This window comes from Pseudoxanthomonas mexicana (assembly GCF_046736355.1).
Classification (GTDB): Bacteria; Pseudomonadota; Gammaproteobacteria; order Xanthomonadales; family Xanthomonadaceae; genus Pseudoxanthomonas_A; species Pseudoxanthomonas_A mexicana_B.
The window spans coordinates 980,869-1,206,575 of the sequence record NZ_CP157201.1 but is presented as its reverse complement, the minus strand read 5'-3'; the positions used below and the strand labels follow the sequence as shown (position 1 = coordinate 1,206,575).

The 225,707-nt window shown below is 69.7% G+C and carries 193 protein-coding genes, 3 tRNA genes and 5 pseudogenes (2 of these 201 only partly in view); 75 read left to right on the top strand and 126 right to left on the bottom strand.

Annotation, left to right across the window (positions count from 1 at the left end; translation table 11 throughout):
- From pheT to thrS, 6 genes are all read right to left on the bottom strand, one after another.
- On the bottom strand, positions 1 to 877 hold the start of the coding sequence (pheT, locus tag AAG688_RS05400; protein WP_411834338.1) for a phenylalanine--tRNA ligase subunit beta. 1,511 nt of this gene lie to the left of the window's left edge; 877 of the gene's 2,388 nt are visible here — the first part of the coding sequence; the start codon lies at positions 875 to 877; its stop codon lies off the left edge, out of view.
- A 113-nt stretch (positions 878 to 990) separates the two neighbouring features.
- On the bottom strand, positions 991 to 1,986 hold the full coding sequence (gene pheS, locus AAG688_RS05395) for a phenylalanine--tRNA ligase subunit alpha (protein ID WP_411834337.1): 996 nt from the start codon (positions 1,984 to 1,986) through the stop codon (positions 991 to 993).
- A gap of 207 nt (positions 1,987 to 2,193) precedes the next feature.
- A complete protein-coding gene (gene rplT, locus AAG688_RS05390) occupies positions 2,194 to 2,553 on the bottom strand; it encodes a 50S ribosomal protein L20 (protein ID WP_411834336.1) in 360 nt (119 codons plus the stop codon).
- Between the two features lie 11 nt (positions 2,554 to 2,564).
- Positions 2,565 to 2,762 carry a 50S ribosomal protein L35 gene (gene rpmI / locus AAG688_RS05385; protein ID WP_411834335.1) on the bottom strand — a complete coding sequence of 66 codons (198 nt, stop codon included), beginning with the start codon at positions 2,760 to 2,762 and terminating at the stop codon, positions 2,565 to 2,567.
- A 513-nt stretch (positions 2,763 to 3,275) separates the two neighbouring features.
- Positions 3,276 to 3,800, bottom strand: coding sequence for a translation initiation factor IF-3 (gene infC / locus AAG688_RS05380; RefSeq protein WP_411834941.1), 525 nt, complete (start codon positions 3,798 to 3,800; stop codon positions 3,276 to 3,278).
- 52 nt (positions 3,801 to 3,852) lie between these two features.
- Positions 3,853 to 5,754 carry a threonine--tRNA ligase gene (gene thrS, locus AAG688_RS05375; protein WP_411834334.1) on the bottom strand — a complete coding sequence of 634 codons (1,902 nt, stop codon included), beginning with the start codon at positions 5,752 to 5,754 and terminating at the stop codon, positions 3,853 to 3,855.
- An 835-nt stretch (positions 5,755 to 6,589) separates the two neighbouring features.
- Here thrS and AAG688_RS05370 point away from each other — a divergent pair.
- The gene (locus AAG688_RS05370) at positions 6,590 to 6,850 is read left to right on the top strand and encodes a hypothetical protein (protein ID WP_411834333.1); all 261 of its coding nucleotides are present in this window, start codon (positions 6,590 to 6,592) and stop codon (positions 6,848 to 6,850) included.
- A 47-nt stretch (positions 6,851 to 6,897) separates the two neighbouring features.
- Here the strand turns inward: AAG688_RS05370 and AAG688_RS05365 are convergent, their stop codons facing one another.
- Both AAG688_RS05365 and AAG688_RS05360 read right to left on the bottom strand, forming a co-directional pair.
- Complete coding sequence (locus AAG688_RS05365; protein ID WP_411834940.1) at positions 6,898 to 7,167, bottom strand: hypothetical protein; 270 nt, start codon at positions 7,165 to 7,167, stop codon at positions 6,898 to 6,900.
- Between the two features lie 37 nt (positions 7,168 to 7,204).
- Positions 7,205 to 7,546 (bottom strand): cupin domain-containing protein, encoded by a 342-nt coding sequence (locus tag AAG688_RS05360; RefSeq protein ID WP_411834332.1) that lies wholly within the window; start codon positions 7,544 to 7,546, stop codon positions 7,205 to 7,207.
- Positions 7,547 to 7,700: 154 nt separating this feature from the next.
- Between AAG688_RS05360 and AAG688_RS05355 the strand changes: the two genes are divergently transcribed.
- The gene (locus AAG688_RS05355) at positions 7,701 to 12,059 is read left to right on the top strand and encodes a DEAD/DEAH box helicase (protein ID WP_411834331.1); all 4,359 of its coding nucleotides are present in this window, start codon (positions 7,701 to 7,703) and stop codon (positions 12,057 to 12,059) included.
- A gap of 920 nt (positions 12,060 to 12,979) precedes the next feature.
- On the opposite strand, the gene AAG688_RS05350 is transcribed toward AAG688_RS05355, so the two are convergent.
- The 4 genes from AAG688_RS05350 to AAG688_RS05335 are packed head-to-tail and all read right to left on the bottom strand — an operon-like array spanning position 12,980 to position 17,019.
- Positions 12,980 to 14,716 (bottom strand): ABC1 kinase family protein, encoded by a 1,737-nt coding sequence (locus AAG688_RS05350; protein WP_411834330.1) that lies wholly within the window; start codon positions 14,714 to 14,716, stop codon positions 12,980 to 12,982.
- A 54-nt stretch (positions 14,717 to 14,770) separates the two neighbouring features.
- Positions 14,771 to 15,565, bottom strand: a complete 795-nt coding sequence (locus AAG688_RS05345; protein WP_411834329.1) for an alpha/beta hydrolase family protein — start codon at positions 15,563 to 15,565, stop codon at positions 14,771 to 14,773.
- A complete protein-coding gene (locus tag AAG688_RS05340; RefSeq protein ID WP_411834328.1) occupies positions 15,549 to 16,664 on the bottom strand; it encodes a DUF3182 family protein in 1,116 nt (371 codons plus the stop codon). The genes AAG688_RS05345 and AAG688_RS05340 overlap by 17 nt, the downstream gene beginning before the upstream one ends.
- Positions 16,665 to 16,704: 40 nt before the next feature.
- A complete protein-coding gene (locus AAG688_RS05335) occupies positions 16,705 to 17,019 on the bottom strand; it encodes a hypothetical protein (protein ID WP_411834327.1) in 315 nt (104 codons plus the stop codon).
- Positions 17,020 to 17,170: 151 nt separating this feature from the next.
- Between AAG688_RS05335 and AAG688_RS05330 the strand changes: the two genes are divergently transcribed.
- Positions 17,171 to 17,734, top strand: coding sequence for a cysteine hydrolase family protein (locus AAG688_RS05330; protein ID WP_411834326.1), 564 nt, complete (start codon positions 17,171 to 17,173; stop codon positions 17,732 to 17,734).
- Between the two features lie 75 nt (positions 17,735 to 17,809).
- Here AAG688_RS05330 and AAG688_RS05325 read toward each other — a convergent pair whose 3' ends face one another.
- Both AAG688_RS05325 and AAG688_RS05320 read right to left on the bottom strand, forming a co-directional pair.
- Positions 17,810 to 18,685 (bottom strand): DNA methylase, encoded by an 876-nt coding sequence (locus AAG688_RS05325; protein ID WP_411834325.1) that lies wholly within the window; start codon positions 18,683 to 18,685, stop codon positions 17,810 to 17,812.
- Positions 18,686 to 18,690: 5 nt separating this feature from the next.
- Entirely contained in the window at positions 18,691 to 20,010 is a 1,320-nt protein-coding gene (locus AAG688_RS05320; protein ID WP_411834323.1) for a DNA methyltransferase, read from the bottom strand.
- Between AAG688_RS05320 and AAG688_RS05315 the strand changes: the two genes are divergently transcribed.
- Entirely contained in the window at positions 20,009 to 20,182 is a 174-nt protein-coding gene (locus tag AAG688_RS05315; RefSeq protein WP_411834322.1) for a hypothetical protein, read from the top strand. The two genes, AAG688_RS05320 and AAG688_RS05315, sit on opposite strands and share 2 nt — an antisense overlap.
- 25 nt (positions 20,183 to 20,207) lie before the next feature.
- Here AAG688_RS05315 and AAG688_RS05310 read toward each other — a convergent pair.
- Together AAG688_RS05310 and uvrB are read right to left on the bottom strand one after the other, a co-directional pair.
- Positions 20,208 to 20,282: transfer RNA gene (locus tag AAG688_RS05310), tRNA-Val, on the bottom strand.
- A 142-nt stretch (positions 20,283 to 20,424) separates the two neighbouring features.
- Positions 20,425 to 22,446 (bottom strand): excinuclease ABC subunit UvrB, encoded by a 2,022-nt coding sequence (gene uvrB / locus AAG688_RS05305; RefSeq protein WP_411834321.1) that lies wholly within the window; start codon positions 22,444 to 22,446, stop codon positions 20,425 to 20,427.
- A 153-nt stretch (positions 22,447 to 22,599) separates the two neighbouring features.
- Between uvrB and AAG688_RS05300 the strand changes: the two genes are divergently transcribed.
- Positions 22,600 to 23,157, top strand: a complete 558-nt coding sequence (locus tag AAG688_RS05300) for a GspH/FimT family pseudopilin (RefSeq protein ID WP_411834319.1) — start codon at positions 22,600 to 22,602, stop codon at positions 23,155 to 23,157.
- 105 nt (positions 23,158 to 23,262) lie between these two features.
- A tRNA-Asn gene (locus AAG688_RS05295) sits at positions 23,263 to 23,339 on the top strand.
- 138 nt (positions 23,340 to 23,477) lie between these two features.
- On the opposite strand, the gene AAG688_RS05290 is transcribed toward AAG688_RS05295, so the two are convergent.
- Together AAG688_RS05290 and sufT are read right to left on the bottom strand one after the other, a co-directional pair.
- Complete coding sequence (locus AAG688_RS05290; protein ID WP_411834318.1) at positions 23,478 to 25,223, bottom strand: S8 family peptidase; 1,746 nt, start codon at positions 25,221 to 25,223, stop codon at positions 23,478 to 23,480.
- A gap of 307 nt (positions 25,224 to 25,530) precedes the next feature.
- Complete coding sequence (gene sufT, locus AAG688_RS05285; RefSeq protein ID WP_411834317.1) at positions 25,531 to 26,082, bottom strand: putative Fe-S cluster assembly protein SufT; 552 nt, start codon at positions 26,080 to 26,082, stop codon at positions 25,531 to 25,533.
- A 110-nt stretch (positions 26,083 to 26,192) separates the two neighbouring features.
- Here sufT and AAG688_RS05280 point away from each other — a divergent pair, with 110 nt between their 5' ends.
- Positions 26,193 to 26,612 carry a hypothetical protein gene (locus tag AAG688_RS05280; RefSeq protein ID WP_411834316.1) on the top strand — a complete coding sequence of 140 codons (420 nt, stop codon included), beginning with the start codon at positions 26,193 to 26,195 and terminating at the stop codon, positions 26,610 to 26,612.
- A 60-nt stretch (positions 26,613 to 26,672) separates the two neighbouring features.
- Here AAG688_RS05280 and AAG688_RS05275 read toward each other — a convergent pair whose 3' ends face one another.
- A complete protein-coding gene (locus AAG688_RS05275; protein WP_411834315.1) occupies positions 26,673 to 28,124 on the bottom strand; it encodes an NAD(P)(+) transhydrogenase (Re/Si-specific) subunit beta in 1,452 nt (483 codons plus the stop codon).
- The gene (locus tag AAG688_RS05270; protein ID WP_411834314.1) at positions 28,124 to 28,429 is read right to left on the bottom strand and encodes an NAD(P) transhydrogenase subunit alpha; all 306 of its coding nucleotides are present in this window, start codon (positions 28,427 to 28,429) and stop codon (positions 28,124 to 28,126) included. The genes AAG688_RS05275 and AAG688_RS05270 overlap by 1 nt, the downstream gene beginning before the upstream one ends.
- Before the next feature lie 250 nt (positions 28,430 to 28,679).
- Between AAG688_RS05270 and AAG688_RS05265 the strand changes: the two genes are divergently transcribed.
- From AAG688_RS05265 to AAG688_RS05255, 3 genes are read left to right on the top strand one after another with little or no spacing between them, the layout of a single operon-like run.
- Positions 28,680 to 29,246, top strand: coding sequence for an RNA polymerase sigma factor (locus AAG688_RS05265; RefSeq protein WP_411834313.1), 567 nt, complete (start codon positions 28,680 to 28,682; stop codon positions 29,244 to 29,246).
- Positions 29,243 to 29,599, top strand: coding sequence for a hypothetical protein (locus AAG688_RS05260; protein WP_411834312.1), 357 nt, complete (start codon positions 29,243 to 29,245; stop codon positions 29,597 to 29,599). The genes AAG688_RS05265 and AAG688_RS05260 overlap by 4 nt, the downstream gene beginning before the upstream one ends.
- A 4-nt stretch (positions 29,600 to 29,603) precedes the next feature.
- Positions 29,604 to 30,035, top strand: coding sequence for a DUF3106 domain-containing protein (locus AAG688_RS05255; protein WP_411834311.1), 432 nt, complete (start codon positions 29,604 to 29,606; stop codon positions 30,033 to 30,035).
- A gap of 351 nt (positions 30,036 to 30,386) precedes the next feature.
- Here AAG688_RS05255 and AAG688_RS05250 read toward each other — a convergent pair whose 3' ends face one another.
- Entirely contained in the window at positions 30,387 to 31,481 is a 1,095-nt protein-coding gene (locus AAG688_RS05250) for an NAD(P) transhydrogenase subunit alpha (protein ID WP_411834310.1), read from the bottom strand.
- Between the two features lie 75 nt (positions 31,482 to 31,556).
- Positions 31,557 to 33,914, bottom strand: coding sequence for a DUF1631 domain-containing protein (locus AAG688_RS05245; protein ID WP_411834309.1), 2,358 nt, complete (start codon positions 33,912 to 33,914; stop codon positions 31,557 to 31,559).
- Positions 33,915 to 34,068: 154 nt separating this feature from the next.
- Between AAG688_RS05245 and AAG688_RS05240 the strand changes: the two genes are divergently transcribed.
- The 3 genes from AAG688_RS05240 (at position 34,069) to AAG688_RS05230 (ending at position 36,228) form a co-directional block, all read left to right on the top strand.
- Positions 34,069 to 34,653, top strand: coding sequence for a nitroreductase (locus tag AAG688_RS05240; RefSeq protein WP_411834307.1), 585 nt, complete (start codon positions 34,069 to 34,071; stop codon positions 34,651 to 34,653).
- Entirely contained in the window at positions 34,646 to 35,569 is a 924-nt protein-coding gene (locus tag AAG688_RS05235; RefSeq protein WP_411834306.1) for a 5'-3' exonuclease H3TH domain-containing protein, read from the top strand. Before AAG688_RS05240 ends, AAG688_RS05235 begins: the two co-directional genes overlap by 8 nt.
- Positions 35,570 to 35,658: 89 nt before the next feature.
- Positions 35,659 to 36,228, top strand: a complete 570-nt coding sequence (locus AAG688_RS05230) for an NUDIX hydrolase (RefSeq protein ID WP_411834305.1) — start codon at positions 35,659 to 35,661, stop codon at positions 36,226 to 36,228.
- Between the two features lie 45 nt (positions 36,229 to 36,273).
- On the opposite strand, the gene AAG688_RS05225 is transcribed toward AAG688_RS05230, so the two are convergent.
- From AAG688_RS05225 to grxD, 12 genes are all read right to left on the bottom strand, one after another.
- Positions 36,274 to 36,663, bottom strand: coding sequence for a type IV pilin protein (locus tag AAG688_RS05225; protein ID WP_411834304.1), 390 nt, complete (start codon positions 36,661 to 36,663; stop codon positions 36,274 to 36,276).
- Between the two features lie 17 nt (positions 36,664 to 36,680).
- A complete protein-coding gene (locus AAG688_RS05220) occupies positions 36,681 to 40,619 on the bottom strand; it encodes a pilus assembly protein (protein ID WP_411834303.1) in 3,939 nt (1,312 codons plus the stop codon).
- Positions 40,620 to 40,627: 8 nt separating this feature from the next.
- Positions 40,628 to 41,083, bottom strand: coding sequence for a PilX N-terminal domain-containing pilus assembly protein (locus AAG688_RS05215; RefSeq protein WP_411834302.1), 456 nt, complete (start codon positions 41,081 to 41,083; stop codon positions 40,628 to 40,630).
- A gap of 69 nt (positions 41,084 to 41,152) precedes the next feature.
- Positions 41,153 to 42,211 (bottom strand): PilW family protein, encoded by a 1,059-nt coding sequence (locus AAG688_RS05210; protein WP_411834301.1) that lies wholly within the window; start codon positions 42,209 to 42,211, stop codon positions 41,153 to 41,155.
- The gene (gene pilV / locus AAG688_RS05205) at positions 42,208 to 42,660 is read right to left on the bottom strand and encodes a type IV pilus modification protein PilV (RefSeq protein ID WP_411834300.1); all 453 of its coding nucleotides are present in this window, start codon (positions 42,658 to 42,660) and stop codon (positions 42,208 to 42,210) included. Before pilV ends, AAG688_RS05210 begins: the two co-directional genes overlap by 4 nt.
- Positions 42,657 to 43,160: a GspH/FimT family pseudopilin gene (locus AAG688_RS05200; RefSeq protein WP_411834299.1), complete on the bottom strand. Its 504-nt coding sequence runs from the start codon at positions 43,158 to 43,160 to the stop codon at positions 42,657 to 42,659. The genes pilV and AAG688_RS05200 overlap by 4 nt, the downstream gene beginning before the upstream one ends.
- Positions 43,161 to 43,318: 158 nt before the next feature.
- Positions 43,319 to 44,371: a sensor histidine kinase gene (locus tag AAG688_RS05195; protein WP_411834298.1), complete on the bottom strand. Its 1,053-nt coding sequence runs from the start codon at positions 44,369 to 44,371 to the stop codon at positions 43,319 to 43,321.
- A 31-nt stretch (positions 44,372 to 44,402) separates the two neighbouring features.
- Positions 44,403 to 45,785 carry a nucleotide 5'-monophosphate nucleosidase PpnN gene (gene ppnN, locus AAG688_RS05190; RefSeq protein ID WP_411834297.1) on the bottom strand — a complete coding sequence of 461 codons (1,383 nt, stop codon included), beginning with the start codon at positions 45,783 to 45,785 and terminating at the stop codon, positions 44,403 to 44,405.
- 130 nt (positions 45,786 to 45,915) lie between these two features.
- Positions 45,916 to 49,212, bottom strand: a complete 3,297-nt coding sequence (locus AAG688_RS05185; RefSeq protein WP_411834296.1) for a carboxypeptidase regulatory-like domain-containing protein — start codon at positions 49,210 to 49,212, stop codon at positions 45,916 to 45,918.
- Between the two features lie 305 nt (positions 49,213 to 49,517).
- Complete coding sequence (locus AAG688_RS05180; RefSeq protein ID WP_411834295.1) at positions 49,518 to 50,120, bottom strand: YhgN family NAAT transporter; 603 nt, start codon at positions 50,118 to 50,120, stop codon at positions 49,518 to 49,520.
- Positions 50,117 to 50,863 carry an SDR family NAD(P)-dependent oxidoreductase gene (locus AAG688_RS05175; RefSeq protein ID WP_411834294.1) on the bottom strand — a complete coding sequence of 249 codons (747 nt, stop codon included), beginning with the start codon at positions 50,861 to 50,863 and terminating at the stop codon, positions 50,117 to 50,119. Before AAG688_RS05175 ends, AAG688_RS05180 begins: the two co-directional genes overlap by 4 nt.
- Positions 50,863 to 51,183 (bottom strand): Grx4 family monothiol glutaredoxin, encoded by a 321-nt coding sequence (gene grxD / locus AAG688_RS05170; protein WP_411834293.1) that lies wholly within the window; start codon positions 51,181 to 51,183, stop codon positions 50,863 to 50,865. The genes AAG688_RS05175 and grxD overlap by 1 nt, the downstream gene beginning before the upstream one ends.
- Positions 51,184 to 51,333: 150 nt before the next feature.
- Here grxD and AAG688_RS05165 point away from each other — a divergent pair, with 150 nt between their 5' ends.
- Positions 51,334 to 51,912 carry a superoxide dismutase gene (locus AAG688_RS05165; protein WP_411834292.1) on the top strand — a complete coding sequence of 193 codons (579 nt, stop codon included), beginning with the start codon at positions 51,334 to 51,336 and terminating at the stop codon, positions 51,910 to 51,912.
- A gap of 145 nt (positions 51,913 to 52,057) precedes the next feature.
- On the opposite strand, the gene AAG688_RS05160 is transcribed toward AAG688_RS05165, so the two are convergent.
- The gene (locus tag AAG688_RS05160) at positions 52,058 to 53,212 is read right to left on the bottom strand and encodes a 5-(carboxyamino)imidazole ribonucleotide synthase (RefSeq protein WP_411834291.1); all 1,155 of its coding nucleotides are present in this window, start codon (positions 53,210 to 53,212) and stop codon (positions 52,058 to 52,060) included.
- Between the two features lie 142 nt (positions 53,213 to 53,354).
- Positions 53,355 to 53,864: a 5-(carboxyamino)imidazole ribonucleotide mutase gene (gene purE, locus AAG688_RS05155; protein ID WP_411834290.1), complete on the bottom strand. Its 510-nt coding sequence runs from the start codon at positions 53,862 to 53,864 to the stop codon at positions 53,355 to 53,357.
- A 178-nt stretch (positions 53,865 to 54,042) separates the two neighbouring features.
- Between purE and AAG688_RS05150 the strand changes: the two genes are divergently transcribed.
- The 3 genes from AAG688_RS05150 to AAG688_RS05140 all read left to right on the top strand — a co-directional run bounded on the left by AAG688_RS05150 (position 54,043) and on the right by AAG688_RS05140 (position 55,597).
- A complete protein-coding gene (locus AAG688_RS05150) occupies positions 54,043 to 54,312 on the top strand; it encodes a Trm112 family protein (RefSeq protein WP_411834289.1) in 270 nt (89 codons plus the stop codon).
- Entirely contained in the window at positions 54,309 to 55,172 is an 864-nt protein-coding gene (nadC, locus tag AAG688_RS05145) for a carboxylating nicotinate-nucleotide diphosphorylase (RefSeq protein WP_411834288.1), read from the top strand. The genes AAG688_RS05150 and nadC overlap by 4 nt, the downstream gene beginning before the upstream one ends.
- Before the next feature lie 104 nt (positions 55,173 to 55,276).
- On the top strand, positions 55,277 to 55,597 hold the full coding sequence (locus AAG688_RS05140; RefSeq protein ID WP_411834286.1) for a DUF3301 domain-containing protein: 321 nt from the start codon (positions 55,277 to 55,279) through the stop codon (positions 55,595 to 55,597).
- Between the two features lie 44 nt (positions 55,598 to 55,641).
- Here the strand turns inward: AAG688_RS05140 and AAG688_RS05135 are convergent, their stop codons facing one another.
- The 6 genes from AAG688_RS05135 to AAG688_RS05110 form a co-directional block, all read right to left on the bottom strand.
- On the bottom strand, positions 55,642 to 56,085 hold the full coding sequence (locus tag AAG688_RS05135; protein WP_411834285.1) for a ClpXP protease specificity-enhancing factor: 444 nt from the start codon (positions 56,083 to 56,085) through the stop codon (positions 55,642 to 55,644).
- Between the two features lie 111 nt (positions 56,086 to 56,196).
- Complete coding sequence (locus AAG688_RS05130; RefSeq protein WP_411834284.1) at positions 56,197 to 56,832, bottom strand: glutathione S-transferase N-terminal domain-containing protein; 636 nt, start codon at positions 56,830 to 56,832, stop codon at positions 56,197 to 56,199.
- Between the two features lie 167 nt (positions 56,833 to 56,999).
- Positions 57,000 to 57,752, bottom strand: coding sequence for a cytochrome c1 (locus AAG688_RS05125; RefSeq protein ID WP_411834283.1), 753 nt, complete (start codon positions 57,750 to 57,752; stop codon positions 57,000 to 57,002).
- Positions 57,745 to 59,004 carry a cytochrome b gene (locus AAG688_RS05120; protein WP_411834282.1) on the bottom strand — a complete coding sequence of 420 codons (1,260 nt, stop codon included), beginning with the start codon at positions 59,002 to 59,004 and terminating at the stop codon, positions 57,745 to 57,747. The genes AAG688_RS05125 and AAG688_RS05120 overlap by 8 nt, the downstream gene beginning before the upstream one ends.
- Positions 59,005 to 59,007: 3 nt before the next feature.
- The gene (gene petA / locus AAG688_RS05115; RefSeq protein ID WP_411834281.1) at positions 59,008 to 59,619 is read right to left on the bottom strand and encodes a ubiquinol-cytochrome c reductase iron-sulfur subunit; all 612 of its coding nucleotides are present in this window, start codon (positions 59,617 to 59,619) and stop codon (positions 59,008 to 59,010) included.
- Positions 59,620 to 59,795: 176 nt separating this feature from the next.
- On the bottom strand, positions 59,796 to 60,728 hold the full coding sequence (locus tag AAG688_RS05110) for a lytic transglycosylase domain-containing protein (protein WP_411834280.1): 933 nt from the start codon (positions 60,726 to 60,728) through the stop codon (positions 59,796 to 59,798).
- 200 nt (positions 60,729 to 60,928) lie between these two features.
- On the opposite strand from AAG688_RS05110, the gene miaB reads away from it, so the two are divergent.
- A complete protein-coding gene (gene miaB, locus AAG688_RS05105) occupies positions 60,929 to 62,392 on the top strand; it encodes a tRNA (N6-isopentenyl adenosine(37)-C2)-methylthiotransferase MiaB (protein ID WP_411834279.1) in 1,464 nt (487 codons plus the stop codon).
- Positions 62,393 to 62,466: 74 nt separating this feature from the next.
- Here the strand turns inward: miaB and AAG688_RS05100 are convergent, their stop codons facing one another.
- The 4 genes from AAG688_RS05100 to AAG688_RS05085 are packed head-to-tail and all read right to left on the bottom strand — an operon-like array spanning position 62,467 to position 66,070.
- Complete coding sequence (locus tag AAG688_RS05100; RefSeq protein WP_411834278.1) at positions 62,467 to 63,558, bottom strand: ABC transporter permease; 1,092 nt, start codon at positions 63,556 to 63,558, stop codon at positions 62,467 to 62,469.
- Positions 63,555 to 64,478 carry an ABC transporter ATP-binding protein gene (locus AAG688_RS05095; RefSeq protein WP_411834939.1) on the bottom strand — a complete coding sequence of 308 codons (924 nt, stop codon included), beginning with the start codon at positions 64,476 to 64,478 and terminating at the stop codon, positions 63,555 to 63,557. The genes AAG688_RS05100 and AAG688_RS05095 overlap by 4 nt, the downstream gene beginning before the upstream one ends.
- Before the next feature lie 34 nt (positions 64,479 to 64,512).
- The gene (locus AAG688_RS05090; protein ID WP_411834277.1) at positions 64,513 to 65,484 is read right to left on the bottom strand and encodes an HlyD family secretion protein; all 972 of its coding nucleotides are present in this window, start codon (positions 65,482 to 65,484) and stop codon (positions 64,513 to 64,515) included.
- Positions 65,474 to 66,070: a TetR/AcrR family transcriptional regulator gene (locus AAG688_RS05085; protein ID WP_411834276.1), complete on the bottom strand. Its 597-nt coding sequence runs from the start codon at positions 66,068 to 66,070 to the stop codon at positions 65,474 to 65,476. Before AAG688_RS05085 ends, AAG688_RS05090 begins: the two co-directional genes overlap by 11 nt.
- A 197-nt stretch (positions 66,071 to 66,267) precedes the next feature.
- Here AAG688_RS05085 and AAG688_RS05080 point away from each other — a divergent pair, with 197 nt between their 5' ends.
- The 6 genes from AAG688_RS05080 to AAG688_RS05055 all read left to right on the top strand — a co-directional run bounded on the left by AAG688_RS05080 (position 66,268) and on the right by AAG688_RS05055 (position 70,902).
- Complete coding sequence (locus tag AAG688_RS05080; protein ID WP_411834275.1) at positions 66,268 to 66,624, top strand: hypothetical protein; 357 nt, start codon at positions 66,268 to 66,270, stop codon at positions 66,622 to 66,624.
- Between the two features lie 7 nt (positions 66,625 to 66,631).
- The gene (locus tag AAG688_RS05075; protein ID WP_411834274.1) at positions 66,632 to 67,615 is read left to right on the top strand and encodes a PhoH family protein; all 984 of its coding nucleotides are present in this window, start codon (positions 66,632 to 66,634) and stop codon (positions 67,613 to 67,615) included.
- 94 nt (positions 67,616 to 67,709) lie between these two features.
- A complete protein-coding gene (gene ybeY, locus AAG688_RS05070) occupies positions 67,710 to 68,198 on the top strand; it encodes an rRNA maturation RNase YbeY (protein WP_411834273.1) in 489 nt (162 codons plus the stop codon).
- 5 nt (positions 68,199 to 68,203) lie between these two features.
- A complete protein-coding gene (locus tag AAG688_RS05065) occupies positions 68,204 to 68,797 on the top strand; it encodes a hypothetical protein (RefSeq protein ID WP_411834272.1) in 594 nt (197 codons plus the stop codon).
- Positions 68,798 to 68,849: 52 nt separating this feature from the next.
- Positions 68,850 to 69,719: an HlyC/CorC family transporter gene (locus AAG688_RS05060; protein WP_411834271.1), complete on the top strand. Its 870-nt coding sequence runs from the start codon at positions 68,850 to 68,852 to the stop codon at positions 69,717 to 69,719.
- Positions 69,712 to 70,902 carry a DUF4105 domain-containing protein gene (locus AAG688_RS05055; protein WP_411834270.1) on the top strand — a complete coding sequence of 397 codons (1,191 nt, stop codon included), beginning with the start codon at positions 69,712 to 69,714 and terminating at the stop codon, positions 70,900 to 70,902. Before AAG688_RS05060 ends, AAG688_RS05055 begins: the two co-directional genes overlap by 8 nt.
- Positions 70,903 to 70,910: 8 nt before the next feature.
- Here AAG688_RS05055 and AAG688_RS05050 read toward each other — a convergent pair whose 3' ends face one another.
- Positions 70,911 to 71,543 carry a cation transporter gene (locus AAG688_RS05050; protein ID WP_411834269.1) on the bottom strand — a complete coding sequence of 211 codons (633 nt, stop codon included), beginning with the start codon at positions 71,541 to 71,543 and terminating at the stop codon, positions 70,911 to 70,913.
- A 325-nt stretch (positions 71,544 to 71,868) separates the two neighbouring features.
- Between AAG688_RS05050 and AAG688_RS05045 the strand changes: the two are divergent.
- Positions 71,869 to 73,936, top strand: a pseudogene (locus tag AAG688_RS05045) (glycoside hydrolase family 97 protein).
- Positions 73,937 to 74,089: 153 nt separating this feature from the next.
- Entirely contained in the window at positions 74,090 to 75,103 is a 1,014-nt protein-coding gene (locus AAG688_RS05040; protein WP_411834268.1) for a magnesium and cobalt transport protein CorA, read from the top strand.
- A gap of 78 nt (positions 75,104 to 75,181) precedes the next feature.
- Here AAG688_RS05040 and AAG688_RS05035 read toward each other — a convergent pair whose 3' ends face one another.
- Genes AAG688_RS05035 through AAG688_RS05025 form a run of 3 tightly spaced genes read right to left on the bottom strand, consistent with a single transcriptional unit; the run spans position 75,182 to position 80,631 of the window.
- The gene (locus AAG688_RS05035; RefSeq protein ID WP_411834267.1) at positions 75,182 to 76,444 is read right to left on the bottom strand and encodes a DUF819 domain-containing protein; all 1,263 of its coding nucleotides are present in this window, start codon (positions 76,442 to 76,444) and stop codon (positions 75,182 to 75,184) included.
- 60 nt (positions 76,445 to 76,504) lie between these two features.
- Positions 76,505 to 78,661, bottom strand: a complete 2,157-nt coding sequence (locus AAG688_RS05030; protein WP_411834938.1) for a prolyl oligopeptidase family serine peptidase — start codon at positions 78,659 to 78,661, stop codon at positions 76,505 to 76,507.
- The gene (locus AAG688_RS05025) at positions 78,661 to 80,631 is read right to left on the bottom strand and encodes an OPT family oligopeptide transporter (RefSeq protein ID WP_411834266.1); all 1,971 of its coding nucleotides are present in this window, start codon (positions 80,629 to 80,631) and stop codon (positions 78,661 to 78,663) included. The genes AAG688_RS05030 and AAG688_RS05025 overlap by 1 nt, the downstream gene beginning before the upstream one ends.
- A gap of 118 nt (positions 80,632 to 80,749) precedes the next feature.
- Here AAG688_RS05025 and AAG688_RS05020 point away from each other — a divergent pair, with 118 nt between their 5' ends.
- Positions 80,750 to 82,549, top strand: coding sequence for a peptide MFS transporter (locus AAG688_RS05020; RefSeq protein WP_411834265.1), 1,800 nt, complete (start codon positions 80,750 to 80,752; stop codon positions 82,547 to 82,549).
- A 69-nt stretch (positions 82,550 to 82,618) separates the two neighbouring features.
- Here the strand turns inward: AAG688_RS05020 and AAG688_RS05015 are convergent, their stop codons facing one another.
- The 6 genes from AAG688_RS05015 to AAG688_RS04990 all read right to left on the bottom strand — a co-directional run bounded on the left by AAG688_RS05015 (position 82,619) and on the right by AAG688_RS04990 (position 88,968).
- Entirely contained in the window at positions 82,619 to 84,583 is a 1,965-nt protein-coding gene (locus tag AAG688_RS05015) for an alpha/beta hydrolase family protein (RefSeq protein WP_411834937.1), read from the bottom strand.
- 82 nt (positions 84,584 to 84,665) lie between these two features.
- Complete coding sequence (gene rfbD / locus AAG688_RS05010; RefSeq protein WP_411834264.1) at positions 84,666 to 85,568, bottom strand: dTDP-4-dehydrorhamnose reductase; 903 nt, start codon at positions 85,566 to 85,568, stop codon at positions 84,666 to 84,668.
- The gene (rfbC, locus tag AAG688_RS05005; protein WP_411834262.1) at positions 85,565 to 86,122 is read right to left on the bottom strand and encodes a dTDP-4-dehydrorhamnose 3,5-epimerase; all 558 of its coding nucleotides are present in this window, start codon (positions 86,120 to 86,122) and stop codon (positions 85,565 to 85,567) included. The genes rfbD and rfbC overlap by 4 nt, the downstream gene beginning before the upstream one ends.
- A complete protein-coding gene (gene rfbA, locus AAG688_RS05000; protein ID WP_411834261.1) occupies positions 86,119 to 87,006 on the bottom strand; it encodes a glucose-1-phosphate thymidylyltransferase RfbA in 888 nt (295 codons plus the stop codon). The genes rfbC and rfbA overlap by 4 nt, the downstream gene beginning before the upstream one ends.
- A gap of 371 nt (positions 87,007 to 87,377) precedes the next feature.
- Positions 87,378 to 88,433, bottom strand: a complete 1,056-nt coding sequence (gene rfbB / locus AAG688_RS04995; RefSeq protein ID WP_411834260.1) for a dTDP-glucose 4,6-dehydratase — start codon at positions 88,431 to 88,433, stop codon at positions 87,378 to 87,380.
- 52 nt (positions 88,434 to 88,485) lie between these two features.
- Positions 88,486 to 88,968 (bottom strand): single-stranded DNA-binding protein, encoded by a 483-nt coding sequence (locus AAG688_RS04990; protein WP_411834259.1) that lies wholly within the window; start codon positions 88,966 to 88,968, stop codon positions 88,486 to 88,488.
- Positions 88,969 to 89,131: 163 nt separating this feature from the next.
- Here AAG688_RS04990 and AAG688_RS04985 point away from each other — a divergent pair, with 163 nt between their 5' ends.
- Positions 89,132 to 90,130 carry a polyprenyl synthetase family protein gene (locus AAG688_RS04985; RefSeq protein WP_411834258.1) on the top strand — a complete coding sequence of 333 codons (999 nt, stop codon included), beginning with the start codon at positions 89,132 to 89,134 and terminating at the stop codon, positions 90,128 to 90,130.
- Between the two features lie 208 nt (positions 90,131 to 90,338).
- Here AAG688_RS04985 and AAG688_RS04980 read toward each other — a convergent pair whose 3' ends face one another.
- A complete protein-coding gene (locus tag AAG688_RS04980; protein WP_411834257.1) occupies positions 90,339 to 91,196 on the bottom strand; it encodes a cytochrome c oxidase assembly protein in 858 nt (285 codons plus the stop codon).
- Positions 91,197 to 91,291: 95 nt separating this feature from the next.
- Here AAG688_RS04980 and AAG688_RS04975 point away from each other — a divergent pair, with 95 nt between their 5' ends.
- Positions 91,292 to 91,834, top strand: a complete 543-nt coding sequence (locus AAG688_RS04975; protein WP_411834256.1) for a CopD family protein — start codon at positions 91,292 to 91,294, stop codon at positions 91,832 to 91,834.
- Here AAG688_RS04975 and AAG688_RS04970 read toward each other — a convergent pair.
- From AAG688_RS04970 to AAG688_RS04950, 5 genes are all read right to left on the bottom strand, one after another.
- On the bottom strand, positions 91,774 to 92,307 hold the full coding sequence (locus AAG688_RS04970) for a DUF2231 domain-containing protein (protein ID WP_411834255.1): 534 nt from the start codon (positions 92,305 to 92,307) through the stop codon (positions 91,774 to 91,776). The genes AAG688_RS04975 and AAG688_RS04970 overlap by 61 nt on opposite strands.
- A gap of 7 nt (positions 92,308 to 92,314) precedes the next feature.
- Complete coding sequence (locus AAG688_RS04965; RefSeq protein ID WP_411834254.1) at positions 92,315 to 92,686, bottom strand: hypothetical protein; 372 nt, start codon at positions 92,684 to 92,686, stop codon at positions 92,315 to 92,317.
- Positions 92,683 to 95,190: a cytochrome c oxidase subunit I gene (ctaD, locus tag AAG688_RS04960; protein ID WP_411834253.1), complete on the bottom strand. Its 2,508-nt coding sequence runs from the start codon at positions 95,188 to 95,190 to the stop codon at positions 92,683 to 92,685. The genes AAG688_RS04965 and ctaD overlap by 4 nt, the downstream gene beginning before the upstream one ends.
- Complete coding sequence (coxB, locus tag AAG688_RS04955; protein ID WP_411834252.1) at positions 95,187 to 95,903, bottom strand: cytochrome c oxidase subunit II; 717 nt, start codon at positions 95,901 to 95,903, stop codon at positions 95,187 to 95,189. The genes ctaD and coxB overlap by 4 nt, the downstream gene beginning before the upstream one ends.
- Positions 95,904 to 95,970: 67 nt before the next feature.
- Positions 95,971 to 97,086: a PQQ-dependent sugar dehydrogenase gene (locus tag AAG688_RS04950; protein ID WP_411834251.1), complete on the bottom strand. Its 1,116-nt coding sequence runs from the start codon at positions 97,084 to 97,086 to the stop codon at positions 95,971 to 95,973.
- Positions 97,087 to 97,176: 90 nt separating this feature from the next.
- Here AAG688_RS04950 and AAG688_RS04945 point away from each other — a divergent pair, with 90 nt between their 5' ends.
- Positions 97,177 to 97,689 (top strand): hypothetical protein, encoded by a 513-nt coding sequence (locus AAG688_RS04945; protein WP_411834250.1) that lies wholly within the window; start codon positions 97,177 to 97,179, stop codon positions 97,687 to 97,689.
- A gap of 136 nt (positions 97,690 to 97,825) precedes the next feature.
- Here AAG688_RS04945 and murD read toward each other — a convergent pair whose 3' ends face one another.
- The 3 genes from murD to AAG688_RS04930 all read right to left on the bottom strand — a co-directional run bounded on the left by murD (position 97,826) and on the right by AAG688_RS04930 (position 103,454).
- On the bottom strand, positions 97,826 to 99,235 hold the full coding sequence (gene murD / locus AAG688_RS04940; RefSeq protein WP_411834249.1) for a UDP-N-acetylmuramoyl-L-alanine--D-glutamate ligase: 1,410 nt from the start codon (positions 99,233 to 99,235) through the stop codon (positions 97,826 to 97,828).
- Positions 99,216 to 100,742 carry an endonuclease domain-containing protein gene (locus AAG688_RS04935; RefSeq protein WP_411834248.1) on the bottom strand — a complete coding sequence of 509 codons (1,527 nt, stop codon included), beginning with the start codon at positions 100,740 to 100,742 and terminating at the stop codon, positions 99,216 to 99,218. The genes murD and AAG688_RS04935 overlap by 20 nt, the downstream gene beginning before the upstream one ends.
- Positions 100,743 to 100,841: 99 nt before the next feature.
- Positions 100,842 to 103,454, bottom strand: coding sequence for a bifunctional aspartate kinase/diaminopimelate decarboxylase (locus AAG688_RS04930; RefSeq protein ID WP_411834247.1), 2,613 nt, complete (start codon positions 103,452 to 103,454; stop codon positions 100,842 to 100,844).
- A gap of 240 nt (positions 103,455 to 103,694) precedes the next feature.
- Here AAG688_RS04930 and AAG688_RS04925 point away from each other — a divergent pair, with 240 nt between their 5' ends.
- Positions 103,695 to 104,576 (top strand): PhzF family phenazine biosynthesis protein, encoded by an 882-nt coding sequence (locus tag AAG688_RS04925; RefSeq protein WP_411834246.1) that lies wholly within the window; start codon positions 103,695 to 103,697, stop codon positions 104,574 to 104,576.
- Between the two features lie 51 nt (positions 104,577 to 104,627).
- Here AAG688_RS04925 and AAG688_RS04920 read toward each other — a convergent pair whose 3' ends face one another.
- The 9 genes from AAG688_RS04920 to AAG688_RS04880 all read right to left on the bottom strand — a co-directional run bounded on the left by AAG688_RS04920 (position 104,628) and on the right by AAG688_RS04880 (position 115,740).
- Complete coding sequence (locus tag AAG688_RS04920; protein ID WP_411834245.1) at positions 104,628 to 106,796, bottom strand: T6SS phospholipase effector Tle1-like catalytic domain-containing protein; 2,169 nt, start codon at positions 106,794 to 106,796, stop codon at positions 104,628 to 104,630.
- A 57-nt stretch (positions 106,797 to 106,853) separates the two neighbouring features.
- Positions 106,854 to 107,426 (bottom strand): DUF3304 domain-containing protein, encoded by a 573-nt coding sequence (locus tag AAG688_RS04915; protein WP_411834244.1) that lies wholly within the window; start codon positions 107,424 to 107,426, stop codon positions 106,854 to 106,856.
- The gene (locus tag AAG688_RS04910; RefSeq protein ID WP_411834243.1) at positions 107,423 to 107,998 is read right to left on the bottom strand and encodes a DUF3304 domain-containing protein; all 576 of its coding nucleotides are present in this window, start codon (positions 107,996 to 107,998) and stop codon (positions 107,423 to 107,425) included. The genes AAG688_RS04915 and AAG688_RS04910 overlap by 4 nt, the downstream gene beginning before the upstream one ends.
- 125 nt (positions 107,999 to 108,123) lie before the next feature.
- Positions 108,124 to 109,059: a DUF4123 domain-containing protein gene (locus AAG688_RS04905; RefSeq protein ID WP_411834241.1), complete on the bottom strand. Its 936-nt coding sequence runs from the start codon at positions 109,057 to 109,059 to the stop codon at positions 108,124 to 108,126.
- Positions 109,056 to 111,839, bottom strand: a complete 2,784-nt coding sequence (locus AAG688_RS04900) for a type VI secretion system Vgr family protein (RefSeq protein ID WP_411834935.1) — start codon at positions 111,837 to 111,839, stop codon at positions 109,056 to 109,058. The genes AAG688_RS04905 and AAG688_RS04900 overlap by 4 nt, the downstream gene beginning before the upstream one ends.
- A gap of 273 nt (positions 111,840 to 112,112) precedes the next feature.
- Positions 112,113 to 113,786, bottom strand: a complete 1,674-nt coding sequence (locus AAG688_RS04895) for an amidohydrolase (protein ID WP_411834240.1) — start codon at positions 113,784 to 113,786, stop codon at positions 112,113 to 112,115.
- Positions 113,787 to 113,880: 94 nt separating this feature from the next.
- Positions 113,881 to 114,543: a glycine zipper 2TM domain-containing protein gene (locus tag AAG688_RS04890; RefSeq protein WP_411834934.1), complete on the bottom strand. Its 663-nt coding sequence runs from the start codon at positions 114,541 to 114,543 to the stop codon at positions 113,881 to 113,883.
- A gap of 50 nt (positions 114,544 to 114,593) precedes the next feature.
- A complete protein-coding gene (locus AAG688_RS04885) occupies positions 114,594 to 115,310 on the bottom strand; it encodes a hypothetical protein (RefSeq protein WP_411834238.1) in 717 nt (238 codons plus the stop codon).
- Positions 115,303 to 115,740, bottom strand: a complete 438-nt coding sequence (locus AAG688_RS04880; protein WP_411834237.1) for an OsmC family protein — start codon at positions 115,738 to 115,740, stop codon at positions 115,303 to 115,305. Before AAG688_RS04880 ends, AAG688_RS04885 begins: the two co-directional genes overlap by 8 nt.
- A 210-nt stretch (positions 115,741 to 115,950) precedes the next feature.
- Here AAG688_RS04880 and fusA point away from each other — a divergent pair, with 210 nt between their 5' ends.
- The 8 genes from fusA to AAG688_RS04840 all read left to right on the top strand — a co-directional run bounded on the left by fusA (position 115,951) and on the right by AAG688_RS04840 (position 122,484).
- Entirely contained in the window at positions 115,951 to 118,005 is a 2,055-nt protein-coding gene (gene fusA / locus AAG688_RS04875; RefSeq protein ID WP_411834236.1) for an elongation factor G, read from the top strand.
- A 232-nt stretch (positions 118,006 to 118,237) separates the two neighbouring features.
- Positions 118,238 to 118,636, top strand: coding sequence for an HU family DNA-binding protein (locus AAG688_RS04870; RefSeq protein ID WP_411834235.1), 399 nt, complete (start codon positions 118,238 to 118,240; stop codon positions 118,634 to 118,636).
- A 272-nt stretch (positions 118,637 to 118,908) separates the two neighbouring features.
- On the top strand, positions 118,909 to 119,562 hold the full coding sequence (locus AAG688_RS04865) for a tellurite resistance TerB family protein (RefSeq protein WP_411834234.1): 654 nt from the start codon (positions 118,909 to 118,911) through the stop codon (positions 119,560 to 119,562).
- A 39-nt stretch (positions 119,563 to 119,601) separates the two neighbouring features.
- Positions 119,602 to 120,141, top strand: a complete 540-nt coding sequence (locus AAG688_RS04860) for a M23 family metallopeptidase (protein WP_411834233.1) — start codon at positions 119,602 to 119,604, stop codon at positions 120,139 to 120,141.
- A 104-nt stretch (positions 120,142 to 120,245) separates the two neighbouring features.
- Positions 120,246 to 120,542, top strand: coding sequence for a DUF3861 family protein (locus AAG688_RS04855; protein WP_411834232.1), 297 nt, complete (start codon positions 120,246 to 120,248; stop codon positions 120,540 to 120,542).
- Positions 120,543 to 120,677: 135 nt separating this feature from the next.
- Entirely contained in the window at positions 120,678 to 121,208 is a 531-nt protein-coding gene (locus tag AAG688_RS04850; RefSeq protein ID WP_411834231.1) for a hypothetical protein, read from the top strand.
- A 108-nt stretch (positions 121,209 to 121,316) separates the two neighbouring features.
- Positions 121,317 to 121,880, top strand: coding sequence for a DUF1439 domain-containing protein (locus tag AAG688_RS04845; RefSeq protein WP_411834230.1), 564 nt, complete (start codon positions 121,317 to 121,319; stop codon positions 121,878 to 121,880).
- A 4-nt stretch (positions 121,881 to 121,884) separates the two neighbouring features.
- Positions 121,885 to 122,484, top strand: a complete 600-nt coding sequence (locus tag AAG688_RS04840) for a DUF1439 domain-containing protein (protein WP_411834229.1) — start codon at positions 121,885 to 121,887, stop codon at positions 122,482 to 122,484.
- A 94-nt stretch (positions 122,485 to 122,578) separates the two neighbouring features.
- Here AAG688_RS04840 and AAG688_RS04835 read toward each other — a convergent pair whose 3' ends face one another.
- Together AAG688_RS04835 and AAG688_RS04830 are read right to left on the bottom strand one after the other, a co-directional pair.
- The gene (locus AAG688_RS04835; RefSeq protein ID WP_411834228.1) at positions 122,579 to 124,798 is read right to left on the bottom strand and encodes a DUF5916 domain-containing protein; all 2,220 of its coding nucleotides are present in this window, start codon (positions 124,796 to 124,798) and stop codon (positions 122,579 to 122,581) included.
- Between the two features lie 114 nt (positions 124,799 to 124,912).
- The gene (locus AAG688_RS04830) at positions 124,913 to 125,380 is read right to left on the bottom strand and encodes an SET domain-containing protein (protein WP_411834227.1); all 468 of its coding nucleotides are present in this window, start codon (positions 125,378 to 125,380) and stop codon (positions 124,913 to 124,915) included.
- 292 nt (positions 125,381 to 125,672) lie between these two features.
- On the opposite strand from AAG688_RS04830, the pseudogene AAG688_RS04825 reads away from it, so the two are divergent.
- The 15 genes and pseudogenes from AAG688_RS04825 to AAG688_RS04755 form a co-directional block, all read left to right on the top strand.
- Positions 125,673 to 126,122 (top strand): annotated as a pseudogene (locus tag AAG688_RS04825) (SUF system Fe-S cluster assembly regulator); the annotation flags it as partial.
- Positions 126,123 to 126,152: 30 nt separating this feature from the next.
- On the top strand, positions 126,153 to 127,622 hold the full coding sequence (sufB, locus tag AAG688_RS04820) for a Fe-S cluster assembly protein SufB (protein ID WP_411834933.1): 1,470 nt from the start codon (positions 126,153 to 126,155) through the stop codon (positions 127,620 to 127,622).
- A 104-nt stretch (positions 127,623 to 127,726) separates the two neighbouring features.
- Positions 127,727 to 128,491 (top strand): Fe-S cluster assembly ATPase SufC, encoded by a 765-nt coding sequence (gene sufC, locus AAG688_RS04815; RefSeq protein WP_411834226.1) that lies wholly within the window; start codon positions 127,727 to 127,729, stop codon positions 128,489 to 128,491.
- A 148-nt stretch (positions 128,492 to 128,639) separates the two neighbouring features.
- Complete coding sequence (sufD, locus tag AAG688_RS04810; protein ID WP_411834224.1) at positions 128,640 to 129,899, top strand: Fe-S cluster assembly protein SufD; 1,260 nt, start codon at positions 128,640 to 128,642, stop codon at positions 129,897 to 129,899.
- On the top strand, positions 129,896 to 131,152 hold the full coding sequence (locus AAG688_RS04805) for a cysteine desulfurase (RefSeq protein ID WP_411834223.1): 1,257 nt from the start codon (positions 129,896 to 129,898) through the stop codon (positions 131,150 to 131,152). The genes sufD and AAG688_RS04805 overlap by 4 nt, the downstream gene beginning before the upstream one ends.
- Positions 131,153 to 131,342: 190 nt before the next feature.
- A complete protein-coding gene (locus AAG688_RS04800) occupies positions 131,343 to 131,882 on the top strand; it encodes a GNAT family N-acetyltransferase (RefSeq protein ID WP_411834221.1) in 540 nt (179 codons plus the stop codon).
- Positions 131,879 to 132,211: a non-heme iron oxygenase ferredoxin subunit gene (locus tag AAG688_RS04795; protein WP_411834220.1), complete on the top strand. Its 333-nt coding sequence runs from the start codon at positions 131,879 to 131,881 to the stop codon at positions 132,209 to 132,211. Before AAG688_RS04800 ends, AAG688_RS04795 begins: the two co-directional genes overlap by 4 nt.
- Before the next feature lie 102 nt (positions 132,212 to 132,313).
- The gene (locus AAG688_RS04790; RefSeq protein ID WP_411834219.1) at positions 132,314 to 132,715 is read left to right on the top strand and encodes a hypothetical protein; all 402 of its coding nucleotides are present in this window, start codon (positions 132,314 to 132,316) and stop codon (positions 132,713 to 132,715) included.
- Between the two features lie 160 nt (positions 132,716 to 132,875).
- Entirely contained in the window at positions 132,876 to 135,131 is a 2,256-nt protein-coding gene (locus AAG688_RS04785) for a TonB-dependent receptor (RefSeq protein WP_411834218.1), read from the top strand.
- 490 nt (positions 135,132 to 135,621) lie between these two features.
- Complete coding sequence (locus AAG688_RS04780) at positions 135,622 to 137,994, top strand: TonB-dependent receptor domain-containing protein (protein ID WP_411834216.1); 2,373 nt, start codon at positions 135,622 to 135,624, stop codon at positions 137,992 to 137,994.
- 122 nt (positions 137,995 to 138,116) lie between these two features.
- Positions 138,117 to 138,761: a PepSY-associated TM helix domain-containing protein gene (locus AAG688_RS04775; RefSeq protein ID WP_411834215.1), complete on the top strand. Its 645-nt coding sequence runs from the start codon at positions 138,117 to 138,119 to the stop codon at positions 138,759 to 138,761.
- Between the two features lie 18 nt (positions 138,762 to 138,779).
- The gene (locus AAG688_RS04770) at positions 138,780 to 139,310 is read left to right on the top strand and encodes a DUF2271 domain-containing protein (protein ID WP_411834214.1); all 531 of its coding nucleotides are present in this window, start codon (positions 138,780 to 138,782) and stop codon (positions 139,308 to 139,310) included.
- 146 nt (positions 139,311 to 139,456) lie between these two features.
- Positions 139,457 to 140,329 (top strand): DUF4198 domain-containing protein, encoded by an 873-nt coding sequence (locus AAG688_RS04765; protein WP_411834213.1) that lies wholly within the window; start codon positions 139,457 to 139,459, stop codon positions 140,327 to 140,329.
- A 51-nt stretch (positions 140,330 to 140,380) separates the two neighbouring features.
- A complete protein-coding gene (locus tag AAG688_RS04760) occupies positions 140,381 to 141,364 on the top strand; it encodes an FAD:protein FMN transferase (protein ID WP_411834212.1) in 984 nt (327 codons plus the stop codon).
- Entirely contained in the window at positions 141,361 to 143,007 is a 1,647-nt protein-coding gene (locus tag AAG688_RS04755; protein WP_411834211.1) for a sulfite reductase subunit alpha, read from the top strand. Before AAG688_RS04760 ends, AAG688_RS04755 begins: the two co-directional genes overlap by 4 nt.
- An 854-nt stretch (positions 143,008 to 143,861) precedes the next feature.
- Here AAG688_RS04755 and AAG688_RS04750 read toward each other — a convergent pair.
- Both AAG688_RS04750 and AAG688_RS04745 read right to left on the bottom strand, forming a co-directional pair.
- Positions 143,862 to 144,455 (bottom strand): HutD family protein, encoded by a 594-nt coding sequence (locus AAG688_RS04750; RefSeq protein ID WP_411834210.1) that lies wholly within the window; start codon positions 144,453 to 144,455, stop codon positions 143,862 to 143,864.
- Between the two features lie 287 nt (positions 144,456 to 144,742).
- Entirely contained in the window at positions 144,743 to 145,084 is a 342-nt protein-coding gene (locus tag AAG688_RS04745; RefSeq protein WP_411834209.1) for a ComEA family DNA-binding protein, read from the bottom strand.
- A gap of 206 nt (positions 145,085 to 145,290) precedes the next feature.
- Here AAG688_RS04745 and AAG688_RS04740 point away from each other — a divergent pair, with 206 nt between their 5' ends.
- Together AAG688_RS04740 and AAG688_RS04735 are read left to right on the top strand one after the other, a co-directional pair.
- The gene (locus AAG688_RS04740; protein WP_411834208.1) at positions 145,291 to 146,784 is read left to right on the top strand and encodes a M20 family metallopeptidase; all 1,494 of its coding nucleotides are present in this window, start codon (positions 145,291 to 145,293) and stop codon (positions 146,782 to 146,784) included.
- Between the two features lie 62 nt (positions 146,785 to 146,846).
- The gene (locus AAG688_RS04735; protein ID WP_411834207.1) at positions 146,847 to 147,113 is read left to right on the top strand and encodes a GlsB/YeaQ/YmgE family stress response membrane protein; all 267 of its coding nucleotides are present in this window, start codon (positions 146,847 to 146,849) and stop codon (positions 147,111 to 147,113) included.
- Positions 147,114 to 147,338: 225 nt separating this feature from the next.
- Here AAG688_RS04735 and AAG688_RS04730 read toward each other — a convergent pair whose 3' ends face one another.
- Positions 147,339 to 148,748, bottom strand: a complete 1,410-nt coding sequence (locus AAG688_RS04730) for a mannose-1-phosphate guanylyltransferase/mannose-6-phosphate isomerase (RefSeq protein WP_411834206.1) — start codon at positions 148,746 to 148,748, stop codon at positions 147,339 to 147,341.
- 73 nt (positions 148,749 to 148,821) lie between these two features.
- Between AAG688_RS04730 and AAG688_RS04725 the strand changes: the two genes are divergently transcribed.
- Entirely contained in the window at positions 148,822 to 149,826 is a 1,005-nt protein-coding gene (locus AAG688_RS04725) for an aminoglycoside phosphotransferase family protein (RefSeq protein ID WP_411834205.1), read from the top strand.
- Positions 149,823 to 150,533, top strand: a complete 711-nt coding sequence (murU, locus tag AAG688_RS04720) for an N-acetylmuramate alpha-1-phosphate uridylyltransferase MurU (RefSeq protein ID WP_411834204.1) — start codon at positions 149,823 to 149,825, stop codon at positions 150,531 to 150,533. Before AAG688_RS04725 ends, murU begins: the two co-directional genes overlap by 4 nt.
- A 150-nt stretch (positions 150,534 to 150,683) precedes the next feature.
- Here murU and AAG688_RS04715 read toward each other — a convergent pair whose 3' ends face one another.
- The 7 genes and pseudogenes from AAG688_RS04715 to AAG688_RS04685 all read right to left on the bottom strand — a co-directional run bounded on the left by AAG688_RS04715 (position 150,684) and on the right by AAG688_RS04685 (position 161,506).
- Positions 150,684 to 151,154 (bottom strand): chemotaxis protein CheW, encoded by a 471-nt coding sequence (locus AAG688_RS04715; protein WP_411834203.1) that lies wholly within the window; start codon positions 151,152 to 151,154, stop codon positions 150,684 to 150,686.
- Between the two features lie 15 nt (positions 151,155 to 151,169).
- The gene (locus tag AAG688_RS04710) at positions 151,170 to 152,444 is read right to left on the bottom strand and encodes a chemotaxis protein CheB (protein WP_411834202.1); all 1,275 of its coding nucleotides are present in this window, start codon (positions 152,442 to 152,444) and stop codon (positions 151,170 to 151,172) included.
- Positions 152,431 to 155,211: pseudogene (locus tag AAG688_RS04705) on the bottom strand (response regulator); the annotation flags it as partial. The gene AAG688_RS04710 and the pseudogene AAG688_RS04705, both read right to left, overlap by 14 nt.
- Before the next feature lie 624 nt (positions 155,212 to 155,835).
- Positions 155,836 to 158,364 (bottom strand): annotated as a pseudogene (locus AAG688_RS04700) (Hpt domain-containing protein); the annotation flags it as partial.
- A gap of 78 nt (positions 158,365 to 158,442) precedes the next feature.
- Positions 158,443 to 160,479, bottom strand: coding sequence for a methyl-accepting chemotaxis protein (locus AAG688_RS04695; RefSeq protein WP_411834201.1), 2,037 nt, complete (start codon positions 160,477 to 160,479; stop codon positions 158,443 to 158,445).
- A gap of 36 nt (positions 160,480 to 160,515) precedes the next feature.
- Positions 160,516 to 161,049: a chemotaxis protein CheW gene (locus tag AAG688_RS04690; RefSeq protein WP_411834932.1), complete on the bottom strand. Its 534-nt coding sequence runs from the start codon at positions 161,047 to 161,049 to the stop codon at positions 160,516 to 160,518.
- A gap of 55 nt (positions 161,050 to 161,104) precedes the next feature.
- Positions 161,105 to 161,506, bottom strand: coding sequence for a response regulator (locus tag AAG688_RS04685; RefSeq protein ID WP_411834200.1), 402 nt, complete (start codon positions 161,504 to 161,506; stop codon positions 161,105 to 161,107).
- A gap of 222 nt (positions 161,507 to 161,728) precedes the next feature.
- On the opposite strand from AAG688_RS04685, the gene gshB reads away from it, so the two are divergent.
- The gene (gshB, locus tag AAG688_RS04680; protein WP_411834199.1) at positions 161,729 to 162,676 is read left to right on the top strand and encodes a glutathione synthase; all 948 of its coding nucleotides are present in this window, start codon (positions 161,729 to 161,731) and stop codon (positions 162,674 to 162,676) included.
- A gap of 1 nt (position 162,677) precedes the next feature.
- Positions 162,678 to 163,550, top strand: coding sequence for an energy transducer TonB (locus AAG688_RS04675; protein ID WP_411834198.1), 873 nt, complete (start codon positions 162,678 to 162,680; stop codon positions 163,548 to 163,550).
- 17 nt (positions 163,551 to 163,567) lie between these two features.
- On the opposite strand, the pseudogene AAG688_RS04670 reads toward AAG688_RS04675, so the two are convergent.
- The 5 genes and pseudogenes from AAG688_RS04670 to mrcB form a co-directional block, all read right to left on the bottom strand.
- Positions 163,568 to 163,720, bottom strand: a pseudogene (locus tag AAG688_RS04670) (S26 family signal peptidase); the annotation flags it as partial.
- Positions 163,721 to 163,768: 48 nt separating this feature from the next.
- Positions 163,769 to 164,464 carry a tRNA (adenosine(37)-N6)-threonylcarbamoyltransferase complex dimerization subunit type 1 TsaB gene (gene tsaB / locus AAG688_RS04665; RefSeq protein WP_411834197.1) on the bottom strand — a complete coding sequence of 232 codons (696 nt, stop codon included), beginning with the start codon at positions 164,462 to 164,464 and terminating at the stop codon, positions 163,769 to 163,771.
- 146 nt (positions 164,465 to 164,610) lie between these two features.
- Positions 164,611 to 166,635: an ATP-dependent DNA helicase gene (locus AAG688_RS04660; protein ID WP_411834196.1), complete on the bottom strand. Its 2,025-nt coding sequence runs from the start codon at positions 166,633 to 166,635 to the stop codon at positions 164,611 to 164,613.
- Between the two features lie 100 nt (positions 166,636 to 166,735).
- Complete coding sequence (locus AAG688_RS04655) at positions 166,736 to 167,248, bottom strand: hypothetical protein (RefSeq protein ID WP_411834195.1); 513 nt, start codon at positions 167,246 to 167,248, stop codon at positions 166,736 to 166,738.
- 11 nt (positions 167,249 to 167,259) lie between these two features.
- The gene (gene mrcB, locus AAG688_RS04650) at positions 167,260 to 169,647 is read right to left on the bottom strand and encodes a penicillin-binding protein 1B (RefSeq protein WP_411834194.1); all 2,388 of its coding nucleotides are present in this window, start codon (positions 169,645 to 169,647) and stop codon (positions 167,260 to 167,262) included.
- 93 nt (positions 169,648 to 169,740) lie between these two features.
- On the opposite strand from mrcB, the gene AAG688_RS04645 reads away from it, so the two are divergent.
- Positions 169,741 to 171,858 (top strand): glycosyltransferase, encoded by a 2,118-nt coding sequence (locus AAG688_RS04645; RefSeq protein WP_411834192.1) that lies wholly within the window; start codon positions 169,741 to 169,743, stop codon positions 171,856 to 171,858.
- A 236-nt stretch (positions 171,859 to 172,094) separates the two neighbouring features.
- Here AAG688_RS04645 and AAG688_RS04640 read toward each other — a convergent pair whose 3' ends face one another.
- Both AAG688_RS04640 and AAG688_RS04635 read right to left on the bottom strand, forming a co-directional pair.
- Positions 172,095 to 173,681, bottom strand: a complete 1,587-nt coding sequence (locus AAG688_RS04640) for a hypothetical protein (protein WP_411834191.1) — start codon at positions 173,679 to 173,681, stop codon at positions 172,095 to 172,097.
- Between the two features lie 17 nt (positions 173,682 to 173,698).
- A complete protein-coding gene (locus AAG688_RS04635; protein WP_411834190.1) occupies positions 173,699 to 175,849 on the bottom strand; it encodes a RelA/SpoT family protein in 2,151 nt (716 codons plus the stop codon).
- 67 nt (positions 175,850 to 175,916) lie between these two features.
- On the opposite strand from AAG688_RS04635, the gene AAG688_RS04630 reads away from it, so the two are divergent.
- Positions 175,917 to 176,435 (top strand): hypothetical protein, encoded by a 519-nt coding sequence (locus tag AAG688_RS04630; protein WP_411834189.1) that lies wholly within the window; start codon positions 175,917 to 175,919, stop codon positions 176,433 to 176,435.
- Positions 176,436 to 176,458: 23 nt separating this feature from the next.
- The gene (locus AAG688_RS04625; RefSeq protein ID WP_411834188.1) at positions 176,459 to 176,938 is read left to right on the top strand and encodes a hypothetical protein; all 480 of its coding nucleotides are present in this window, start codon (positions 176,459 to 176,461) and stop codon (positions 176,936 to 176,938) included.
- Positions 176,939 to 176,953: 15 nt separating this feature from the next.
- Here AAG688_RS04625 and hrpA read toward each other — a convergent pair whose 3' ends face one another.
- Positions 176,954 to 181,021 (bottom strand): ATP-dependent RNA helicase HrpA, encoded by a 4,068-nt coding sequence (gene hrpA / locus AAG688_RS04620; RefSeq protein ID WP_411834187.1) that lies wholly within the window; start codon positions 181,019 to 181,021, stop codon positions 176,954 to 176,956.
- 93 nt (positions 181,022 to 181,114) lie between these two features.
- On the opposite strand from hrpA, the gene AAG688_RS04615 reads away from it, so the two are divergent.
- Positions 181,115 to 181,669 carry a Dps family protein gene (locus AAG688_RS04615; protein ID WP_411834186.1) on the top strand — a complete coding sequence of 185 codons (555 nt, stop codon included), beginning with the start codon at positions 181,115 to 181,117 and terminating at the stop codon, positions 181,667 to 181,669.
- Between the two features lie 183 nt (positions 181,670 to 181,852).
- Positions 181,853 to 183,649, top strand: a complete 1,797-nt coding sequence (gene recQ, locus AAG688_RS04610; protein WP_411834185.1) for a DNA helicase RecQ — start codon at positions 181,853 to 181,855, stop codon at positions 183,647 to 183,649.
- A gap of 23 nt (positions 183,650 to 183,672) precedes the next feature.
- Here recQ and AAG688_RS04605 read toward each other — a convergent pair.
- The 22 genes from AAG688_RS04605 to AAG688_RS04500 form a co-directional block, all read right to left on the bottom strand.
- A tRNA-Lys gene (locus tag AAG688_RS04605) sits at positions 183,673 to 183,748 on the bottom strand.
- A 153-nt stretch (positions 183,749 to 183,901) separates the two neighbouring features.
- Entirely contained in the window at positions 183,902 to 184,567 is a 666-nt protein-coding gene (gene queC / locus AAG688_RS04600) for a 7-cyano-7-deazaguanine synthase QueC (protein ID WP_411834184.1), read from the bottom strand.
- Positions 184,568 to 184,638: 71 nt separating this feature from the next.
- Positions 184,639 to 185,319: a 7-carboxy-7-deazaguanine synthase QueE gene (gene queE / locus AAG688_RS04595; RefSeq protein WP_411834183.1), complete on the bottom strand. Its 681-nt coding sequence runs from the start codon at positions 185,317 to 185,319 to the stop codon at positions 184,639 to 184,641.
- Positions 185,320 to 185,424: 105 nt separating this feature from the next.
- The gene (gene ybgF, locus AAG688_RS04590; protein ID WP_411834182.1) at positions 185,425 to 186,252 is read right to left on the bottom strand and encodes a tol-pal system protein YbgF; all 828 of its coding nucleotides are present in this window, start codon (positions 186,250 to 186,252) and stop codon (positions 185,425 to 185,427) included.
- A 12-nt stretch (positions 186,253 to 186,264) separates the two neighbouring features.
- Positions 186,265 to 186,780: a peptidoglycan-associated lipoprotein Pal gene (gene pal / locus AAG688_RS04585; RefSeq protein ID WP_411834181.1), complete on the bottom strand. Its 516-nt coding sequence runs from the start codon at positions 186,778 to 186,780 to the stop codon at positions 186,265 to 186,267.
- A gap of 68 nt (positions 186,781 to 186,848) precedes the next feature.
- Positions 186,849 to 188,168, bottom strand: coding sequence for a Tol-Pal system beta propeller repeat protein TolB (tolB, locus tag AAG688_RS04580; protein WP_411834180.1), 1,320 nt, complete (start codon positions 188,166 to 188,168; stop codon positions 186,849 to 186,851).
- Between the two features lie 89 nt (positions 188,169 to 188,257).
- A complete protein-coding gene (gene tolA, locus AAG688_RS04575) occupies positions 188,258 to 189,250 on the bottom strand; it encodes a cell envelope integrity protein TolA (RefSeq protein WP_411834179.1) in 993 nt (330 codons plus the stop codon).
- Entirely contained in the window at positions 189,240 to 189,677 is a 438-nt protein-coding gene (locus AAG688_RS04570) for an ExbD/TolR family protein (RefSeq protein ID WP_411834178.1), read from the bottom strand. Before AAG688_RS04570 ends, tolA begins: the two co-directional genes overlap by 11 nt.
- Before the next feature lie 5 nt (positions 189,678 to 189,682).
- The gene (gene tolQ / locus AAG688_RS04565) at positions 189,683 to 190,459 is read right to left on the bottom strand and encodes a protein TolQ (RefSeq protein ID WP_411834177.1); all 777 of its coding nucleotides are present in this window, start codon (positions 190,457 to 190,459) and stop codon (positions 189,683 to 189,685) included.
- Complete coding sequence (ybgC, locus tag AAG688_RS04560) at positions 190,456 to 190,938, bottom strand: tol-pal system-associated acyl-CoA thioesterase (RefSeq protein ID WP_411834176.1); 483 nt, start codon at positions 190,936 to 190,938, stop codon at positions 190,456 to 190,458. Before ybgC ends, tolQ begins: the two co-directional genes overlap by 4 nt.
- 52 nt (positions 190,939 to 190,990) lie before the next feature.
- The gene (ruvB, locus tag AAG688_RS04555) at positions 190,991 to 192,031 is read right to left on the bottom strand and encodes a Holliday junction branch migration DNA helicase RuvB (protein ID WP_411834174.1); all 1,041 of its coding nucleotides are present in this window, start codon (positions 192,029 to 192,031) and stop codon (positions 190,991 to 190,993) included.
- A 110-nt stretch (positions 192,032 to 192,141) separates the two neighbouring features.
- Positions 192,142 to 194,058, bottom strand: a complete 1,917-nt coding sequence (locus AAG688_RS04550; RefSeq protein ID WP_411834173.1) for a potassium transporter Kup — start codon at positions 194,056 to 194,058, stop codon at positions 192,142 to 192,144.
- 57 nt (positions 194,059 to 194,115) lie between these two features.
- Entirely contained in the window at positions 194,116 to 194,700 is a 585-nt protein-coding gene (gene ruvA / locus AAG688_RS04545) for a Holliday junction branch migration protein RuvA (protein WP_411834172.1), read from the bottom strand.
- 142 nt (positions 194,701 to 194,842) lie between these two features.
- Positions 194,843 to 195,364 carry a crossover junction endodeoxyribonuclease RuvC gene (ruvC, locus tag AAG688_RS04540; protein WP_411834171.1) on the bottom strand — a complete coding sequence of 174 codons (522 nt, stop codon included), beginning with the start codon at positions 195,362 to 195,364 and terminating at the stop codon, positions 194,843 to 194,845.
- A 132-nt stretch (positions 195,365 to 195,496) separates the two neighbouring features.
- A complete protein-coding gene (locus AAG688_RS04535; RefSeq protein ID WP_411834170.1) occupies positions 195,497 to 196,243 on the bottom strand; it encodes a YebC/PmpR family DNA-binding transcriptional regulator in 747 nt (248 codons plus the stop codon).
- A gap of 43 nt (positions 196,244 to 196,286) precedes the next feature.
- Complete coding sequence (locus AAG688_RS04530; RefSeq protein WP_411834169.1) at positions 196,287 to 196,991, bottom strand: esterase/lipase family protein; 705 nt, start codon at positions 196,989 to 196,991, stop codon at positions 196,287 to 196,289.
- Between the two features lie 69 nt (positions 196,992 to 197,060).
- The gene (locus tag AAG688_RS04525; RefSeq protein WP_411834168.1) at positions 197,061 to 197,582 is read right to left on the bottom strand and encodes a GNAT family N-acetyltransferase; all 522 of its coding nucleotides are present in this window, start codon (positions 197,580 to 197,582) and stop codon (positions 197,061 to 197,063) included.
- Positions 197,583 to 197,680: 98 nt separating this feature from the next.
- Complete coding sequence (locus AAG688_RS04520; RefSeq protein ID WP_411834167.1) at positions 197,681 to 197,947, bottom strand: DNA primase; 267 nt, start codon at positions 197,945 to 197,947, stop codon at positions 197,681 to 197,683.
- A gap of 176 nt (positions 197,948 to 198,123) precedes the next feature.
- Positions 198,124 to 199,872, bottom strand: a complete 1,749-nt coding sequence (aspS, locus tag AAG688_RS04515; protein ID WP_411834166.1) for an aspartate--tRNA ligase — start codon at positions 199,870 to 199,872, stop codon at positions 198,124 to 198,126.
- 123 nt (positions 199,873 to 199,995) lie between these two features.
- A complete protein-coding gene (locus AAG688_RS04510) occupies positions 199,996 to 200,694 on the bottom strand; it encodes a hypothetical protein (protein WP_411834165.1) in 699 nt (232 codons plus the stop codon).
- A 31-nt stretch (positions 200,695 to 200,725) separates the two neighbouring features.
- Positions 200,726 to 201,082 carry an FmdB family zinc ribbon protein gene (locus tag AAG688_RS04505; protein ID WP_411834164.1) on the bottom strand — a complete coding sequence of 119 codons (357 nt, stop codon included), beginning with the start codon at positions 201,080 to 201,082 and terminating at the stop codon, positions 200,726 to 200,728.
- An 83-nt stretch (positions 201,083 to 201,165) separates the two neighbouring features.
- A complete protein-coding gene (locus AAG688_RS04500) occupies positions 201,166 to 203,151 on the bottom strand; it encodes an ABC-F family ATP-binding cassette domain-containing protein (protein ID WP_411834163.1) in 1,986 nt (661 codons plus the stop codon).
- Between the two features lie 258 nt (positions 203,152 to 203,409).
- Between AAG688_RS04500 and ybaL the strand changes: the two genes are divergently transcribed.
- A complete protein-coding gene (ybaL, locus tag AAG688_RS04495) occupies positions 203,410 to 205,101 on the top strand; it encodes a YbaL family putative K(+) efflux transporter (RefSeq protein ID WP_411834162.1) in 1,692 nt (563 codons plus the stop codon).
- A 55-nt stretch (positions 205,102 to 205,156) separates the two neighbouring features.
- Here ybaL and AAG688_RS04490 read toward each other — a convergent pair whose 3' ends face one another.
- The 5 genes from AAG688_RS04490 to rluD form a co-directional block, all read right to left on the bottom strand.
- The gene (locus AAG688_RS04490; protein ID WP_411834931.1) at positions 205,157 to 205,954 is read right to left on the bottom strand and encodes an EAL domain-containing protein; all 798 of its coding nucleotides are present in this window, start codon (positions 205,952 to 205,954) and stop codon (positions 205,157 to 205,159) included.
- A 238-nt stretch (positions 205,955 to 206,192) separates the two neighbouring features.
- Entirely contained in the window at positions 206,193 to 207,440 is a 1,248-nt protein-coding gene (locus tag AAG688_RS04485; protein WP_411834161.1) for a hypothetical protein, read from the bottom strand.
- A gap of 199 nt (positions 207,441 to 207,639) precedes the next feature.
- Positions 207,640 to 210,225, bottom strand: coding sequence for an ATP-dependent chaperone ClpB (gene clpB / locus AAG688_RS04480; protein WP_411834160.1), 2,586 nt, complete (start codon positions 210,223 to 210,225; stop codon positions 207,640 to 207,642).
- 112 nt (positions 210,226 to 210,337) lie between these two features.
- Positions 210,338 to 211,090, bottom strand: coding sequence for a peptidoglycan editing factor PgeF (pgeF, locus tag AAG688_RS04475; protein WP_411834159.1), 753 nt, complete (start codon positions 211,088 to 211,090; stop codon positions 210,338 to 210,340).
- Positions 211,087 to 212,076, bottom strand: coding sequence for a 23S rRNA pseudouridine(1911/1915/1917) synthase RluD (rluD, locus tag AAG688_RS04470; protein ID WP_411834930.1), 990 nt, complete (start codon positions 212,074 to 212,076; stop codon positions 211,087 to 211,089). The genes pgeF and rluD overlap by 4 nt, the downstream gene beginning before the upstream one ends.
- Positions 212,077 to 212,175: 99 nt before the next feature.
- On the opposite strand from rluD, the gene AAG688_RS04465 reads away from it, so the two are divergent.
- Together AAG688_RS04465 and AAG688_RS04460 are read left to right on the top strand one after the other, a co-directional pair.
- Positions 212,176 to 213,054: an outer membrane protein assembly factor BamD gene (locus tag AAG688_RS04465; RefSeq protein WP_411834158.1), complete on the top strand. Its 879-nt coding sequence runs from the start codon at positions 212,176 to 212,178 to the stop codon at positions 213,052 to 213,054.
- A gap of 167 nt (positions 213,055 to 213,221) precedes the next feature.
- Positions 213,222 to 214,061, top strand: coding sequence for a PhzF family phenazine biosynthesis protein (locus AAG688_RS04460; protein ID WP_411834157.1), 840 nt, complete (start codon positions 213,222 to 213,224; stop codon positions 214,059 to 214,061).
- 9 nt (positions 214,062 to 214,070) lie between these two features.
- Here the strand turns inward: AAG688_RS04460 and AAG688_RS04455 are convergent, their stop codons facing one another.
- From AAG688_RS04455 to sucC, 4 genes are all read right to left on the bottom strand, one after another.
- A complete protein-coding gene (locus AAG688_RS04455; protein WP_411834156.1) occupies positions 214,071 to 215,708 on the bottom strand; it encodes an NAD+ synthase in 1,638 nt (545 codons plus the stop codon).
- A gap of 1 nt (position 215,709) precedes the next feature.
- A complete protein-coding gene (locus AAG688_RS04450; protein WP_411834155.1) occupies positions 215,710 to 216,105 on the bottom strand; it encodes an endonuclease domain-containing protein in 396 nt (131 codons plus the stop codon).
- 169 nt (positions 216,106 to 216,274) lie between these two features.
- Positions 216,275 to 217,147 carry a succinate--CoA ligase subunit alpha gene (gene sucD, locus AAG688_RS04445; protein WP_411834154.1) on the bottom strand — a complete coding sequence of 291 codons (873 nt, stop codon included), beginning with the start codon at positions 217,145 to 217,147 and terminating at the stop codon, positions 216,275 to 216,277.
- Positions 217,148 to 217,279: 132 nt separating this feature from the next.
- On the bottom strand, positions 217,280 to 218,443 hold the full coding sequence (gene sucC / locus AAG688_RS04440; RefSeq protein WP_411834153.1) for an ADP-forming succinate--CoA ligase subunit beta: 1,164 nt from the start codon (positions 218,441 to 218,443) through the stop codon (positions 217,280 to 217,282).
- A gap of 171 nt (positions 218,444 to 218,614) precedes the next feature.
- Between sucC and AAG688_RS04435 the strand changes: the two genes are divergently transcribed.
- The gene (locus AAG688_RS04435) at positions 218,615 to 220,234 is read left to right on the top strand and encodes a sensor histidine kinase (RefSeq protein ID WP_411834152.1); all 1,620 of its coding nucleotides are present in this window, start codon (positions 218,615 to 218,617) and stop codon (positions 220,232 to 220,234) included.
- Positions 220,235 to 220,363: 129 nt separating this feature from the next.
- Here the strand turns inward: AAG688_RS04435 and AAG688_RS04430 are convergent, their stop codons facing one another.
- On the bottom strand, positions 220,364 to 221,629 hold the full coding sequence (locus AAG688_RS04430) for a threonine/serine exporter ThrE family protein (RefSeq protein WP_411834151.1): 1,266 nt from the start codon (positions 221,627 to 221,629) through the stop codon (positions 220,364 to 220,366).
- Between the two features lie 88 nt (positions 221,630 to 221,717).
- Between AAG688_RS04430 and AAG688_RS04425 the strand changes: the two genes are divergently transcribed.
- From AAG688_RS04425 to AAG688_RS04400, 6 genes are all read left to right on the top strand, one after another.
- A complete protein-coding gene (locus tag AAG688_RS04425) occupies positions 221,718 to 222,047 on the top strand; it encodes a hypothetical protein (RefSeq protein ID WP_411834150.1) in 330 nt (109 codons plus the stop codon).
- Positions 221,939 to 222,610, top strand: coding sequence for an EamA family transporter (locus tag AAG688_RS04420; protein WP_411834929.1), 672 nt, complete (start codon positions 221,939 to 221,941; stop codon positions 222,608 to 222,610). Before AAG688_RS04425 ends, AAG688_RS04420 begins: the two co-directional genes overlap by 109 nt.
- On the top strand, positions 222,607 to 223,719 hold the full coding sequence (locus AAG688_RS04415) for an ABC transporter permease (RefSeq protein WP_411834149.1): 1,113 nt from the start codon (positions 222,607 to 222,609) through the stop codon (positions 223,717 to 223,719). Before AAG688_RS04420 ends, AAG688_RS04415 begins: the two co-directional genes overlap by 4 nt.
- A gap of 103 nt (positions 223,720 to 223,822) precedes the next feature.
- The gene (locus AAG688_RS04410; protein ID WP_411834148.1) at positions 223,823 to 224,626 is read left to right on the top strand and encodes an ABC transporter ATP-binding protein; all 804 of its coding nucleotides are present in this window, start codon (positions 223,823 to 223,825) and stop codon (positions 224,624 to 224,626) included.
- A gap of 2 nt (positions 224,627 to 224,628) precedes the next feature.
- Positions 224,629 to 225,555, top strand: coding sequence for an MlaD family protein (locus tag AAG688_RS04405; RefSeq protein ID WP_411834147.1), 927 nt, complete (start codon positions 224,629 to 224,631; stop codon positions 225,553 to 225,555).
- Positions 225,552 to 225,707, top strand: partial view of an ABC-type transport auxiliary lipoprotein family protein gene (locus AAG688_RS04400; protein ID WP_411834146.1) — the 5' end (the start) only. The gene runs 495 nt beyond the window's last position; 156 of the gene's 651 nt are visible here — the first part of the coding sequence; the start codon lies at positions 225,552 to 225,554; its stop codon lies beyond the right edge, outside the window. Before AAG688_RS04405 ends, AAG688_RS04400 begins: the two co-directional genes overlap by 4 nt.

The window sequence follows — 225,707 nt, the reverse complement described above, 5'->3', positions numbered from 1 at the left end:
CGCGGCCGTCGAGCAGCCTGACCGTCTCGCCGGTGCGCGAACGGCGCACGCCGATCGGCCCGGTGAGCAGATCGCGATCGAAGGCGTGCATCGGCTGGCCCAGTTCCAGCATCACGTACTGGGTGATGTCCACCAACAGCGAAACCGGACGCACGCCGCTGCGGCGCAGGCGCTCGGCCATCCACGCGGGCGTCCGCGCCGACGGGTCGATGCCCTCGATGACGCGGCCGCAGTAGCGCGGCGCATCGGCGCCGGCGTGCAGCTCCACCGCCAGCCGCGCGTCGTTCAGCGCCGGCATCGGGGTGGCGTCGAAGGCGACCACCTCGCTGCCGCAGGCCGCCGCCACGTCGAAGGCGATGCCGCGCACGCCGAAGCAGTCGGCGCGGTTGGGGGTGAGCTTGATCTCGATGCTGGCGTCGGGCAGGCCTAGGTAGTCGGCGATCGGCGCGCCGATCGGCGCGTCGTCCGGCAGTTCCAGCAGGCCGGAGGCGTCGGCGTCGATGCCCAGTTCCTTCGCCGAGCACAGCATGCCGTTGGAATCCACGCCGCGCAGCTTCGCCGCCTTGATGTCGATGCCGGCCACCCGCGCGCCGGCCAGCGCCAGCGGCGCGCGCAGCCCCGCGCGCGCATTGGGCGCGCCGCAGACGATCTGCAGCAGTTCGCCCTGCCCGGCATCGACCTGGCAGATCTGCAGGCGATCGGCCTCGGGATGCCGGGCGCATTCGACGATGCGCGCCACCACCACCTTGTCCAGGCCCTCGCCCAGCGGCGTGACCTCCTCGACCTCCAGGCCGATCGCGGTCAGCGTGGCGGCCAGTTCATCGCGCGTGGCTTCGGTGGGGACGTGGCTGCGCAGCCAGTTTTCGCTGAATTTCATGGGAGCCGGGATTGGGGATTCGGGATTGGGGATTCGAAAAAAGCAGAGTGCCGGTTCGGGTCGCAGGGGGTGGCTTTTGCCAATCCCGAATCACGAATCCCGAATCCCGGCCTTCAAGCGAACTGCCTGAGGAACCGCACGTCGTTGTCGAAGAACGCGCGCAGATCGCCCACGCCGTAGCGCAGCATCGCGAAGCGCTCCACGCCCAGGCCGAAGGCGAAGCCGGTATGGCGCTCCGGGTCGATGCCGCAGTTGCGCAGCACGTTGGGATGGACCATGCCGCAACCCAGCACTTCCAGCCAGCGGGTGCTGCCGTCGGGCTGCTGCCAGGCGATGTCCACCTCCGCGCCGGGCTCGACGAACGGGAAATAGCTGGGGCGGAAGCGCATCTCGAAGTCGCGCTCGAAGAAGGCGCGCACGAACTCGGCCAGCGTGCCCTTCAGGTCGGCGAAGGTCGAATGCTCGTCCACCAGCAGGCCCTCGACCTGGTGGAACATCGGCGAGTGGGTCTGGTCGCTGTCGCTGCGGTAGACCTTGCCGGCGGCGATCATGCGCAGCGGAGGCCGGTGGCTGTCCATGTAGCGCACCTGCACGCCGGAGGTGTGCGTGCGCAGCAGGCGGCCGTCGCCGAAGTAGAAGGTGTCGTGCATCGCCCGCGCCGGGTGGTGCGGCGGGAAGTTCAGCGCCTCGAAGTTGTGCCAGTCGTCCTCGATGTCCGGGCCGTCGGCCAGTTCGTAGCCCAGCCGGCCGAAGATGTCGGCGATGCGCTCCAGCGTGCGGCTGATCGGATGCAGCCCGCCGCGCCCGCCGTTGCGCCCGGGCAGGGTGACGTCGAGGGTTTCGCCGGCCAGGCGCGCGTCCAGCGCGGCGTCCTCCAGCACGACCTTGCGCGCCGACAGCGCCTCGGCGATGGCGTCGCGCGCGCGGTTGATCGCCTCGCCGGCCTGCTTGCGCTGCTCGGCCGGCAGCGCGCCGAGCTGCTTGAGCTGCGCGGTGACGCTGCCGTTCTTGCCCAGCAAGGCCACGCGCATCTGTTCCAGCGCCTCGGGCGAGGCGGCGGCGGCGATGTCGGCAAGCGACTGGTTGGACAGGGTTTCGATATCGCTCATGGTGGGGCCGGGATTCGGGGATTGGAGATTCGGGATTGGAAGCTGGGTCGGGGATTCGCAAATCACGGAGGAACCGGGCTGACTCGCTCCTGCCAATCCCGAATCCCGAATGCCCAATCCCGAAAAAACAATGGGGAAGGACTCGCGCCCTTCCCCACGTGTTTCGGCGATGGACCGCCGGTACAGCTTTTACGGTGGAGACGCGGCTTACGCCGCCAGTGCGCCCTTCGCCTTTTCAGCCAGGGCGGCAAAACCCGTCGCATCGTGCACGGCGATGTCCGCCAGCACCTTGCGATCCAGGGTGATGCCGGCCTTCAGCAGGCCGTTCATGAAACGGCTGTAGCTCAGGCCGTTGATGCGGGCCGCCGCGTTGATGCGGGTGATCCACAGCGAACGGAAGTTGCGCTTCTTCTGCTTGCGGCCGATGTAGGCGTACTGCTGGGCCTTGATGACCGCCTGCTTGGCGACGCGGAACACCTTGCGGCGGGCGTTGTAGTAACCCTTGGCCAGGTGCAGGACTTTCTTGTGACGGCGACGTGCGGTGACGCCGCGCTTGACTCGTGCCATGACTCAGATCCTCAGAGGTAGGGAAGCATGCGGTCCAGACGGCCGCTGTCCTCGGCGCGAACGATGTTCGTGCCGCGCAGGTTGCGCTTCCGCTTGGTGGCCTTCTTGGTGAGGATGTGGCTACGGTTGGCGTGGCCGGCCTTGTACTTGCCGGAAGCAGTCTTCCGGAAACGCTTGGCCGCCGCCCGGTGGGTCTTGATCTTGGGCATTGCGATGTCCTTGGGTGTGTTCTGTCACTGACCTGGGCGCCGTATCCGGTCTTTCCGTCCCTGCCCCTGTCGGCTTGTAAGTCGTTGAATCCACGAAGGAAACCTCGACGGGTCCAATGGCTGCGTACAGCCCTCCGGCAAACCGGAGCCGCGCATTATGCCCGGTGCGGGAATTCCTTGCAAATCAGGGGGTTCTCAACATGGGGCGACACCTGTGGGAGCGACGTCAGTCGCGACTTGAACCGTCCCGTCGCGACTGACGTCGCTCCCACGGGGCGGTTTTGCCGTGGGCTGAAACGAAAAGAGCGCCTTGCGGCGCTCCCCCACCCTTTGCCCTCCCCCGCTGCGCAGGGGAGGGGAACGGTTGGCCTTTCGCGCCTGCGGCTCCCATCCTCCCGGCTGACCCGGCTACGGAAACGAAAAGAGCGCCTTGCGGCGCTCCTCCACCCTTTGCCCTCCCCCGCTGCGCAGGGGAGGGGAACGGTTGGCCTTTCGCGCCTTCGGCGCGAAAGATCATTTCTTTTTGGGGGCGATCATCATGACCATCTGGCGGCCTTCCAGGCGCGGGCGCGACTCGATGACGATGTCGTCACCCAGCTCGGCCTCGATGCGCGCGGCCATCTGCCGGCCCAGTTCCTGGTGGCTCATCTCGCGGCCGCGGAAGCGGATGTTGATCTTGACCTTGTCGCCTTCTTCCAGGAAGCGGCGGATGTTGCGCATCTTGATCTGGTAGTCGCCTTCGTCGGTGACCGGCCGGAACTTGAGTTCCTTGATCTCGACCTGCTTGGTCTTCTTCTTGGCCTCGTTGGCCTTCTTCTGCTGCTCGAACTTGAACTTGCCGAAGTCCATGATCTTGCAGACCGGCGGATCGGCCTGCGGCTGGATCTCGACCAGATCCAGGCCTTCGTCCTCGGCCTTCGCCAGGGCTTCGTCGCGCGAGAGCACGCCGATCATCTCGCCGTCGCTGCCGATGACACGCACGCGCGGCACGCGGATCTCGTGGTTCTTGCGGTTTTGCTTGTTGTCAGGGGTACTGATTGTTGCAGTCTCCTAGGGGAATCGGGCCGGCCCTTGCGGGCCGGGATCGGCCTTATGCGTGCTCGCCACGCAGGCGCTCGGCGAAGGCGGCTACCGGCATTGTGCCAAGATCCTCGCCCGAACGGGTACGCACGGCAACGGCGCCATTTTCCTTTTCGCGGTCGCCGACCACCAGCAGGTACGGCACCCTTTGCAGCGTGTGCTCGCGGATCTTATAGCCGATTTTCTCGTTGCGCAAATCCGAAACGACCCGGAAGCCTTGATTTGCAAGGCTTTTCCGGACCTCGTCGACGTAATCGGCCTGGGCGTCGGTGATGTTCATGACCACCGCCTGGACCGGGGCCAGCCAGGCCGGGAAGGCGCCGGCGTGGTGCTCGATGAGGATGCCGATGAACCGCTCCATCGAGCCCACGATCGCGCGGTGCAGCATGACCGGGTGGCGGCGCTGGCTGTGCTCGTCCACGTACTCGGCGCCCAGGCGGCCGGGCATCATGAAATCGACCTGCATCGTGCCCAACTGCCAGGTGCGGCCGATGGCGTCCTTCAGGTGGTACTCGATCTTGGGGCCATAGAAGGCGCCCTCGCCCGGCAGTTCCTGCCATTCCACCCCGCAGCTGCGCAACGCCGCGCGCAGGGCGTCCTCGGCCTTGTCCCAGGTGGCGTCGTCGCCGAGGCGCTTTTCCGGGCGCAGGGCGATCTTGATCTGGATCTCGTCAAAGCCGAACGCGGCGTAGACCGCCAGCGCCTGCCGGTGGAACGCGGTGACCTCGGCCTCGACCTGCTCCTCGGTGCAGAACACGTGGCCGTCGTCCTGGGTGAAGCCGCGTACGCGCAGGATGCCGTGCAGCGCGCCGGACGGCTCGTTGCGGTGGCAGGAGCCGAACTCGCCGTAGCGGATCGGCAGGTCGCGGTAGCTGTGCAGGCCCTGGTTGAACACCTGGATGTGGCCGGGGCAGTTCATCGGCTTGAGCGCGTAGGTGCGCTTCTCCGACTCGGTGAAGAACATGTTCTCCTGGTAGTTGTCCCAGTGGCCGGACTTCTGCCACAGCGACACGTCCAGGATCTGCGGGCAGCGCACCTCGCCGTAGCCGCTGTCGCGGTAGACCTTGCGCATGTACTGCTCGACCACCTGCCAGATCGCCCAGCCCTTCGGATGCCAGAACACCAGGCCCGGCGCCTCTTCCTGCAGGTGGAACAGCTCCTGCTGCTTGCCGATGCGGCGGTGGTCGCGCTTCTCGGCTTCCTCGATGCGCTGGACGTAGGCGTCGAGCTGCTTCTTGTCGGCCCAGGCGGTGCCGTAGATGCGCTGCAGCTGCTCGTTCTTGGCGTCGCCGCGCCAATACGCGCCGGAGATTCGGGTCAGCTTGAACGCCTTCAGGAAGCGCGTGTTCGGCACGTGCGGGCCGCGGCACATGTCCACGTATTCCTGGTGGTGGTACAGGCCCATCGCGGTGACGTCGTCGGCCATGTCCTCGATCAGGCGCAGCTTGTAGTCCTCGCCGCGCGCCTTGAACACCTCGACGACCTCCGCGCGCGGGGTCATCTTCTTGATCACGTCGTAGTCCTGCGCGATCAGCTCCTGCATGCGCTGCTCGATCGCGGCCAGGTCCTCGGGCGTGAACGGGCGCTCGGAATGGATGTCGTAGTAGAAGCCCTCGGCGATCACCGGGCCGATGACCATCTTCGCGTCCGGATACAGCTGCTTGACCGCGTGGCCGACCAGGTGCGCGCAGGAGTGGCGGATGATCTCCACGCCCTCCTCGTCCTTGGGAGTGATGATGCGCAGCGTGGCGTCGTGGTCGATGACGTCGCTGGCATCGACCAGCCGGCCGTCGACCGCGCCAGCGACGGTGGCCTTGGCCAGGCCGGCGCCGATCGACTGGGCGACCTGCATGACGGAGACGGGTTGTTCGAATTCGCGGCGGCTGCCGTCGGGGAGGGTGATCGTGATCATGGGTGGAGCCGGGAATGGGGAATAGTGAATGGGGAATCGAAGAAGCGGTTTGCCGGGAGATCGGGTTGGGCTTCCGGAAAACGGGGATCGCTTTTCACGATTCCCCATTCTCCATTCCCGATTCCCGTGGCCGCTTCTCGGCCACAAAAAAAGCGCCGCGAGGGCGCCTGTGGCCGGCCTCGGGCGGGGATTCTAGCGGGGGTCGGTGGTAGTGCTCATGTCGCACGCTCGGCCGGCGTTTCCGCGGGCCACCCTGTCCTGTTGAATGCAGGGTCATGGTAGACCAGAACCGGGGGCGTGTCGCGCTCCGGCAGGCGGTAGCGCCGCCCGGGCGTCGGCTCGCGGCCAGCCAGGACCGCGGCGGTCGCGCTCAGGGCAGCCAGGCCGCCCAGACCTCGGGGACCTGTGCCAGGCCGGCCAGGACCAGCAGCAGCGAACCCAGCGCGAACCAGGACAGGCTGCGTTTCAACAAGATCTTCATCGGGCATCCTCCTGACGATGGCGCCAGCCTGGATCGAACCTGTTACCGGCGTTTGACATGCGCGAAGGCGCGGCCTCCGGCGCGGGAGCCACCGGTGGCGTTCGCACTGCTGCGCCGACGCGCATGCCTTCCAGCGTGATCTGCGCGACAACGCATCCATCATGCACCGGCGCGCGCGCTTGCGTTCGCATGTCCATCACGCCGCGCGGATCAAGATTCCCGGCAAACCGTGACCGCGGGATTTTCATTCAGAAGGATGGGGCTGCATGGCCGCGAACAGGACGACCGTCATGCGCCCGAGGGCGATTCCCGACCGCGTTAGGGACCGATGAGAAGATGGCTCGTGCGACGCCGATGAAACTGCCCCCGGGATTCTCCTGGGAGGGCGACGAGGAGAACGCGACCGGACCGATGGCGCTGATGCTGGAAGGACGGCAGATCCTGCAGATCCGTCCGCAGCGCTCGGGCTGGGTGGTGGAGATCACGATGCTCGACCCGGAACGTCCGCAGCCGGAGGTGGCGGTGCGCTCGGTCGCCGCCGGCATGCGCTGGTCCGCGCGCTGGGTCAACGGGCGCAAGGAGCGGCTGCAGAAACTGGTCGAAGGACGCGTCTGAGCGACCTGCCGTCGCACGGGTCCGACAGCGCCGCCGCGGGCGGGGTTTCAGTCGCCGCCTTCACCGCGGCGCAGGTGCTGCACGATCTGGCCGGCGATGGCGGTCAGCAGGATCAGGCCGTTGGTGACAACGAACACCCAGTTGCGCAGCGACAGGCTGTAGATCACGAACCCGACCGAGGCGGCGATCTGGCCGGCGAACAGCCAGCGCGACACGCCCTCGGGCGACGGCGATTTCCATTGCGTGCGGATCTGGCGCAGCAGCGTCGCCAGCAGGATGGCCGAGGCCAGCCAGCCGACCCAGTCCAGGCCCTGCATCACCCCGCGCTCCGCCGCGCGGCGCCGGCGCGCACGATCACTTCCTGCCCCGCGCCAGCGGCTCGCCGTCGTCGCGATAGGCCGGCGGCGAATACAGGTTGACGGTCTTGAGCAGGGTGCGGCCGGTGTTGCGGATCTCGTGCCGCTCGCCGCGCTCGATGACCAGCAGGCTGCCGGCGCGCAGCCTTTTCCGCTGGCCTTCGACGATGGCCAGGCCGCTGCCGGAGACCACGTACAGCCACTGGTCCGCGCCGCGGTGGCGGTTTTCCGGGCCGCCCTCGCTGCCACCAGGCGCGATGACCATCTCGGCCGCCTGCACCCGCCGCACCGCGAAGGCGACGCGGAATCCCTTGCCGAACCGGAAATGCCTGTACTGCATCGTCCATCGCCTCCTGTCGCGATCAGGTTGCCAGCGCCGCCGTCAACGCCGCGTGCGCGGTGCGGCGTCGGGAACCGTTCATCAGCGCGCGTTGCATCGCGCCGCCGCCGCCCCATATCGTCGGTTGAGGCGCCTTCGCCGCCCGCTGCCGGCCATGCCCCCCGACCTCTTCCATCCCGCCCTCGCCCATTGGTTCGCCCAGGCCTTTCCCGGTGGGCCGACGCCGGCCCAGCGCCAGGCCTGGCCGCTGATCGCGGCCGGTCGCCATACGCTGGTCGCCGCGCCGACCGGCTCGGGCAAGACGCTGACCGCGTTCATGGCCGCGATCGACGCGCTGGTGAAGCAAGGGCTCTCGCCCGCCGGCCTGCCCGACCGCACGATGGTGGTCTACGTCTCCCCGCTGAAGGCGTTGTCCAACGACGTGCGCATCAACCTGGAGGCGCCGCTGGCCGGCATCGGCGAATCGCTGCGCGCGCTGGACCTGCCCGAGGTGGAAATACGCACCGCGGTGCGCACCGGCGACACGCCCGCGCGCGAACGCGCGCAGGCGCTGCGCAGGCCACCGCACATCCTGGTCACCACGCCGGAATCGCTGTACGTGCTGCTCGGCTCGGAGAGCGGCCGCGAGATGCTGCGAGGCGTGCGCAGCGTGATCGTCGACGAGATCCACGCCGTGGCCGCCGGCAAGCGCGGCAGCCACCTGGCGCTGTCGCTGGAGCGGCTGGAGGCGCTGTGCGAGTCGCCGCCGGTGCGCATCGGCCTGTCGGCCACGCAGAAGCCGATCGCGGCGGTCGCCGGTTTCCTGACCGGCCGCGACGCCGACGGCGCGCCGCGCGGCTGCGAGATCGTCGACATCGGCTACGACCGCCGCCGCGACCTGGCGCTGGCGGTGCCGCCGGCGCCGCTGTCGGCGGTGATGTCGAACGACCAGTGGGAACAGGTCTATTGCCAACTGGAAGAGCTGGTGCGCGCGCACCGCACCACGCTGGTGTTCGTCAACACGCGACGGATGGCCGAACGCGCCGCGCGCCACCTGGCCGAGAAGCTCGGCGCCGACGCGGTGGCCGCGCACCACGGCAGCCTGGCGCGCGAGACCCGGCTGGCCGCCGAACAACGGCTCAAGCGCGGCGAACTGAAGGCGCTGGTCGCCACCGCCTCGCTGGAACTGGGCCTGGACATCGGCGAGGTCGATCTGGTCTGCCAGCTCGGTTCGCCGCGCGCCATCTCCACTTTCCTGCAACGCGCCGGGCGCTCCGGCCACTCGGTCGGCGGCACGCCGAAGGCGCGGCTGTTCCCGCAGACCCGCGACGAGCTGGTCGAATGCGCGGCGCTGCTGGACTGCGTGCGGCGCGGCGAACTGGACGCGCTGCGCATCCCGGAAGCCCCGCTGGACGTGCTGGCGCAGCAGATCGTCGCCGAGGTTGCCTGCCGCGAGTGGGACGAGGGCGAATTGTATGACCGACTGCGCCGCGCCGGCCCGTACGCGGCGCTGGCGCGCGCCGATTTCGACGAACTGGTGCGGATGCTGGCCAAAGGCTTCAGCACCCGCCGCGGCGCGCGCGCCGGCCACGTGCATCGCGACGCCGTGCACGGCCGGCTGCGCGCGCGCAAGGGCACGCGGCTGACCGCGCTGACCTCCGGCGGCACCATTCCCGACACCGGCGACTACACGGTGATGCTGGAGCCGGAGGCGCAGGTCATCGGCACGGTCAACGAGGACTTCGCGGTCGAAAGCCTGGCCGGCGACGTGTTCCAGCTCGGCAACGTCAGCTACCGCATCCTGCGCATCGAGCCGGGACGGCTGCGGGTGGAGGACGCGCGCGGCGCCGCGCCCAACATCCCGTTCTGGCTGGGCGAGGCGCCGGGGCGCAGCGATGAACTGTCGGCAGGCGTGTCGCGCCTGCGCGCCGAGGTCGGGGCGCGGCTTACGGACGGCGCGGCGGAGGCGTGGCTGCGCGACGAGCTCGGCCTGGACGAGGCCTCCGCCACGCAGTTGCTGGACTACCTGCGCCGCGCCTCGACCGCGCTGGAAGGCCTGCCGACGCAGCAGCGGATCGTGCTGGAGCGCTTCTTCGACGAGTCCGGCGGCACCCAGCTGGTGATCCACTCGCCCTACGGCAGCCGCGTCAACCGTGCCTGGGGACTGGCGCTGCGCAAGCGCTTCTGCCGCAAGTTCAACTTCGAGTTGCAGGCCGCCGCCACCGAAGACGCGATCGTGCTGTCGCTGTCCACCAGCCACAGCTTCCCGCTGGAGGAAGTGGCGCGCTACCTGCACTCGTCCTCGGCGCTGGACGTGCTGGTGCAGGCGCTGCTGGACGCGCCGCTGTTCGGCGTGCGCTGGCGCTGGAACGCCACCACCGCGCTGGCGCTGCCCCGCTTCGCCGGCGGCCGCAAGGTCGCGCCGCAGCTGCAGCGGATGAAGTCCGAGGATCTGCTGGCGACGGTGTTCCCCGACCAGGTCGCCTGCGCGGAGAACCTGGCCGGCGATCGCGAGGTGCCGGATCACCCGCTGGTCGCGCAGACGCTGCGCGACTGCCTGGACGAAGCGATGGACAGCCAAGGCTGGCTGCGCCTGCTGCGCGGAATCGAGTCCGGCCGGGTGCAGGTGGCCGCGCGCGATCTGGCCGCGCCCTCGCCGCTGGCGGCCGAGGCGATCCAGGCGCGTCCCTACGCCTTCCTCGACGACGCGCCGCTGGAGGAACGCCGCACCCAGGCCGTGCAGGGCCGCCGCTACGCCAACCCGAAGGATCCCGAGGACCTGGGCCGGCTGGATCCGGACGCGATCGCGATGGTGCGCCAGGAAGCCTGGCCGCAGGCCGCCAGCGCCGACGAGATGCACGAGGCGCTGACCGCGCTGGGCTTCGCCACCGCCGCCGAGGCGCGCGAGGAAGCCGGCTGGCCGTCGCTGCTGGAAGCGCTGGCGCGGGACGGCCGCGCCACCCGCCTCGCCGTCGAAGCGGACGATGCGGCGGCCGGCTGGTGGATCGCCACCGAACGCCTGCCGCAGGCGCAGGCGCTGCATCCACGCGCGCACGCCGAACCGGCCGTGCGCGTGCCGGCCGAATGCCTGCGCCAGGCATGGAGCGGCGAACAGGCGCTGATCGAACTGCTGCGCGCGCGGCTGTCCGGGCTGGGACCGGCGGCGGCCTCGGCGCTGGCGCGGGACTTCGCCCTGCCGGAAACACGCATCGTGCAGGCGCTGCTGGCCTTGCAGCAGGAAGGCACGGTCATGCAGGGCCGCTTCCTGCCCGATGCGCCCGACGACGGCACGCAGTGGTGCGAGCGCCACCTGCTCGCGCGCATCCACCGCTACACCCTGCAACGACTGCGCCGCGAGATCGAACCGGTCGAGCGGCGCGACTATGCGCGCTTCCTGTTCGCCTGGCAGCGCGTGGCGCCGGACGCGCGCGTCAGCGGCCCGGACGCGCTGGCCGCGCTGCTGGCGCAGCTGGAAGGCTACGAAGCGCCCGCGGCGGCCTGGGAAACCGAACTGCTGCCCGCGCGCATGACCGACTACGCGCTGCACTGGCTCGACGACCTGTGCGGCAGCGGCCGCGTGCAATGGCTGCGGCTGCGTCCGCCTTCTGCGGCAGGACAGCGCGGCGCGCCCGGCTCGCTGCGTTCCACCCCGCTGATGCTGCTGCCGCGCCGCAGCGCCGCGCTGTGGGCGGCGATGTCGCCGGGCGAGGACGACGCGGCGGTGTCCTCGCGCGCGCAGCGCGTGCTCGACGCGCTGGCCGAGCACGGCGCATCGTTCTTCGACGACATCGCCGAGCACGCGCGGCTGATGCGCACCGAACTGGAGGACGCGCTGTCCGAACTGGTCGCGCGCGGACGCGTGCACTGCGACAGCTATTCGGGCCTTCGCTCGCTGCTGGTGCCGCCGTCGCGTCGCAACGCCTCGTCTTCGCGACGCCGGCGCGGCCCCTTGATGGGCAGCCTGCAGGACGCCGGCCGCTGGGCGCTGGCCCGGCGCGCGCCGGCCGATGCGCCCGGCCAGCGCGAGGCCGCGCTCGAGCACGTCGCGCGCACGCTGCTGCGCCGCTATGGCGTGGTGTGCTGGACGCTGCTGCAGAAGGAGGCGGCCTGGCTGCCACCGTGGCGCGAACTGGTCCGCGTCTACCACCGCCTGGAGGCGCGCGGCGAGATCCGCGGCGGACGCTTCATCGCCGGCCTGTCCGGCGAGCAGTTCGCGCTGCCCGACGCGATCCCGGCGCTGCGCGCGGCGCGGCGCGGCGACGCTGCAGCCCCCGACGCGCCGGCCTGGGTCTGCGTGTCGGCTTCCGACCCGGCCAACCTGCTCGGCACCCTGCTGCCCGGCCCGCGCGTGGCGCGCGTGGCCGGCGCCCGCGTGGCCTATCGCGATGCGCTGCCGGTGGCGGTGCTCAGCGCGGGTGCGATCGAATGGCTGGAAACACTGCCGGCGGCTGACCAGGCGCAGGCGCAGCGGCTGCTGACGCGCGCATCGATGGGGCCGGATGCGCTGGAGCTGGCTTCGTTGCGCGGTGCTTGAGCACCATGCGCGGTCGAGTGTTATTGCTCGGGCCATCGATCCTGCATCGTCCCGGCGGATTCTTTCCCGCCACATCCTCCTGAAGAGCCGAGCTTGCTCGGCTGCTTCTCGCTCACGCGCACGGCAAGCCGAGCAAGCTCGGCTCTACAACCGGCGTCCGTAACCCGCGGATGGACCAAAGCCATTCAACCGATACCCGCCACACGCCAGAAGCCTCGCGGATTCCCCCTGTAGAGCCGAGCTTGCCCGGCGCTACAACCGGCGTCCGTAACCCGCGGACAGACCGAAGCCATTCACCCCATACCCGTCGCACGCCAAAAGCCTCGCGGATTCCCCCTGTAGAGCCGAGCTTGCCCGGCTGCTTCTCGCTCGCGCGCACGGCAAGCCGAGCAAGCCCGGCGCTACAACCGGCGTCCGTAACCCGCGGACGGACCGAAGCCATTCAACCGACACCCGCCGCACGCCACAAGCCTCGCGGATTCCCCCTGTAGAGCCGAGCTTGCTCGGCTGCTCCCGCTCGCGCGCACGGCAAGCCGAGCAAGCTCGGCTCTACAACCAGCGTCCGTAACCCGCGGATGGACCGAAGCCATTCAACCGACACCAGTCGCACGCCAAAAGCCTCGCGGATTCCCCCTGTAGAGCCAAGCTTGCCCGGCTGCTTCTCGCTCGCGCGCACGGCAAGCCGAGCAAGCTCGGCTACAACCGGCGTCCGTAACCCGCGGACGGACCGAAGCCATTCAACCGACACCTGTCACACGCCACAAGCCTCGCGGATTCTCCCTGTAGAGCCGAGCTTGCTCGGCTGCTTCTCGCTCGCGCGCACGGCGAGCCGGGCAAGCTCGGCTCTACAGCCGCGGCATCAACCAGTAGTCCAGCAGGCGGAACCGCGCTTAGCACCATCAAGCAACGATGGACCGCGCTCAGCGCGGCCCGCGCTCCTCGCGCCGCTTGGCACGGCGGTCGGTCAGCAGCGCGCTGACGATGATGCCGATGCCGAGGAACGCGCCGATCAGGAACATCAGCAGCGCCAGCGCCGGATAGCCCAGCAGCCGCGCCTCGGTCTCCACCCGCATCATCAGCGTCGAGGCGACGATCAGCGCCGCCGCGACCAGCCCGGCGGAGATGCGGTTGGCGATCTTCTGCATGTTCTCCAGCAGCCGCGATTCCTCCAGCCCGGTGACGCGCAGCTGGAAGCGGTTCTCCGCCAGCAGCGACAGCACGTCGGAGATCTTGCGCGGCGATTCGCGCAGCAGCACCTGCAGCTCCATGATCTCGCTGGCCAGGTTGGACGGCGACAGCGACTTGCGCAGGCGCAGCTGCATCACCCTCTGCAGGTGCTCCTCGACCATGTCGCGGACGAGCAGGTCCGGCGCCAGGTGCCGGCAGACCGCTTCCAGGTTGAGCAGGGTCCGGCCGAGCAGGCTCATCTCCGGCGGCGTGCGCAGGCCGCAGGCGGTGGCCAGTTGCACCAGTTGCATCAGCACGCGCCCTTCCGAGGCCGAGTCGGCGTGCGCAGCGTAGTGCGCGACCAGCTGGCCGACCTCGCGCAGGTAGCGCTCCTCGTCGTAGTCGTCCAGCCGCGTGCCGAGCCGGATCGACTCCTCGGCCACTTCTTCGCCGCGGCCGTCCACCGCGGCGAACAGCAGCTTGAGCAGGCGATCGCGCTGGCGCGGCGGGATGTGCGCGATCATGCCCAGGTCGAAGATCGCCAGCCGATCGTCCGGCAGCACGCGCAGGTTGCCCGGGTGCGGATCGGCGTGGATCTCGCCATGCACGAAGATCTGGTCGAGGTAGCCGCGCACCAGCGCGGTGACCATCGCGTGCATGTCGGTCTCCAGCCGGCGCACGTCGGTCACCTGGTCCACGCGCACGCCGGTCACCCGTTCCATCACCAGCAAGCGCGGGCGCACCAGGTCCCACACTGGCCGCGGCACCACCAGTTGCGGATACGGCGCCAGGTGCTGGCCGAAGCGCTCGAGGTTCTCCGCCTCGGCCACGTAGTCCAGTTCGGCCAGCAGGGTCTTGCGGAACTCGTGCACCCAGTCGGCGAAATGCACGCGCCGACCCAGGTCGGTGACCTTGTCGGCGGTGCTGGCGAAGCCGGCCAGGATGTCCAGATCGGCCAGCAACTGGTTGAGCAGGCCCGGACGCTGCACCTTGACCGCCACGCGCAGGCCGCTGCGCAGCGTCGCCGCGTGCACCTGCGCCAGCGAGGCAGCGCCCAGCGGCGTTTCGTCGAACTCGGCGAACACCGCGCCCAGCCGCAGGCCGAGCTGGTCCTCGATCACCTGGCGGATCTGCGCGAACGGGATCGGGGTGACGTCCTCCTGCATGCATTCCAGCGCCTCGGCATAGGCCGGCGGCACGAAGTCCGGGCGCGTGGAGAGCATCTGCCCGAGCTTGATGAAGCCCGGCCCCAGCGCTTCCAGATCGCGGGCGAAGCGCGCGGGTTCCTCGCCCTGCGCCTGCGCGGCCTCCGAATCGGGCGGTGGTTCCGGCAGCGACATGCCGGAGAAGGCGGCCAGGTGCCGGTAGCGGAACAGGAAGCGCAGGATGCGCGCGCGCCGCGCCAGCCTGCCTTCCTCATGCGTGTCCGCCGGCGATGCGGGCGCGGCTTGCCCGCCGGCATCCGCCGGCATGCGCTGTTCTGTCGTCATGGCGGGATTGTTGGAGCGCTGCCGTGAGACTGTCGTGAAGCGTCCGCGCGCCACTCAGCCGCCGGCCTGCGCGCGCCGCTTGCGCTCCTGCATCTTCTCGCGCAGCGCGTCCTCGCGGTAGCCGGCGACCATCTCGGTCAGCCACTTGATCAGGATGCCGGTGTAGTCCTTCTGGCTGGCCTTGTCGGTGAAACCGTGATCGGCCCCGCGCACCAGCCGCGAAGTCAGCGAGCGCGGGTTCTGGAAGGCGGCCAGGTAGCTCTCGATCACCGCATGCGGGATGACGCGATCGTGCTGCGCCTCGACGATCAGCGCATCGCCGGCGAACCTGGCGCACGCGCCCAGCGCGCGGTTGTCCTGCCAGGCGATGCGGCGGTTGCGGAACGGCACCAGGTCCGGATCCTCGTGCAGCCTGCGCTTTGCCCAGTCCCAGTGCTCGTCCTTGTACAGCGCCGGCGTGCGCAGCGCGAGCCAGCGCACCGGCCGCAGCGCAGTGAGGATCGCCGCCAGGTAGGCGCCGTAGCTGATGCCGACCACCGCGATGGCGTCGCCGTCGACGTTGTACTGCCCGGCCAGCCAGTCGTAGGCGGCCAGCAGATCGTCGAGGTTCTGCGCGCGGCTGACCGTTTCCCACTGCCGCGCGTGGCGCTCGTGGCCGCGCAGGTCGAAGGTCAAGCAGACGCAGCCCAAACCCGCGGCTTCGCGTGCGCGCGCCAGGTCGTGTTCCTGCGAACCGCCCCACCCGTGCACGAACAGCACGCCGGGCAGCGATTGCGCCGGCGCCAGGAAGGTGCCCTGTATCTGTTCGGAGGCGACCGGGATATCGATGGACTCAAGCCGGATTCCCATGCGGCCTGACGCTAGCAAACTTGGTGAGAATTCCCGATGAACCCAGCGGCCCCTGGAAATGGACCTCGGCGCCAGCGGGAATCTCCGGCGCGGGATCGTAGGTCTCGCAGGTGGCGGCCTCGACCTGCGCCAGCGTGCCGTCGCGCACCAGCGCGCGCATCGCCAGCACCTCGGCCGGGCTGGCGCCGCCCAGCCGCCAGGATTGCTCCAGCACGCCGCAATGCGTCCGGCCCTGCCCGTCGACGCCGCGGATGATGTCGTAGTTGCGCCGGGTGGCGAAGAAATCCGGGAACGCGTCCCTGACCGCGGCCTCGTAGCGGCGCGCGTGCGCGATGGCCGCGCGCATGCCGGCATCGGCGGTGGTGCCTTGCAGCGACTCCAGCGTCCCGCGCACGACGTGCAGACGCGAACCGCCATAGACGCGCCGTTCCGCGCCGTCGACGGTGTCGTACTGGAAACCCGAATAGGCGATGTCGATGGCGCCGACGCTGACCGCGCCGATGCTGAAGGCGACGATCTGCTCCAGGTGCGGTTCCACCACCAGCCCCGCCTCCCAATCGACCGGTTGCAGATCCTGCATCCAGCGCAGCAGCGAGGCCTCCTCGTCGATGCAGGCCTGGCCGTGTCCGCCGCGCGCGCCTGCGCACTTGACCCGCACCTGCCCATGCGCGCGCATGCGCCGGAACGCCTCGATCAGATCGTCGGCGGCGAACACCGAATAGCCGGGCAGCACGCAAGGCGCCATCCGCGCCGCCAACGCATGCGACCATCCCCGCGGCGCCCTCGCCTGCGCGTCGACGAGCGGATGGCCGATGACCTTGGTGGCGAGGAAGGCATGCGGCACCACGCCGCCGAAGATCAGCCGCGCATCGTCGATGCCCAGCCCGGCGAGGTCGTGCAGGAGCACGGTGTCACGCGGCACGTGCAGCGTCGCAAGGCCGGCATCGGCGAGCAGGTCGGACAGGATCCCCGCGCAGAAGCGGCGGCTGGCCAGTTCGTGCGCGGCGCCCGGCGATGACTCGGGCGGAAACACGATGCCGGGCGCGGGATGGCGCTCGACCCGGGGATGCATCGCATTGCCGGCCAGCAGGACACCCATGTGACGCTCCATCGATGCGGTAAAGCGTTGGGAAAGGAACTCAGTCGCGGCCGGCCGCAACCCGCGCCATGCCGCTGCGCGTCCTGGCGACCGACCACGCGGTCAGCCCGTGGCGGGCCAGCAGGTAGTCCACCTGGATTTCGTAGGCGCTGCGCAGGGCTTCCGGCAGGTCCTGCTGCTGCGTGCGCATGAAGGCGGCGAAGCAGCTCCACCATTCCTCCTCGCTGATGACCGGCAGGCAGGCGGTCAGCAGGTAGCGTTCCAGTTGCGCGAGCAGCAGCGCCATGTCGGCCGGCGGCGCGGCAACGGCCGGCGGCGGCAGGACGGAGGCGGGAATCGGTTCGTTCAGGTTCATGTCCGCAGTGTCGGCAGGACTGCGTGATGCGCTTGCGAAAGCCGGAGCCGCCCCCGCGCATGCGGCGGCGGCGTCCCGGTGCGGGCAGCAATCCGCCGCCCGCGCCGATGCTGTCACGGACCCTTGACCGACGCGCTGCTATCACCCGCCGATGACCTCCCGCACGACCGCTCCCACGCCTTCCGCGTTGCTGATCATCGACATGATCAACCTGTTCGATTTTCCGCAGGGCAAGGCGCTTGCGCGCAACGCACTGGCCGCGGCGCGCCGCATCGACGCGCTGCGCCGGCGCTACCGCCGGGCCGGCGCGCCGATCGTCTACGTCAACGACAACTTCATGAAGTGGCAGGCCGACTTCAACGAAATCGTCGCGCTCTGCTCGCACCCGGCCAGCCCCGGCGCGCAGGTAGCCACGATGCTGCGTCCGGAGCCGGAGGACTACTTCATCCTCAAGCCCAAGCACTCGGCCTTCCTCGCCACGCCGCTGCCGATCCTGCTGGCCAAGCTCGGCGCGACCCGGCTGGTCCTGACCGGCGTATCCGCCGAGTCGTGCATCGCCGCGACCGCGATGGACGCCAACATGCGCGAGTTCGACGTCGAGATTCCCCGCGACTGCGTAGCCTCTTCCTCGCCCGCGCGATCCCGGCAGGCGCTGGAACTGCTGGCATGCGCCGGGCGGGTGCGGGTGCTCGCCTCGTCGGCGGTGCGGCCGTGAGGCGGCGATCGCGGTCGGATACCCCGGCTATCCGGCCCGTGCAGTTCGCTACTCCCTCCAACAGCAATCGAGACCCTAGTCCGAATCCACGCGTCCGACGTACTTCAGGAACTCGATTGCCGCATCCTTGTCGCCGAATGTCCCGTCTATCGAATCACCGTTGCTGAAGCGCACGATGATTTCGTACTTGCGGAATTCGAAGGAGCCCGGCGACTGGTCGTGCCCATCGAGGAAACCCAGCGCATCGGCGACGGCATCGAAGCCAAGCTCGCTCCCGTACAGCGGTACGACGACAACCCTGCGAACCGTTCGGTCGATTGATTTGGCGAGGTCCCGAAAGAAGCCTTCCAGGACCGGCGCATTCAAACGGTAAATTTCATCCTTGACTGCCTGCCGCTTGCCTGGCGGCAAGGCTCCAATCTGCCTGACCGCTTCCGCGAACTTCTCGTCGGGCGTCTTCTCATTGAAGCCAACGTCAATCCCGGCCGTCTTGAATGCGGCAATGACTGACGTGTCCGGCAGCAGCACCGTCCTGAAGTTGCACGCCGCCATCTGGGCGATGGACGGAGCCGTGAACACGCCAGCCAGGACAGCCCCCATGAACGGTTTGTCCTTCCAGCGCGATTCGGCGATAGGAAGTACGGCGCCCTGGATTTCCTGCGCCTTGGCCTTCGAGTGCTTCTTGTAGCTCCGCCAGGCCGTCTCGATGAAGGCAACCGGGCGCCCCGGCTCGCAGTCGCTTCCGCCAGCCTCGATGACGAAATCCAGGTCGTGGGAGTTGCCGAACTTGTCAGTCCACGTGACCTTCTTGCCTTTCCTGCAAGCGCGCTTTCCCTTCCTGTCGAGATAGAGGCCGCGCTTGTCGCAGTACGCTCGCAGATGAGGCTCGACAATCTCTTCCAGCAGGTCGCCAATCATCTGGCCAAAACGGTGCGCGGGTGATTGCGCCATCGCCGTTATCCCTCAATCCAGAGGTGGCCCTCATGGAGCGGAACCGTGTGCTTCCGGTTCTTCCACTTGGTGTTCCGGTCACGAAGCTTGTGGAAGCTGTACGACTTGAAGCCATTGGCCACAGCCAGATCCCCGAGCCAGCGCTCAACCGGTACGTAGACTCCATACGGCGCGGAGTCCCCGACTACGAAACACACGCGCGAACCATCACGACAGGCATTCCGCAAGCCATTGAACACCAACGCCATGTCTGCGAAATAAGCGGCCACCATCAGGTGGTAAGCCTTCTTGCCCCCCTTCGTGTGCCGAATCTCGTCCAGTTGGCGACAGACAGCAGCCAGCTCGTCGCGGATTGGCGCGACCTCGGGCTGGGCCAGCAGCGGGTCGAGTTCGATTCGGTCGGCCGTTGCATGCTGCGAGCAAGACCTGACGATGTGCCTGCGAACAACCGACTGGAGGTCGCCCCAGCCGGAGATTTCTTCCCAGAAGACCATCTCAAGCCGGGTCGCATCGGCGTAGTCGTAATTGTTCGCATACGGCGGAGATGTAATCACGAGGGAAACAGAACCCGCCTCGATTGGCAGGCTCCGCGCCCGGGCGTCGTGCGGGAGAACCGACGCCGAAGCACTGCGGCCAGCCTGGGCGTGCTGCATATCGCCGACCATCTCGGCGATCTTCAAGTCGAAGGCCGGCATCGGCGCGATTACCCGCGCCTTGCTCTTGTTCGGCAGGAGATACTGCCACTGCGCAGTGCCGACACCGCTGCACATGCGAAGAATGCCCGTGATGGCGAGCCATACCAGCCTGGCGGCAGGCTCCGGGGCGGACGCCTCCAGCCTGCGGTATGCATCCCGCAGGGCCAGCAGGCCGTCCAGGGCGTCGTCCGAATAGCACTTGCGCAACAATTCGTGAGGGGCGCGCCGGCTCGACCGCATGGCAGCCTCGGCGGTGGTGCGAACGTCCCTCGCGAAAACCTGGAACCGGGGGATGTCGCTGGCCCAGGCCAGCTTCGCCTCCGCCACGCGCTGGACGAAGGGATGGCTCTCGTATCCAACCGAGGGAACCCCGGCAGCCTGCGCGGCGACGAGGGTTGTGCCGGACCCGGCAAACGGGTCCAACACCAGGTCTCCGGCGCCCATCCCTTCGTCCAGAAGGACCTGGCGCACCCATTCGGCCGAGAATCCGGCCGAGTAGCGGAACCATCGATGCACCGGTAGGCGCATGTTGTCGATAAAAGTCCCTGACCGGGCCGCCCGCTTCCTGCCCTGGGCTTTCGATGCCCGGGAAGGCAGGTCTTCGAGGATCGATGGCGCTTCGGTCAACATGAAGTTCTTCGAGTTGGGTAATGACTTCACGCCGATGATTACATGGCGGCACGGCTTCGACAGCACCGAAGACGAACAACCCCTGCGCCACGGCCCGGAAACGAAAAACCGCCCCTTTTCAGGAGCGGTTTTTTGGACAGGTTTCGTATTGTCACCACAATCCAAGCAATGACCTGACGCCAAGTCATTGATGTAATTGGTGGGCGGTACAGGGTTCGAACCTGTGACCCCTACCATGTCAAGGTAGTGCTCTACCGCTGAGCTAACCGCCCTTACCGGACAATGCCCGGCGGGGCGCGAATTCTAGCCCATCCACGGGTGGGCTCACAAGCCGCGCGGCGAGGCCGGGGCGGACCAAGCCGCGGGCCGTGCCGGATCTGCCCGTGTGGCGCGCTTTCCGGCAGCTCCGGTCGCCTACCCCGCCAGGCTGGCCTCCTTGAGCTTGCGGATCTGGTCGCGCAGCCGCGCCGCGTCCTCGAATTCCAGATCGCGCGCGTGCTGGTACATCTTCTGCTCCAGCGTCTTCAGGCGGGCGGCGAGTTGGGCGGGACTCAGGGCCGCGTAGTCGGCCGGTTCCTCGGCCACGCGCCGGGTCTTGCGGCTGGCCTTGCCGCCGTCGTTGGCCGCCTCGCCGCGCGCGCCCTCCAGGATGTCTACGATGGGCCGGGCGACCGACTTGGGCACGATGCCGTGCTCGGCGTTGTACTCGACCTGTTTGGCGCGGCGGCGGTCGGTCTCGTCGATGGCCGCCTGCATCGAGCGGGTCATGCGGTCCGCGTACAGGATGGCCTTGCCGCGCAGGTTGCGCGCGGCGCGGCCGATGGTCTGGATCAGCGATCCGGTCGAGCGCAGGAAGCCCTCCTTGTCCGCGTCCAGGATCGCCACCAGCGACACCTCCGGCATGTCCAGGCCCTCGCGCAGCAGGTTGATGCCGACCAGCACGTCGAACTTGCCCAGGCGCAGGTCGCGGATGATCTCCACCCGCTCGACCGTGTCCACGTCCGAGTGCAGGTAGCGCACCTTGACGCCGTGCTCGCCGAGGTACTCGGTCAGGTTCTCGGCCATGCGCTTGGTCAGCGTGGTGACCAGCACGCGATCGCCCCACGACACGCGCAGGTTGATCTCCGACAGCAGGTCGTCGACCTGGGTGCCGACCGGGCGGATCTCCACCTCCGGATCGATCAGGCCGGTGGGCCGCACGACCAGTTCGACGATCTCGTCGGCCGACTCGCGCAGTTCGTACGGTCCCGGCGTGGCCGACACGTAGATGCTGCGCGGCGAGCGCGCCTCCCATTCCTCGAAGCGCAGCGGCCGGTTGTCCAGCGCCGACGGCAGGCGGAAGCCGAACTCCACCAGCGTCTCCTTGCGCGAGCGGTCGCCCTTGTACATCGCACCGATCTGCGGGATGGTCACGTGCGACTCGTCCACCACCAGCAGCGCGTCCGGCGGCAGGTAGTCGAACAGCGTCGGCGGCGGCTCGCCCGGCGCCTTGCCGGTCAGGTGGCGCGAGTAGTTCTCGATGCCGCTGCAGAAGCCCACCTCGGCCATCATCTCCAGGTCGAACTGGGTGCGCTGCGCCAGCCGCTGCGCCTCGACCAGCTTGTTCTGCGCGTACAGCTGCTCCAGCCGCTCCTTCAGTTCGATCTTGATGGTGTCCACCGCGCTGAGCGTGCGCTCGCGGGTGGTCGCGTAGTGGGTCTTGGGGTAGATGGTGTAGCGCGGCAGGGTGCGCAGCGTCTCGCCGGTGATCGGGTCGAACAGGGTCAGCCGCTCGATGTCGCCGTCGAACAGCTCGATGCGCAGCGCCTCGGCGTCGCTCTCGGCCGGGTGCACGTCCACCACCTCGCCGCGCACGCGGAAGGTGCCGCGCTGCAGTTCGTACTCGTTGCGGGTGTACTGCAGCTGGGTCAGGTGGCGGACCAGCTCGCGCTGGTCGATGTGCTCGCCGCGCGAGAGGATCAACCGCAGCGACAGGTAGTCCTCCGGCGCGCCCAGGCCGTAGATCGCCGACACCGTCGCCACCACCAGCGCGTCGCGCCGCGAAAGCAGCGTCTTGGTCGCGGCCAGCCGCATCTGCTCGATGTGCTCGTTGATCGAACTGTCCTTCTCGATGAAGGTGTCCGACGACGGCACGTAGGCCTCGGGCTGGTAGTAGTCGTAGTAGCTGACGAAGTACTCGACCGCGTTGTGCGGGAAGAACGACTTGAACTCGCCGTACAGCTGCGCGGCCAGCGTCTTGTTCGGCGCCATCACCAGGGTCGGCTTCTGGATGCGCTGGACGACGTTGGCGATGGTGTAGGTCTTGCCCGAGCCGGTCACGCCGAGCAGGGTCTGCTTGGCCAGGCCGGCCTCGAAGTTGGCGGTCAGCTTCTCGATGGCCTGCGGCTGGTCGCCGGCCGGCGAATACGGCGAGACGAGCTGGAATTGATCGGTCATGGGGGATGTCCGTGGTCGATCCGCAAGTATAGGCCCGGCGGCGATGACGGCCGGGTGCGGGGATTTCCTACGCGTTCATGCTGGAGCGGCCGATGCGCGGCGTCTCCGTCGCGCGCCATCCTGCGGACCCATGCCCCCTCATGGAGGATCGACATGGACAGGATGTCCGCAGGTATCGTCCGGCCGTTCCGGCGGCCGGACGGCTTCACGCTGGTGGAAATGGTCATGGCGATGGCGGTGCTCGCCGTGCTGATCGCCGTCGGCTTGCCGGCCTTCCGCACCACGCTGCAAGGGCAGCGCACGGGCGCCGCGATGCACCTGCTGTCGAGCCACCTGGCCCATGCCCGCCTGGCCGCCATCCAGCACCGCACCGTGGTGATGGCCTGCCCGTCCGACGGACATTCGCAGTGCCGGCAGGATGGCGACTGGTCGCAAGGATGGATGGTGTTCATCGATCGCGACGGCAACCGGCAACCGGATGCGCCGGCCGACATCCTGCGGGTCGAGCGGCCGCCACTGGATGCGCACATGCGCATGGCCTCGGGGCAGGGCCGCCCATTGGTACGCTACCTGCCCGACGGCCGCAGCGCCGGCTCCAACCTGACCGTGCGGATCTGCCGTGAAGGCGCGCTACTGGGCTCGGTCATCGTCAACAACGTCGGCCGCGTGCGCTCGACCCGGCCCACCGGCGCGGCACCCTGCGGGGACTGAAGCCGGGCCGTTTCCATCGCGCCCGCGAGGCATCTTCCCCACGCCCATCACCCGACATGGCTGGTCTTGCCGTGCCCGGAACAGCCCATTACAATGGCGGACTCCGCCCGAATAGCTCAGCCGGTTAGAGCACTTGACTGTTAATCAGGGGGTCGTTGGTTCGAGTCCAACTTCGGGCGCCAGAAAATTCAAGGGCTTGCGAGCAATCGCAAGCCCTTTTTTCATGGTGTCGGCAAGAAGTCCGGCACTATTGCCTTGCAAGAAAAACCCGCCGCCGGCATTGGCCGGCGGCGGGCGGTTTCATCCCTGAAAACCGTGACTCAGTAGCTGGCGCGCAACGTCACGCCGGAGAAGCTGCTGTAGGCCTTCACCCGGATGTGCCAGGTGCCCGCCGACGGTGCGTTGAACGTGCAGGTCTCGCTGTTGCCGACGCGGTAGGGACGGCAGTTGTAGGCGGTATCGGTCGGCGCGCTGCCGAAGCGGACGTACACGTCCGCATCGCCGCTGCCGCCCGACATCTGCACGGTGAAGGTGCTGCGGCCGGCCGGCACGGCGATGGTGTAGTTCAGCGAGTTGCCGGTGGTCGCGGCCAGCCCGGTGACCGGCACGCCGTTCTGGAGCACGTTGCCCGGGTTAGGGTTGCCGCCGCCCTGCACCGCCACCACCGCGGCGTCGGCATTGGCGATGCCGGCGCCGCATCCGCCCGAACACGTGCCCGGCAGCGGCCGCGCGGTGTTCTTGAGGATGGTCTCGATCTGCGCGGGCGTGCGCGGCGTGGACGCGGCCGACTGCATCAGCGCGACCACGCCGGCCACGTGCGGCGCCGCCATCGAGGTGCCGTTGTACGACGCGTAGCTGGCGCTGGCCGGCGTGGTGGTGCCGGTGTTGAGGGTGGACAGGATCGCCTGGCCCGGAGCGGAGACATCGATGGCCGCGCCGTAGTTGGAGAAGCTGGCGCGCGAGCCGGCCGAGGTCGTCGCCGCCACCGAGATGACGTTGGCGCAGTTGCCCGGGTTGTAGCCGGAGACGTTGGCGTTGCTGTTGCCGGCCGCCACCACCACCGTGCTGCCGCGCGAGACCGCGCTGTTGATCGCGTTCTGGTAGGTGGTCGAGCAGGCGCCGCTGCCGCCGAGCGACATGTTGATGACCTCGGCCGGATTGGCATTGGCCGGCACGCCGCTGACCGATCCGCCCGAGGCCCACACGATCGCGTCGGCGATGTCCGAGAGCATGCCGCCGCACTTGCCGAGCACGCGCACCGGCACGATCTTGGACTGGTAGGCCGTGCCCGCCACGCCGGTGGCGTTGTTGGTCACCGCCGCGACGGTGCCGGCCACGTGGGTGCCGTGCCAGCTCGAATTGGAACCGGGAACGCCGGCGCCGCATTCGTTGGCCGCGTACCAATCGCCTTCGTCGTTGGCATTGCTGTCGCGGCCGTTGCCGTCGCGCGCCATCGACGCGTTGCTGATGAAGTCGTAGCCCGGCAGCACGTTGGCGTTCAGATCCGGATGGTTGGTGATGCCGGTATCAATCACCGCGACGACCACGCCGGCGCCCTTGGCCTTGTCCCATGCCGGCTGCACGTTGATCGAGGCGGCGCTGGTACCGAAGCCCCACTGCTCGGAGAAGCGCGTGTCGTTGGGCGTCAGCGCGATGGTCATGCGCTGGTCGACCTCGACGTACTCGACGTCGGGATCGGCCGCCAGCTGGCGCATCAGCGACTCGGCCTCGGCGCGGTCCAGCTTGCGGTCGGTGCGGATCACCTCGCCGCCGACGGCGGTCCGGCGCAGGTGTTGCAGGGTCGCCGCGCGTCCCTGGCGCTTGGCCAGCGCCGTGGCGGCGGCGGTATTGAGCGAGCGGTTCAGCTGGGTGGCGGTCGCGGTAGCGGTGCTGCCGTCGCGGTACTTGACGATGAACTGCTCGAAACCCTCCGGTTCGTTGGCCTGCAGGCCGCTCAGGTTGACTTCGCCGGCCAGGCCGGGGAACACGTACAGCGCCGCGACGGCGGCGGTGGTGGCCAAGGCCACCAGTTTGAGGCGGTTGCGGTGCTTCGGTGAATCAGACATCGGACTTCCCTCTTCTGATGATGATTACCGCTCAGGGGCGGCTCGAATTCCGGAACGAGCACCTGTCAGGCTGCCAAGGGGGGATGTAACCAGGCCGGCTCTCTCCTTCCGGACAATGTCCCGCTGTCGCGGGGCCGGGGCACCGTACGCATAAACAAGGACTGAATACGTGACTGGAATCGCATTCAGATGAAACCATTGGCGCAGGCCTTGCATGAACAGCGCCGTCGACCGCCAACCTGTGACGGCCTAGAAGTAGATTCAGATACTTGATGAAGCCTTCACGAGGCGTGCGAAGGCACTCGCCTTACAGCATGCCTGTCTCGAGCTTGGCCGCTTCGGACATCATGTGTCTTCCCCACGGCGGGTCGAAGACGAGATCCACGTCCGCCTCGGCGATGGTCGGAATCATCTCGAGCTTGCTGCGGACATCATCGACGAGGATCTCGCCCATCCCGCAACCCGGCGCGGTCAGGGTCATCTTGACATCGACCTGGCGCTGGCCGTCCTCGCGACGGCTGATCACGGCCTCGTAGACCAGGCCCAGATCGACGATGTTGAACGGGATTTCCGGATCGAAGCAGGTGCGCAACTGGCTCCAGACCATCGCCTCGACCTCGTCGTCGCTGGCGTTCTCGGCCAGTTGCAGCGGCACGGCCGGTTCCTTGCCGATGGCGTCGCCGTCCTTGCCGGCGATGCGGAACAGGTTGCCCTCGACGAAGACGGTATAGCTGCCGCCCAGCGCCTGGGTGATGTAACCGTAGCTGCCCGCGGGCAGGGTCACGCTTTCGCCCTGCGGCACCAGCACGGCATCGCAATCGCGTTCGAAATGGACGGGTTCGCTGCTACGGGAGTACATGCCGTGACCAGATGAGGGCGCCGGGGCGCCGGGGCAAGGCCGATATTGTAGCCGGCGCCGGAAAATCCCGCGGCCAGGGCTTATCCTTGGCGGCCATCCACGGAGTCTCCATGCCCCCTGCAGCCCCCGCCTCCCGGCCGCGCCGCTGGCTGCCTCCGTTGATCCTGCTGCTGGGCGGTGCGTGCTTCGTGCTGATCTGGGTGCTGCTGGCGCTCTACCTGGGCAAACAAGCGGGCTGGATGGCGCTGCTCGGCGCGGTCGACGTGGCGCTGGTGCTGCGCCTGGCCGGCATGCGCCCCGGCCCACCACGGGTGATCGCGGCGGCGGCGGCGACGGCGCTGATCGTCGCGCTGGCGCACTGGTTCATCGCCGCCTCGCAGGTGGGCATGGTGCTGGGGCTCAATCCCTGGGAATCGGCGCTCAAGCTCGGCGCCCACCACGCCTGGACGCTGATCACCCTGGCCAACGGCGGCATCGACTGGATCTGCCTGCTGCTGTCGCTGCCGCTGGCGGCGTGGCTGTCGCGCTGAACCCGGACCGCCACGCCCGTCCTCGCGGCGACGAAGGGGCGGCAGCGCCGCCCCGTCCGCTCAATGCCCGCCGTCCAGCGCCTTCAGCTCGCTGACCAGCGCGCTGGCCGCCTCGGCGCCGTCGCCGTAGAGCATGCGGGTGTTGTCGGCGTAGAACAGCGCGTTCTCGATGCCGGCGAAACCGGTGCCCTTGCCACGCTTGATGACGATGGTGTTCCTCGAATCGACCACGTCGAGGATCGGCATGCCGTAGATCGGGCTGGACGGGTCGGTCTTGGCGACTGGGTTGACCACGTCGTTGGCGCCGATCACCAGCGACACGTCGGTGGTGGCGAACTCGGGGTTGATGTCGTCCATGTCGACGATGAGGTCGTAGGGCACGCCGGCCTCGGCCAGCAGCACGTTCATGTGGCCGGGCATGCGGCCGGCGACCGGGTGGATGGCGAACTTCACCTTGACCCCGCGCTCGATCAGCCGCTGCGCCAGCTCCCAGATCTTGTGCTGCGCCTGCGCCACCGCCATGCCGTAGCCGGGCACGATCACCACGCGCTCGGCGAAGGCCATCATCGCGGCGACGTCGCCGGCCTCGATCGGCTTCTGGCTGCCGCTGATCTCCTGCGCCTGCCCGCCGCCGCCGAAGTGGGAGAACAGCACGCCGCTGATCGGCCGGTTCATCGCCTTGGCCATCAGCCGGGTCAGCAGGATGCCGGCCGCGCCGACCATCATGCCGGCGATGATCAGCGCCTCGTTGCCCAGCACGTAGCCCTCGAACGCCACCGCCAGGCCGGTGAAGGCGTTGTACAGCGAGATCACCACCGGCATGTCGGCGCCGCCGATCGGCAGCGTCATCAGCACGCCCAGCGCCAGCGCGACGATGAAGAAGGCGATGATCGCCACCGGATCCAGGGTGACGCCGGCCCACACGCCCAGCGCCGCCATCGCCACGAACACCAGCAGGTTGAATGCCTGCTGGCCCGGGAACGCCATCCGCTTGTCCAGCCGCCCGTCCAGCTTGGCCCAGGCGACGATCGAGCCGGACAGCGCCACCGCGCCGATCGCCGAGCCGATGATCGCCAGCGACAGGGTGATCGCGCCGGGCTGGCGCGCGGCCAGTTCGGCGATCGCCGTCTCGCTCCAGTGGCTGGTGTCGCGGTTGGCCAGGAACGAGAAGCGCAGCAGTTCCACCGCGCCGATCGCCGCGGCCGAACCGCCGCCCATGCCGTTGTACAGCGCCACCATCTGCGGCATGTCGGTGATCGGCACCTGCTTGCCCGACACCCACGCCACCGACGTGCCGATGGCGATGGCGGCGATGATCAGCGGGATGTTGTGCAGGTCGGGCAGGAAGAACGTGGCGACCGTGGCGATCAGCATGCCCAGGCCGGCCCAGCGGATGCCGCTGCGCGCGGTCATCGGCGAGGCCATGCGCTGCAGGCCGAGCAGGAACAGGGTGGCGGCGACCAGGTAGCTGGTGGCGACCAGCCAGCTGCGGATCTCGTCGAGCGAACCCATCAGCGCGTCTCCTTGCCGGCCGGCTTGCGCGAGCTCTTGAACATCTCCAGCATCCGCTCGGTGACCACGTAGCCGCCGGCGGCGTTGCCCGCGCCCAGCAGCACGGCGACGAAGCCGATGGCCTTTTCCAGCGTGGTGTCGGCATGGCCCAGCACCACCATCGCGCCGATCATCACGATGCCGTGGATGAAATTGGAGCCGGACATCAGCGGCGTGTGCAGGATCACCGGCACCCGCGAGATGATCACGTGCCCGGCGATGGCCGCCAGCATGAAGATGTACAAGGCCACGAAACCGTCGTTCATCCACGCACTCCCTGGTTGTCTGGAGCCGGCGCCGGCCGGCTTCGCCGCATCATAACCGCAGCTTAACCCGCGGGTCTCCCCGCCCGCGCCCGGCGCTGTCAACGGGCGGGCCGCGGATGCGTTATCCCTGCAGTTCCCGGTTTCCCCGCAGGAGTCGCGTGATGCCCCCATTGCCGCCCGCGCGCCGTTTCCCGCCGCGCGCACGGAAGCCGCCGTTTCGCGGCACGCCGGCAGGCCAGGAAGCTAAGCTGTGCTGGTGAGCACCGGCCCGACCCAGGAATGTGCACCGGCCGCGCCGCCGCGCGTGGCGGCCTCGCTGGACCAGTTCCTGGCCGACGTCGGCACGCGCGCCTTCCGCTTCGCCGAGGCCGGGCTGCGCAGCCGCGACGACGCGCTGGACGCGGTGCAGGAGGCGATGATGAAGATGCTGGCCTACCAGGGCCGCCCGGCGGAGGAATGGACGCCGCTGTTCTGGAGCATCCTGCGCCGCAAGATCGTCGACTTCCAGCGCCGCCAGACCTTCCGGCTGCGCTGGCTGCAGCCGGGCTCCGAGCGCGAGGACGGCAGCGTCATCGACTGGGCCGACGGCGCCGCCGGCCCGGCGCAGTCGCACCAGCAGCAGGCCGCCTACCAGCGGCTGGTGCAGGCGCTGCGGAAGCTGCCGGCGCGCCAGCGCGAGGCCTTCACCCTGCGCGTGCTGGAGGAACTGGACGTGGCCGACACCGCCCGTGCGATGGGCTGCTCGGAAGGCTCGGTCAAGACCCATCTTTCGCGCGCGCGCGACGCGCTGCAGAAGCAACTCGAGGATTACGTATGAACGCCCCTTCCCACGACGACGCCTTCGACCGCCAGGCCCGGCAGTTGCACGCGAACGCGCTGGCGCGGTTGACGCCGCAGACGCTGGCGCGGCTGCGTGCCGCGCGCCAGCAGGCCGCCGCCGCACCCGCGCCGCGTCGCGGGCAATGGCGCTGGCTGGCCGCCACCGCCTGCTCGATGGTGCTGGCGGTGCTGGTGGTCACCCGCTTCTCGCCCTCGACGACGGAGCCGGCCACCGAGGCGCCGGCGATCGCGGCCGCCAGCGAGGGCGAGGGCGATACCGTGCTCGACGAGAACCCCGATTTCTTCCTGTGGCTGGCCACGGCCGACAACCCGCCGCTGGCGATGGAGTGAACCGATGAAGACCCGACTGTTGCCGCTCGCGATCCTGCTGCTGGGCGCCGCCTCGGCCTGGGCGCAGGACAAGCCCGCCGCGCTGCCCGCCTGGGAAAACCTGACCGCCGAGCAGCGCGAACTGCTGATCGCCCCGGTCCGCGAACGCTGGAACGCCGATCCCGCCAGCCGCGCCCGCCTGATGGAGCATGCGCGGCGCTGGCAGAGCATGACCCCCGAGCAGCGCGCGCGCGCGCGCCACGGGGTCAAGCGCTTCGAGGTCATGAACCCCGAGCAGCAGCGGCAGGCCCGCGCGCTGTTCTCCCACACCGCCACGATGACGGACGAGCAGCGCAAGCAGTTCTTCCAGCAATGGAAGGCGATGACGCCCGAGCAGCGCCGCGACTGGATCGACAGGCAGCCCTCGCAACCGGAGACGCAGCGGCGCGGGCGTTGATGCATCGCCGCCCGGCCTTCGCCCGCCCGTCGTAGAGCCCGAGCTTGCTCGGCTTGCCCTGCGCGCAAGCTGAAAGCAGCCGAGCAAGCTCGGTTCTACAGAGAGGAATAATCTGCGCGGCTTTCAGCGTGCGACCCGTATCGGTTGAAAGACATCGGTCCCGCCTGCGGGTGCGGCCGACGCTCTTGCGCCTCCCTCCTCGCTCCCCTTCCTACCTGGCCCAATCCCATTCGGGCGCTCCCGTCGAACCACGTGCCTGCCGAGATGCCTCGGTCGCAGCCCGACAGGCAGTCACGCGCGAAAGCATGCTTCGACAGGCCCGCGCAAAAACCGGGCTTGCCTGTTCCCGCCTCACGCCCCGAGCGGCGCCTCCGGCCAGCGCGTCTTCGCCAGCAACTCATCGCTCCAGTCGAACGCCAGCGCGCCGTCCTTGAGCAGCAGCGACAGGAAGTTGTAGACGTTGCGCGCGTACATCTCGCTGGCGTGCACCGCGCCCATGCTGGCCAGGTTGAGCGGGCCGGCGATGACGACGCCGTCCTGCTCGAAGGTCTCGCCCGGGCGGGTAAGCTCGCAGTTGCCGCCGGTCTCGGCGGCCAGGTCGACGATGACGCTGCCGGGCTTCATCCCCGCGGCCATCGCCGCGCTGATGATCTTCGGCGCCGGGCGGCCCGGCACGGCGGCGGTGCAGACCACCACGTCGATGCCCTTGAGGTGCTCGGCCAGGCGGCGCTGCTGCTCGGCGCGCTCAGCGTCGGTGAGCTGGCGCGCGTAGCCGCCCTCGCCCGCCGCGCTGACGCCCAGGTCGAGGAACTTGCCGCCCAGCGATTCGATCTGCTCGCGCGTCTCCGGGCGCACGTCGAAGCCCTCGACCTGCGCGCCCAGCCGCTTGGCGGTGGCGACCGCCTGCAGCCCGGCCACGCCGGCGCCGACGATCAGCACCCTGGACGGACGGATGGTGCCGGCCGCCGTAGTCAGCATCGGGAAGAAGCGCGGCGCCAGCTGCGCGGCAATCAGCACCGCCTTGTAGCCGGCCATGCCGGCCTGCGAGCTGAGCACGTCCATCGCCTGCGCGCGGGTGGTGCGCGGCAATCGCTCCAGCGGGAAGGCGACGATGCCGCGCGATTTCAATGCCTCGCCGCGCGCCTCGTCGGCCTGCGGATGCAGCATGCCGATCAGCGTGGCGCCCTGGCCGAAGGCCGCGATGTCGGCCGCGGCCGGCGGCTGCACGCACAGCACCACCTCGGCCTGCGCGCGCGCCTGCGCCCCGGCCGGCTGCGCGCCGGCGTCGCGATAGGCCTGGTCGGTGAACCCCGCCTGCTGGCCGGCGCCGGCTTCCACGCGCACGCTGGCGCCGGCGGCGACCAGCTTCTTGACGGTCTCGGGGGTGGCGGACACGCGCCGCTCGCCGGGCGCCGATTCCTTCAGGACCAGAACTTCGACCGCCATGTAGCCCCTCGTCATTCGCGTAGAGGGTTCCGATGCTAGCAAAGCCGCCGCCGCAACGGCGCGCCCGCGGGACGATCAGGCCCCGGCGGTCACCCCGGCGCCGGCCACCGGCTCCAGCCGGTCGATGACGCCCTGCATCGCGCTGTCGAAGGCGTCCTCGTCCTGGTGCATGCGCAGGCGACCCATCTGCACCATCGCCGCCAGTTCCTCCGGCGAGGCCACGCAGAAGCGCACGCCGCGGCGGTTGACGAACAGCAGCCGCGAGGAAATCGGGCTGACCCAGGACAGCTTGCCCGGCTGCAGCTTGTTGTCCTTGTCGATGAAATCCAGCCAGGTGCCGATCGGCAGGCCGCGGAAATGATCGGCGTCGGTGGGATCGAACTCCAGCGTGTCGGTGCCGCCGATCAGCTGGATGGCGGCGCTGTCGTCCTCGCCGCCGGCCGGCTTGGGCAGCACGACCTGCGGCAGTTCCGGCAGCGACTTCTCCAGGTCGGGGCGCGAGGCGGCCACCGCCTGCAGGGTGTCGTGCAGCGCGTCGACCGCGCCGCTGGCCGCATCGGCGTTCATGCCGACGCTGGCGAACACCTGCTGCAGCGCCGGCCGCCAGCCCTGCAGCCACGGCTTGCCGATGACGTGGCGCTGCGCCTCGGAAAGCTCCTCCAGCACGCCGTCGGCCAGCTTCAGCGCCTCGCCCAGGCCCTCGCCCTCCTCGCCCTCGCGCAGCACGGTCATGGTGACGTGGTGCGCCCACGGCTGGCGCAGGAAATCCTCGATGGCCTGCGGCACCTTGCGGTTGTCCAGGCGCGCGGCCAGCTCTCTCTGGGTGCGCGCACGCGCGGCTTCCAGCCGCTCCTGGCCACGCTGGATCTCGGCGGCGCGGCGCTCGGCGATCTCGATGCGGCGGCGGTGCTGGTCGAGGAAGGCGCGGAACTCCTCCTCCAGGGTCAGGAAGATGGCGAGGTTCTCGTTGAACTCGGCCACCAGCCGGTCCACCACTTCCTCGACCTTGGTCAGCAGCGTGCGCTCGGCCGCGCTCTCGCCGTTGTTGCCCTCGCAGGCCTCGGCCAGCACGTTGAGCAGGCGGCGCGCCGGATGGGTCTTCTGCACGAACATGCGCCGATCCAGCAGCGCGACCTTGACGAAGGGCACCACCAGCCGGCCGATCAGCTCGCGCGGGCGGCCTTCCAGATCGCGCTCGTCCAGCATCACGTCGAACAGCATGCCGACCAGGTCGATGGCGTCCTCGTCCACCGGCGCCAGCCGCGCCATCGAAGGATCCACGCCGAGTTGGGTGGCGCTGCTGAGCACCTCGCTCTTGAGGCGCTGGGCCAGCGACTCGCCGGTGTCGCCGATCGCCGCGCGCAGCGCCGCGCTGGGCGAAGCCTGCAGCAGCGACAGCACCGACAGCATCTCGCGCTGGGACAGATCGCGATGGAAGCCCGGGGATGCGCGCGCATCGCCATGACCGGCGCCGGCGTTGTCGCCAGCCCCGCCACGGCCATGCCGCGATTCCTGCAACAGGTGGTGCAGCGCCTCCAGCAGCACGCCGTGGACACCGGCGCCGCCGGCTGCGTCGAATCCTCCCGGCATTCCCGGCATGTCGCCGAATCCCGCGGCCGCCCCACCCATGCCGCGCGCATGCGCCGCGCGGGCATTGGCCATGCGGTTGATGAAGCGCGCGGCCCAGGCCGGCGCGTTGTCGTCCTCGGCGTCCGGCTCGACGGCGGCAACCTCGTCGTCCCCGGGCGCGGGCGAAGCCGGCCGGCTCTGCCGGCGCGCCGACGGCATTTCGGGCATCACGCCCTGCTGGACCAGCTTCTGATCCAGCGCCTCGTAGATGCGGCCGATGCCGGGCACCAGGTCGCGTTCGCACAGCTTGATCACGACCAGCCGGACCTCGTCGGTCAGGTCGCAGATCGAAAAGGCTTCATGGATGGCCACGCCGATGTGCTCGGGGCCGATCGGATTGTGGTCGTTGTCCAGCGCGACGTTGCCGGCGATCCAGCCCAGCCGGCGATCCAGCCGCAGCAGCACCGGCTTCCACTCGCGCATGATCACGCTGGCGAGGTTGCGCGCGGCCAGGCGCGATTCGAGCTCGCGGTCGGAGATCAGGCTCAGCGTGTTCTCGCCGGTCTGCGCCAGTGCCTTCTCCACCGACAGCGGCTGCCCCGCTTCCATCGACTGCCAGGCCTTGAGCAGGTGGGCGCGGAAGCGCGCGATGATTTCCTCGCGGCGGCGGCGCAGTTCGCGCATCGCGTCGAGGAAGGCCATCTGCGAATGACCGGCGCGCTCGGCGCGGTCGAACAGCGCGTCGTCGAATCTCCCCAGCGCCACCGCGAACGTATCCACGAGCGGCGGAATGGCCGCATCACGGGCCTGATCGAGCAGACGCTGATCATGGCCGGGGCGCGGGTTGGGGGCAGGACTGGACATGCGCGATTCCCCGCCCGGGGGGGCGGACGTGGGGGAACAGGAAGGATACGGCACGGGCCGCCTTGGCATCGTAGGCAATCCGCGACCCGGGCATCCGTGACCCTGTCTGCACTTTGGTACCGTCCGGCGCCAATGACAAGCTAAACTTGGCCACATGCCTGCGACAGAACTCGATTTCCTCCACCGCCGCCGTTCGGTGCCCTCGAAACAGCTCGGCGAACCCGCACCGGATGCCGATGCCGTGGCACGGATGTTGCAAGCGGCCGTGCGCGTGCCGGATCACGGCAAGCTGGTGCCGTTCCGCTTCATCCGCATCCAGGGCCAGGCCCGCCACGCATTGGGGGAAAGGCTGGTCGAACGGGTCCGCTCGCGCGATCCCGACGCACCGGCCGCCACCCTGGAAAAGGAGCGCATGCGCTTTGCGCACGCACCGTTGATCATCACCGTCGTCGCGCGCCTGGACGAGCACGCCAAGGTGCCCGTGCAGGAACAGCTGCTGAGCGCCGGCAGCGTGTGCTTCGCCCTGCTGCAGGCCGCGCAGGCGCTGGGCTACGGCGCGCAGTGGCTGACCGCGTGGATGGCCTACGACCCGGCGGTGGAGCAACTGCTCGGGCTGCAGCCCGGCGAGCGCATCGTCGGCTTCATCCACATCGGCACGCCGCGCCAGCAGGTAACGGCGCCGGAGCGCGAACGGCCCGACGCCCTGGCCCTGCTCAGCGACTGGCAGCCCGATGCCTGAAGCGTCCGCCGCGCCGACGCTGTACCTGGTCGATGCGAGCCTGTACGTGTTCCGCGCCTGGCATTCGATGCCGGACGAGTTCCAGGACGCCGAGGGCTGGCCGACCAACGCGGTGCACGGCTTCGCGCGCTTCCTGCTGGAACTGCTGGAGAAGGAGCGTCCCGCGCACATCGCGGTGGCGTTCGACGAGGCGCTGGACAGTTGCTTCCGCCACCGCCTGTACCCGGCCTACAAGGCCAACCGCGAGCCCGCGCCGGAAGCGCTGCGGCGCCAGTTCGCCCACTGCAAGGCGCTGTGCGCGGCGCTGGGCCTGCCGGTGCTGGCGCACCACGAATACGAGGCCGACGACCTGATCGGCAGCGCCCTGCACACGATGCGGGTGCAGGGCTACCGCAACGTCATCGTCTCAGCCGACAAGGATCTCTCGCAACTGCTCGGCGATGCCGACGAGCAATGGGATTTCGCCCGCGGCCAGCGCTGGGGCCGCGCCGGCGTCAAGGCGCGGCACGGCGTGGAAGCCTGGCAGATGGCCGATTACCTGGCCCTGTGCGGCGACGCCGTCGACAACATTCCCGGCATCAGCGGCATCGGCTGCAAGACCGCGGCAGTGCTGATCTCGCACTTCGGCAGCCTCGATGCGCTGCTGGCGCGCGTGGACGAGGTGCCGTTCCTGCGCCTGCGCGGCGCCGCCGGCATCGCCCTGCGCCTGCGCGAACAGCGCGAGCACGCGCTGCTGTGGCGACAGCTCACCACCATCGCGCTGGATGCGCCGCTGGACCTGGACGAGACCGGCTTCAGCCGCAACGGCGGCGATGGCGCCCTGCTGGCCGCGCTGGCCGATGCGCTGCGTTTCGGACCGATGACCCGGCGCAGGCTGCACGAGGCCTCGGGCATCGAGTTGGCAGGCGCCGTGTAGCCGGAGAAATCCGCAACGGCCTAAGCCTTCCGGGTTTCCAGCTTTCGCCAATCCGCCCGCAATCTTCGTCACTCCCGCAAGGCCGTTCCATGACCCAGGATCGCAAGAGCACGCCCCCCAGAACCGTCTACGAAGGCAGGTACCTGCGCATGCTCGAGCGCGGCACCTGGGAATACGCCGAGCGCACCCACGCCGGCGGCCTGGCGGCGATCATCATCGCGGTCACCCCGGAGGACAACGTGCTGTTCGTCGAGCAGTTCCGCGTGCCGTTGCAGGCCAGCACCATCGAGATGCCGGCCGGGCTGGTCGGCGACATCCACGCCGGCGAGTCCATCGAGGTTTCCGCCATCCGCGAACTGGAAGAGGAAACCGGCTGGACCGCCGAGCATGCCGAAGTGCTGATGATCGGCCCGACCTCATCGGGCCTGAGCAACGAGAAGATCGCCTTCGTCCGCGCCAGCGGCCTGCGCAAGGTCGGCGAAGGCGGCGGCGACGGCGACGAGGACATCACCGTCCACGAAGTCCCGCGCACCCGCGCCGCCGCCTGGCTGGCGCAGAAGATCGGCGAGGGCTACGAGCTGGACGCCAAGCTTTGGGCGGGGTTGTGGATGATCGATCACAACCTGGATGGCACGGTACGCTCGGTACCGCCGCAATAAAGGAAGCCGCCCGTCAGGCGGCTTCGATCATGATGCGCGGCCTGTCTACCAGCATTCCGCAAGTGTTCCGCCACTACCCTTTTGTCCTGTGTTGGAAACCGTCATCGTGCCGCAGGGATCCTTGGTCTGGCTTCCCTGCGGAGTCGCGGTTATCACAAAGGCGGTGGCGGTTTGCGTGGTGGCTTGCAGGCCGTAACGCGACGTTCCGTTTTCAGGCGATTGCGCCGATGGCAGCGCAAAACCCACATAACTATTGTTGACGGTATGGAAGCGCTCGGCCAGGTGGGTGTATTCCACCATCAGCGCCTTGGCCTGTTCCCGCCGCGATTTGCGCACCTGCTCGATGTAATTCGGATACGCCACCGCGGCCAGGATGGCCACCACCACCACCACGATCATCAGCTCGATCAGGGTAAAGCCCCGGTTATTGCGCATGGCTGGACTCGTTTTCATCACCGCACCTGCCTCCAGGACTGGCGTCCGCACGGACGCGGAATGTACATCGGTTCGGCGCCGGCCACGCGCACCACCATCGAACAACGGGCGTCGGCGGCGGCGTTGATCTCCGCTGCCGTGGGCGTGCCGGTCAGCAGAGGGACGCGCGGCATGGTCATTACCGCCACGTCCTTCACCGGAGCCGTGCCCTTGGTATCCAGTGCGATAGCACCGGTGCCGGCACCGTGGGACTTGCCGGAGCCAAGACGAACGTAGGACAGCGCGGCGCCACCCGTCAGCGAGTTCAACCCGTAGAGCCAGTTCACGCCGCTGACGCCACAGTCGTCCCCCGTGGCCCCGGTGGGCGCATAGGTGGGGAAGAACACGATGCCGCTCTCGATGCGGGGATAGCCAACGAACCGCTCGCCGGCGGGCAGATCCAGATACCAGCCCTGGCGCCCTATTGCCATTGCGGTGGTACTGGTTTCACGGCGCCCGTTCGCGGTATCGATGATGGTCTGCTGCTGCAGCTGCCCGCGCCCGCTCAGCGGGACGCCGCGATCGTTGACGGCGTAGATGGTCTGGATGGCGGTGCTGTCCGGATCGCCCAGGAAGGAGAAGCTGCCGGTGCCGAAGTAGAGCATCACGCCCCCGCCCGGACCGGAGGCGGCGGTCAGGCCACCCAGGATGGGCTGGCGGTTGTCGCTGGCATCGCGCGCGACGAACAACGGCTTGCCGCCGAGCGCGACGTTGTTGTTCAGTAGATCGAACTTCCAGATCGCGCCCTGCTGGTCGGCAGCATAGACGGTATCCGAGTAGCCGTCGCGGCCGTTGGAAACGGTGCCGTCGCTGCCCACCCGCTTGCGATCGATCACGGCGATGTTGCCCAGCCCGTTGTAGGCATGGCTGGCGCCCTCGTTGGCCTCGATGGTGGTGACCGCGCCGGTGCCGGCATCGACCACGAACAGCCGCGCCTGCTGGTTGGTGCTGTTGTAGCCGTTGCCGAAGATCACCTTCCAGCTGACCGCGCCGGCTGTGCTCTTGACCGGGACAATGACCGGCTTGCCGAGCACGTTGCCGATATTGCCGGTAATGGCCGCATTGCCGGTGATCAGGTTGTTGACCTCCCACAGCACCTGAACCGAATCCGGGTTGGTGATGTCCAGCGCGAACACGCTGCGACCGCCCGCGCCCGTCGTACCCACGGCAATGGTCTTCCATACGCCGCCGACATTGACGTCGGACACGGTCACCGGTCCGTCGACATAGTAGCGATGCTGGAACTTCTGGTCGTTCTTGTCCGCCGCCACGTACGGGAACAGCAGGTTGCCCATGTGCCCCAGCACGGCGGCCGGGATGTAGGCGAAGACCTCGCGCCCGCCATTGCCGTCGGTCCTGCCGTCGAAGACATGGAACATGCCGTCGTTGGCGCCCACCACCACCAGCGGGCGGCCGCTGGTCTTCTTGTTTTCCAGGAACGTGGCATAGCTGCTGGCCAGGCTGCCACCCAGCGCGCGATAGCCGTAGTTGTCGATCGGCGCGGAGAGTATCGGAGATGAGTTGACGATGTCTCCCAGGATGGTCGTACGGGTGCGCAGGACGCCCTCGTCCACCTTGCTGCCGCGCAGGTAGGCGACGGCGCGGGTGAGGGTCATGCTGCCGGAACCCAACGCCTGGAGCTGCGTGGCCGAGCAGCGCGACAGCGCGCCCGAGCACAGTTCGCCCAGGGTGACATTGCTGGCGTCGAAGTTGCGCACCGTGGGCACGACGCTGCTGCCGGTCTTGCCGAAGCGGATGGTGCGACTGGGCTGGGTGGCCAACCTCGACGAGGCTTCCCAGACTTCGGCGAAGCCGGTGGTGCCGGTGATGGAATCGGCGCTGATGGCCTCGGCGGTCAACCTGCTGTACCAGTCGGTGCCGTAGTTGCTCGAATCGTAGGCCGGCTGGATGTTCAGGCTGCCGCTGCCGATGCGCGATCCGGTCACGCCGATGGTGCCGGACGGCGTGCTGCCCTCGTTGACCGCGGCGATGATGCGGCGCATCGCCGCCGTGATGTCGCTGGGCGTGCGCGCATTGATGAATTCGCCGCGCGTGTTCACCGTCGCGTGCCAGATGTCGTCCACCGTGGAGGGGTTATCGTTCTGCCGCGACGGCCAGTTGTTGTAGATCGAGGCGTCGGTATACGGATCCTGTTCCGCGTCGGGGTTGAACAGGTTACCGCGCGCGCCCAGGGTGACGCCGTAGAAGTTCATGTGCAGATTGCGCTGGCAATCGATGCGCTTGTCGGCCGCGTCGCCGCCGCCCGCCGGGCAGGACTTGTCCACCTTTACCTGGCCGGTGTTGAGGTCGGACCTGAGATTGGTTCGATAATAATAAGCGGCGATGTCGGCCATGGTGTTGTCATGGCTATCGCTGAACGGCGCACCCATGTTGCCGTCGCCATTGGCGTTGCTCACCGTGGGTCCGTCCTGGTTGCTGTAGCCGTCGGTGAACAGCATGCCGGCGTTCTTCTGGCAGGACAGCTTGATCGGTGCGCCCTCGTCGCGACGCAGGAACTGCTTGCCGATGGCATTGACCGCCTGCCGGTTCGGCGTGGAGCCGGAGGCCGGCAGGCTTATCATGGCGCTGTACAGCTTGGACTTGTCTTCGCCCGCGGCGGTCTTGGCCATGTCGTACATGGTCACCCGCTCGGCCGTCTTGCTGTCGGGCTCGTCGCGGCTGCCGTGCTGGTTGATGGTGAAATAGCCGATCCGCATGTTGTTCACGTCGACCAGCGAGTGCGTCATGCCGGCGATCATCGCCCGGTTGCGGTTGCCGTAATAGCTGAACCAATTGGCGAAGTTGCTGATCTGCTGGTTGTAGGCAGCCGTCGTCGAGTAGTTCGAAGGCTTTATTTCATACCGGTAAAGATTGACGCCTGGCCCTCCGGCATTGGTCGCGAGCGTCCGGTTGGCCGTGATGAAACCGGCAGGCGCCGCCGTATCCAGCGGCAGATAGAAGGTCGCCGGAAAGTACTCGATGCCGAGTTCGCAGACCGCGGTAAGCGTATGCGCAGCTTGCAACTCCACCCAAATGCGCTGGGTAGGCCGCGCCGAAGCCAGGCCACCGCAAGCCCCATCGGCCAGGCGGTAGTAACGAGTGCCACGCGGCAAGGTCACGCCGGTGGGAATCCGGAAGAGTTCGTCAGCGGCAGGCTGACCAACCTGCGGACGGCGAATGCTTATATTGTCGCAGTTGGCACTGAGCGTCACGTCGTTGGCGAGCGTGTTCCAGGCAGTGCCGGTACTCGCCAGGCCACCACAGTTGCCGTTGCGCCTGTAGATGATGCCAGCGGGGAAGAGCGTGCCGTTGTTGTAGGTACTGTTGCCCGTTTCCAGATTGCCCGGGTCGCCGTCATCGGTGCGATCCCGGTGCAGCGACGTCATGTCGAAAGTCGGTGAATTCGCGTCGCGGGGATTGGACAGCGTTGCGGTGATGGATGCCTGGGGATAATTGGTATTGTCGTAGTTCTTCCAGGGCACATATACCGTGCCCGGGTTGTAGTACGAGGCGTTGTAGGAGGGGGAGCGGGCAAAACCGAACAGGTCGATCGGCGGGATCGCGTAGCGATCGGTACCGATGCGGTGTCCCGGATAGGGGAACAGGTGATGAAAATTGCAGCTGCCGCTGGTCCCTGCCGCTGTCCGCAAGGTGCCATTGGCATTGAAGAACGGGTTGCTGGTACCTGTGCCGGTGCAGCCATAACCATCCCGGCCCGGGAACATCGTCTCGAAGGTCATCGATCCGGAATCGTCCACCGCCATGATGAAGGCTGGGGGGATGACGTTGGTAATGTTCATCGGCGCCTGCGCCAGTTCAGGTGGACTCACCTGCGCGGTCAGGTACCAGCCATAGCCGGCGGAAAGGGCCAGCGCGACGAGGCTGACGGCGACGACCTTTGTACGCTTGGATGCCATGACGGGCCTCACGGTCTGAATATCGTGTCCACCGCCGCGTCGGCGTTGGCTGCATTGTTGGTGGCGTAGATGGTGACCTGGTACACCGGATTCGGATCCTCGCTGACCGGGCGGACGCCTTCATCCAGGCTGCTGTTGCCCGAGATGCAGGGACCAATCGAACGAAGGCTGATGCGGTTTTCGATGGGTGTGTTCATCGCCATCGCCTGCGCCCAGGTGGTGGCATCGAATCCGTTGTTGCAGATTTCCTCGATGGTCGCAGCACCGGCGGCGCAATTGCCGTTGCGGTTCACCATGCCTTCCAGGAAGCATTCGCGCAGGCGGACCTCGGCCTCGGCCGCCTGGAACGCGAGGTTGGCATTGCGGTAGTTCGCCGACATCTTTTCCTGCAGGCTGGTGACCTGCATGCCTGCGATGCCAATCAACGCGAGCAGGATCAGGACGATCAATGCGATATAGAGCACCGCGCCCCGCTGCCTGGAGGGTGGCGCGAGGCTAGGAACTGCTCGTCGACGTGCTGTCATGTCGTAGCCTCAATTGCCATACAGGCGATTGCGAAGGGCGATGGTGGACTGGTAGACCTGCCGGAAACGCCGGTCATCCGGCGCAGTCTGGTTGGCATCCAGCATCCAGCTCTGGTTTTCAGCTTGGGCCTGCAGCGAAGTCGCCGGGTTGGGGCTGGCAACCTGCAAGGCCACTTGCACCTGGCCTACCCTGCGCCAGTTGCTCATGTCGGCGTTGATCGCGGTGGCATTGCCCTCGGTCTCGATATAGCCCGTGGGCTGGTTCACGTCTGCGGAGCGATCGAGACCGTATCGGAACTGGAGGTTCTCGATGCCCTCGACCAGTTCTTCGGACGGCCCGACGATGTTGCCCAATCGGGCGCGATAAAGGGAAGGCAACCCACTCGCTCCCAAAGCGATGTAGTAGTAAATAACCTCGGCGCGATACAACGTCGCTGGTCCTCCTTCTGGACTTGTGCCGTATCGCTCAAGATCCACGGAGGCAGGCACAGTTACCGAGCCATTGCTGGTTGCTTCCGCTCGGAACACATCTGCATAGGCGCAGTCGGCGATGCCAAAAAGCACTGGGTTGGTAACACCATCCTGGCTCAGTACCGGCCACCTTGCCGGATTGAATGAGGCCACTCTACTTGCAGTATCAATGCTGTTGAGAGGCACACCGCTACCGCTAAGGAAACGCAATGCTATCGAATCGGTATTCGCCAATGGGGCTGGGTTCAATAAAACTCCAGGGGGACCGCCATCGAAGCCTTGTATAGATATATTGAAATCCAGGGGATCGCCGGCAGTGAAATGCGATCGCATGATATCCGGCGTCAGCAAACGTGCCTGATCGTTTACACAACCGAAATGACCCGCCATGCGGATATCACGCTGCAAATAGTCCAGCGCAAAGCGTCCGTTCTCTTGCACGCGGGCCAACCCTTCGGAAAGTCGGTAGGCCTCGCGCGATGCGCTGAATACCTGCACCAGCCCCAGCATCAGGAAGGTGCCTATCAACAAAGCAATCATCAGTTCGATGAGCGACAATCCGGAAACCCGGTAACGTGGCCTGATGCTCATGCTCATAGCCGGGTCCTTACTTCAAAGGATTCATTGTTGGATGCATCGTTCCAGGTAATGGTGACGATGGCCACACTGTTGTCGAAGGTAACCCTGGCCGTGCTGCCTGCGCCCAGCGTGTACTGCAGGCGGCACTGCCACATGTTACGGAACTGCGCAGGACCCACCGAGCCATTGGGCCTGCATCCGACCGCGTTGGGCGGACTGGCCGCGTAGTTGCCCACGTACGCAACAGCCGCAATTCGATTGACTCGCATCTGGTCAAGCAATTCGTATGCGAGGTTGGTAGCCTGAGTACGCTGATTGGCGCTCTTGGCAAACCGTACGTTCATGGTTTGCAGCAGTGCGAACCCCAACAGGCCCAACGCAAGAATCAGCACTGCGATCATCACCTCGATCAGGCTGAATCCCCGGACCGGGCGCACAGCATACCGCCGCCTCACACCACTGTTCATGGACATGCTCCCTGGACAACCCTTGCCTGGCCAGTTGCGCTCAGACAAACGCCTCGCGCATCTTCGTCATACCCAGTGGGCGTAACTGTGAACCCCCGTGCTGCGTCAGGCCGGCCTCGCGGGTCAAAGAAGATCTCGCCGGGCTCTGTCGCCAATGTGAGCGTCGAGCGGCCCTGCGTGTAACGGACGATCTGGTCCACACCCGCGCTGAAGGCACCATTGCCATTAGTGTCCTGCCAGACGATCCAGCCATCATTCCAGTTGCCACCGCAGGTCGTGCCGTTGGCGCTGCTGCACACGCCCGCTCCGCGTGTACCGCGCACGGCCTCACTGCGTGCCAGCGCCAGGGATGCGATCATCTCGTTGCTTGCCGTGGCCACGCGATTGGCGCGGATGACCCCGTTCAAATTGGGAAAAGCAACAGCCGCAAGCACGGCGACGACGGCCACCACGACCATCAACTCAATCAAGGTAAACCCGTGAACCTGCCGCCTGGACATCGCCTGTCCGCTCCCCAGCTTGGACTGCGGCTAGGCTACCCCGACAACTGCGCAAGGCAAGTCCGGTCAAGGATGAACGGTAGGGATCGCCGGACAGGTGTCGGGATTCCGACGCATGCTGGGCCGGGCAAGCCCAAGTTGCTGACAGGACAGGGATTTCACTGCGAAGCCTGCCCCAGCGGAAGCGTGACCAAGCACTCGTACTGTCCTTGCTTCCATTCGCGTTCGATGCGCGCGCGCGCGCCGAACCGGTAGGTCAGACGTCGTTCGATGTTGGCCACGGCATGGCCGGTACCCTGGCCCAGGCGCAGCCCGGGCGCATCCGGCGAAGGCGCCGGGTTGCGCAGGGTCAGTTGCAGGCTGTCGCCTTCCATGCGGATCGTGATGTCAATCACGCCGCCCTCCGGCAGTCGCGAGACGCCATGCAGGACCGCGTTCTCCACCAGCGGCTGCAGGATCAGGCGCGGCAGCGGCAGGCTCCACGGCAGCGCCTGGTCCAACTCCCACGACACCTGCATGCGATCGCCCAGGCGCAGCGATTCGATCGCCAGGTAGCGGCGGGCCAGTTCGACTTCCTGCTCCAGCGTGGAGTTGTTCTCGCCCGCGCCCAGCGCGGCGCGGAACAGGTCGGACAGGTCCAGCACCGCGCGTTCGGCCACCTCCGGATCCCGCCGCACCAGGCTGGCGATCAGGTTCATGCTGTTGAACAGGAAGTGCGGGCGGATGCGCGCCTGCAAGGCGTCGGCCTCGGCGCGCGCGTTGGCGTTGATCTGCGCGGCCCAGCGATCGCTGACGTAGAAATAGCGCAGCGCCAGCGAGGTGATCAGCACGACGATCGCCGCCACGCCCAGCACGAAGCGCCAGAAGCCCAGTTGCAGCGGCGCGTTGCCGGTGATGGCGTACACGCCGTAGACGATGCCGGCCGCGGCGATCGCCACTACCCCGGACAGCACCACCGCCGCCAGCGCGCCGGTGCGCATCGGCAACCGCGACAGGGCATCGCGCGTCACGCACAGCAGGATGGACACGGCCAGCGCCATCCACATCGCGAACGCGCTGGCCGACAGCAGGTCGCCCAGCCCGCCGATGCGCCCGCCCGGCGCCAGGTACACCACCACCACCACCAGCTGCGACAGCGCCAGCATCACCAGGATGCGGGGGCGGCGGCAGAAGTCGGGTAGCCAGGGTTCCCTGGCGGCGGGCTCGGCCATGTGGTGCTCCGGAAGGTGTATGCCGCCGGGGTCAGGCCATGACCCGGTAGCAGGGCCGGTACTCGCCGGAGATCTTCATGCGCCGCTGCTCGACGAAGGCGCGCAGCAGCGCGTCCAGCGCCTGCATCATGTCGGTGTCGCCGTGGATCTCGAACGGGCCAAACTGCTCGATCCGGCGCATGCCCTCCTCCTTGACGTTGCCGGCCACGATGCCGGAGAACGCCCGCCGCAAGTCCGCCGCCAGCGCGTGCGCGGGCCGGCCGTGGTGCAGGTCCAGCGCGGCCATCGCCTCGTGCGTGGGCACGAACGGGCGCTGGTAGGCCTCGGGGATGTCGATGGCCCAGTTGAAGAAGAACGAGTCCTTCTGCGCGATCCGGTATTCGCGCACCCTGCGGATGCCGGCGGCCATCTTCCGGGCCACGGTCGGCGGATCGCCGACCACGATCTCGTAGCGCGAGGCGGCGGCCTCGCCCAGCGTCAGGCGGATGAAGCGGTCGATCTGCTCGAAGTAGGGCGCGGCGACGCCCGGGCCGGTCAGCACCAGCGGGAACGGCAGGTCCGCGTTCTCCTCGCGCAGCAGGATGCCGAGCAGGTAGAGGATTTCCTCGGCCGTGCCGACGCCGCCCGGGAACACGATGATGCCGTGGCCGATGCGCACGAACGCCTCCAGGCGCTTCTCGATGTCCGGCATGATCACCAGGTGGTTGACGATCGGGTTCGGCGATTCGGCGGCGATGATGCCCGGCTCGGTGATGCCGATGTAGCGGGTGGTGCGGCGGCGCTGCTTGGCGTGGGCGATGGTGGCGCCCTTCATCGGCCCCTTCATCGCGCCCGGACCGCAGCCGGTGCAGATGTCCAGCCCGCGCAGGCCCAGCTCGTAGCCGACCTGCTTGGTATAGAGGTATTCGTCGCGCGAGATGGAATGGCCGCCCCAGCACACGACCAGGTTGGGATCGGCCGGGCGCAGGATGCGCGCGTTGCGCAGCAGGCCGAACACCGCGTTGGTGATGCCGGTGGTGGAATCCAGGTCGTTGCCGCATTCCGGGCCCAGCTCGATCGCGGTATAGGCGAGATCGCGCACCACCGCGAACAGCAGCTCGGCGATGCCGCGGATGATCTCGCCGTCGACGAACGCCATCGCCGGCGCGTTGAGCAGGTCGATGCGCACGCCGCGATCCTGCTGCAGCACCTGGATGTCGAAATCCGGGTACAGGTCGCGCGCGGCGCGCGGATCGTCCGACGCGCTGCCGCTGGTCAGCACCGCCAGCGCGCAGCGCCGCAGCAATTCGTGCATGCCGCCGGCCGAGGCGTCGCGCAGGCGCGCCACCTCGATGCGCGACAGCACGTCCAGCCCCCCGCGCGGGTAGATCCGCGCATCCTGCACCGGCAGCGCCCTCGTTGCCGCTTCTTTCATGAGCCTTCCTGTCGTCGTCGTGTCAGATCGGGGACTTTATCGCAGAGCCCGTGGCAAAGGCAGCGCCCCCGAAAAAAGGAAACGGCCAGGTCGCCCCGGCCGTTCCAGACTTGCATCGATGTCCTGCCGCTCAGAACTCGTAGCGGAAGGTCACCTGCGCCGACCAGCGCGACACGCCGGTGTTGACGCCGTCGCCGTTGACTTCCTGGATCTGGTGTTCCTGCGGGCCGGTGAAGCGATAGACGTACTTGCCCTGCGAACCGGCCGGGCAGATGCCGCTGCCGATGGCAGCCGTATTGCAGATGCCGGCGAAGTTGGCCACGCCGAGGTTGGCGTTGAAGCCGGCGTCCTCGATCAGGCCCCACTTCTTGTTCAGCAGGTTGCCCACGTTCATCACGTCCAGCGTGACCGACGACTTGTGTCCCTTCCAGAAGCCCGGCAGTTCCTGGCTCACGCGCAGATCGAAGGTGTTGGTCCAGCCCGAACGGAAGCCATTGGCCGGTGCAAAGGTGCCGCCGTAGCGGGCAAGCTCCGGATGCTGCGCCAGCCACTCGAAGAAGGCCGCTTCCTGCTGGGCCGCCGAGTAGAAGGTGGAAACGCCGCCGGAGGTCACGGTCACGTCGCGGAAGACGACGTCGCCGCGGCCGGTCGGCACGTACAGCAGGTCGTTGAAGGCACGGCTGTCGCCGTTGGCATCGTTGTAGAACACGTAGCTGAAGGGACGGCCGCTGCGGCCTTCATACACCAGCGAGGCGGTTGTCTTGTGATCGCCGAAGAACGCCTTCTGGAAGGTCAGCATGCCGTTGATGCGGTCCCTGATCGCATAGCGCGAATCCTGCAGCGAACCGTCGTTCGGGTTCAGGCCGAGCTGGTTGTTCCAGTTGGAGGTGTTCTGCGAACTGGTCAGCGTGCCGACTTCCTTGGCCTCCGTGAAGGTGTAGGCCAGCATCCAGGACCAGTTGTCGGCCAGCGGCTTTTCCAGGCTGACGGTGAGCTGGCGACTGTGGCCCTGGTCCGTGTGCGCCAGCATCATCACGTCGCCGGCGTAGGGCAGGCGGTTGAAGCGCTGCGTGCCGCCGCTCACGGTGGACAGCGAGGTCAGGCTCCAGTTGCCCGGATTCAGGCCGTTGTCGTTCCAGTACATCAGGCGCCCGTCGGGCCCGACGATGGTGTTGGGCGCGCCCAGATCCAGGCGCTGCAGGTACAGGCCGTCCTTGACCTGGGTCAGCAGCAGCTCGGCCGAGGCGACCAGGCCCCAGAACGGCAGTTCCTGATCGAACGCCAGGTTGGCCTTCCACACCGACGGCTGCTTCACGCCGGGCGCGACGATGTCGACGTTCTGCCGGCCGCCGACGCTGCCGGTGGTCGGCTGGTTGTCCGGATCCGGCGAGAAGATCGGGCCGATGCCGGTGGTGTTGTTGGCCGAGTACTCGATGTAGTTCAGGCCGGTGTTCTGGTAGGCGCCGGAGATCCAGACGTTCGGCATGTCGCCCATGAACAGGCCCACGCCACCGCGCATCTGCGACTGCAGGTCACCGTCGAAGGTGTAGTTGAAGCCGAAGCGCGGCTGCCAGACGATGCCGTCGATCAGGTTGGTGTTGTCGAAGCCGTAGCCACCGAAGCGGCAGTCGGCCGGACCGGTGCCGGCCGGGTTGGGCGCCGACGAGATGCAGGCGTTGTGCAGCGGCCTGCCGTCGAAGGACGGCTTGTCGCCGCGGATGCCGAACACCAGGCTCAGGTTGTAGTTGACCGCCCAGGTGTCCTGGACGAAGAACGCGGTGTTCTTGATGGTGTAGCTGGCCGGGATGTCGGCGTGGCTGCCACCCGGCGCCGGGGCGCGGTAGGCGTACTCGCGCGGGTTGCCGGCGATGAACTGGGCCAGGCTGCCGAAACGGTAGTAGCCGTTCTGGTTGCGGCCATAGTAGTTGAAGATGTCGTTGGTGGCGTAGTCCACGCCGAACTTCAGCGTGTGATCACCGACGAACCAGTTGGCGGCCAGGAACAGGCTGTCCTGCTTGGTGTCGATGATGTTGACGTGGCGGTTCTGCTCGGTGCCCAGCACGACGTAGTCGTTGCCGAAGTCGACGCGGATGTGCGGCAGGCGCGAGGTGGGTTCGGCGATGGCCACGTAGTCGCGGCGCGAGACCTTCAACTCGGTGGAGAGGTTGTCGCTCCAGTCGCTGAAGAGCTGGCCGACGTAGCTCTCGAAGCTCTTGTACTGGTTGTACCAGTGCGTGTTGAGCGAGATGGCCGAGCTCCAGCTGCTGGGCGGCAGCTTGGCCACGTCCTGCTCCATCTTGCTGTAGCGGAAGTTGGCGCGATGGTTGTCGCTGATGTTCCAGTCCAGCTTGACCGCGTATTCCTCGATGTCGGTGTTCAGCGACTCGACGCCGTCCAGCGAGCCGGCATCGAAGCCCCACGTGGTGGCAGCTGCGCGGATCGCGGCGATGTCGGTATCGGTGATGCGGCCGGCGCCGTAGGGCGTGTTGGCCAGGTCCGGGCCGGGCGCGCCGCGCTTGAACTTCTCGTAGTTGGCGAAGAAGAACAGCTTGTCCTTGAGGATCGGGCCGCCCAGGGTGAAGCCGTAGGTCTCTTCCTCGTTGAAGCCGTTGAAGGAATTGCCGTTGCGGTCGTCGCCGACCATGTCCTTGTCGCGGTACACGCCGTACAGGGTGCCGTGGAACTCGTTGGTACCGGACTTGGTGACGGCGTTGACCACCGCGCCGGTGCCGCCGGAAGTGGTCACGTCGTAGTTGGACAGGTCGATCTTGACCTCTTCGATCGCGTCGATCGACACCGGCTGGCGCTCGGTCGGCAGGTTGTTGCTCTCCAGGCCGAAGGGATCGTTGGTGCTGACGCCGTCGATGCGGATGGCGTTGTAGCGGGAATTCTGGCCACCGGCCGAAATGGCGCCGTCTGCCTTGCTGACCTGCGACACGCGCGGGTCGAGGCGGATCAGATCCTGGATGTTGCGGCCCACCGACGGCGCCGCGGCGATCGCCTGCTGGTTCAACGTGGTGCCCGCACCCATCTTGCTGGCGCTGAACACTTCCGAGCCACCGGCGTAACCCACGGCGGTCACCGTCTCCAGCGTGGTCAGATCACCGGTGAGCGCGGCATTGATCGTATTGACCTGGTTGAGGTTCAGGTAGACGTTGTCCTCGGTCTTGGTACCGGCACCCGACTTGGTGATCGTGATCTGGTACGGGCCGCCCACGCGCAGGCCGCGGGCGTTGTAGCGGCCGCTGGCATCGGTGGTGGCGCGGCTGACCGTTCCGGATTCGACGTGGGTGATGACGACCTCGGCACCGGCGACGGGCTGGCCGCCATTGTCGGTGACCAGGCCGCCGACGCCGGCGGAGGTGCTCTGCGCGAAGACCGGCGCCGCGGCGAGCGCGGCAACGAGACCAAGCGCCAGCTTGGACATCCGGAGACGACGGGATTGATTCATGGATTTAAGCCTCGGTACGGGAAGGTGGCGATGCAAAACTGGCTGGAAGACGCGTGCCCGCAGGCCGTCGGGGGCCTGGCATGAAAGGTGTTCTTCGTTCCCTGGGTGACCACGCGAAACGACTGCGTATGGTTAACATCAGATTAACACGATAAGGCCAATTTGTGACCGGAAGGTGACAGCGATTGCGCACCGCAGCATGGCGACGCAGGCATCCTCACCAGGCGCAATTCATTTGTTATTCAGACACTTGAAGAGATGCCCGCCGCGGCGGCGCGACTTCAGATGTTGGGGGGCGCCAGCTTGAGGTAGGTACCGATGCCGTCAAGCACCATCTGCACCGAAATGGCCACCAGCAGCATGCCCATCAGCCGTTCGACCGCGGTCAGCACGCGCATGCCCAGCCATTTGTACAGCAGGGTCGAGGAGAACAGGATGGCCGCCGTGGCGCTCCACGCCAGCACCAGCGCCAGGCTCCAGTCGGCCAGCCGCGCCGGTTCGTTGCTGCCCATCAGCATCACCGCGGCCATGCCCGAGGGACCGGCCACCAGCGGGATGGCCAGCGGCACGATGAAGGGCTCGCCGCCGGGGATTTCGCCCATCAGGCCTTCCGGGCGCGGGAAGATCATCCGCACGCCGATCAGGAACAGCACGATGCCGCCGGCGATGGCGACCGATTCCTGGCGCAGGTGCATCATCTCCAGCGCGTACTTGCCGGCCCACAGGAACATCATCAGCACCGCCAGCGCGATCAGCAGTTCGCGCGCCAGCACGTAGCGCTGGCGCTTGGGCGGCAGCGGCTTGAGCACGCTGAGGAAGACCGGGATGTTGCCCAGCGGATCGAGGATCAAAAACAGCAGCAGCGCGGCCGAGAGGATGGTCATGGCTGGTGGGGTTCCCAGATCCTGCCGCGATGGACGGCGCCTTCGGGTGAGAGCAGGGTGACGCAGGCCTGCGCATAGTCGGCCGGCGCGGCGGTGCCTGCGTCGTTGTCGTCGGCATAGGCGCGCGCGCGCAGCGGCGTGCGCATCGGGCCGGGCCGCAGGGCGGAGACCCGCACCGGCGAGGCCGCCAGCTCGGCCGCCAGCATGCCGACCAACCCGGCCAGCCCGTGCTGGGCCACGCCGTAGCCGCCCCAGTACGCCTGGCCGACCCGCGCCGGATCGTCCAGCGCGAATACCAGCGCCGCGTCGTCCGACTTGCGCAGCAATGGCAGGCAGGCCTGCGACAGCCACCACGGCGCGGTCAGGTTGACGTGCAGCGCACGCGCGAACGCGGCCGGGTCGGTGTGCTCCAGCGGGGTCAGCCCGCGGAATTCGGCCGCGCAGTGCAGCACGCCGTCGAGCCGGCCCAGTCCGGCCTCCAGCCGCTGCGCCAGTTCGGCGTAGTCGTCGGGCGAGGCGCCTTCCAGATCCAGCGGATACAGCAGCGGTTCCGGCCCGGCCTTGGCGATGGCGTCGTAGACGCGATTGAGCCTGGCGACCTTGCGCCCCAGCAGCACCGTCGTCGCGCCGGCCACGGCGCAGGCATGGGCGGCGGCGCTGCCGAGGCCGCCGGCCGCGCCGCTGATCAGCACCACGCGGCCGTCGAGCGCGCGCGGCGCGCGCATGGGCAGGTCGATCAGCATCACTGCGCCTGCGCCTCGGAGACGATGCGCGCCAGTTCACCGGATTCGAACAATTCGAGGGTGATGTCGCAGCCGCCAATCAACTCGCCGTGGATGAAAAGCTGCGGGAACGTCGGCCAGTTGGAGAAACGCGGCAGGTTGGCGCGGATCTCGGGCTCCTCGAGCACGTTGACCGTGTGCAGCGGCTGCGCGCCGGCCGACTGCAGCGCCTGCACGGCGCGGCTGGAAAAGCCGCACATCGGGAACTGCGGCGTACCCTTCATGAAAAGGACGATCGGGTGGCTGTCCACTTCGGCCTGGATGCGTTCCATCACCGGCATGCTGATTTCTCCTGCTTTGACGGCAGGCAAACCACCGTCGGGTACACTTTCGGTCCGCTCGCCGGCGCGCCGACGGCCGCCCATTGTAAGCCCTGCGGCCCGTCCGCCGGCGCCAGACCTTCCCACCGCCTAGCTGCAAGGAACCCTCCCATGGCCATCGAACTGCCCCCCCTGCCCTACGACCGCACCGCGCTGGAGCCGCACATCTCCGGCGAGACCATCGACTACCACTACGGCAAGCACCACAAGACCTACGTCGACAACCTCAACAAGCTGATCGAGGGCACCGAGTTCGCCGATCTGTCGCTGGAGGAAATCGTGCGCAAGTCGCAGGGCGGCATGTTCAACAACGCCGCCCAGGTGTGGAACCACACCTTCTACTGGAACTGCCTCAAGCCCAACGGCGGCGGCGAGCCGACCGGCAAGCTCGGCGAACTGATCAACAAGGCCTTCGGCGATTTCGCCAAGTTCAAGGAAGAGTTCACCAAGACCGCCATCGGCACCTTCGGCTCGGGCTGGGGCTGGCTGGTGCAGCGCCCGGATGGTTCGCTCAGCCTGGCCAGCACCTCCAACGCCGCCACCCCGCTGACCGGCGAAGACACCCCGCTGCTGACCATCGACGTGTGGGAGCACGCCTACTACATCGACTACCGCAACGCGCGGCCGAAGTACGTCGAGTCGTTCTGGGCGCTGGTCAACTGGGACTTCGTGGCCGGCAACCTGAAGTAAGCCCGCCGCATCATCGCGAGAACGGAAAACGGCCGGGGAAACCCGGCCGTTTTGTTGAGGTGCCGTCTGTGGAAGCGACGTCAGTCGCGACGGTTCATTGGGAAGCCCTGTCGCGACTCACGTCGCTCCCACGACGGCGCCTGCGCTATTCGGTCAGTCGCGCCACGACCGGCGCCACCTGCGCCTCGCGGCCCAGCGCCGCGCCGACGCGCTGCAGCGCCTGTGCCAGCGTGGCGGCATCGTCGGCGCGCAGCGTGGCGTGGCCGACCTTGCGGCCAAAGCGCGGCTGCTTGCCGTAGTCGTGCCAGTGGCCGCCGGCCTCGTGCAGCAGCGGCAGCGCATCGGGCATCTGGCCGATCCAGTTGAGCATGCAGGCATGGCCGCGCATCGCCGTGGACCCCAGCGGCAGGCCCAGCACCGCGCGCAGGTGGTTCTGGAACTGCGAGGTCTCGGCGCCCTCGATCGTCCAGTGCCCGGAGTTGTGCACGCGCGGGGCGATCTCGTTGGCCAGCCACTGGCCGTCGCGCAGGAACAGTTCCAGCGCGAACACGCCGACGTAGTCCAGCGACTCGGCCAGCCTGCGCGCGTGGCCGATGGCGGCCTGCGCCGAAGTCTCGTCGATCCGCGCCGGCGCCAGGCTGGCCGACAGCACGCCGTCGACGTGCCAGTTCTCGGTCAGCGGCCAGGCGCGGAACTCGCCGTCGCGGCCGCGCACCGCCACCACCGACAACTCGCGCTCGAACGGAATGAACGCCTCGACGATCAGGCCGACCGCCCCGGCCTGCGCGCCCAGCGCCTCCCAGGCCGCGTCGATCGAGGCTTCGGCGCCGCCGTCGGGACGGATGCGGAACTGCCCCTTGCCGTCGTAGCCCAGCCGGCGCGTCTTGAGGATGCACGGCCCGCCGATGCGCGCGACTTCCGCCTCCAGTTCCCCGCGCGAGGACACCGCGGCGAACGGCCCGACCGGGATGCCGAGACCGCGGAACAGGGTCTTCTCGACCAGCCGATCCTGGGTCACCGCCAGCGCGCGCGGGTTGGGGAACACCGGCACGCGCGCGGAAAGCCATTCGGCGCTCTCGGCCGGCACGTTCTCGAAATCGAAGGTCGCCACGTCCACCCGCGAAGCGAACTCCGCCAGCGCGGACTCGTCGCGATAGTCGCCGACCAGCAGCGGCGCGAACTGTCCGGCGCAGGCGTCGGCGACGGTGTCCATCACCAGGAAGCGCAGGCCCAGCGGCGCGCCGGAAAGCGCCAGCATGCGGGCCAGTTGCCCGCCACCGAGAATACCGACCGTGGTCATGCGCAAAATCTCTTCACTACTCCAGTCTGCGACTCCAGGCGAACCCGCATGGCACCTGCTCCCCCTCTCCCGCACGCGGGAGAGGGATGGGGAGAGGGGAGCATGCATGCGCGCAGCGCGTGCTTGCCGATGCCGACCGTGGTCATGCGGGCTGGCGCGGGTCGTCGTGCGCCATCACCTCGTCGGTCTGGCGCTGGCGGAAGGAGGCCAGCGCCTGGCCGATGGCCGGGTGCTCGGGCGACAGCAGCGCGGCGGCGAACAGCGCCGCGTTGGCCGCGCCGGCGTTGCCGATGGCGAAGGTGGCCACCGGGATGCCGGCCGGCATCTGCACGATCGACAGCAGCGAATCCATGCCGTTGAGCGCCTTGCTCTGCACCGGCACGCCCAGCACCGGCACCGCGGTCTTGGACGCCAGCATGCCCGGCAGGTGCGCCGCGCCGCCGGCGCCGGCGATGATCGCGCGCAGGCCGCGCGAGCTCGCGCTTTCGGCATAGGAGAACAGCACGTCCGGCGTGCGATGGGCCGAGACCACTTTCACTTCGTAGGGCACGCCCAGCGCGTCGAGCTTGCGCGCCGCATGCTGCATGGTTTCCCAGTCGGAGCGGGAGCCCATCACGATGCCCACCACGGGGCCGGGAACGCTGGCGGTCATGGCCGTCCTCGATCACTAAAGGGGCATTTTAGCGGGATTCGGGGTTGGGGACCGGGATTGGGGATTGGGGATTGGCATTCGAGATTCGGAATAAAGCCAAACCCCAATCCCGAATCCCCAATCCCGACAAGGTGATACGCTTTTCACCCCTTCCGAATCCCCAATCCCGAATCCCCTCATGGATCGCAAACTGCTGGACCTGCTGTGCTGCCCCGCCACCCGCCAGCCGCTGTCGCTGCTCGAGGCGCGCGGGCTGGAGGTGCTCAACCGCGCCATCGCCGCCGGCGGCGTGCGCCGCACCGACGAGAGCGCGCAGGACCAGCCGCTGAAGCAGGCGCTGGTCACCGGCGACCGCAAGCGGGTCTACCGCGTCGACGACGGCATCCCGGTGCTGCTGGCCGAGGAGGCCATCGCCACCTCGCAGGTGGCCGACTTCCCGGCACGATGAGCGCGGAGCTTGCCCCCCCGCCGGACAGCGCCATCGCCGACGACGTCGCGCGCGCGCTGGCCGAGGACATCGGCGGCGGCGACGTCACCGCCGCGCTGCTGCCCGACGCCGACGACGTCGCCTACCTGCTGTGCAAGGAGGACGCGGTGATCGCCGGCCGGCCGTGGTTCGACGCCTGCCACCGCGCGCTGGATCCGCGGGTGCGGATCGACTGGCGCGTGCGCGAGGGCGATCGCGTGGCCGCCGGCACCGTGCTGGCGACGCTGGCCGGGCGCAGCCGCGCGTTGGTCAGCGCCGAGCGCGCGGCGCTCAATTTCCTGCAGACCCTGTCGGGGACGGCGACGGCCACCGCGCGCTACGTCGAGGCGGTGCGCGGCACCCGCACGCGCATCCTCGACACCCGCAAGACCCTGCCCGGCCTGCGCCTGGCGCAGAAGTACGCGGTGCGCTGCGGCGGCGGCCACAACCACCGCATCGGCCTGTACGACGCGGTCATGCTGAAGGAGAACCACATCCGCGCCGCCGGCTCGCTGGCCGCCGCCGTGCGCGAGGCGCGCCGGCAGCAGCCGTCGCTGCCGCTGATCGTCGAGGTGGAGACACTGGAGCAACTGGACCAGGCGCTGCAAGCCGGCTGCGAGCGCATCCTGGTCGACGACTTCGACGCCGACGCGCGCCGCGAGGCGGTGCGGCGCGCGGCCGGCCGGATTCCGCTGGAAGTCTCCGGCGGCGTCGATCTTTCCACCCTGCGCGGCATCGCCGAGGACGGCGTGGACTACGTCTCGATCGGCGGGCTGACCAAGCACGTGCGCGCCATCGACCTGTCGATGAAGCTGGGTCCGCCGCCGGCGGGGCTGGCATGAGGCCATCACCGCGGCCGCAGCCTTGCCACGCGTGTGGCGCATGCGCGCCGGACCGGCTCGCCTCGGCTGCCACTCCCGTTCCTGCCTACCCTCGCTGATCCGCCATGCCTTCCCTGATCCTGCTGATGATCGCCGGCGCCGCCGTGTTCGCCTACTGGAACGCCGCGCGCGCGGCCGCCGAGCGCGCCGGGCAACTGGGGCGCAGCGCGTGCGAGCAGGCCGGCGTGCTGTGGCTGGACCAGAGCGTCCACGCCAACGGGCTGAAACTGCGCCGCGGCGACGACGGCCGGCTGGGCTTCGAGCGCACCTTCCGCTTCGAGTATTCGTACGACGGCAGCGACCGGCACGTCGGCCGGCTGGTGCTGCGCGGCGAGGAACTGGTGTCCTTCGTCGGACCGTTGCGGCGGGTGCCGACGACGCAGTGATTCGCGCGCCGCGGCGGCGTTGAACAGCGCCGGGAATCCCGCGCCTACTTCACCACGCGCAGGTGCGGGCGCTTGCCCGGAGGCGGCGCATCGTCGGGACCGGGGGCTTCGGGCGACGGCGGATCACCGTCGTCGTCGGGACCGGCGGTGGGGCCGACGTCCTCCGGCAGCGCCATGCCCTGCCCGGTCTCGCGCGCGTAGATGGCCAGCACCGCGGCGATCGGCACCATCACCGGATGGCTGACGCCGCCGAAGCGGGCGGTGAAGCTGACTGCGTGGTTGTCGATCTGCAACCGCACCACCGCGCGCTCGGCGATGTTGAGCACCACCTTGCCTTCCTTGACCGCGCTGGCCGGCACCTGCACGCCGGCATGCGTGGCATCGACCAGCAGGTGCGGGGTCATGCCGTTGTCGGCGATCCACTCGGCCAGCGCCCGCAGCAGGTACGGGCGATGGCTGGTCATGCGGGGCACGGAGTCGGTGGTCATGGAGCCGGGATTCGGGATTGGGGATTCGGGGTCAGGAAAAGGCAAGGATCGCAATGCGCGAGCGTGGCCCGTTCTTGCCAATCCCCAATCCCGTATCCCGAATCGCAGCCTTCACGCCGGCAGCTCGCGCAGCTTCTTCTCGGCCTCGGTCAGGCTGCGGACGAAACCGGGGTTGCGGAAGATGCGGTTGCCGTAGTCCTCGATGGCCTTGCCGTCCTTGGGCAGCGGCACGCCCAGCGACGGCAGCCGCCAGATGATCGGCGCCATCGCGCAGTCGGCCAGGCTCATTTCCGGGTTGAGGAAGAACTTGCTGGCCTTGAACAGCGGCACCGAGGCGGTCAGCAGCTCCTTCAGGCGCTTGCGGCCGGCCTCGGCCTGCTGCTTGTTGCCGAGCTGGATGGCCTGCACCTGCGGCACCCAGTCGTGCTCGATGCGCAGCATCGCCAGGCGCAGGCGCGCGCGGGAGAGCGGATCCACCGGCATCAGCGGCGGGTGCGGATAGCGTTCGTCCAGGTATTCGCTGACCACCGAGGCCGCGTACAGCACCAGGTCGCGCTCCACCAGCGTAGGCACGGAATGGTAGGGATTGAGGTCGATCAGATCCTCGGGCGGATTCTGCGGATCCACCGCGATCAGGTCGTAGCTCACGCCCTTGGCGGCCAGCACCAGCCGCACGCGGTGGCACAGCACGTCGTCGGTGGAGGAAAACAGCGTCAGTGTATTGCGCATACGTGGACTCGCAGCCATCACGGCTCTCCCGACGATCGGAATCCGCCGATCGCACCGACGCGGCCAGCCCCTTGCTGGCAGTCGTCACGGTCCCCGAGCGTGCGCGCCCCGTTCGCGAAAGGCAGGCTCCCCCGGCCTCCGCGTGCCCGGATCCCGGCGTGGCCGGGAACCGGGGAACGGGATCGTCAGTGCACGTCCTTCCAGTATTCCCGCTTGAGCAGGTAGGCCAGGAAGGTCAGCGCGACCAGGAACAGGATCACCCAGACGCCCATGCCCTGGCGCTTGAGCGCCGCGGGCTCGCTGGCGTACTCGAGGAAGTTGGTGATGTCGCGCGCGACCTGGTCGAACTCGGCGGCGCTCAGGCGTCCGGGCTGGGTGATCTTCAGCCCCTTGACCGGACGCTCGCCACCGGCGCTCGCCTCGCCGAACTCGGCGTGCTGGAGGCCCTGCAGCTCCCACAGCGGGTTGGGCATCGACACGTTCGGGAACAGCTGGTTGTTCCAGCCCAGCGGCCGCGATTCGTCCAGGTAGAACGACTTCAGGTAGGTGTAGATCCAGTCCGACTCGCCCAGCTTGGTGCGGGTGATCAGCGACAGGTCCGGCGGCATCTTGCCGAAGAACGCGTCGCCGTCGGCGGTCTTCAGCGACACGCCGATCTGCTCGCCGAACTTGGCGCCGGTGAAGTTGAGGTTTTCCATCACCTCTTCCTCGGTCAGGCCCAGGTCCTCGGCCATGCGCGAGTAGCGCAGGTACTTGAGCGAGTGGCAGCCCGAGCAGTAGTTCATGTACAGCGCGGCGCCGCGCTGCAGCGAGGCCTTGTCGCCGAGGTCGTTGCCGGCCTGTTGCAGCGGCGCGCCGGGACTGGCGGCCGAAGCGGCGAAGGAGATCAGCAGCCCGCTGGCGAAAACGGCGAGGCGGGAGGCGAAGGTCTTAGTCATGCGTCGTCACCCGTTCCGGCACCGGCTTGGTCTTGTCTAGCTTGGTCCACAGCGGCATGGTGATGAAGAAAGCGAAGTAGTAGAAGGTCAGCACGCGGCCGATGATGGTCTCGACCGGGTCGGTGCCGGGGCCGGCGCCGATCTTGCCCAGCCAGATGAAGCTGCCGGCGAAGGTCAGCAGCAGCGCCCACGACAGCAGGCCGCGGTAGCGGTAGGACCTGACCTTGGCCCGGTCCAGCCACGGCACCAGGAACAGGATGGCGATCGCGGCGAACATCACGATCACGCCGCCCAGCTTGTCCGGCACCACGCGCAGCATCGCGTAGTACGGGGTGTAGTACCACACCGGCTTGATGTGCTCCGGGGTGACCAGGCGGTTGGCCTCGTTGAAGTTGTCGTGCTCGAGGAACCAGCCGCCGAAGGTCGGCGCGAAGAAGATGATGAAGGCGGCCAGGATCAGCAGGAAGCCGACGCCGACCAGGTCCTTGACCGTGTAGTACGGGTGGAACGGGATGCCGTCGGCCGGCTTGTTCGCGTCCCAGCGGTTGCCCTTCGGCCCCTTCTTGATCTCGACGCCGTCGGGGTTGTTGGAACCGACCTCGTGCAGCGCGCCCAGGTGCAGCACGACCAGCAGCAGCAGCACCAGCGGCAGCGCGATCACGTGCAGGGCGAAGAAGCGGTTGAGGGTGGCGTCGGAGGGCAGGTAGTCGCCCATGATCCACTCGGTCAGGCCGTTGCCGATGACCGGGATGGCGCCGAACAGCGAGATGATGACCTTGGCGCCCCAGAACGACATCTGGCCCCACGGCAGCACGTAGCCCAGGAACGCCTCGGCCATCAGCACCAGGTAGATCAGCATGCCGAGGATCCACACGAGCTCGCGCGGCTTCTGGTAGCTGCCGTACATCAGCCCGCGGAACATGTGCAGGTAGACGACGATGAAGAACAGCGAGGCGCCGGTGCTGTGCATGTAGCGGATCAGCCAGCCCCACTCCACGTCGCGCATGATGTACTCGACCGAGGCGAAGGCTTCCGCCGCGCTCGGCTTGAAGTGCATCGTCAGGAAGATGCCGGTGACGATCTGGTTGACCAGCACCAGCATGGCCAGCGAGCCCATGTAGTACCAGAAGTTGAAGTTCTTCGGCGCGTAGTACTCGGTCATGTGCTTGCGGTACATGGGCATCATGCCCGGCGCGCGCGCGTTGACCCAGTCCCAGACGCCGGTGGCGGTACGGGTGAAGATGTTGGACATGGCTTACGCGGCCCCCTGCGGATCGACACCGACGACGATGGTGTTGTCGTCGGCGTAGTAGTGCGGCGGAACGACCAGGTTGGTCGGCGCGGGCACGCCCTGGTACACGCGGCCGGACATGTCGAAGCGCGACTTGTGGCAGGGGCAGAAGTAGCCGCCCTTCCAGTCCGGGTCGTAGGGCTCGGGCTTGATCTCGGCGGCCATCTCGGGCGAGCAGCCCAGGTGGGTGCACAGGCCGACCAGCACCGAAACCTCCGGCTTGATCGAGCGCGTCTCGCCGGAGATGTAGTCCGGCTGCTGCTCCTTGTTCTCCGAGTTCGGATCGCGCAGGTTGCCGTCCAGGGTCGGCAGCGCGTCGAGCACGGCCTTGGAGCGCCGGACGATCCAGATCGGCTGGCCGCGCCATTCCAGGATCAGGCGCTGGCCTTCCTGCAACCCGCTGATGTCGGCGGTCACCGGTGCTCCCGCCAGCTTGGCGCGCGCGCTCGGATTCCACGACTTGATAAAAGGTACCGCCACAAACCCGGCACCGACGGCGCCCACCACGGAGGTGGTTGCTGTCAGGAACCGGCGTCGGCCCGTATTCACAGGCCCGTTGACCCCATCGTTGGCCATTCCGGCACTCCGCAAAACATTAGGTAGCTGATTGGCTGCCACAACCCGCGCCACTGCACCGGCGCGGGCCGCAAAAGATGGCAAAGTGTAACGGAAGCCTGAATCCGCCGACAATGGCGCAAGCAGAATCAATCACTTGCGGCTCCGTTTCGACCGCACCCAGGCCGGCGCGCCATTCAGCGGGCGACGACCGCGCCGCGATAGCGGTCGGCCAGCACGGCCACGCGCTCGACGTAGCGCTGGGTTTCCTTGTACGGCGGGACGCCGCCGTGGCGATCGACCGCGCCCTCGCCGGCGTTGTAGCCGGCCGCGGCCAGGGTCAGGTTGCCGTTGAAGCGCTTCAGCAGCCAGGCCAGGTACTTCACCCCGCCGCGGATGTTCTGCGAGGCGTCGAAGGGATCGGTGACGCCGAAGCGGGTCGCGGTGGCCGGCATCAGCTGCATCAGCCCCTGTGCGCCGGCGTGCGAGAGCGCCATCGGGTTGTACGAGGATTCGGCGTGCATGATGGCGCGGATCACCGCCTCGTCGACCCCGAACTCGCGCGAGGCCGCGGCGATCTCGGCCCGGTAGGCCTCGGTGTTGAGCCGCAGCCGGCCGAAGTTGACCCCCGGGTTGCCGCAGGCGAAGCAGGTCTGGATGTAGCTGTAGCGGATGGTCTTGAGGCTGGCCACCTCCACGCCCTGCGGCCTGGCGCTGGTGAAATGGCGCACGCCGTCCTTGACGTAGGAATAGACCTGCCCGCTGACCACGCGGCGGGTATCGCCGCCCCGGGCTGGCGTCGCAGGCGGCGGCGCGGCGGGCGCGGCCGGGACCGAGACCTTGATGCTGCTGCTCTCCACCGCGCTGGCGACCGCGCCCACCGCCGGCGTGGTGGACGGCGCGGACGGCGTCGACGGGGCGCTGACCTCGGGCGGACGCGACACCGAAGCGGTGCGCGCGGCGCGGGTGGACGGACGATAGCGGCTGACCGCCTCGCAGGAGGCGCCGCCGATGCGCTTGCTGACGTAGTTGGGGATGCCGTCGGCGCCGGTGCACTTGTACAGCGTGCCGGCACCGGCAGGCAGTGCGGCGCTGGCGGCCAGCATTCCCAGGACGAGTATCCCCCTCATGCGGCGCAGTGTCCCCAATTCGGGGCGGCTTGCCAAGTCCTTGTCCAAGAAAGGATTCCCGTGAATGTGCGGCGGGTCGGGAATCGGCGCGGTGTCCGGTGCCCTTCCTCTGCCCCAACGTCGGGCGCGCGGCATACCGGCCCCGGCCCGCAGCCCGTAAACTACCCGCCCTGCCCGCCAACCCGCCTGGAATAACCACCATGCCCGGGACGCAAGCCCCCGAAACGCCGACCCCGGCCGGCGCCGCCGCGCCCGCCGCCGCGCCGACCCTCGACCTGCTGCCCCTGCCCGGCCTGAAGCCGCAGGTGTCCGGGCCGGTGCGCGGCAAGCTGTACATCAAGACCCACGGTTGCCAGATGAACGAGTACGACTCGGCCAAGATGGCCGACGTGCTGGCCGCCTCCGACGGCCTGGAGCTGACCGACGACCCGGAAGAGGCCGACGTGGTGCTGGTCAACACCTGCTCGATCCGCGAGAAGGCGCAGGAGAAGGTGTTCAGCCAGCTTGGCCGCTGGAAGGCCCTCAAGAACAATGGCCGCGAGGTGATCATCGGCGTCGGCGGCTGCGTGGCCTCGCAGGAGGGCGAGGCGATCGTCAAGCGCGCGCCCTACGTGGACCTGGTGTTCGGCCCGCAGACCCTGCACCGCCTGCCCGAGCTGATCCGCGCCCGCCGCGAGCAGAACCGGCCGCAGGTGGACATCAGCTTCCCCGAGATCGAGAAGTTCGACCGCCTGCCCGAGCCGCGCGCCGAGGGGCCGAGCGCTTTCGTCTCGATCATGGAGGGCTGCTCGAAGTACTGCTCGTTCTGCGTGGTGCCCTACACCCGCGGCACCGAGGTCAGCCGGCCGTTCGAGGACGTGCTGGTGGAAGTGGCGCAGCTGGCCGCGCAGGGCGTGCGCGAGATCAACCTGCTCGGGCAGAACGTCAACGCCTACCGCGGGCCGATGGGCGAGGACGGCGAGGTCGCCGACCTGGGCCTGCTGATCCGCGCCATCGCCGAGATCGACGGCATCGGCCGCATCCGCTTCACCACCTCGCACCCGCTGGAGTTCTCCGACTCGCTGGTGGACGCCTACCGCGACGTGCCGCAACTGGCCAGCTTCCTGCACCTGCCGGTGCAGTCGGGCAGCGACCGCGTGCTGTCGGCGATGAAGCGCGGCTACACCGCGCTGGAGTTCAAGCAGAAGATCCGCAAGCTGCGCGCGGTGCGGCCGGACATCTCGATCTCCTCCGACTTCATCGTCGGCTTCCCCGGCGAGACCGACGCCGACTTCGAGAAGACGATGAAGCTGATCGAGGACGTCGGCTTCGACCAGAGCTTCTCCTTCATCTACTCGCGCCGCCCCGGCACGCCGGCCGCGGATCTGGAAGACGGCACGCCGGATGCGGCCAAGCATGCGCGGCTGGAGCGCTTGCAGGCGCACATCAACGCGCACGCCGCCGGCATCTCGCAGCGGATGGTCGGCAGCGTGCAGTCGGTGCTGGTGGAAGGCCCGTCGAAGAAGAATCCCAACGAGCTGACCGGCAAGACCGAGAACATGCGCTCGGTGAATTTCCCGGGCCATCCGCGGCTGGTCGGCCAGTTCGTCGACGTGGTGATCACCGAGGCGCTGACCAATTCGCTGCGCGGGCGGTTGATGCTAGGAGTGAGCGGAGAGGAGTGAGGAGTGGGGAGAGCACAAGCGGACTCGCTGCTTTCACTCACTCCTCTCCGCCCACTCCTCTTCACTCGCTTTACTCAGTCCAGCCGCTTGCGGAAGCGCAGGATCGCCGCGGTCATCATCAGCGCGGTGAATGCCAGCAGCGCCAGCACGTCGGCCCACAGTTCCCACAGGCTGGCGCCGCGCAGCATCACCCCGCGGATCAGGCGCAGGAAGTGGGTCAGCGGCAATATCTCCGCCAGCCACTGCACGGCCCGGGGCATGCCGGAGAACGGGAACATGAAACCGGACAGCAGGATCGACGGCAGGAAGATGAAGAACGTCATCTGCATGGCCTGGAACTGCGACCGCGCGCGCGTGGAGATCAGCAGGCCCAGCGCCAGGTTGGCGACGATCAGCAGCATCGCCGCGACATAGACATGCAGCACGCTGCCGTTGATCGGCACGTCGAACAGCCACAGGCCCAGCGCCAGCACCATCGTGGTCTGGACCAGGCCGATCGCCACGTACGGCAGCACCTTGCCGATCATCAGCTCGGCGCTGCTGACCGGCGTGGCGATCAGCAGTTCCATGTTGCCGCGCTCGCGCTCGCGCACGATCGCCACGCCGGTGAACAGCACCATCGTCATCGTCAGGATCACGCCGATCAGCCCCGGCACGATGTTCACCGCCGAGCGCCGCTCCGGGTTGTAGAAGGCGACCACGCTGATCGCGCGTTCGGCGGCCGGGCCGGTGCGCGCCATGCCGTCCAGCGGCATCTGCGCCAGCTGCGCGGCCGCGCTCTGCACCGCGTTGTCGCTGCCGTCCACCAGGATCTGCACGCGTTCGCGCCCTTCGATGCGGCGGCGCTCGAAATCCGGCGGGATCACGATGCCGATGCCGATTTCCCCGCGCCGCATCGCTTCCATCAACTGCTGCGGCGTCTGCGCCGCCAACGTCGGCCGGATCACCGTGGTGGCGGCGATGTCCATCACCAGCGCGCGCGAGGCGGCGGTGTCGGCCTGGTCGGCGACGCCGGCGGCCAGATCGCGCAGGTTGGTGTTGATGGCGTAGCCGAACAGCAGCAGCTGCATGACCGGGATGGCGACGATCATCGCCAGGGTGATGCGGTCGCGGCGCATCTGCCGCAGTTCCTTGACCATCACCGCCTGCAGCCTGCGCAGGTTCATGCCGCGCGCTCCCGCCGCGGCTGGCCGCGCGTGGCCGACACGAACACGTCCTCCAGGTTGGGATCGGCCGGTGCCACCCGCGCGTCCACGCCGGCCCGCGCCAGCGCGGATTCGACGCCGGCCGCCGTGCCGCCCTCGTCCATCAGCACCCGCAGCGTATTGCCGATCTGCGCCACGCTGGCCACGCCCGGCGCGCCCAGCAGCGCCTTCTGCGCCTTGCGCGGCTGCCCGGCATCGACGGCGAAGGTGCGCCCGGCCAACGCGCCGGTCAGTGCGTCCGGGGTGCCGTCGGCGACCAGCGCGCCGCGATCGAGGATGGCGATGCGGTGGCAGCGCTCGGCTTCGTCCATGTAATGCGTGGAAACGAGCAGGGTGGTGCCGGCGTCGGCCAGTTCGAACAGCTTTTCCCAGAAGTCGCGGCGCGATTCCGGATCCACCGCGCTGGTGGGCTCGTCGAGGAACAGCAGTTCCGGCCGGTGGATCACCGCACCAGCCAGCGCCAGCCGCTGCTTCTGCCCGCCGCTCATCGTCCCGGCCAGCTGCTTCTGCCGATCCTGGAAACGGTATTGCTCGACCAGTTCGTCGATGCGCTGCGCGGCCTGGCGTTTGGACAGGTTCTGCACGGCGGCCAGGAATTCCAGGTTCTCGCGCACGCTCAGGTCCTCGAACAGCGAGAACTTCTGGGTCATGTAGCCGATCCGCGTGCGCAGTTCGTCGGCCTGTTCGGGAATGCGCAGGCCCAGCACTTCGATATCGCCGGCGGTCGGGGTCAGCAGCCCGCACAGCATGCGGATGGTGGTGGACTTGCCGGAGCCGTTGGGCCCGAGGAAACCATAGACGTGCCGGCGCGGCACGCGCAGATCGACGTCGTCCACCGCCACCCGTTCGCCGAAGCGCTTGGTCAGCCCGCGCGCGACGATCGCGGCATCGGCGCCGGCCGCATGGGCGCCGCTTTCATCCATCGCGCGCGGCCTTGCCGAATTCGGCCCGCACCGGCAATCCCGCCGGCAATTGCGCGGCTTCCTCGCCGAGTTCGACCTCGGCCAGATAGCTCAGGCGCGCCGCGTCCTTGCCGGTCAGCGCGTAGTACGGGGTGAAGCTGGGCTCGCTGCGGATCATGCGCACGCGGCCGGGATAGGCCTGCGCGCGGCCGTCGACATGCACCCGCACCGCGTCGCCGACCTGGACGCCGGCGCGCAGCGGCTCGGGCACGTAGATACGCGCATGCGGCGCGTCGCCCACCAGCAGGATCGCCAGCGGCGCGCCGACCGGCGCCTGGTCGCCCAGCTTGTACGGCAGGCTTTCGATACGGCCGGCGCGCGGCGCCACCAGGTTGAGCTTGTCCAGCGTCACCGCTTGCGCGTCCGCCTGCGCCTGCGCGGCGGCCAGCGCCGATTCGCCCTGCGCGATCCGTTCTCCGCGGGTGCCGCGCTCGAGTTCCAGCAGCGCCTGCTGCGCGCCGCGCACCTGCGCCTGCGTATTGCCGGCGGCGGCACGGGCGCGGTCGACTTCCGCCGCCGCCACCAGCTGCTGCCGGCCCAGCGGCTGCAACCGCGCGTAATAGGCCTGCGCATCGGCGGCCTGCGCCTGCGCCGCGGCCAGGCTGGCGCGGGCCTGCGCGATGGCCTCGCTGCGCGGTCCGGCCTGCAGTTCGGCCAGTGCCGCGCGGCTCTGTTGCGCCTGCGCCTGCGCGGCGGCCAGCTGCGATTGGGTGCGGGTGAGTTCCAGCTGCAGCAGCGGCGCGCCCGCTTCGACCCGCTGGCCTTCGCGCACGTCGATGCGGACGATTTTCTCCGCCGCCAGCGCCGGCAGGCTGACCCGATCCCATTCCAGCGTGCCCAGCGCCTGCGGCGCATCGGGCCGGCAGGCGGCCAGTGACAGCGTCATGACGATGGCGGCGATGCAGGCGGCGCGATTACCCGGCATGTTCCAGCTCCAGTCCGCGCGCCAGCAGCGCCAGCGTGTGCCGGCCCAGCGCGGCGATGTCGACGTCGTCGGCGCCGAACAGCGTGCGCCAGATCGGCGCGCTGGCCAGCGGGAAAAAAGTCAGCCCCACCAGCGACACCATCAGCAGGCGCGGATCCAGATCGGGGTTGAGCCGGCCGCGTCGCTGCGCCTCGTCGAAGCGGGCAGACATCATCTTCGGCACCAGCGGACCGATCTGCCGGATCAGCACCTCGCGCAGCGCACCGCCCTCGCACAGGATCTCGCGCACCCACAGCGCCGGCAGCCACGGATGCCGGGCGACGATGCCGCCGACGCCCTGCACGAAACCCGCCACCAGCGCGGCGACGTCGTCGCCCGCCTCGGCCAGCGGTTCGCGCAGGCCGGCGATGATCGGCAGCAGCCGTTCGGCCACTACCGCCTGCTGCAACTGCGGCTTGTCGCCGAAGTAGTAATGCACCATCGCCGGGGTCACCCCGGCGGCGGCGGCGATGTCGCGCAGCGAGGCGGCGGCGATGCCCTGCCGCGCGAAGCAGTCCAGCGCCGCATCCAGCAACTGCGCGCGCAAGTCGGCATTGTCGGTGACCGGACGGCGCCCCGGCGCGCGCTTGCGCGCGGCTTTCGGCCGGGCCGGGCGGTCGGGGGCCTTGGCCCGTCGGGGAGGAGCGTCCTGCGGCATCGCGCCATTTAATTCAACGTTTAATTAAATTTCAAGCCCCACGCGCATCGCCGCCGGGTGGTCGTTCGCAGGTGTCCGCGCTAGGCTTGCCCACCCTGTCTCCCGCTTCCAGGACAGCCGCCATCCCCCAGGACGCCCCGCAACTGTGGGTCTTCGTGCTCGAGGTCCGGCCGCTGCCGCAGACCGACGACTTCACGCAATTCGGTGGTGCCTACGTGCTCTGCTACCAGATGCCCGGGCTGGCCGAGGATCCGATCGGCCACGCCAGCCGCTTCCTGCGCGAACATGGCTGGGAGGTCATCGGCGTCCACGACGAGCCGCGGCAGTTGCCGCGCGGGGAGGCGCCCGAGGCCGAGCACTTCGACCAGGCGCTGCGGGACGACGAGGCCTACGTCTTCCACCAGTGGCGGGTGGAGGACGAGGACGACCAGACACGACATTGAGAACACGATGACCGCTCCGCACAAACGCGAATTCACCCTGGAACCCGACAACGCCGAGTGGCTGGCCAACCTGAGCGGGCCGTTCGACGCGCACCTGCGCCAGATCGAGCTGCGGCTGGGCGTGGAGATCGCCAACCGCGGCGCGGTGTTCCGCGTCACCGGCCCGGAAAAGCCGGCCGCGGCCGCCGAGAAGCTGCTGCGCGCGCTGTACCGCGAGGCCGGCCAGACCACCTTCGACGATCACGCGATCCACCTGCGCCTGAACGAGGCCAATGTCGATCACGTCGCCGCCGGCGGCTACGCGCCGCAGGACGTGGCGATCAAGGTCAAGCGCGGCACCGTGCGCGGGCGCGGCCACAACCAGGCCAGCTACCTGCACGCCATCGCCACCCACGACATCAACTTCGGCATCGGCCCGGCCGGCACCGGCAAGACCTTCCTGGCCGTGGCCAGCGCGGTCGAGGCGCTGAACGAGTCGCGCGTGCAGCGGCTGATCCTGGTGCGCCCGGCGGTGGAGGCCGGCGAGAAGCTGGGCTTCCTGCCCGGCGACCTGACCCAGAAGGTCGATCCCTACCTGCGTCCGCTGTACGACGCGCTGTACGAGATGCTCGGCGTGGAGAAAGTGGTCAAGCTGCTGGAGAAGAACGTCATCGAGATCGCGCCGCTGGCCTACATGCGCGGGCGCACGCTCAACGATGCGTTCGTGATCCTGGACGAGGCGCAGAACACCAGCATCGAGCAGATGAAGATGTTCCTGACCCGCATCGGCTACGGCAGCACCGCGGTGGTCACCGGCGACCTGACCCAGATCGACCTGCCGCGCCACCAGAAGTCCGGGCTGAAGGACGCGCTGGAGGTGCTGCGCGGCGTGGACGGCATCTCGTTCACCTTCTTCGGCAGCAAGGACGTGGTGCGCCATCCGCTGGTCGCGCGCATCGTCCAGGCATACGATGCGCGGGACGGCAAGGATGCGGAGACGGGTGCAGCGTGAACCCGCCTTGCGTAGAGCCGAGCTTGCTCGGCTGCCCCTCGATGAAGAATCAACCGCGTCCGAGCAAGCCCAGCGCTACAACCTCCAGAGACCCATGACCCGAGGCCCCGAACGACTGGAAGTATCCGTCAGCTACGCCCTGCCGCGCGCCGGGCTGCCGGCGGCGGTGAGCTTCCGCAGGTGGGTGGCGGCGGCGCTCAAGGGCCGCATCCGCGAGGCCGACCTGGCCATCCGGCTGGTGGACACGAAGGAAGGCCGCGCCTTCAATCGCCACTACCGCGGCAAGGACTACGCGACCAACGTGCTGAGCTTCCCGGCCGAGATGGCCGAAGGCGTCAAGCTGCCCAAGGGCGTGAAGATGCCGCTGCTCGGCGACCTGGTGATCTGCGCGCCGGTGGTGGCGCGCGAGGCCAGGGAGCAGAAGAAGGCGCAGGCCGCGCACTACGCTCATTTGACCGTGCACGGCGTGCTGCACCTGCTGGGCTGGAATCACGAGGACGATCGCGAGGCCGAGGCGATGGAACAGCTCGAACGCGAGATCCTGGCCGAACTCGGCATCGACGACCCCTACGCACCGCTGTGAGTCCGATGATCCGTACCTCTCTCGCCGCCGCTCTTCTCCTGGCCTGCGCGCCGGCGTCCGCGCAAGCGCCGGCCGCGGCGCCTTTCGATGCCAGCCAGGTCACGCTGGCCGCGCTGATCAGCTGCCGGGACACGCCGGAGCGCTTCATGGCGCTGGCCATCGCCGTGCACGAGGATCCGCTGGCGGCGGTGTCGCTGGGCTGGCGGCCGCTGCCGTCGGCCAATCCCTTCATGACCGAGTACGCGCTCAACGCGCCGATCGAGGTGTTCGGCCATGCCAGCTCGCACATCGCGCTGGCCGGCTCCAGCGTGCTGGCGATCCTCGACCTGCCGGATCCGCGCCCGCTGGCCAGGCAGTTGCAACTGGAAACGGCCATCGACACGCCGGCCAAGGCGATGTTCGGCAAGGAACTGCTGAGCGAGGAGTACACCGACGCCGACAGCGGCGCGGTGTTCATCCGCTCGGCCGTGCTGAACGTTTCCAACGTCGATTCGCACCCCGGCAAGACCCTGGTCGGCTGCACCTACAGCATTGATCCGGAAGAGGAAATCCTGGACGAGGAAGCGCCCGGCGCGGCCGCCCCGGCAGATCCCGCATAGGGCCTGCTAGACTTGCCCGGTCGCCCGCCTGGCGGGTGCCTGCCCACGAGAAATGTCAGAAGACGACAGTACCCGCGCGCCGGAATCCGACCGACCGGAGAAACGGCGCACCTGGCTGGACCGCCTGAGTTCGGCCTTTTCCGGCGATCCCACCTCGCGCGACGACCTGGTCGCGCTGCTGCGCGACGCCCAGGCCGACGGCCTCATCGCCGGCGACACGCTGCGGATGATGGAGGGCGCGCTGTCGGTCTCCGAGCTGACCGTCGGCGACGTGATGATCCCGCGCGCGCAGATGGTCTCGCTACCGGTGGAGGCGCCGTTCATCGAGCTGATGAAGCAGGTGGTCGAGTCCGGCCATTCGCGCTTCCCGGTGCACGGCGACGACAAGGACGAGATCCTCGGCATCCTGCTGGCCAAGGACCTGCTGCGCGGCGTGGTCGCCGACAACGGCCCCGGCAGCATCCGCGAGCTGCTGCGCCCGGCCGTGCTGATCCCCGAATCGAAAAAGCTCAACGTGCTGCTGAAGGAGTTCCGCCTCTCGCGCAACCACATGGCGATCGTGGTGGACGAATACGGCGGCGTCGCCGGCCTGGTCACCATCGAGGACGTGCTGGAGCAGATCGTCGGCGAGATCGACGACGAGCACGACGACGCCGACGACGAGGCGCTGCTGATCGCCGCGCAGGCCGACGGCCAGTACGTGGTCGACGCGCTGACGCCGATCGCCGACTTCAACGAGCGCTTCGGTGCCGATTTCCCCGACGACGAGTACGACACCGTCGGCGGACTGGTCACCGACGCCATCGGCCACCTGCCGGAGACCGGCGAGGAACTGACGCTCGGGCGCTTCGCCTTCCGCGTGGCCAAGGCCGACGCGCGCCGCGTGCATGCCTTCCATGTGGGCGTGCTGTCGGATGGGTGATCAGGTCGGCGTGATCGCGCGCCTGCTGTGCCTGCTGGCGTTGTTCTCGTGCGCCTTCGCCACCGCCGCCGCGCCGCGCATCGGCGTGATCACGATGGCGCCGGGCGAGATCTTCTTCGAGCGCTTCGGCCACAACGCCATCGTCGTCGCCGATCCGGCCAGCGGCCAGGCCACCTCGTACAACTTCGGCTATTTCGAACCTGAGGAGCCGGACTTCGTCGCCCGCTTCGCCCGCGGCCGGATGATGTACTGGCTGGTCGCGATGCCGCTGGAGCAGGACCTGGCCTACTACCGCGAGGTTGGCCGCGGGGTGACGCTGCAATGGCTGGACCTGGAGCCGGCGCAGGCGCTGGCGCTGGCCGAGTCGCTGGCCGAGCGCGCCCGCCCCGAGAACGCGCGCTACCGCTACGACTACTTCACCTCCAACTGCTCGACCCAGGTGCGCGACGCGCTCGACGCGGCGATGGGCGGCGCGCTGAAGTCGCAGCTGGCCGGGCGCTCGCGCGGCAACACCTTCCGCAGCGAATCGGTGCGGCTGGCCTCGCCGGCGCCGTGGATGTGGATGGGCTTCGACATCGGGCTGGCCTCCTACGCCGACCGGCCGATGTCGCGCTGGGAGGAAGCCTTCGTGCCGATGCGGCTGGCCGACTCGCTGGGCGAGGCGCGCAACGCCGCTGGCCGGCCGCTGGTGCAGTCGCGGGTGGAACTGCTGCCGCACCGCATCGCCGCCGAACCGGCGGAGGCGCCGCGGCGCTGGTGGCCGTGGCTGCTCGCCGGCGTGGCGCTGGCGCTGGGCGTGATCGCCTGCGGCCGGTACAGACCGCGCGCGCTGGCCGCCTTCGCGCTGCCGCTGTGGACGCTGTGCGGCGTGGCTGGACTGGTGCTGCTGTACCTGTGGCTGGGCAGCGAGCACCGCGCCGCCTGGGCCAACCGCAACCTGCTGCTGTTCAATCCGCTGTGCCTGCTGCTGATTCCCGCCGCGATCGCCGTGCTGCGCCAGCGCCGGCCCGCGCGCTGGAGCAGGGCCGTGCTCGGCATCGTCGCGGTGTGCGCCGGCGTGGCGTGGTTCCTGCACTGGCTGCCGCTGCCACTGCAATACAACCAGCCGTGGATCGCGCTGCTGCTGCCGCTGCATGCGGCGCTGGCGCTGGCGTTTACCCGTCGTTCCCGCGCGGCTCCCTGACAGCGGGCCTAGCCGGGCGCGGGCAACGGCGCCCTCGCCTCGCGCCAGGCCGCGCGTAGCACGCGCAGGGCCGAGCGCAGGAACATCACCAGCAGCGCAGAGGCGATCAGCAGGTCGGGCCAGCCGGCGCCGAACAGCCAGACCGCCGCAGCCGCCAGCAACACCGCGCAGCCCTCGAAGATGTCGTTGCGCGAGCATTCCCAGGCCGAGGCCATGTTCACGTCGCCACGCCGGTACGGCGACAGCAGCCACAGGCACACGGCGTTGGCGGCGAGGTTCAGTGCGCCGGCGATGCCCATGCCCTCGAACAGCGGCACGCCCGGATGGCCCAGGCGCCAGGCGATCTGGCCCGCCACCGCGAACGCGGCGCCGAGGATGAGGAAGCCCTTCAGCAGCGCCACCCGTCCCTTGGCCTGCGCGCTCGCGCCGACCACCGCCAGGCTGACCGCATAGGTCAGCGCGTCGCCCAGGTTGTCCAGGCTGCCGGACAGCAGCGAGGAGGAGGCGCTGTGCCACGCCGCGAAGGCCATCATCAGGAAGGTCGCGAGGTTGATCAGCAGCACGACGACCAGCACGCGCCGCTGCCGCGCTTCCATCGCCGCCACGTCCACCACTTTTCCGCAACCGCAGCAGTCCGACATGATCGGCCTCTTCCGAACGTTCGCCAGGACGGTGCGATTATCGCATGCGCGCGGAGAACGCCCGGGAGCGGACGCTGGCAGACATGCGATCGGCCAAGCCGTCGCCGCGCCCATGCAGGCGGCGCAATCGCCGTGCTGCGCCGCCACAATCCCGCGTTCCGGACCACGCCGCCAGCCGCATCATCGCCATCGGCGCGAAACCGCGTGCCGCCTGCGTCGCGCGCCGCCCACGCCGCGGCATGGACCGCCACCCTCGCGTCGCCGCCGTCGCATGCGTGGCGCCCGCATACGTATTCATGCACCCTCGCCCGCAGGCGCGGCGAGGATGCGGGCTTCCACCGCAACCTGTCCGCCGGCCATGCATCGACGCCTGTTCGCGCTGCTTCTCTCGCTCATTCCCGCCATCGCCCTCGCCGCCGACGACGCGCCACCGGTGCACCGGGCCAGTTCGCCGGACGGCCGCATCGAGCTGCGCCTGACCACCGACCCGGACGGACGGCCGAGCTACCAGGTCGATCGCGACGGGCGCGCGGTGATCGCGTCCTCGCGGCTGGGCTTCATCCTGCTCGGCGCGCCGAAATTCGATCGCAACCTGGTCCTCGGCGAGCCGCGCAGGCGCAGCGCCGACTCGACCTGGGAGCAGCCGTGGGGCGAGCGCCGCCTGGTGCGCGACCGCTACAACGAGATGCGGGTGACGCTGACCGAGAAGGTCGCGCCCGGGCGCAGCTTCGATCTGATCTTCCGCCTGCACGACGACGGCGTCGGCTTCCGCTACGCGTTCCCGCGCCAGGCCGCGTTGCCGCGGGTGCGCATCGCCGAGGAACTGACCGAGTTCAACCTCGCCGACGCCGGCACCGCGTGGTGGATCCCGGCCGGCGAATGGAACCGCGAGGAATACCTGTACCACCGCACGCCGGTCGAACAGATCGGCGATGCGCAGACGCCGCTGACGGTGCGCACCGACAGCGGGCTGCACCTGTCGCTGCACGAGGCCGCGCTGGTCGACTATTCCGGCATGAACCTGACCCGCGTCGAGGGCCGCCGGCTCAAGGCCGACCTGACGCCGGGCATCGGCGACGGCAAGGTGGTGCGCGAGGCGCCGTTCGAAACGCCGTGGCGCACGATCATGCTGTCCGACGACGCCGCGGGACTGGCGATGTCCAGCCTGATCCTCAACCTCAACGAGCCCAATGCGCTGGGCGACGTGTCCTGGGTCAAGCCGATGAAGTACGTCGGCGTGTGGTGGGAGATGCACCTGGACGTGAAGAGCTGGGCGTCCGGCCCGAAGCATGGCGCGACCAACGCCAACGTGCGCCTGGCACATCGACTTCGCCGCCGAGCACGGCTTCGGCGGCGTGCTGGTCGAAGGCTGGAACGTGGGCTGGGACGGCGACTGGTTCGGCAACGGCGAGGACTTCAGCTTCACCCGTTCCTACCCGGATTTCGATCTGGAGGCGCTCACCGCCCATGCACGCGGCAAGGGCGTGCAGCTCATCGGCCACCACGAGACTTCCGGCCATGCCGCGCACTACGAGGCGCAGATGGAGGCGGCGTTCGACCTGTACCGCCGCGTCGGCGTCGGCGCGGTCAAGACCGGCTACGTCGCCGACGCCGGCCAGGCCAAGGTGCTCGGCGAGGACGGCAGGCTGCACTACGCCTGGCACGAGGGCCAGCACATGGCGCGGCATCATCTCAAGGTGGTGACCGAGGCGGCCAAGCGGCACATCGCCGTCAACCCGCACGAGCCGATCAAGGACACCGGCCTGCGCCGCACCTACCCGAACTGGATCACCCGCGAGGGCGCGCGCGGCATGGAGTTCAGCGCCTGGGGGCAGCCCGGCAACCCGCCAGAGCACGAGGCCAACCTCGTCTTCACCCGCCTGCTGGCCGGTCCGATGGACTACACGCCGGGCATCTTCGGCATGAAGACGCGCGCGCCCGACGGCGTGGCGACCACCTGGGCCAAGCAGCTGGCGCTGTACGTGGTCATCTACAGCCCGCTGCAGATGGCCGCCGACCTGCTGGATCACTACGAGGCCAACCCGGCGCCGTTCCGCTTCATCAAGGACGTGCCGGTAGACTGGGAGGACACGCGCGTGCTCAACGGCGAGGTCGGCGACTACGTCACCATCGCGCGCAAGGAGCGCGGTGGCAACGATTGGTACTTGGGCGCGGTGTCGGACGAGCAGGCGCGCACGCTGCGCGTGCCGCTGGATTTCCTCGACGCCGACCGCCGCTACCGCGCCGAGATCTACCGCGACGGCGACGATGCGCATTGGCGGACCCGGCCCGAATCCATCGTCATCGAGCGGCGCGAAGTCGGCGCCGGCGACACGCTGGAGTTGAAGCTGGCGGCCGGTGGCGGCCAGGCTATACGGTTCGTCGCGCTATAGCCTTCGCGCGGCATCCGCACCGGCGAAAGGCAGCGGAGCAAGCTCCGCCCTACAAACCGCGGTGGCCATTGCAGGGCCGGGCTCGCCCGGCTGCCGCCCGCGCACGACCCGGACTCTCTTGCCGCTTCACATCGGCTGCCGCAGGATGCGCGGATGATCGACGCCAGCGCCGCTCCCGTCCGCCCCGCCCTGCCGCCCAGCATCGTCAACTGCGCGGTCTACGATCGCGACGGCCGCCGGCGCAACATCGGCCTGGACGAGATCAGCGACGTGCTGGCCGATCCCGACGGCGGCTTCGTCTGGGTCGGCATGTACGAGCCGGACGAGGCGACGATGGAGAAGCTGCAGGCCGAGTTCTGCCTGCACGACCTGGCGGTGGAGGACGCGCGCAAGGCGCACCAGCGGCCCAAGCTGGAGGCCTACGGCAACTCGCTGTTCCTGGCCGCGCACACCGCGCAGGTGGTGGACGAGCGCATCCGCTACGGCGAGACGCAGGCGTTCCTGGGCGCGCGCTACCTCATCACCGTGCGCCACGGCGCGTCGCTGTCGTACGCGCCGGCGCGCCAGCGGGTGGAGCGCGAACCGGAGCTGCTGCACCTGGGCCCGGCCTACGGGCTGTACGCGGTGCTGGACTACATCGTCGACAACTACCAGCCGATCGTGCAGTCCTACCAGGACACGCTGGGCATGCTGGAGCGCGACATCTTCTCCGACACCTACCGCCGCAGCGTGGTGCGCCGGCTGTACGATCTCAAGCGCGAACTGACCCTGATGCGGGTGGCGGTGGCGCCGCTGCAGGACGTGCTGGCGCAGCTGATGCGCACGCCGGGCGCGCTGGTCTCCGAGGAGGTCAAGCTGTACCTGCGCGACGTCCACGACCACGCGCTGCGCGTCAACGAGACCATCGACACGCTGCGCGACATGCTGGGCACGGCGCTGAGCGTGAACCTGTCGATGGTGACCCTGGCGCAGGGCGAGACGGTCAAGCGGCTCGGCGCCTGGGCCGCGCTGCTGGCCGCGCCGACGCTGATGACCAGCTGGTACGGCATGAACTTCGACAGCATGCCCGAGGTGCACAGCCGGTTCGGCTACGGGCTGCTGATCCTGGCGGTCGCCGGCGTCTGCGCGGTGCTGTACGCGTTGTTCAAGCGCGCGCGCTGGCTGTGAGCACCCCACACCCCTGAGCATGCAGAGCCGAGCTTGCTCGGCTCGCAGTTGCCCCAAGAGCCGCGGAGCGAGTTCTGCCTACTGCCCCGCCATCATCCGCAGGATCTGGCCGAGGAAATAAGCGATGACGGTGCCGGTGGCATAGCCCACCGTGCCGAGCAGCACGCCGACCGGCGCCAGCGTCGGGTGGAAGGCCGCCGCCACCACCGGTGCCGACGCGGCCGCGCCGATGTTGCCCTGCGAACCGACCGCGAAGTAGAACAGCGGCGCGCGCATCAGCCTGGCCGCGATCCAGATCACCAGGATATGGGTCAGCATCCAGATCACGCCGATGGCGACCAGCTCGGGGCGGTTGGCCAGCTTGAAGAAATCCATCTGCATGCCGATGCAGGCGATCAGGAAGTACAGGCACACGGTGCCGAGCTTGGACGCGCCGGCGTTCTCCAGCTTGCGCACCGGGGTGAAGCTCAGCGCCAGGCCGGCCAGCGTGGACAGCACGATCACCCAGACGAACGGCGCATCCAGGCTGAAGCGGCTGGACCACGCCGCGTTGGCGGCGAACCAGCCGGCGGCAGTATCGGCGATCGCATGGGCCAGGCCGACGATGCCGAAGGCCACCGCCACGATCACCATCAAGTCGGTCAGCGTCGGGATGCGCGCGTGGATCGCCTCGTAGTCGGCGATGCGCTGCTTCATCTCGTCGATGGCGCGGGTGTCGGCGCCGGAGCGCGCATCGATCTGCGCGGCGCGGTTGGCCAGGAACAGCAGCGTGGCCATCCAAGCACTGGCGATGGCCACGTCGACCACCGCGAACTGGCCGAACAGCGTCGCGTCGACCTGGTAGATCTCGCGGATGGCGACCATGTTGGCGCCACCGCCGATCCAGCTTCCCGACAGCGCCGCCATGCCCTTCCAGGTGTCGCCCGCCACCGCCGCCGGCCATACCCACTCCATCAGCTGGAACGAGACGATGGCGCCGAGCACGATGCCCAGCGTACCGGCGCAGAACACGAACAGCAGCTTGGGGCCGAGCTTGAGGATGCCCTTCAGGTCGATCGATAGCGTCAGCAGCACCAACGCGGCCGGCAGCAGGATGCGGCTGGCGATCGGGTTGTAGAGGCTGCTGTTCTCGCCGTCGATGAGGCCGAAGGTGTTGTACAGCGCCGGCACGAAATAGCACAGCAGCAGCGCGGGCACCCAGGCGAAGAACTTCTTCCAGAACGGCGTCGGCCCGCTGGCCAGCCAGAAGATCAGGCCCAGCGTGGCGGCGATCAGGCCGAACACGACGATGTCGTTGCTGATCAGCGCGGGAGCGGAAGGTTCGGTGCTTGCTATCGCCATCGGCGGACTCCAAGGGGTGAAGAAGAACGGCTGGCATCGCCGCCGGCCGTCCTTTGCTGATTACTGGCCGATGTGTCGCTTGAGCCAGGCGTTGACGGTGTCGTGCCACAGGATGCTGTTCTGCGGCTTGAGCACCCAGTGGTTCTCGTCGGGGAAGTACAGCAGCTGCGACTCGATGCCCTGGCGCTGCAACGCGGTGAAGGTGGACAGGCTCTGGTCGAGCGGCACGCGGAAGTCGTTCTGTCCGGCCACCACCAGTGTCGGCACGCGCCACTTTTCGATATGGCGTGCGGGATTGAACTTCTCGTAGTTCTGCGGCTTGTCGTAGACGGTGCCGCCGTTCTCCCACTCGGTGAACCACAGTTCCTCGGTCACCAGCCCCATCGAGCGCGTGTCGAACACGCCGTTGTGGTTGACCAGGCACTTCCAGGCGTCGTTCCACTGGCTGGCGATCCAGTTGACCATGTAGCCGCCGTAGCTGGCGCCGAGCGCGCAGGCCTTGTCGCCGTCGAGGAACGGGTACTGCTTCTGCGCGGCGGCCCAGCCCTTCTGCAAGTCCTCCAGCGGACGATCGCCCCAGTGCTGGCTGATCGCGTCGGTGAACGCCTGGCCGTAGCCGGTGGAGCCGTGGAAGTCGATCATCACCACCGCGTAGCCCTGGCCGGCGTAGGTCTGCGGGTTCCAGCGGTAGCTCCAGCCGTTGCCGAAGCTGCCCTGCGGGCCGCCGTGGATCAGGAAGGCGACCGGGTACCTGCGCCCTTCGACGTAGTTCCACGGCTTGACCACGTAGCCGTGCACGGTATTGCCGTTCCAGCCCTTGAAGCTGAATTGCTCGAAGTCGCCGAACGCCACTTCGCCCAGCATCTCGCCGGCGGTCGGCGTGATCGCGCGCAGCGGCGCGCCGGCGGTCGTGGTGGTCAGCACCTGGTCGCCGGACTTGAGCGTGTTGCGGGTCAGCGCCAGCGTGTCGCCGGCGATGTCGAACGAGGTGATCGTGCCGTCGCCGACCAGCTTCTCGACCTTGCCGCTGGCGATGTCGACGCGGAACAGCGGATGCTGGCCGACGTCCTGCGCGGTGGTGTAGATCGCCTTGCCGTCGGCCGACAGCGCGATGCCGTCGGCGCTGCGGTCCCATCCTGGTGCGATCTCGCGCACCGCGCCGCTGGCGATGTCCAGCGCCATCAGGCCGAAACGGTCGGCCTCGAAACCCGGGCGCTTCATCGCGCGGTAGTACAGGGTCCTGCCGTCGGCGCTGAACACCGGGCCGGTGTCCCAGGCCGGGTTGGCCGCGGTCAGGTTGACCGGCGCGCCATTGCCATCGGCATCGAGCCGGTACAGATCGAAGTTGGTCGACCACGGCTCGCCGTTGGCGGCCACGCGGATCGCCGCGACCACGCTGGCGCCGTCCGGCGACCATGCGTACTCGTCGCTGCCGCCGAACGGCTTGGACGGCGCGTCGCCGTCGATGCCGTCGGTCAGCCCGACCGCGCCGGCGACCGGCTTGGCCTTCGCGTCAGGCAGCACGGCGACGAACAGCCGGCTGCGGCGACCGTCGGCCCAGGTGTCCCAATGGCGGACGAACAGCCTGTCGTACAGCACGCCGCTGCTCTTTTTCGCCGCGGTATCGTCGAGCTTCTTCTTGGTGCAGGCGAAGTCGGCCTTGCACTCGGCGAAGGTGTCGGCGCTGAACAGCACGCGCGTGCCGTCGGGCGAGAGCTTGTAGCTGGCCACGTCCAGCGCGAAGCCGGTCAGCTGGCGCGGCGCGCCGCCGTCGGCCGGCATCGCGTACAACTGCTGGCTGCCGCCCTTGGCGCTGAGGAAGTACACGGTCCTGCCGTCGGCCGAGAAGCTCGGCGAGTTGACGTTCCAGCCCTCCGGGGTGATCCGCTTCGGCGGCGCCATGTCGCGGGTCAGCAGGTTGCGGCTCCACAGGCCGGTGCTGGCCTTGACCCGCTCGGCGTCGATCTCGCGCTTGGCGAACAGCACGCGGCTGCCGTCGGGCGAGAGCAGCGGCGAGGACACGCGCTCCAGCCCGACCATGTCGCGGACTTCGAAGCCGCGCTGCTGCGCGGCGACGGGCAAGGCGGCCAGCAGGGCCAGGGGCAACAGGGCAAGGCGCAGGTTCATTCGCAGGGCTCCGCGGGAAGGCAAACCCCGGATGGTAGGCGCTCGGCGCCCCGTCGCGCAAAGGCGCAAGGTCATGCCGCCTTGCCGGATCAGGCGGCTTTGTCCGCCTTGCTGCCGACCCGGTACAGCAGCCAGCCGACCACCGCCAGTACCACCAGGCCGACGATCTCGCCCTGCTGGAACGCCTCGGGCAGCACCAGCACGTCGCGATCCTTGGTGGCGTAGATGGCGACGCCAACCGCGATGCCCATCAGCGCCTCGCCGGTGATCAGGCCCGCGGCGAACAGCGTGCCCGGGCGATGCAGGCGATCGCGCGCGGCTTCGTCCCTGGTGCCGACCATGCCGTGGCGCCTTTCCACCAGGTAGGCCAGCAGGCCGCCCAGGAAGATCGGCACCATCAGCTCCAGCGGCAGGTAGATGCCGATGGCGGCGGCCAGCACCGGCACCCGGAAGCTGCTGCCGCGGGCCTTGAGCGCCTCGTCGATGGCGATGATGGCCGCGCCGATCACCGCACCGATGCCGATGATCCCCCACGGCAGTTCGCCGCCGAACAGGCCCTTGGCCACCGAGGCCATCAGCGTGGCCTGCGGCGCGGACAGCGGATTGGGATGCTCGGCGGTCGGCGCGCCGATGCCGTAGGCCTCGGACAGCACGTTCAGCACCGGCGCCATGATCAGCGCGCACGAGAACGCGCCGATGCCCAGCATCAGCTGCTGCTTCCACGGGGTGGCGCCGACCAGGTAACCGGCCTTGAGATCCTGCAGGTTGTCGCCGCCCACCGCGGCCGCGCAGCACACCACCGCGCCGATCATGATCGCCGCCACCGCGCCCAGCGGCGCGCCGCCGGCACCGACCGCCATGCGTCCGCTCTCGCCCAGCAGCAACAGCAGCACCACCGAGGCGAACAGGATGGTGGCGATGGTGATGCCCGACACCGGGTTGTTGGACGAACCCACCAGGCCGGCCAGGTAGGCCGACACCGACACGAACAGGAAGCCGGCCACGATCATGATGATCGCCATCGGGATGCTGACGTGCCACATGCCGACGATGGCCTGGTACAGCAGCAGCAGCGGCAGCACGAACACCACCAGCGCCACCAGCATCCACTTCATCGGCAGGTCGCGCTCGGTCTCCGCCACGTCGGCGCCGCCCGAGCCGGCGCGCGCGGCGGCGATGCCGCTCTTGACGCCCGACAGCAGCGACTTGCGCAGCGAGAACAGCGTCCACACGCCGCCGATCAGCATCGCGCCCACGCCCAGGTAGCGGATCCTGGCCGACCAGATCGCGCCGGCCACGTCCTCGGCGCCCGCGCCGGCGATGCTCTGCGCCAGCGCCGGGTCGGTGCCCATGAAGAACATGTGGTAGAGCGGGATGGCGATGTGCCAGGACAGGATGCTGCCGGACAGCACCACGATCCCGATGTTCAGGCCGACGATGTAGCCCACGCCCAGCAATGCCGGCGACAGGTTGGTGCCCAGGTAGCCCAGGTACTTGCCGAAGAAGCCGGCGCCCGCGGCCGTGTCGGGGATCAGGCGCATGCCGCTGTGCGCGGCGACCTTGAGCACGGCGCCGATGGCGGCGGAGGACGCCAGGATCTTCAGTCCCGGGCCGGGATTCTCGCCGGCCTTCAGCACTTCGGCCGCCGCCTTGCCCTCGGGGAAGGGCAGCGGTTCCTCGACGATCATCGAGCGCCGCAGCGGCACCGAGAACAGCACGCCGAGCAGGCCGCCGAGGCCGGCGATGCCCAGCACCCACCAGTATTTGAAGTCGGGCCAGTAGCCCAGGATGATCAGCGCCGGGATGGTGAAGATCACGCCGGCGGCGATCGACGAACCGGCCGAGGCGCCGGTCTGCACGATGTTGTTCTCCAGAATGGTGCCGCCACCGAGCAGGCGCAGCACGCCCATCGACACCACCGCCGCCGGGATGGCGGTGGCCACGGTCAGGCCGGCGAACAGCCCCAGGTAGGCGTTGGCGGCCGACAGCACCACCGCCAGCACGATGGCCAGCAGGACGGCGCGGAAGGTCAGTTGGGGCACGGCGGCGGGCTGGCGCATCGGCGGGTTCCGGGCTTCAGAAGCCCGCCAAGCTATCGGCATTGCCGCGGCAAGTCCAGCCGGACGGAACCCGCCGCGTGGCTATACTCCGGCGTCCTTCCGCCGCCCGCGCCGCCGCATGGCTTCCGTTCCCGCCGCCCGCATCGCCGGGCAAGACGATTTCCTCGGCCATCCCAAGGGCGTCTACGTCTGCTTCTTCACCGAGATGTGGGAGCGCTTCTCCTTCTACGGGATGAAGGCGCTGCTGCTGCTCTACCTGACCAAGTACCACCTGTTCGGCGACGGCGCCGGCTACGACCTGATCGGCGCCTACGGCGGGCTGGTGTACTGCGTGCCGGTGATCGGCGGCCTGCTCGCCGACCGCTGGCTGGGCATGCGCAAGGCGGTGGTGTTCGGCGGCGCGCTGCTGGTGCTGGGTCACGCCGGCATGGCTTTCGAGGGTCATGCGGCGCGGTTCGTCGAGGGCGCGGTGGTGCGCGACGAGGGCGCGCTGCGCGTCACCTACCTGTCGCTGGCGCTGATCATCGTCGGCGTCGGCTTCCTCAAGCCCAGCATCTCCACCATCGTCGGCCGCCTCTACGCCGACAACGATCCCCGCCGCGACGGCGGCTTCAGCCTGTTCTACGCCGGCATCAACCTGGGCGCGCTGTTCGCCTCGCTGGTGTGCGGCTACCTCGGCGAGACGCTGGGCTGGCAGTACGGCTTCGGCGCGGCCGGCATCGGCATGGCGCTGGGGCTGGCGATGTTCCTGTGGGGACGCGGATACCTGCACGGCCACGCCGAGCCGGCGGCGCCGCAGCGGCTGCGCGAGCGCGTGTACGGCCTGCCGCGCGAGACGCTGATCTACCTGGGCTCGCTGCTCGGCGTGCCGCCGCTGGCGTGGCTGATGTGGGCCGCGGCCAACGGTGCGTTCGCGCTGGGCGGGGAGATCTCACTGGCGCTGCTGCTGATGATGATCGTGCTGGCGGCGGTGCTGGCGTGGTTCTCCTGGTTCGTCGCCACCCGGTGCACGCCGGTGCAGCGCCGGCAGATGCTCGCGCTGATGGCGATGATCTTCATGTGCCTGGCGTTCTTCACCCTGTACGAGCAGTCGTACGGCTCGTGGATCACCTTCACCGATCGGCTGCTGACCAAGGATCTGTTCCCCGCATTCGTGCAGGCCGGCGGCGCGGCTTCGGGCGGGGGCATGGTCGCGTTCCTGGCGCATGCGCCGTGGTCGACCTGGTCGCTGCTGCTGGCACCGTTCGGCTTCGTCGTCGCGATGCGGCTGTCCGATCGCGATCCCGCCTCGCGCGCGCCGCGCGCGATCTTCGTCGGCGTGGCGGCGGCGATGCTGGCGCTGCTGCTGCGCGACCTGCTGGTGCTGCCGCAGACGGCCGGCTCGCTGACCTTCCTCGGCCCGTTGTTCATCGTGTTGCTGGCGCCGCTGTTCGCCTGGCTGTGGGCGGCGCTGGGACGCCGCGGGCGGGATCCGTCCAAGCCGTTCAAGTCGGCGCTCGGCCTGCTGTTCGGCGCGCTGGCCTTCATCCCGCTGGCGCTGGCCGCGCAGCAGGCCGGCGCCAGCGGTCAGATGGCCAGCGTGTGGTGGCTGGTGCTGGCCTACCTGATCCTGGAACTGGGCGAGATGTGCCTGTCGCCGGTCGGCCTGTCCGCGGTCACCCAGTTGTCGGTCGCGCGCGTGACCGGGCTGATGATGGGCACCTGGTTCCTCGCCACCGCCTTCTCCGAGGCGCTGGCCGCGCTGTTCGGCAAGCTCGCCGCCGTCGACGTCGACGAGGCCGCCACCATCAGCATGGCCGAAGCGGCCGGCCGCTACGCCGATCTGTTCTGGCTGCTGACGGGAATCGGCCTGGGCTGTGCCCTGCTCGCCTTCCTGGCCGCACCGCCATTGCGGCGGATGATGGGCGGGGTGCGTTGAGGTTTGCCCGCCCGGAACGGAAAACGGCGTCCGTGGACGCCGTTTCCGCCATCGGCCGCCGCGGGAAGGCTAGTTCGCCCTGGCCTTGGCACCACCGAGGTGGCGGCTGAAGAAATCCAGCAGGCGGGTGTAGTACTCGCGCTGGTGCTCGGGCTTGTAGAAGCCGTGGCCCTCGGTCTTGTAGTAGAGGGTTTCGACCGGGACGCCGGCGGCCTGCAGGCGGCGCTCCATCAGTTCGGTATGCGCGACAGGCGCGATCTCGTCCTCACCACCCGCCGCAAGGAACACCGGCGCCTTGATGCGGTCGGCCATGTTGGTCGGCGACACCGCCGCAAGCATCGCGCCCTCGCCCACCCAGTCCTTGGACCAGCGGCCCAGCCGCTTGCTCCCGCGCGCGTCCTCCTTCTGCATCATCGGCAGATCGTAGACGCCCACGTAGCCGGCCGCGCATCGATAGAGTCCGGGCTCCTTCGCCATTCCGGTCAGCGCGGCGTAGGCCCCGTAGCTTGCGCCATAGATGCAGATCCGATCCTTGGCGGCGATTCCCTGCGAGATGGCCCAGCGGGTCGCATCGGTCAGGTCGTCCTGCATCCTGCCTCCCCACTCGCGCGCGCCGGCCTGCTGGAACGCTCGTCCATAGCCGCCGGATCCGCGGTAGTTGAGCTGCAGCACGGCATAGCCGGCGGCCGCCAGCAACTGCACTTCAGGATTGAAGCTCCAACTGTCCCTGATGCCATAGGGTCCACCATGCGGCAGAACTACCAGCGGCAGGTTCCTGCCGTCGCTTCCCTTGGGCGTGGTCAGGAATCCGTGCAGGGCAATCCCATCGCGTGCCTGCAACTGGATCGGCGCCATCGCCGCCATCTCTTCCGGTTCCAGCCAGTCGCGCCGGCTGAGCAGGTAATCGAGCTTCTTGGCCGCGACGTCGAAGAGATAGAAATCGCCCGGATTCCGATCCGACGAGACCTGCACCAGCGCCAGCTTGCCGTCCGCCGTTTCCGAAGTCACGAATACGGCCTCGCCCGGGAACGCCGCCTCCAGGCTGCGATAAAGCCTCAGGTCCGGGCTTTCGGCGCTGAAGAACCGCGTCGAGGGCTTGCCGTCGGCGAATATGGCGCCGACCGGCACGGAATCCTCGTCCTGGGAATAGATGATGCCGTCTGGATCGACGTTCTCGTTGCGCAGCAGTTCCTTCCGCTCGTCCGTCTGCAAATCCCAGGCCACGATCGCATCGGATCCGGCCGGCTGCTCGGCTTGCAGGTAAACCGTCTCCTGGTCGCGGCTGAAGCCGAGCGGATGCTCGACCCGGCGGGTGACGTTCTCGTCGTTGACGAGCTTCCACTCGTCGCCTTCGCCCTTGCGGTAATACAACTTGCTGGAATTGTCGACGTCGATGCCGTGCGCGAACCTCACGACGCCGGCATTGTCGGTGATGAACGTCGCGTTCCTGACCGGCGCGCGCGTAATCGGCACTCGTCGCCCGCTGTAGACATCCATCCGTTCGGCCCGCGTGTACGTGTCCACTCCCCAGGGGCGTATCGCGACCACCACGTTCTTGTCGTCGTTGCGCAGCGTATCGACGAGATACGCGTGCACTTCCTCCGACTTCTTCTGCTGGATGTTGGTGCCGACGGACTGGGTGTTGATCCGGTATCCGACCAGGATCGTGGCCTTGCCCCCACCGGCGTCTATTGCGAAGAGCTCGCCCGTCAGCAAAGGCTGATCGAGTTGGCCGAACTTCTCGGCAACGGACAGCACGACGCGTTCCGGGTTGACCCACCAGAAATTGTGCACGTGCGAATTCCTGGCCAGCGCGAACGTACCGATCAGCTTGTTGTCGGCGCGCCGCATCAGCGCCAGCACCGTGCGATCCTCGAGCGGAACGGTCGCCGCCAGGTACTCGCCGGTGGGCGATATCTTGATGGCCTCGAACTTGTCCTTGCGGATATAGGCATCGACATCGACCTGCGCATACGCCGCCAGCGAGGCGGCGGACAGGGCGATTCCCAGGACACATCCTGGCAGGTGCTTCATGATCCCCATGATTCCTTCCTTGCACATGCACCGGCGCGGCGCGCCGGTCCCGCATGCATGCTAGCAGAGCCGGACGATCGTCCTACCCGAACGCCGGCGCTTCCGCGAACGTTCTGCCCAGTGCGTCACGCCAGGACGGAAGCGGCTCGGCCAGTTCCTGCTCAAGCCTGCCCGTGTCGAGGCAGGAATAGGCCGGGCGCGCGGCCGGCGTCGGGTAATCGGCCGTGGCGATCGGCGCGACCTGCGGCGCCCGCGCCAGCAGGCCGCGCTGCACGGCCTCGGCGAAGATCGCCTCGGCGAAGCCGTGCCAGCTGGTCAGGCCCGATGCGGTCAGGTGGCGGATGCCGGGCGCGAACTCGTGCCCGCGTTGCAGCAAGCGCGCGGTGACGTCGGCAATCAGCCAGGCCGGCGTGGGGCTTCCGACCTGGTCGGCGACCACGCGCAGCGCGTCGCGCTCGGCGCCCAGGCGCAGCATCGTGCGCATGAAGTTGTGGCCGTGCCAGCCGTACACCCAGGCGGTGCGGAAGATGTGGTGGCGGCCGCCGGCCTCGACGATGGCGCGCTCGCCGGCCAGCTTGCTGGCGCCGTAGATGCCGAGCGGGGCGACCGGATCGTCCTCGCGGTACGGGCGCGTGCCGCGTCCGTCGAAGACGTAGTCGGTCGAGTAATGCACCAGCGGGATGCCACGCGCGGCGCAGGCACGCGCCAGTACGCCGGGCGCGATCGCATTGGCGCGGTAGGCGGCCTCCGGTTCGCTCTCGGCCTTGTCCACCGCGGTATAGGCGGCGGCGTTGACGACGCAATCGGGTTCGACCGCATCGACCAGCGCCGGCAGCGCCTCCGGCTCGTCGAAATCGGCCTTGCGGCAGGGCTGCCCTTCCAGCAGGCCGGCGCGGGTCGCCGACACCACCTCGCCCAGCGGCCGCAGGCTGCGGCGCAGTTCGTGGCCGACCTGGCCATTGGCGCCCAGCAGCAGGATCCTCATGCGGCGAACGTCGGCAACCTTTCCGGATCCACTTCCGACAGCAGCGGCGCGCGGGCGTCCTTGTCCGACAGGATCGGATGGCTCACCGGCCAGTCGATGGCGAGGGCGGCATCGTCCCAGCGCAGGCCGGCGTCGGCGGCCTTGTCGTAGGGCGCGGTGCACAGGTAGCTGAACAGCGCGCGCTCGGACAACACCGCGAAACCGTGCGCGAAGCCTTCCGGTATCCACAGCTGGCGGCGGTTCTGCGCGCTCAGGATGGCGGCGGTCCATTGGCCGAAACGCGGCGATCCGCGGCGGATGTCCACCGCCACGTCGTAGACCTCGCCTTCCAGCACGCTGACCAGCTTGCCCTGCGGATTGGGCCACTGGTAGTGCAGGCCGCGCAGCACGCCGCGCGCCGAGGAGGAGACGTTGCTCTGCACGAAGCGATCCGGCAGCCCGTGCTGCGCGTAGCGCTCCGCGTTCCAGTTCTCGAAGAAGAAGCCGCGCTCGTCGCCGAACACGGCCGGCTCGACGATCACGCAACCGGGCAGGCCGGTCTGGACGACCTTCATCGCACGATGCCCCGCTCGGCCAGCGTCAGCAAGTACTGCCCGTAGCCGTTCTTCACCAGCGGCGCGGCCAGCTTCTCCAGTTGCGCGGCGTCGATCCAGCCGTTGCCGAAGGCGATCTCCTCCGGGCAGCACACGCGCAGGCCCTGGCGCGCCTCGATGGTCTCGATGAAGGTGCTGGCTTCCAGCAGCGACTGGTGCGTGCCGGTGTCCAGCCAGGCGTAGCCGCGGCCCAGCGCCTCCAGGTGCAGGTCGCCCTGCTCCAGGTAGAGGCGGTTGAGATCGGTGATCTCCAGTTCGCCTCGCGCCGAGGGCTTCAGGGAAGCCGCATAGTCGCTGGCGCGGCCGTCGTAGAAGTACAGGCCGGTGACCGCGTAGTTGGAGCGCGGTTTGGCCGGCTTCTCCTCGATGTCGATCACCTTGCCGTCGGCGTCGAACGCTGCCACGCCATAGCGCTCCGGGTCGCGCACCCAGTAGCCGAACACGGTCGCGCCCTGCTGGCGGGCGTCGGCGCGGCGCAGGATCTCGCCGAAGCCGTGGCCGTGGAAGATGTTGTCGCCCAGCACCAGGCAGCTGGGCTGGCCGGCGACGAACTCGCGGCCGATGAGGTAGGCCTGCGCCAGGCCGTCCGGGCTGGGCTGCACCGCGTACTCGATGCGCATGCCCCACTGCGAACCGTCGCCGAGCAGGTTGCGGAACAGCGCCTGCTCGTGCGGCGTGTTGATGATCAGCACTTCGCGGATGCCCGCCAGCATCAGCACGCTGAGCGGGTAGTAAATCATCGGCTTGTCGTAGACCGGCAGCAGCTGCTTGCTGATGGCCTGGGTGATCGGATAGAGCCGGGTGCCGGAACCGCCGGCCAGGATGATGCCCTTGCGTTGTGTCATCGTTTTTCCTTTCGGGCCCGCATGGGATGCGCGAGCCCTTGCGGGGGATTGCTGGAGCGTGTCGTCAGATCCATCCGAATTCTGCCAGCCGGATCAGGAGCAAGAGCTTTCGCGCCTGTGGCGCGAGTTACTTTTCTTTGCTCGTGCAAAGAAAAGTAACCAAAAGAAAACACGCCCTGCCTGCGCGCCCGACGCACTTCGTGCGTCGGGTCCGCTCCGCCAGCGGGATTTTTCGACGCGGCATCCTGCCGCGGCGAAAAACGACGTGCATCCATGCACGTCGCCCTTCGGGTTTTTCCCACTGGCTCCGCCGCTGCGGAAGGGAACCCGGAAGAGCAAAAGCCAGAAGCCGCCTCCCTGAGTGACACGCCCTAGGCCGCCGTGCCGATGCGCTCGAGCCGGTAGCTGCCGTCCAGCACGCGCCGGACCCAGTCCTGGTTGTCCAGGTACCAGTCCACTGTCTCGGCAATGCCGCGCTCGAAGGTGTACTCCGGCTCCCAGCCCAGTTCGTCGCGCAGCTTCGACGCGTCGATGGCGTAGCGGCGATCGTGGCCGGGGCGGTCGGCGACGAAGGCGATCTGGCTGGCGCGCGGCTGGCCGTCGGCGCGCGGGCGGCGCTGATCGAGCAGGCGGCAGATGGTTTCCACCACCTCGAGGTTCTGCTTCTCGGCGTTGCCGCCGACGTTGTAGGTCTCGCCGACCCGGCCTTTCTCCAGCACCGCGCGGATGGCCGCGCAGTGATCGCCGACGTACAGCCAGTCGCGCACCTGCCTGCCGTCGCCGTACACCGGCAGCGGTTCGCCGGCCAGCGCGCGGGCGATGACCAGCGGGATCAGCTTCTCGGGGAAATGGTACGGGCCGTAGTTGTTGGAGCAGTTGGTGGTCAGCACCGGCAGGCCGTAGGTGTGGTGGAACGCGCGCACCAGGTGGTCGGAGGCGGCCTTGGACGCCGAATACGGCGAGTTGGGCGCGTACGGCGTGGTCTCGGTGAACTTGCCGGTCTCGCCCAGCGAGCCGTAGACCTCGTCGGTGGACACGTGCAGGAAGCGGAACGCGGCGCGGCGCGCCTGGTCCAGGCCCTTCCAGTAGTCGCGCACGGCCTCCAGCAGCGCCAGCGTGCCGACGACGTTGGTCTGCACGAACGCGGCCGGCCCGTCGATCGAGCGATCGACGTGGCTCTCGGCGGCGAAGTTCAGCACCGCGTCGGGGCGGTGCTCGGCCAGCAGCCGCGACACCCGCGCGCTGTCGCCGATGTCGCCGTGCACGAACACGTGGTCGGGGTTGCCTTCCAGCGAGGACAGCGTGTCCAGGTTGCCCGCGTAGGTCAGGGCGTCGAGATTGACCACGCGCACGCCGGAAGCGACCGCGCGCAGGACGAAATTGCCCCCGATGAAACCGGCTCCGCCGGTGACCAGCCATGTCGGCACTGGGTTCTCCTACAGGTTGCGTGGATGCATGCGGACAGGATGCCGCGACGGCTCAGAACGGGATGTCGTCGTCGGCGAAGTCGTCCACCGGCGCCTGCTGCGCAGCCGGGGCCGGACGGCGCGACGGCGCCTGGCCGCCCGAGCCGTATTCCTGCCGCTGCGGGCGCGGGGCCCGTTCGCCGCCGCCACCGCCGCCCTCGCCGCGGCCGCCGAGCATCTGCATCTCGTCGGCGACGATGTCGGTGGAGTACTTCTCCACGCCGTCCTGGCCGGTGTACTTGTCGTAGCGGATCGAGCCCTCGACGTAGACTTGGCTGCCCTTGCGCAGGTACTCGCCGGCGATCTCGCCGAGCTTGCCGAAGAACACCACGCGGTGCCACTCGGTGCGCTCCTGCTGGTTGCCGTCGCGATCCTTGCGCACGCTGGTGGTGGCCAGGCTGATGCGGGTGACCGCCATGCCGGACTGGGTGTATTTGGTTTCCGGGTCGTTGCCGAGGTTGCCGACCAGGATGACTTTGTTGATGCCGCGGGCCATGTGGTTTTCCGTTGGGACGCCCGCCGCTCGCGGGCCAGAGCCAGTGGAGTATACCGGCGGTCCGGCAACCATCGGTGAGCGCCGTGGCGCGGCGTAGGGAATGTCCGTATCGGCGCGGCCGCCGGGACGCCTTATAATTCAGGCACTTCCCACGAGCCAGCGCATGTCAGCCGTCCCCACCGACCGTTCCGCCCTGTCCCTGCCGCTCATCCAGTCCCTGGCGACGCCGGACATGGCCGCGGTCGATGCCCTGATCCGCGCGCGCCTGGCCTCGGACGTGGTGCTGATCAACCAGATCGCCGACCACATCATCTCCGCCGGCGGCAAGCGGCTGCGGCCGATGCTGGTGGCGCTGGCCGGCCGCGCCTGCGGCGGCGGCGGGCCGGTCCACCACCAGCTGGCGGCGATCATCGAGTTCATCCACACCTCGACCCTGCTGCACGACGACGTGGTCGACGAGTCCAGCCTGCGCCGCGGCCGCAGCACCGCCAACGCGCTGTGGGGCAACGCGCCGAGCGTGCTGGTCGGCGACTTCCTCTACTCGCGCAGCTTCCAGCTGATGGTCGAGCTGGACCGGATGGAGGTGATGCGGATCCTCGCCGACACCACCAACCGCATCGCCGAGGGCGAGGTGCTGCAACTGCTGCACGTGCACAACCCCGATACCGACGAGGCCGCGTATCTGCGCGTGATCGAGCGCAAGACCGCGGTGCTGTTCGCCGCCGGCACCCGGCTCGGCGCGCTGGCCTCCGACGCCGGCGAGGCCGTGCAGCGGCAGTTGTACGACTACGGCATGCAGCTGGGCTACGCGTTCCAGATCGCCGACGACGTGCTCGACTACGCCGCCGACGCGGCCGAACTGGGCAAGAACCTCGGCGACGACCTGGCCGAGGGCAAGGCGACGCTGCCGGTCATCCACGCCATCGCCCACTCCGACGCTGCCACCGCGCAGCGGCTGCGCGACATCATCAGCGAGGGCGACGCCGGTGCGATGGCCGAAGTACTGGCGGCGATCCACGCCACCGGTGCGCTGGACTACAGCCGCCGGCGCGCCCGCGAATACGCCCTCGCCGCCGAAGAGGCGCTGGAAGGCCTGCCGGAGAACGATGCGCTGGCCGCGCTGCGCGGGTTGGCGCGGTATGCGGTCGAGCGGAGTCATTGAGGGGCGGGGATTCGGGATTCGGGATTCGGGCGAAGCTAAAGCTCGATTCCGTCATTCCCGCGAAGGCGGGAACCCAGTGACTTCAGGCCCTCAAGCGCAAAGACGCTGGATCCCCGCCTTCGCGGGGACGACGGATGGGGCGTGAACGGGAACGAAAGCGCCCTGAAGGTTCGCCGCCGTCCAGGCGTTGACGATGCATGGCTTTCGGTCAGTTCCCACGGCCAGCACGCCCGAATCCGCGATACAGCAGCCACAGTCCGCCGATCAGGTACGGCAGGCAGGCGGGCACCCACATGATCAACCCGGCCAGTTGCTGATCGCCCAGCGCATCCAGCCCGCGCGCGGCGGCGCGCGCCGAGCACACCGGGTACAGCAGGCGCGCCGAGAAGGTGAGCAGCGCGCCCAGCAAGCCCATCTGCATCATCATCGCCACGATCACCACCAGCGCCGGGACGATGCCCGCGCGCGGTTCGCGGATGCGCCACAGCAGCGCCTGCCATAGCCACAGCCCGGAGATCAGGAAGCTGGCGTGCATCAGCGCGTGCAGGCGCAGGTCGAACAAGGTGGCGGTCATCGCGCCGGGGTGGTGCCAGAAGCCGATCACCGCCATCTGCACGGCCGCGGCGGGCACCAGCGCCCGCGCCAGGCGATCGCCGATGCCGCGCCATGCGCGGTGGGCATGCCGGCCCCGATGCGACGGCAACGCCTGCGCCATCGTCACGCCCGGCCTGCCGAGCAGCAGCAGCGGCGGCACCAGCGCGACCAGCAGCATGTGCTGGCCCATGTGCGCGGCCAGCGACCACTGACCGGCGTCGTGCAGCGGTCCGGTGGTGGCCGCGAGCAGGATCGCGATGCCGGCGAGGAAGGCCAGCGCGCGCGCCAGCGTCGCCGCCCTGCCCGCGCGCGCGCGATGCAGCAGGCGCGCTGCGCCGGCGCAATAGAGCAACGCCAGCGCGAGGATCGCCGGCAGCGTCCACGCCGTTTCCGCATCGAGCCACGGCGGCATCGGCGATCCGAACGACGCACGCACGGCCAGCGTCATCATGTCGGCGACAGGACTCGGCATCGCTCCGTCCATGCCGTGCGCGGCACGGCCTTCCCGCACCCTGCCTTCACGCCCGCCCCTGCTAGGCTCGCGGCTCCCGCCCGTGCGGAGCGACCGTGCATTTCTGGCTGAAATTCGCCCACATCGCGCTGGTCTCGCTGTGGTTCGCCGGCCTGTGCTTCCTGCCCTGGCTGTTCATGGCGCACCGGCGCGGCGAGGCGGCGGCGTACCCGCGCCACTTCAACCGCAGCGCCAACTGGGCCTACTTCCGCCTGGCCACGCCGGCGGCGGCGCTGGCGATCCTGCTCGGCATGGCGCTGATGCCCTACGCGCAACCCGGTGCCTGGCTGGTGGCCAAGCTGGTGCTGGTCGCGCTGGCGGTGCTGCTGCACGTCTACTTCGGCCTGGTGCTGTACGAGATGGGCAAGGGCAACGATCGCCACGGGGTGTGGTTCTTCCGCGTGGCCGGCGGCGTGCCGATGCTGCTGGCGCTGGCGCTGGCGGGCATCACCGCGGCCAAGCCGCGCACGTTCCTGGGCCTGCCCGCGCCGCCGGCGGCGGCGGCGATTCCCGCAGGCGAGGACGCGGATGCGGCGCATCATTCGGCCGGCGGCACGTCGTCGTCGCCGTCGTCGGCTTCCGGGTCGTACTCGCCGTAGACGCCGACACCATGCCGGAAGCTGAGCGTGCCGCCCAGCCAGCCCGCCACCGCCACCAGCAGCGCCAGCATCGCCGACAGCAGCAGGCCCCACGGCCACACCGCCGCCGCCGGATCCGGCCAGCGCAGCCACACGCTGGCCGCGGCCAGCGCCAGCACCATCACCGCGGCGATCATGTGGTTCCAGGCCGACACGTGGCGACGGACCTCGCGGATCAGCAACAGATCGACCGTGCCGACCAGGCCGGCGAGCACGCCACCAATCAGCCCGGCGGCGCTGAGCCAGAACGAGGCCTGCGCCCAGAACGTCCCGCCCCGCCACAGGTGCGCCAGATCGGTGACCAGCACGCTGCCGAGGAAGGCGATCGGGAACACCACCAGCATCGGATGCACCGGATGCTTGGCCACCGCCACGCGGCTGGGCACGGTGTGGCTCTGTTCGGGCGGCGTCGGCTGTTGCAGGCTGTCCCTCATCGCGGCCTCATCCTGCGCAGGGCGGCAGCATCGCCGCCGGGATCGTGGTGAACAGCACCGCCAGCGCCGCCGTCGCGGACAGCGCCAGCGTCAGCCGGGCGACGAAGCGGCGCCGCCGGTCGCGCGGTCCGGCCCCGGCAACGCTGGCCGCGCGCAGCGTCCGCCACGCTCGCATGCCCAGCCACGCCAGCAGCAGCCACGCCAGCAGGGTCGCGCCCAGTTGCAGCCAGATCACCGTCTCGACGCCGCCGATGCGCTCGCGCGGCCAGCCGCGCGCGCAGGCGATCCCGCCCAGGCTGTAGACCAGCAGCAAGTGCAGCGCCCATACCGACATCGGCACGGTCATGCCGGTCAGGCGCGAGGGCGACAGGCCCCTCACAGCGTCACCGGGAACACGTGGATCAGCAGCCACGCCAGCGCGCCCTGCCCGATCGCATAGCGCCAGAACGCCGCGGCGATGCGCGGCTCCAGCGTGCGCGCGGCATCGACGTGGCCGCGATGCGAACGCGCCCAGACGAAGGCCGCGATCAGCATCGCGACGGCGACGTGCACGGCATGGAAGCCGGCCAGCGTCCACGTCACCGAATCGTAGGCGTGCGTCGCCGGCGCCGACGCCACCGCGTGCATCGCCCGCGCATGCGCCACCAGGAAGCCCGCGCCCAGCGCGATGCCGACCGCCAGGCCCGCGCGCAGCCGGCGCCCGTCCCCGCGCGACAGGCCGCGCATGCCGGCGTGCACCGCGCCGCCGGCCGCCAGCAGCAGCGCCAGCGCGAGGATCGCCGCGCCCCAGTCCGGCGCGAAGCCGCCCGGCGGCCAGGCCGGCGCGTTCAGCCACAGGTAGAAGTAGGCGAACACCAGCGAGGCGAACAGCGAACCGTCGATCAGCAGCGCGATCACCAGCGCCCACCAGCCCGGCGCGTTGCGGCAGGCGTACTGGCTGGGCAGTTCCAGCGCCGGACCGGCCGGCAGCCGCGCCGGCGCGCGGCGATCGCCGGTCGTCCACAGCCACGCGGCGAACACCGCCAGCAGCGGCAACAGCAGCAGCGCCGACAGCAGGTACTGCTTGGCGATGAAGCACGCCAGCAGCGCGGCGATGTCCAGCGCCGCCAGCAGCGGCAGCACGGTCGAGGACGAGACGCGGATCACCTGCTCCGGCGCGGCCGACAGCACGCCGGTGCCGAGCACCTCGCGGTGCGCCAGCGCCGGCCCGCCCAGCAGGCCGCCCATCCGCGCGCTGTCCTCGGCGATGCGCGGGCGCTCCCACAGCGGGTCGCGCCCGTCCACCACCGGCACCGAGGCGAAGTTGTACATCGGCACCGGCCACGGCAGCGCCCATTCCAGCGTGCCGGCCCGCCACGGATTGCGCTCGCCACGGCGGCCGGCGCGGAAGCACAGCCACACGTCGGCCACGATCGCGACGATGCCGAAGGCGAGCAGGAACCCGGCAGCGGTCGACAGCAGGTTGAGCCAGTGCACGCCCAGTTCCGGCGCGTAGGTGTAGACGCGTCTCGGCATGCCCAGCAGGCCGGTCAGGTGCATCGGCAGGAAGGCCAGGTTGAAGCCGGCGAACACCATCCAGAACCCGGCGCGGCCGATCGCCTCCGACGGCATCCTGCCGCTGGCCAGCGGCAGCCAGTAGTACAGCCCGGCGAACATCGGGAACATCATCCCGCCGATCAGCACGTAGTGCAGGTGCGCGACGACGAAGTGGGTGTCGTGCGCCTGCCAGTCAAACGGCACCAGCGCCAGCATCACCCCGGTCAGCCCGCCCAGCACGAACACCACGAAGAAGCCCATGATGTGCAGCATCGGCAGCCGCATCCACGGCCGCCCCGCCCACAGCGTGGCGATCCACGCGAACACCTGCACGCCGGTCGGGATCGCCACCGCCATGCTCGCCGCGCTGAAGAAGCCCAGCGCCAGCAGCGGGATGCCAACCGCGAACATGTGGTGCACCCACAGCCCGAAGCTGAGGAAGCCGGTGGTCACCACCGCCAGCACGATCGCGCTGTAGCCGACCATCGGCCGGCGCGCGAAGGCCTGCACGACCATCGACACCACGCCGGCGGCCGGCAGGAAGATGATGTAGACCTCCGGGTGGCCGAACAGCCAGAACAGGTGCTGCCACAGCAGCGGATCGCCGCCGCGCGCCACCTCGAAGAACACGAAGCCGAACGCGCGCTCGATCTCCAGCAGCACGCTGGCCAGGATCAGCGGCGGGAAGCCGAACGCGATCATGAAGGCGGTGACCAGCACGTACCAGGCGAACAGCGGCATCTTCTGGATGCTCATGCCCGGCGCGCGGGTGACCAGGATCGCCACGATCAGCTCGACCGCGGCGGTGACCGCGGCGATCTCGGCGAAGGTCACGCCGATCAGCCAGAAGTCCACGCCCATGCCCGGCGAGAACGCCGCCCCGGTCAGCGGCACGTACATGAACCAGCCGCCGTCGGGCACCTGCCCGAACAGGAAGCTCGAATACAGGAACAACCCGCCGAACAGGTAGCACCAGTAGCCGAACGCGCTGACCCGCGGGAACGGCAGGTCGCGCGCGCCCAGCATCTTCGGCAGCAGGTACATCGCGAAGCCTTCCATGATCGGCACCGCGAACAGGAACATCATCGTCGTGCCGTGCATGGTCACGAACTGGTTGTAGCGCTGCGGATCCAGCACCTGCGCGCCGGGCCAGGCCAGCTGCAGGCGGATGAACATCGACAGCATGCCGCCGACCAGCAGGAAGGCCAGGCCGGTGGCGACGTAGCGCAGTCCGATCGTGCTGTGGTTGACCGCGGTCAGCTGGCCCCACAGGCCGGGCCGGTTGTCCCACAGCCGCGCCAGCGCGGCGCGCTCGCGATCGGGATCGAACGGCGGCCAGGCGCTCATCGCGGCGCTCCATGCGTGGCGTCGATATGTGCCGCTGCATCGTCCCCGCGCAGCCAGCGCGCATAGTCCGGCGCCGGCACGACCCGCACGTCGAACGCCATGTGCGTATGCGACAGACCGCAGAACTCGGCGCATTGCCCGCGCATCGCGCCGGGCGCGTCGGCGCGCAGGCGCAGCGTGTTGACGCGGCCGGGAATGGCGTCGATCTTGCCGCCCAGCCGCGGCACCCAGAAGCTGTGGATCACGTCCTCGCTGGCGATGCGGAACTCGACCAGTTCGCCGGCCGGCATGACCAGCGTGTCGATCGATCTTCGCGCGTCCCGCCCGTCCGCGCCGGGATGGCGGAATTCCCATTCCCACTGCCGCCCGATCACCTCGACGGTGCGATCGACCGGCTGGCCCCAGGCCACCACCTGGCGCCCGCCGGCGATGCCGTAGACCAGCAGCGCCAGCAGCACCGCCGTCGGCATCGCCAGCCCGCCCAGCAGCACCAGCCGCGACGGGTGGCGCAACGAACTGCGGCGGTTCATCGCCCACAGCAGGCAGGCCATCACCAGCAGGAAGATCGCCGTGCCGCCGATCAGCATCACCCACCAGATCCGGGCGATCGCCAGCGCCGCCGGGCCGGCCGGATCCAGCGCCGACTGCACGCCGCGGCAGCCGGAAGCCAGCAGTGCGGCGCCCGGCAACGCCACGACGCGTGCGAGGCGCATCGCTCCGGCGCGCCACGTGCACGATCTCCCCCGGCGCACGGATTCCCCCGTCATCGTTGCGGGCCGCTCAGCGCGGCACCAGCCGCAGCACCCGGCCTTCCTTCTCGTCGGTGACCACGTAGATCGCGCCGTCCGGGCCGGTGCGCACGTCGCGGATGCGGTTCTCCAGTTCCGCCAGCAGTACCTGCTGCGCGCCCGGCCCCGGCTTGCCGGCGGCCATCGGCACGCGGCGCAGGCTTTCCTCGGCCAGCGCGGCGACGAACAGGTGGCCGCGCCAGTCGGCGAACAACTCGCCGTCGTACAGCGTAATGCCGGCCGGCGCAATCGACGGCGTCCAGGTCAGCAGCGGCTGCTCCATGCCCGGCATGCGCTCGAACGGGCTGATCAGTGCGCGGCTGTAGTCGCGGCCGTAGGTGATCACCGGCCAGCCGTAGTTGCGGCCGGGCTGGATCAGGTTCAGCTCGTCGCCGCCGCGCGGGCCGTGCTCGTGCGCGTAGAGGTTGCCGCTGGCCGGGTCGCGCACGATCGCCTGCACGTGGCGGTGGCCGTAGCTGTAGATCTCCGGCAATACGTCGGCGCGGCCGACGAAGGGATTGTCCTGCGGCACGCTGCCGTCGGTGCCGACGCGGACGATCTTGCCGATGTGGGTGTCGAGCTTCTGCGCCTGTTCGCGGAAATAGAAGCCGTCGCCGACGCCCATCAGGATCGTATTGTCCGCCAGCATCAGCATGCGCCCGCCGGCGTGGGCGTCGCCGGACTTGGCCGGGTGCGCGGTGAAGATCGGCTGCACGTCGCTCAGCCGCCGGCCGTCGAACGTGGCGCGCACGATGCGCGTGTGGTTGGCCTTCTTGTCGCCGTGGACGAACGAGAGGTAGAGCGTGCCGCTGTCGGCGAAGTCGGCCGCCGGCAGCACGTCCAGCAGCCCGGCCTGGCCGGAATGGAACACCGGCGGCACGCCTTCCACCGGTTCGGCGCGCAATTGCCCGTTCTCGATCACGCGCAGCCGACCCGGGTGCTCGGTCACCAGCATCCGGCCGTCGGGCAGGAAGGCGACCGACCACGGGTGTTCGAGGCCCTCGGCCACCGTCTCGACGCGGTACTGGGGCGAATTGGCCTGCGCGGGCGCGCCCCACGACGCGCCGAGGACCAAAAGCGACAGCGCCGGCAGCAGGAATCGGGTCATCACCGGTTCTCCATGTGGTTTGTGGAAGATGGGCGCGCAGGACGCATCCCGCATTCCTTTCGACCTCATCACATACGGGGAGAAGAACCGGTGAAAACCTCCAACATGGGCAGATTCCTGGCAGCGTTTATCGCCGCGCTGATCCTGGCGATCGTCTGGGGCTCGGTCGTGCAGACCCACTACAACCTGCAGGCCCTGGCCGCGATAGGCACCGACGTCGGCGCGGTGCGGATGTCGACGACGATGCGCGACATCTTCGGCGGCTTCTTCCCCACCTACGGCGGCTACGTCGTGCTGCCGTCGCTGCTGGTGGCCTTCGTGGCCGCGGCGTGGCTCTCGCGGCATGCGCTGAAGGCACGCATCGTGCTGTACGCGCTGGCGGGCTTCGCCGCGCTGCTGGCCGGCATCCCGCTGGTCAACAAGCTGGCGCCGGTGGCGCTGCTGGTCGGCGCGACGCGCGATTTCAGCTGCACGTTCTGGATGGCGGTCGGCGGCGCGGTGGCGGGGCTGCTGTTCGCGCTGCTCACGCGCGTTCCCGGTGCCTGGGATCAGCGGCCGGCGGCGCGTGGGCCGGTGCGGGCGGGAGAGCCGGTCACCGGCTGACTTCGTAGCGCCGAGCTTGCTTGGCTGCTCCGGAACCGGGACGCAAAGCAGCGGAGCAAACTCCGCTCCACAGGCGCATGACGGCAGGTGTAGAGCCGAACTTGCTCGGCTGCTCCGAAGACGATGGCAAGCGGAGTTACGCGATGCCCAGCCCGGCGATCGCGCTGATGCGCTCGGGATCGAAACCCGCCAGCGCGGCGAAGTCGCGCCCGCGCGCCACGTAGTCGGCGTACTGGCCGAAGCTAGGCGCGCCCGGCGACAGCAGCACCACGCCCTCGCCCTGCAGCAGTTCGCGCGCCTGCGCCAGCGCCTGCGCCATGTCCCGCGCGGCGGCCAGCCGCAACGCGCCGGCGCGCGCCAGCGGTTCCAGCAGCGCGTGGATGCGCGGTCCGTTGGCGCCCATCGTGACGACCGCGTGCGGCGGATGCGCGGCGATGCGCGCGGCGAAATCGTCCCAGTCCAGCCCGCGGTCGTGGCCGCCGAGCAGGATCGCCACGCGCTGGCCGGCGAAGCATTCCAGCGCCGCCTGGCTGGCGTACGGCGTGGTGCTGATCGAGTCGTTGACGTAGGCGACGCCGTCGCGCGTGCCCAGCATCTGCAAGCGGTTCGGCAATGGCCGGAAATCGCGCACCGCCGGCGCCAGTGCCGCCGCGTCCTCGCCGATGGCCTCCAGCGCCGCCAGCACCGCGCACAGGTTGCCGCGATTGTGCCGGCCGGGCAGCGGCGCCACCGTGGTGTCCATGACGAAGGTATCGCCGCGATACAGATCGTCGCCGCGCAGGTGCCAGCCGTCGGCGCGATTGAACCAGCGCACCTCGCTGTCCGGCAGCGACAGCGGCGCCAGCTGTGGATCGGCGGCGTTGAGCACGGCGATGCGCGGCCGCGCCGCCGTCACCAGCGCCAGCTTGTCCTCGACGTAGCACGCCTGGCCGCCATGCCAGTCCAGGTGCTCGGGAAACAGGTTCAGCACCACCGCGACCTCGGGACGCGCGCCGCTGTCGGCGACGTCGCGGGTCTGGTAGCTGGACAGCTCGATCGCCCAGTAGTCCGGCGGCGGCTGCGGATCCAGTACTTCCAGCAACGGCAGGCCGATGTTGCCGGCCAGCGCGGTGCGATGGCCGGCCGCGCGCAGCAGGTGCGCCAGCAGTGCGGTGGTGGTGCTCTTGCCCTTGGTGCCGGTCACGCAGATCGTGTTGCGCGCGATGCCGTCGGCGTCGCCGTGCGCGGCGAACCACAGCGCGGTGCCGCCGATGAAGCGGGTGCCGCGCGCGGCCGCGGCCTGCGCCTCGGGCCGGTACGGGCTGATGCCGGGCGACTTGATCACCACGTCGAAGGCCGCCAGCCGTTCGGCCGTCGCCTCGGTCTGCGGATGCAGCGCCGCATCGCCCAGCGCAAGGATTTCGACAGCCTCGGCCTCTGTGCAAAACACCGTCAGCGGCAGCGCATCAGCCGATTCCCGCCGCCTGATCGCCCGCCACGCCGCGCGGCCCTCGCGCCCCCAGCCCCACAGCGCGACGCGCCTGCCCTCAAGCTGCGAAATTCGCACGCAGGCGCTCCCACAGCGCGGCGGGGACGCGGTGCTCGCCGTGCAGTTCCAGCAGCGGCGCGATGACCAGTTCGCCGGCGTCCAGTTGCGGGCGGATCTCGCGGTTGAAGCGCGTCACCAGCGCGTCCTCCTGCCACTCCGGGCGATCGCCCAGCGCGGCCATCGCCGCGCGCGATTCGCGGCCTTCGCCGACGCATTCGAACGGCTTGTGGTCCTGGTATTCGAGCAGCGCGTCGAAGCCGGCGGCCTGCGCCGGGTCGTCGAGCAGGTTGCGGCCGAAGATGCCGACCAGCCGCGGCTTGGGCATGAACGGCGCCAGCGCCAGGAACACGAAGTGGCACTTCGGGCACACGCCGCACCAGCGGTTGACCGGGCGCTCGCCGAGGATGTGGAAGTTGCGGTTGCAGCTGGAGAAATGCGCGTCGTAGCGATCCGTGCGCGCGAACTGCCGCGCCACCGCCAGTTCCGACAGCGGCCGCAGCAGCGAGTAGTAGTTCAGGTCGGCGACGACGTGGCGCTGGAGATGCTCGCCGAACGCCCGCTCGAACGCCCAGCCCTTGGACCACTGGTGGTTCACCTCGCCGGTGCCGGGGATCATGCTGCCGTAGCTGGCCGAACGCTCGTTGGAGAACACCACCTGGTCGGCGTCGTACAGCAGCGCGGCCAGTGCCAGGATTGCCGAGTTGATCGCTGTGACCGGGATGTGCCCGTTCCATGCGCCCTGGCGGTTGTAGTCGAACAGTTCCGGCGCCAGCGCGCGGCCGATGTTGAGCGTGGGCAGGCCGGTGCGCGCGGCGCAGGCGGCGATCAGCTGCGATCCGCCGATCCAGCAGACGGTCTGCTCGACGCCGGCGCCGCGCAGCGCCTCGATGCTGACCAGCGAGTCCTTGCCGCCGCCGATGGCGACCAGGGCGTGGTTGCGCAGGTCCAGCTTAGCTCCCTCCCCTTCAAGGGAGTGAGGATGACCCGTTTGCGCGGCACTGCCGCGCGGGTCATCCGAACGCCCGGCGCGCTGCGCCGGGCCGGACGGGCTGGGGTGGGGATGGTCTTCCGATCCGGCAAGGACAGACTTCGCCCGTCCGACGGGAACACCATCCCCACCCAACCCTCCCCTTGAAGGGGAGGGCTTTGAGGCGGGAAAACGGATTTTCCCGTGCAGGTCCAGCCCGTTGCGGTAGGCGAACTCGCCCAGCCCATGCGTGTAGATCTGCTCCAGCAGCACCGCCGTTTCCGCGTCGATCGCGTAATCGTCGATGACGATGCGCGGCGGCACCGCCGCCTTGTAGTAGCTCACGCCGGTGATCAGGTGCAGCAGCCGCAGCGCGCGCTCGGCCGCCTGCGCGCGCGCGGGCGGCAGCGCGAACGGCGCGCCGGGGAAGGTGACCGTCTCGGTCAGTTCCGGACCGTCATCAAAGGCGTAGACCAGCCGCGCCACGCCGCTGTCCGCGTCGAGGCTGCAACGGACGAAACGGAACGTCTGGACCGCGGTTTTATCGAAATTGCTCATGCAAGACCCATGATGGAACGCTGCCGGCGCAGGTAGCGGCGGCAGAGGAAATACCCGCGGGCGGACGCGCCCGGCACGCGGCCGGGCGCGCCGGCGAACTCAGCCTTCGGCGCCATCGATCGCATCCTCCGCCGGCAACGCACGCAGGTTGTAGGTGGACGCCATCGAGAAACCGTAGGCACCGGCGTCGGCCAGCACCATCACGTCGCCCTCGGCGGTGGCGGCCGGCAGCCGGCGGCGCTTGCCGAACACGTCGCTGGACTCGCAGATCGGGCCGACCACGTCGAACGCCTCCTCGGCCGCCTCGTCCAGCCGCGACAGGTTGGCCACGTCGTGCCAGGCGTCGTACAGCGCCGGGCGCAGCAGCGCGTTCATGCCCGCGTCCAGGCCGACGCGGCGGATACCGTCCTTCTCCACCACCTGCGTCACCCGGGTGAGCAGCACGCCGGACTCGGCGACCAGGTAGCGGCCCGGCTCGATCGCGAGCCTGTAGCCGGGATAGGCGGCCTTGATCTCGGCCAGACCGGCGGCCCAGGCGTCGAGATCGAACGGCTCGTCGTCGGCCGAATACGGGATCGGCAGGCCGCCGCCGATGTCGATGGTCTCGATGCTGCCGATGCGCTCGGCGATGCCGCCCAGCTCGTCGCAGACCAGCTTCCAGTGCTGCGGCGTCTCCACCCCGCTGCCCAGATGCGCGTGCAGGCCGGTGATGCGCACGCCCAGCGCGCGCGCCTGTGCCAGGAACTCGTCCAGCCGCGACAGCGGCAGGCCGAACTTGGACGCCTTGCCGCCGGTCTTGACCTTGTCGTGGTGGCCCTCACCGCGGCCCAGGTCCACCCGCAGCCACAGGCCGCGATCGCGGAACACCTCCGGCCAATGGCGCAGCGCCTCGACGTTGTCCAGCGTCACCGTCACCCCGCGCGCCAGCGCCGCTTCGTACTCGCTGCGCGGCGCGAAACTCGGGGTGAACAGCACGTCCTGCGGCGACAGCCCCGGCACCGCGTCGAACACGCGCTCCAGCTCGGCCAGCGACACGCATTCCAGGCCGAAGCCCTCGGCCGCCAGCGTGCGCAGGATTTCCGGATGCGGGTTGGCCTTGATCGCGTAGAAGCGCCGGTCGATCGGCGCGATGGCGGCCAGCGCGCGGGCGCGGGCGCGCACCGTCGGCAGGTGGTAGACGTAGCGCGGCGTGCCGGCCTGCGCCAGCGACAGCAGCCGCGTGCGCGCGCCGGGCGCATGCCACCACGGCGTGTCGCGACGGCGGATGGTGCCCGAGATCTCGCGCCAGCGCGGGCCGAACACCGCCGTCTCGGCCACCGGCATCGCCTCGCTGTCGATCAGCGCCGCGTGCAGCGCCGGCAGCATGCCGTCGGCGTCGGCCTCGTCGATGACGAAGGTCAGGTTGAGATCGTTGGACGACTGCGAGATCAGGTGCACGCGCTCGCGGCCGAACATCGCCCACACGTCCGACAGCTTGTGCAGCAGCGAGCGCATGCCGCGGCCGACCAGCGTGATCGCCGTGCACGGCGCGATCACCTTGACCCGGCACACTTCCGCCAGGTCCGCCGACAGCGCCGCCAGCACGTCGGTGCTGACCAGGTTCTCGGACGGGTCGAGCGAGACGGTGACGTTGGTCTCCGACGAACCGATCAGATCCACCGACAGGCCGTGCTTCTTGAAGCGCGCGAACACGTCGGCGAGGAAGCCGACCTGCTGCCACATGCCGATGCCTTCCATCGACACCAGCACGATGCCGTTGCGGCGGCTGACCGCCTTGACGCCGGGCACGGTGGCCGCGCCGCCGTCGATGCCGGTGCCCGGCAGTTCCGCGCGCTCGGTGTCGAGGATCGCCATCGGCACCCCGGCGTCGCGGCACGGCTTGATCGAGCGCGGGTGCAGCACCTTGGCGCCGGTGGTGGCGATTTCCTGCGCCTCCTGGTAGTCCAGCCGGGTCAGCAGGCGCGCATCCGGCACCTCGCGCGGGTTGGCGCTGAACATGCCCGGCACGTCGGTCCAGATCTCCACCCTCGATGCGCCGAGCAGCGCGCCGAAGTAGGCGGCCGAGGTGTCCGAACCGCCGCGACCGAGGATCGCGGTGCCACCGTCGGCATGGCGCGAGATGAAGCCCTGGGTGATCAGCAGCCGCGCGGGCTGGGCGGTGAAGCGCGCCTTCCACGCCGCGTCGGCCTGCCACCGGCACGACACCGACAACCGCTGCGACCACGCGCTCTGGTTGGGCAGCGACAGCGCGTCGAGCCAGTCGCGCGCGTCCATCCAGCCCATGTCCAGCCCCTGCGATCGCAGGTAGGCCGCGCCGATGGTCGAGGACAGCAACTCGCCCTGCCCCAGCACCTCGGCCTGCCAGTCGAGCGGGCGGCTGGCCGCACGCGGATCGTCCAGCAGGGCGCGCAGGCCGGCCAGGCGCTCGCCCAGCACGGCCTCGGCGTCCAGTTCCAGCTCAGTCAGGAACTCGCGGTGGCGCTGTTCCAGTTGCGCCACGCGCTGCGCGGCATCGGCCGCGCCGTCGGCGATCGCGGTCAGCTCGTTGGTGACCCCGGACAACGCCGACACCACCACCAGCACGCGCGCGCCCTGCTCCTCCGCGCGTTTTTTCGCCAACCGGCCAATCGTGTCCCAGCGATGACGACGCGACACCGAAGTGCCGCCGAACTTGAGGACGATCCAGCGATCGACGGGGGCAGAGGAGGACATTTATCTGTGGGCTTCGTGAGGGAGGAAAAAAGCCCGGCAGGCCGGGCGGAACCTGCGATTCTAGAGCCTGTCATGCCCTTTGGGGGGCCTTGTCCGCACGCCTGGGGCGTCGCTTGGCAAGCCGCGGGGCCGAGCGCAATCCGTCGCGTTCCTGTTTCCCCATGCGGATGCCCGGCGCCGCCGCTCACCCCGGGCCGGCGGGCTTGCTAAGCTGCGCGCCCCCTTCGCCCCGCAGCCCCCATGTCCGCACGCCGCTTCGTCCAGCTCGACGTCTTCGCCGATCGCCCCGGCGCGGGCAATCCCCTTGCCGTCGTGCTCGATGCCCGCGGCCTGGACGACGGGACCATGCAGGCGATCGCGCGCTGGACGCGGCTGCCCGAGACCACCTTCGTGTTCCCCGCCACACGGGACGACGCGAGCTACGCCATCCGCATGTTCAGCCCGCGCCGCGAGGTGCCGTTCGCCGGCCATCCCAGCGTCGGCACCGCGCATGCGGTGCTGGAAGCGGGGCTGGCGCAGCCGCGCGACGGCCTGCTGGTGCAGGAAGGCGTCGCCGGCCTGCTGCCGCTGCGCGTGGAAGAGGACGGCGGGATCCGCAGCATCGCCGTGCGCACGCCGCGCGCGCGCATCGTCGAGGTGGACGAGGACGGCGGCAACGCGGTGGTGCGCGCTGCCATCGCCAACCTGCCGGCCGGCGCGCTGCCGCCGGCGCTGGTCGATGGCGGCCGCCGCTGGTGGCTGGCCGAGGTGCGCGACGAGGCCGCGCTGCGCGCGGCGCAGCCGGACTGGGACGCCATCGCCGCGCTGGCCCGGGCCACCGACAGCATGGGCGTGTGCGCCTGGGCGCGCGCTTCCGGCGCAGAGGGCCATGACCTGGTCGTGCGCGCCTTCGTCGGCGCACCGGCCGCGTTCGAGGACGCCGCCTCCGGCGCGGCCAACGCCACGCTGGCCGCATGGCTGAAGTCGCGCGACGCGCTGCCCGGCGGCCGCGATCACTACGTCGTCAGCCAGGGCCGCGAAGTCGGCCACGACGCCCGCCTGCACCTGCGGGTGGACGCGGACGGCGAGGTCTGGTCCGGCGGCCGGGTGCAGACGGTGGTGCGCGGCGAAATCGACTGGTGAAATTGCCAGGCATGCTCTCCGGCCTGTATTTCGCAAGGAATCTCCTGCAGTTCAGCTTTTGTCAAAGACGCGGCGATATTGCCCATGACCACCCGCCTCTCTGCGAGTCGCGGTCCCCATCAGCTTCGTGAGAGCGAAAGATGTAACCGCACCCGCATTACCCCGCAAATCATCCGCATCCGCATCGGTCATCAGCGGGATTGATGCTGGATTTCTTTCATCGAATACATGCGGATTCTGCTGGAGCACGCGCCTTTCGAAATTGTTCAGCTTGTACTGCGACGCCTGTGCAGAGTAGGAGACGGACAAATCGTAATCCCCGTCCTCCTCGCTCTTCCGCGACCGTTGCATCAACTGGTCATGCATTTCCTGCTTGTTGCGAATCTCATTGACAAAGGCGTTCTTGTCATACTGGGTCTGCGGTCCCAGCAGCCAGAATCCGGCATGAGAATCATGCGGGTACCTGTCAAAGAATCTATCCACGTTTGCAGGAACGTTGCCTGCCGCATTGACCTCGGCCACGATCTGTCTCTGAATGGCGCTGGGTGTGGCGGGAACGCTCACTTCACGTACACCGACACGCGATCCGGCAAGCCGCGTGGTCGGCTGGTGCGCCTGCCGCGCCCTGGCAACGTCGTTTCTCCAGTCAAGCTCCGACTCCCAGAGATCGACCCTGTCCTGCGCTCCCGCATTCTGGTAGCTGGACATTGCCTTGAAGGCATCATCGGCCTGCTTGCTCGCACGCCATCGCCAATACAATTGCATGTGATACTGCATCCGGCTTTCAACATGGGCCATGACTTGGCTCGCCACATCCTCGGCCTTTTCCTCCACGGCAGTCCAGCGGGTATAGGAAGAAAAATCAGCATCCAACTCGGAAGAAACCGTGAAGTCAGCTCTAATCCTTGCCTCCAGTTCAGCTTTCCTAAGAAGCTCTGAACCGGCATTGATTGCCTCAAAATGCATGTCATTCAAGGCAATCTGCGAAAGCAGATGCGAACGACCGTCCATCGACTTGCCCTGATCGCCGGGAGAATAGCCACCACCGATATCCGAATGCGCGCCAGGATAGATGTATTCGCTGATGCCCGTGACCACCCCGCCCTTGGTGGCACGCGCGATGGATACCGGGAACGAACGGCGAATTTCATGCGCCGCCACGTAGTGCAGGCCCCGCCTGACATTGGAAACCCCCATCGTCCCGTCCGCCCAATCCATGAGCCCCCGGCCCACCGGCGAGGAATCCGCGAAGCCCACCGAAGCCACGGTATCGAACAATCCCAGGAACCGGATTTCAAGATGCGCATGCCCCACCACACCCTGGGTGACAATCTGCAGCCAGTTGCAGAAGGTACGCGCCTGTGCGGCGCCGCGAGAGAAACCAAAAACCGAGAGATTCAAGCGCACGACCTTCGGCCGCCTTCCTTTGATGGCCTTCAACAGGCGCTGCTGGATGCCATCGAAGATGATGCGCATCTTGTCATCACCGAACCGCCATTTGGTCTTCAGGCCGCTGTATGTGGTGACCAGCGGCGTCATTTCCGCTTCCTGCATCAAATCACTGCCGGTGGATGCACGACAGACAGCGTTATAGACCAGCAACATGGCCCAGTGGATGCGGGCCTCCCCGCCACGGGCAAATGTCTTGCCATCCTTGTCCTCAGCCATCTCGCCCACCTGCCTGAAGGGCGTCCCGACGCCAGGGATGTAGTAACGGAATCTGGTATCCCCGTCGTCGGGATGGGCGTCATACAGGCTGACGATATTGGAGTGCCCGACCAGCGGCCTGTCACGATCCATGTTGTTGTTGGTGCCATCAAAGAAGACACCGACGTGAATTTCCTTGCTGCATGCCAAGCCATCGGCGCAGGCAGGGTCTGCGTGACTCGCGCGCTGGGCCAGTTCCCTTGCCGTGGGCTGGCGTTGTTCCCGCGAATATTCGCCCGGCACATCCGGATTGGCGCGGGCGGACGTTTCCGGATTGTCCCACCAGTCGCCGGCGGCCGCTTCCCTCAACGGCTTGTACTCAGATGACCACGGTGCCTTCTTGTACCTCTCCGGCTCGTCCGCGAACCACTGCAAGATCTGCATGCCGTTGGGTTCGATGTAGCACTGGACGTTATAGCGCTGCTGGTCGACGTAGTGGCGAAAATGCTGGCGTCCCTCATTGGGGCCGCCTGTCTCGGTGCGGATGAGATACCAGCCAGGTCTGAATTCCATTACGGGCGTTCCTGTGGACATTGAAGGCTGTTTCTGCAACGGATGGATGCGCGTGTCTTACGGGTTACCATCCGGCGGCGCTGGCGGCGGCAACAATCCCTGTGCATTGGCAGGCAGGGGCGGAGCATCGGCAGGGGCATGCAGCCACGGCGGCCAGTTCGGCGGAGGGTCGGGAGCATCAGGACCGGGGTAGCCTGGCGAGCCGGCCGCCTGGCTGGTGACAATCAACCGGACTTCGCCGCCCGGCAAAAAATGCACATTCAGTGTTGTACCCGTATTCTCGTAACGCTCGATGGGAACTGTCTTCTCGTGTGTCACGATAATGTTCTGTTCAATGGAAGTTCTTGGATCAGAACTTGATGTCGTCCAACGCACGGTCGCACTGAGACCTTCCCGCCATTGCCTGGGATAGGTAATGCAGCAAACGAAGCTACCTCCCCCGCCAAAGGCACGTGAGTTCCCTCCCCCTTGCCCATCGATAGAAATCTCATCGATATAATCAGGCGTATGGTTGTACGGACTGATTTGCGCCGTGGCGGTTGGCGGCAACCTATCCTCCTGCGAACAGGCTACCAGTGGCAGCAACATGCACCCCCATGCCAGTGCACTAGAAAGGGAATGGAAATTCATCGTGACTCCTGCGAAGGAAGTGGTTCGTACGGCGGCAGTCCCTGTGCATTGGCAGGCAGGGGCGGAGCATCGGCAGGGGCATGCAGCCACGGCGGCCAGTTCGGCGGAGGGTCGGGAGCATCAGGACCGGGGTAGCCTGGCGAGCCGGCAACCTGGCTGGTGATAATCAATCGCACTTCGCCCTCCGGCAAAAAGTGCACGTTCAACCTTGTACCCGTCTTCTCGTAACGCTCGATGGGAACCATCCTTTCATGCGTCATGAAAACGTTTTGCTCTGATGAAATCGTTGGATCGGAACTCGATGTTCTCCAACGCACAGTCGCACTGAGGCCTTCCCGCCATTGCCTGGGATAGGCAATGCAGCAAACGAAGCTGCCACCGCCGCCAAAAGCGAACGAGTTCCCTCCCCCCTGCCTATCGATAGAAATGTGATCGATATAGTCAGGCGTATGGTTGTACGGACTGATTTGCGCCGTGGCGATTGGCGGCAGCCTGTCTTCCTGCGAACAGGCGACCAGCGGCATCAACAGGCACCCCCATGCCAGCACACGGAAAATGAACTGGAAATTCATCGCGGCTCCTGAGAAATCCCAGGCGGAAAGCCTGGCAACGGCAGACTTCCACAGACAACCACCATCAACCACAAGCCAACATGACGGCTTGGCCGCCTGCTCTCCCTTCCTGGAAGATTCATTAGTCATCCGTTCTTCCCATTCCTCGCATCCAACCGCTGCCAAAGCGAATCACTCCACCCCTGCATCAGATCATGAAGGCTGGCTCCCTGCCCGGATACAAGGCGCCATGTCGGCTGCAACTCCGGGACAGCATGAAAATCCTCACCACAGGTCAGGCCAAGCACGACGAATTGAAGCCTGTCCTTCGCAGCCTTTACCCCGAATCCGTCCGCGGCATCGAGAAGTCCGCACAACCTGGCATGAAACCCTCCGTATTCGGACTGCGGCACGATTTCCGGAGTCTTCTGGCTTAGCATCAGGAAAACGGCATCCGGCTCGGCCGCCCGTTGCATCCGCCGAAACTGCTCGATCGACAAGCGCAGCACGGGGGACTCGTCCTTTTCTCCCGGCCCTTCAGAGCCCCCGCCCCATGACCTCAGTTCTCCGGTTCGGCCGATCCAGCTCCATGATTCAACGACACACTTCACGCGCCTGCGTTGTTCAACGGAAAGAACCTGCAAAAGCTCCGGAAGCACCCGCGTATCAGCGAAACGGCAATGGATCGGCATTCTCCTTTCTTCGACCCTCACCTCGGCGAGATAGGCGAATATCTCCTGCAGCATCCTTTCCGGCTTCTCGCTTCGCAACCAGCTCATGGCCGTCGCATTCCCTGCAAGCCGAATGAACTTCCTGGCAATGGCGTGCCGTGAAGCGGCGTCATCCGGCAGTTTCACAAAATGAGGCGCCTTGTCACCGAAGGCGGCCAGTCCGGAGCCCGCAAACGCATTCTTCAGGCCAATGCCTGCATGCCTTGCGAAGGATGCGACCGCGGCGTGATCCATCAGCGCCAAGTCCATCAACAGCCAGAGGCTCTCCTTCACGGGACGAAGCACCTCCTGCAGAATCACCTCAGTCTGCACCTCATTCGGCCTGCCATTGGCAAAAACCCATTCGCTCATTGCAATGCCGCAAACGGCGCCCCGCTGGTTGCGGCCTTCAACATGCATTCCACGCAGACTGATTGGGGAAAAAGTAGCAGGCCATAAGGCAGGCTCGCCGGCCCGACGAACGACTTCTTGCTCGCCAGCACCTTGATTTCCCCCGGGCAGGCGAAGGTGATGTTGCCGCCCTCCAGGGTCACGCTGGCGCCGCCGGCCGTGGCCAGGTGGATGCGCCTGCCCGCTGCCAGTTCGACCTCCGCGTTGGCGCTGACCACCTTGAGGGTTTCCTTCGATTGCAGCCTGACCTGGTCTTGCTGCGCCTGCACGTCCAGTTCGCCCTCGCCCGTCACCAGGCTCAGGCGGGTTCCCTGCTCCTGCCCGGCCAGCGCCGCCGACAGCACGCCGATGGCCTGGCCCGCATGCAGGCGCAGGTCGCCGGCAATGGCCACGTCGCTGTGCCGGCCGCTGGCCAGCGTCAGCGTCTGGCCGGCCTGCCAGTCCAGACATTGCCCCGCCACCACGCCGATGCCGGCCGGGGCGGCCAGGCCCAGCAGGGCATCCCCCGTGTGCGGCACCCGGTCCGGGCCGGCGGCCGGGTCGCGCGCCTGCGCTTCGCCGCGGGCTTGCCCGTATTCGGTGCCGGTCACCGTCGTCCGGGCGCTGGCCCGCAATGCTTCCAGCGGGGCCTTGTCTTCCCCCCGTTGCGAAGCACCCGCCCGCCTCGCGCCCTCGTGCGAGGCCAGCTTCACCGTCAGGTGGGTGGCCGCCGCCTGCGAGAACGTCTGGCCCAGCCTCCGCAGTTGCGCCAGCAGCGCGCCCTGCGGCACCGCCTCGCCGGCCGGTGTGCCGGGGCCGTGCCCGTAGGCGCTCAGCCACAGGCCCGAAGTGGCCCGCACCGCGCCCCAGGCCTCGCTGCGCAACTCGAAACCTTCGCCGCGGAAACTGCCGCGGTAGTTGTCGGCCTGGTGTATCAGGTGGCCCTGGTTCAACTGGCTTGCGCCTTGCGTGGTGGCCAGTTGCACGCGCAGTTGGCCGTCGCTGTCGTCGAACAGCAGCCGGCTGTAGCCGCTGCCGCCCCACTCCTTCGACTGCACGCCCCACAGCGCCGTCGCATTGCGGTGCGCCGGTTCGCCCGCGCCCATGCCGTGCCACGGCGGCGCATGTCCGCCGGCCAGGTTGCCCTGCGCGCTGGAACGCGCATCCCGCGCCTGGGCGTAGAGGTCACGCTCGCTCTCGCCCGGCCGGCCGCCCGGCGTGGCCAGCACGCCGGCTTCGCCGCGGCCGTTGTATACCGCCCCCAGCACCACCGGACGGTCAATGTCCCCGTCCAGGAACACCACCACCACTTCCTGGCCGATGCGCGGCAGGAACTGGCTGCCCACGCCCGGGCCGGCATAACGCTGGACCACCCGCAACCAGCAGCTGTCGTCCTCGTCCGCGCGCGCGCCCCGCTGCCAGTGGAACCTCACCTTCACCCGGCCCAGCGCGTCGCAATGCAGTTCCTGCGCCGGGTCTTCGCCCGCTCCCACCACCACGGCGGTCTGCCGGCCCGGCGCGGTGGGGCGCGGGTTCAACCGCAGGCCGGTCCCATCCGACAGCACCGGGCGCCACGGCAGGGCACGGTCCACGCCCCGGAACCGCTGCGCATAGCCCACCGCCTCAGCACGCGCGGCCACCCACGGTTCCAGCGGCTGCGGCGGCACCGCCGGTCCCAGGGCCTGCTCCAGCGCCTGCCGCAAGTCCGAGGGCAGGTTGTTGACGCCGGCCTGCTCCACCTCGGTCAGCAGCACTTCGATGGCCTCGCCCGCCTGGGTAAGCCGCAGCCACGTCCCGGCGCGCAGCGTGCGCACCGTGCCCAGCCCCTGCCATTGCAAGCGTCGCGCCTCCCCGGCCTGCGCCAGCAGGTTCGCATGGCGCTCGCCCTCGGCCACGCTGGCGAAGGCATGGCTGCCCACCACATCAAAGGCCTCGCCCACGCCGCCGGTGGCCAGCGGCAACTGCACGGCCCGCGCATGCGTGCTCTTGTAGTCGTGGCTCAGCAGCGTCAGCCGCGCCGGACCCAGGCGCTGGTGGCGCCCGAGCGCCTGTATCGCATCGGTCGACTCGGCCGCGTCGCTGCGGTGGAAGCGCACGCCGCCCTCGCGCGCCGAAGAGGCGTCCTCGGCCTGCGCCGCGCTGTCGGCAAACAGCACCAGCACATGGCCCGACGCCGACGCCGCATCCTCTTCCAGCCGCCAGCCCAGGCCTTCCTCGGCCAGCAGCCGGCTCACGAAATCCCGGTCGCTCTCGCGGTACTGCACGCAATAGCTGCGCGCCCGCGCCTGCGCCATGAACGACGCCACTTCCCCGCCCTGCTTCCACGACGCCAGCGGCGCGTAGTCGGCGAACACCGATGCGACGATGTCCAGCACGCCGCGTTCCTGCCAGACCCGGCTGTGCCGGCCCTGCTCCAGCAGCCACGTCCACGGCGACAGCGTCAGCCGGTAGCGCGCCAGGCCGCCGTCCGCGCCCACGCACGCCGCCTCGCTCACCAGGCCGCTGCGCACCGCGTCCGCGCCCTCGGCGCAGCGGGTCAGCAGCCTTGCCGTCCGGCCCAGCCAGGACGACACCGGCAGCGAGGCATCCGCCGACAGCACGTCCACGTGCCAGCAAAACCCTTCCAACAGCCGTTCCCAACCCTGCCAGCGCTCGACCAGCAGCACCGGCGCACCGTCCAGTTCCAGGCGGTGCAGGCGGCTGGAAGCCTCCACCTGCGACAGGCGCGCCAGCAGCGGCGCGGACTGCATGTCCTTGTCCATAAGCATCCCTGCTCCCGGGTCCCGGCATGCCGGACCCGCCATCCTTCCCTGTGGGGCAAAACTATCAGACTCGCGCGGCGTCCGGTATGGGCAAGCTTCGACGAATGCGCCACGCCGGAACCAGGCGGAAGGGCTCGCAGGCGAAACAGGAACCAGAAAGCCGCTGAACAACATGATGTTGTCTGCCTCCAGATCTCCTCTCAACGCATGCCCGTGCCCCCGCCACCGACCGGCTGTTTCGGCAGCACCGCCGCTGCGCCAAACCGCGCCGCCTCAGCGCGCCTGGTACACCGGCCTGCCGTCCACCCAGGTCGAAAGGATCTCCAGCCCGATCAGCGCCTGCGCCGGCACCGCCAGCGGATCGCCGGCCAGGATCACGAAATCGGCGCGCAGGCCCGGCGCCAGCCGGCCGACCACGTTCTCGTCGAAGCCGGCCCAGGCCGCGTCGGCGGTGAAGCCGCGCAGCGCCTCGGCCGCGCCCAGGCGCTGATCCGGCAGCCAGCCGCCGGGCGGCTGCCCGTTGCGATCCTGGCGGGCGACCGCGGCGTGCAGGCCCAGCCGCGGGTCCGGCGATTCGACCGGGAAATCCGATCCCAGCGCCAGCCGCGCGCCGCTGTGCAGGAAACGCTGCCACGCGTAGGCGCCGAGGATGCGCTGCGGGCCGACGCGATCCTGCGCCCACGGCATGTCGGAGGTGGCGTGGGTGGGCTGCATCGAGGCGATCACGCCGAGCGGGGCGAAGCGCGGGATGTCCTGCAGGGACACCACCTGCGCGTGCTCGACCCGCCAGCGGTGGTCGCCGTCCTTGTCGGCGCCGAGCACCTTCTCGAACGCGTCGATGACGATGCGGTTGCCGCGATCGCCGATCGCATGCGTCGCAACCTGCACGCCGCAGCGCTTGGCCTTGCGCATCGCCGACTCCAGCGCGGCCGGCTCGGTCACCAGCAGGCCGCGGTTGCCGTGATCGTCGCTGTAGTCCTCCAGCAGCGCGGCGCCGCGGCTGCCCAACGCACCGTCGGCGTACAGCTTGACCCCGCGCATCTGCAGGCGACCGCCGGCATGGCGGTACAGGCCGTGCGCGCACAGGTCCTCCAGCGCCTCGCCGTCGCCATCGGCATAGGCGTCGATGCGCAGCGGCAGCTCGCCGGCATCGGCCAGCTTCCTCATCAGCGCCAGATCCTCGCGCGAGACGCCCATGTCGTGCACGCCGGTCAGGCCGTTGCGCACGGCGGCGTCCAGCGCCTTGCGCAGCGCCTGCTCGCGCTGCGACTCGTCCAGCGGCGGGATGGCGTCGTCGACCAGCTTCATCGCGCGGTCGATCAGCACGCCGCTCGGCTTGCCGGCGTCGCGCTCGATGCGGCCGCCCTCCGGATGCCAGTCACCGTCCAGCGATCGCGGCGAACGCGCGGCGGCGGCGCGCAGCGCGGCCGAGTTGGCCCAGCCGGCGTGGCCGTCGACGCGCTCCAGCCAGACCGGGCGCTGCGGGAACGCCGCGTCCAGATCCGCCGCGGTCGGGAACGCCTTGCCCGGCCAGTGGTTCTGGTCCCAGCCGCCGCCGAGCAGCCAGGCGCCGGGCGGCAGCTGCTTCTCGTATTCGCGCAGGCGGGCCAGCGCCTCGTCCTTGCTGCGCGTGCCGGTCAGGTCGGCGCGCAACAGCGCGTAGCCCAGCCCCATCACGTGGCCGTGCGCGTCGATCAGGCCGGGGATGACGGTCGCCTCGCCGGCATCGACGCGGCGCGCGCCGGGATAGCGCGCCAGCAGCTGCGCGGCGTCGCCGACGGCCAGCACGCGGCCCTCGGCGTCCCAGGCCAGCGCGCCGGCCTGCGGCCGCTGCGGATCGGAAGTGTGGATGCGCGCGGCGGTCAGCACGGTGACTTCGCCTTCTTGCGCGCACAGCGCCGGGCCCGCGGCCAGCGCCAGCAACGCGCCCAGGATCAGTTTCCGCATCTTCCGCATCCGCATCGCAGGTTCCCCGTGGTTGGACGGGTGCGACTATGCGGGGCCGGTCATCGGCTTACAAGGGAAACGCCGCGTGTGTCCTTCATTCGGGACGCACGTCGACCCGCACGCGGATGCGGTCGCCCGGATGGTAGGCGGTGCGCGTGCGGTAGCTGCGGCCGGCGTATTCGTAGGTGACGTCGTAGCCCTCGACGCGGCCGTCGTCGTAGCCGCCGTACCTGGGCTCGCGGCCTGCCGGCAGCGGTTCGCAGACGCGCACCATGCCGCGCTGCACCGTCGCGCGTTCGCGCTGCGCGTTGTCGTAGATGGAGCGCCCGGCCATGCCGCCGACCATCGAGCCGACCGCGGTGCCGACGTAGCGCCCGCTGCCGTCGCCGACCTTGCTGCCCAGCACCGCGCCGGCGATGCCGCCGATGACGGTGGCCATCGTGCGGCCGGCCTCGTCGCCGCGCGCACCGCGATCGCGGTAGTAGCCATCGTCTTCGTAATAGTCGTCGCGACGGTAGCCATCGTCGCGGTAATGACCGTCGTCGCGCGCGTAGACGTCGTCGGCGCGGCGGTAGTGGCAGGCCTGCTGCGGCGCGGCGGTGCGATGGCCGCCGTACTCGATGATCGGATCCACCCGCACGACCCGCGCGTAGTCGTAGTGGCCCTGCTCTTCGTAGCCGGCGGTGTAGGAGCGGGATTGCGCGGAGGCCATCGCGGGCGCGGCGAGCGCGAGGACGGCGATCAGGCTGGCGGCCAGTGGTTTCATCGTGGGCTCCCCGCACCGGAAGCGGTGCAGGCGCATCGTCGTCACGGCAGCGTGAAAGCCTCCTGAACCCGGCCGCCGCGCAGGCGCGCGTTCACCCAGGCGACAGCCTGCGCGGCGTCGGCCGCGGCGCTGCGCCCCAGCAGCGGGCCGACGTGGGTGGTCGCGGCGCTGGCGATGAAGTCGGCCTGCCAGGCCGCGGCCAGTTCGCGGGTGGCCGCGGGCGCGACGTCGTCGTCGCGGGCCGAAGCCATCGCCAGCACCGGGCACGCCGGGCGCGCCGCCTCGATACCGGCATGGGCATCGCGCAGCACCGCGCCGGATTCGTCGCGCCAGTGGCGGAAGGCGAACAGCACGCTGGCCGCATCGGCATCGGCCAGCGCGCGCAGGCTCGACGCCAGCCGCGCCTCGCGCCGCCACGGCACCACGTCCGGCCAGTCGCGCGCGGGCAGCCATCGCTGCCAGGGCGAAGGCGGCAGCGGGTTGACCAGCACCAGTGCATCGGCGGCGTCCGCGTGCAGCGCCGCCAGCAGCCGGCCCAGGCTGGCGCCGACCAGCGCGCGCGGGCGCGGCAGCGCCTCGATCGCCTGCCGCACCTGCGCGGCGTAGTCGCGCAAGCCGGTGGCGGCGATTCCCTGCGCGCACGGCCGCAGGTCTGGCGCGCGCGTGGCGATGCCGTGCGCGCGCCAGACCGCTTCCCAGATGCGCCATTCCCAGCCGCCGCCGGCGCCGTGGACCAGCAGCGCCGAGACCTCACCCAACCAGCGTCGCCTCCAGCGACACCGGCACCGACAGCGCGCGCGAGATCACGCAGCCGGCCTTGGCCTGCTCGGCGAGCTCGTTGAACTGGCCGGCGTCGATGCCCGGCACCTTCGCCGAGACGATCAGCCTGATCGCGGTGATCGTCGGGCCCGGATCCATGCCCGGCTCCATCGTCGCCTCGGCGCGGGTCTGGATGCTGTCGGGGGTGAAGCCCGCCTTCCCCAACACCGCCGACAGCGCCATGCTGAAGCAGCCGGCATGCGCGGCGGCCAGCAATTCCTCCGGATTGGTGCCCTTCTGGTCGCCGAAGCGCGTCTTGAAGGAAAAATCCTGCGACTGGAACAGCCCGCTCTGTGGCGTGCTGATGTTGCCGTTGCCCGATTGCAGGTCGCCGTTCCATACCGCGTCGGCATATCGCTTGAGTGCCATCGTCGTCTCCTCGCTCACCAGGGGAACACGAGCTTACCTTCGCGAATGTTCACGCCATGTACCGCAGTGCGGCTTGACCGGACCGGCGGCGCTGCCGATGCTGGGAGTCCGCCATGACCGCCCGCCGGGACACCCGCGGCAGCGCCCGGCCCGACAGCCATGACGGCCCTTCGATCCCTTCGCTGCATCCGACACGGGAGAAACGGCCTCATGCCCTACAGCACACAAGACATCCGCAACGTGGCCCTCGCAGGCCACCCCGGCGCCGGCAAGACCACCCTGTTCGAAGCCCTGCTGCATGCCGGCGGCGCCATCCAGACGGCAGGCACGATCGAGCGCGGCAACACCGTGTCCGATCACGATCCGATGGAGAAGGCGCGCGGCCATTCCATCGACACCGCCATCGCCAGCATCGACCGCAACGGTTCCGCGGCGATGCGCCTGAACCTGATCGACACGCCCGGGTACCCGGATTTCCGCGGCCCGGCGCTGTCGGCGCTGTCGGTGGTGGAGACCGCGCTGATCGTCGTCGACGCCAGTGCCGGCGTCGAGGACGGCACCCGCCGGCTGATGGAGCGCGCGCGCCAGCGCGGCCTGTGCCGCGCCATCGTCGTCAACAAGATCGACCACGAGGGCGCCGACTGCACCGCGACGCTGGAACAGCTGCGCGAGCAGTTCGGTCCGGAAGTGCTGCCGCTCAACCTGCCCGCCGACGGCGGCCGCCGCGTGGTCGACTGCTTCGGCGCCAGCGAGGGCGATTCCGATCTCGGGCCGGTCGCCGACTGGCACCAGCGCATCATCGACCAGGTGGTGGAGATCAACGAAACGGTGATGGAGCACTACCTGGACCTGGGCGAAGGCGGCCTGTCCGGGCAGGAACTGCACGACGCCTTCGAGCAGTGCCTGCGCGAGGGCCACCTGGTGCCGGTGTGCTTCGCCTCCGCGCGCAGCGGCGCCGGCATGGCCGAACTGCTGGACATCGCCCAGCGCCTGCTGCCGCACCCGGGCGAGGCCAACCCGCCGCCGTTCCGCAAGGGCAGCGGCGCCGGCGGCGAGCCGGTGCTGGCCACCCCGGATCCGGACGCGCACGTGATCGCCGACGTCTTCAAGATCGTCAACGATCCCTTCGTCGGCAAGCTCGGCATCTTCCGCGTCTACCAGGGCACGGTGCGGCGCGACGCGCAGCTGTTCGTCGACGACGGCCGCAAGCCGGTCAAGGTCGCGCACCTGTACCGCATCCGCGGCAAGGACCACGAGGAGATCGACCAGGCCGTGCCCGGCGACATCGCCGCGGTGGCCAAGATCGACGAGCTGCATTTCGACGCGGTGCTGCACGACAGCCACGACGAGGATCACCTGCACCTGGCGCCGGTGGACTTCCCGCGGCCGATGTTCGGCCTGGCGATCGAGGCGGCCAGCCGCGGCCAGGAGCAGAAGCTGTCGCAGGCGCTGCACAAGCTGGCCGAGGAGGATCCGGCGCTGGCCGTCGAGCACCTGCCCGAGCTCAACGAGACCGTCCTGCGCGGCCTGTCCGACCTGCACCTGCGCATCGCGCTGGAACGCCTGCAGACCCGCTTCGGCGTGGCGGTGCGCACGCATCCGCCGCGCATCGCCTACCGCGAGACCATCGCCGCGGCCGCCGAGGGCCACCACCGCCACAAGAAGCAGACCGGCGGCGCCGGCCAGTTCGGCGAGGTGATGCTGCGGGTGGAGCCGCTGCCGCGCGGCGGCGGCTTCGAGTTCGTCGACGCGGTCAAGGGCGGCGTGATCCCCGGGCAGTTCATGCCCGCGGTCGAGAAGGGCGTGCGCCAGGTGCTGGCCAGCGGCGCGATCGCCGGCTACCCGCTGCAGGACCTGCGCGTGACCGTGCACGACGGCAAGCACCACGCGGTGGACAGCAAGGAGGTCGCCTTCGTCGCCGCCGGCCGCAAGGCCTTCCTCGACGCGATCAGCAAGGCGCGGCCGCAGGTGCTGGAGCCGGTGGTGGACCTGGAGGTGACCGCGGCCGAGGCGCACGTCGGCGACATCACCGGCGGGCTGGCCGGCAAGCGCGCGCGCATCACCGGAACCGATGGCGCACGCGGCGAGATCGCGGTGCGGGCGCAGGTGCCGCTGTCGGAACTGGAGAACTACGCCGCCGAGCTGAAGTCGGCCACCGCCGGCCACGGCCGCTACCGGCTGGATTTCAGCCACTACGAGCCGGTGCCAGCGGCGGTGCAGCAGCGCCTGGTCGAGAGCTACCGCCCGCGTCCGGAAGAAGACTGACGGCGCCCGGGCGGCGCGGATCCGGGCAGCGCGGATCGCGCCCGGATCCGGTCGCGGCATGCCGGAACGGCGCGGATCCGCCGCCCATCCCGATGATCGGTGGCGGCAAACGGCAAAAAACCATGCTTTCAGGCGTTTTTGCTCTTGGCGGCGCGTTTCCTTTGCCCTACATTTCCTATGCCGACGCATTCGGCCCGAATTCCAACCCAACTGAGCGCAAGACAGGACATTTATGGCAAAGAGCACCAAGAAAGCAGCGCCGAAGAAGGCCGCCAAGAAAGCCGCACCGAAGGCCGCTGCAAAGCCGGCCGCACCGAAGCCGATCAAGGAAGCCCTGAGCAAGTCGGGCCTGGTCGCGCACATCGCCGAAGCCACCTCCGTGGCCGCGAAGGACGTGCGCGCCGTGCTGGCCTCGCTGGAAGCGGCCGTGCACGCCTCGGTCAACAAGAAGGGCGCCGGCTCGTTCACCCTGCCCGGCCTGCTGAAGATCACCTCGGTCAACGTTCCGGCCAAGCCGAAGCGCAAGGGCATCAACCCGTTCACCAAGGAAGAGCAGTGGTTCGCCGCCAAGCCCGCCTCGGTGAAGGTCAAGGTGCGCCCGCTGAAGAAGCTCAAGGACGCCGCCGCCTGATCCACGGCGCCCAGGCAGTACCCGTCGGGACGGCAATGCCGTCCCGATTTTTTTTGGTTCTTACTCCACGCCGGGGAACACGGCTGCAGCGGCGGGCTCGTCCGGCGGATGCGCCCCCGAGAGTGGAGCAGGCTCCGCTCCACGGCCGGAGTGCGGAATGTTTCCTGGCGCCGGAACCGGTGCATGATGGCTCGCCGGCCCTCGCCACAGGACGCGCTTGAGGCAGGATCGCATCGCTCCCGGCAACCGACTTCCAAACGACAGGAACACGCATGAATCTCCAGGGCTTCCTCGACAACCTGCTCAAGTCCGCCCAGGGCGGCGGCGCCCCATCGTCCCCGGCCGGCGGCCTGCTCAACGCCGACTTCGGCAAGGGCGCATTGGCCGGCGGCGCGCTGGGCCTGCTGCTGGGCAAGCACAAGACCACGCGCAAGCTGGCCACCTACGGCGGCCTGGCGGCGATCGGCGTGATGGCCTATCGCGCCTATGCCGATTACCAGCGCCAGCAGCAGGCGCCTACCGGCGTCGGCACGCAGACCATCGACCGTCTGCCGCCACCGCAGGCCGAACTGCACAGCCAGGCGATCCTGCGCGCGCTGGTGGCCGCGGCCAAGGCCGATGGCCACATCGATGCGCGCGAGCGCGAGGTCATCGAGGGCGAGTTCGCCCGCCTCCAGCCCGATGCGGAAATCCGCCAGTGGCTGCACGCCGAACTGGAGAAGCCGCTGGATCCGGCCGAAGTCGCGCGCGCAGCCGCCACACCGGAAATGGCCGCGGAGATGTACCTGGCCAGCCTGCTCGCCGCCGATGAGCAGAACTTCATGGAACGTGCCTATCTCGATGAACTGGCGCGGCAACTGCGCCTGGACGAAGGCCTGAAGGCGCAGTTGCAGAAGCAGGTCGCCGGGCAGTCCGCACAGGCCTGATCGGCCTTGGACAGCGCGCAGCCGGCGGCGACACCCCGCATGCGCCATCGCGCCGGACGATGGCTGCGCCGGCTGCTGGTGCTGGCCGCGCTGGCGCTGCTGGCGGCGTGGGCGTGGCGGCAACCGTTCATGGCCAAGCCGCGCTTGCTCTGGCAACTGTCGCGGATGCCGTCGCCGACCTCGCTGCCGGTGCCGGTCGAGGGCGTGACCGCGCGCCGCATCGCCGACACCTTCGGTGCGCCGCGCGGCCGCGACCGTCGGCACGAAGGCATCGACATCTTCGCCCCGCGCGGCACGCCGGTGCTCAGCAGCACGATGGGCGTGGTCGTCGCCGTGCGCGAGGGCGGGCTGGGCGGCCGCCAGGTGTGGGTGCTCGGACCGGGCCGCGAGCGCCACTACTACGCGCACCTGGAAGACTGGGCCGAAGGGCTGGACGTGGGCGATCGGGTGATGCCGGGCGACAGGCTCGGCAGCGTCGGCGACAGCGGCAACGCGCGCGGCACGCCGCCGCACCTGCACTACGGCGTCTATCGTCCCGGCGGCGCCTACGACCCGCTGCCGCTGCTGCGCGCGCACTGAACGCGGGCGGCCGGCGCTGGAACACTTCGTCATGGCCGCGGCCCTCGCACCGGCGCGCGGGCGGTCCTATCTTCGCTGCATCCTCGCTTCACGGCATTCCCGCCATGACCCGACACCGCTACCGCGTCACCGTCACCCCCGTGGAGAAGGACGGGCTGCACTGCGCCGGCCGCTGCGCGATCGAGTTCGAGCAAGATTGCGAGGAGGACTGGATGGGCCTGATCGAGGACGCGCAGCGCCGGCCCGGCGCCGGTCCCGACGAGCGCACCGCACTGGTGATCGGCGCCCGGCTGCTGGGCACGGTGGCCCGGCACCACGGCGACGATCCGGCATGGCGCGATATCCGCGCACACAGCGACGAACTGCTCCGGCTCATCCGCCGGCACGGCCCGCAACACTGAGCGCGGTCTTCGTAACTTCCCGCGACGGCGCATCTGTCCGACACCGCCACTATCCGCTGCGCTGCCAGCCTTCGCAGCGCGATTGAAGCCGGCGGCGCTATCCTTGCGCCATCGACCGGGGACAAGGATCCGAACATGCGACTGTGGACGCTGGCGATGCTGCCGCTGCTGATGGCCGGGTGTTCCTGCTCGCCGCAGCCGGACCCGGAACCGGAGAACACCGCCGCCGGCCTGCCCGCCGCTGCGCCGGCCAGGCCGGCCGCACAGGCGGTGGCCGTCGATCCGGTCGCGTTGGCCGCCGCGCAGGCGCAATCCGAAGCGATGCAGCAGGCGGTTTCGCAACTGCACGACTACCTGGGCGCGCTGGGCGCCGGCGACCGCCCGCGCGCCGACGCGCTGTGGAGCGGCGGCAAGCCGCCGCCGCGCGCCGACGACCACGCACTGCGCGCGCTGGACAACCTGCAGGCGCTGCGCATCCGCAACGAGCGCCCGCTGCCGCTGGACAAGCAGCACCCCCCGGCCGCGCTGGAAATCCCGGTGCGCCTGCGCGCCTCGCTCGACGACGGCCAGACCCGGCACCTCAAGGGCTGGTATCGGCTGCAACGCAAGGTCGACGGCAGTGGCTGGGAGATCACCTCGGCGTCGCTGCAACCGCAACTGGATTGATCGCGCGCCGGCCGCTGATCGCCGATGCGATGGCCATGCGCACGGCGGATTGAGGCTGGGTTCACCCCGCATCGCCAACGATGGCCTGACGCCTTCCCGGAATCCACCATGCCGCTCCGCCATCCCGCACGCCTGATGTTCCTGCTGTCGCTGCTGCTCGCGCTGTCCGCCTGCAATACCGTCGGCGGCATGTTCGGCAACCAGCTCGACTTCACCCAGCCGCAGTTGCAGCGCTACCTGGATCGCAGCTTCCCGCGCGAGTTCGACAAGCTCGGCGGGCTGGTGTCGGCCACGCTCAGCCGGCCGCGCCTGAGCATCCCCGACGGCGAGCGCCGCCTGCGCCTGGATTTCGACGTCCGCATCGACGCGCTAGGCGGCAGCGAGGTGGCGCGCGGGCAGTTCGCGATGGCCAGCGCGCTGCGCTACGACCCGGCCACGCGCGGGCTGCACCTGCAATCGCCGGAGATACTCGACATCCGCATCCCCGGCGGCGGCGATCTGCTGCGCGGCGGCACCCGCGGCCTGCTCAACGCGGTGCTGGCCGACTACGCGGCGCAGGAGCCGATCTACCGCATCGACGAGGATCTGCTCAGGCGCCTGCCGATGGGCAGGCGCATCGGCTCCACCACCATCGAGGACGGCCGCGTGCTCGTCCACCTGACCGGGAACTGACGGCATGGCCAGATCGATTGCCCGTTTTCTTTCCCCGCTGCTGCTGGGCGGCCTGCTGGCGCTGCCGGCGATGGCGCAGTCGATGCTGCCGGCCATCGAGGGCAACCGCGCCAGCATCGGCGCCGCGCAGATCCAGCATTTCCTCGACGCCGCCGGGCCGCAGCACTACGACACGCTCGGCGGCCTGCTGGCCCTGTCGGTCAGCAACCCGCAGGTCAGCATCCCCGCCGGCGGGCAGCGCCTGCGGCTGGCGTTCGACGCCGCCGCGGCCACCGCCGGCGGCGCGCCGGTGCCGATCGGCCGGCTCGTGCTCGCCAGCGGCCTGCGCTACGACGCCGGCCAGCGCGCGTTGCTGCTGGATCAACCCACGCTGGACGAAGTGCAGCCCGCGCGCGCCGGCCAGCATGTCGACGCGCGCATGCAGGGCCTGATCAACCTCTGGCTGGCCGACTACGCGCGCAGCGAACCGCTGTACCGCATCGACGACGCCACCGCCGCGCTGCTCGGCGACCTGCAGGTCGAATCGACCACGATCGAGGACGGCCGGGTCGTGGTCTCCTTCAACCGCGACATCGCCCAGGCCCTGGGCACGCCGGACGAGTGAGCGGACCGTTCACGAATCCCTCTCCCGCTTGCGCGAGAAGGTGTCCCGAAGGGACGGATGAGGGCGCCTTGGCGCGCAGGGGCTTTCCCCCGCCTCAAAGCCCGAAGCGGTAGCTCAGCTTGACCATCAGCTGCTCGTCGTCGCGCAGGCGGAAACTGTCGCGCAGGGCGTCGTCGATGCCGTCGGCGCCTGCCGCCTGCTCGTAGCCGCCGCGCGCATAGACCACGTACAGGTACGACAACGGCGCCAGTTCGTAGCGGTAGCGGACCTGGAAGCCGAGATTGCGCACGCGGAAATCGTCGATGGCATCGGCCGCGGCGATCGCCTCGCCCGACGGCTCGAAACGCCAGGCGCCATGCGCCCGCGCGCCGATGCCGATGGCCTGCAGCTTGACGCGCAGTTCCTGGCGATCGTCCAGGGTCCAGTCCAGGCCGGCGCTCAGCTTGGTTTCGCGGCCGCTGAAGGCACCGACCAGGTCGCCCTGCGCCGGTCCCTGCCAGATCAGCCAGTCCGGCCGGCGGATCACCGCCAGGCCGGCGTTGAGGCTGAAGGCGTCGTTGATGAAATAGGTGGCGCCGTACCAGAGCGCCGAACCCAGCTTGTGGTTGCCGGCCAGGCCGCCGCCGAAGATCTCCACCTCCGCGTTGTGCGCCCAGCGGCCCTTGCGCGGGCGCTCGTACTCGTAGAAGGCGTTGAAGTTGGCCGGCAGCCGGACGATGCCGTTGCCGCGCAGCAGGGTGTCGCTGATGCCGGCGCTGTTGACGTTGACCTGCGCGTATTCGTAGCCGCCGTTGCGCAGCCGGCCTTCGCGGCTCATGCGGAACTGGTCGTTGAGCTTCTCGCCGTGGTTGTTGTGGCTGCTGCCGATCCGCCAGCGCCAGTCGGTGGAGGCGTAGCGCGAGGCTTCCGGCAGGTCGGCGAAGCGCTTGCGCACCTCCCAGTGCAGGTAGTTGGTGCTGTTGCGCGACAGGTAGCCGAAGTCGTTGATCTGCAGGTCGCTGCCGAAGTGCATGGCGATCCACTGCTGGCGCCAGCCGCGATCCATCTCGTAGTCGGCCCACACGGTCGCGCCGACGTCCTGCGTGCGCTCGCCGGCCTGCTCGATGCGGCTGCCGAGCACGCGGCTGCGGACGTTCCAGCGCGCGGTCGGCCGCCAGTTGTGGTCCACGCCCAGCACGGTGGCCTCGCGGTCCCGCCACGGATCGTCGACCCGGGTCAGCATCGCGCCGAGGTTCTGGCCGTCGAAATCGCGCACCAGCCGCAAGGCCTGGAACGAGCGTCCGGTGGCGCCGGCCTCGTCGGCGGCGAACACGCCGTAGTTCGCCTGGCCCAGGCTGCCGTTGAACTTGACCGCGGCGGTGATGTCGCCGGTGCTGCCCACGCGCCGCGTATACAGCTGCTGGCTGAAGTCCGAGGGCGTGGTCAATTCGAAGATGCCCTGGTTCTCGGTGAAGAACGGGCGCTTGTCGCTGACGAAGGTCTCGGTGGCGCTGAAATTGACCACCAGGTCGTCGCTTTCCACCTGGCCGAAGTCGGGCTTGAGCGTGGCGGTCAGCTGGAAGCGGCCGTTCGGCTTCCAGAACACGTCCACGCCGGCGTTGAAGTCGCTGCCGCCGCCGACGTTGTCGTGCAGCGCCGAGGCGTAGGGCGTGACCGCCAGCAACGACTGGTCGTAGCGCGGCACGGTGATCGGCGCGAAGTCGGACAGGAAGCGCGGGCGCTCGAAGCTGGCCACCGGCCAGGCCATGCGCTCGCCGGTGGAGCCGATGACGCGCGCCAGGAACACCTTCAGCGTGCGCTGGCCGTCCCTGCCGTCGCGCATCGGCGCGATGTGCCACGGGATCCGCAGTTCCACCGACCAGCCGTGCTCGTCCTCGCCGACCGCGTGCTGCCACAGCCCGTCCCAGTCGTTGCTGAACTGGTTCTCGTTGGTGATGATCTCGTCGGCGACGCCGCCGGTCGAACTGACGGTGAAGGCGTAGCCGGTGCGGCCGTCGCCATCGAAGTCGATGAACACGTTGACGCGATCCACCTGCTCGTCGAAGTCGCGCTGCACCTTCTGCCGCGTGCGCGGCACCCCGGCCGGCTGGGCGTTGTGGAAGGCCACCGCCAGCCCCTCGGGCGTGGCCATGATCCAGGCCTCGGTCGGCAGCGAGCCGGGCTCGCCGTTGAGCGGCTGGACCTTGCGGAAGTCGGTGAAGCGCTGCGCGCCCTGCCATTCGGCCGGATCGATGCGGCCATCGATGTCGACGGCCCCGGCGGTGGCGCAGGGCAGGCCCAGCACGAGCAGGGCGACGAGGCGGCGTGGCGGCATGGGGAACGGTCCATCGTGGGCAGGCGGCGCGCACGATAGCGCCTGCCGGCGCGCCCCGCCCCTGCCGTCGGTCATTCCAACCTTTCCGCTGCCTCCGGCATCGGTGCCGGGGATTCAGCGCTTGGGCTGCAGCATCGTCCCGGTGCACTTCCTGCTGCCGCAGCGGCAGGCCCAGATCTTCTTCAGCCGCGCGGTGTGCGGCTCGCCCAGGGTGATGCCGTAGTTGTAGGTCAGTTCCTCGCCGGGCTTGATGCTGCGGATGGCCTCGATGAACACCTTGTCCTTCCTGCGGTCCTTGCCCTCGTGCTCCTCGATCACCGCCTCGCAGTTGGGGCTGCAGCTGTGGTTGATCCAGCGCGCCGTGTTGCCGCGGTAGTTGGCGTCGATGACGTATTCGTCGTTGAGCGTGAACAGGAAGGTATGCCCGGAATCGACGTCGCCGCTGTCGTCGGCGTCCACCGCCTCGTGCGTGCGCCGCGTGCCCTTGTACTCGACGATCCGCTCGCCCTTCTTGATCGGCGCGATGGCGAACACGCCATTGCCGTGGATGTCGGACTTGCGGGCTTCGATCTTGCTGGGCATGCGCGGGGCCATCTGGGGGAAAGGAAGCGCCGATTCTCGCTCATGGCCCGCCATCCCCCAAGCCCCGCGCATCCGCCACCGGGCAGGACGTGTGGGAGCGACGTGAGTCGCGACAACGCCTGTTCCACATTCCACGATGATTCCCTGGGCAAACCGGTACGCCTGTCGCGACTCACGTCGCTCCCACGGGGCGCCCCACTCCGGGCTGAAGGCCGGAGTGGGGGCCGGTTTGAGCCGGCCGGAACAAAAGCGTACAATTTCGGTCCGCTTTAGCAGAATCCTTCCCGCCGCCATGCTCCGCGTCACCAAGCTGACCGACTACGCCACCGTGGTCCTGACCGTGCTCGCCGCGCGGCCGGGGCAGGTGCTGAGCGCTGCCGACCTGGCCGAGGCCTCCGGCCTGGAGCCGCCCACGGTCAGCAAGCTGCTCAAACCGCTGGCCCAGGCCGGGCTGGTCGCCGGCCTGCGCGGCGTGCGCGGCGGCTACCGGCTGGCGCGCGACGCCGGCGACATCAGCCTGATCGAGATCGTCGAGGCGATGGAAGGCCCGCTGGCGATGACCGAATGCAGCCAGCCGCAGGGCCAGTGCGGCATCGCTCACCAGTGCGGCGTGCGCTCCAACTGGCGGCTGATCAACGACGTGGTCGCCGACGCACTGCGCGGCGTGACCCTGGCGCAGATGCTGCGCCCATCCCTCCCCCCGACATCGGCCCGGCGCCGCGGCGTTCCATCGCCGTGCGCATGGCCACCCGCTGAACCCACAGGCAGCCCGATGGCCACCGAAACCACCCTCGACACCGCCCCGCCGAAGAACGCGCAGATCCTGGAACAACTGGGTCGCCGCTACGACGCCGGCTTCGTCACCGACATCGAATCCGACTCGCTGCCGCCCGGCCTGGACGAGGACATCATCCGCGCGCTCTCGGCCAAGAAGGAGGAGCCGGAGTGGATGACCGATTGGCGCCTGGCCGCCTACCGGCACTGGCTGAAGATGCCGATGCCGCACTGGGCCAAGCTGAAGATCGCGCCGATCGACTTCCAGGCGCTGAGCTACTACAGCGCGCCGAAGGGGCCCAAGTACAAGTCGCTGGACGAGGTGCCGAAGGAACTGCTGGACACCTACGACAAGCTCGGCGTGCCGCTGCACGAGCGCGCCAAGCTGGCCGGCGTGGCGGTGGACGCGGTGTTCGACTCGGTCTCGGTCGGCACCACCTTCCGCAAGGAACTGGCCGAGAAGGGCATCGTGTTCTGCTCGATGTCCGAGGCCATCAAGGACCACCCCGAGCTGGTGAAGCGCTACCTGGGCACGGTGGTGCCGGTGGGCGACAACTACTTCGCCGCGCTGAACTCGGCGGTGTTCTCCGACGGCAGCTTCGTGTTCATCCCCAAGGGGGTGCGCTGCCCGATGGAGCTGTCCACCTACTTCCGCATCAACGCCGGCCACACCGGCCAGTTCGAGCGCACGCTGATCATCTGCGAGGACAAGGGCTACGTGTCCTACCTGGAAGGCTGCACCGCGCCGATGCGCGACGAGAACCAGCTGCACGCGGCGGTGGTCGAGCTGGTCGCGCTGGAGGACGCCGAGATCAAGTACAGCACGGTGCAGAACTGGTATCCGGGCGACGAGGAAGGCCGCGGCGGCATCTACAACTTCGTCACCAAGCGCGCGCTGTGCCAGGGCGCGCGCAGCAAGGTGACCTGGACGCAGGTGGAGACCGGCTCGGCGATCACCTGGAAATACCCGTCCTGCGTGCTGCTGGGCGACGATTCGGTGGGCGAGTTCCACTCGGTCGCGCTGACCCACCACCGCCAGCAGGCCGACACCGGCACCAAGATGATCCACCTCGGCAAGCGCACCAAGTCCAAGATCGTCAGCAAGGGCATCAGCGCCGGCCGCGGCCAGAACACCTACCGCGGGCTGGTCAAGGTGGACCGCAACGCCGACGGCGCGCGCAACTACACCCAGTGCGACAGCCTGCTGATCGGCAAGCAGTGCGGCGCGCACACCTTCCCCTACATCGAAGTGAAGAACCCCGGCGCGACCGTCGAGCACGAGGCCACCACCTCCAAGATCTCCGACGACCAGATGTTCTACTGCCGCGCGCGCGGCATCAGCCAGGAGGACGCGGTGTCGATGATCGTCGACGGCTTCTGCAAGCAGGTCTTCCGCGAGCTGCCGATGGAGTTCGCGGTCGAGGCCAAGAAGCTGCTGGAAGTGTCGCTGGAGGGGTCGGTCGGCTGAAGCCGACCGGGATTCGGGATTGGAGATTAGGGATTCGCAACTGCCCGCTCCCCCGACTCCCCCTACCGATTTGAACGAATCCCCAATCCCCAATCCCCAATCCCATGCTCAAGATCGAAAACCTCCACGCCAGCGTCGCCGGCCGTGAAATCCTCAAGGGCCTGTCGCTGGAGGTGAAGCCCGGGCAGGTGCACGCCATCATGGGCCCCAACGGCGCCGGCAAGTCCACGCTGGGCAACGTGCTGGCCGGCCGCGAGGGCTACGAGGTCACCGCCGGCGTCGTCGAGTTCGACGGCAGGCCGCTGCTGGAGCTGGAACCGGAGGAGCGCGCCGCCGCCGGCGTGTTCCTGGCCTTCCAGTACCCGGTCGAGATTCCCGGCGTCAACAACACCTACTTCCTGCGCGCCGCGCTCAACGCCCAGCGCAAGGCGCGCGGCGAGCCCGAGCTGGACTCGATGCAGTTCCTGAAGCTGGTGCGGCAGAAGCTGGCGGTGCTGCACCTGAAGGACGAGCTGCTGCACCGCGGCGTCAACGAGGGCTTTTCCGGCGGCGAGAAGAAGCGCAACGAGATCTTCCAGCTCGCCGTGCTGGAACCGAGGCTGGCGATCCTCGACGAGACCGACTCGGGCCTGGACATCGACGCGCTGAAGACCGTGGCCGAGGGCGTCAACGCGCTGCGCGCGCCGGATCGCGCCTTCGTCGTCATCACCCACTACCAGCGCCTGCTCGACTACATCAGGCCGGACGTGGTGCACGTGCTGGCCGACGGCCGCATCGTCCAGTCCGGCGGGCCGGAGCTGGCGCTGGAGTTGGAGCAGCACGGCTACGCCTGGCTGAAGGACCGCGTCGCGCCCGAGAAGGTGGCGTGATGCGTGCACGACGCCCTCCCTTGACCCGTCATCCCCGCGCAGGCGGGGACCCAGTGACTTCGACTTTTGCTTCACTCACCGAAGGAGCAAGTCGCCGGCTCCCCGCCTGCGCGGGAACGACGGCTCCATCGACCTCGGCGAACCATCCATGAGCGCCCTGCTCGACTCCCTGGCCACCGCCTTCGACGGCGACGCCGCGCGCCGCGGCCTGCTCGACGAAGCGCTGCGCGGCGGCCTGCCCGGCCCGCGCAGCGAAGCGTGGAAGTACACCTCGCTGCGTGCGCTGGAGCGCCGCGCATTTACTGCTGCGCCGGTCGAGCCGGCTGCAATCGACGCCCGCCTGCTGGAAGGCATCCCTGCGCCGCGGCTGGTCTTCGTCAACGGCCGCCATGCCGCCGCGCTGTCGGACACCACGGGCCTGCCGGCGGCGGTGCAACTGCGGCCGCTGTCCACGGCCCTCGAGGAGGGCGCTGTACCGGGCCTCCCCGAACGCCGCTACGCGCGCAGCGAGGACGTGTTCGCCTGCCTCAACACCGCGCTGGCCGGCGAAGGCGCGCTGCTGCGCGTGCCGGCCGGCACCGCGGTCGAGACGCCGCTGCACCTGGTCTTCGTCTCCGTCCCGGGCGAAGGCGACCATGCCTGGCACCACCGTCATCTGCTTGAACTGGGCGAAGGCGCATCGCTGTCGCTGGTCGAGCACCACCTGCACGCCGGCGACAACGCGCACCTGGGCAACACCCTGCTGCACGTGCGCCTGGCCGAGCGCGCGCGCCTGATTCATGCGCGCATGCAGGACGATGCCGCCGGCTTCACCTCGCTGCTGCGCACCGAGGCGACGCTGGCGGGCGAGGCCGAATACCACCGCGTCGATCTCGAACTCGGCGCGGCGCTGTCGCGCCACGAGCTCAACGTGCGGCTGGAAGGCGACCGCGCCCGCCTGACCGCCAACGGCGTGCTGCTCGGCGACGGCCGCCGCCACGTGGACACCCGCCTGGGCATCGAGCACGCCGCCCGCGACACCGCCGCCGGCCTGCTGTGGCGCGGCGTGGCCACCGACCGCAGCCGGGTGGTGTTCCACGGCGGCATCCGCATCCACGCAGGCGCCGACGGCACCGACGCGCAGCTGTCGAACAAGAACCTGCTGCTGTCGGCCAACGCCGAGATCGACACCCAGCCGGTGCTGGTCATCGATGCCGACGAGGTTCAGGCCGCGCACGGCGCCACCGTCGGCCAGCTCGACGCCAACGCGCTGTTCTATCTGCGCTCGCGCGGGCTGCCGCAGGCGCAGGCGCAGCGGCTGCTCAGCGCCGCGTTCTGCCACGAGCCGCTGCGCGCGCTGGACGGCCCGCTGGCGCAAACGCTGGCCGCCGCGCTGGACCGCGCGCTGGACTCGGCGGGGGTGGCATGAGCGCGCCGCATCCGCACTCCCGCGCCGACGGCGACGGCGCACCCGACTGGGCGCGGGTGCGCGCCGGCTTCCCGCTGCTGGAGCGGCAGGTGCACGGCAAGCCGCTGGTCTACTTCGACAACGCCAACACCGGGCAGAAGCCGGCGGCGGTGATCGAGGCGGTCGACGATTTCTACCGCCGCCACAACGCCAACGTCAGCCGCGCGGTGCACGCGCTGGGCACCGAGGCCACCGAATCCTACGAGGGCGCGCGGGCGAAGCTGGCGCGCTTCCTCAACGTGCGCGGCGACGAGTTGGTGCTGTGCAGCGGCACCACCTTCGCGCTCAACCTGGTCGCCTATTCGTGGGCGCTGCCGCGGCTGGAGGCCGGCGACGCGATCCTGGTCTCGCGGATGGAGCACCACGCCAACATCGTGCCGTGGCAGCTGGTGGCCGCGCGCACCGGCGCGACCGTCAGGGTCGCCGAGATCACCCCCGACGGCGCGCTGGACCTGGACGCGCTGCGCGCGGCGATGACGCCGGAGGTGAAGCTGCTGGCGGTGACCCACGTCTCCAACGTGCTCGGCACGGTCAACCCGGTGCGCGAGATCTGCCGCGAGGCGCGCCGGCGCGGCATCGTCACCGTGGTGGACGGCTCGCAGGCCGCGCCGCACCGGCGCATCGACGTGGCCGCCATCGGCTGCGACTTCTACGCCATCACCGGCCACAAGATGTGCGGCCCGACCGGCACCGGCGCGCTGTGGGCGCGGCGCGAGCACTTGCTGGCGATGCCGCCGTTCATCGGTGGCGGCGAGATGATCAAGGAAGTCAGCTTCGACGGCACCGTGTTCAACGATCCACCGCACAAGTTCGAGGCCGGCACGCCCAACATCGCCGGCTTCGTCGGCCTGGGCGCGGCGGTGGACTACCTCGACGCGCTGGGCATGGAGCACGTCGAGGCGCGCGAGGCCGAACTGCTGGCGCACCTCGACGAGGAACTGACCCGCATCGAGGGCCTGCGCATCTTCGGCACCGCGCCGGACAAGGCGGCGGTGGTGTCGTTCCTGATCGAGGGCGCGCATTCGCACGACCTGGCCACGCTGCTGGACCTGGAAGGCGTGGCGGTGCGCTCGGGCCAGCATTGCGCGCATCCGCTGCTGCAGTACTACGGCGTGGCCGCGACCTGCCGCGCGTCGCTGGCGTTCTACAACACGCACGAGGAGATCGAGCGGTTCGTCGCAGCGCTGCGCAAGGTGCGCGGCTTGCTGGGTTGATGGGACAGCGGAGCAAGCTCCGCTCTACATCATCTCCTGTAGAGCCGAGCTTGCTCGGCTGCCTTGGCTTCACGCGGCGGACAGCAGCGGAGCAAGCTCCGCTCTACGATCCTCCTGTAGGGCCGAGCTTGCCCGGCTGCGCTTTGGCTTCACGCGGCGGACAGACATCGGCTCCCGTAGAATCCTCCGCATGCTGACCCTGACCTTCCGCACCGCCACCAGCGACGACGTCGACGCCCTCGTCGCGCTGGTCACCTCCGCCTACCGCGGCGAGGCCAGCCGCGCCGGCTGGACCACCGAGGCCGATTTCCTCGACGGCGCGCGCATCGATCCCGACGTCCTGCGCCAGGACATCCTTCGCCCGCGCAGCCTAGTGCTGGTGGTCGAGCGCGACGGCCGCCTCATCGCCTGCGCGCACATCGCCGAGGAGGACGGCGCCGGCTATTTCGGCATGTTCTCGGTCAGCCCGGATCTGCAGGGCGGCGGCATCGGCAAGGCGCTGCTGGAGCAGGCCGAGCGCACCGTGCGCGACGAATGGCGCCTGCCGGCGATGCGCATGACCGTCATCGACCTCCGCGAAGAACTCATCGCCTTCTACCAGCGGCGCGGCTACCGGCGCACCGGCATCCACAAGCCCTTTCCCTACGGCGATGCGCGCTTCGGCATTCCGCTGCGCGACGACCTGCGCTTCGAGGTGCTGGAGAAGGATCTGAGCGGAGCGTCGGCATGAGCGAGACCTGGACCTTCGTCTGCGCCACCGGCGAACTGCTGCCCGGCGAGATGCGCAGCGTGTTCGACGAAGTGACCGGCGCGCCGATCCTGGTGGTCAACCTGGACGGTGATTTGTACGCGCTGGAGGATCGCTGCAGCCACGAGGACTTCGACTTGGCCTCCGGCGTGCTGGATCCGGCCGAAGGCAGCATCGAATGCGTGCTGCACGGCGCCCGCTTCGACGTGCGCGATGGCCGCGCGCTGTGCGCGCCGGCCTACTCGCCGGTCCCCAAGTTCCCGGTCAGGCTGGAGCACGGCGGCGTCTGGACCCGCGACGATCGGCAGTGAGCACGGCGACGAATCGAAGCCCTTGTTGTAAACGCGAACCATTCTCACTACTCTGTGCGGCCTTGCCGGGAGCATGAAGCCCCCGGCCGCTTCCGGTCCGCCATGACTCCTCCCGCGTCCCCGCCGCCAGCTTCGCTCGCCGCCGCGCTGATCAAGGCGACGGCACGGCTGCTGCTGGCGATGGCGCTGTACGGCGGCGTCCCCGGGGGCGCGACGGCCATGCAGGCCGACGCCGTGCGCGGGTGCGTCGCGGCGACGTTCGATCATGCATCGCGCACCGCCGAGGCGGCCCCGCCCGGCGGCCGGACCCTGCTTGTTGCAGGCCCTGCCTGCATCGCCGGCGAAGGCAATCCCGCTTCCACTCCCGAATGCGCCACGCCGCGCGCCGCGCAAACCGTCGCACGGCGCAGCGCCGCGCCGGCGCCGGCCGCGCCCGGCGAGGCCGCGCGACCCGTTTCCAGGCACCCGTCCTACCGCGGACGCGCTCCACCCCGCCTGGTCTGACGCCAGCCCCGCGCACCGGCCCCTCTCCCCGCTCCGCGCCCAGCCAGCCCTCCCCTCCTGCCGCCTCCCGAGGAAGCGGCGGGCACCCGTCCGCGTTCCCCGCGCCCGCCGCTGCCGCCGCCAGCGGGCGACTTTCGTCCACCCTTCCGAGCAGACCCCAATGAACCCACGCCTGTCCCCCCTTGCCTCCGCCCTGCTGCTGGCCTTCTCGATGCCGGCCATCGCCGACACCGTTGCCGAAACCGTCGCCGACGGCGCCGACACCGCCAGCAGGAAGGCGGTCGAACTGGACACCATCGAAGTGCACGAGGACCGCATCGCCAAGCCATCCTCGGCCAAGTACACCGAGCCGCTGCGCGACACCCCGCAGACCATCACCGTGGTCACCAAGGCGGTGATGGACCAGCAGAACCTGCTGGGCCTGCGCGACATCCTCAGCACCCTGCCGGGCATCACCTTCGGCGCCGGCGAGGGCGGTGGCGGCTACGGCGACAGCATCAACCTGCGCGGCTTCAGCGCCAGCAGCGACATCACCATCGACGGCGTGCGCGACAGTGCGCAATACACCCGCAGCGACAGCTTCAACCTGGAATCGCTGGAACTGATCAACGGCGCCAATTCGGCGCATTCCGGCGCCGGCTCGGTCGGCGGCAACATCAACCTGGTCAGCAAGACCGCGCGCGAGGGCGATTTCAGCGCGTTCACGCTGGGCGCCGGCACCGCCGACTACGCCCGCGCCACCGCCGACCACAACATCGACTTCGACAACGGCCAGGCGCTGCGCCTGAACGCGATGGCCCACCGCAACGACGTGCCGGATCGCGACGTCGAGCGCAACGAGCGCTGGGGCTTCGCACCGTCGTTCGCCATCGGCCTGGGTTCGGACACCCGCTTCACCCTCGGCTACCTGCACCAGCACGACGAGAACGTGCCGCAGTACGGCCTGCCCTATTTCGCCGCCTATGGCGGCCTGCTGCCGGGCGTGGACCGCGAGAGCTATTTCGGCTACCGCAACATGGACATCCAGGAGATCGACGTCGATGCACTGACCGGCGTGTTCGAGCACGACTTCGGCGCCGACACCACCCTGCGCAGCCTGGCGCGCTACCAGAAGGTCGATCAGTTCATCGTCGTCAACCCGACCCAGGGCGCCTGGTGCCTGGACAGCGGCATCAACCCGGCCAACGGCGCGGCCTGCGCCAACCCCGGCACCTACCAGCCGAGCGGCCCGCGCGGCAACACGCGCGACAGCAGCAACGCCATCGCGGTCAGCCAGACCGATTTGACCACGCGCTTCAGCACCGGCGCCGTCGAGCACGCGCTGGTGGCCGGCGTGTCCTTCACCCACGAGACCTACGATCTGGACACCGGCAACAGCCAGCGCACCGCGGCCGGCGTCGCGCCGACCTACCCGGCGATGGACCTGCACCGCCCGGACAACCTCTACACCGGCCCGGTCAACTACATCCGCTCCGGCCTGACCGAGGGCGAGCTCAGCAACCAGGCGGCCTACGTGTTCGACACGCTGAAATTCGGCCCGCAGTGGCAGCTCAACCTGGGCGCGCGCTACGAGCACAACGAGGGCAGCACGCGCTCCACCACCTTCGCCACGCCGGCGGCCGGCGGCGCGGTGAGCGTCGGCCCGTCCTTCGTCAACGAGGACGACCTGTTCTCCTACCGCGCCGGCCTGGTGTTCAAGCCGGTCGAGCAGGGCACGTTCTACCTGTCCTACGCCAACAGCAAGACGCCGTCCAAGGCTTCGGTCAACGGCGCCTGCACCGCGCAGACCTGCGAGGTGGATCCGGAAACCGCGATCAACCTCGAGCTCGGCAGCAAGTGGAGCGTGCTCGACGATCGCCTGGCGCTGTCGGCGGCCGCGTTCCGCAACGAACGCCGCAACTACAAGGTCGCCAGCGGCGATCCCGCGCAGCCGGAGCAGCAACTGGACGGCCGCGCGCGCGTGCAGGGCCTGGTGCTCGGCATCGCCGGCAACATCACCCGCGCATGGTCGGTGTTCGCCAACTACACCTACCTGGACAGCGAGGTGCTGCAGAGCGTGTCCGACCACGTGCGCGACACCACCGGCATCGATGCCCAGGCCGGCAATCCGCTGGCGAACACGCCGGAGCACTCGGCCAGCGCCTGGAGCACCTACCGCACCCACGGCTGGACCTTCGGCTACGGCCTGACCTACCAGGGCGACTTCGTCACCGCCAGCACCGCCAATGCGCCGCGCGTGAAGAGCTACACCGTCCACCGCGCGATGGCCGGCTACCAGGTCAGCGATCGCCTCAGCCTGCAGTTGAACCTCAACAACGTGTTCGACAAGCAGTACTACACCCGCGTGCGCAACAACGGCTGGGCCACCCCGGGCGATGCGCGCTCGGCGGTATTGACCGCGACCTACCGCTTCTGAGGCCCCGCGGGCACGGCAGCCCCGGTCCGCCCCGGCGCGGGCGGGCCGGGGTCGCCCTCCCTGCTGTCCGGACCGTTCCGGCGTTCTTCACCCGTCTGGCCGGGCGAAGAGAATGAGAACGCCTCTTGTTTACAGATACGATTGATTTTCGTTAAACTTTGCCCATTGTCGCGGTCCGCCGGGCCGCCTTGGGGGCAATCGTGTCCAGCCAGCATCCATTCCCGCGGCCCGCGAGGGCAGCCTGCACCGCTTGCGGAACATGCGGGTGGATGCCGCCCGTGACGCCGGCGCTGCCGTCGGCCCTGGCGTCCTGCGCCCATCCCGGCCACGCGCCGCCCCCCGCGATCGCCCGCGCCTGACGCCCGGCGGCGCTCGCCTCCTTCGAGTCTTCCCGGTCCCTGTCCCGCACGACGCGGTGGCGGGTCCGGGCGGCCAGCACGACACACACATCCACCTCACCTTCCCTTTCCTCTCCTCAGGTATCGCCCAGATGCATGCTTCCTCCCCCCGCATTCCCCGCCGCCACGCACTCCACGGCGCACTGCTGCTGGCGCTGGCCGCGCCCGCACTGGCGCTGGCGCAACCGTCCGCCGATCCCAACGGCGCCGACCCCAGCACGCTGGACACGGTGGTCGTCACCGCCGCCGGCTTCGAACAGAAGCTCACCGACGCGCCGGCCAGCATCAGCGTCATCACCCGCGAGGAACTGACCAAGCGCCCCTACATCACGCTGATCGACGCGGTGCGCGACCTGGAAGGCGTGGACGTGGGCGAGACCTCGGACAAGACCGGCCAGAAGACCATCAGCATGCGCGGCATGGGGCCGGACTACACCCTCATCCTGGTGGACGGCAAGCGCCAGAACAACCACGGCGACATCTATCCGAACAGCTTCGGCGGCAACCAGTTCAACCACATCCCGCCGCTGGACATGATCGATCGCGTCGAGGTCATCCGCGGCCCCGCATCGACCCTGTACGGCGCCGACGCGCTGGGCGGCGTCATCAACATCATCACCCGCAAGGTGTCCGACCGCTGGCGCGGCTCGGCCACGGCCGGCCACAGCATCCAGGAGAACAGCGACTTCGGTTCCGACACCACCTTCGATTTCGCCCTGATGGGGCCGCTGGTGGCCGACAAGCTGGGCCTGGGCGTGCGCGGCTCGTGGTACCGCCGCGATGCCTCCGCCCCGGAGTACGAAATCATCACCGCGCCGGACGGCACCACCTTCGAGCGCCCGCTGGGCTTCGGCGGCGGTGGCAAGACGGTGGACAACACCAACAAGAGCGCCGGCGCGACCCTGAGCTGGCGGCCGGTCGACAACCACAGCCTGGTGTTCGAGTACGACACTTCCGAACAGGTCTACGACAACACGCCCTACCTCAACAACCTGGGCACCGAAACCTATCCGCTGGGCACGGTGGACGGCCTGGCCGGCATCTGGCGCGCCGCGCCGCAGGCCGGCTACGCCGCCGACCAGGAGTTCACCCGCGACCAGTGGTCCATCACCCACCACGGCCAGTGGGAACTGGGCAACAGCTTCGTGTCGCTGGCCCACATCGACACCGGCAACCACGGCCGCACCCTGCCCTTCACCGTGGCCGAGCGCCTGGTCCACCGCGACCTCTACTGCAACAACGCCGCCACCTGCGCCAGCGGCCCCTACGCCGGCCTGACCCGCGCCCAGCGCCAGCAGTTGATGGTGGACACCTTCCTGCCGCGCCCCAAGCGCACGATGGAAAGCCGCCAGTACACGCTGGACGCCAAGTTCGACTTCGCCGTGGGCGAACGCCACCACTTCGTCGTCGGCGGGCAGCTCATCGACGGTGAGCTGGAGGACGGCGTGTTCGGCATGGAAGGTGGCGGCGACGGCGCCGGCACCGTGCAGGACCACAGGATGTGGTCGCTGTTCGCCGAGGACAACTGGAACCCGATCGACGCGCTGACCATCACCCTGGGCATGCGTCGCGACGATCACAACGTGTTCGGCAGCCAGCTCAGCCCGCGCGCCTACGCAGTGTGGGACATCAGCCCGACCTGGACCCTGAAGGGCGGCGTCAGCACCGGCTTCAAGACCCCCAAGACCACCGACCTGTACGACGGCATCACCGGCTTCGGCGGCCAGGGCACCTCGCCCTTCGTCGGCAACCCGGACCTGAAGCCGGAAACCAGCGTCAACAGCGAGATCGCGCTGTACTGGACCTCGGCGAACGACGCCCACAACTTCAACATCACGGTCTTCCGCAACGACTTCGACGACAAGATCGCCCGTGGCGAAACCAACCTGAGCTGCGAGCAGACCGGCGGCGTGCGTCCCTGCGCCAACCTGGGCGACTATGCGCAGCTGGGCTACACCACCTACGCGCAGAACATCAACATCGACGAAGTACGCATCCAGGGCGTGGAAGTGGCCGGGCGCTGGGGCATCATCGACAACCTGTCGCTGCGCGCGAACTACACCTACACCGACAGCGAGCAGCTCAGCGGCGCGCAGCAGGGCCTGCCGCTGACCAATACCGCCAAGCACATGGCCAACGCCAGCCTGAACTGGCAGGCCACGGAAAGCTTCAGCGTGCAGTTGCTGGCCGAGGCGCGCTCCAGGCGCTACCGCGACGTGGTCAACGGCGTCCGCCGCGACTTCGAGGACTACACCGTGTTCCACCTCGGCGCGCAGTACCGCTTCAGCGAGCACGTCAGCGTCAACGCGCGCATCAACAACCTGCTCGACGAGGACTTCACCTCGTTCCAGACCCTCTGGACGCAGAACCCGGCCACCGGTGCCTGGACGCCCAGCTACCTCGACGACTACAACAACAAGGACAAGTCGCGGAACCTGTGGCTGAGCCTCAACGTCAGCTTCTGACGTTCCCGCCGGCCCGGGTGTCAACCGCCCGGGCCGGCGTGCGTTTTCTCGGACACCCGCCATCAATGAGAATTGTTCTCATTGATGGCCTATACTTTGCGACCCGTCCAGCAGCGCCTTCCGTGCCCGCCATCCCTTCCCGCCCCGATCCGGTTTCCACCCAGCAGCGCCGCGGCTTCTGGCTGCGCACGCTGCACCAGTGGCACTGGATCAGCTCGGCGGTCTGCCTGATCGGCATGCTGCTGTTCGCGGTCACTGGCATCACCCTCAACCACGCCTCGCGGATCGAGGCCGATCCGCAGGTGGTCAACCGCACCGCCGACCTGCCCGCCTCGCTGCTGCCGCTGCTGGAGCAGCCGGACGAAGGCAACGCGCCGCTGCCGGCCGAGGTGGCGCGCTGGCTGGGCGATGCGCTGTCGGTGTCGCTGGGACGCCGGCCGGCCGAGTGGTCCGACGGCGAGATCTACCTGTCCATGCCCAGCCCCGGCGCCGACGCCTGGCTCAGCATCGATCGCGAGAGCGGCGCGGTGGAGTTCGAGCGCACCGAGCGCGGCTGGATCTCCTACCTCAACGACCTGCACAAGGGCCGCAACGCCGGGCCGGCGTGGGGATGGTTCCTCGACGTCTTCGCGGTGGCCTGCCTGGTGTTCTGCATCACCGGCCTGTTCCTGCTGCAACTGCACGCGCGCCAGCGCCGCATGACCTGGCCGATGGTCGGCCTGGGCCTGCTGGTGCCGCTGCTGCTGGCCCTGCTCTTCATCCACTGACCCCCGCGAGCATTCCGAATGTCGAAGATCGCCGTACCCGTCACCCTGACCATCGCGCTGAGCGGCCTGCTCGGCGTGCCCGCCTACGCGGCGCAGCTCGACGTCAGCGTCGAGATCCCCAAGCTCAACGTGGCCGAGTACCACCGCCCGTACGTGGCCATCTGGGTCGAGGGCGCCGACCAGAAGGTCGCCGCCAACCTGTCGGTCTGGTACCAGCACAAGGACACCGCCGAAGGCCACGGCACCAAGTGGCTGCCGGACCTGCGCCAGTGGTGGCGCAAGACCGGACGCACGCTGAAGGTGCCGGTGGACGGCGTCACCGGCCCGACCAAGCCGGTCGGCAAGCACGCGCTGAGCTTCACCGACAAGCAGCAGCTGGCCGGCCTGGCGCCGGGCGAGTACACGCTGGTGGTCGAGGCCGCGCGCGAGGTCGGCGGCCGCGAACTGCTGAAGATCCCCTTCACCTGGCCGGCCCAGGGCAAGCCGCAGAACGCCAGCGCGCAGGGCAGCAGCGAGCTCGGCGCCGTCACCCTGGCCGTCAAACCCTGATCCGCTCCAAGCCCTCCCCTTCAAGCGGAGGATTGGGTGGGGATGGTGTCGGACCACGCAATGTTCCTGACACGCCCCCTCCCGGCCTTTCCCCTCGAAGGAAAGGCGCAAGGCCCCCGTCCCGGACCCACGTAAGGAATCTCCTCATGAAGCGTTCCACCCTCGCCCTCGCCGCCGTCCTCTGCCTGCTGCCGCTGACCGCGGCCGCCCACAAGCAATGGCTGGTCCCCTCCTCCACCGTGGTCGCCGGCAACGACCCGTGGGTCACGGTCGATGCCGCGGTGTCGAACCAGCTGTACTACCCGGATCACGTGCCGATGCGGCTGGACAACGTCGTCGTCACCGCGCCCGACGGCAGCGCGCTGAAGCCGCAGAACCCGGCGACCGGCAAGTACCGCAGCGTGTTCGACGTGCAGCTGCAGCAGGAAGGCACCTACCGCATCACCAACCTCAACGCCGGCCTGTCCGCGCGCTGGGACACCGCCGAGAGCCTGGCCGCGGCCAAGGCGGCGCAGGCCAATCCGCCGGCCGCCGGCGGCCCCGGCGGCGGCGGTCCGCGCGGCGGCTTCCTGCGCAACGCCACGCCCGAGGACCTGGCCACCAAGATCCCCAAGGACGCCAAGAACGTGCAGGTCACCGAAGGCATCGGCCGCGTGGAGACCTTCGTCACCCGCGGCGCGCCCAGCGACATCACGCTCACCGGCAAGGGACTGGAACTGGCGGCGGTGACGCATCCCAACGATCTGGTCGCCGGCGAGGAAGCCACCTTCAGGCTGATGGTCGACGGCAAGCCGGCCGCCGGCTTGGAGATCGAGATCGTCCGCGGCGCCACCCGCTACCGCAACGCGCAGGACGAGATCAACGTCACCACCGCCGCCGACGGCAGCTTCAAGGTCACCTGGCCGGAAGCGGGCATGTACTGGCTGGAAACCTCGACCACCGATGCCAGGACCTCGGCGCCGCAGGCCAAGCAGCGCCGCCTGAGCTACGTGGCGACGCTGGAAGTGCTGCCGCAATAAAGCAGCCACGCGCGGGCCGGCGCAGCGCCGGCCCGCCTTGCGACGACCATGATGTCCGCCGTTTCCGAACCCTCCGCGCTGGCCCTGCATTCGCTGGGCGGCCAGACGATGGGCACGACCTGGAGCGTGCGGCTGGCCGCCGCGCCTTCGCTGGACCTGCATGCGCTGCATGCGCGCCTGCAGGGCGAGCTGGATCGCATCGTCGCGCAGATGAGCACCTGGCGCGACGATTCGGACATCACCCGCTACAACTGCGCCGTGGCTGGGCAGGCGCAGGATCTGCCCGACGAGTTCTCCACCGTGCTCGCCTGCGCGCTGGACATCGCCGAACGCAGCGGCGGCGCCTACGATCCGACCATCGCGCCGCTCGTCGATGCCTGGGGCTTCGGCGCCCATGCCGCCGCGCCGCGCGTGCCCGACGAGGAAACCTTGGCCATCGCCCGTGCGCACGTGGGCTGGCGGCGCCTGCGCGCGGCCTTCGCGCCGCCGCGGCTGTCGCAGCCCGGCGGACTGCGGCTGGATCTCTCCGCGATCGCCAAGGGCTACGGCGTGGATCGCGTTGCCGCACGGTTGCGCACGTCGGGCATTCCCGGCGCGCTGGTCGAGGTCGGCGGCGAACTCCACGGCTACGGCATCAAGCCCGACGGCCAGCGCTGGCGCGTGCTGGTGGAATCGGCGCCCGACGAGGAGGCCGACGGCGCGCGATACCCGCCGCGCGTGGTCGTGCTGGACGGCCTGGCGATCGCCACGTCCGGCGATCGCTGGCACCACTTCGACCACGGCGGCACGCGCTATGCGCACACCCTCGACCCGCGCAGCGGACGCCCGGTCGCGCAGGCCGCCGCCGCGGTCAGCGTGATCGCCGCCGACGCGATGCAGGCCGACGCCTGGGCCACCGCGCTGACGGTGATGGGCACGCGCGACGGCCATGCGTTCGCGCGCGCGCGCGGCCTGGCCGCGCGCTTCGTCACCCGCGCGGACGGAACCCTGGAAGAAACGATGACCCCCGCCTTCGAAGCGCGGCTGGCCGCATGAACGCGACCGCGCTCAAGACCGCCACCGGCTCCGGCCTGCGCCGGGCGCCGCTCGGCAATGCACTGATGCTGATCGCGCTGGCGGCGCTGTGCGGCTGGCTGCTGACGCTCAACACCGGCGCCTGGTGGCCGGCGCCGCCCTCGACCGCGCGAATCTGGATGGCGATCGCCAGCGTGGCCGCCTATGCCGGCTTCTGCGCGGCGCTGTGGTGGAGGACGCGCCCGCGCCCTTGCGCCGTCACCACGCCCGCCGACGACGCGGTGCTGATCGGTTACGCCAGCCAGACCGGATTCGCCCACGAGCTGGCCCAGCGCACCGCCGACAGCCTGCAACGGGCCGGCGTGGCGGTGCACGTCCTGCCGCTCGAGCACATCGACGCCGCGCGGCTGGCACGCACGCCGCGCGCGCTGTTCATCGTCAGCACCACCGGAGAGGGCGATCCGCCCGACCACGCGCTGGGTTTCGTCCGCCAGGTGATGGGACGGCCGGCGACGCTGGAATCGCTGCAATACGCGGTGCTGGCGCTGGGCGACCGCGAATACGAGGACTTCTGCGGCTTCGGCCACCAGCTCGACGGCTGGCTGCGCCGGCAGGGCGCGCAGCCCTGGTTCGACCTGATCGAGGTCGACAACGCCGACGAGGGCGCGCTGCGCCACTGGCAGCACCATCTAGGCCACATCGGCGGCATCGCCGATCTGCCCGACTGGACGCCGCCGCGCTACCAGACGTGGACGCTGGCGGCGCGCGAACGGCTCAACCCTGGCAGCGCCGGCGAACCGGCCTGGCGGATCGACCTGCTGCCGCCGGTGGAGCCGGAATCGATCGAATGGCAGGCCGGCGACATCGCCGAGATCGGCCCGCGCCACCCGGCGGCAACCGTGGACGCCTGGCTCGCCGCCAGCGGCCTGGACGGGGATGCGCCCCTGGAAACGGACGACGGCGCGACGACGCTGCGCGAAGCGGCAGCACGCAGCCACCTGCCCGATCCCGCCGAGGTGCGCGGCCAGCAGGCCCGGCAGGTCGCCGCGGCGCTGGCGCCGCTGCCGCACCGCGAATACTCCATCGCCTCGCTGCCCCCGGAAGGCTCGCTGCGGCTGCTGGTGCGGCGCATGCGCGCTGCCGACGGCACGCCCGGCCTGGGCAGCGGCTGGCTGTGCGACCACGCGCCGCTGGGCGGCCAGATCGCGCTGCGCATCCGCACCAACGCCAACTTCCACCCGCCGGCGCCGGAACGCCCGCTGATCCTGATCGGCAACGGCACCGGCATGGCCAGCCTGCGCGCCCACCTGCGCGCGCGCATCGACGCCGGCCTGCATCGCAACTGGCTGCTGTTCGGCGAGCGCAACGAGGCCTGCGACTTCTTCCACGGCGATGAAATCCGCCAATGGCAGCGCAGCGGCGCAATCGCGCGCGTCGACCTGGCCTTCTCGCGCGACCAGCCCACCCGCCTGTACGTACAGGACGTGCTGCGCCGGCAGGCGGGCGAGTTGCGGCGCTGGGTCGACGAAGGCGCCGCCCTCTACGTCTGCGGCAGCCTGGCCGGCATGGCACCGGGCGTCGACGCGGTGCTGCGCGACGCGCTCGGCAACGAGGCGGTCGAACGGATGCTGGCCGACGGCCGCTACCGGCGCGACGTGTATTGAACCCGCATCGCTCCTCCGGCAAATCCCAAGGCACCTCCGGTTGATCAACGCCCCGCTGTAGAGCCGAGCTTGCTCGGCTCCTTTACCGGCAGGCGAAACGCAGCCGAGCAAGCTCGGCTCTACAAGAGATCGCCGCAAGTCGGGGAATGAATCCGCGACGCTTCGGCACCGAAGCCGTATCGGCTCCCTTGGCACATTCCAAGGCACCTCCGGTCGATCAACGCATCCCGACTGTGAGCCGGGCTTGCTCGGCTCCTTACCGGCGGGCGAAAGGCAGCCGAGCAAGCCCGGCTCTACAAGAGATCGTCGCAAACAGGCGAATGAATCCGCGACGCTTCGGCACCGAAGCCATATCGGCTCCCTTGGCACATCCCAAGGCACCTCCGGTCGATCAACGCATCCCGACTGTAGAGCCCGAGCTTGCTCGGCTCCTTTACCGGCCGGCGAAAGGCAGCCGAGCAAGCCCGGCTCTACAAGAGATCGCCGCAAGTCGGGGAATGAATCCGCGACGCTTCGGCACCGAAGCCACATCCGCTCCCTTGGCAAATCCCAAGGCACCTCCGGTCGATCAACGCCCCGTTGTAGAGCCGAGCTTGCTCGGCTCCTTTACCGGCGGGCGAAAGGCAGCCGAGCAAGCTCGGCTCTACAAGAGATCGTCGCAAACAGGCGAATGAATCCGCGACGCTTCAGCTCCGAAGCCATATCGGCTCCCTTGGCAAATCCCAAGGCACCTCCGGTCGATCAACGCCCGTTGTAGAGCCGAGCTTGCTCGGCTCCTCACCGACCGGCGAAAGGCAGCCGGGCAAGCCCGGCATTACAAAAATCACCGCAAGCCGGGAAATGAATCCGCGGGATTACGATCCCGCCATCTGCCGGATGCGGATGGCCAGCAACTCGCCGCCGCCTTCCAGCACGAAGCGACGGCGGCCCGAGGACGAGGCCAGCACGGCGGTATCGCCGGCCCACAGCGGCGGCAGGCTGGCGGCGCCGTCGAAGCGGCCCTGCCCGCCCAGCAGGTGGATCGCCCACTGCGTGCCGGGCTCGGCGAAGAACAACATCGGCCCCACCAGCGGACGATGCAGCAGCTCGGCCTGCACCGCATCGCGCCGCCACATCAGGTTGAAGTCGTGGGTGGGGCCATCGATCAGCTCGCCGGCCACTTCGTCCTCGCCGGCGAAGCGCAAACGATCGTGCGGCGGTTGCAGGAGGGCGTCGCGGCCATCGCCGAAGCGCAGCCGCAGGCCGTTGCCGCGCAGCAGCACCAGCTCGCGCTCGACGCCCGGGAACGACGAGAACGGCGCGTCCTGCTCGATCTCGGCGATCGACAGCCGCCAGTGCCAGTCGTCGGCATCGGGCATGCGCAGGATCTGCCGCGTCCAGCCGGCGCCGTTCTTCCAGCGCTCGCGCCGGTATTCGTTGGCGGGGATGACCCGCGACTGCGACGACATGCAAGAGCTCCCGCCAGCGGTTGCCACCATTCTAGGAGACAACCCCGGGTCCTCGCCTACTGTCTCCGCGCGGACATGCCGCAAAAAACACATCGCCCGGCCACACCTGCGTGCGACCGGGCGATGCGACTTCCGTGTTGGCGTCCTGCCAGTATCGGGCTCCCTGCCCGCTCCAGGCCTTTGCGCATTCCTGCGCTGCAATCAGTACATCCCTGTCGGCTTCCCTGCCTGTCGGTGGCGTCCTGCCCCTTGCCGGCGCCGCCGCCAGGCGGCGGCGCCCGGATGGCTCAGCGGCGCGTCACCGGACGCGGTTGCGCCGGTGCGGTGGCGGCGTTCTTCGGCGCGGCGGGAGCGGCGGCGGCGCGCAGTTCGATGCGATCCCGGTTCTTCTCGACCGTCTTCAAGCCGATGCCCTTGACCATCGCCAGTTCCTCGGCGCTCTTGAACGGGCCGTTGGCCTTGCGGTAGTCGACGATGGCCTGCGCCTTGGCCGGCCCGACGCCGACCAGGACTGCCTCCAGCGCGGCGGCGTCGGCGGTATTGATGTTGACCTTGTCGGCCGCCCAGGCCGTGGAAGCCAGCAGCAGCGACAGGACCAGCGATTTCAGGATCAGATGGATGGATTTCATGGCGACGCTCCTTGTGCGTTGATGATTCCGTGTTCCGTCCCGGCGGAGGCCGGGCGGCAGGAAAGTCTGGATCGCCGTACCCGAAGGACGATATCGCTGCCGCCCCGTGGCGGCTGCCGGGAAACGCCACGCCGGCGTGTAGGAAATTTCCTACACGCGCGCAGGCGTAGAATGGGCGGCTAGCCAAACGCATCGCCGGAGCCATCATGGACAACGCCAAGATCGACCGCTACGTCTCGGAGAAGTGGGACGGGGACATCGTCCCGCAACTGGTCGAATACATCCGCATCCCCAACAAGTCGCCGATGTTCGACAAGGACTGGGTCGCCAACGGCTACATGGAGCAGGCCGCGAAACTGATGGAGGACTGGGCGCGCGCCCAGCCCATCGCCGGCATGCAGGTCGAGACCGTGCGCCTGGAAGGGCGCACGCCGCTGATCTTCGTCGAGATCCCCGCCTCCGGCCCGGAGACCGGCAGCGACACCGTGCTGCTGTACGGCCACCTGGACAAGCAGCCGGAGATGACCGGCTGGGACGACGACCTCGGCCCGTGGAAGCCGGTGCTGCGCGGCGACAAGCTGTACGGCCGCGGCGGCGCCGACGACGGCTACGCCATCTTCGGCTCGCTGGCCGCGATCCAGGCGCTGCAGCAGCAGGGCCTGCCGCACGCGCGCTGCGTGGTGCTGATCGAGGCCTGCGAGGAATCGGGCAGCTACGACCTGCCCGCCTACGTCGATCACCTGGCCGTGCGCATCGGCCAGCCGTCGCTGGTGGTGTGCCTGGACTCGGGCTGCGGCAACTACGAGCAGCTGTGGTGCACGACCTCGCTGCGCGGCCTGGCCGGCGGCAACTTCACCGTCAAGGTGCTGGAGGAAGGCGTGCATTCCGGCGACGCCTCCGGCGTGGTGCCGTCCAGCTTCCGCCTGCTGCGCCAGTTGCTGTCGCGGATCGAGGACGAGAACACCGGCCGCATCCTGATCGACGGCCTGCACGTGGAGATCCCGGCCGAGCGCCGGGCACAGGCGCAGCGCGCGGCGGAAGTGCTCGATACGGCGGTGTTCGACAAGTTCCCGCTGGTGGACGGCCTCAAGCCGATGAGCGATGAACTGAGCGAACTGGTGCTCAACCGCACCTGGCGCCCGGCGCTGTCGGTGACCGGCGTGGACGGCATGCCGCCGCTGGCCTCGGCCGGCAACGTGCTGCGTCCGCACACCGCGGTCAAGCTGTCGCTGCGGCTGCCGCCGACCGCCGACGGCAAGCGCAGTGGCGAGCTGCTGAAGGAAGCGCTGCTGCGCGATCCGCCCAATGGCGCGCAGGTCACGCTGGATCTGGAGAAGGCCTCGACCGGCTGGAACGCGCCGGCGATGTCGCCGTGGCTGGAGCGGGCCATCGACGCGGCCAGCCAGGCGTTCTTCGGCAAGCCGGCGATGTACATGGGCGAAGGCGGCTCGATTCCGTTCATGGGCATGCTGGGCGAGAAGTTCCCCGGCGCGCAGTTCATGATCACCGGCGTGCTCGGCCCGCATTCCAACGCGCACGGCCCCAACGAGTTCCTGCACATCCCGATGGGCAAGAAGGTCACCGCCTGCGTGGCGCGGGTGATCGCCGAGCACCACGCCGCCAGCCTGCGCGGCGAGACCAGCGGCTCGCCGGTGGCCGCCGACAGCGGCACCCGCCACGGCGACCACGGCTGCTGCTGAGCCTTCACCACCGGAGCACCGGCTGCTACGCTGCCCCCACCTTTCCGGTGGGGGCATGCGCAATGGGTAGCCTGTTCGGCAGCGACAGCTGGCTCTACATCATCCTGGTGGGCTTCGTGGTCGGCCTGCTGGCGCGGTTCATCACGCCCGGCAACGGCCGCATGGGCTGCCTGCTGACCATCGTGCTCGGCATCGCCGGCGCCCTGCTGGCCGGCTGGTTCGGCCAGTACATGGGCTGGTACGCGGCAGGACAACCGGCCGGCTTCCTCGGCGCGCTGCTCGGCGCCATCGCGATCCTCGCGCTGACCAGTTTGTTCCGCAGGCGCTAGCGGCATCGGTTCAACCCGAGAGGATTTCGTTCGCGCAATCGGCGGTCCAAGAAGCGCCTCCCTCCCACGTTTACGGGGGGTTAGGAGGCAGATGGCGAAGGCCCCCATCCCAACCTTCCCCCGCAAGCGGGGGAAGGAGCAGGTCATGGCACCGGAAGTATGGGAAACGGCTCCCTCCCCCGTTTACGGGGGAGGGATGGGGTGGGGGCAGGTTTTGGAGGGCCGTCAGCCACTGCGGCCATACACATCCTCGAAGCGGACGATGTCGTCCTCGCCCAGGTAGCTGCCCGACTGCACCTCGATCAGTTCCAGCGGCACCTTGCCCGGATTCTCCAGCCGGTGGGTGACGCCGAGCGGGATGTAGGTGCTCTGGTTCTCCGACAGCAGCAGGGTCTCCTCGCCGCGGATCACCTTGGCGGTGCCGCTGACGACGATCCAGTGCTCGGCGCGATGGTGATGCATCTGCAGGCTCAGCGCCGCGCCGGGCTTGACGGTGATGCGCTTGACCTGGAAGCGCTCGCCCATGTCGATCGAATCGTAGGCGCCCCACGGCCGGTACACCTTGCGGTGCAGGACCGCCTGGCTGCGCTGGCCGTCCTTGAGGCGGGCGACGACCTGCTTGACCTCCTGCACGCGGTCCTTGCGCGCGACCAGCACGGCGTCGTCGGTCTCGACCACCACCATGTCGTCCACGCCGACCAGCGCCACCAGCCGCTGCGCGTAGGCGTAGCTGTTGCGGCTGTCGATGGCGATGACGTCGCCGTGGTGCGCGTTGCCGTCGGCGTCGCGCTCGGCCACGTCCCACAATGCCGACCAGCTGCCGACGTCGCTCCAGCCGATGTCCACCGGCAGCACCATCGCGTCGCCGGTCTTCTCCATCACCGCGTAGTCGATCGAATCGGACGGGCAGGCGGCGAAGGCCTCGCGATCCAGGCGGACGAAGTCGCCGTCGCGGCGCGCGGCCTCGAACGCCTTGCGCACCGCCGCCACGATGTCGGCGCGGTGTCGCTCCAGTTCCTCCAGGTAGCGGCTGGCGCGGAACAGGAACATGCCGCTGTTCCAGTAGTAGCCGCCGGCCGCCAGGTAGCCCTGCGCGGTGGCCGCGTCGGGCTTCTCGACGAAACGCTGCACCTTGCCCAGGCCCTGGGTGGTGGTGGACTGGATGTAGCCGAAGCCGGTCTCCGGCGCCGACGGCACGACGCCGAAGGTCACCAGCGCGCCGGCCTGCGCGGCGGCCGAGGCCTCCTGCACGGCCCTGCGGAAGCCGGCCGCGTCGCGCACGACGTGATCGGAGGGCAGCACCAGCAGCAGCGGATCCTCGCCGCCGGCCATCGCCTGCAGCGCGGCGGCGGCGATGGCCGGCGCGGTGTTGCGGCCGACCGGTTCGAGCACGATGGCCAGCGCCGGCGCGCCGATCTGGCGCAGCTGCTCGGCCACCAGGAAACGGTGCTCCTCGTTGGCCACCACGATCGGCGCGCGCGCCGACAGCGGCGCGACCCGCAGCCAGGTCTCCTGCACCATCGTGTCGTCGCCGGCCAGCGGCAGGAACTGCTTGGGATAGGCCTCGCGCGAGAGCGGCCACAGCCGCGTGCCGGAGCCGCCGGACAGCAGGACGGGTTGAAGAGGATGTGCCATGTCGGAAATATCGCCGTCTGTTGGCGGTCAGTCTACCCTGTACGCTTTCTCCTTCCGTTTCCGGCCATGACCGATGGGTGACACCGTTTCCGACAGGGAATCCCTGCGCCTGGACTGGGCGCGCACGCAGTTGCGCCAGCCGGCGCTGGCGTTGCGGCGCGCCTCGGTCGACGCCGGCTTCCGCAGCTACTGGCGCACCGAGGGCGGCGACGGCTCGCACATCGTGATGGACTCGCCGCCGGGGCTGGAGGACGTGCGGCCGTGGCTGCGGATGCGCGATCTGCTGGAAGGCGGCGGCGTGCGCGTGCCGCAGGTGCTGGCGCGCGACGTCGAGGCCGGTTTACTGCTGCTGGAGGATCTGGGCGGGCCGACGCTGGCGCAGGTGATCGATGCCGGCAACGCCGACGACTGGTTCGACCGCGCCATCGCGCAGTTGCTGAAGTTGCAGGCCATCGCCGTGCCGGCCGACGTGGGCGCGTTCGGCGAGGCCTTGTTGCAACGCGACGCGGGATTGTTCGAGGAATGGTTCCTGCGCCGCCACCTCGGCCTGGAGCTGGATTGCGCGCAGGCCGAAAGCCTGCAATTGGTACAGCGCCGGCTGATGGACAACGCGCTGGCGCAGCCGCAGGTGCTGGTCCACCGCGACTTCATGCCGCGCAACCTGATGCCGGTGCTGCCGGAGCCGGCGGTGCTGGACTTCCAGGACTGCGTGCGCGGGCCGATCGCCTACGATCCGATCAGCCTGTTCAAGGACGCGTTCCTGGACTGGCCGCTGGCGCGCGTGGACGGCTGGCTGCGGCGCTACCGCGCGCGCGCCGCCGACGCCGGGCTGCCGGTGCCGGCGTGGGAGATCTTCCAGCGCGACGCCGACTGGATGGGCGTGCAGCGGCACCTGAAGATCCTCGGCATCTTCGCCCGCCTGCACCACCGCGACGGCAAGCCGAAATACCTCGCCGACGCGCCGCGCTTCATCGCCTACCTGGACGAGGTGCTGCCGCGCCATCGCGAACTGCAACCGCTGGCCGGACTGCTCCAAACCGTGATCAAGCCCGCGCTGCGCGCGAAGGATGCGGCATGAAGGCGCTGATCTTCGCCGCCGGCCTGGGCGAGCGGATGCGCCCGCTGACCGATCGCACGCCCAAGCCGCTGCTGGAAGCCGGCGGCAAGCCGCTGATCGCCTGGCACCTGGAGAAACTGTCCGCGATCGGCGTGCGCGAGGTGGTGATCAACACCAGCTGGCTGGCCGATCAGTTCCCGGTGGCGCTGGGCGACGGCGCGCGCTGGGACCTGCGCATCGAATACCTGTACGAGGGCGACACTCCGCTGGAGACCGGCGGCGGCATGCTCAACGCGCTGCCGGCGCTGGGCGATGCGCCGTTCCTGCTGGTCAACGGCGACATCTGGAGCGACTACGACTTCGCCCGGCTGCCGCGCGAGCCGCGCGGGCTGGCGCACCTGGTGATGGTGGATCCGCCGGGCTACGCCACCCACGGCGACTTCGCCCTCGACGACGACGGCCAGGTGCGCCGCGACGGCGCGCGCCGCCTCACCTATGCCGGCATCGGCGTCTACCGGCCGGCCCTGCTCGACGGCTGGCGGGCGCACGCGGACGCCGACGCCAGCGTGGCCGGCAACGGCAAGCCGCGCTTCCGGCTGGCGCCGATCCTGCGCGCGCACATGGACGGCGGCGGCATCGGCGGCGAACGCCATGCCGGCCACTGGACCGACGTCGGCACGCCGCAGCGGCTGGCGCAACTGGGCCAGGCGCTGCGCGGACGCCGGTGAGCGCGCCCGATTCCGGCAAACGAGCCGCGCCGGCACACCTCTCCCGTCATCCGGCGCAGGCGGGAACCCAGCGCTTCAAGCCCTGCATGGAGCGGAGCAAGCTCTACATCACCTCCTGTAGCGCCGAGCTTGCTCGGCTGCGCTTCGACTTTATGCGGCCTGCGCCAGCGCCTCGCCGATCATCGCCTCGACCCGCTCCAGGTCCGGCAGCAGCGCGCCTTCCTCGCCCAGCAGCACGCGCATCTGCACGCCTACCGGCAATTCCTCCTCGGTCGCGTCGGCCAGCAGGCCGTCGCGCGGTACCGACACCAGGCGCGGGAACGAGGCGGTCAGCAGGGCGAAGTACGGCATCTTCCCGCTGCCGCCCAGCGCCTTGAGCACGATGATCTTGCTGTTGTGGGCGACCACGTCGCGGCCCTGGCCGGTGAGGTTGGCGAAGGCGACCAGCGGCACCTGCCAGCCATGCCAGTCGATGCGGCCGGGCAGCCAGTCCGGCGTGCCCTCGATGGGCTGCACCGGCGCGCGCGAGAGCACTTCGGCCACCGTCGCGTTGGGCAGCAGCAGGCGGTCTTCGCCGACCTGCACCAGGACCCCGCGGATTTCGTCGTTGGAATGGGCCATTTTCGTTCCTGAGGGTTACCAGCGTTGGAGCAGGGCCGTGGCCAGTTCGGCCGGCGAGCCGAGGGCGGCGCCCTGCGCGGCGATCGCGCGCGCCGCGGCCGGGTCGTAGCAGCCGTCGATGGACTGGCCCTGCACCAGCGCGCCACGGGCGGCCAGCTTGAGGGTGGGTTCGACCAGGGCCACGTCGGCGCCGCTGAGCAGCAGCACCGCGCTGTGCTCGGGCGGCAGCGCGGCGATCAGCGCACCGCCGTCGGCGCCGCCGTCGTCGTGGAAATGGATATTGCCGTTCTGCGCCAGCAGGCCCAGCCCGGCCGGCATCACGTAGACCTGGCCGGGCTCGGCGCTGTGGCCTGCTTCGGCCAGCAGCACCGGCATCTGCGCCACCCGCGACATCTGCCTGACCAGGTTGTCGTAGCGGCCGCCGTCCAGGCGCAGTTGCACCAGCACCGGGCGGGCGAAACCCACCGGCAGTTCGGCCAGCAGCTTGCGTACCGCATCCGGCCCGCCGATGCCGGCGAACACGACGACCGCGCCGTGCGAACGGCCGGCGGGAGCGACCGGTTCCAGCGTCTCCAATTCCAGCTTGTCGAAGGACGGCAACGGCGGCGGCTCGGCCCGCGGCGGAAACACCGGCGGCAGCGGCGGCGGATCGAAGGGGTCGCTGTCGAGCGCGGCCAGCGACAGGCTCAGCTTTTCCTTGACCACCGGCGCGGGTTCCGGCGCGGGGGCGGCCGCGCGCAGCCAGGCATCGGCATCGACGACCTCCTCGAACTCCCGGTTCACGACCGGACCGGTATAGGCGAAATCGTCGCTCGGCAGGTCCAGCGCGACGTCGGCGGCTTCCTCCAGGTACGGCGCCAGGCGATCGTCGGCGTGCAGCTGTGCCGGCGTCGGCGGCAGGCCCGGCTCCAGCAGCGCGGTGACGTCCTCCTCGCGGCCCGGCGGCAGCACGTCCTGGTGGCCGTGCAACTTGGCGGCCAGGTGCCGCGCCCAGCGCTGGGCTTCCCAGCCTTCGCGACGCGCGGCCAGTTCGGCCTCGTCGAAGATGACCGCGATGGACGGGTCGTGCAGGATGTCGTCCAGCCTGCCCAGCGCATCCTCGATGGCCGGTTCCAGCGCCACCAGCACCACCTGCGGGGCGGCATCGCCCAGCATCCGCGCATCGACGGCGTTGGGGTCGTCCTCCAGCACGATTTCGGCGCTGGCCTCGCACAGGGCCGTCCTCAACTGTTCGCGCGCGCGGCCGGCGCGGGCCAGCAACGCGACGCGCTTGGGCTCATTCGCGGACACGGGCTATCCCCAGCAGGTCGTAGACGTTGCGCATCAAATCCAGCTCCTGGTACGGCTTGCCCATGTAGCGCTGCACGCCGATGTCGAACGCGCGCTGGCGGTGCTTGTCGCCGGTGCGCGAGGTGATCATCACGATCGGCACGTCCTTGAAGCGGATGTCGGCCTTCATCGCGGTGGCCAGCTCGTAGCCGTCCATGCGCGGCATCTCGATGTCCAGCAGCATCAGGTCGGGCACGCTCTCTTCCAGCCTCTCCAGCGCCTCGACGCCGTCGCGCGCGGTGACCACCTCGAAGTTGTGGCGTTCCAGCACGCGGCCGGTGACCTTGCGCATGGTCAGCGAGTCGTCCACCACCATGACCTGCGGCACGCGGCGCTGCTCGGCCGTGTGCGCCGGTCCGGCCGGCTGCTGCGGCTGGGCCAGGTGGCGGCGCACCAGCGGGGCGACGTCGAGGATGACCACCACGCTGCCGTCGCCGGTGATGGTGGCGCCGTAGATGCCGGGGATCGAGGCGATCTGCGGACCGACCGCCTTGACCACGATCTCGCGGTTGCCCAGCACCTGATCCACCGCCACCGCCGCGCGCAGTTCGCCCGCGCGCACCAGCAGCAGCGGCACCTGCGGCTGGCCTTCGGCGCGCGCCGGGGCGTGGCCGACCAGGGTGCCGAGGTTGTACAGCGTGTAGTCCTCGCCGGCGTAGTGGTAGCTGCCGCTGCCGGCCTCGAAGCGCTCGCGGCTGATCCGGCCGATGCCGCTGGCGGCCGCCACCGGCACCGAGAACTGCGTTTCGCCGACCTGCACGAACACCGCCTGGGTGACCGCCAGCGTCTGCGGCAGGCGCAGGGTGAAGGTCGCGCCCTGCTGCGGCCGCGACTCGATGTCGAGCGAGCCGCCGAGCTGGCGCACCTCGTTGTACACCACGTCCATGCCGACGCCGCGCCCGGCCAGCTGGCTGACCTTGTCGGAGGTGCTGAAGCCCGATTCCAGGATCAGCCGATCCAGGTCGATGTCGGCCAGCGCCACGCCAGGCTGCAGCAGGCCGCGCTGCTCGGCGCGGCGGCGGATCGCCTCGCGGTCGAGGCCGGCGCCGTCGTCGGACACCTGCAGCACCATTTCCGAGCCTTCGCGGCGCAGCACCACGCGCACCGTGCCCTCCTCGGGCTTGCCGGCGGCGCGGCGCGCCTTTGGCGATTCCAGGCCGTGCGCGACCGAGTTGCGCAGCAGGTGCTCCAGCGGCGCGGTCATGCGTTCGAGCACGCTGCGGTCCAGTTCGCCGTGGGTGCCGTCGAGCACCAGGCGGACCTGCTTGCCGGTGTCCTGCGCGGCCTGGCGCAGCACCCGGCGCAGGCGCGGCACGATGCCTTCGAACGGCACCATGCGCGCGCGCATCAGGCCGTCCTGCAGTTCCGAGCTGACGCGCGACTGCTGCTGCAGCAGGCTGTCGTACTGGCGCGACAGGTCGTCCAGCACGCCCTGCAGGCCGGAGATGTCGGCGGCCGACTCGGCCAGCGCGCGGCTGAGCTGCTGCAGGGTGGAGAAGCGGTCCAGTTCCAGCGGATCGAAGGTCGGATCCTGCTTGTCGTGCTCGCGCTGGTAGCGGGCGACGATCTGCGCCTCGGTCTCCAGGTCCAGGCGGCGCAGCTGGTCGTGCAGGCGGATGTTGGTGCGATCCAGCTCGGCCATCGCGCCGCGGAAGGCGCCCAGCTGCTGCTCCAGGCGCGCGCGGTAGATGGCGACCTCGCCGGCGTGGTTGACCAGCCGATCCAGCAGATCGGCGCGCACGCGCACCTGTTCCTGCTGGGTCCTGGGGAAGAACTCGTCCTCCACCGGGGCAAACTCGGTCTCCACCGGCGCCGACAGCGGCGCCAGCGCCACCGCCGGGACGGGCTCGGCCGGCGGCGCGTCCTGGCGCTCGCCCGGCAGCTCGATGCCGCGCGCGTGCGCGTTGAACTGCGCGATCAGCTGGTCGGGCTTGTGCACCGCGCGGTGGCCGCTGACGCGCTTGACCATGCCGTGCAGTTCGTCGAAGCCGCGTTCGAGCAGCTGCACGCCCGGCCGATCCAGCTCGGTGCGCTGGGCGGCGATCGATTCGAGCATCGATTCGATGGCGTGGCCGAGGTCGCCGATGGCATGGATGCCGGCCATGCGCGCGCCGCCCTTGAGCGTGTGCAGGTCGCGCTGCAGGCCGGTGACCAGCGAACGGTCCTCCGGCGACTCGCGCAACTGCGCGAGCAGGCCGTCGGAATGATCCAGCAGGTCGTTGCCTTCCTCGACGAAGATGTCGACCAGGTCGAGATCCAGGCCGGCCAGATCCAGCGCGTCGTCGGGCTGGTCCTCCAGCGCCGGCTCCTCGTCGGCCTGCATCGCCGGAACTTCGGCTTCGTCGGTGGCTTCTTCGACGGCTTCTTCGACGGCTTCGTCGATGCCTGCCACCGGGGCGTCGGCGGTCGTATCCGGTTCCTGCGCGGGCGCCTCGGCATCGGCGATCTCCGCGGCGGCGGCTTCGGCGAGGATCCCGTCATCAACGGCATCCCCGGCGCTGCCGTCGTCGGCGGCGATCGGCAGCGAGGCTTCGCCATCGCTTTCGGGCGCTTGCGGCGCGCTTTCCGCCACCGCTTCGATCCCGGCTTCCGCGGACGGCGCGTCGGCGGCGAGGTCGGCGATTTCGATCAGCGCGTCGGCGTCGGCGTCGGCGGACGGTTCGTACGTGGCGTCGGCCAACACCGGCGCCTCTTCGTCTTCCAGGAAAGCCGGTGCTTCCGCATCGGCGGGAAGTTCGATGGCGTCCTCGTCCAGCAGCGCCGGCGTCGTGTCCTCGACCAGCGGCAACGGCTCTTCATGCATCCCGGCGTCGGACAGCAGCGTTTCGAACGGCGTGGATTCGATCGGGGCCGGCGCCGCTTCGAAGGCGGCGTCGGCGCCGACGTCCGCGGAAGCCTGGGCCACGGCGTCCTGGTCGTCCGCTTCGGCCATCGCCGCCGGCGCGGAATCCATTTCGACCACCGGCGCCTCGTCGGCGTCGGTGGCGTGTCCGGCCACTGGCAATTCCGCCTGCGGCGCGTCGTCGGCCGGCGCCGGGGACGCGGCGGCATCGCGATGGCGCGGACCGATGGTGTAGACGACATCGTAGTAGGTCACGCCGGTCGCCGGCTCCGCGTTCACCGCGGCTTGTGCCGGCTCGCCGGCGGTTTCGGCCGTCTCGGCCGGCGCTTCCTGCACCGGCGCGGCTTCCACCGGCGCGACGTCCGCGTCGGCAGGCGCCGCTTCGTCCGGCATGTCGATGAACGCGGAAAGATCGTGCGCGGCCAGTTCGCCCGCCACGTGCAGGTCCCCCGGCAGCGAGGCGGCGGCCGGATAGGTGTGCTGCGCGGTGTCGTCGACGATCTGCACCGCCCTGGCGTCGGGCAGGCTGTCGCGCAGCGCGTGCAGGCGCGCGGCCAGTTCGGCGAACACCGGGATGCGCGGCGAAGGCGCCTGCAGCGCGGCGACGCTGCGGCGGATGGCCTGCGCGGCATCGGCCAGCGCGGCCACGCCCTCGCGGCTCGGCACCTGCGACGAGGCCAGCATGCGCTTGACGTACTGCTCGGCGGGCTGGGTGACCGCGGTGATCTCGGGCACGTCGGCCATCGCCAGCGCACCGTTCATCGTGTGCAGCGCGCGCAGCAGGCGTTCGTGGACCGGCGTCGGCTCGGCCAGCGCGTGCTGCAGCCAGGCATCGACCGTGTCGAGGTGGTTGTCCACTTCCGCTTCGAGGATCTCGCGCAGCACCGCATCGACCGAGGCCGGCGTGCCTTCCTCATCGAGGGGGGCGGGCGCATTGACGAACGCGACGGGCTCGGCCGGCCCGGCTTCCGCCACCGGCTCGGCGACGACCGGCGTCGCGTCGGCGCTGTAGAACACGTCCTCGCCGGCGGCGACGCGATCGGCGATCGCCTTCAGCCCGTCGATGTCGGCGCGCAGTTCGTCGCGACCGCGCAGCGCGGCGTTGAGTTGCGGCAGCGTGTCGCAGGCGTGTTGCAGCAGGACGGTGACCGCCTCGCTCGGCGGGCGCGTGCGATCCAGCACGCGGTTGAGCATGTTCTCGATCTTCCAGCTGAACTCGCCCAGCACCTTGGCCCCGACCAGGCGACCACTGCCCTTGAGCGTGTGGAAGACGCGGCGGATCGAGCGCAGCCGCTCCAGATCGTCCGGCGCGGCGCGCCAGGCCGGCAGCAGTTCGCGCAGGTTGACGATTTCCTCGTCGAACTCCTCGAGGAAGACTTCGCGGATCTCGTCGTCGATGTCACCGGCTTCGCTGTCGAAGCCGCCGGCCACCGGCGCGGTCGCGGCGGGCGCGGTCGGCGCGGTCGGCGCGGTCGGCGCAAGGTCCGCCGGAGCGACATCCGGCGCGAACGCGGTCTCGACGGCCGGCGGCATGGCGGCCGGCGCCTCCGGGAGGGGCATGTCGGCGCGCGGCGAATCGTATTCGTCGCCGAAGGCGATCGGCGCGATGGCCGTCTCGTTGCCGGCGGCGCCCTCTTCCTCGAAACTGACCGGATCGAAGCTGAAGATCGGCGCGGCGACCGCGGGAACCTCTGCCTCCTGCGCATCGGCAGCCGTCGCGGTTGCGGCAACCGGCGGCGCGGGCGCTTCGGCCGCGGCGACGGGCGTCGCGGCCTCCGCCTCGTCGGCGGGCAGCGGCCAGTAGCGCAGGTTCTCCAGGCTGGCGCGGGTGATCTCCAGGATCTCCTCGCGGTTGGGCCGGCGTTCGCGCAGCGCCTCCAGGTAGTACTCCAGGCTGGCCATCGCGTCGGCCAGGGTGTCGAGCTGCTGGCCGCCGGGCACGCGGCGCTTGCCGATCAGTTCGGTGCCGACATAGCGGCGCACGCCGATCAGGTAATCGGCGGCCTGCGCCAGCTCGAGGATGCGCAGCGCGCCGGAGACTTCCTCCAGCAGGCGCGGCACGTCGGCGAGCTGGGCGTGATCCCAGTTGGTCTCGATGAAGGCGACGAAGCGCTCGCGCGCCAGCGCGAAGTTGATGATGGCTTCCTGCGCCAGCACCTCGACGGTGCGCTGCGCGTCGGCGGCCACGCTGTCCTCGCCCTTGCCGCCGGAAGGATGGCCCAGCCGGGCCACCTGGTCGTCCAGCGAGGCGTCGACATAGAGCAGCGCGCCGGCGATGTCCAGCAGGGTGCCCTCGTCGGCCGAGCGGGTGCCCTCGACCACGCCGCGCAGCGCATCGCGCTGCTGCTGCACCACGTCGCGCGCCACGCCCAGGCCCATCATGCCGAGGGTGTCGGCGACGTTGCCCAGCTCGTCGACCTGCGACTGCAGCGCCTCCGGCTGCTCGCCGGTGCGCAGGTGCAGGTCGAGCGCGTCCTTGACCCGCATCAGCTCTTCCTTGACCGCGTTGCCGACGGTGTCGAGCAGTTCGCGGTTGCGCCCGCTCAGGCTGCCGCGCGCGTGGTCGATTTCCTCCTCGCTCGGCAACGGCGCGTCGTCCTGGGTGCCGGGCGGGAACAGCATGCTCTCGTTGAGCACGGCCGCGCCGCGCGCGGTGCGGATCTCGTTGAGCAGCGGCAGCAGCACGATCGGGATGTCGCGATGGCCGTCCTGCAGGCGCTCCAGGTAGTCCGGCAGCAGCACCGCGCCGCGCATCAGCACCGCGCAGGCCTCGTCGCGATCCACGGTCTTGCCGACCTGCAGCGCCTGGGCGAGCAGTTCCAGTTCCTCGGCCACCATCGCCGGGGCGTACAGCTCGACCATGCGCAGCGTGCCCTGCACCTGGTGCAGGTAGCCGGCGGCGAAACGCATGCGGCTGGTGTCGCTGGGATCCTCGCCGAACGCCTCGACCTGCTCGCGCACCTGGCGCAGGGTCTCGTCCAGTTCGGGCTTGACCCAGCCGAGCACGGCATGGCTCATCGCTTCGCGCAGCGCGCTCATCGGCGCACCTCGGCGTGCAGGTCCACCGCGTCGTGCCGGTGGGGGATAGGGAGAAGTTCCATCAGGCGATCCTCGTCCTCAGCCCGGCAGCTTGAAGTCGGCCACCGAGCGGCGCAGATCCGCCGCCAGTTGCGCCAGGTGGCCGATGGACTCGGCGGTCTGCCCCGCGCCCAGCGACGTCTGCGAGGTGATCTGGCGGATCACGCCCATGGTCTGGGTGATGTCCGAGGCCGCCGCGGACTGCTGCTGGGCGGCGCCGGAGATGTTCTTGATGAGGTTGTTGAGATCGTGCGACACGCGCTCGATCTCGCCCAGCGCGGTGCCGGCGTCCTCGGCCAGGCGCGCGCCCGACACCACTTCGGCGGTGGTCTGCTCCATCGAGCTGACCGCCTCGTTGGTGTCGGCCTGGATGGTCTGCACCAGCGACTCGATGCGGCGGGTCGCGCTGGAGGTGCGTTCGGCCAGTCGCTGCACTTCGTCGGCCACGACCGCGAAGCCGCGGCCGGCCTCGCCCGCCGAGGCCGCCTGCACGGCCGCGTTGAGCGCCAGGATGTTGGTCTGCTCGGAAATGTCGTTGATCAGTTCCACCACCGAGCCGATTTCCTGCGACGACTCGCCCAGCCGCTTGATGCGCTTGGAGGTTTCCTGGATCTGGTCGCGGATCTGGTCCATGCCGCGGATCGTCTCGCGCACCACGCCGGCGCCCTCGGTGGCGATCTGCACCGAGCGCTGCGCCACGTCGGCCGACTCGGTGGAGTTGCGCGAGACCTGGTCGATGCTCTGCGCGATTTCACTGATGCGCTCGGAGGCGGTGGCGATCTGGTCGGACTGGTGGTTGGCCGCCTCGGCCAGCTGCAGCGCGGTGGCCTGGGTCTCCTGGGTCGAGGCCGCCACCTGCACCGAGGTGTCGTTGATCGTGGTCACCAGGTTGCGCAGCTCGTCCACCGCGTAGTTGATGGCGTCGGCGATGGCGCCGGTCATGTCCTCGGTCACCGAGGCCTTGACGGTCAGGTCGCCTTCGCCGAGCGAGCTGATTTCGTCCAGCAGCCGCATGATCGCCTGCTGGTTGCGGCTGTTGAACTCGACCTGGGTCTGGTAGCGGATTTCCTGCTCGCGCTGGCGGCTGCGGTACAGGCTGTACAGCAGGCCGATGATGGAAATCAGCAGCAGCGCGCCGGAGGCGACCGAGATCCAGAAGTTGGGGAACACGCGGGTGTCGCGCACCGAGCCGAACGCCGAGAACGCCTGGAACAGCTGGCTGGAGTCGTCCAGCAGCTTGCCCGAGCCGTTGGTCAGCGCCGCGGCCGCCGACTGCGCGGCGAACAGGTTGCGCGAGCTGGCCAGGATGGCGTCCAGGTCCTTCTTCATCGCCTCCCACAGCGCCTGCGACTGGTCCAGCGCGGCCAGCGCACCCGGGTTGCGCACCGGCGCGATGCCCAGGTCGGCGTTGCCCTCGCGCAGGCCGGCCAGCACCTGGCCGAACAGCACCGAGTCGCGCGCCAGCGCGTCGCCCGCGGTGGAGGCGCCGGCGCCGCCGGCACGGATTTCGGTGACCCGGCGGGCCATCGTGCCGGCCAACACGACCTGCTGCAGCGCGCTGTAGATCTGCGCTGACGGCGCGCCGGAGGCGGACATCGCGCGCACCACCTCGTTGAGCTGGGCCTGCAGCTGCGGCACCTGGGTGCCGAAACGGTCGGCGTTGCCGGCCAGCGCCAGCACCGCGGCCTCGCTGGCGGTGATCTGGTCGGCGTTCTGCGCCAGCGGCGTCCAGGTGGCGGTGAGCTGGCTCAGCGGGCCGGCGATGGCGCCCTCGGCGCCAAAGCGCTCGCTCAACTGGCGGATGGTGCCGTCGATCTCCAGCTTGGTCGCCTTGAACGACTTGAACGCCTCGGCGTTGCCGGCCACCGCCTCACGGCCCAGGTTGGCCAGCTGCTGCGACAGCACGCGCATGTCCGAGGCGCCGGCGCTGGCGCCGGCCAGGCGGCTGCCCTGCCAGGTCGCCACGCCGGTGTTGGCGCCGAAGGTGAGCACCGACAACGCCAGCAGGATCAGCCAGAAGGTCGTGCTGAACCCTCCCAGTTTGCCGGCGTTCGGAGAATCCGTGGCAGTGCTCATCGTTCAACCCCTGGAAGTATTCAAGTCAATGCGCGTTTACAGCGCGGCCTGTCGGAATTCTGGCGTGCGTGCCAGCAAGGAAAGCGCGAACACGCCCCAGTCCTGCTCGTCCTCGCCGTGGAAGGCGCGTTCGATGAAATGGGCGTAGCGGCCCTCGGCCAGCGGGCCGGGGTCGATGCGCTGCGATTCGTGGAAGCTGCGCTGGCCGTACAGTTCGTCGATGGTCAGGGCGACGTCGCCGCCGGGCTGGCGCATGACCAGCACGCGCTGGCCCTCGTGCAGCACGGTGCGCTCGCCCTCGAGGAACTGCTTCAGGTCGACCACCGGGAACAGGTTGCCGCGCAGGTTGCCGATGCCCAGCAGCCACGGCTGCGCGCCCGGCACCGGCGTCATCGGCGGCAACTGGACGATCTCGACCACGTCGCCGAAGTTGGACACGAGCCGGCGCTGGCCGACGCGATAGCCGACCCCGCGGTACTGGTCCGGCGCGATCTCGCGTTCGGGCAGCACGACCGCGTGGGCCAGGCTGCGCCGTTCGTACTCGGCCAGGATGTCGAATGGTGTGCGGATCATTCCCCGCCCCCCGTGCGCGTTGTGGGAATGGTTGGCATGGCGATGTCCAGAATCAGGTACTGACGTGCGCGCGGATGGCGTCCAGCAACTCCTCGCGCGTGAAAGGCTTGGTCAGGTACTGCTCCGAACCGACGATCCGTCCGCGGGCCTTGTCGAACAGGCCGTCCTTGGACGAGAGCATGATGACCGGCGTGGACTTGAAGACCTGGTTGTTCTTGATCAGCGCGCAGGTCTGATAGCCGTCCAGGCGCGGCATCATGATGTCCACGAAGATGATCTGCGGTTGCTGGTCGGCGATCTTGGCCAGGGCCTCGAAGCCGTCCGTCGCGGTGACCACCTCGCAGCCTTCGCGTTTTAGCAGGGTCTCCGCGGTGCGGCGGATGGTTTTCGAATCATCGATCACCATGACCCGGAGGCCGTTGAGTCCGCCGGCCTGGCCTTCGTTCTGCGTCATTACCTTGATTTCCCCGTGCGCGCGGTGGTTCTTTGATGAGGCGGCCCCGCTGCGAGGCTACTTATATCCCAGTCCGGACGCGTACTGTCAAGCCACCGGTGAGGATCGTCACAAGCTGAATGCCGCGATGCGAACGCCGTCGCAATTATGACCGCCGTCTCGGTTCGGGCCGGGCCGGGCCGCCCTGCTACCATCTGCCCGTTCCCCCTGCCGCATGCCGCAATGACCGTCGATGTCGTCATCGTCATGGATCCGATCGGGTCCATCAAGATCGCCAAGGACACCACCTTCGCCCTGCTGCTGGAAGCCCAGCGGCGCGGCCACCGGCTGCACTACGTGCTGCCCGGCGGGCTGTCGGTGCGCGAGGGACGGCCGCGGGCGACGGCGGCGCCGCTGGCGGTGAAGGACGACCAGGCCGGCTGGTTCGCGCTGGGCCAGCCGGCCGAGCTGGCCTTCGGCCCCGGCCAGGTGGTGCTGATGCGCAAGGACCCGCCGGTGGATGCCGAGTACCTCTACGACACCCACATCCTGGGCATGGCGCAGGCGGCCGGCGCGCGGGTGGTCAACGACCCGCAGGGCCTGCGCGACTACAACGAGAAGCTGGCCGCGCTGTTGTTCCCGCAGTGCTGCCCGCCGACCCTGGTCAGCCGCGACGCGGCGGCGCTGAAGGCGTTCGTGGCCGAGCACGGCGAGGCGGTGCTCAAGCCGCTGGACGGCATGGGCGGGCGTTCCATCTTCCGGGTCGCGGCCGGCGATCCCAACACCAACGTTATCCTGGAAACCCTGATCGGCGAAGGCCGGCTGACCCTGGCGCAGCGCTTCATCCCCGGCATCAGGGACGGCGACAAGCGCATCCTGCTGGTCGACGGCGAGCCGGTGGACTACGCGCTGGCGCGCATCCCGCAGGGCGACGAGTTCCGCGGCAACCTGGCCGCCGGCGGCCGCGGCGAAGGCCGGCCGCTGTCCGAGCGCGACCGCTGGATCGCCGCCCAGGTCGGCCCGGAGATGAAGCGGCGCGGCATGCTGTTCGTCGGCCTGGACGTGATCGGCGACTACCTGACCGAGGTCAACGTCACCAGTCCGACCTGCGCGCGCGAGCTGGACGCGCAGTACGGCCTCAACATCGCCGGGCAGTTGTTCGACGCCATCGAGCGCAAGCCGGGCGGCTGAAGTGGACGCGGCGGTCCTGCCCCCGCGGATCGGGGAGAACGAGCGGCTCGGCGCCACCCTGGCGCTGTCGCTGATCGTGCACGGGATGATCGTGCTGGGGCTGGGCTTCGCGCTGGACGACGCCGCGCCGGTGGTGCCGACGCTGGACGTCATCCTGAGCCAGACGCAGACGCCGCTGACGCCGAAGGAGGCCGACTTCCTGGCCGCCGCCAGCCAGCAGGGCGGCGGCGACCACGACAAGGCGCAGCGCCCGCGCGACAGCCAGGCCGGCTGGATCCCGCAGACCCAGGCCGGGCTCGCGCCGCAGCCGCTGCGCGCGCAGTCGCCCGATGCGGCGCCACCGCCCGAGGCCCGCGTCATCGCCAGCCGGCGCGGCGAGGACAGCGTGCCGCCGCCGGAAGCGCGCCCGCAGCCGGACACCCCCGAGCTGCCGCGCGGCGAGCAGAAGATCCAGCGCGACGCCGAGATGGCGCGGCTGGCGGCGGAGATCCACCTGCGCTCGGAGCTGTACGCCAAGCGGCCCAAGCGCAAGTTCGTCTCCGCCAGCACCCGCGAGTACGCCTACGCCAACTACCTGCGCGCCTGGGTCGATCGCGCCGAGCGCATCGGCAACCTCAACTATCCCGACGAAGCGCGCCGCAAGCGGCTGGCCGGGCAACTGGTGATCAGCGTGGCGGTGCGCCGCGACGGCTCGGTCGAGCAGTCGCGCATCATCCGCTCCAGCGGCATCCCGTTGCTGGACTCGGCCGCGCTGCGCATCGTCGAGCTGGCCGAACCGTTCCCGCCGCTGCCGGCGACCGACGAGGACGTGGACATCCTGCACGTCACCCGCACCTGGAACTTCCTGCCGGGCGGCGAAGTGCGCGACGAATAGGCGGCCAGCGGAATCGCTCAGAGCCGCGTCCAGTCCAGTCCCTGCCCGCGGCGGTAATAGACGCCCCGCGCCTTGCCGTAGACGCAATCCGCGTCGACCCAGCCGAAGCAGCGGCCGTCGAGGCTGTTGCCGCGGTGATCGCCCAGTACCAGCAGCTTGCCCGGCGGCACCCCGGTGCTCGGGCGGATTGGAACCGCCGCCACCCGGCCGCCGCGACTTCAGCGCGCAGCGCGCTGGGCGGCCTGCTGTTCCAGCGTCAAGGCGACGTTGTCGCGCAGGTAGGCCGGTTCGACCCGCTCCGGGGCGATGGCCTCGCCGCGCGCATAGGCCACGGCGGCCAGCCGGGCCAGGTCGGCGGCGTGCGGCAGCGCGGCGGCATCGACGCGGGCGAGCTGTCCGCGCAGGCGCGTCTGCAGCAGGGCGTCGGCGGCCGCCAGGCCGGTGCCGACGCCGTGCCAGCCGCCCGCGTCGTCGGGCAGGCAGTAGGCGTCGGGCGCAACGACCGTCTCGGCGGACACCGGCTGCGGCAGGCCGTCCACGCAGGCGAACGCGCCGGCATAGATTTCACCCATGCGCGCGTCGATGCTGGCGAGGATGCGCGGCCCTTCGGCCTGCGCGGCCAGCACCGCCAGCGTGGACACCGCCACGATCGGGCGGTCCAGCGCCAGCGCGATGCCCTGCGCCAGCGCGATCGCCAGCCGCACGCCGGTGAACGCGCCGGGGCCGCGACCCAGCGCGATGGCGTCCAGTTGCGACTTGGCGATGCCCGCCCCGGCCAGCAGTTCCTGCGCCCACGGCAGCGCCAGCTCGGTATGGCGGCGCGGCGCGATCCCGAAGCGCTCGTGCACCTCGCCGTCCAGGTACAGGGCGACCGAACAGGCTTCGGTGGCGGTTTCGAAGGCGAGCAGTTTCATTGGGGATTGGGGATTGGGGATTAGGAATCGGGAATCGGGGCCAAGCTATTCTCGTATCGACTTGAAGCGAAAACACTCCTGCCCTCTTCTGCCCGTCATTTCCCGCGCGGGCGGGAATCCAGCGTCTCGCCGGGAACCGTTCGAAGTCACGGGGTCCCCGCCTGCGCGGGGACGACGATGCCTGCCTGCGGCACGAACGGCGGCGCCTCTTCCGTCACTGGCACTGCGAAGAACGCCTGCACGTCCTCCACCCGCCGGGTGCGCGAGAACGGCGGCAGCGAATCGAGGAAGACGCGGCCGTAGGACTTGCCGGTCAGGCGCGGATCGCACAGCACCAGCACGCCGCGATCGGTCTCGCTGCGGATCAGCCTACCGACGCCCTGCTTGAGCGCAATCACCGCCTGCGGCAGTTGCTCGTCGCGGAACGGGTTGCCGCCGCTGCGGCGGATCGCGTCCAGCCGCGCCTCGAACACCGGATCGTCCGGCGCGGCGAACGGCAGCTTGTCGATCACCACCACGCTGAGCGCGTCGCCGACCACGTCCACGCCCTCGCGGAAGCTCGCCGACCCCAGCAGCACGCCGTTGCCCGAGTCGCGGAAGCGCTGCAACAGCGTGGCGCGCGGCGCCTCGCCCTGCACGAACAGCGGCCACGGACCGCCGCGCAGCGTCTCGGCCGCCTCGCGCAGCGCGCGGTGCGAGGCGAACAGCAGGAAGGCGCGTCCGCGCGAGGCTTCCAGCACCGGGCGCAGCGCGTCGATCAGGGCGGTGCCGTAGCCGCGCGCGTTGGGCTCGGGCAGCCCGGGGGGCAGGTAGCACAGCGCCTGCCGCGGCCAGTCGAACGGGCTGGGTTGCAGCAGCGTCTGCGGATCGTCCAGGCCCAGTCGCAGCGCGAGGTGATCGAAGTCGCCGCCGACCGCCAGCGTGGCCGAGGTGAAGATCCAGGCCGCGTGCGAGCGCTGGCGGTGCTCGCGCAGCGGCCCGGACACGTCCAGCGGCGTGCGCTGGCAGCGGAAGCCGCGCAGGGTCAGTTCGTACCAGAACACGTCGGCGTCCTGCGGCGGCGGCGCGTCGTCGAAGCCCGGCACCGGCTCGTCCTCGCCCAGCCAGCGCGACAGCCGCGCGGCCGTGTCCTGCGCGCGCGCGGCGCAGGCGTCCAGCCCGGGCGAGGCCTCGGCCAGCGGCGCCAGCGTCTGCCGCAGCGCCGACAGCGCGTCCATCAGCGCGGCAAAGCCGTCGCGCAGCGCCGCCTGCGACAGTATGCGGTCGCGCGTGCCGCGCACCGGCAGGCCCTCCATCGCCGCGCGCAGTTCGCGCAGCGCCTGCTCGACCGCCTGCACCGGCGCCTGCAAACCGGCCAGCGCGCCAGGCACCTCGCGGCTCTCGGCCAGGCAGTCGCGCGCCAGTTCCTGCAATGGGCGCATGCCGAAGCCTTCGCCGAAGAAACTGGCGGCCAGTTCAGGCAGCTGGTGCGCCTCGTCGATGACGAAGGCCTGCGCGCCGGGCAGGATCTCGCCGAAGCCCTCCTGCTTGAGCGCGAGGTCCGCCAGCAGCAGGTGGTGGTTGACCACGACGATGTCGGCCGCCTGCGCGCGCTGCCGCGCCTGCACGACGAAGCACTCGTCCCAGTACGGGCAGTCGCTGCCCAGGCAGCTGTCCACCGTCGAGGTGACCAGCGGCAGCAGCGGCGAATCCTCCGGCAGCGCGGCCAGCTCGGCCATGTCGCCGAACTGGGTGCGCCCGGCCCAGGCGACGATGCGCTGGAACTGATCGACCTGCTCGCGCGAGGTCAGGCGCGGCTCGCCGCGCGCCTGCTGCAGGCGGTAGCGGCACAGGTAGTTGGCGCGGCCCTTCAGCAGCGCCGACTTGAGCCCGGTGCCGAGCGCGTCGCGCACGCGCGGCAGGTCGCGGTGGTAGAGCTGGTCCTGCAACGCGCGGGTGCCGGTGGAGACGATGGTCTTCAGCCCGGACAGCAGCGCCGGCACCAGGTAGGCGAAGGTCTTGCCGGTGCCGGTGCCGGCCTCGGCCAGCAGCACGTCGCGCTGCTCGATGGCCTCGGCGATGGCCGCGGTCAGGCGCTGCTGCGCGGCGCGCGGGACGAAGGCGTCGAGCCGTTCGGCCAGCGCGCCGCCCTCGCTCAGCGCCGCGCGGCTGGCGTGGGCTAGCCGCGACATGCGAGCGCGCCGACCCGCGCGGTCGACCGCCGGGAATGCCTTCCGCTGCCTGCCCTGCCCGCGTCTTCGCCGTGCGAACGGCGGCTTGCCGCGAACGCCATCAGTAGCGCTCGATGCCGGGCACCGTGCAGCCGGGGATCTGCGCGCGCGCGGAGGCGGCGTTCAGATCCTCGCCGCGCGCGAGCCGCGACTGCTCGATCAGCGCCCAGTGCCGGCGGCACAGCGGCCCGGTCCGCGAACCCAGCGACAGCGCGCGCCGGGCCAGCGTCTCGGCGCGCTCGTAGTCGGCCTGCAGCAGCGCGATCTCGGCGCGCTCCTGCAGCACGGCCGGATCGTCGGCGACGATCAGCAGCGCCTGGTTCAGCGCGTCGGCCGCGGCGCCGTAGTCGTGCGCGCCGCGCGCCTGCGCCGCGGCCTGGCGCAGATCCTCGACCTGCGGGTCGCGCAGCGGCTGCACGTCCAGCTCGCGATCGTCCTGGCCGGCGGCGGCCTCGATCGCGGCCAGGCGCTGCGCCGGCGGCACCGCCGGCACCGACGCTGGCGCGGCCGGATCCGGTCCGCTGGCGCAGGCGGCCAGCAGCAGCAACGGGAGAAGGGGAAGTAGACGACGCATTGCGGTGGATCTCACGGTTGCGCGGGGGGTTCCTGGCGCGGGGCTTCTGGCTTGCGATCCAGGCCGAACCAGCTGCGCCAGCCGCCGGACGAGGACTCCTCCTCCGGCGGCGGCTCGATCACGCAGGGACTATAGGCGGGCGCGAACCCGGCCACGAACGGCAGTTGCCGCGCGCCGGGGCAACCGGCGTCGGTGGCGTTGTCGCCGACCACCCACTGCCAGTCCAGGCCCTTGCCTGGCACCTTCAACGGCGCGCTGGGCAGGCGGGTGAAGATGCCCGACCACACCCGCATCGCGCCGGTCGCGCCGTACAGGCCGGTCTGCTCGTTCTGGTCGTTGCCCACCCACACCACCGCCAGGTGATCGCCGGTGTAGCCGGCGTACCAGCTGTCGCGGCCGTCGTTGCTGGTGCCGGTCTTGCCGGCCGACTGCAGCCGGCCCAAGCCGTCGCCGAGCAGTTGCCGGCCGGTGCCGCCGCTGATCACCTGCTGCAGCGCGATGCCGATCAGGTTGGCGGCGACGGAATCGCCTTCCTGCGCCGGCGCCGGCGCCTTGTCGTAGCGCTTGAGCAGCTTGCCGTCCGGATCCAGCACGCCGCGCACCGCGTGCAGCGGCTGGATCTCGCCGCCGGAAGCGAGGAACTGGTAGAGCTGCGCCATCGCGTAGGGGCTCTGGTCGGTCGCGCCGAGGATCAGCGCCGGGTTCGGCTCGGCCTTGATGCCGGCCAGCACCCGCAACAGATCGCCCAGCCGCTCCGGATCGACCTTCATGCCCACGCGCACGGTCGCCTGGTTGTAGGAATGGGCCAGCGCGTCGACCAGCCGCACGCTGCCGTGGCTGCGGTTGTCGGCGTTGGCCGGCGTCCAGCGGCGGTTCTTGCCCAGCTGCACGGTGACCGGCGAATCGTCCACCCAGCTCGCCAGCGACCAGGTGTCCGGCTGCGCCAGCGCCAGCAGGTAGACGAACGGCTTGAGCAGCGATCCGACCGGACGCTGCGCCTCGACCGCGCGGTTGAAGCCGTGCTCGGACACGTTGCGCCCGCCGACCACCGCCAGCACGTCGCCGTCGTGCACGTCGGTCACCACCAGCCCGGCCTGCAAGGGCGGGCGGCGCTTGTTCTCCAGCGACTTCAGCGTCGCGGTCACCGCGCCCTCGGCGTAGGCCTGCGCCGAAGGCGACATGCCGGTCAGCACGGTCAGGCCGGCGCCCTGCAACGCGCTTTCCGGGTAGTCGCGCGCCAGTTGCCGGCGCACCAGGTCGACGTAGGCGGGGAAGCGGTTGGCCGCCGCCATGCCCGGCGTCGCGGTGACGCCCAGCGGCGCGGCCAGCGCGCGCTTGTACTCGGCCTGGTCGATGAGGTTGGTTTCGAGCAGCTTGGCCAGCACGTAGTCGCGGCGATCCTTGGCGCGCTCGGGATTGCGCCGCGGGTTGTACCAGGACGGTCCCTTGACCAGCCCGATCAGCAGCGCGACCTGTTCGGTGGTCAGGCTGTTCAGATCGCGGCCGAACCAGTACTCGGCGCCGGCCGCCACGCCGTGGATGGCCTGGCTGCCGCGCTGGCCAAGATCGACCTGGTTGAAGTAGGCCTCCAGGATCGTGCGCTTGTCGTAGCGCGCCTCCAGGATCAGCGCGAACAGGATCTCGTTGAACTTGCGGCTCAGGGTGACTTCCTTGCCGATGCCGAGCAGCCCGCTGCGCGCCAGCTGCTGGGTCAGCGTGCTGCCGCCCTGGCGGGTCTGCCCGCCCGAGCGCACCGTCAGCCAGACCGCGCGGACGATGCCACTGAGGTCGATGCCGCGGTGGCGGCTGAAGTCGCGATCCTCGACCGCCTGCAGGCCGGTCACCAGCAGCTCCGGCACCTCCTCCAGCCGCACCAGCCGGCGCTCCTCCTGCTTCTGCCCGTACAGGGTGGCGATGCGCGCCGGGTCCAGCCGCGCGGCCTTCAGGCCCTGCCGGCTCACCGGATCACGCAGGCTGCTGACGCGCCCGTCCGCCAGCACGACCTGGACCCGCCGCGCCGGCACCCGGCCGTCGACGTCGATGTAGCCACGGCTGGAGATGGTGAAGCGACCGCCCTCGCGCGCATAGGTGCCGGGCTGCTCGCCGCCGTCCTCGCGGTACGAGGCCGCGTCCAGCTCGGTCTTCAGCGTGCGCGCGTCCATCGCCATGCCCGGCGCCAGCTGCAGCGGGCGCGCGTAGACGCGGGTCGGGATCTGCCATTGCAACTGGCCGAAGCGCTCGCTGACCTGGTGGTTCAGGTAGAGGGTGTACGGAATCAGGAATCCCAGCCCCAGCCCGATCGCCGCCAGCACCGCGGTCAGCAGGTGCCGCCGCCAGGCAGGGGCGGCATCGTCGTCGGATTCGTCCTGCTCGGGATCGTCGTAGTCGTTGCGGGCCACGGGGATGCGACAATGGGAATTCCGGCGAGTCTAACGCAGGCCGCGCGCGACGGACGGCGCCGGAATCGCCCCTTAAGCTGGAGTTCCGACGCAATGCGATCGCCGATGCCCGCTGCGCGCTTCTTCCTGCAACGCGCGCTGGGCCTGCTCCGGCGCGGACTGGCCAGCCTGCGCACGCGCGGGCTGCGCGGCACCTGGGAGCGCGTCAGGTTCCAGTTCCGGCGCGCGCCCGAGGCCATCGGCGCGCCGCTGTACCTGCCCGCGGTGGCGGCGTTCGCGCCGTTCGACGTGCCCGCCTCGCCGCAGCCGCGGGCCAGCATCGTCATCCCCGTCTACAACCACGCCACCCATACGATCGCCTGCCTGCGCGCGATCGCCGCGCATCCGCCGCGCACGCCGTTCGAGATCGTCGTCGTCGACGACGGTTCCAGTGACGAGACGATCGATTGGCTGCCGCGGATAGGCGGCGTGCGCTACCACCGCCGCGCCGCCAATGGCGGCTTCATCGCCGCCTGCAACGACGGCGCCGCGCTCGCCCGCGGCGATCTGCTGGTGTTCCTCAACAACGACACCGTGCCGCAGCCGGGCTGGCTGGACGCACTGTGCGCGACCTTCGATGCGCATCCGCAGGCCGGCCTGGTCGGCGCGCAGCTGATCTATCCGGACGGCAGGCTGCAGGAAGCCGGCGGCGTCGTGTTCGCCGATGGCGGCGCGTGGAACTATGGCCGCTTCGAGTCGCCCGAGGATCCGCGCTACGCCAGCGTGCGCGACGCCGACTACTGCTCCGGCGCGGCGCTGGCGATCCCGCGCGCCCTTTTCACTGCCATTGGCGGCTTCGACGCCCGCTACGCGCCGGCCTACTACGAGGACACCGACCTGGCCTTCGCGGTGCGCGAGCGCGGCCTGCGCGTGCTGTACCAGCCGGCGGCGCGGGTGGTGCACGACGAGGGCACCACCTCCGGCACCGACACGCAGTCGGGGATCAAGGCCTACCAGGTCCGCAACCGCGGCATCTTCGCCGAGCGCTGGCGCGATGCGCTGCGCGCGCACGCGCCCGCCGCGCGACTGCCCTCGGCCGCCAACCAGCCGCGCGGCCGCCGCCAGGTGCTGATCGTCGATGCTTCGATGCCGCGTCCGGATCGCGATTCGGCCTCGCTGCGACTGGTCAACCTGATGCGGCTGCTGATCGAGGAAGGTCTGCACGTGGTGTTCCTGCCGGCCGACCTGCGCCTGGACGCAGCATCGGCCGGCCCGATGCGCCAGCTCGGCGTCGAGGTCTGGCACCGTCCGTTCGCCGCCTCGCTGCCACGCTGGTTCGGCGCCCACGGCGGCCGCTTCGACACGATCATGATGTGCCGCCACTACGTGGCCGCCGAGATCCTGCCGCTGGCCCGGCGCCATGCGCCGCAGGCGCGCCTGGTGTTCGACACCATCGACCTGCACTACCTGCGCGAAAGCCGCACGGCCGACGTCGCCGGCGACGATCTGCTGCAGCACGCCGCCTCGCGGACGCGCCTGCGCGAGCAGGGGATCATCCGCGCCTGCGACGTCACCCTGGTGGTCAGCACGGCCGAGCGCGAGCTGCTCGCGCGCGACATGCCGCAGCAGCGGGTCGAGGTGCTGTCCAACCTGCACGACACGCACGACGGCGGGTTGCCGTTCGGGCAGCGGCGCGACCTGGTGTTCGTCGGCGGCTTCCGCCATCCGCCGAACGTGGACGCGGTGCGCTGGTTCGTGCAATCGGTGTTCCCGCGCATCGCCCGCGCGCTGCCGGGCGTGCGCTTCCACTGCATCGGCGCCGAACCACCGGCGGAGATTCGGGCACTGGCCGCCACCGAGGACGTGATCGTGCATGGCTACGTGGCCGACATCGCGCCTTACATGACCGGTTGCCGGGTGGCGGTGGCGCCGCTGCGGTTCGGCGCAGGCGTGAAGGGCAAGGTCAACCTGAGCATGGCCTACGGGCAGCCGGTCGTGGCCACCTCGTGCGCGGTCGAGGGCATGCACTTGCAACACGATCTCGACGTGCTGGTGGCCGACGCGGCCGACGCCTTCGCCGACGCGGTGATCGCCCTGTACCGCGACGAGGCCCGCTGGCAGCGGCTGGCGGCCAACGGTGTCGAGAACGTGCGCCGGCACTTCTCGCTGGACGCCGCGCGCGAAGTGGTCCGGCGCGTGTTCGTGGATGCGCGGCGACAAGATGTGATGTAGAGCGGAGCTTGCTCCGCTGCCCTTCGCGCGAAGACAAAGCAGCCGAGCAAGCTCGGCTCTACAGGGGGGATTGTCGGGATGTATGCCGGTGCTTCTCGCTGGGCGCGGCGCGCGAGGTGGTCAAGCGCGTGTTCGTGGGGGGACGGCGAGATGTGATGTAGAGCGGAGCTTGCTCCGCTGCCCTTCGCGCGAAGACAAGGCAGCCGGGCAAGCTCGGCTTTACGGATGGAGAAGGACTAATTGACCCCCGGCTGCGCGCTGCGCACGCGCCCGGCGAAATCCTCCACGCCCGGCGCCTGGCGGTCCAGCCGCTGCGCTTCCTGCAGGGCCTGCGCGGCGAAGGCGACGTCGCCGGCGCCCAGGCGCTCGTCGCCGACGGCGATCCACTTCTGCGCCATGCGGCGGCGCGCGTCGGCCAGCTCCGCGTGGCCGGGCTGGAGGGCCTGCCAGGCCTGCAGGCAGGACTGCGCGCGGCGCAGGCGGTTGCCGTGCAGCTCGTCCTCGAAGCACTGCCGCAGCGTCGGCAGCAGGCGCTGCGCGGCCTGCCGCACCTGCGCATCGTCCGGGGCCAGCGCCTGCGCGCGGCGCAGGTGGTCGAAGGCGCTCTCGCCCGGCGGCGCCAGCCATTGCCCGCGCTCGCCGGCCTGCTGCATCGCCGCCAGCGCGGCGGCCACGCGGCGTTCGCGCTCGGCCGCCGGCAGCGGCGCTGCGGTACCCGCGTGCAACTGGCGCGCGGCGGCGATGCGCCGCTGCGCGTCGTCGATGGTCGGCGAGCGCGGCGACAGCGAACGCGCCTTGTCCAGCCAGCGCGCCGCGCCGTCGAAATCGAAGTCCGCCGCGCGCTGCGCCGCCTGCGCGGCCCACGCCGCGGCGACGCGCTCCTGGCCACGGCGTGCGGCTTCGTGCGCGGGCTCGGCTTCCAGCACGGCCTGGTAGCCGGCCGCGGCATCGTCGCCGCGGCCCCGCGCCAGCGCGCGATCGGCCTGCGCGAGGCTGCGGTCGACGAGTTCGGTGAGGCGGGCCTGCAGCGGCGGCAGTTCGATGTGGCCGGCATCGTAGTGGCGGATGCGCGCGAGCAGCGCCGCGGCCTCGGCCAGCCGGCCGCGTTCCAGCGCGTCGTTGGCGCGCTGCGACAGATCCGACAACGCATCCTCGCGCCCCTCCAGCGCCTCGACGCGCGCGGGCTGCAGCGCCAGCACGCGCTGGTAGAGCGGCAATGCGGCCTGTTCGCCGCCGTCGATGCGGCCTTCGGCCTGCGCCTGCCGTGCCTGCCGCAGCAGGTCGTCGATGCCGGCCTGCGCGGCCTCGCGCCTGCGCAGCGCCTGTTCCAGGCGATCGGCCGGCTGCCGGGGGATCTGCAGTTCGCGCGCCAGTTGCAGGTGGCGGCGCGACTGCGCCAACTCGCCCGCCTCCATCGCCACGGCCGCCCGGGTCAGCGCAGCCTCGGCCACGCGGGCCAGGCCGGTGCGCGCCTCGGGACGGTCGTTGTCGAGCGCCTGCGCGGCTTCGAACAGCTGGCGCGCGCCCTGCCCGTCCGCACCGTCCAGCCGGCCGGCGCGCAGCGCGGCTTCCGCCTGCTGCAGCAGGTGCTGCTGGCGGGTGTCGGGCCACAGCCAGCGCGTCAAGGGTTCGCGCACCGCCGCCAGCCCCAGCAATAGGGCTGCCACGGAAATCACGACAAGCAGCCAGCGCCAAGTCTTCCCGCGCGCACGCGGCGACGGCGCGGATGCGGCGGGCGTGTCGATGGCCGAGCGCAGGTGGCGCCAGTCCATCTGCGGCTCGATGCGGTCACGGGGATCGCGATCTGCGGTTGGGCGTTTCACCGCGACAGCATAAGCACTCAGCCTGAACGCCGCGCTTCCTCCACGCCGGGCACGGCGTCGAGCTTGCGCAGCAGCGTCGAGAGCTGGCCGAAATCGGCGACCTTCAGCCGCAGCCGCAGGTGCGCGCGGCCGTTGTCGCGCCCGGGCTGGCTGTTGATGTCCAGCACGTTGGCGTCCTCCTGCGCGATCAGCGTGGTGATGTCCTTGAGCAGCCACTTGCGATCGATGGCCACGATCTGCACGTCGACCTCGTAGCCACCGGTGGCCTGGCCCCATTCCACCGGCATCACCCGCTGCGGGTGGGTGGCGGACAGGCGCACGAAGGCGGCGCAGTCGCTGCGGTGCACGGTCACCCCGCGCCCCTTGGTCAGGTAGCCCTGCACTGGCTCGCCCGGCACCGGCTGGCAGCAGCGCGCCAGCTGCACCAGCAGGTTGCCCACGCCCTGCACGGTGAAGCGCGACTTCGCCGCCGCCGTCGACGTGCGCCGCGGCGCGGGCCGGCGCGGAGGCGGCGCCTCGGTGGCGGCGCGCTGTTCCTCGTGCAAGGCGCGCACGATCTGGTTGGGGCCGACGTCGCCCAGCGCGACCTGGATGTACAGGTCGTCCACCGTCTCGGCATGGAACTTCCTGGCCACCGGCGCCAGGTCCAGCTGGTGCAGGCCCAGGCGCTTGAGCTCGCGCTCCAGCAGCTCGCGTCCGGCCTGCAGGTTGCGCGCGCGGTCCAGCTTGTGGAACCACGCGCGCACCTTGTCGCGCGAGCGGCCGCTGGCGAGGAAGCCGTTGGCCGGCAGCAGCCAGTCGCGGCGCGGCTCGCCGGTCTTGGAGGTGAGGATCTCCACCCGATCGCCGCTGCGCAGCGCGTGGCTGAGCGGCACGATGCGGCCGTTGACCTTGGCCCCGCGCGTGCGGTGCCCCACCTCGGTATGCACGTGGTAGGCGAAGTCGAGCACGGTGCCGCCCTGCGGCAGGTCGATGACCTCGCCCTTGGGGGTGAGGGTGTAGATGCGCTCCTCGACCAGTTCGGCGCCGAGATCGCCGGCCAGCGCGTTCTCGCCCTCGGCTTCCGGCGACTGCTCCAGCAGCTTGCGCATCCAGGCGATCTTGCGGTCGAACGCCTTGTCGGCACCGCCGCCGCCTTCCTTGTAGCGCCAGTGCGCGGCCACGCCCAGTTCGGCCTGCGCGTGCATCTCGTGGGTGCGGATCTGTACTTCCAGCGTGCGCCCTTCCGGGCCGACGACGGCGGTGTGCAGCGAGCGGTAGCCGTTGGGCTTGGGCCGGGCGATGTAGTCGTCGAACTCGCTGGGGATGGGCACCCACAGCGCGTGCACGATGCCCAGCGCGGCGTAGCAGGCGGCCAGGTCGTCCACCGCCACGCGCACCGCGCGCAGGTCGTACAGCTCGTCGATGGCGACCTGCTTCTTCTGCATCTTCTTCCAGATGCTGTAGATGTGCTTGGGCCGGCCGCTGATGTCGGCGGCGATGCCGTTGTCGGCCAGCGCCTGGCGCAGCGTGCGCTTGACCGATTCGATGTAGCGCTCGCGGCCGGCGCGCTTGTCGTCCAGCTGCGCGGCGATCTGCCGGTAGGTGTCCGGCTGCAGGTGGCGGAACGCCAGGTCCTCCAGCTCCCACTTGATCTGCCAGATGCCCAGCCGGTTGGCCAGCGGCGCATGGATGTCGCGGGTCAGCTGCGCCAGCGCGCGGCGCTCGTCCTCAGGCAATCCGGCGGCGGCGCGCATCCGCGCCAGCTGCCGCGCCAGCAGCAGCGTCACCACGCGCAGGTCGCGCACGATCGCCAGCAGCAGCCGGCGCAGCCCCTCGTTGTTGGCGCCGCGCGGCTGGCCGGCGTGCAGGGCCCACACCTGCGCGGCGGCGGCCTGGCCTTCGAGCAGGCCGGCCAGGCCGGGATAGGCGTTCCCCAGGTCCGCGCCCGCCGCCGTGCCGGACGGCGCCAGCCCAGCCAGCAGCGCGGCCACCATCACTTCCTCGTCGGCGCCGAGCTGGGACAGCGTTTCCAGCGTGTCGGCCAGCACGCGCGCGGCTTCGCCCGTGGGCGCGTCCTGCAACCCGGCCACGATGTCCTCCACGCGCCGCTTCGCCACGGCGGGCACGGCGGCGAGTGCGGGCAACGCGAGCAGTTCCGGGATGTCGTGCACGGCAGGAAGGGACATGAAGCGGGCGAAGCAACGATGCGTTCGATGCGTCTACACTACCGGCCAACCACTGCAAGGAACAGCCATGAACCTTCGCCTCGCCCCACGTTCACTGTTGCTGGCGCTCACCCTGCTGCCGATGCTGGCGCTCGCCCAGGCCACGACCGCGGACCTGCAGGGTCAGATGACGCCGGAGGAATTCAGGGCCGCCGGACTGGACAAGCTGACGCCTGCCGAGCTGGCCGCGCTGAACGCCTGGCTGCAGCGCAAGGTCGGCGACGAGACCGCCGCCACCGCCGAGCGCATCCGCGAGCAGGCGCGCGAGGAAGGCCGCAAGGAAGTGGTCGAGAAGAACCGCGGCTTCTTCCACTTCGGCTCCAGCGAACCGATCGTGGATCGCATCGCGGGCGAGTTCGCCGGCTTCGCCAAGGGCCGCCAGTACCTGCTGGAGAACGGCCAGCTCTGGCAGCAGACCGACACCGCCCAGCTGGCCGGCGTGCGCAGGAGCCATCCCAAGGTCACCCTCAAGCCGGGCCTGATGGGCGTGTGGTTCATGACCATCGAAGGCTACAACACCGCCGCCAAGGTGCAGCGCATCAAATGATCCAACCCTCGCCGGAGCCCGCCATGCGCAACATCCTGCTGTCCTGCTGCCTCACCCTCGCCGCCGTCGCCACCACCGCGGCCGCCGGCGATGGCCATGTCGACATCGAGAAGCGGCTGACCGCCGAGCAGATGCAGGCCACCGGCCTGGATCAGCTGACCCCGCAGCAACTGGCCCTGCTCAACCGCCTGCTGGACGAGGACCGGAAGGCCTCGGCGAAGGCGGCCGAGGCGCGGCAGACCGGGCGCAAGTCCGCCGGCCTGTTCGCAGGTGGCGACGACGCCGCGATCACCGCCACCCTGAAGGGTGAGTTCCGCGGCTGGTCCAGCGGCACCCGGCTGGAACTGGACAACGGCCAGGTCTGGCAGGTGGTCGAAGGCAACTACCTCGCCCGCAAGGCAATGGCGTCGCCCCGGGTCACGGTGACGCCCGGCAAGTTCAGTGGCTGGTACCTGCAGGTCGAGGGCCACAACCCGTCGGCCAAGGTGCGCCGCGTCGACTGACGCGGCGTTGCGCGTTCACTCGCGCAACGCGGCCAGGCGCTGGGCCAGCTTCTTGGCCGAGACGCCGGCGCGCGCGCCCAGTTCCTGCGCGAACATCGACACGCGCAGTTCCTCCAGGTCCCAGCGCAGCGCCTGCCACTGCGGCAGGTGCGCCTGGCCGGCGCGCTCGGCCTCGGCCAGCGCGTCGGCGAACGGCTTGAGTTCCAGCATCCGCGCCTGATCCCGCGCCGGATCGCGCTTGGCGCGCTCGGCGCGCAGCGTCATCGCCTTCAGGTAGCGCGGCAGCTGCGCCAGCGCCTCGGCCGGGGTATCGCGCAGGAAGCCCGGCGGCACCAGCGCGTCCAACTGCGCACGCAGATCGTCGAGGTTGCCGCGCGCCCAGCCCATCAGCGGCGATTCCAGCTGCGGCTTCAGCTCGGCCACGGCGGCGAGGATGGCCTCGGCCAGCGCCAGCCGTTCCATCGCCTCGCCGAACAGCGCGCGCGCCGCCTCGTCGCGGCGGCGCTCGAATGTGGCGCGATCGCGGATGTCGTCCAGCCCGTCGGCCAGCACCGCGTTGAGCGCGGCGTCGGCGAGATCGGCGCGCAGGCGCTCCTTCTCGCTGCCCTTGGCCTGCGGATGCAGGTGGAACTGCTCGATGGCCGCGTACAGCAGGCCGAGCTTCGGCGAAATCGGCAGTTGCTTGCGCGCCTGCTTCGCCTTGTCGGCCAGCGCGATCTCCAGCAGCCGGCGCACGCCTTGAGGATGCGCTTGCCGCGCCTGCGCGCGATCCGGAAACACCCGCAGCGCCGCGCTGTCGCCCTCGTCCACCAGCGCCGGCCAGGCCGGCACGCCGGCCTCGCCCGGCACCTGCGCCGGAATCGGCCGGGCCGGGAACTCGCGCAACCCCGTCGTCGCCAGTTCGCGGCCGGCGCGGACGGCGAACGCCTGCCCGGCGCGCTCGCCGAAGCGTTCGCGCAGCGCGTCGAGATCGCGCGATTCGGCCAGCACCTTGCCGTGCTCGTCGCGCAGGCGCAGGTTCATGCGCAGGTGCGGTTCCAGCGCCGCTTCGTCGAAGTCGGTCGCCGCCACCGCCGCGCCTGTCGCCCGCGACAGGAAGCGCGCCAGCTCGCCGCGGATGTCGTCGGCGTCCGGCTTCGGCCAGGCCTCGAAGAAGGCGCGCGCGAAGTCCGGCGCCGGCACGTAGTTGCGCCGCATCGCCTTGGGCAGGCCGCGGATCAGGCCGGCCGCCTTGTCGGCGACGAAGCCCGGCGCCAGCCACGACAGCCGCGCCGCGTCCAATGCGCCGAGCAGGTGCAGCGGCACGTCCAGCGTCACCCCGTCGTCGGGCGCGCCCGGCTCGAAGCGGTAGTGCAGCGGCAGCCGCGCGTCGCCCAGCGCCAGGTACTTCGGATAGCGATCCGCCTCGCTGCCTTCGCCGGGCAGCAGGTCGGCCAGCGACCAGCGCAGGCCGCGGCGCTTGTCCTCGGGCAGCGCCTTCCACCAGGCATCCAGGCCGGCGGCCGAATGGATCTCGGCCGGCACGCGGTCCAGGTACCAGCGCGCCTGCCAGTCCTCGTCGGCGACCAGCCCGGCGCGGCGCAGCTTGGCCTCTTCCTCGTGCGCCTGCTCCAGCGTCTTCAGGTTGTCGGCGACGAACGCCGCGCGGGTGTTGATCTCGCCGGTCACCAGCGCCTGCCGCACGAAGAGGTCGTGTGACTCCACCGGCGCGATGCGGCCGTAGTGGACCGGCTTCTTCGGCGCCAGCACCAGCCCGAACAGGCTGATCTGCTCCGACGCCAGCACATGCCCCTGCGCGCGCGACCAGTGCGGATCGAAGTGCCTGCGCAGCAGCAGGTGCGGCACCTCGGCGATCACCCAGTCCGGCTCGATCGCCGCGTTGGTCAGGCCCCAGACGCGCTGGGTGTCCAGCAGCGTGGCGCTGAGCACCCACGGCGGCGGTTTCCTGGCCAGCGCCGAACCCGGGAACAGGTGGTAGCGGCGCTGGCGCGGGGCGAGGTAATCGCCCTTCTCGGTGCGGTGGCCCACCTGCGTCGGCAGGCCGGCGATCAGCGCGCGGTGCAGGGCGACGTAGGCGGCCTGGCGCGCCTTGTCGGTGCCGGATTCGCCTTGCGATGGCGAGGCCGCCTGCCGCCGTCCCTGGCGCGACATTGCCGGCTCCGGAACGCCCTGCCCGGCCATCCCTGGCCGGGCGCTCGCCATCGCACGAGCCGGTGGCTCGTCAGCGCGATGGCTCGCCCAGCCCAGTTCCTCGCACAGCAGCAGCAACTGCCGGTGCAGTTCGCGCCACTCGCGCATGCGCAGGAAGCCGAGGAAGTGCCGCTCGCACCAGTCGCGCAGCTTCGACTGGGTCAGGTCCTCGTGGGCCTGCCGGTAGGCGTCCCACAGCCTGACGATGCCGAGGAACTCCGAGCGCGCGTCGGCGAAGATCGCATGCGCGTTGTCGGCGGCCTCGCGCGCCTCCGGCGGGCGCTCGCGCGGGTCCTGGATGCCGAGGAAGGAGGCGATCGCGATCATCTCGCGCAGGCAGCCATGCTGCTGCGCGGCCACCAGCATCCGCGCCAGCTTCACGTCCACCGGCAGCCGCGCCATCTGCCGGCCGATGGCAGTGAGCGCGCGCTCGCGTCCCTTCGCCGCCACCGCGCCCAGTTCGATCAACTGCTGCCAGCCGTCGGCGATGGCGCGCTCGTCCGGCGCTTCCAGGAACGGGAAATCCTCGATCCGCCCCAGCCCCAGGTGCAGCATGCGCAGGATCACCCCGGCCAGCGACGAGCGGCGGATCTCCGGATCGGTGAACTCGGGCCGCGACTGGAAATCCGCCTCCGCGTACAGTCGGTAGCACACGCCCTCGGCGATGCGGCCGCAGCGGCCCTTGCGCTGGTTGGCGCTGGCCTGGCTGATCGGCTCGATGTGCAGGCGGTCCAGCTTCTGCCGCGGGCTGTAGCGCTTGACCCGCGCCAGGCCCGGATCGATCACGTAGCGGATGCGCGGCACGGTCAGCGAGGTCTCGGCAACGTTGGTCGCCAGCACCAGCCGCCGCTTCGGCCCCGGGTTGAACACCCGATCCTGGTCGCGGGCCGACAGCCGCGCGTACAGCGGCAGCACCTCGGTCTCGCGGTACTTGCGCCGCTCCAGCGCCTGGTGGGCGTCGCGGATCTCGCGCTCGCCGGGCAGGAACACCAGCACGTCGCCGCGCGGATCGGCGCGGGTGATCTCGTCCACCGCCGCGACGATGGCATCGTTGACGGTGCGCTCGCCGCCCCGGCCTTCGCCTGTGCCGTCGCCCTCGCCTTCCAGCGGCCGGTAGCGCGTCTCCACCGGATAGGTCCGGCCCTCGACGCTGATCACCGGCGCGCCGTCGAAATGGCGGGCGAAGCGCTCGGTGTCGATGGTGGCCGAGGTGACGATGACCTTCAGGTCGCGGCGCCTGCGCAGCAGCTGCTTCAGGTAGCCGAGCAGGAAGTCGATGTTGAGGCTGCGCTCGTGCGCCTCGTCGACGATGAGGGTGTCGTAGGCCGACAGCCAGCGGTCGCTGGCGATCTCCGCCAGCAGGATGCCGTCGGTCATGAACTTGATGTGGCTGCCTTCGCCGACCTGGTCGCTGAAGCGCACTTGGTAGCCGACCGCGCCGCCGACCTCGCTGCCGAGTTCCTCGGCCACCCGCCGGGCCACCGCGCGCGCGGCGATGCGGCGCGGCTGGGTGCAGCCGATCATGCCGGCCACGCCGCGCCCGGCGGCCAGGCACAGCTTGGGCAATTGGGTGGTCTTGCCGGATCCGGTCTCGCCGGCGATCACCACCACCGGATGCCGGCGGATCAGCTCGACGATGGCCTCGCCCTCGCGCGCGATCGGCAGCGCGGGGTCCAGCGTCACCGCCGGCACGCCGGCCTGGCGGCGCGCGCGCGCGGCCAGCGAGGCGGCCAGCGCCTGGCCGAAGCGCGCGCGCGCCTCGGCGTCGCCGGGTTTATCCTGCCAGCGCGACCACAGCCCGTGCAGGCGCCCGCGATCGCGGGTCTGCGCCTGCTCCAGCAGGGCGCGCGCGGCGTTCGGGGTGGTGAGGGGGATTTCGGTTTCGGGATGCATGTCGACAGGCGATTGAAACGGACCGCTCACGCCCTATGTAGTAAAAAGAATCCAGCCTTCATTGTGACGCCACAACCCGCACAGGAGACCCTCATGGCCAAGTCCAAACCCAGCAAGCCCGCCAAGCCTTCCAAGAACGTGGCCGCGCCGATCCCGTCGGCGCCGACCGCGCCCAACATCGATATCGGGATCAAGGTCGGCGATCGCAAGAAGATCGCCGATGGCCTGTCGCGCTTCATGGCCGACAGCTACACCCTGTACCTGAAGACCCACAACTTCCACTGGAACGTGACCGGGCCGATGTTCAACTCGCTGCACGCGATGTTCGAGACCCAGTACACCGAGCAGTGGACCGCGCTGGACGAGATCGCCGAGCGCATCCGCGCGCTGGGCTTCAACGCGCCGGGATCCTACCGCGAGTTCGTCGCCCTGACCTCGATTCCGGAGGAACCGGGCCTGACCGACAGCGCCGACTGGCGCGAGATGGTCCGCCAGCTGGTGATCGGCAACGAGGCGGTCTGCCGCACCGCGCGCGAGGTGCTGGACGTGGCCGACGACGCCGACGACGCGCCCACCGAGGATCTGCTGACCCAGCGCCTGCAGACCCACGAGAAGTACGCCTGGATGCTGCGCTCGCTGCTCCAGTAAGCGTGATCCCCCGGAACGCCCGGCATGGCCGGGCGTTCCTTTCCACCGCGGATGCGCCGGATGACGGCGGCACGCATATCCGCGCGATCGCCGCCCCATCGCATTACCCTCGCGGGACGACTCCTACCCATCCATGCCGGTTCGTCCGACGGCGACGCGGTGGCCGCGGGTTATCCTGTCGCCATGTCGTCCCCCGCCCTCGAAACCCTGCGCCGCGTCTTCGGCTACGACGCCTTCCGCGGCCCCCAGCAAGCCATCGTCGAACACCTGGCCGCCGGCAACGACGCGCTGGTGCTGATGCCCACCGGCGGCGGCAAGTCGCTGTGCTACCAGATCCCCTCGCTGCTGCGCGAGGGCACCGGCCTGGTGATCTCGCCGCTGATCGCGCTGATGCAGGATCAGGTCGAGGCGCTGCGCCAGCTCGGCGTGCGCGCGGCCTTCCTCAATTCCACCCTGGACGCGGCCGAGGCCGCGCAGGTCGAGCAGGACCTGCTGCGCGGCGAGCTGGACCTGCTCTACGTGGCGCCCGAGCGGCTGCTGACGCCGCGCTTCCTGTCGCTGCTGGACCGCAGCCGGATCGCCCTGTTCGCCATCGACGAGGCGCACTGCGTCTCGGCCTGGGGCCACGACTTCCGCCGCGAATACCTCGAGCTGACCCTGCTGCACGAGCGCTGGCCGGAAGTGCCGCGCATCGCCCTGACCGCCACCGCCGATCCGCCGACCCAGCGCGAGATCGCCGAGCGCCTCAACCTGACCGACGCGCAGCGCTTCGTCAGCTCGTTCGACCGCCCCAACATCCGCTACACGGTGGTGCAGAAGGACGACATGCGCCGGCAGCTGGCCGGCTTCCTGCAGGCGCACCGCGGCGAGGCCGGCATCGTCTACTGCCTGTCGCGCAAGCGGGTCGAGCAGACCGCCGAGTTCCTCGCCGGGCAGGGCTTCGACGCGCTGCCCTACCACGCCGGGCTGCACGCCGAGGTGCGCGCGCGCAACCAGCGCCGCTTCCTGCGCGAGGACGGCGTGGTGATGGTGGCGACCATCGCCTTCGGCATGGGCATCGACAAGCCGGACGTGCGCTTCGTCGCCCACGTCGACCTGCCCAAGTCGCTGGAGGGCTACTACCAGGAGACCGGCCGCGCCGGCCGCGACGGCGAGGCCGCCGAGGCGTGGCTGTGCTACGGCCTGGGCGACGTGGTGCTGCTCAAGCAGATGATCGAGCAGTCCGAGGCCGGCGAGGAGCGCAAGCGGCTGGAGCGGCGCAAGCTGGAACAGCTGCTCGGCTACTGCGAGTCGATGCAGTGCCGCCGGCAGGTGCTGCTGGCCGGCTTCGGCGAGACCTATGCCCACGAATGCGGCAACTGCGACAACTGCCTGCACCCGGCCAGCACCTGGGACGCCACCCTGGCCGCGCAGAAGGCGCTGAGCTGCGTCTACCGCACCGGCCAGCGCTTCGGCGTGGCGCATCTGATCGACGTGCTGCGCGGCAGCGAGGGCGAGCGCATCCAGCAGTTCGGCCACGACAGGCTGAGCACCTACGGCATCGGCCGCGAGCTGGACGCGCGCACCTGGCGCAGCGTGTTCCGCCAGCTGGTCGCCGGCGGCCTGCTGGAAGTCGACGCCGAAGGCTACGGCGGCCTGCGCCTGACCGAGGCCAGCCGCGCGCTGCTGCGCGGCGAGCGCGAACTGCACCTGCGCAAGGAAGCGCCGTCGCGCGCCGAGCGCGAGCGCAACGTGCGCGGCAGCGTGGTCGTCGCCGAGCACGACATGCCGCTGTTCGGTGCGCTGCGCGATCTGCGCGCGCAACTGGCGCGCGAGCAGAACGTGCCGGCCTACGTCATCTTCCACGACAGCACGCTGCGCAGCATCGCCGAGCACCGCCCGGAGACGCTGGACCAGTTGGGGCGGATCGGCGGCATCGGCGGCAGCAAGCTGGCCCGCTACGGCGAGCAGGTGCTGGAGGCGATCCGCGCCAGCGGCTGAGCGGCGGCGATGTCCGGTTCGGATGGTGGGCCGTGAAGGATTCGAACCTTCGACCAAAAGATTAAAAGTCTTCTGCTCTACCGACTGAGCTAACGGCCCGTGCATCCGCGATGGCGCATCGCATGGCGGATGATGCGTCTCCGCGCCGGCGTGCATGCGGAGCGGGAACCCGGCGCCTGATGGACCGGGCGTGCATTCTAACCCAGACCCGGTGGCGCTGAAAAACCGTGCCGCCGGGGCCGGTGCGCGGGTTCAGGCGTAGCGGGTCGGATCCGCGATGCCGGCGTCGGCGAAGCCCGCCGCGCGCAGCCGGCAGGCGTCGCAGCGACCGCAGGCGCGGCCGTCGGCGTCGGCCTGGTAGCACGACACGGTCTGCGCGAAGTCCACGCCCAGGCGCATGCCCTCGCGGACGATGTCGGCCTTGCCCAGGTGCAGCAGCGGCGCGTGCACGCGCAGGCCGGCGCCCTCGACGCCGGCCTTGGTGGCGACGTTGGCCAGCTTCTCGAACGCCTCGATGAACGCCGGCCGGCAGTCCGGATAGCCGGAATAGTCCACCGCGTTGACGCCGCAGAAGATGTCGGCCGCGCCCAGCACCTCGGCCCAGCCGAGCGCGATCGACAGCATGATGGTGTTGCGCGCCGGCACGTAGGTGACCGGGATGCCCTCGCCCCCCGCCTCCGGCACGTCGATGTCGTCGGTCAGCGCCGAGCCGCCGATGTTGCGCAGGTCCACGTGCACGGTCTTGTGCGCGGCCACCCGCTGTGCCTGCGCCACCCGCACCGCCGCGTCCAGTTCGGAGGTATGGCGCTGCCCGTAGCGCACGCTCAGCGCGTGCACCGCATGGCCCTGCTCGCGGGCGATGGCGACGACGACGGCGGAATCCATGCCGCCGGAGAGGAGGACTACGGCTTTTTTCATTTCAGGGGCTAGGGGCTAGAGGCTAGGGGCTAGCGTATCGCTTTGCTTGTCATCCCAGCAGGCGTGTCGCCTCACCTTCCCGGTTCGTCGTTCCACAACAGCTTGTGCAACTGCATCTGGAAGCGCACCGGCAGGCGGTCGGCGACGATCCAGTCGGCCAGTTCGCGCGGCGCCAGTTCGGACTTGCTCGGCGAGAACAGTACGTCGCAGCGCTCGTGCAGGCGGTGCTCGACAAGCATGTCGCGCGCCCATTCGTAGTCGGCGCGGCTGCACAGGACGAACTTGACCTGGTCGCGCGCGGTCAGCAGCGGCAGGTTCTCCAGGCGATTGCGCGACATCTCGCCGGAACCGGGCGTCTTCAGGTCGACCACCCGCGACACCCGCGGATCGACCTCGGCGATGTCCAGCGCGCCGGAGGTTTCCAGCGAGACGTCATGGCCGGCGTCGCACAGCCGCCGCAGCAGTTCCAGGCAGCGTTTCTGCGCCAAAGGCTCGCCGCCGGTCACGCAGACGTGGCGCACGCCGTGGCGCGCCACCTCGGCCAGGATGGCGTCGATGTCCCACCACTGGCCGCCGTGGAAGGCGTAGGCGGTGTCGCAGTACTGGCAGCGCAGCGGGCAGCCGGTCAGGCGCACGAATACGGTCGGCCAGCCGGCGCTCGCCGCCTCGCCCTGCAAGGACAGGAAGATCTCGGTCAGCTTGAGGCGGTCCGGGGCGGACGCGGCGGCGGGCGGGGCGACGGCGGTGTTCATGGCTTGGAAGATTACGCAGCCCGGAGCCGCGGGGACAGGCATCGGCCCGTGCTGGAAGAGAGTTTTCGTCCGGGCCGCCGCGGCAAGCGGCGGACGCGGCGCGAATCAGCGGATGCGGCCCAGCTGGATGGCGCGCAGGCGATCGTCGGCGGTGCGCGCGACGTCGCTGTTGGGGTACTGGCGGATGACCGCGGCCAGGGTGCGCTCGGCCTCGCTCACCTTGCCCATGCCGTATTCGGACAGCCCCAGCTTGAGCAGTGATCCGGCCGCCTTGTCGTGGGTGGGGTAGCGCTCCATCAGCGTACGGAACTGCTGCGCGGCCAGGGCGTAGTTCTGGGTGACGTAGTAGCTCTCGCCCAGCCAGTACAGCGCGTTGGGCGCATAGACCCCGCCCGGATAGAGTTCGAGGAAGCTGGTGAACAGCTGCGCCGAATCGGCGTAGTCGCCGGCCTTGAGCCGGTCGAAGGCGACGTTGTAGGCGGCGCGCTCGTCGCCGGTCTGGGCGATCGCGCCGATGTCTCCGTGCACGCGCGGCGCAGGCTCGACGATCGAGGCGGAGGCCGAGGGAGCGGCCGGTGCAGGCGGCGCGGCCGGGGCCGATGCCGCCGGTACCGGGACCGGTGGAACCGCGCCCGGCGCGCCCGTCTCCAGGCGCTCCAGGCGGCCGTCCAGATCCAGGTACTGGTCGCGGCTGCGCTGCTTGAGTTGCTCCACTTCGTTCTGCAACAGCTCGATCTGCTCGCGCAGCTGGCGCAATTCGTTTTCCTGCTGGGTCAGGCGGTTCAACAGCTCCATGTTGGCGGAGGTGTTGTTGGCCTGGATCTCCAGCGCGGCCACGCGGTCGGCCAGGCTCTGGCGCTGCGCGTGCGCCGGAGCGGCGGCCACGAGGGCCGCCGCCGATGCCATCAGCAGGAACTGCCTGGAAGAAAGCATCTTCAAGCCGGATTACTTGGCCGTGTAGACGATTTCGACGCGGCGGTTCTGCGACCAGCACGACTCGCCGGACTCGGTGCAGACCGGGCGCTCCTCGCCGTAGCTGACCACGGTCAGCTGGCTGCCCGAGCCGCCGTTGGCCTGCAGGGCCGACGATACGGCGTTGCCGCGGCGCTCGCCCAGGCCCTGGTTGTAGGCGCGGCTGCCGCGCTCGTCGGCATGGCCTTCCAGGGTGATGCGCGAGGACGGACGGTCACGCAGGTACTTGGCGTGGCAGCCCATGATCGCCTGGAATTCCGGCTTCAGCGCGTCCTGATCCAGGTCGAAGTACACCACGCGCTGGCGCAGGCAGGCGTCGGTGTCCAGGTCGCCCGGGCCGTACACGCCCGAGGTGGTCGGAGCGGTCGGGGTGGTCGGCACGGTGGTGGTGGTGTCGGCCGGGGCTTCCGGCTTGACGGCCTTCTTGCAGCCGGCCAGCACGGCGACGGACATCAGGGACAGCATCAGGACGCGGGCAGTGTTGTTCATGGTCGATTCCTTGGTAGGGGAACGGTGGAACGGTTGGTTGTGGTTGACTGGTGATTGTAGACGTTAAATTAGCGTTTGGCGCGATAGGGCGACCACGCCGGCTCGCGCACGTCGCCTTCGGCCAGCACCAGGCGCTGCCGCACCCGGCCATCGGCCGAGACGGCGTACAGCACACCCCGCCCGCCTTCGCGGGCGGCGTACAGCAGCATGCTCGCGTTGGGCGCGAAGCTGGGTGATTCGTCCAGCGAGCCGGTGGACACCGTCGACCAGCGCGGCGAACCCAGGCTGCTGTCCATGATCGCGATGCGGTAGGTGTTGCCGCTGCCCTGCGCCACCGCCAGCTTCTTGCCGTCGTAGGAGAGCCTGGGCGAGGCGTTGTAGCCGCCCTCGAAAGTCACCCGGCTGGCGCTGCCGCCGCCGGCCGGCACCTGGTAGACCTGCGGTCGGCCGCTGCGATCGGAGGTGAAGTAGATCGTGCCACCGTCGGCGCTCCAGGTCGGTTCGGTGTCGATGCTGGCGGTGTTGGTCAGCTGGCGCAGCTGCCGGCTGCCGAGATCCATCACGTAGACCTCCGGGTTGCCGGTGCGCGACAGCGTCATCGCCAGCCGGTTGCCGTCGGGCGAGAACGCCGGCGAACCGTTGATGCCGCGGAAGCCGGCGACCTTCTCGCGCGCGCCGGTGGCGATGTTCTGGATGTAGATCCCCGAGTTGCCGCCCTCGTAGCTGACGTAGGCCAGCCGGTTGCCGTCCGGGCTCCAGGCCGGCGACAGCAGCGGTTCGGACGAGCGCACGATGGTCTGCGGGTTGTAGCCGTCCGAGTCGGCGATCATCAGCGCGTAGCGTGCGTTGGGGCCGCGGCCGGTGGCGGTGACGTAGGCGATGCGGGTCCAGAACGCGCCGGGGACGCCGAGGATCTTCTCGTAGATGGCGTCGGCCATCTGGTGGGCGACGTCGCGCATGGCGTTGGCGCGCGCGGTCATCGCCAGGCCGAGCAGGCGCTCCTGGCGGGCGACGTCGAACAGCTCGTACTCGACCCGGTAGCTGCCCTCGCCGCCGTCGACGACGCGGCCGACCACGATGTAGTCCTGCCGCAGCGCGCGCCAGGTCGGGTACTGGATCTCGCTGCCGCGCACCGGGCGCTCGACGATGCTGCGCTCGGGCAGGGTGCGGAAGGCGCCGGAGCGCTCCAGGTCGGCGCGCACCACGCCGGCCACGTCGGTCTGCGGGGCGGCCGCCGAACCCTGGTAGGGCATCGGCACGATGGTGATCGGCAGCGCCGAGGCGTTGCCGCCGACGATGTTGATTTCCAGGCCCTGCTGCTGCGCGGCGGCCAGCAGCGGCGCGAACAGGAGCAACAGGGCGGCGATCCAGCGTGGCGTTCTGATCATGGGCGACGGGGGTTCTGAACGGGGAGCGGGAAGGGATACCAGCCTGACCGTGAACATTTTCGCAATCATGAACGACAAGACGGCGTGAATCAGCGGTCGCGGGCCTCGAAATTGAAGTTCAGCGTGCGCTGGAACACCGATTCGAAGCCCCGGTAGGGCAGCGGCTGCGCGCGCAGCACGGCCGCCTCCACCGAGCGCCGGCCGGCTTCGTCGTAGGGGCAGCTCGGATCAACCCTGGCCTCGCTCACCTCGCCGCCGGGCAGCTGGCGGATGGTGATGCGGCAGCGCTGGCCGCGCGGCACCGAATCCGGGCGCACCCACTGGCGCAGCACGGCCTCCTGGATCGCGGCGGCGTACTGCGCGGTGAGATCGGTGCTGGTGCCGCCCTGACCTGCCGTGCCGGTGGCGGCGGGAGCCGGCGCCTGCGCGGCCTGCTGCTCGCGCGCGGCCTGCAACTGGCGCAGCTTCTGCTCGGCCAGCTGCGCCTCGCGCTGGGCCTGCTCGCGCTGGCGGCGGATGTCGGCCAGCTTCTGCTGGCGTTCGGCCTCCTCCTGCTGCCGGGCCAGGCGCTGGCGGCGCTCGGCCTCCTCCTGGCGCTGGCGCTCGGTCAGGTCGATCTGCTCCTGGCGGCGGCGCGCCTCCTGTTCCTGGCGCGCCTTTTCCTGGGCGATGGCCATCTCGCTGACCCGCTGCTGCTGGGTCGTGTCCGGCTCGGGGATGCGCTCCTGCGCCAGGTTCTGCTGCGGCACTGGGGAATCCTGCGGGCGCGGCTCGGGGATCGGCTGCGGCGGCGGCACGGTCTCCTCCTCGGCCGGCTCCTCCTCCGGGATCGGCAGCGGTGGCGCCGGGGTCGGCGTGGCGTTCAGCGCGCGGCGCGCGGTGCGCGCCTCGGCGGCGGAGACTTCCAGGCTCGCCTCCAGCATCGGGTCGCCGGCGGCCGGCTCGACGTCGCGCTGCGGCGACCACAGCCAGGCCAGCGTGAACACCAGCACGACCAGCAGGTGCACCGCCACCGCCAGCGCGATCGGGCGGCCCCAGTCGTCGCTGCGGTAGGCGTGACGCGGCAGCGCCTCAGCGTGCATTGCCGCCCGCGTCCGTCAGCAGCGCGACCTTCTCGACCTTCGCCGCCTTCAGCACGTTGGTCGCGTCGATCACGCGCTGGTACGGCGCCTGCGCCTCGGCCGCCAGCACCACCCGCACGTTGCGGTCCTGCGTGACGATGGCGGCCAGGCGCTGCTGCATCTCGTCGGCGCTCATCGACTGCAGCTCGCCCTTGGGCAGTTGCATCGCCAGCCGGCCGTCGGCGTAGGCGGTGACGATGATCGGGTCCTGCTTGCTCTCCAGCGCCTTGGCGTTGGCCACCGGCAGGTCGACGTCGATACTCAGGGTCAGCAGCGGCGCGGTGACCATGAAGATGATCAGCAGCACCAGCATCACGTCGATGTACGGGACGACGTTGATCTCGGACTTGAGCTTGCGGCGCTTGCGATGCGGAGCGAAGGCGGTCATGGCGCTCAGTCCTCGGTCGAGGTCTGCCGCTGCAGGATCGAGCTGAACTCCTCGGCGAAACTCTCGTAGCGCACCGCCAGCCGTTCCACGCGGGTGGTGTAGCGGTTGTAGGCCCACACCGCCGGGATGGCGACGAACAGGCCGATGGCGGTGGCGAACAGCGCCTCGGAGATGCCCGGCGCGACCGAGGCGATACCGGCCTGCTCGCCGCTGTTGAGCATGTCGTGCATGGTCACCATGATGCCGAACACGGTGCCGACCAGGCCCACGTAAGGCGCGGTCGAGCCGATGTTGGCCAGCAGTTCCAGGTTGCGCTCCAGGCCGCCGATCTCGCGCGAGTAGGTCGCGCGCATCGCCCGCTGCGCGCCTTCCAGCTGGACGCGGCCGTCGAGCCGGCGCTTGTCGCGCAGGCGGGTGAACTCGCGGAAGCCGGCCTCGAAGATCGCCTCCAGCCCGGTGACCAGGCGGTTGCGGTCGGTCGCCCCGGCGTAGAGCTTGGCCAGGTCGGCGCCGGACCAGAAGCGGTTCTCGAACTCGTCGGCCTCGCGGTCGGCGAGCTTGAACACGCGCGCCTTGCGGAAGATGATCACCCAGCTGATCAGCGAGCCTGCCAGCAGCAGCAGCACGATCAGCTTGACCGGCAGGCTGGCCTTGAGCATCAGGTCCAGGTAGTTGATGCCGCTGTTGACGGTGGCGGCGGTCGCTTCGGCGGCGGCCGCGGTCGCCTCCTGGGGCAGCGCCTCCACCACGGTGTCCTGGAAGGCCAGCAGCATTGCGATCATCCGTCGTTCCTCGGTTCTCTATCTTCTTGTCGGTCGGTGGGGCGTTCGAGCGTCCTGAATGCCTGGTACAACGTCTCGGGAAGCCGGCGGGGTCTGAACGTGGCGGCGGCCAGCACCGCCACCTTGACCTCGGCGGTCAGCAGCGTCTGATCGCCGCGCTCGATGGACTGGGCGAAGACGACGCTGGCGTGGCGGCACTCGCGCACCTCGGCGGTGACCCGCAACAGGTCGTCCAGCCGCGCCGGACGCAGGAAATCCAGCGTCATCGACCGCACCGCGAACACGAGATCGTGCTGGTGGCGCAACACCTCCTGCCCCAGCCCGCGCGCGCGCAGCCACTCGGTGCGCGCGCGTTCGAGGAAGGCCAGGTACTGCGCGTGGTAGACCACGCCACCGGCGTCGGTATCTTCCCAGTAGATGCGTGTCGGGATACTGAATAGACGGGAATCGGGAATAGGGAGTGGAGAATGGGAAGTCAAAAGCGGGGGCTCCTGTCACATCACTGACGATTCACGCGGTAGGGGCGGACGATCAGAACAGCGGCTCCGAATCCCCAATCCCCAATCCCGAATCCCGGTTCCTGGGCTTCAGGCCCAGGTGCCTGTACGCCTTGGCCGTGGCCATGCGGCCGCGGGCGGTGCGGATCAGGAAGCCCTGCTGGATGAGGTAGGGCTCGATGACGTCCTCCAGCGTGCCGCGCTCCTCCGACAGCGCGGCGGCCAGCGACTCGACGCCGACCGGGCCGCCGTCGAAGCTGTCGACGATGGTGCGCAGCATGCGCCGGTCCAGTTCGTCGAAGCCCTCCGGATCGACCTTGAGCATCTGCATCGCCGCCTGCGCCACCTCGGTGTCGATGCGGCCGCCGGCCTTGACCTGGGCGTAGTCGCGCACCCGCCGCAGCAGCCGGTTGGCGATGCGCGGGGTGCCGCGCGCGCGGCGGGCGATCTCGGCCGCGCCCTGCGGATCGCAGTCCATCGCCAGGATGCGCGCCGAGCGCTGCACGATGCGGGTCAGTTCTTCGGGCGTGTAGAACTCCAGCCGCTGGACGATGCCGAAGCGATCGCGCAGCGGCGCAGTCAGCAGGCCGGCGCGGGTGGTCGCGCCGATCAGGGTGAACGGCGGCAGGTCCAGCTTGATCGAGCGCGCGGCCGGACCCTCGCCGATCATGATGTCGATCTGGAAGTCCTCCATCGCCGGGTACAGCACTTCCTCGACCACCGGCGACAGGCGGTGGATCTCGTCGACGAACAGCACGTCGTGCGGCTGCAGGTTGGTCAGCAGCGCGGCCAGGTCGCCGGCCTTCTCGATCACCGGGCCGGAGGTGACCCGCAGGTTGACCCCCAGCTCGTTGGCGATGACGTGGCTCAGGGTGGTCTTGCCCAGCCCCGGCGGGCCGAAGATCAGCACGTGATCCAGCGCCTCGCCGCGCCCCTTGGCCGCCTGGATGTAGATGTCCAGCTGCTCGCGCACCGGCTTCTGGCCCAGGTACTCGTCCAGCCGCTTGGGCCGGATGCTGGCCTCGATGGCGTCGTCCTCGCGGGTGGCGCTGGGGGTGATGATGCGGTCGGTCACTGGGGTGGGAATCGGGAATGGGGAATAGGGAATCGATGGGGCAATGGTAGCGGCTAACGCGGCGGGCCGCCGTTGCCATTCCCCATTCCCTACTCCCCATTCCCGGTCCTTCAGATCTCCACCTGCGCCCCCAGCTCCACCAGCCGGTTGCCCGGGATGCGGAAGAAGCCGGTCACCGGGGCGGCGTTGCGGTGCATGAGCGCGAACAGCTTGTCGCGCCAGAACGGCATGCCGCGGCGGCGGCTGGCGACCACGTTCTCGCGGCTGGCGAAATAGGTGGTATCCATCGGGTCGAAATAGGCCCCGCCCTGGTCGCAGGAGCGCATCAGCGCGGCCGGCACGTCCGGGGTCTGCATGAAGCCGTAGCGGACGATGGCGCGGTAGAAGTCCTCGCCGATGGACTCGATCTTCAGGGTCTTCTCCGGCGGCGCGAACGGCACCGGCAGCGTCTCCACGGTCAGGAACACGTTGCGCTCGTGCAGCACCTTGTTGTGCTTGAGGTTGTGCATCATCGCGTGCGGCACCACCCCGGTCTGCGCGGTCAGGAACACCGCCGTGCCCTGCACGCGCACCGGCGGGGCCAGCATCAGGCCGGGCAGGAAGGTGTCGAGCTGGATGCCTTCCTTGCGGATCTCGGCGGCCAGCAGTTCGCGGCCGCGCCGCCAGGTGCGCAGCAGGGTGAACAGCACGATGCCCAGCACCACCGGGAACCAGCCGCCCTGCAGGATCTTGGCGCCATTGGCGATCACGAACGCCGCGTCGCCGACCACGAACGCCACGCACAGCGGCAGCACCCAGCGCCGCGCCTTCGGCCACAGCGCGTTGGCGACGATGGCCAGCAGCAGCGTGTCGATCAGCATCGTCATCGACACCGAGATGCCGTAGGCGGTGGCCAGCGCCGACGAGCTGCGGAACGCCAGCACCAGGCCGATGACGATGACCATCATCATCCAGTTGATGCCGGGGATGTAGATCTGGCCGATGGTGTCGCTGGAGGTGTGCTTGATGCGCATGCGCGGGATGTAGCCCAGCTGCATGGCCTGGCGCGCGATCGAGAAGCCGCCGGTGATCACCGCCTGCGAGGCGATCACGGTGGCCGCGGTGGCCAGCACGATCATCGGGATGCGGCCCCATTCGGGCACGCCGATGTAGAACGGATTGCGGATGGCGGCCGGGTTCTCCAGGATCAGCGCGCCCTGCCCCAGGTAGTTGAGCATCAGCGCCGGCAGCACGAACCAGTACCACCCGAGCCGGATCGGCCGCGCGCCGAAGTGGCCCATGTCGGTGTAGATGGCCTCGCCGCCGGTCACCGCCAGCACCACCGCGCCAAGGATGAAGATGCCGTGCCAGTGGTGGGTGGCGAAGAAGTTGGCCGCCCACCACGGGTTGATCGCGTGCAGCACTTCCGGCTCGTGCAGGATGTTGGTCACCCCCAGCACCGCCAGCACGACGAACCAGGTCACCGTGACCGGCCCGAACACCTTGCCCACCTTCGCGGTGCCGAAGCGCTGGGTGGCGAACAGCGACACCAGCACCAGCACGGTGATCGGCACGATCCAGCTGTGCAACTGCGGCGCGACCACCTCCAGGCCCTCGACCGCCGACAGCACCGAGATGGCCGGGGTGATCACGCCGTCGCCGAAGAACAGCGACGCGCCGAAGATGCCGAGGATGCCGATCAAGTAGGCCGAGCGCGAGCCGGCGCGCAGGCTGCGCTGGGCCAGCGCCATCAGCGCCATGATGCCGCCCTCGCCGTCGTTGTCGGCGCGCATGATGATGGTGACGTACTTGACCGTGACCACCAGGGTCAGCGCCCAGAACACCAGCGACAGCACGCCGAGCACGGTGTCGTGGTCGGCGACCAGCCCGTAGTGCCCGGAGAACGCCTCCTTCAGCGTGTACAGCGGGCTGGTGCCGATGTCGCCGAACACCACGCCGATGGCGCCCAGGACCAGCCCGGCCAGGCCGGCGCGGCCGTGCGATCCGGCGTGGGCGCCGCCCGCGGAGGAGGATGAGGGGTTGGACATGGCGGCCGGAAGCTAGCGCGGGGAGGAATGGAAGGGGGAACTCTAGGCGCGTCGGCGTCAACGCAGCGCCGACTGCAAGGCCTTGCGGATGATCGTGGCCGCGTCGTCGCCGGCGGCGGTGGCGTCGCGCGCCATCCGCGTGGCTTCGGCCGGCTTGTAGCCGAGCTGCTGCAGGGCGATGGTGGCCTCGGACTGCGGATCGGTCGGCAGGCTGGTCAGTCCCGACGGCGCGCCGATCAGGTCGGCGGCGCGGTCGCGCAGTTCCACCACCATGCGCTCGGCGGTCTTCTTGCCGATGCCGGGGATGCGGGTGAGCGCGGCGATGTCGCCGGCCTGCACCAGCCGCGCGAATTCGTCGACGCTGGCGCCCGACAGCACCGCCAGCGCGATCTTCGCGCCGATGCCGCTGACCTTCTGCACGTCGCGGAACAGCCTGCGCTCGCCCTCGCGCAGGAAGCCGTACAGCGACACGCTGTCCTCCTTCTGCGCGTAGTGGGTGAACAGCGTGACCTCGCGCCCCAGGTCCGGCAGGTCGTAGAAGGTGCTCATCGGCGCCTCCAGCTCGTAGCCGACGCCGCCGACGTCGATCACCAGCCACGGCGGCGACTTGTAGGCGAGGATGCCGCGGAGTCGGCCGATCATGGCGTGGCCCCTTTCGGGAGCCGGGAATGGGGAATGGGGAATGGGGAATGGGAAAGCGGTTCCGCGATGGCGGATGCTAGCCGACAAGACGCAGGCAAGATGCCGCTTCTTCCATTCCCCATTCCCCATTCCCCATTCCCGTTCATTTGCGACTCCAAGCCTGCCGCGCATCCACGCCCAGCCGCTGCGCGGTGGCGCGCACGTGCGCGTGGGTGATGGCCACGGCCAGCGCGTCGGCGGCGTCGGCCTGCAGCTTGCCGTGCAGGTTCAGCATGATGCCGACCATGTGCTGCACCTGCTGCTTCTCCGCACCGCCCTTGCCGACCACGGCCAGCTTGATCTCCTTGGCCGCGTACTCGTGGATCGGCAGGTCGCGCAGCACCACCGCGCACATCGCCGCGCCGCGCGCCTGGCCCAGCTTCAGCGCCGAGTCGGGATTGCGCGCCATGAACACCTTCTCGATCGCCACTTCCTGCGGCCGCCAGGTCTCGATCACCTCGGCCAGCCCGTCGAGCAGGCGCCTGAGCCGCTGCGGGAAATCGTCCGCGCCCAGCAGCACCAGCGGCGCGTGGTAGACGTGCCGCACCTGCCCGCCGGCCTCGATGTCAATGATGCCGACGCCGGTGCGCTGCGAGCCTGGGTCGATGCCTAGGATGCGGGTCATTGAAGCCGGGAATGGGGAACGGGGAATGGGGAATGGAAAAGCGCGGCAATCGCGCACGCGGTCATCCCGGTGATGGGGAACCTACGGTTCGGGCATCCATTCCCGATTCCCGATTCCCCATTCCCGACGCTGTCACACATACGCATCCGCGCCCAACTCGGCATTCGAGTAGACGTCCTGCACGTCGTCCAGGTCTTCCAGCATGTCCAGCAGCTTCTTCACCTGCTGCGCGGTCTCGCCGGACACGGCGATGTCGTTGTCGGCGCGGAAGGTGATCTCGGCGTGATCGGCGATCAGGCCCGCCGCGGTCATCGCGTCCTTGACCGCCAGGAAGCCCTCCGGCGCGGTCACCACGTCGATCGAGCCGTCGTCCGGATAGACCACGATGTCGTCGGCGCCGGCCTCGATGGCCGCCTCGGTGATCCGGCTTTCAAAAGAGGACGCCTCGTCCGCGCCGGGCGCGTAGGACAGCACGCCCAGGCGCTTGAACATGAAGGCCACCGAACCCTCGGTGCCCATGTTGCCGCCGCACTTGGAGAAGGCGTGGCGCACGTCGGCCACGGTGCGAACGCGGTTGTCGGTCAGGCAGTCGACGATGACCGCCACGCCGCCGGGCGCGTAGCCCTCGTAGCGCACTTCCTCGTACTCGACGCCTTCCAGCTCGCCGGTGGCCTTCTTGATCGCGCGCTCGATGACGTCCTTGGACATGTTGGACGCCAGCGCCTTGTCCATCGCCGCGCGCAGGCGCGGGTTGTTGTGCGGGTCGCCGCCGCCGGCGCGCGCGGCCACGCCGATCTCGCGGATGATCTTGGTGAAAATCTTGCCGCGCTTGGCGTCCGAGGCGTTCTTGCGGGCCTCGATAGACGGTCCTCTGCCCATGATTCGACTGCATCTGCAAACGTGAGGGCGCGGATCTTACACCTCAGCCCGTCCCGCCCGCGGCTGGCGCCGCCGCAACACCGCCGCGCATGGCTCCGGGCGGGTGCCGGAACCTGCCCTCGCGCAGGAAATGCGCCGCCTGCGCGGCCGCCGCGGCCGAGAACACCAGCCCGGTGTGGCTGGCATGGACCACGCAATGGTCGGCCAGGCCCGGCAGGCGGGTCTCGGCCACCGCCACGGTGCCGTCGGAGGCGCCGTCGAAGCGGGCCAGCAGCCGGCCGATGCCGCGGGCGACGTCGCCGGCCACCACGCCCACCGGCGGCCGGCCGCGCCAGGGCGGGCAGCCGTTCTGCAGCAGCGCGCCGCTGCGTCCCAGCACCGGCGCGCTCCAGGCGCGCCGGCCCAGGCTGCGGGCGGCCGCGCTGCCGCACAGCGGCGAGCCGATGCACACCATCCGCGCCACCGGCAAGTGCGGCGCGCGGCGCAGCGCCTCCAGCCCGATCAGGCCGCCCAGGCTGTGGCCGACCAGGTGCAGCGGCGGCGCATCGGACAGCGCTTCGATCAGCTGCGCGATGGCCGTCTCGGCGCCGCCGAACACGCTGGGATAGCCGAACACGTCGACCTCGAAGCCGGCCCGGCGCAGCCGTCGCGCCAGCGGCGCCAGCCAGCTGCGCGCGTTCCAGATGCCGTGCAGCAGCAGGATCCGGTTGGTCTGCATCGTCGTGTCGGTGCCGTGCGCATCCATCATGGCAGTCTGTCCGATCCCCGCCGGCGCCGCCAACCGCATCGCCCCATGCCGCTGCCGCTGCCGTTGGCTTCAGCGCACGTGCGCCGCGCGCCGCAGGATGAACTCGTCGTCGCGGGTCTCGCCGACCGGGAAGAGGTACTGGCCGACCTTCTCGAACCCGTGCCGCGCGTAAAAGCGCTGCGCGCCGAAGTTCTGCGACCACACGCCGATCCACAGCGTGCGCGGCCCGTCGCGCAGCAGCCAGTCCAGCGCGGCGCGGAACAGGCGGCTGCCGTGGCCGCCGTTCTGGTAGGGCTTGAGCAGGTACAACCGCTTCAGCTCGCCGTCGCCTGGGGCGACCTGCGGATGCGGCAGTCCGCACGGGCCGGCGGCGGCATGGCCGACCGCCACGCCGTCGTCCTCCAGCAGCCACACCGCGTAGTCGGGATGGGCCAGGATGGTGCGCTGCTTGTCCACCGCGTAGGCGTCGGCGAGGAAGAACGCCAGGTCCTGCGGCGGATACAGGTGCCCGAAGGTCTCGGTGAAGGTGCGCGCGGCCAGGTCCGACAGGACCGGGGCGTCGTCGACGGTGGCGCGGCGCAGGGTGGGCATGCGGATGGGTGCGGCGTGGTGTTCCGTTTGCATCCGCAAACACCGGATGCGCGGATGGCCGGCGGCGCGCAGCGCGCGCCGACCGGGACGGGAGGGGATTACTGGTCCTCTTCTTCGTCTTCCTCTTCTTCCTCGCCCTCTTCGTCCTCGTCTTCCTCTTCGTACTCGTAGTCGTCCTCGCCGAAGTCCTCGCCGTCCCAGCGGCCCTGCTCGTCCGGCACGAAGGCCAGCGCCATCGCCGCCGGCGAGGCGCCCACGCGCACCAGCCAGCCGCCGAACACGCGGGCGCGCTCGGTCACCAGCGAGGCGTCGCCGCCTTCGTTGCCCAGGCGTTCCCATTCCAGGTTGAATGCGTAGTCGGTCATTGGGGGTGTTCTCTCTTTCGATTCGTTTTGGAGGATGGAATGCACAAGCGAGGCTACTGGCGCTTCGCCCCTATCCCGTTCCCTTCCCCCGTGAACGGGGGAAGGGCGCATGTGCCGTGCGGGAGTCGCTTCGAAGGCGATGTGCCCACCGTTGTCCGCAGCGGCTTCGGGGACATTTATTCTTTGGGCCGGGTCTGGATATGCACTTCGGCCAGCTGCGCATCCGGAATCGGCGACGGCGCGCCGGTCATCAGGCACTGTGCCGAGGTGGTCTTGGGGAACGGGATGACGTCGCGGATCGATTCGGTACCGGCCATCAGCGCGGCGATGCGGTCGATGCCGAAGGCGATGCCGCCGTGCGGCGGCGCGCCGTACTTCAGCGCGTCGAGCAGGAAGCCGAACTTGGCCTCCGCTTCCTCCGCGCCGATGCCCAGCAGTTCGAACACCGCGCTCTGCATCTCCGGCCGATGGATGCGGATCGAGCCACCGCCGATCTCGTTGCCGTTGAGCACCATGTCGTAGCCGCGCGACACCGCGGTCTTCGCGTTGGCGCGCAGGTCGTCGATGTCGTCCACCGCCGGCGCGGTGAAGGGGTGATGCAGGGCCACGTAGCGCTGCGCCTCCTCGTCCCACTCGAACATCGGGAAGTCGGTGACCCACAGCGGCTTCCAGCCGTCCCGCACCAGGTTGAAATCCTTGCCGGCCTTGAGCCGCAGCGCGCCCATGAAGTCGGACACCTTGTTGTACGCGCCGGCGCCGAAGAACACGATGTCGCCGTTGCCCGCGCCGACGCGCGCCAGCAGCGCGGCGAAAGCCTGCTCGCCGAAGAACTTGGCGATCGGCGAGGTCACCTCGCCGTTGTCGCCCAGCTTGGCGTAGGCCAGGCCCTTGGCGCCGTACTTGGCCGCGTGCGCGGCGTACTCGTCGATCTGCTTTCTCGACAGGCTTGCGCCGCCGGGGATGCGCAGCGCGGCGACGCGCCCGTCCGCATCATTGGCGGCGGCGGTGAACACGGCGAACTCGCAACCTTTCACCTGCTCGGCCACGTCCACCAGTTCCAGGTCGATGCGCAGATCGGGCTTGTCCGAGCCATAGCGGCGCATCGCATCAAGCCAGGTCATGCGCGGGAACGGATCGGCCAGCTCGACGTCCATCACTTCCTTGAAGATGTCGCGGATCATGCCTTCCACCGCGTCCTGCACGTCGCGCTCGCGGACGAAGGCGAACTCCATGTCGAGCTGGGTGAACTCCAGCTGGCGGTCGGCGCGCAGCGCCTCGTCGCGGAAGCAGCGCGCGATCTGGTAGTAGCGGTCGAAGCCGGCCACCATCAGGATCTGCTTGAACAGCTGCGGCGACTGCGGCAGCGCGTAGAACTCGCCCGGATGCATGCGCGCCGGCACCAGGAAGTCGCGCGCGCCCTCGGGCGTGGCCTTGGTCAGGATCGGCGTCTCGATGTCCTGGAAGCCGCGCGCGTCCAGCCAGCGGCGCAGTGCCTGCACCAGGCGGATGCGGGTGCGCTGCTTGCGCTGCATCTCCGGCGTGCGCAGGTCCAGGTAGCGGTACTTCAGGCGGGTTTCCTCGCCCGGGTTCTCGTGGGCGTGGAACGGCAGCGGCTGCGCCTTGTTCAGCACCTCGATGCGGGTGGCGACGATCTCCACCCGGCCGGTGCGGATCTTCTCGTTGACGCTGTGGCGCGCGCGCACCACGCCTTCGACCCGCAGCACGTCCTCGTAGCCCAGCCCGGCGGCCACCGCGAACACCTCGGCATTGTCCGGCTCCACCGTCACCTGCACGATGCCCTCGTGGTCGCGCAGGTCGATGAAGCAGACGCCGCCGAGGTTGCGGGCCACGTCGGTCCAGCCGGCCAGGGTGACGGTTTGGCCGATCAGGGTCTCGTCGACCAGGCCGCAGTAATGGGTACGCATTGCAGGCTCCACGCAGAAGGCACGGCGCAGGGCGCGCCGGTAGGGTTGCGCCGGCGCGTGGCCGGCGAAGCCCGCTAGTTTAGCGTGACGCCCGGCCCGGCTCGCGTGCCGGGGAGCGGTGGCTCAGTGCCCGGCCGGGTCCGGTGACGCGCCCCACGGCGGCGGCGGAAGATCGACCGGCCGGGTCAGGTCGAACTCGACCTTGAACAGGCGGCCGCCCGGCCGGCTCAGTTCGTAGCGGAAGAACCGCCCGGGTTCGATCTCCATCGCCCAGGTGTTGTTCAGCGACGCGTTCAGGCCCTCGCGCTCGAACAGCGCGACGGATTCCTGATCGACCGGGAATTCCTGCCGCTCCGGCGTGCCGGCGGCCACCGACTGCCCGCCGTACATGGTCACCGCGTCCTCGCTGCCGTCGGCGTGGCGGTGGTCGTGCTTGAGGCGCAGCAGGGCGTCGGGCAGGCGGGTCAGCACCCAGGTGCGCGAGTGGTCGTCGCCGACGTGGAAGGGAATGCGCAGCTCGCGCTTCGGGTCGTCGCAGCCGCGCACGTGCATCACCAGCGGCTTGCCCTCGAAGGCGTCGGGCGTGGTCGGCTTCGGCTCGTTGGCGACGATGCGCCCGGCGAACGCCTGGCCGCAGTGGCCGGCGATCGCCGCCATGAACTGGTCGGCGGGCGCCGACAGGCCAGGCTGTGCGGAGGCGTCCGCGCCGACGGCGGCGTCGGCGGACGGCGTGGAGGCAGGCTGTTGCGAGGACGGCGCGCAGGAGGCCAGCGCGGCGGTGGCGAACAGGACGAGGGGAAGCTGCGGCGATAGGAGATTCATGAACGCACCCTAACCGCCGCAGCGGCCTGCATCAAGTCGGCGGCGTGGACGCGGCCGGCGCGGCGGGCTTGGCCGTAGCAGGGGCGGTATCGGCCTTCGGCGTGGCGGCGCCCTCGCCCTTGCCGGCGGCGGCCTCGGCGGGCTTGCCGTCGCCGGACTTGGATGCGCCCTCGCCGCCGTCGGCGAGGTTGCGCTTCCGGTCGCCATCCTTCTTGAAGTCGGTCTCGTACCAGCCGCTGCCGGCCAGGCGGAAGGCCGGCGCGGTCAGCTGCCGCTTCACCGCCGCCTGGCTGCAGGACGGGCAGGCCTCGGGATCCGGGTCGGACAGCTTCTGCAGGCGGTCGAACGAGTGGCCGCACTGGGTGCATTCGAAGGCGTAGATGGGCATGGCGCAAGGCTGTGGTGGAGCGGACAGGGCGGGTTGTGGGGATGGCCGCCGCGTTTTCAAGCGCGGCGATGCGCGCCCTGGCTTCATTGGCCTTCGATCAATTCCAGCCAGGCCTGTTCGGCCTGCGCCAGTTGCTGCGCGGCCGCCTCGCGATCGCGCGCCAGCGCGGCCATCTTCGCCGCATCGCCGTAGTGGGACGGATCGGCCAGCAGGCGGTCGAGATCGGCCAGCGCCTGCTCCAGCTCGCCGACGCGCTTCTCGGCGGCGGCCAGCTTGTGCGGGTTGGGCGGCTTCCTCGCCGGCACGGGCGCGGGCGGCGGCGGCGGGGTCGGCGCGGCCTGGGCCATCTTCCGTTTGGTGCCCTGCGCGGCCGGGCGGGTGCGCAGCCAGGCGGCGTATTCGTCGAGGTCGCCGGCGAAGGGTTCGACCTTGCCGTCGGCCACGCGCCAGAAGGTGTCGCAGACCAGGCCGATCAGGTGGCGATCGTGGCTGACCATGACGATGGCGCCGTCGAAATCCGAGAGCGCCTCGGCCAGCGCCTCGCGCATCTCCAGGTCGAGGTGGTTGGTCGGTTCGTCGAGCAGCAGCACGTTGGGCTGCTGCCAGGCGATCAGCGCCAGCGCCAGCCGCGCGCGCTCGCCGCCGGAGAAGCCGTCCACCGGCTCGAACGCGCGGTCGCCGGGGAAGTTCCACTTGCCGAGGAAGTCGCGGAACGCCTGGGTCGGCGAATCCGGCGAGATCTCGCGGAAGTGGTCGATCGGCGACTGCCCCTCGTGCAGCGACTCGACCGTGTGCTGGGCGAAGTAGCCGATGCGCAGGTCAGGATGCGCGTTGCGCTGGCCGGACAGCGGCGACAGCTCGCCGACCAGGGTCTTGACCAGGGTGGTCTTGCCGGCGCCGTTGGGGCCGAGCAGGCCGATGCGGTCGCCGGCTTCGAGGCCGAAGCCGACGTCGTGGAGGATCGTGATTCTGTCTCCCTCCCCTTCAAGGGGAGGGCTGGGGTGGGGATGGTTCTCCGTTCCGACGACAGCGGACTTCACCTGACCAGCAAGAACACCATCCCCACCCAACCCTCCCCTTGAAGGGGAGGGCTTTTGGGGCGGGTAGCCGGCTTCGACATGGTCGAGGCGGATCAGCGAATGCGGCAGCCGCTGCGGCGGCGCGAACTCGATGCGGAACTCGCGCTCGGCGCGCACCGCCTCGGTGCCGGCCAGCTTGGCCAGGCGCTTCATCCGCGACTGCGCCTGCCTGGCCTTGCTGGCCTTGGCCTTGAAGCGGTCGATGAAGGATTGCAGGTGGGCGCGCTCGGCCTGTTCCTTCTCGTGCGCGATCTGCTGCTGGCGCAGCTGCTCGGTGCGCTGGCGCTCGAAGTCGGTGTAGCCGCCGACGTACAGCCGGGCGTTGCCGCCGTGCAGGTGCAGGGTGTGGGTGGCGACGTTGTCGAGGAACTCGCGGTCGTGGCTGATCAGCAGCAGCGTGCCCGGGTACTTGAGCAGCCACTGCTCCAGCCACAGCACCGCGTCCATGTCGAGGTGGTTGGTCGGCTCGTCGAGCAGCAGCAAGTCCGACGGCATCATCAGCGCGCGCGCCAGGTTCAGGCGCACCCGCCAGCCGCCGGAGAACGACGACACTGGCCGCTCGTGGGTGTCGGCGGGAAAGCCCAGTCCGTGCAGCAGCTTGCCGGCGCGCGCGGTGCCGTCGTAGCCGCCGACCTCCTCCAGCCGCAGGTGCGCCTCGGCCACCGCCTCCCAGTCCTCGGCGGCCAGCGCGTCGGCCTCGGCCTTCAGCGCCTGCGCCACCACTTCGTCGCCGCCGAGCACGAAGTCGATGGCCGGGTCCGGCAGCGACGGGGTTTCCTGTGCGACGCTGGCGATGCGCACCCTGCCGGGCAGCTCGACGTCGCCCTTGTCGGCCTCCAGCTCGCCGCGGATGGCGGCGAACAGGCTGGACTTGCCGGTGCCGTTGCGGCCGACCACGCCGACCCGGTAGCCCGCGTGCAGGGCCAGATCGACGTTGGACAGCAGCAGGCGCTCGCCGCGGCGCAGGGCGAAATTACGAAGGGAAATCATGGGAGGCCATCGGATAGCGAAAGTGCGCAGGGAGATGAAGCCCTCTCTCCTGCGCTGCAATTCTACCCTTTAACGAATAATTGACGATGGCGACCGCCGGAAGGAGGAGGTTCCCGGCCTGGCGGTGGACGCGCGATGCGCACGGCGCGCCGGCGGGCCTTTCCCATCATCGCAAGCCGGGGCGACGCGGCGATTGCCGGTCGCCGGCCCGGTGCGCCAAACTGGCAGACCGCCATCCGCCCCCCGCATCGAGCTTCAATGCATCATGACACCGAACTGATCAACATCATCGCCGTTGGCCTGGGCCTCGCCTTCATCCTCGGCGCCCTGGCCAACAAGCTGCGCCTGTCCCCGCTGGTGGGCTACCTGGTGGCCGGCATCTTCGTCGGCCCCTTCACGCCCGGCTTCGTCGCCGACCAGGCGCTGGCCAACCAGTTGGCGGAACTGGGCGTGATGCTGCTGATGTTCGGCGTCGGCCTGCATTTCTCGCTGAAGGACCTGATGGCGGTCAAGGCCATCGCCATTCCCGGCGCCATCGGCCAGATCACGGTCGCCACCCTGCTCGGCTGGGGCGTGGCCGCGGTGATGGGCTGGCCGACGCTGCATGGCCTGATCTTCGGCTTCTCGCTGGCCACCGCCTCCACCGTGGTGCTGCTGCGGGCGATGGAAGAGCGCCGCCTGCTGGAGACCACGCGCGGCAAGATCGCGGTGGGCTGGCTGATCGTCGAGGACCTGGCCTGCGTGCTGGCGCTGGTGATGATGCCGGTGATCGCCGACGTGTTCGGCGCCGATGCCGCCGGGCAGGGCCACAGCATCGGCGGCGTGCTGGCCTCGATCGGCTGGACCTTCGTGCAGCTGGGCCTGTTCGTGGCGGTCATGCTGCTGTTCGGGCGCCGGGTCATCCCGTGGATCCTGGAGAAGATCGCCGGCACCGGCTCGCGCGAGCTGTTCACCCTGGCCGTGCTGGCGATCGCGCTGGGCGTGGCGTTCGGGGCGGCGGCGCTGTTCGGGGTGTCGTTCGCGCTGGGCGCGTTCTTCGCCGGCATGATGCTCAACGAATCCGAACTCAGCCACAAGGCCGCGCACGATTCGCTGCCGCTGCGCGATGCGTTCGCGGTGCTGTTCTTCGTCTCGGTGGGCATGCTGTTCGACCCGATGATCCTGGTCGAGCATCCGTGGCAGGTGCTGGCCACGGTGCTGATCATCATGTTCGGCAAGTCGGCCGCCGCGTTCTTCATCGTGCGCGCGTTCGGCCATTCCAAGAGCACGGCGCTGACCATCTCCGCCTCGCTGGCGCAGATCGGCGAGTTCGCCTTCATCATCGCCGGCCTCGGCGTGGCGCTGCAGATCCTGCCGGCCACCGGCCAGTCGCTGGTGCTGGCCGGCGCGCTGGTGTCGATCATGCTCAACCCGCTGGTGTTCGGCCTGCTCGACCGCTGGCAGGCCCGCCACCAGGAGCAGGCGCCGCGGGCGGCCGAGCCGGAACTGCCGCCCGGCCCGTCGCTGGACCTGCACGACCACGCCATCGTCATCGGCTACGGCCGGGTCGGCAGCACCCTGGCCCAGGTGCTGCGCGATCGCGGCGTGCCGGTGCTGGTGATCGACGACAACCGCGAACACGTCGAGCGCGCGCATGCCGCCGGCATCCCCGGCATCCGCGGCAGTGCCGCCGCCGACCGCGTGCTGGCCGAGGCGCATCCGGAACGCGCCAAGATCGCGGTATTGGCCATCCCGCAGCCGCTGGAATCGGGCGAGGCGCTGGCCAAGCTGCGCGCGCTCAATCCCGGTCTGACCCTGCTGGCGCGCGCGCACAGCGACGCCGAGGTCAAGCACCTGCTGGAGCATGGCGCCGACGGCACGGTCATGGCCGAGCGCGAGCTGGCCTATTCGCTGGCCGAGATGGTGCTGTCGACCCCGCCGTACCGCGAACTGAGGATGCACCCGGCCTGAGCCGGGGCGGACGGGGCCGGCGTGCCGGCTCCGTCGGCCGCGCCGGCGGCCTGCCTCAGGCCCGCACCGTCCCCGCCTGGGCGGCGGTTTCGGCAAGCATGGCGGCCAGCGGCAGCGGCGGCGAGTACAGGTGACCCTGCATCCACTGCACGCCCATCTCGCGCAGGCAGTCGGCGGTTTCCTCGTCCTCGACGAACTCGGCCACGGTCTCGGCGCCGAACGCCTCGGCCACCGCCACCGACGCCTGCACCAGCGCATGGTCCTTGCCGCGCTGGGTGACGTTGCGGATGAAGGAACCGTCGATCTTGATGATGTCCACCGGTAGTTCCTTCAGCCGCACGAAGCTCTGCATGCCGGTGCCGAAGTCGTCGATGGCGATGCGGCAACCCTTGGCGCGCAGGTCGGTCAGCAACTGGCTGGCCGAGGCGGTGCTGGAAATCGCCGCGGTCTCGGTCACCTCGAAGCACAGCGCCGACAGCGGCAGCGGCGAGTCGGCCAGCAGCGTGCGCAGCTCGACCTGGAAGCTGGTCGAGGCCAGGCTCTGCCCGGTCAGGTTGATGGCGATCTGCCGGCAGTGCGGCAGCGCCGCCGGATGCTTGCGCAACAGCCGGAACAGCGCGCGCAGCACGGCCAGGTCCAGTTCGGTGCCGCGGCCGGCGGCCTCGATCGGCCCGAGGAAGCGCGCCGGGGCAATCAGCTCGCCCTGCTCGTCGCGCAGGCGGCACAGCACTTCGCCGCGCAGGCCCTGCGGCCCTTCCGTGCCGGCCGCGCCGCCGAGCGCGCGGATGGGCTGGAAATACAGTTCGACCCGCTCGCCGCGCAGGCAGGCCAGCGCCGCGGTGGCGTCCTGCATGTGCCGGCGCCGGGTATCGCGCGAAACCGCATCGCCGGCCTCGCTGTAGCGCGGCCGCACCTCGCCGAACTGGCGCGCCTCGTAGGCCAGGTGCGAGGCGGCCAGCAGCGCCGCGTCGACCGGCATGCGCGTGGACGGCAGGCTGGCCACGCCCAGGTAGGGCAACAGCCGCACCGCCTGCCCGCCGACGTCGATCTCGGCATGCTCGACGCGGGCCATCACCTTTTCCCACAGGTCGTCACCGCCGCCCTGGCGCGGCAGCAGGGCGAACTGGCCGGCGCCGACGTAGAACGGCTGCACCAGGTCGTCCAGCCGCGCGGCCACCGCGCGCATCGCCGAGGCCTGCGTCTCCAGGCCGAACCCGGTCACCAGCGAATCGCTCTGGTCCAGCAGCAGGTAGCCCAGTTCCGCGCGCCGGGCCGGGTGCCGCGCGGTCTGCTCGCGCAGCGCCTTGAGGTTGCGCAGGCCGGTGACGGTGTCGCGCAGGGTTTCCTCGGACAGCCGCACCGACAGTTCCTGGCGGTCCCGGCTGATCACCCACAGGTAGGTCATCGTCACCAGCAGCACGCTCACTTCCAGCGCGATGTGCAGCAGGCCGAGGAAGTCGATGCCGGTGCTGGTGCGCAGGATGGATCAGGCAGAACAGGGTCAGCGACAGCGCCGCCATCGCATGCCGGGTCGGCAGCCGCAGCACGCACCAGAGCAGGATCGCCATCAGCGCGAAGCGGTAGTCCATCAGCACCGACGCCAGGTCGAACTCCGGCGACAGGCTGCCGCGCACCCGCCAGGTCGCCCACAGGCAGAGCGCCAGTCCTACGCACAGCATCGAGAAGGACAGCAGGTCCCGCCGCCGCAGCGGACGCTGCCAGCGCGCCTGCCCACGCTCGCCCCAGGCCGCCACCAGCGGCAGCACCACGATCGCCACGCCGAACTGCTTGGCGAACAGGCTCTGGAGGGCGGCGTTCATCGCGTTGGCCGGGCTGTCCAGCAGGATCAGGCTGGCGCCCAGCAGCGCCAGCCCAAGCGGATACAGCAACAGGCCGTGGACGACGAAGGGAAACAGGTCGCGCCGGTACAGCCGGTCCTCGCCGGAAGCCCGCGGCCACCCCGCCAGCCGCGCGCACGACAGCGTCCATGCCCAGAACAGGAGCCAGGCGACGCTGCTCCAGAACAGCATCGGATAGTCGCCGCTCTCCAGGAAACGCTGGCCGACCCAGGCCGCATAGGCGATGAAGGTCACCCCGTGGTAGACCCAGCGGTCGTGGGCCAGCATCGCGATCGCGAACAGCAGCCCGGCGTGCAGGTGGATCAGCGAACCGGGGACGCGCAGGCCGAGCAGTTGCGTCTCGTACTGGATGGTGATCTGCTGCAGCAGCACGCAGAGCAGGCCGAGCAGGGCGATGCTGCCGAGACGGCTGCGTATCCGCGAAACCGGCGGGGGCAACGTGTCGTGCATGCGCGGGGTGCTTTCGTGCCTGCCCGGCACGGGGAACTATCCTGACACGAAACCGCCGCATGACAAGCGTGCATCGCCCAACCGCCGCGTTGGGCAAGCCGGCATCGCCGCGCCGGTGCCGGCCGCTGGCACGTCCCGGTTCCGAATCACTTGGGGACGAATCCCGCCGAGCGCCACTGGACGGCCCATCCGCCAGGCCGACTTGCCGGCCTGGCGGACCGGGCCGCTTTCAAGGATTCCTGCGGAACACCAGCTGCCCGCCTTCGGCGCCGACGTGGATGGCATCGCCCGCGCCGAACTCGCCGGCCAGGATCTTCGTCGCCAGCGGGTTCTCCAGCTGCGACTGGATCGCGCGCTTGAGCGGGCGCGCGCCGTAGACCGGATCGAAGCCGACGTTGCCCAGCAGCGCCAGCGCCGAGTCGTCCAGTTCCAGCGTGATCTGGCGATCGGCCAGCCGCCTGGCCAGGTAGCGGGTCTGGATGCGCGCGATCTCGCGGATCTGCGCCTTGTCCAGTGGGTGGAACACGACGATGTCGTCGAGCCGGTTGATGAACTCCGGGCGGAAGTGCGCCTGCACCACGCCCATCACCGCCGCCTTCATCTGCGTGTAGCTCTCCGGGGTGTCGCCGGACAGTTCCTGGATCAGGCTGGAGCCGAGGTTGGAGGTCATCACGATGACCGCGTTGCGGAAGTCCACCGTGCGGCCCTGGCCGTCGGTCAGGCGGCCGTCGTCCAGCACCTGCAGCAGGATGTTGAACACGTCCGGGTGCGCCTTCTCCACCTCGTCGAGCAGGATCACGCTGTACGGCCGGCGGCGCACCGCCTCGGTGAGATAACCGCCCTCCTCGTAGCCGACGTAGCCCGGGGGCGCGCCGATGAGGCGGGCGACCGAGTGCTTCTCCATGAACTCACTCATGTCGATGCGCACCATCGCGTCACTGCTGTCGAACAGGAACTCGGCCAGCGCCTTGCACAACTCGGTCTTGCCGACGCCGGTCGGGCCCAGGAACAGGAACGATCCGCTGGGGCGGTTGGGATCGGACAGGCCGGCGCGCGAGCGGCGCACCGCGTCGGACACGACCTTGATGGCCTCGTGCTGGCCGATCACGCGGCCGCGCAGCACGTCCTCCATCTTCAGCAGCTTCTCGCGCTCGCCTTCCAGCATCTTGCTGACCGGGATGCCGGTCCAGCGCGCGACCACCTCGGCGATCTCCTCGTCGGTGACCTTGTCCTGCAGCAGCCGGAAGCCCTTCTGCTCGATTTCCTGCGCATCATTGAGCTGCTTCTCCAGCGCCGGCAGCTGACCGTACTGGATCTCGCTCATGCGCGCGTAGTCCTGGCGGCGCTGCGCGGCCTCCAGTTCCAGCTTGGCGCGCTCGATCTGCTCCTTGATCTTCGTCGCGCCGGTCAGCGTGGCCTTCTCGGCCTTCCAGATCTCCTCCAGGTCGTTGAACTCGCGCTGCAGCGATTCGATCTCGCTTTCCAGGTCGGCCAGGCGCTGCCTGGATTGCGCGTCCTTCTCCTTCTTCAACGCCTCGCGCTGGATCTTGAGCTGGATCAGCCGGCGCTCCATCCGGTCCATCTCCTCCGGCTTGGAATCGATCTCCATGCGGATGCGCGAAGCCGCCTCGTCCATCAGGTCGATGGCCTTGTCCGGCAGCTGGCGGTCGGCGATGTAGCGGTGCGACAGCGTGGCGGCGGCGACGATGGCCGGATCGGTGATCTCCACGCCGTGGTGGACGGCGTACTTCTCCTTCAGCCCGCGCAGGATCGCGATGGTGTCCTCGACGCTGGGTTCGCCGACGTACACCTTCTGGAAGCGGCGCTCCAGCGCGGCGTCCTTCTCGACGTACTTGCGGTACTCGTCCAGCGTGGTGGCGCCGATGCAGTGCAGCTCGCCGCGCGCCAGCGCCGGCTTGAGCATGTTGCCGGCGTCCATCGAGCCTTCGGCCTTGCCGGCGCCGACCATCGTGTGCAGCTCGTCGATGAACAGGATGATCTGGCCCTCGTTCTTGGACAGATCGTTGAGCACGCCCTTCAGCCGCTCCTCGAACTCGCCGCGGAACTTGGCCCCGGCGATCAGCGCGCCCATGTCCAGCGACAGCACGCGCTTGCCGCGCAGGCCTTCCGGCACCTCGCCGTTGACGATGCGCTGGGCCAGCCCTTCCACGATCGCGGTCTTGCCCACGCCCGGCTCGCCGATCAGCACCGGGTTGTTCTTGGTGCGCCGTTGCAGCACCTGGATGGTGCGGCGGATCTCCTCGTCGCGGCCGATCACCGGATCCAGCTTGCCGGACTCGGCGCGCGCGGTCAGGTCGATGGTGAACTTCTCCAGCGCCTGGCGCTGGTCCTCGGCATTTTCCGATTGCACCTTCTCGCCTCCCCGCAGCTTGTCGATGGCCGCGCGCAGCTTGGCCTTGTCGGCGCCGCTGGCGCGCAGTTCCAGCCCGGCCGGGCCGTTGTCGCCGATGGCCGCCAGCACGAACCATTCGCTGGCGATGTACTGGTCGCCGTTGTCCTGCGCCAGCTTGTCGGTCTGGTTGAGCAGGCGGGTCAGGTCGTTGCCGATCGACAGCTGGCCGGCCTGGCCGCTGACCTTGGGCAGCTTGTCCAGCGCCTCGCCCAGCCGCTCGCGCAGCACCGGGATGTTGACCCCGGCCTGGGCCAGCAGCGGCCGGGTGCTGCCGCCGGACTGGTCCAGCAGCGCGGTCAGCACGTGCACCGGCTCGATGATGTTGTGGTCGCGGCCCACGGCCAGCGACTGCGCGTCGGCCAGCGCCTGCTGGAAACGCGAGGTGAGCTTGTCCATCCGCATGGGGATTCCTCGAACATGGCGGCCGGCGGCGCCGGCAATGTCCTTCAGATGCGGTTGTCGCGGTGTGATTCAAGCCCGGAAGGGGATGCGCCGGCACGGCGGGCGGTTCACATCAGCTCCGCCACGCCAGCGTCGCCATGCGGCCGGTGCGCCGGTCGCGGCGATGCGAGAAGAAGCGCTGTGAATCCGAAATCGTGCACAGGCCGCCGCCTTCGATCCGGCCCACCCCGGCGGCGCGCAGGCGCAGGCGCGCCAGCGCGTACAGGTCGACCTTCCAGTGCCCCGGCCGGGTCGCGGCGAACGCGGCGGCGGCTTCCGGGTCGTTGGCGGTGAAGGCGTCGAAGACCTCCTCGCCGATCTCGTAGGCCTGCGGCCCGGCCGCCGGCCCCAGCCAGGCGCGCAGGCGCGCAGCCGGCGCGTGCATCGCCGCCACCGTCGCCTCCAGCACGCCGCCGGCCAACCCGCGCCAGCCGGCGTGGGCCGCGCCGAGTTCGTCGCCGTCCTCGGACGCGAACACCACGGGCAGACAGTCGGCGGTCAGGATGGCCAGCACCACGCCGGCCTGCGAGGTCACCGCGGCGTCGGCGCAGGGCTCGTCGTCCGCGTCCAGCATCGCCGGCGAAAACGGAAAGCGCACCACTGCGGTCCCGTGCACCTGCCGCAGCCAGCGCGGCGGCGAAGGCAGGCCGAAGGCGGCTTGCAGCGCCGCCCGGTTGCGCGCCACCGCCTGCGGATCGTCGCCACAGCGCACGCCGAGATTCAGCGAATCGAACGGCGGCTGCGACACGCCCGCGCCGTGCCGCAGCGTGGTCAGGACGTGCACGCCCGGCGGTGCGAACCCGTCGGCCCGCAGCGCCGCGTTCACGGCTTGTGCGCCTGCGCGTCGGCGCGCAACGCCGCCATCAGCGCCAGCATGTCGGCCGGCACCGGCGCCGTCACCCGCACCGGCTCGCCGCTGGCCGGATGGGCGAATTCCAGCGTCTCGGCATGCAGCGCCTGGCGCCTGAAGCCGCGCAGCTGCGCGATCAGCTCTTCGCTGGCGCCCTTGGGCAGCTTCAGCGGGCCGCCGTACAGCGGGTCGCCGACGATGGGGTACTTGATGTGCGCCATGTGCACGCGGATCTGGTGGGTGCGCCCGGTCTCCAGCCGGCACTCCAGCGCGGTATGCGCGCGGAAGCGCTCGCGCAGCCGGTAGTGGGTGACCGCGTCGCGGCCATCCTCGCGCACCGCCATCCTCAGGCGATCGCGCGGGTGGCGGTCGATCGGCGCGTTGGCGGTGCCGCCGGACACCATCGCCCCGACCACCACCGCCAGGTACTGCCGGTGCACGTCGCGCGAGGCCAGCTGCGCCACCAGCGAGGTATGCGCCGGCAGCGTGCGCGCCACCACCATGACCCCGGAGGTGTCCTTGTCCAGCCGGTGCACGATGCCGGCGCGCGGCAGCATTTCCAGCGAGGCGTCGCGGTGCAGCAGCGCGTTGACCAGGGTGCCGGTCGGGTTGCCGGCCCCCGGGTGGACGACCAGCCCGGCCGGCTTGTCCAGCACGATGACGTGCTCGTCCTCGTACAGCACGGCCAGCGGGATGTCCTCCGGCAGCGCGTGGGTCTGGGTGTCCAGCACCACCGCCAGGGTCACCGTCTCGCCGCCGCGGACCGGGTCGCGCGGGCGCACCGCCTGCCCGTCCAGCAGGGCGTCGCCGGACTTGACCCATTCGGTCAGCCGCGAGCGCGAAAATTCGGGGAAAAGCTCGGCCAGCACCGCGTCGAAACGGCGGCCCGCGGCGGAGGCGGGGACGAGGGCGGTGCGCGGGGAATCCTGTTCGGACCCGTCGATGTCGGGGGTGTCGGTCATGCGGGAGGCGGCCATGTTGGCCGAATGTTCATGGCGAAGGCGGCGCCTAGGCTATCATCGACGTCCTTGTTTCCCTGCCGCGGCCCGTGCCGCCCGTCCATGACCCAGCGCGTTCCCTCCCGTCTGCTCGCCCACGCCCGCCTCGTCGCCCTGCTGCTGGCGATCGCCGTCGCCGCCACCGGCTGCGGCCGGTTCAAGAAGGACAAGAACGCCGAGGCCAACCAGCCGGTCGAGGTCCTGTACGAAAAGGCACACGGCGCGATGAAGAACGGCAACTGGGACCGCGCCCAGGTCGAGTTCCGTGCCCTCATCGCCCAGTATCCGTACGGCCCGTACACCGAGCAGGCGCTGATCGAGACCGCCTACGCCCAGTACAAGGCCGGCAAGGTGGACGACGCGGTCTCCACCATCGACCGCTTCATCCGCACCTACCCGACCCACCGCAACATCCCCTACATGTACTACCTGCGCGGCCTGGCCAACTCGGGGCGCGACACGGTGTTCATGCAGAGGGTCTGGCGCCTGGACGCCAGCCGCCGCGACCTGGCCACGCCGATGCAGGGCTACAACGACCTGAACATCGTCGCCGAGCGCTACCCGAACAGCCGCTACGCCGCCGACGCCCGCCAGCGCATGCTGGCCCTGCGCAACCAGTTCGCCCAGCACGACCTGGACATCGCCCTCTACTACCTGCGCCGCGAGGCCTGGGTGGCGGCCGCCGGCCGCGCCAGGTACCTGCTGGAGACCTACCCGCAGAGCACGCACCAGAACGACGCCATCGCGGTGCTGGGCGAGGCCTACACCCACCTGGGCAACGAGACGCTGGCCGCCGACGCGCGCCGCGTGCTGCAGCTCAACGACCCGCAGCATCCGTGGCTGGCCGGCAAGTGGCCGGACTACCCGTGGCTGGTGCACAAGCTCAACCCGTTCGCCGGCGAGCGCTCCATCAACACCGCCGACCGCCTCCGGGACGATTGATTCACCGCACGGGCACGGCAACGAAGAAGGGCCGCCAGGCCCTTCTTTTTTGAAAGGATCTTCCCGGGGGACGGCAGGAGCAGCGGAGCAAGCTCCGCTCTACATGCGGGCCGTCGTAGAGCGGAGCCTGCTCCGCTGCCTCCGCCCCACCGCGACCAGTATCGATCATGATCGACACCCTCCTGCGCTACGCCGCCTTCACCGACCACCCCGACGGCGGCAACCCCGCCGGCGTCGTGCTGGAGGCCGGCGGGCTGGACGACGCGCGCATGCAGGCCATCGCCGCGGAGGTCGGCTACTCGGAAACCGTCTTCATGCGCGAGCGCGACGATGGCGCGTTCGAGGCGCGCTATTTCAGCCCGCAGGCCGAGGTGCCGTTCTGCGGCCACGCCACCATCGCCGGCGCGGTCGCGCTGGCCGAACGGCGCGGGCCGGGAACGCTCGTCCTGCATACGCGCGCCGGCAGGGTGACGGTGGAGACGCAGCGGCAGGGCCCGGCGCTGACCGCGACGCTGACCAGCGTGGCGCCGCGCGTGGACGCCGCGCTGCCCGACGGCCTGCTGGACGCGGCATTGGCGCACCTGCGCTGGACCCGCGAGGATCTGGACCCGGCCCTGCCCGCGCGCGTGGCCCATGCCGGCGCGCGCCATCTGATCCTGGCGGCGGCGACCCGCGAGCGCCTGGCGCGGCTCGACTACGACTTCGATGGCTTGAAGGAACTGATGCTCGCCCATGACCTGACCACGGTGGCCCTGGTCTGGCGCGAATCGGCCACGCGCTACCACGCGCGCAATCCCTTCCCGGTCGGCGGCGTGGTCGAGGATCCGGCCACCGGCGCGGCGGCGGCGGCCTTCGGCGCCTACCTGCGCGAGCTGGGCCTGGTCGCGCCGCCGGCGCGCATCACGATCCTGCAGGGCCAGGACATGGGGCGCCCCAGCCACTTGGCCGTGGACATCGGCCCTGCCGGCCCGATCCGGGTCGGCGGCCAGGCGGTGCGGCTGACGTGAGCGCCCCGGCTACGGCGAATAGCGGTTGCTGATCGGATAGCGCCGCTCGCGCCCGAACGCCCGCCGCGAGATCTTCGGCCCCGGCGCGGACTGCTGTCGCTTCCACTCGCTGTTGCGCACCAGCCGCAGCATGCGGTCCACCACCTCGGCGCTGAAGCCGGCCGCGACGATCTCGTCGCGCGACTGCTCCTGGTCGACGTGGCGATAGAGGATGGCGTCGAGCACGTCGTAGGGCGGCAGCGAATCCTGGTCGAGCTGGTTCTCGCGCAGCTCGGCCGAGGGCGGGCGGTCGATCACCGCCGGCGGGATCACCGGCGCGCCGCCGACCGTGTTGCGCCAGCGCGCCAGCGCGAACACCTCGGTCTTGTACAGATCCTTGATCGGCGCGTAGCCGCCGCACATGTCGCCGTAGATGGTGGCGTAGCCGACCGCGTACTCGCTCTTGTTGCCGGTGGTCAGCAGCAGGCCGTGGAACTTGTTGGCCAGCGCCATCAGGATCGCGCCGCGGCAGCGCGACTGCAGGTTCTCCTCGGTCACGTCCGCCCGGGTGCCTTCGAACAGCGGCCCCAGCGCCTCCAGGAAGCCCTTGAACGGCGCCTCGATGGAGATGGTCTCCAGTCGCACCCCCAGCGCGGCACACTGCTCGGCGGCCAGGTCGTTGGACAGGCCGGCGGTGTAGCGCGAGGGCAGCCGCACCGCGGTGACGTTGCCGGCGCCCAGCGCATCGACCGCCAGCGCCAGCACCAGCGCCGAGTCGATGCCGCCCGACAGCCCCAGCCAAACCCTGGTGAATCCGTTCTTGCCGCAGTAGTCGCGCAGCCCGCGCACGATCGCCCGCCAGGCCAGCGCCTCGCGGCTCTCGTCGCCGTCGTCCATCCACTGCACCGGGCTGAAGCGGCGCGCGCCGGCGTCGTAGTCCACCAGCAGCCACTGATCGGTGAACGCCGCCGCCGCCGGATGCACGGCGCCGTCGCCGTCGGCCACCAGGGACGAGCCATCGAACACCAGCGCGTCCTGCCCGCCGACCGCGTTGAGGTAGACCAGCGCCACCCCGCTGTCGCGCACGCGCTCGGCGATCAGCGCATCGCGCTGGGCGTGCTTGTCGCGCTCGAACGGCGAGGCGTTGGGCACCACGACCAGTTGCGCGCCGGCGCGCACGCTGTCGGCCAGCGGCTCGGGGAACCACAGGTCCTCGCAGATCACCAGGCCGACGCGGACCCCGCCGATCTCGAACACGCAGGCGCCACCGTCCGGATCGGCGTCGAAATAGCGGCGCTCGTCGAACACCGCGTAGTTGGGCAGCTCGCGCTTGCGGTAGGTCGCCTCGACCGCGCCGTCGCGCAGCACGCTGGCCGCGTTGTAGACCACGCTGCCGGCCGACTGCGGCCAGCCCACCACCGCGACGATGCCATGCGTGGTCGCGGCGATTTCGCCCAGCGCGATCTCGCAATCGGCGAGGAAGCGCGGCCGCAGCAGCAGATCCTCCGGGGGGTAGCCGCACAGCGCCAGCTCTGGGAACAGCACCAGGTCGGCGCCGTACTCGTCGCGCGCCTCGGCGATCATCGCCCTGATGCGAACGGCGTTGCCGGCCACGTCGCCGACCGGGAAATCGAACTGGGCCAGGGCGATGCGGATGGGATCGGACATGTCAGTCTTCGCTGTCTGCCCCTTCCCCCGCGTGCGGGGGAAGGCTGGGATGGGGGCGGGCATCCGCGAGCCTGGAAACCATCAGCGCACGCACGCCTTTGAGATTGCTCATGATCTCATTATTCCAGAACCGCAGGACGTGAAAGCCCTGACGGCGGAGGAAACCATCCCGCACCACATCTGCAGCCGAGGCCAGGTGCTGTCCTCCATCCACTTCGATGATCAGCCTGGCGGGCAGGCACACGAAATCGACGATGTACGGCCCCAGTGGATGCTGGCGGCGGAAACGCAAGCCCTCCAGTTGTTTCTGCTTCAATATCGTCCATAACCTGCGTTCGGCCAGCGTCATGTCGCGACGCAGTTCACGCGCCCGCTGCTGCTTCCTTCCTTCGCGCATTCGCACCTCCTGTGCATGGCTCGGGCGTCTTGCCCCCATCCCAACCTTCCCTCGCACGCGGGGGAAGGAGCCGACTCCGGCAGGCTGCAAGATAGTCGTCGAATGCTTCTCCAGGCAAACAAAAAGCCGCCCGAAGGCGGCTCCTTGCATCGTGCGATGGCGAAACGGCTTACTTCAACCGCGCCGCGATCGCCGCGCCCAGGTCGCCCGGCGAGCGCACCGTGGTCACGCCGGCCGCTTCCATCGCGGCGAACTTGCCCTCGGCCGTGCCCTTGCCGCCGGAGGCGATCGCGCCGGCGTGGCCCATGCGCTTGCCGGCCGGGGCCGAGGCGCCGGCGATGAAGCCGACCACCGGCTTGCCGACGTGCGCCTTGATGTACTCGGCGCCGGCTTCCTCGGCGTCGCCGCCGATCTCGCCGACCATGATGATGCCCTCAGTCTGCGGATCCTCGTTGAACAGCTTCAGGCAGTCGACGAAGTTCAGGCCGTTGATCGGGTCGCCGCCGATGCCGATACAGGTCGACTGGCCCAGGCCCACGTCGGTGGTCTGCTTGACCGCTTCATAGGTCAGCGTGCCCGAGCGCGAGACGATGCCGATCCTGCCCGGCTTGTGGATGTGGCCCGGCATGATGCCGATCTTGCACTCGCCCGGGGTGATGATGCCGGGGCAGTTGGGGCCGATCAGCACCACGTCCGGGTGCTGCCTGAGCACGTTGCTGACCCGCAGCATGTCCAGCACCGGGATGCCCTCGGTGATGCAGACGATGACCTTGATGCCGGCCGCGGCCGCTTCGAGGATGGCGTCGGCCGCGAACGGCGGCGGCACGTAGATGACCGAGGCGTCGGCGCCGGTGGCCTCGACCGACTCGCGCACGGTGTTGAACACCGGCAGTTCGATGTGGATGGTGCCGCCCTTGCCCGGCGTGACGCCGCCGACGACCTGGGTGCCGTATTCCACCATCTGGGTGGCGTGGAAGGTGCCCTGCTGGCCGGTGAAGCCCTGCACGATGACCTTCGTGTTCTTGTTGACCAAAACGCTCATGGATTCTTTCCTGGTGGGTTCTCGAGCCCTTCCCCCGCCTGCGGGGGAAGGGTTGGGATGGGGGCAAGGCCCTTCACGGGGAGCGCCCCCACCCTGGCCCTCCCCGCAAGCGGAGGAGGGAACCAAAAGCAATCAGGCGGCGACCGCCGCGACGACCTTCTTGGCGCCGTCGTTGATGTCGTCGGCCGGGATGATGGCCATGCCGCTCTCGCGCAGCAGCTTCTTGCCTTCCTCCACGTTGGTGCCTTCCAGGCGCACCACCACCGGCACCTTCACGCCGACTTCCTTGACCGCCTCGATGATGCCGTCGGCGATCATGTCGCAGCGGACGATGCCGCCGAAGATGTTGACGAAGATGCCCTCGACCTTGTCGGACGAGAGGATCAGCTTGAACGCCTCGATCACGCGCTGCTTGTTGGCGCCGCCGCCGACGTCGAGGAAGTTGGCCGGCTCGCCGCCGTTGAGCTTGATCACGTCCATCGTCGCCATCGCCAGGCCGGCGCCGTTGACCATGCAGCCGATGTTGCCGTCCATGGTGACGTAGTTGATGTCCAGCTCGGAGGCCAGCACCTCGGTCTCGTCCTCCTGGCTCTTGTCGCGCATGGCGGCCAGATCCTTGTGGCGGAAGGTGGCGTTGTCGTCGGAGTTGACCTTGCCGTCCAGCGCGTACAGGTTCTGGTCGTCCAGGATCGCCAGCGGGTTCAGCTCGACCAGCGACAGGTCCTTGTCGTTGAACAGCCTGTACAGGCCGCCCATGATGCTAGCCAGCTGGTTGGCCTGCTTGGCGCTCAGGCCCAGCTTGAAGCCGATCTCGCGGCCCTGGTACGGCTGCAGGCCCTCGACGAAGTCGACGTTGAGGGTCTGGATCTTCTCCGGCGTCTCGGCCGCGACCTGCTCGATGTCCACGCCGCCCTCGGACGAGGCGATGTAGGTGATCGAGCGGGTGCCGCGGTCGACCAGCACCGACAGGTACAGTTCCTTGACGATCTCGCCGGCGGTGGTGACCAGCACCAGGTTGACCGGCAGGGCCACGCCCGCGGACTGGTAGGTCGCCATCTTGGTGCCGAGCATGCCGGCCGCGGCGGCCTTCACGTCGTCCAGCGTCTTGCAGAACTTCACGCCACCGGCCTTGCCGCGACCGCCCGCGTGGATCTGCGCCTTGACCATCCAGGGGCCATCGCCCAGCGCCTGGGCCGCCTCGACCGCCTCGCCGGCGGTGGAAGCGACGCGGCCGGCCGGGACCGGGATGCCGTAGTCGGCAAACAGTTGTTTTGCCTGGTATTCGTGGAAATTCATGCGTCACCGTGGGTAGGGAACAAAGACTACGCCCGACCGCGGCGGGGACCACCGCGGGGACAGGCTAGCCCCCTATTGTCGCCGACCCGGCCGGACGGCGCAAAACGGCGCCTCCATGAGGTCCATTGGCTGGGCCTATACTGAAATCCTCGCCCGGGAAGGTGCATCGACTTGCCGCCACGTCCTTCGTTCCTGCCGCGCATCCGTTCGGTCCCGGTGCGGGAGCTGTATTTCTTCTCCCTGTACCGCGTGCTCGAGGCCGGCGTGCTGGCCGCGCTGCTGTTCAGCCCGTTGGCGGCCATGCTCGGCGACATCCGCCACCCCGGGCTCGGCACCGCCGTGACCCTGTGCTACCTGAGCGCGGCGGTGGTGTTCCTGCTGCTGGGGCGGCAGGAGAAGTGGCTGGTGCCGCTGGTGCTGGTCGGGGTGACAGTGGACATCGCCGCGGCCATGCTGGCCACCCACGCCCTGCCCACCGCGCAGGCCGGCATCGCGATGATGCTGCTGTTCAACGTCGCCGCGGCCAGCCTGATGCTGCCATCCTGGCAACTGGCGCTGGCGGTGGCGGCGCTGGCGGTGCTGGGGCTGTCCGGCGAGCACGCCTGGACCTCGCTGCACGACCCGCACGCGCAGCGCTCGCTGCCGGAAACCCTGATGTTCGCCATCGGCTACCTGTCGGTGAGCTACCTGGCGCACCAGATCGGCCAGCGCGCGCGCTCCAGCCAGCAACTGGCCGAACGGCGCGGGGCCGAGGTCGCCAACCTGTTCGAGATCAACGAGCTGATCATCCGCCGCATGCGCACCGGCGTGCTGGTGGTCGATGCGCACAACCACATCAAGCTGATCAACGAGGCCGCCAGCGGCCTGCTCGGCGAGGCGCGGCCGCTGGACAGTCCCGACGACAGCGGGCCGCTGCTGAACAAGCTGGCGCCGGAGCTGGCGCGCCGCCTGCAGCTGTGGCGCAACGGCTGGCAGGGCGACGACACCCCGCTGCAACTGTCGCCGGATCAGCCCGAGGTGCAGCCGCGCTTCGCCCGCCTGCTGGCCGACAGCGAGACCTCGCTGGTCTTCCTCGACGACGCCACCGTGGCCTCGCGCCGCGCCGAATCGCTGACCCTGGCCGCGCTGGGCCGCTTCTCGGCCAGCCTGGCCCACGAGATCCGCAACCCGCTGGCGGCGATCAACTACGCGGTGCAGCTGCTGGAGGAGTCGGACAAGATGTCCGACGGCGATCGCCGCCTGCTGCAGATCATCCACCAGCAGTGCCAGCGCACCAACGGCATCGTCGAGAGCGTGCTGGGGCTGGCGCGGCGCGAGCGCGCCAACCCGGACCACGTCGATCTCAACGCCTTCGTGCGCCGTTTCGTCGACGAATACCAGCAGACCCTGTCCATCGAGACCGACAGCCTGGTCGCCGTGCTCGGCAACCGCCCCATCCACGGCGTCGTCGACACCCGCCACCTGCAGCAGGTGCTGACCGTGCTGGTGCACAACGCGCTCAACTACGGGCGCCTGCCGGGCGAGCCGGCGCGGGTGCGCCTGCGCGTGTTCGAAGCGGAGGGAAGGCCGATGATCGACGTGCTCGATCGCGGCCCCGGCATCCCCGAGGGCGTGGCCGCGCAGCTGTTCCGCCCGTTCTTCACCACCTCCGAGCACGGCACCGGCCTGGGCCTGTACATCGCCCGCGAGCTGTGCCGGGCCAACCAGGCCACGCTGGAATACGTCGCCGTCCCCGCCGGCGGCAGCTGCTTCCGCATCGGCGTGCCCGGCCCGCACGCATTGCAATCCTGAGCAGGCGACGACGCTTCTTTCAGCAACGCTCCGCGCTACTGCGCTGGGATGACGAGCAAATACACGGGCTTTTCCCAAATCCCAAATCCCAAATCCCAAATCCCAAATCCCGAATCCCGAATCCCCGCCCTACAGATTCTTGCGCGCCGGCACCACCAGGTTGCCGAACAGCAGCCCGGCCACCAGCGCCATCACGATGTTGGTCACCGTCAGCAGTGCCGACTGGCCCACGCCGACGTCCTGCTGCTGCACCAGCGTCATCAGCCCGCGCAGGCTGGCGCTGCCGGGCACCAGCATGATGATGCCGGGCACCCGGATCAGCGCGCCGGGGCGGTTGGCCCAGCGCGCGAACGCGTTGCCGCAGGCGGTCATCACCAGCGCCGACAGGAAGATGCCGACCGGGCTGCCCCAGGCCTGCCCGGCGTAGCGCGAGATCAGGTAGCCGGTGATCGCCGCGGCCATCACCCACGGGTAGTCGCGCCGGTGCGCCCTGAACAGCACCGCGAACGCGTAGGCGGTGGCCACCAGCGCGACCCATTCGACCCACTCGGGCTGCGGCCGCAGCGCGCGCACTTCCGGGTACAGCCCGAACAGCTGCGCCAGCGTCACCGCGATCACGCTGCCGACGGTGAGCTTCATCACCGTGGCCATCGCCCCGGCCAAGCGCGCGGTGCCCGACACCAGGTGCTGGCTGGTGAGTTCGTTGACCGCGTTGGTCAGAGTCATGCCCGGCAGCAGCACGACCAGCGAGGCGATGATGACGGTGTTGAGGTTGAGCGGGGCGACGAAATTTGCGACCAGGATCGCCACCGAGCCGGCCACCAGCGCGTAGATCGCCTCGCTGGCCTCCTTCAGCGCCGGCCGCCGATCCAGCGGCAACGCCAGCGTGCCGATCAGCACGCCGATCAGCGCGGCGGTGCCGATGTCCAGCCACGGCAGCCGCCACAACCCGGCCACGCCGCCGGAGGCCAGCCCGAAAGCCAGCACCTGCATCACCTGCCAGCGCCGGCTGGGCGCGCGGTCCAGGCTGCGCAGCGCGGTATGGCCCTGGGCGATGCTCATCCGCCCGGCCGCAACCGCCTCGGCGATGCGGTCGGCCTCGCTGAGCTTGTGCAGGTCGTTCTCGCCCGGCGCCAGCCGGATCACCCGGGTGGTGTCGGTGGCGCCCAGCGGCTTGCCCGGATCGTTGAAGCTGAGGATCAGCCCGGTCGGGTTGGACCACGGCTCGCAGTCCAGCCCCAGTTGCTGCGACAGCGCGACCACCGCGCCCTCCAGCCGCTGCGCGGTGGTGCCGTAGCTGTGCAGGCGGCTAGCCATCTCGCAGACGAAGGCGATGCGCTGGGCGTAGGTGGCGGGGGCAGAGGCGGTGGCAGCGGGGGCGGCGGTTTCGATCATCGGCACAGTATGGCGCGACACGGGGGCGCTGCGGACGGGCGGCCGCGGCGCTCCCGTAGAATGGCCCGACCCTTGGGATGGAGCGGCAATGGCGGGAATCGGCGAGGCGCTGGCGCTGGGCAGCGCGGCGGCATGGGCGGTCGGCATGATCCTCGCCCGCCAGCTCGGCGCGACCCTGCCGCCGCTGGCGCTGAACCTGCTGAAGAACGCGCTGGTGCTGCTGGCGCTGGCGCCGCTGGCGTTGCTGGGGGCGGCCGGCCCTGGCCGGCGCTGCCCGCCGGCGAACTGGCGATCGTGCTGGCCAGCGGCGTGCTCGGCATCACCGTGGCCGACACCCTGTACTTCCGCGCGCTCAACGAGCTCGGCGCCGGCCGCATGGGCGTCATCGGCAACCTGTACAGCCCGCTGGTCCTGCTGATGGGCTTTTTGTTCCTCGACGAATCGCTGGGCGCCGCGCAATGGCTCGGCTTCTTCCTGGTCGGCCTGGGCGTGTTGCTGGTCGGGCGCCCGCCGCGCGAGTGGCGGACCCATCCGCGCCACGCGCTGCGCGGGGTGCTGACCGGCATGCTGGCGATCGCGCTGATGGCGGTGGCGATCGTGATGGTCAAGCGCACGCTGGAGACCCAGCCGCTGCTGTGGATCACCCTGCTGCGCCTGGCCGGCGCGGTCGCCGGGCTGGCGCTGCTGGCGGCGCTGCCGGCGATGCGGGCCTCGTTCAAGTTCGACGCGCAGGCGGTGCCCTGGCCGCGCCTGCTGGTGGCGGCGCTGTTCGGGCAGGGCCTGTCGATGGTGATGTGGCTGGGCGGCTACAAGTACACCAGCGCCTCGGTGGCGGCCATCCTCAACGAGAGCGCCTCGGTGTTCCTGGTGGTGCTGGCCGCGCTGTGGCTGCGCGAACCGCTGGGCCGCCGCGCCTACGCCGGCGTGATGCTAACGTTCACGGGCATTGTCTGTATGCTCCTCGGCCGAGCTCCCCCATGATCGAAGCCGACCTGCCCGACTACCAGATCGACGACGCCGACCCGGCGCGGGTGCGACTGGCCGGCGAGTGGGCGCTGGACACGGCGCTGCAGGTGGCCGACAAGCTGCGGCAGATACCCGATACGGTCCGCGCCATCGACGCCAGCGGCATCTCGCGGATCGATTCGGCCGGGGTGCTGCAACTGCGCCGCTTCGCCAGCCGGCGCGGGCTGGCGATGGAGGACATCGACTTCCGCGAGGACCACCGCGCGCTGGTCTGCACCATCGAGGACGTCGCCGACGACCGCCCGCCGCGCAAGCGCGACTACGGCTTCCTCGCCGCCCTCGCCCGCCTCGGCCAGCGCATGGAGGAGATCGGCCGCAACATCGTGCTGCTGGTCGGCTTCACCGGCGAGAACCTGTCCAAGCTGCTGCGGCTGGCGCGGCAGCCGCGGCGCTTCCGCCTGACCGCGACCGTCGCGCAGATGGAGCAGGTCGGCCTGGACGCGGTGCCGCTGGTGATCCTGCTGTCCTACCTGGTCGGCGCGGTCATCGCCTTCCTCGGCTCGACCGTGCTGCGCGACTTCGGCGCCGAGATCTTCGTCGTCGAACTGGTCAGCATCGCCTTCCTGCGCGAGTTCGCCGTGCTGATGACCGCGATCGTGCTGGCCGGGCGCACCGCCAGCGCGTTCACCGCGCAGATCGGCGCGATGAAGAGCCGCGAGGAAATCGACGCCATCCGCACGCTCGGCCTGGATCCGATCGACCTGCTGGTCATCCCGCGCGTGCTCGCGCTGCTGGTGATGCTGCCGCTGCTGACCTTCATCGCGATGATGGCCGGCCTGGCCGGCGGCGTCACCGTCGGCGCGTTCGACCTCGGCATCCCGCCGCAGATGTACCTGGCGCGCATGCACGAGACGATGGAGGTGCGCCATTTCCTGGTCGGCATGTCCAAGGCGCCGGTGTTCGCGCTGGTCATCGCGCTGATCGGCTGCCTGGAGGGCCTGAAGGTGCGCGGCACCGCGCAGTCGGTCGGCGAGCGCACCACCTCCAGCGTGGTGCAGACGATCTCGCTGGTCATCATCCTCGACGCGCTGGCGGCGTTGTGGTTCATGAACATGGATTGGTAAGAGCCGGGATTGGGGATTCGTGATTCGAGATTCGGAAAAGCAGGAAGTACGAAGCCGGGAGTCCGGAGAGGGTTCTTCTGCTTCTGCCAATCCCCAATCCCCAATGCCCAATCCCGGCTCCCCCGTCATCCGCGTCCGCAACCTGGTCAACCGCTTCGGCGCGCAGACCGTGCACGACGGCCTGGACCTGGACGTGCGGCGCGGCGAGATCCTCGGCGTGGTCGGCGGCTCGGGCAGCGGCAAGTCGGTGCTGATGCGTTCCATCCTCGGCCTGCGCCGGCCCGACGCCGGCGGCATCGAGGTGCTCGGCGTCGATGCGCTGTCCGACGACCCGCGCGATCGCCAGCACATCGAGCGCAACACCGGCGTGCTGTTCCAGGACGGCGCGCTGTTCTCCTCGCTCACCGTCGGCGAGAACGTCGAGGTGCCGCTGCAGGAACACCATCCGGAACTGCCGGAGACCTGGTGCTACGAGCTGGCGCTGCTGAAGGTCAAGCTGGCCGGCCTGCCCGCCGACGCGGTCAACAAGCTGCCCTCGCAGCTGTCCGGCGGCATGCGCAAGCGCGCCGGGCTGGCGCGCGCGCTGGCGCTGGATCCGCCGGTGCTGTTCCTCGACGAGCCGACCGCCGGGCTGGATCCGATCGGCGCGGCGGCGTTCGACAACCTGATCCGCACCCTGCAGGAAGCCCTCGGCCTGACCGTGTTCCTGATCACCCACGACCTGGACACGCTGTACGCCATCTGCGACCGCGTGGCGGTGCTGGCCGACCGCAAGGTCGTGACCGTCGCGCCGCTGGCCGAGGTCGAGCGCTTCGATCATCCCTGGGTGCAGGAATACTTCCACGGCCCGCGCGCGCGCGCCGCGCGCGACGGCAAAGAACTCATGCAAACACGAACGACGGTCTGAGCATGGAAACCAAAGCCAACTACGTCCTCATCGGCGCCTTCACCATCGTCATCGCCTCGGCGCTGCTGCTGTTCGGCCTGTGGGCGGCCAAGTACTCGACCGAGCGCACCTGGCAGGAGTACCAGGTGGTGTTCCGCGAGGCGGTCACCGGCCTGTCGGTCGGCAGCCCGGTGCAGTACAACGGCATCGCGGTCGGCTCGATCACCGAGCTGTCGCTGGCGCCCAACGACCCGCGCCAGGTGGTCGCGCGCATCCGGCTGGAATCGCGCACCCCGGTCAAGACCGACACCCGCGCCAAGCTCGCCATCACCAGCCTGACCGGCCCGTCGATCATCCAGCTTTCCGGCGGCACCCCGCAGGCGCCCGCGCTGACCTCGGTCGACAAGCGCGAGGCGCCGATCATCCAGACCGCGCCGTCGGCCTTGCAGAACATCACCGATACCGCCAACCGCATCGTCGAGCGGCTGGACCAGGTGCTCAGCGACAGGAACGTCGCCAGCATCGCCGCCACGCTGTCCAACCTGGAAGCTATCAGCGGCTCGCTGGCCAGCCGCGACCAGGGACTGGAATCGCTGATCGTCAGCGCGCGCGACGCCGCGCAGAACCTCGACCGCACCCTGACCACCACCAACGGCACCATCGAGCGGCTGGACCGCAACCTGGTACGCGAACTGCCGGGCATCCTGGAAAAACTGGACGGCACCCTGGCCAAGCTGGATTCGGCCGCCGACAACGCCGACGGCATCCTCGGCGAGAACCGCGCGGCCATCAACAGCTTCGCCAACGATGGGCTGGCCCAGCTCGGTCCGACCCTGACCGAACTGCGCGGCCTGGTGCGCGACCTGCGCCGGGTCAGCGACCGCCTCGAAGGCAATCCCGCGCGCTACCTGCTCGGCCGCGACGCGCCCAAGGAGTTCGAACCCCGATGAACGCATCCAAGATTCTGCTTCCGCTGTCGCTGCTGGCGCTGGCCGGCTGTTCGCTGCTCGGCAGCGGCCAGCGCGATCCGGTGACGCTGTATTCGCCGCAGGTGCGGGTACCGGCCGATCCGGCATGGCCGACCGTGGACTGGTCGCTGGTG

What these genes read in the sequence shown, in the direction of transcription:
- AAG688_RS05200 (WP_411834299.1), bottom strand. Translation starts at nt 43,160, where the DNA reads ATGTCCAGGCGGCAGGTTCACGGGTTTACCTTGATTGAGTTGATGGTC.
- grxD (WP_411834293.1), bottom strand. Translation starts at nt 51,183, where the DNA reads ATGCCGGTGATGGAACGCATCCAGGCCGAAGTGGACAGCCACCCGATC.
- AAG688_RS05255 (WP_411834311.1), top strand. Translation starts at nt 29,604, where the DNA reads ATGAAGACCCGACTGTTGCCGCTCGCGATCCTGCTGCTGGGCGCCGCC.
- AAG688_RS04895 (WP_411834240.1), bottom strand. Translation starts at nt 113,786, where the DNA reads ATGCGGAAACTGATCCTGGGCGCGTTGCTGGCGCTGGCCGCGGGCCCG.
- AAG688_RS04505 (WP_411834164.1), bottom strand. Translation starts at nt 201,082, where the DNA reads ATGCCCATCTACGCCTTCGAATGCACCCAGTGCGGCCACTCGTTCGAC.
- AAG688_RS04835 (WP_411834228.1), bottom strand. Translation starts at nt 124,798, where the DNA reads ATGCCGCCACGCCGCCTCGTCGCCCTGCTCGTGCTGGGCCTGCCCTGC.
- AAG688_RS04530 (WP_411834169.1), bottom strand. Translation starts at nt 196,991, where the DNA reads ATGATGGATGCGCACGGCACCGACACGACGATGCAGACCAACCGGATC.
- AAG688_RS05345 (WP_411834329.1), bottom strand. Translation starts at nt 15,565, where the DNA reads ATGGGAATCCGGCTTGAGTCCATCGATATCCCGGTCGCCTCCGAACAG.
- AAG688_RS04950 (WP_411834251.1), bottom strand. Translation starts at nt 97,086, where the DNA reads ATGACCCGATTCCTGCTGCCGGCGCTGTCGCTTTTGGTCCTCGGCGCG.
- AAG688_RS05235 (WP_411834306.1), top strand. Translation starts at nt 34,646, where the DNA reads ATGCCTGAAGCGTCCGCCGCGCCGACGCTGTACCTGGTCGATGCGAGC.
- AAG688_RS05150 (WP_411834289.1), top strand. Translation starts at nt 54,043, where the DNA reads ATGGATCGCAAACTGCTGGACCTGCTGTGCTGCCCCGCCACCCGCCAG.
- nadC (WP_411834288.1), top strand. Translation starts at nt 54,309, where the DNA reads ATGAGCGCGGAGCTTGCCCCCCCGCCGGACAGCGCCATCGCCGACGAC.
- sufD (WP_411834224.1), top strand. Translation starts at nt 128,640, where the DNA reads ATGAGCGCCCTGCTCGACTCCCTGGCCACCGCCTTCGACGGCGACGCC.
- AAG688_RS04630 (WP_411834189.1), top strand. Translation starts at nt 175,917, where the DNA reads ATGAACCTTCGCCTCGCCCCACGTTCACTGTTGCTGGCGCTCACCCTG.
- AAG688_RS05180 (WP_411834295.1), bottom strand. Translation starts at nt 50,120, where the DNA reads ATGACCATCCTCTCGGCCGCGCTGCTGCTGTTTTTGATCCTCGATCCG.
- hrpA (WP_411834187.1), bottom strand. Translation starts at nt 181,021, where the DNA reads ATGCATCCCGAAACCGAAATCCCCCTCACCACCCCGAACGCCGCGCGC.
- AAG688_RS04430 (WP_411834151.1), bottom strand. Translation starts at nt 221,629, where the DNA reads ATGATCGAAACCGCCGCCCCCGCTGCCACCGCCTCTGCCCCCGCCACC.
- AAG688_RS04880 (WP_411834237.1), bottom strand. Translation starts at nt 115,740, where the DNA reads ATGGCACTCAAGCGATATGCCGACGCGGTATGGAACGGCGACCTGCAA.
- ybeY (WP_411834273.1), top strand. Translation starts at nt 67,710, where the DNA reads ATGACCCGAGGCCCCGAACGACTGGAAGTATCCGTCAGCTACGCCCTG.
- AAG688_RS05330 (WP_411834326.1), top strand. Translation starts at nt 17,171, where the DNA reads ATGACCTCCCGCACGACCGCTCCCACGCCTTCCGCGTTGCTGATCATC.
- AAG688_RS05160 (WP_411834291.1), bottom strand. Translation starts at nt 53,212, where the DNA reads ATGACCACGGTCGGTATTCTCGGTGGCGGGCAACTGGCCCGCATGCTG.
- AAG688_RS05370 (WP_411834333.1), top strand. Translation starts at nt 6,590, where the DNA reads ATGAAACTGCCCCCGGGATTCTCCTGGGAGGGCGACGAGGAGAACGCG.
- AAG688_RS04695 (WP_411834201.1), bottom strand. Translation starts at nt 160,479, where the DNA reads ATGAGCACTGCCACGGATTCTCCGAACGCCGGCAAACTGGGAGGGTTC.
- recQ (WP_411834185.1), top strand. Translation starts at nt 181,853, where the DNA reads ATGTCGTCCCCCGCCCTCGAAACCCTGCGCCGCGTCTTCGGCTACGAC.
- AAG688_RS05065 (WP_411834272.1), top strand. Translation starts at nt 68,204, where the DNA reads ATGATCCGTACCTCTCTCGCCGCCGCTCTTCTCCTGGCCTGCGCGCCG.
- uvrB (WP_411834321.1), bottom strand. Translation starts at nt 22,446, where the DNA reads ATGACCGATCAATTCCAGCTCGTCTCGCCGTATTCGCCGGCCGGCGAC.
- AAG688_RS04550 (WP_411834173.1), bottom strand. Translation starts at nt 194,058, where the DNA reads ATGTCCAACCCCTCATCCTCCTCCGCGGGCGGCGCCCACGCCGGATCG.
- AAG688_RS05365 (WP_411834940.1), bottom strand. Translation starts at nt 7,167, where the DNA reads ATGCAGGGCCTGGACTGGGTCGGCTGGCTGGCCTCGGCCATCCTGCTG.
- tsaB (WP_411834197.1), bottom strand. Translation starts at nt 164,464, where the DNA reads ATGAAACTGCTCGCCTTCGAAACCGCCACCGAAGCCTGTTCGGTCGCC.
- AAG688_RS05240 (WP_411834307.1), top strand. Translation starts at nt 34,069, where the DNA reads ATGCCTGCGACAGAACTCGATTTCCTCCACCGCCGCCGTTCGGTGCCC.
- rplT (WP_411834336.1), bottom strand. Translation starts at nt 2,553, where the DNA reads ATGGCACGAGTCAAGCGCGGCGTCACCGCACGTCGCCGTCACAAGAAA.
- AAG688_RS04750 (WP_411834210.1), bottom strand. Translation starts at nt 144,455, where the DNA reads ATGTCGTCGCAGTCGCGGGTCATCCCCGCCAACGAATACCGGCGCGAG.
- AAG688_RS04645 (WP_411834192.1), top strand. Translation starts at nt 169,741, where the DNA reads ATGCGATCGCCGATGCCCGCTGCGCGCTTCTTCCTGCAACGCGCGCTG.
- rfbD (WP_411834264.1), bottom strand. Translation starts at nt 85,568, where the DNA reads ATGAGGATCCTGCTGCTGGGCGCCAATGGCCAGGTCGGCCACGAACTG.
- AAG688_RS05300 (WP_411834319.1), top strand. Translation starts at nt 22,600, where the DNA reads ATGGACAGGATGTCCGCAGGTATCGTCCGGCCGTTCCGGCGGCCGGAC.
- AAG688_RS05250 (WP_411834310.1), bottom strand. Translation starts at nt 31,481, where the DNA reads ATGGCGGTCGAAGTTCTGGTCCTGAAGGAATCGGCGCCCGGCGAGCGG.
- AAG688_RS04635 (WP_411834190.1), bottom strand. Translation starts at nt 175,849, where the DNA reads ATGTCCCTTCCTGCCGTGCACGACATCCCGGAACTGCTCGCGTTGCCC.
- AAG688_RS04850 (WP_411834231.1), top strand. Translation starts at nt 120,678, where the DNA reads ATGCGACTGTGGACGCTGGCGATGCTGCCGCTGCTGATGGCCGGGTGT.
- ctaD (WP_411834253.1), bottom strand. Translation starts at nt 95,190, where the DNA reads ATGAGCGCCTGGCCGCCGTTCGATCCCGATCGCGAGCGCGCCGCGCTG.
- rfbA (WP_411834261.1), bottom strand. Translation starts at nt 87,006, where the DNA reads ATGACACAACGCAAGGGCATCATCCTGGCCGGCGGTTCCGGCACCCGG.
- gshB (WP_411834199.1), top strand. Translation starts at nt 161,729, where the DNA reads ATGACCGTCGATGTCGTCATCGTCATGGATCCGATCGGGTCCATCAAG.
- AAG688_RS04925 (WP_411834246.1), top strand. Translation starts at nt 103,695, where the DNA reads ATGTCCGCACGCCGCTTCGTCCAGCTCGACGTCTTCGCCGATCGCCCC.
- AAG688_RS04465 (WP_411834158.1), top strand. Translation starts at nt 212,176, where the DNA reads ATGACCCAGCGCGTTCCCTCCCGTCTGCTCGCCCACGCCCGCCTCGTC.
- AAG688_RS04765 (WP_411834213.1), top strand. Translation starts at nt 139,457, where the DNA reads ATGAAGCGTTCCACCCTCGCCCTCGCCGCCGTCCTCTGCCTGCTGCCG.
- AAG688_RS04840 (WP_411834229.1), top strand. Translation starts at nt 121,885, where the DNA reads ATGGCCAGATCGATTGCCCGTTTTCTTTCCCCGCTGCTGCTGGGCGGC.
- AAG688_RS04625 (WP_411834188.1), top strand. Translation starts at nt 176,459, where the DNA reads ATGCGCAACATCCTGCTGTCCTGCTGCCTCACCCTCGCCGCCGTCGCC.
- AAG688_RS04450 (WP_411834155.1), bottom strand. Translation starts at nt 216,105, where the DNA reads ATGCGCGAAGGAAGGAAGCAGCAGCGGGCGCGTGAACTGCGTCGCGAC.
- AAG688_RS04900 (WP_411834935.1), bottom strand. Translation starts at nt 111,839, where the DNA reads ATGGACAAGGACATGCAGTCCGCGCCGCTGCTGGCGCGCCTGTCGCAG.
- AAG688_RS05060 (WP_411834271.1), top strand. Translation starts at nt 68,850, where the DNA reads ATGTCAGAAGACGACAGTACCCGCGCGCCGGAATCCGACCGACCGGAG.
- tolQ (WP_411834177.1), bottom strand. Translation starts at nt 190,459, where the DNA reads ATGATCGCAATGCTGCTGGCCTTCCAGGACACCGTGGTGGAGGCGCTG.
- AAG688_RS05230 (WP_411834305.1), top strand. Translation starts at nt 35,659, where the DNA reads ATGACCCAGGATCGCAAGAGCACGCCCCCCAGAACCGTCTACGAAGGC.
- tolB (WP_411834180.1), bottom strand. Translation starts at nt 188,168, where the DNA reads ATGATCAGAACGCCACGCTGGATCGCCGCCCTGTTGCTCCTGTTCGCG.
- AAG688_RS04980 (WP_411834257.1), bottom strand. Translation starts at nt 91,196, where the DNA reads ATGCCGAGTCCTGTCGCCGACATGATGACGCTGGCCGTGCGTGCGTCG.
- ppnN (WP_411834297.1), bottom strand. Translation starts at nt 45,785, where the DNA reads ATGAAAGAAGCGGCAACGAGGGCGCTGCCGGTGCAGGATGCGCGGATC.
- ruvC (WP_411834171.1), bottom strand. Translation starts at nt 195,364, where the DNA reads ATGACCCGCATCCTAGGCATCGACCCAGGCTCGCAGCGCACCGGCGTC.
- AAG688_RS05320 (WP_411834323.1), bottom strand. Translation starts at nt 20,010, where the DNA reads ATGTTGACCGAAGCGCCATCGATCCTCGAAGACCTGCCTTCCCGGGCA.
- ybgF (WP_411834182.1), bottom strand. Translation starts at nt 186,252, where the DNA reads ATGCTTTCTTCCAGGCAGTTCCTGCTGATGGCATCGGCGGCGGCCCTC.
- queE (WP_411834183.1), bottom strand. Translation starts at nt 185,319, where the DNA reads ATGAACACCGCCGTCGCCCCGCCCGCCGCCGCGTCCGCCCCGGACCGC.
- AAG688_RS05140 (WP_411834286.1), top strand. Translation starts at nt 55,277, where the DNA reads ATGCCTTCCCTGATCCTGCTGATGATCGCCGGCGCCGCCGTGTTCGCC.
- murU (WP_411834204.1), top strand. Translation starts at nt 149,823, where the DNA reads ATGAAGGCGCTGATCTTCGCCGCCGGCCTGGGCGAGCGGATGCGCCCG.
- AAG688_RS05015 (WP_411834937.1), bottom strand. Translation starts at nt 84,583, where the DNA reads ATGAAGCACCTGCCAGGATGTGTCCTGGGAATCGCCCTGTCCGCCGCC.
- aspS (WP_411834166.1), bottom strand. Translation starts at nt 199,872, where the DNA reads ATGCGTACCCATTACTGCGGCCTGGTCGACGAGACCCTGATCGGCCAA.
- AAG688_RS04740 (WP_411834208.1), top strand. Translation starts at nt 145,291, where the DNA reads ATGGACAACGCCAAGATCGACCGCTACGTCTCGGAGAAGTGGGACGGG.
- AAG688_RS05100 (WP_411834278.1), bottom strand. Translation starts at nt 63,558, where the DNA reads ATGAACCTGCGCAGGCTGCAGGCGGTGATGGTCAAGGAACTGCGGCAG.
- AAG688_RS05020 (WP_411834265.1), top strand. Translation starts at nt 80,750, where the DNA reads ATGGCTTCCGTTCCCGCCGCCCGCATCGCCGGGCAAGACGATTTCCTC.
- AAG688_RS05340 (WP_411834328.1), bottom strand. Translation starts at nt 16,664, where the DNA reads ATGGGTGTCCTGCTGGCCGGCAATGCGATGCATCCCCGGGTCGAGCGC.
- AAG688_RS04805 (WP_411834223.1), top strand. Translation starts at nt 129,896, where the DNA reads ATGAGCGCGCCGCATCCGCACTCCCGCGCCGACGGCGACGGCGCACCC.
- AAG688_RS05325 (WP_411834325.1), bottom strand. Translation starts at nt 18,685, where the DNA reads ATGGCGCAATCACCCGCGCACCGTTTTGGCCAGATGATTGGCGACCTG.
- AAG688_RS04795 (WP_411834220.1), top strand. Translation starts at nt 131,879, where the DNA reads ATGAGCGAGACCTGGACCTTCGTCTGCGCCACCGGCGAACTGCTGCCC.
- AAG688_RS05175 (WP_411834294.1), bottom strand. Translation starts at nt 50,863, where the DNA reads ATGCTGATCGACCTGCCCATGCGCGCGCCGCGCGCGCTCGACGGCCGC.
- AAG688_RS04725 (WP_411834205.1), top strand. Translation starts at nt 148,822, where the DNA reads ATGGGTGACACCGTTTCCGACAGGGAATCCCTGCGCCTGGACTGGGCG.
- AAG688_RS04845 (WP_411834230.1), top strand. Translation starts at nt 121,317, where the DNA reads ATGCCGCTCCGCCATCCCGCACGCCTGATGTTCCTGCTGTCGCTGCTG.
- AAG688_RS04715 (WP_411834203.1), bottom strand. Translation starts at nt 151,154, where the DNA reads ATGGCCCATTCCAACGACGAAATCCGCGGGGTCCTGGTGCAGGTCGGC.
- AAG688_RS04985 (WP_411834258.1), top strand. Translation starts at nt 89,132, where the DNA reads ATGTCAGCCGTCCCCACCGACCGTTCCGCCCTGTCCCTGCCGCTCATC.
- AAG688_RS05260 (WP_411834312.1), top strand. Translation starts at nt 29,243, where the DNA reads ATGAACGCCCCTTCCCACGACGACGCCTTCGACCGCCAGGCCCGGCAG.
- AAG688_RS04615 (WP_411834186.1), top strand. Translation starts at nt 181,115, where the DNA reads ATGGCCAAGTCCAAACCCAGCAAGCCCGCCAAGCCTTCCAAGAACGTG.
- AAG688_RS04930 (WP_411834247.1), bottom strand. Translation starts at nt 103,454, where the DNA reads ATGTCCTCCTCTGCCCCCGTCGATCGCTGGATCGTCCTCAAGTTCGGC.
- ybaL (WP_411834162.1), top strand. Translation starts at nt 203,410, where the DNA reads ATGCATCATGACACCGAACTGATCAACATCATCGCCGTTGGCCTGGGC.
- AAG688_RS04535 (WP_411834170.1), bottom strand. Translation starts at nt 196,243, where the DNA reads ATGGGCAGAGGACCGTCTATCGAGGCCCGCAAGAACGCCTCGGACGCC.
- AAG688_RS05350 (WP_411834330.1), bottom strand. Translation starts at nt 14,716, where the DNA reads ATGACGACAGAACAGCGCATGCCGGCGGATGCCGGCGGGCAAGCCGCG.
- AAG688_RS05315 (WP_411834322.1), top strand. Translation starts at nt 20,009, where the DNA reads ATGAAGTTCTTCGAGTTGGGTAATGACTTCACGCCGATGATTACATGG.
- ruvA (WP_411834172.1), bottom strand. Translation starts at nt 194,700, where the DNA reads ATGATCGGCCGACTCCGCGGCATCCTCGCCTACAAGTCGCCGCCGTGG.
- AAG688_RS04500 (WP_411834163.1), bottom strand. Translation starts at nt 203,151, where the DNA reads ATGATTTCCCTTCGTAATTTCGCCCTGCGCCGCGGCGAGCGCCTGCTG.
- AAG688_RS04915 (WP_411834244.1), bottom strand. Translation starts at nt 107,426, where the DNA reads ATGAATTTCCATTCCCTTTCTAGTGCACTGGCATGGGGGTGCATGTTG.
- AAG688_RS05270 (WP_411834314.1), bottom strand. Translation starts at nt 28,429, where the DNA reads ATGAACGACGGTTTCGTGGCCTTGTACATCTTCATGCTGGCGGCCATC.
- AAG688_RS04790 (WP_411834219.1), top strand. Translation starts at nt 132,314, where the DNA reads ATGACTCCTCCCGCGTCCCCGCCGCCAGCTTCGCTCGCCGCCGCGCTG.
- AAG688_RS04860 (WP_411834233.1), top strand. Translation starts at nt 119,602, where the DNA reads ATGCGCCATCGCGCCGGACGATGGCTGCGCCGGCTGCTGGTGCTGGCC.
- sufC (WP_411834226.1), top strand. Translation starts at nt 127,727, where the DNA reads ATGCTCAAGATCGAAAACCTCCACGCCAGCGTCGCCGGCCGTGAAATC.
- AAG688_RS05055 (WP_411834270.1), top strand. Translation starts at nt 69,712, where the DNA reads ATGGGTGATCAGGTCGGCGTGATCGCGCGCCTGCTGTGCCTGCTGGCG.
- AAG688_RS05360 (WP_411834332.1), bottom strand. Translation starts at nt 7,546, where the DNA reads ATGCAGTACAGGCATTTCCGGTTCGGCAAGGGATTCCGCGTCGCCTTC.
- pheS (WP_411834337.1), bottom strand. Translation starts at nt 1,986, where the DNA reads ATGAGCGATATCGAAACCCTGTCCAACCAGTCGCTTGCCGACATCGCC.
- AAG688_RS04910 (WP_411834243.1), bottom strand. Translation starts at nt 107,998, where the DNA reads ATGAATTTCCAGTTCATTTTCCGTGTGCTGGCATGGGGGTGCCTGTTG.
- AAG688_RS04510 (WP_411834165.1), bottom strand. Translation starts at nt 200,694, where the DNA reads ATGAATCTCCTATCGCCGCAGCTTCCCCTCGTCCTGTTCGCCACCGCC.
- AAG688_RS04755 (WP_411834211.1), top strand. Translation starts at nt 141,361, where the DNA reads ATGAACGCGACCGCGCTCAAGACCGCCACCGGCTCCGGCCTGCGCCGG.
- pilV (WP_411834300.1), bottom strand. Translation starts at nt 42,660, where the DNA reads ATGAACAGTGGTGTGAGGCGGCGGTATGCTGTGCGCCCGGTCCGGGGA.
- AAG688_RS04730 (WP_411834206.1), bottom strand. Translation starts at nt 148,748, where the DNA reads ATGGCACATCCTCTTCAACCCGTCCTGCTGTCCGGCGGCTCCGGCACG.
- AAG688_RS04780 (WP_411834216.1), top strand. Translation starts at nt 135,622, where the DNA reads ATGCATGCTTCCTCCCCCCGCATTCCCCGCCGCCACGCACTCCACGGC.
- AAG688_RS04520 (WP_411834167.1), bottom strand. Translation starts at nt 197,947, where the DNA reads ATGACCGACTACGCATTCAACCTGGAATGGGAACGCCTGGGCAACGAA.
- coxB (WP_411834252.1), bottom strand. Translation starts at nt 95,903, where the DNA reads ATGCGCCTCGCACGCGTCGTGGCGTTGCCGGGCGCCGCACTGCTGGCT.
- AAG688_RS04920 (WP_411834245.1), bottom strand. Translation starts at nt 106,796, where the DNA reads ATGGAATTCAGACCTGGCTGGTATCTCATCCGCACCGAGACAGGCGGC.
- AAG688_RS04415 (WP_411834149.1), top strand. Translation starts at nt 222,607, where the DNA reads ATGATCGAAGCCGACCTGCCCGACTACCAGATCGACGACGCCGACCCG.
- AAG688_RS05025 (WP_411834266.1), bottom strand. Translation starts at nt 80,631, where the DNA reads ATGCGCCAGCCCGCCGCCGTGCCCCAACTGACCTTCCGCGCCGTCCTG.
- sufB (WP_411834933.1), top strand. Translation starts at nt 126,153, where the DNA reads ATGGCCACCGAAACCACCCTCGACACCGCCCCGCCGAAGAACGCGCAG.
- tolA (WP_411834179.1), bottom strand. Translation starts at nt 189,250, where the DNA reads ATGCACGCTGAGGCGCTGCCGCGTCACGCCTACCGCAGCGACGACTGG.
- sucC (WP_411834153.1), bottom strand. Translation starts at nt 218,443, where the DNA reads ATGAATTTCCACGAATACCAGGCAAAACAACTGTTTGCCGACTACGGC.
- rluD (WP_411834930.1), bottom strand. Translation starts at nt 212,076, where the DNA reads ATGACCGACACCCCCGACATCGACGGGTCCGAACAGGATTCCCCGCGC.
- fusA (WP_411834236.1), top strand. Translation starts at nt 115,951, where the DNA reads ATGCCCTACAGCACACAAGACATCCGCAACGTGGCCCTCGCAGGCCAC.
- AAG688_RS05275 (WP_411834315.1), bottom strand. Translation starts at nt 28,124, where the DNA reads ATGGGTTCGCTCGACGAGATCCGCAGCTGGCTGGTCGCCACCAGCTAC.
- AAG688_RS04685 (WP_411834200.1), bottom strand. Translation starts at nt 161,506, where the DNA reads ATGACGCAGAACGAAGGCCAGGCCGGCGGACTCAACGGCCTCCGGGTC.
- AAG688_RS05335 (WP_411834327.1), bottom strand. Translation starts at nt 17,019, where the DNA reads ATGAACCTGAACGAACCGATTCCCGCCTCCGTCCTGCCGCCGCCGGCC.
- AAG688_RS04905 (WP_411834241.1), bottom strand. Translation starts at nt 109,059, where the DNA reads ATGAGCGAATGGGTTTTTGCCAATGGCAGGCCGAATGAGGTGCAGACT.
- AAG688_RS05280 (WP_411834316.1), top strand. Translation starts at nt 26,193, where the DNA reads ATGCCCCCTGCAGCCCCCGCCTCCCGGCCGCGCCGCTGGCTGCCTCCG.
- AAG688_RS05225 (WP_411834304.1), bottom strand. Translation starts at nt 36,663, where the DNA reads ATGCGCAATAACCGGGGCTTTACCCTGATCGAGCTGATGATCGTGGTG.
- miaB (WP_411834279.1), top strand. Translation starts at nt 60,929, where the DNA reads ATGCCCGGGACGCAAGCCCCCGAAACGCCGACCCCGGCCGGCGCCGCC.
- AAG688_RS05090 (WP_411834277.1), bottom strand. Translation starts at nt 65,484, where the DNA reads ATGCCGGGTAATCGCGCCGCCTGCATCGCCGCCATCGTCATGACGCTG.
- purE (WP_411834290.1), bottom strand. Translation starts at nt 53,864, where the DNA reads ATGACCGCCAGCGTTCCCGGCCCCGTGGTGGGCATCGTGATGGGCTCC.
- AAG688_RS05195 (WP_411834298.1), bottom strand. Translation starts at nt 44,371, where the DNA reads ATGGCCGAGCCCGCCGCCAGGGAACCCTGGCTACCCGACTTCTGCCGC.
- AAG688_RS05050 (WP_411834269.1), bottom strand. Translation starts at nt 71,543, where the DNA reads ATGTCGGACTGCTGCGGTTGCGGAAAAGTGGTGGACGTGGCGGCGATG.
- AAG688_RS04990 (WP_411834259.1), bottom strand. Translation starts at nt 88,968, where the DNA reads ATGGCCCGCGGCATCAACAAAGTCATCCTGGTCGGCAACCTCGGCAAC.
- AAG688_RS05245 (WP_411834309.1), bottom strand. Translation starts at nt 33,914, where the DNA reads ATGTCCAGTCCTGCCCCCAACCCGCGCCCCGGCCATGATCAGCGTCTG.
- AAG688_RS04970 (WP_411834255.1), bottom strand. Translation starts at nt 92,307, where the DNA reads ATGAGGGACAGCCTGCAACAGCCGACGCCGCCCGAACAGAGCCACACC.
- AAG688_RS04490 (WP_411834931.1), bottom strand. Translation starts at nt 205,954, where the DNA reads ATGCAGGACGCCACCGCGGCGCTGGCCTGCCTGCGCGGCGAGCGGGTC.
- AAG688_RS05210 (WP_411834301.1), bottom strand. Translation starts at nt 42,211, where the DNA reads ATGAGCATGAGCATCAGGCCACGTTACCGGGTTTCCGGATTGTCGCTC.
- AAG688_RS05185 (WP_411834296.1), bottom strand. Translation starts at nt 49,212, where the DNA reads ATGTCCAAGCTGGCGCTTGGTCTCGTTGCCGCGCTCGCCGCGGCGCCG.
- AAG688_RS05220 (WP_411834303.1), bottom strand. Translation starts at nt 40,619, where the DNA reads ATGGCATCCAAGCGTACAAAGGTCGTCGCCGTCAGCCTCGTCGCGCTG.
- AAG688_RS04735 (WP_411834207.1), top strand. Translation starts at nt 146,847, where the DNA reads ATGGGTAGCCTGTTCGGCAGCGACAGCTGGCTCTACATCATCCTGGTG.
- AAG688_RS05355 (WP_411834331.1), top strand. Translation starts at nt 7,701, where the DNA reads ATGCCCCCCGACCTCTTCCATCCCGCCCTCGCCCATTGGTTCGCCCAG.
- AAG688_RS04660 (WP_411834196.1), bottom strand. Translation starts at nt 166,635, where the DNA reads ATGTCGCGGCTAGCCCACGCCAGCCGCGCGGCGCTGAGCGAGGGCGGC.
- pal (WP_411834181.1), bottom strand. Translation starts at nt 186,780, where the DNA reads ATGAACAACACTGCCCGCGTCCTGATGCTGTCCCTGATGTCCGTCGCC.
- AAG688_RS05125 (WP_411834283.1), bottom strand. Translation starts at nt 57,752, where the DNA reads ATGACTAAGACCTTCGCCTCCCGCCTCGCCGTTTTCGCCAGCGGGCTG.
- AAG688_RS04865 (WP_411834234.1), top strand. Translation starts at nt 118,909, where the DNA reads ATGAATCTCCAGGGCTTCCTCGACAACCTGCTCAAGTCCGCCCAGGGC.
- AAG688_RS05290 (WP_411834318.1), bottom strand. Translation starts at nt 25,223, where the DNA reads ATGTCTGATTCACCGAAGCACCGCAACCGCCTCAAACTGGTGGCCTTG.
- AAG688_RS04570 (WP_411834178.1), bottom strand. Translation starts at nt 189,677, where the DNA reads ATGACCGCCTTCGCTCCGCATCGCAAGCGCCGCAAGCTCAAGTCCGAG.
- AAG688_RS04800 (WP_411834221.1), top strand. Translation starts at nt 131,343, where the DNA reads ATGCTGACCCTGACCTTCCGCACCGCCACCAGCGACGACGTCGACGCC.
- thrS (WP_411834334.1), bottom strand. Translation starts at nt 5,754, where the DNA reads ATGATCACGATCACCCTCCCCGACGGCAGCCGCCGCGAATTCGAACAA.
- AAG688_RS05165 (WP_411834292.1), top strand. Translation starts at nt 51,334, where the DNA reads ATGGCCATCGAACTGCCCCCCCTGCCCTACGACCGCACCGCGCTGGAG.
- AAG688_RS04770 (WP_411834214.1), top strand. Translation starts at nt 138,780, where the DNA reads ATGTCGAAGATCGCCGTACCCGTCACCCTGACCATCGCGCTGAGCGGC.
- AAG688_RS04760 (WP_411834212.1), top strand. Translation starts at nt 140,381, where the DNA reads ATGTCCGCCGTTTCCGAACCCTCCGCGCTGGCCCTGCATTCGCTGGGC.
- AAG688_RS05120 (WP_411834282.1), bottom strand. Translation starts at nt 59,004, where the DNA reads ATGTCCAACATCTTCACCCGTACCGCCACCGGCGTCTGGGACTGGGTC.
- rpmI (WP_411834335.1), bottom strand. Translation starts at nt 2,762, where the DNA reads ATGCCCAAGATCAAGACCCACCGGGCGGCGGCCAAGCGTTTCCGGAAG.
- AAG688_RS04830 (WP_411834227.1), bottom strand. Translation starts at nt 125,380, where the DNA reads ATGCCCAGCAAGATCGAAGCCCGCAAGTCCGACATCCACGGCAATGGC.
- AAG688_RS04855 (WP_411834232.1), top strand. Translation starts at nt 120,246, where the DNA reads ATGACCCGACACCGCTACCGCGTCACCGTCACCCCCGTGGAGAAGGAC.
- clpB (WP_411834160.1), bottom strand. Translation starts at nt 210,225, where the DNA reads ATGCGGATGGACAAGCTCACCTCGCGTTTCCAGCAGGCGCTGGCCGAC.
- AAG688_RS04460 (WP_411834157.1), top strand. Translation starts at nt 213,222, where the DNA reads ATGATCGACACCCTCCTGCGCTACGCCGCCTTCACCGACCACCCCGAC.
- AAG688_RS04455 (WP_411834156.1), bottom strand. Translation starts at nt 215,708, where the DNA reads ATGTCCGATCCCATCCGCATCGCCCTGGCCCAGTTCGATTTCCCGGTC.
- AAG688_RS04870 (WP_411834235.1), top strand. Translation starts at nt 118,238, where the DNA reads ATGGCAAAGAGCACCAAGAAAGCAGCGCCGAAGAAGGCCGCCAAGAAA.
- AAG688_RS04410 (WP_411834148.1), top strand. Translation starts at nt 223,823, where the DNA reads ATGCCCAATCCCGGCTCCCCCGTCATCCGCGTCCGCAACCTGGTCAAC.
- AAG688_RS04405 (WP_411834147.1), top strand. Translation starts at nt 224,629, where the DNA reads ATGGAAACCAAAGCCAACTACGTCCTCATCGGCGCCTTCACCATCGTC.
- AAG688_RS04745 (WP_411834209.1), bottom strand. Translation starts at nt 145,084, where the DNA reads ATGAAATCCATCCATCTGATCCTGAAATCGCTGGTCCTGTCGCTGCTG.
- AAG688_RS05035 (WP_411834267.1), bottom strand. Translation starts at nt 76,444, where the DNA reads ATGGCGATAGCAAGCACCGAACCTTCCGCTCCCGCGCTGATCAGCAAC.
- AAG688_RS04525 (WP_411834168.1), bottom strand. Translation starts at nt 197,582, where the DNA reads ATGCCCACCCTGCGCCGCGCCACCGTCGACGACGCCCCGGTCCTGTCG.
- AAG688_RS05040 (WP_411834268.1), top strand. Translation starts at nt 74,090, where the DNA reads ATGATCGACGCCAGCGCCGCTCCCGTCCGCCCCGCCCTGCCGCCCAGC.
- AAG688_RS05135 (WP_411834285.1), bottom strand. Translation starts at nt 56,085, where the DNA reads ATGACCACCGACTCCGTGCCCCGCATGACCAGCCATCGCCCGTACCTG.
- AAG688_RS04655 (WP_411834195.1), bottom strand. Translation starts at nt 167,248, where the DNA reads ATGCGTCGTCTACTTCCCCTTCTCCCGTTGCTGCTGCTGGCCGCCTGC.
- AAG688_RS05130 (WP_411834284.1), bottom strand. Translation starts at nt 56,832, where the DNA reads ATGGCTGCGAGTCCACGTATGCGCAATACACTGACGCTGTTTTCCTCC.
- sucD (WP_411834154.1), bottom strand. Translation starts at nt 217,147, where the DNA reads ATGAGCGTTTTGGTCAACAAGAACACGAAGGTCATCGTGCAGGGCTTC.
- sufT (WP_411834317.1), bottom strand. Translation starts at nt 26,082, where the DNA reads ATGTACTCCCGTAGCAGCGAACCCGTCCATTTCGAACGCGATTGCGAT.
- AAG688_RS04425 (WP_411834150.1), top strand. Translation starts at nt 221,718, where the DNA reads ATGGCGGGAATCGGCGAGGCGCTGGCGCTGGGCAGCGCGGCGGCATGG.
- queC (WP_411834184.1), bottom strand. Translation starts at nt 184,567, where the DNA reads ATGAAAAAAGCCGTAGTCCTCCTCTCCGGCGGCATGGATTCCGCCGTC.
- petA (WP_411834281.1), bottom strand. Translation starts at nt 59,619, where the DNA reads ATGGCCAACGATGGGGTCAACGGGCCTGTGAATACGGGCCGACGCCGG.
- rfbC (WP_411834262.1), bottom strand. Translation starts at nt 86,122, where the DNA reads ATGAAGGTCGTCCAGACCGGCCTGCCCGGTTGCGTGATCGTCGAGCCG.
- AAG688_RS04935 (WP_411834248.1), bottom strand. Translation starts at nt 100,742, where the DNA reads ATGAGCAATTTCGATAAAACCGCGGTCCAGACGTTCCGTTTCGTCCGT.
- AAG688_RS05075 (WP_411834274.1), top strand. Translation starts at nt 66,632, where the DNA reads ATGACCGCTCCGCACAAACGCGAATTCACCCTGGAACCCGACAACGCC.
- AAG688_RS04785 (WP_411834218.1), top strand. Translation starts at nt 132,876, where the DNA reads ATGAACCCACGCCTGTCCCCCCTTGCCTCCGCCCTGCTGCTGGCCTTC.
- AAG688_RS05110 (WP_411834280.1), bottom strand. Translation starts at nt 60,728, where the DNA reads ATGAGGGGGATACTCGTCCTGGGAATGCTGGCCGCCAGCGCCGCACTG.